The 227874-nt window shown below is 72.5% G+C and carries 202 protein-coding genes, 3 tRNA genes, 1 pseudogene and 1 riboswitch (1 of these 207 only partly in view); of the genes and pseudogenes, 98 read left to right on the forward strand and 108 right to left on the reverse strand.

Going from position 1 to position 227874, the window contains the following annotated elements:
- Nucleotides 1-5 precede the first annotated feature (5 nt).
- Nucleotides 6-77: transfer RNA gene (locus ACFE7W_RS11245), tRNA-Gly, on the reverse strand.
- Nucleotides 78-197: 120 nt separating this feature from the next.
- Between ACFE7W_RS11245 and ACFE7W_RS11250 the strand changes: the two genes are divergently transcribed.
- From ACFE7W_RS11250 to ACFE7W_RS11265, 4 genes are all read left to right on the forward strand, one after another.
- On the forward strand, nt 198-1058 hold the full coding sequence (locus ACFE7W_RS11250) for an aminotransferase class IV (RefSeq protein WP_375424879.1): 861 nt from the start codon (nt 198-200) through the stop codon (nt 1056-1058).
- Between the two features lie 77 nt (nt 1059-1135).
- A tRNA-Val gene (locus ACFE7W_RS11255) sits at nt 1136-1207 on the forward strand.
- Between the two features lie 108 nt (nt 1208-1315).
- On the forward strand, nt 1316-3136 hold the full coding sequence (locus tag ACFE7W_RS11260; RefSeq protein WP_375424880.1) for a PQQ-binding-like beta-propeller repeat protein: 1821 nt from the start codon (nt 1316-1318) through the stop codon (nt 3134-3136).
- Nucleotides 3133-4908 (forward strand): hypothetical protein, encoded by a 1776-nt coding sequence (locus ACFE7W_RS11265; RefSeq protein ID WP_375424881.1) that lies wholly within the window; start codon nt 3133-3135, stop codon nt 4906-4908. The genes ACFE7W_RS11260 and ACFE7W_RS11265 overlap by 4 nt, the downstream gene beginning before the upstream one ends.
- 23 nt (nt 4909-4931) lie before the next feature.
- Here ACFE7W_RS11265 and ACFE7W_RS11270 read toward each other — a convergent pair whose 3' ends face one another.
- The 3 genes from ACFE7W_RS11270 to ACFE7W_RS11280 all read right to left on the reverse strand — a co-directional run bounded on the left by ACFE7W_RS11270 (nt 4932) and on the right by ACFE7W_RS11280 (nt 7375).
- Nucleotides 4932-5360, reverse strand: a complete 429-nt coding sequence (locus ACFE7W_RS11270) for a BLUF domain-containing protein (RefSeq protein WP_375424882.1) — start codon at nt 5358-5360, stop codon at nt 4932-4934.
- Nucleotides 5361-5571: 211 nt separating this feature from the next.
- A complete protein-coding gene (locus tag ACFE7W_RS11275) occupies nt 5572-6411 on the reverse strand; it encodes a sugar phosphate isomerase/epimerase family protein (protein ID WP_375424883.1) in 840 nt (279 codons plus the stop codon).
- 118 nt (nt 6412-6529) lie between these two features.
- Nucleotides 6530-7375 carry a sugar phosphate isomerase/epimerase family protein gene (locus ACFE7W_RS11280; protein WP_375424884.1) on the reverse strand — a complete coding sequence of 282 codons (846 nt, stop codon included), beginning with the start codon at nt 7373-7375 and terminating at the stop codon, nt 6530-6532.
- A gap of 103 nt (nt 7376-7478) precedes the next feature.
- On the opposite strand from ACFE7W_RS11280, the gene thrS reads away from it, so the two are divergent.
- The 17 genes from thrS to ACFE7W_RS11365 all read left to right on the forward strand — a co-directional run bounded on the left by thrS (nt 7479) and on the right by ACFE7W_RS11365 (nt 24482).
- A complete protein-coding gene (thrS, locus tag ACFE7W_RS11285; protein ID WP_375424885.1) occupies nt 7479-9485 on the forward strand; it encodes a threonine--tRNA ligase in 2007 nt (668 codons plus the stop codon).
- A 5-nt stretch (nt 9486-9490) separates the two neighbouring features.
- Nucleotides 9491-10096, forward strand: a complete 606-nt coding sequence (locus ACFE7W_RS11290; RefSeq protein WP_375424886.1) for an HIT domain-containing protein — start codon at nt 9491-9493, stop codon at nt 10094-10096.
- Nucleotides 10096-10713, forward strand: a complete 618-nt coding sequence (pgsA, locus tag ACFE7W_RS11295) for a phosphatidylinositol phosphate synthase (RefSeq protein WP_375424887.1) — start codon at nt 10096-10098, stop codon at nt 10711-10713. The genes ACFE7W_RS11290 and pgsA overlap by 1 nt, the downstream gene beginning before the upstream one ends.
- Nucleotides 10697-11614: a phosphatidylinositol mannoside acyltransferase gene (locus tag ACFE7W_RS11300; RefSeq protein ID WP_375424888.1), complete on the forward strand. Its 918-nt coding sequence runs from the start codon at nt 10697-10699 to the stop codon at nt 11612-11614. The genes pgsA and ACFE7W_RS11300 overlap by 17 nt, the downstream gene beginning before the upstream one ends.
- Complete coding sequence (locus ACFE7W_RS11305; protein WP_375424889.1) at nt 11611-12786, forward strand: glycosyltransferase family 4 protein; 1176 nt, start codon at nt 11611-11613, stop codon at nt 12784-12786. Before ACFE7W_RS11300 ends, ACFE7W_RS11305 begins: the two co-directional genes overlap by 4 nt.
- An 81-nt stretch (nt 12787-12867) precedes the next feature.
- Nucleotides 12868-13479, forward strand: a complete 612-nt coding sequence (locus ACFE7W_RS11310; protein ID WP_375425246.1) for a CDP-alcohol phosphatidyltransferase family protein — start codon at nt 12868-12870, stop codon at nt 13477-13479.
- Between the two features lie 10 nt (nt 13480-13489).
- Nucleotides 13490-14323: a DUF881 domain-containing protein gene (locus tag ACFE7W_RS11315; RefSeq protein WP_375424890.1), complete on the forward strand. Its 834-nt coding sequence runs from the start codon at nt 13490-13492 to the stop codon at nt 14321-14323.
- The gene (locus ACFE7W_RS11320; protein WP_375424891.1) at nt 14320-14652 is read left to right on the forward strand and encodes a small basic family protein; all 333 of its coding nucleotides are present in this window, start codon (nt 14320-14322) and stop codon (nt 14650-14652) included. Before ACFE7W_RS11315 ends, ACFE7W_RS11320 begins: the two co-directional genes overlap by 4 nt.
- Nucleotides 14645-15556 carry a DUF881 domain-containing protein gene (locus ACFE7W_RS11325; protein WP_375424892.1) on the forward strand — a complete coding sequence of 304 codons (912 nt, stop codon included), beginning with the start codon at nt 14645-14647 and terminating at the stop codon, nt 15554-15556. The genes ACFE7W_RS11320 and ACFE7W_RS11325 overlap by 8 nt, the downstream gene beginning before the upstream one ends.
- Nucleotides 15557-15629: 73 nt before the next feature.
- Nucleotides 15630-16016 carry a glycine cleavage system protein GcvH gene (gcvH, locus tag ACFE7W_RS11330; protein WP_375424893.1) on the forward strand — a complete coding sequence of 129 codons (387 nt, stop codon included), beginning with the start codon at nt 15630-15632 and terminating at the stop codon, nt 16014-16016.
- Nucleotides 16017-16120: 104 nt separating this feature from the next.
- A complete protein-coding gene (locus ACFE7W_RS11335) occupies nt 16121-16705 on the forward strand; it encodes an FHA domain-containing protein (RefSeq protein ID WP_375424894.1) in 585 nt (194 codons plus the stop codon).
- Nucleotides 16706-16717: 12 nt separating this feature from the next.
- Nucleotides 16718-17461: a MerR family transcriptional regulator gene (locus ACFE7W_RS11340; RefSeq protein ID WP_375424895.1), complete on the forward strand. Its 744-nt coding sequence runs from the start codon at nt 16718-16720 to the stop codon at nt 17459-17461.
- Between the two features lie 210 nt (nt 17462-17671).
- Nucleotides 17672-18151 (forward strand): bifunctional nuclease family protein, encoded by a 480-nt coding sequence (locus tag ACFE7W_RS11345; RefSeq protein WP_375424896.1) that lies wholly within the window; start codon nt 17672-17674, stop codon nt 18149-18151.
- Nucleotides 18152-18382: 231 nt separating this feature from the next.
- The gene (locus ACFE7W_RS11350) at nt 18383-18964 is read left to right on the forward strand and encodes a MerR family transcriptional regulator (protein WP_375424897.1); all 582 of its coding nucleotides are present in this window, start codon (nt 18383-18385) and stop codon (nt 18962-18964) included.
- A gap of 171 nt (nt 18965-19135) precedes the next feature.
- Nucleotides 19136-19235, forward strand: a riboswitch (glycine riboswitch).
- 99 nt (nt 19236-19334) lie between these two features.
- Nucleotides 19335-22214, forward strand: coding sequence for an aminomethyl-transferring glycine dehydrogenase (gcvP, locus tag ACFE7W_RS11355; protein ID WP_375424898.1), 2880 nt, complete (start codon nt 19335-19337; stop codon nt 22212-22214).
- Between the two features lie 26 nt (nt 22215-22240).
- A complete protein-coding gene (locus tag ACFE7W_RS11360) occupies nt 22241-23323 on the forward strand; it encodes an SLC13 family permease (protein ID WP_375424899.1) in 1083 nt (360 codons plus the stop codon).
- Between the two features lie 73 nt (nt 23324-23396).
- Nucleotides 23397-24482 (forward strand): YhjD/YihY/BrkB family envelope integrity protein, encoded by a 1086-nt coding sequence (locus ACFE7W_RS11365; protein WP_375424900.1) that lies wholly within the window; start codon nt 23397-23399, stop codon nt 24480-24482.
- 42 nt (nt 24483-24524) lie between these two features.
- Here the strand turns inward: ACFE7W_RS11365 and ACFE7W_RS11370 are convergent, their stop codons facing one another.
- The gene (locus ACFE7W_RS11370; protein WP_375424901.1) at nt 24525-25745 is read right to left on the reverse strand and encodes a pyrophosphate--fructose-6-phosphate 1-phosphotransferase; all 1221 of its coding nucleotides are present in this window, start codon (nt 25743-25745) and stop codon (nt 24525-24527) included.
- Nucleotides 25746-25785: 40 nt separating this feature from the next.
- Here ACFE7W_RS11370 and ACFE7W_RS11375 point away from each other — a divergent pair, with 40 nt between their 5' ends.
- Both ACFE7W_RS11375 and ACFE7W_RS11380 read left to right on the forward strand, forming a co-directional pair.
- Entirely contained in the window at nt 25786-26418 is a 633-nt protein-coding gene (locus ACFE7W_RS11375) for an L-threonylcarbamoyladenylate synthase (RefSeq protein WP_375424902.1), read from the forward strand.
- Between the two features lie 65 nt (nt 26419-26483).
- Entirely contained in the window at nt 26484-27782 is a 1299-nt protein-coding gene (locus tag ACFE7W_RS11380) for an ankyrin repeat domain-containing protein (protein WP_375424903.1), read from the forward strand.
- A gap of 67 nt (nt 27783-27849) precedes the next feature.
- Here ACFE7W_RS11380 and ACFE7W_RS11385 read toward each other — a convergent pair whose 3' ends face one another.
- From ACFE7W_RS11385 to ACFE7W_RS11405, 5 genes are all read right to left on the reverse strand, one after another.
- A complete protein-coding gene (locus ACFE7W_RS11385) occupies nt 27850-28053 on the reverse strand; it encodes a DUF2945 domain-containing protein (protein ID WP_375424904.1) in 204 nt (67 codons plus the stop codon).
- 31 nt (nt 28054-28084) lie between these two features.
- Nucleotides 28085-28333 (reverse strand): DUF2630 family protein, encoded by a 249-nt coding sequence (locus ACFE7W_RS11390; RefSeq protein ID WP_375424905.1) that lies wholly within the window; start codon nt 28331-28333, stop codon nt 28085-28087.
- A gap of 64 nt (nt 28334-28397) precedes the next feature.
- Nucleotides 28398-29486, reverse strand: coding sequence for a CDP-glycerol glycerophosphotransferase family protein (locus ACFE7W_RS11395; protein WP_375424906.1), 1089 nt, complete (start codon nt 29484-29486; stop codon nt 28398-28400).
- Between the two features lie 33 nt (nt 29487-29519).
- Nucleotides 29520-30272 (reverse strand): HAD family hydrolase, encoded by a 753-nt coding sequence (locus ACFE7W_RS11400; RefSeq protein WP_375424907.1) that lies wholly within the window; start codon nt 30270-30272, stop codon nt 29520-29522.
- Nucleotides 30273-30426: 154 nt separating this feature from the next.
- On the reverse strand, nt 30427-31845 hold the full coding sequence (locus ACFE7W_RS11405; protein ID WP_375424908.1) for a deoxyribodipyrimidine photo-lyase: 1419 nt from the start codon (nt 31843-31845) through the stop codon (nt 30427-30429).
- Nucleotides 31846-32030: 185 nt separating this feature from the next.
- Between ACFE7W_RS11405 and ACFE7W_RS11410 the strand changes: the two genes are divergently transcribed.
- Together ACFE7W_RS11410 and ACFE7W_RS11415 are read left to right on the forward strand one after the other, a co-directional pair.
- Nucleotides 32031-33962: a potassium transporter Kup gene (locus ACFE7W_RS11410; RefSeq protein ID WP_375424909.1), complete on the forward strand. Its 1932-nt coding sequence runs from the start codon at nt 32031-32033 to the stop codon at nt 33960-33962.
- A gap of 93 nt (nt 33963-34055) precedes the next feature.
- Nucleotides 34056-36314: a glycoside hydrolase family 3 N-terminal domain-containing protein gene (locus ACFE7W_RS11415; protein WP_375424910.1), complete on the forward strand. Its 2259-nt coding sequence runs from the start codon at nt 34056-34058 to the stop codon at nt 36312-36314.
- Between the two features lie 67 nt (nt 36315-36381).
- Here the strand turns inward: ACFE7W_RS11415 and ACFE7W_RS11420 are convergent, their stop codons facing one another.
- The 3 genes from ACFE7W_RS11420 to ACFE7W_RS11430 are packed head-to-tail and all read right to left on the reverse strand — an operon-like array spanning nt 36382 to nt 38811.
- Nucleotides 36382-36885, reverse strand: a complete 504-nt coding sequence (locus ACFE7W_RS11420; RefSeq protein ID WP_375424911.1) for an SRPBCC family protein — start codon at nt 36883-36885, stop codon at nt 36382-36384.
- 25 nt (nt 36886-36910) lie between these two features.
- Nucleotides 36911-37570, reverse strand: coding sequence for a response regulator (locus ACFE7W_RS11425; RefSeq protein ID WP_375424912.1), 660 nt, complete (start codon nt 37568-37570; stop codon nt 36911-36913).
- On the reverse strand, nt 37567-38811 hold the full coding sequence (locus ACFE7W_RS11430) for a sensor histidine kinase (RefSeq protein ID WP_375424913.1): 1245 nt from the start codon (nt 38809-38811) through the stop codon (nt 37567-37569). The genes ACFE7W_RS11425 and ACFE7W_RS11430 overlap by 4 nt, the downstream gene beginning before the upstream one ends.
- Before the next feature lie 219 nt (nt 38812-39030).
- On the opposite strand from ACFE7W_RS11430, the gene ACFE7W_RS11435 reads away from it, so the two are divergent.
- Nucleotides 39031-39489 carry an FMN-binding protein gene (locus ACFE7W_RS11435; RefSeq protein WP_375424914.1) on the forward strand — a complete coding sequence of 153 codons (459 nt, stop codon included), beginning with the start codon at nt 39031-39033 and terminating at the stop codon, nt 39487-39489.
- A 29-nt stretch (nt 39490-39518) separates the two neighbouring features.
- Here the strand turns inward: ACFE7W_RS11435 and ACFE7W_RS11440 are convergent, their stop codons facing one another.
- Nucleotides 39519-39992, reverse strand: coding sequence for a Fur family transcriptional regulator (locus ACFE7W_RS11440; RefSeq protein WP_375424915.1), 474 nt, complete (start codon nt 39990-39992; stop codon nt 39519-39521).
- Between the two features lie 112 nt (nt 39993-40104).
- Between ACFE7W_RS11440 and ACFE7W_RS11445 the strand changes: the two genes are divergently transcribed.
- From ACFE7W_RS11445 to ACFE7W_RS11475, 7 genes are all read left to right on the forward strand, one after another.
- Nucleotides 40105-41238, forward strand: coding sequence for a HoxN/HupN/NixA family nickel/cobalt transporter (locus tag ACFE7W_RS11445; RefSeq protein ID WP_375424916.1), 1134 nt, complete (start codon nt 40105-40107; stop codon nt 41236-41238).
- A gap of 56 nt (nt 41239-41294) precedes the next feature.
- Nucleotides 41295-41912, forward strand: coding sequence for a hypothetical protein (locus ACFE7W_RS11450; protein ID WP_375424917.1), 618 nt, complete (start codon nt 41295-41297; stop codon nt 41910-41912).
- Nucleotides 41913-41981: 69 nt separating this feature from the next.
- Nucleotides 41982-42386 (forward strand): molybdopterin-binding protein, encoded by a 405-nt coding sequence (locus ACFE7W_RS11455; protein WP_375424918.1) that lies wholly within the window; start codon nt 41982-41984, stop codon nt 42384-42386.
- A complete protein-coding gene (gene modA / locus ACFE7W_RS11460) occupies nt 42383-43159 on the forward strand; it encodes a molybdate ABC transporter substrate-binding protein (RefSeq protein WP_375424919.1) in 777 nt (258 codons plus the stop codon). Before ACFE7W_RS11455 ends, modA begins: the two co-directional genes overlap by 4 nt.
- An 11-nt stretch (nt 43160-43170) precedes the next feature.
- Nucleotides 43171-43977 carry an ABC transporter permease gene (locus ACFE7W_RS11465; RefSeq protein ID WP_375424920.1) on the forward strand — a complete coding sequence of 269 codons (807 nt, stop codon included), beginning with the start codon at nt 43171-43173 and terminating at the stop codon, nt 43975-43977.
- Nucleotides 43974-45053, forward strand: coding sequence for a sulfate/molybdate ABC transporter ATP-binding protein (locus ACFE7W_RS11470; protein WP_375424921.1), 1080 nt, complete (start codon nt 43974-43976; stop codon nt 45051-45053). Before ACFE7W_RS11465 ends, ACFE7W_RS11470 begins: the two co-directional genes overlap by 4 nt.
- A gap of 21 nt (nt 45054-45074) precedes the next feature.
- Nucleotides 45075-46001 carry a hypothetical protein gene (locus ACFE7W_RS11475; protein WP_375424922.1) on the forward strand — a complete coding sequence of 309 codons (927 nt, stop codon included), beginning with the start codon at nt 45075-45077 and terminating at the stop codon, nt 45999-46001.
- 37 nt (nt 46002-46038) lie between these two features.
- Here ACFE7W_RS11475 and ACFE7W_RS11480 read toward each other — a convergent pair whose 3' ends face one another.
- Nucleotides 46039-46785 (reverse strand): SDR family oxidoreductase, encoded by a 747-nt coding sequence (locus ACFE7W_RS11480; protein WP_375424923.1) that lies wholly within the window; start codon nt 46783-46785, stop codon nt 46039-46041.
- Nucleotides 46786-46901: 116 nt separating this feature from the next.
- Between ACFE7W_RS11480 and ACFE7W_RS11485 the strand changes: the two genes are divergently transcribed.
- The gene (locus tag ACFE7W_RS11485; RefSeq protein ID WP_375424924.1) at nt 46902-48149 is read left to right on the forward strand and encodes a cytochrome P450; all 1248 of its coding nucleotides are present in this window, start codon (nt 46902-46904) and stop codon (nt 48147-48149) included.
- Here ACFE7W_RS11485 and ACFE7W_RS11490 read toward each other — a convergent pair.
- The 6 genes from ACFE7W_RS11490 to ACFE7W_RS11515 form a co-directional block, all read right to left on the reverse strand.
- Entirely contained in the window at nt 48130-48660 is a 531-nt protein-coding gene (locus ACFE7W_RS11490; protein WP_375424925.1) for a hypothetical protein, read from the reverse strand. The two genes, ACFE7W_RS11485 and ACFE7W_RS11490, sit on opposite strands and share 20 nt — an antisense overlap.
- The gene (gene murQ / locus ACFE7W_RS11495) at nt 48657-49601 is read right to left on the reverse strand and encodes an N-acetylmuramic acid 6-phosphate etherase (RefSeq protein WP_375424926.1); all 945 of its coding nucleotides are present in this window, start codon (nt 49599-49601) and stop codon (nt 48657-48659) included. Before murQ ends, ACFE7W_RS11490 begins: the two co-directional genes overlap by 4 nt.
- Nucleotides 49598-50491 (reverse strand): MurR/RpiR family transcriptional regulator, encoded by an 894-nt coding sequence (locus ACFE7W_RS11500; protein ID WP_375424927.1) that lies wholly within the window; start codon nt 50489-50491, stop codon nt 49598-49600. Before ACFE7W_RS11500 ends, murQ begins: the two co-directional genes overlap by 4 nt.
- Nucleotides 50488-51711, reverse strand: a complete 1224-nt coding sequence (locus tag ACFE7W_RS11505; protein WP_375424928.1) for an anhydro-N-acetylmuramic acid kinase — start codon at nt 51709-51711, stop codon at nt 50488-50490. Before ACFE7W_RS11505 ends, ACFE7W_RS11500 begins: the two co-directional genes overlap by 4 nt.
- A 30-nt stretch (nt 51712-51741) precedes the next feature.
- Nucleotides 51742-53085 carry an MFS transporter gene (locus tag ACFE7W_RS11510; RefSeq protein ID WP_375424929.1) on the reverse strand — a complete coding sequence of 448 codons (1344 nt, stop codon included), beginning with the start codon at nt 53083-53085 and terminating at the stop codon, nt 51742-51744.
- Between the two features lie 90 nt (nt 53086-53175).
- Nucleotides 53176-54450, reverse strand: a complete 1275-nt coding sequence (locus tag ACFE7W_RS11515; RefSeq protein ID WP_375424930.1) for a hypothetical protein — start codon at nt 54448-54450, stop codon at nt 53176-53178.
- A gap of 244 nt (nt 54451-54694) precedes the next feature.
- On the opposite strand from ACFE7W_RS11515, the gene ACFE7W_RS11520 reads away from it, so the two are divergent.
- The 3 genes from ACFE7W_RS11520 to ACFE7W_RS11530 all read left to right on the forward strand — a co-directional run bounded on the left by ACFE7W_RS11520 (nt 54695) and on the right by ACFE7W_RS11530 (nt 59676).
- Nucleotides 54695-58378 carry an efflux RND transporter permease subunit gene (locus ACFE7W_RS11520; RefSeq protein WP_375424931.1) on the forward strand — a complete coding sequence of 1228 codons (3684 nt, stop codon included), beginning with the start codon at nt 54695-54697 and terminating at the stop codon, nt 58376-58378.
- 25 nt (nt 58379-58403) lie between these two features.
- The gene (locus ACFE7W_RS11525) at nt 58404-59249 is read left to right on the forward strand and encodes a DUF2306 domain-containing protein (RefSeq protein WP_375424932.1); all 846 of its coding nucleotides are present in this window, start codon (nt 58404-58406) and stop codon (nt 59247-59249) included.
- Nucleotides 59250-59325: 76 nt separating this feature from the next.
- Complete coding sequence (locus tag ACFE7W_RS11530; RefSeq protein WP_375424933.1) at nt 59326-59676, forward strand: hypothetical protein; 351 nt, start codon at nt 59326-59328, stop codon at nt 59674-59676.
- Between the two features lie 36 nt (nt 59677-59712).
- Here ACFE7W_RS11530 and ACFE7W_RS11535 read toward each other — a convergent pair whose 3' ends face one another.
- The 5 genes from ACFE7W_RS11535 to ACFE7W_RS11555 form a co-directional block, all read right to left on the reverse strand.
- On the reverse strand, nt 59713-60030 hold the full coding sequence (locus ACFE7W_RS11535) for a hypothetical protein (RefSeq protein ID WP_375424934.1): 318 nt from the start codon (nt 60028-60030) through the stop codon (nt 59713-59715).
- A gap of 123 nt (nt 60031-60153) precedes the next feature.
- On the reverse strand, nt 60154-62535 hold the full coding sequence (locus ACFE7W_RS11540; protein WP_375424935.1) for an ATP-binding cassette domain-containing protein: 2382 nt from the start codon (nt 62533-62535) through the stop codon (nt 60154-60156).
- Nucleotides 62532-63032 carry a pyridoxamine 5'-phosphate oxidase family protein gene (locus ACFE7W_RS11545; protein ID WP_375424936.1) on the reverse strand — a complete coding sequence of 167 codons (501 nt, stop codon included), beginning with the start codon at nt 63030-63032 and terminating at the stop codon, nt 62532-62534. The genes ACFE7W_RS11540 and ACFE7W_RS11545 overlap by 4 nt, the downstream gene beginning before the upstream one ends.
- A gap of 41 nt (nt 63033-63073) precedes the next feature.
- Nucleotides 63074-63550, reverse strand: coding sequence for a TspO/MBR family protein (locus ACFE7W_RS11550; protein ID WP_375424937.1), 477 nt, complete (start codon nt 63548-63550; stop codon nt 63074-63076).
- Nucleotides 63551-63641: 91 nt separating this feature from the next.
- Nucleotides 63642-63848, reverse strand: a complete 207-nt coding sequence (locus ACFE7W_RS11555; protein WP_375424938.1) for a hypothetical protein — start codon at nt 63846-63848, stop codon at nt 63642-63644.
- A gap of 188 nt (nt 63849-64036) precedes the next feature.
- On the opposite strand from ACFE7W_RS11555, the gene ACFE7W_RS11560 reads away from it, so the two are divergent.
- On the forward strand, nt 64037-65629 hold the full coding sequence (locus ACFE7W_RS11560) for a metallophosphoesterase (RefSeq protein WP_375424939.1): 1593 nt from the start codon (nt 64037-64039) through the stop codon (nt 65627-65629).
- A gap of 15 nt (nt 65630-65644) precedes the next feature.
- Here ACFE7W_RS11560 and ACFE7W_RS11565 read toward each other — a convergent pair whose 3' ends face one another.
- Complete coding sequence (locus ACFE7W_RS11565; RefSeq protein WP_375424940.1) at nt 65645-66487, reverse strand: NAD(P)H-binding protein; 843 nt, start codon at nt 66485-66487, stop codon at nt 65645-65647.
- A gap of 132 nt (nt 66488-66619) precedes the next feature.
- Here ACFE7W_RS11565 and ACFE7W_RS11570 point away from each other — a divergent pair, with 132 nt between their 5' ends.
- Nucleotides 66620-67384, forward strand: coding sequence for an SDR family oxidoreductase (locus ACFE7W_RS11570; RefSeq protein ID WP_375424941.1), 765 nt, complete (start codon nt 66620-66622; stop codon nt 67382-67384).
- A complete protein-coding gene (locus ACFE7W_RS11575) occupies nt 67384-68472 on the forward strand; it encodes an L-idonate 5-dehydrogenase (protein WP_375424942.1) in 1089 nt (362 codons plus the stop codon). The genes ACFE7W_RS11570 and ACFE7W_RS11575 overlap by 1 nt, the downstream gene beginning before the upstream one ends.
- 4 nt (nt 68473-68476) lie before the next feature.
- On the opposite strand, the gene ACFE7W_RS11580 is transcribed toward ACFE7W_RS11575, so the two are convergent.
- From ACFE7W_RS11580 to ACFE7W_RS11590, 3 genes are all read right to left on the reverse strand, one after another.
- On the reverse strand, nt 68477-68701 hold the full coding sequence (locus ACFE7W_RS11580; protein WP_375424943.1) for a hypothetical protein: 225 nt from the start codon (nt 68699-68701) through the stop codon (nt 68477-68479).
- Between the two features lie 111 nt (nt 68702-68812).
- Complete coding sequence (locus ACFE7W_RS11585; protein WP_375424944.1) at nt 68813-69598, reverse strand: SDR family oxidoreductase; 786 nt, start codon at nt 69596-69598, stop codon at nt 68813-68815.
- Between the two features lie 178 nt (nt 69599-69776).
- Nucleotides 69777-70364, reverse strand: coding sequence for a TetR/AcrR family transcriptional regulator (locus ACFE7W_RS11590; RefSeq protein ID WP_375424945.1), 588 nt, complete (start codon nt 70362-70364; stop codon nt 69777-69779).
- A 104-nt stretch (nt 70365-70468) separates the two neighbouring features.
- On the opposite strand from ACFE7W_RS11590, the gene ACFE7W_RS11595 reads away from it, so the two are divergent.
- Nucleotides 70469-71410: a ketopantoate reductase family protein gene (locus tag ACFE7W_RS11595; protein ID WP_375424946.1), complete on the forward strand. Its 942-nt coding sequence runs from the start codon at nt 70469-70471 to the stop codon at nt 71408-71410.
- Between the two features lie 464 nt (nt 71411-71874).
- Here ACFE7W_RS11595 and ACFE7W_RS11600 read toward each other — a convergent pair whose 3' ends face one another.
- Together ACFE7W_RS11600 and ACFE7W_RS11605 are read right to left on the reverse strand one after the other, a co-directional pair.
- Nucleotides 71875-72738 (reverse strand): YceI family protein, encoded by an 864-nt coding sequence (locus ACFE7W_RS11600; RefSeq protein ID WP_375424947.1) that lies wholly within the window; start codon nt 72736-72738, stop codon nt 71875-71877.
- Nucleotides 72735-75248, reverse strand: a complete 2514-nt coding sequence (locus ACFE7W_RS11605) for an MFS transporter (RefSeq protein WP_375424948.1) — start codon at nt 75246-75248, stop codon at nt 72735-72737. The genes ACFE7W_RS11600 and ACFE7W_RS11605 overlap by 4 nt, the downstream gene beginning before the upstream one ends.
- 213 nt (nt 75249-75461) lie before the next feature.
- Between ACFE7W_RS11605 and ACFE7W_RS11610 the strand changes: the two genes are divergently transcribed.
- A complete protein-coding gene (locus ACFE7W_RS11610; RefSeq protein WP_375424949.1) occupies nt 75462-76100 on the forward strand; it encodes a TetR/AcrR family transcriptional regulator in 639 nt (212 codons plus the stop codon).
- A 7-nt stretch (nt 76101-76107) separates the two neighbouring features.
- Here the strand turns inward: ACFE7W_RS11610 and ACFE7W_RS11615 are convergent, their stop codons facing one another.
- Genes ACFE7W_RS11615 through ACFE7W_RS11635 form a run of 5 tightly spaced genes read right to left on the reverse strand, consistent with a single transcriptional unit; the run spans nt 76108 to nt 81149 of the window.
- Nucleotides 76108-78312: a transglycosylase domain-containing protein gene (locus ACFE7W_RS11615; RefSeq protein ID WP_375424950.1), complete on the reverse strand. Its 2205-nt coding sequence runs from the start codon at nt 78310-78312 to the stop codon at nt 76108-76110.
- A 51-nt stretch (nt 78313-78363) separates the two neighbouring features.
- Nucleotides 78364-78957 carry a GNAT family N-acetyltransferase gene (locus ACFE7W_RS11620; RefSeq protein WP_375424951.1) on the reverse strand — a complete coding sequence of 198 codons (594 nt, stop codon included), beginning with the start codon at nt 78955-78957 and terminating at the stop codon, nt 78364-78366.
- Nucleotides 78954-79526 carry a DUF1990 family protein gene (locus ACFE7W_RS11625; protein ID WP_375424952.1) on the reverse strand — a complete coding sequence of 191 codons (573 nt, stop codon included), beginning with the start codon at nt 79524-79526 and terminating at the stop codon, nt 78954-78956. The genes ACFE7W_RS11620 and ACFE7W_RS11625 overlap by 4 nt, the downstream gene beginning before the upstream one ends.
- Nucleotides 79523-80125 carry an HhH-GPD-type base excision DNA repair protein gene (locus ACFE7W_RS11630; protein ID WP_375424953.1) on the reverse strand — a complete coding sequence of 201 codons (603 nt, stop codon included), beginning with the start codon at nt 80123-80125 and terminating at the stop codon, nt 79523-79525. Before ACFE7W_RS11630 ends, ACFE7W_RS11625 begins: the two co-directional genes overlap by 4 nt.
- Nucleotides 80126-80129: 4 nt before the next feature.
- A complete protein-coding gene (locus ACFE7W_RS11635) occupies nt 80130-81149 on the reverse strand; it encodes an LLM class flavin-dependent oxidoreductase (RefSeq protein ID WP_375424954.1) in 1020 nt (339 codons plus the stop codon).
- Between the two features lie 66 nt (nt 81150-81215).
- Between ACFE7W_RS11635 and ACFE7W_RS11640 the strand changes: the two genes are divergently transcribed.
- Nucleotides 81216-82223 (forward strand): LacI family DNA-binding transcriptional regulator, encoded by a 1008-nt coding sequence (locus ACFE7W_RS11640; protein WP_375424955.1) that lies wholly within the window; start codon nt 81216-81218, stop codon nt 82221-82223.
- A gap of 158 nt (nt 82224-82381) precedes the next feature.
- On the opposite strand, the gene lpdA is transcribed toward ACFE7W_RS11640, so the two are convergent.
- Complete coding sequence (gene lpdA, locus ACFE7W_RS11645; protein ID WP_375424956.1) at nt 82382-83779, reverse strand: dihydrolipoyl dehydrogenase; 1398 nt, start codon at nt 83777-83779, stop codon at nt 82382-82384.
- 139 nt (nt 83780-83918) lie between these two features.
- Between lpdA and ACFE7W_RS11650 the strand changes: the two genes are divergently transcribed.
- Nucleotides 83919-85445 carry a helix-turn-helix domain-containing protein gene (locus ACFE7W_RS11650; RefSeq protein ID WP_375424957.1) on the forward strand — a complete coding sequence of 509 codons (1527 nt, stop codon included), beginning with the start codon at nt 83919-83921 and terminating at the stop codon, nt 85443-85445.
- 68 nt (nt 85446-85513) lie between these two features.
- Here ACFE7W_RS11650 and pdxY read toward each other — a convergent pair whose 3' ends face one another.
- Nucleotides 85514-86368 (reverse strand): pyridoxal kinase PdxY, encoded by an 855-nt coding sequence (gene pdxY / locus ACFE7W_RS11655; RefSeq protein WP_375424958.1) that lies wholly within the window; start codon nt 86366-86368, stop codon nt 85514-85516.
- 179 nt (nt 86369-86547) lie between these two features.
- Between pdxY and ACFE7W_RS11660 the strand changes: the two genes are divergently transcribed.
- Together ACFE7W_RS11660 and ACFE7W_RS11665 are read left to right on the forward strand one after the other, a co-directional pair.
- Nucleotides 86548-86898, forward strand: coding sequence for a hypothetical protein (locus ACFE7W_RS11660; RefSeq protein ID WP_375424959.1), 351 nt, complete (start codon nt 86548-86550; stop codon nt 86896-86898).
- A gap of 2 nt (nt 86899-86900) precedes the next feature.
- Entirely contained in the window at nt 86901-87866 is a 966-nt protein-coding gene (locus ACFE7W_RS11665; protein WP_375424960.1) for a hypothetical protein, read from the forward strand.
- A 22-nt stretch (nt 87867-87888) separates the two neighbouring features.
- Here the strand turns inward: ACFE7W_RS11665 and ACFE7W_RS11670 are convergent, their stop codons facing one another.
- From ACFE7W_RS11670 to ACFE7W_RS11700, 7 genes are read right to left on the reverse strand one after another with little or no spacing between them, the layout of a single operon-like run.
- Nucleotides 87889-88707, reverse strand: a complete 819-nt coding sequence (locus ACFE7W_RS11670) for a hypothetical protein (RefSeq protein ID WP_375424961.1) — start codon at nt 88705-88707, stop codon at nt 87889-87891.
- The gene (locus ACFE7W_RS11675) at nt 88704-90782 is read right to left on the reverse strand and encodes an alpha-galactosidase (protein ID WP_375424962.1); all 2079 of its coding nucleotides are present in this window, start codon (nt 90780-90782) and stop codon (nt 88704-88706) included. The genes ACFE7W_RS11670 and ACFE7W_RS11675 overlap by 4 nt, the downstream gene beginning before the upstream one ends.
- Nucleotides 90779-91663 (reverse strand): carbohydrate ABC transporter permease, encoded by an 885-nt coding sequence (locus ACFE7W_RS11680; protein WP_375424963.1) that lies wholly within the window; start codon nt 91661-91663, stop codon nt 90779-90781. Before ACFE7W_RS11680 ends, ACFE7W_RS11675 begins: the two co-directional genes overlap by 4 nt.
- Nucleotides 91664-91666: 3 nt before the next feature.
- Entirely contained in the window at nt 91667-92623 is a 957-nt protein-coding gene (locus tag ACFE7W_RS11685; protein ID WP_375424964.1) for a carbohydrate ABC transporter permease, read from the reverse strand.
- 16 nt (nt 92624-92639) lie between these two features.
- Nucleotides 92640-93965 (reverse strand): ABC transporter substrate-binding protein, encoded by a 1326-nt coding sequence (locus tag ACFE7W_RS11690; RefSeq protein WP_375424965.1) that lies wholly within the window; start codon nt 93963-93965, stop codon nt 92640-92642.
- Between the two features lie 56 nt (nt 93966-94021).
- On the reverse strand, nt 94022-95326 hold the full coding sequence (locus tag ACFE7W_RS11695) for a cellulase-like family protein (protein WP_375424966.1): 1305 nt from the start codon (nt 95324-95326) through the stop codon (nt 94022-94024).
- Nucleotides 95323-98628, reverse strand: a complete 3306-nt coding sequence (locus ACFE7W_RS11700) for a DUF5107 domain-containing protein (protein ID WP_375424967.1) — start codon at nt 98626-98628, stop codon at nt 95323-95325. Before ACFE7W_RS11700 ends, ACFE7W_RS11695 begins: the two co-directional genes overlap by 4 nt.
- A 91-nt stretch (nt 98629-98719) precedes the next feature.
- Between ACFE7W_RS11700 and ACFE7W_RS11705 the strand changes: the two genes are divergently transcribed.
- The 7 genes from ACFE7W_RS11705 (at nt 98720) to ACFE7W_RS11735 (ending at nt 105078) form a co-directional block, all read left to right on the forward strand.
- Nucleotides 98720-99619, forward strand: a complete 900-nt coding sequence (locus tag ACFE7W_RS11705) for a helix-turn-helix domain-containing protein (RefSeq protein WP_375424968.1) — start codon at nt 98720-98722, stop codon at nt 99617-99619.
- 165 nt (nt 99620-99784) lie between these two features.
- Complete coding sequence (locus ACFE7W_RS11710) at nt 99785-100732, forward strand: phytanoyl-CoA dioxygenase family protein (protein WP_375424969.1); 948 nt, start codon at nt 99785-99787, stop codon at nt 100730-100732.
- Nucleotides 100733-100860: 128 nt separating this feature from the next.
- Entirely contained in the window at nt 100861-101628 is a 768-nt protein-coding gene (locus tag ACFE7W_RS11715) for a helix-turn-helix domain-containing protein (RefSeq protein ID WP_375424970.1), read from the forward strand.
- Nucleotides 101629-101698: 70 nt separating this feature from the next.
- The gene (locus tag ACFE7W_RS11720) at nt 101699-102199 is read left to right on the forward strand and encodes a PGPGW domain-containing protein (RefSeq protein WP_375424971.1); all 501 of its coding nucleotides are present in this window, start codon (nt 101699-101701) and stop codon (nt 102197-102199) included.
- 288 nt (nt 102200-102487) lie between these two features.
- Entirely contained in the window at nt 102488-103270 is a 783-nt protein-coding gene (locus ACFE7W_RS11725; RefSeq protein ID WP_375424972.1) for a glycerophosphodiester phosphodiesterase family protein, read from the forward strand.
- Complete coding sequence (locus ACFE7W_RS11730) at nt 103267-104622, forward strand: MFS transporter (protein ID WP_375424973.1); 1356 nt, start codon at nt 103267-103269, stop codon at nt 104620-104622. The genes ACFE7W_RS11725 and ACFE7W_RS11730 overlap by 4 nt, the downstream gene beginning before the upstream one ends.
- Before the next feature lie 75 nt (nt 104623-104697).
- Nucleotides 104698-105078 carry an RNA polymerase-binding protein RbpA gene (locus ACFE7W_RS11735; protein WP_375424974.1) on the forward strand — a complete coding sequence of 127 codons (381 nt, stop codon included), beginning with the start codon at nt 104698-104700 and terminating at the stop codon, nt 105076-105078.
- 55 nt (nt 105079-105133) lie between these two features.
- On the opposite strand, the gene ACFE7W_RS11740 is transcribed toward ACFE7W_RS11735, so the two are convergent.
- Nucleotides 105134-106084, reverse strand: a complete 951-nt coding sequence (locus tag ACFE7W_RS11740) for a LysR substrate-binding domain-containing protein (protein ID WP_375424975.1) — start codon at nt 106082-106084, stop codon at nt 105134-105136.
- Nucleotides 106085-106159: 75 nt separating this feature from the next.
- Between ACFE7W_RS11740 and ACFE7W_RS11745 the strand changes: the two genes are divergently transcribed.
- On the forward strand, nt 106160-107236 hold the full coding sequence (locus tag ACFE7W_RS11745; RefSeq protein ID WP_375424976.1) for a 1-aminocyclopropane-1-carboxylate deaminase/D-cysteine desulfhydrase: 1077 nt from the start codon (nt 106160-106162) through the stop codon (nt 107234-107236).
- A 16-nt stretch (nt 107237-107252) separates the two neighbouring features.
- On the opposite strand, the gene ACFE7W_RS11750 is transcribed toward ACFE7W_RS11745, so the two are convergent.
- Complete coding sequence (locus ACFE7W_RS11750) at nt 107253-107999, reverse strand: NUDIX domain-containing protein (protein ID WP_375424977.1); 747 nt, start codon at nt 107997-107999, stop codon at nt 107253-107255.
- A gap of 60 nt (nt 108000-108059) precedes the next feature.
- Here ACFE7W_RS11750 and nadA point away from each other — a divergent pair, with 60 nt between their 5' ends.
- The 3 genes from nadA to nadC are packed head-to-tail and all read left to right on the forward strand — an operon-like array spanning nt 108060 to nt 111561.
- Nucleotides 108060-109043 (forward strand): quinolinate synthase NadA, encoded by a 984-nt coding sequence (nadA, locus tag ACFE7W_RS11755; RefSeq protein ID WP_375424978.1) that lies wholly within the window; start codon nt 108060-108062, stop codon nt 109041-109043.
- Complete coding sequence (locus ACFE7W_RS11760) at nt 109040-110620, forward strand: L-aspartate oxidase (protein WP_375424979.1); 1581 nt, start codon at nt 109040-109042, stop codon at nt 110618-110620. The genes nadA and ACFE7W_RS11760 overlap by 4 nt, the downstream gene beginning before the upstream one ends.
- On the forward strand, nt 110617-111561 hold the full coding sequence (nadC, locus tag ACFE7W_RS11765) for a carboxylating nicotinate-nucleotide diphosphorylase (protein WP_375424980.1): 945 nt from the start codon (nt 110617-110619) through the stop codon (nt 111559-111561). Before ACFE7W_RS11760 ends, nadC begins: the two co-directional genes overlap by 4 nt.
- A gap of 4 nt (nt 111562-111565) precedes the next feature.
- Here the strand turns inward: nadC and ACFE7W_RS11770 are convergent, their stop codons facing one another.
- The 5 genes from ACFE7W_RS11770 to ACFE7W_RS11790 form a co-directional block, all read right to left on the reverse strand.
- Nucleotides 111566-112045, reverse strand: coding sequence for an FxsA family protein (locus ACFE7W_RS11770; RefSeq protein ID WP_375424981.1), 480 nt, complete (start codon nt 112043-112045; stop codon nt 111566-111568).
- The gene (locus ACFE7W_RS11775) at nt 112042-112848 is read right to left on the reverse strand and encodes a polyprenol monophosphomannose synthase (protein WP_375424982.1); all 807 of its coding nucleotides are present in this window, start codon (nt 112846-112848) and stop codon (nt 112042-112044) included. Before ACFE7W_RS11775 ends, ACFE7W_RS11770 begins: the two co-directional genes overlap by 4 nt.
- Complete coding sequence (lnt, locus tag ACFE7W_RS11780; protein ID WP_375424983.1) at nt 112845-114557, reverse strand: apolipoprotein N-acyltransferase; 1713 nt, start codon at nt 114555-114557, stop codon at nt 112845-112847. Before lnt ends, ACFE7W_RS11775 begins: the two co-directional genes overlap by 4 nt.
- On the reverse strand, nt 114539-116023 hold the full coding sequence (locus tag ACFE7W_RS11785; RefSeq protein WP_375424984.1) for an amidohydrolase: 1485 nt from the start codon (nt 116021-116023) through the stop codon (nt 114539-114541). The genes lnt and ACFE7W_RS11785 overlap by 19 nt, the downstream gene beginning before the upstream one ends.
- A 158-nt stretch (nt 116024-116181) precedes the next feature.
- Entirely contained in the window at nt 116182-116619 is a 438-nt protein-coding gene (locus ACFE7W_RS11790; RefSeq protein ID WP_375424985.1) for an Lrp/AsnC family transcriptional regulator, read from the reverse strand.
- A 26-nt stretch (nt 116620-116645) separates the two neighbouring features.
- Here ACFE7W_RS11790 and ACFE7W_RS11795 point away from each other — a divergent pair, with 26 nt between their 5' ends.
- Nucleotides 116646-117596 (forward strand): 5'-3' exonuclease H3TH domain-containing protein, encoded by a 951-nt coding sequence (locus ACFE7W_RS11795; protein ID WP_375424986.1) that lies wholly within the window; start codon nt 116646-116648, stop codon nt 117594-117596.
- 176 nt (nt 117597-117772) lie between these two features.
- The gene (gene aroQ, locus ACFE7W_RS11800) at nt 117773-118237 is read left to right on the forward strand and encodes a type II 3-dehydroquinate dehydratase (RefSeq protein ID WP_375424987.1); all 465 of its coding nucleotides are present in this window, start codon (nt 117773-117775) and stop codon (nt 118235-118237) included.
- 47 nt (nt 118238-118284) lie between these two features.
- Here aroQ and ACFE7W_RS11805 read toward each other — a convergent pair whose 3' ends face one another.
- From ACFE7W_RS11805 to ACFE7W_RS11815, 3 genes are all read right to left on the reverse strand, one after another.
- A complete protein-coding gene (locus tag ACFE7W_RS11805; protein ID WP_375424988.1) occupies nt 118285-121854 on the reverse strand; it encodes a CDP-glycerol glycerophosphotransferase family protein in 3570 nt (1189 codons plus the stop codon).
- Nucleotides 121855-122003: 149 nt separating this feature from the next.
- The gene (locus ACFE7W_RS11810; protein WP_375424989.1) at nt 122004-125504 is read right to left on the reverse strand and encodes a CDP-glycerol glycerophosphotransferase family protein; all 3501 of its coding nucleotides are present in this window, start codon (nt 125502-125504) and stop codon (nt 122004-122006) included.
- 97 nt (nt 125505-125601) lie between these two features.
- The gene (locus ACFE7W_RS11815; RefSeq protein WP_375424990.1) at nt 125602-126999 is read right to left on the reverse strand and encodes a polysaccharide pyruvyl transferase family protein; all 1398 of its coding nucleotides are present in this window, start codon (nt 126997-126999) and stop codon (nt 125602-125604) included.
- A gap of 97 nt (nt 127000-127096) precedes the next feature.
- Between ACFE7W_RS11815 and ACFE7W_RS11820 the strand changes: the two genes are divergently transcribed.
- On the forward strand, nt 127097-128833 hold the full coding sequence (locus ACFE7W_RS11820) for a DUF563 domain-containing protein (protein ID WP_375424991.1): 1737 nt from the start codon (nt 127097-127099) through the stop codon (nt 128831-128833).
- A 37-nt stretch (nt 128834-128870) separates the two neighbouring features.
- Here the strand turns inward: ACFE7W_RS11820 and ACFE7W_RS11825 are convergent, their stop codons facing one another.
- Both ACFE7W_RS11825 and ACFE7W_RS11830 read right to left on the reverse strand, forming a co-directional pair.
- Nucleotides 128871-132320 (reverse strand): CDP-glycerol glycerophosphotransferase family protein, encoded by a 3450-nt coding sequence (locus tag ACFE7W_RS11825; RefSeq protein WP_375424992.1) that lies wholly within the window; start codon nt 132318-132320, stop codon nt 128871-128873.
- 116 nt (nt 132321-132436) lie between these two features.
- Nucleotides 132437-133195: a class I SAM-dependent methyltransferase gene (locus ACFE7W_RS11830; RefSeq protein WP_375424993.1), complete on the reverse strand. Its 759-nt coding sequence runs from the start codon at nt 133193-133195 to the stop codon at nt 132437-132439.
- 134 nt (nt 133196-133329) lie between these two features.
- Here ACFE7W_RS11830 and ACFE7W_RS11835 point away from each other — a divergent pair, with 134 nt between their 5' ends.
- Both ACFE7W_RS11835 and ACFE7W_RS11840 read left to right on the forward strand, forming a co-directional pair.
- Nucleotides 133330-134883 carry a hypothetical protein gene (locus ACFE7W_RS11835; RefSeq protein WP_375424994.1) on the forward strand — a complete coding sequence of 518 codons (1554 nt, stop codon included), beginning with the start codon at nt 133330-133332 and terminating at the stop codon, nt 134881-134883.
- Nucleotides 134880-136289 (forward strand): SDR family NAD(P)-dependent oxidoreductase, encoded by a 1410-nt coding sequence (locus tag ACFE7W_RS11840; RefSeq protein ID WP_375424995.1) that lies wholly within the window; start codon nt 134880-134882, stop codon nt 136287-136289. Before ACFE7W_RS11835 ends, ACFE7W_RS11840 begins: the two co-directional genes overlap by 4 nt.
- A gap of 27 nt (nt 136290-136316) precedes the next feature.
- On the opposite strand, the gene ACFE7W_RS11845 is transcribed toward ACFE7W_RS11840, so the two are convergent.
- The 8 genes from ACFE7W_RS11845 to ACFE7W_RS11880 form a co-directional block, all read right to left on the reverse strand.
- Nucleotides 136317-137684, reverse strand: coding sequence for an endonuclease/exonuclease/phosphatase family protein (locus ACFE7W_RS11845; protein ID WP_375424996.1), 1368 nt, complete (start codon nt 137682-137684; stop codon nt 136317-136319).
- Between the two features lie 581 nt (nt 137685-138265).
- The gene (locus tag ACFE7W_RS11850) at nt 138266-138892 is read right to left on the reverse strand and encodes a UdgX family uracil-DNA binding protein (RefSeq protein ID WP_375424997.1); all 627 of its coding nucleotides are present in this window, start codon (nt 138890-138892) and stop codon (nt 138266-138268) included.
- Nucleotides 138893-138937: 45 nt separating this feature from the next.
- Nucleotides 138938-140881, reverse strand: a complete 1944-nt coding sequence (locus ACFE7W_RS11855) for a glycoside hydrolase family 15 protein (RefSeq protein WP_375424998.1) — start codon at nt 140879-140881, stop codon at nt 138938-138940.
- A gap of 145 nt (nt 140882-141026) precedes the next feature.
- A complete protein-coding gene (locus tag ACFE7W_RS11860; RefSeq protein WP_375424999.1) occupies nt 141027-142598 on the reverse strand; it encodes an ATP-binding cassette domain-containing protein in 1572 nt (523 codons plus the stop codon).
- Entirely contained in the window at nt 142595-143593 is a 999-nt protein-coding gene (locus ACFE7W_RS11865) for an ABC transporter permease (protein WP_375425000.1), read from the reverse strand. Before ACFE7W_RS11865 ends, ACFE7W_RS11860 begins: the two co-directional genes overlap by 4 nt.
- A gap of 133 nt (nt 143594-143726) precedes the next feature.
- Entirely contained in the window at nt 143727-144617 is an 891-nt protein-coding gene (locus ACFE7W_RS11870; protein WP_375425001.1) for an ABC transporter permease, read from the reverse strand.
- Between the two features lie 3 nt (nt 144618-144620).
- The gene (locus tag ACFE7W_RS11875; protein WP_375425002.1) at nt 144621-146228 is read right to left on the reverse strand and encodes an ABC transporter substrate-binding protein; all 1608 of its coding nucleotides are present in this window, start codon (nt 146226-146228) and stop codon (nt 144621-144623) included.
- A gap of 119 nt (nt 146229-146347) precedes the next feature.
- Complete coding sequence (locus tag ACFE7W_RS11880; protein ID WP_375425003.1) at nt 146348-146953, reverse strand: TetR/AcrR family transcriptional regulator; 606 nt, start codon at nt 146951-146953, stop codon at nt 146348-146350.
- A gap of 104 nt (nt 146954-147057) precedes the next feature.
- Here ACFE7W_RS11880 and ACFE7W_RS11885 point away from each other — a divergent pair, with 104 nt between their 5' ends.
- A complete protein-coding gene (locus tag ACFE7W_RS11885) occupies nt 147058-147852 on the forward strand; it encodes an SDR family NAD(P)-dependent oxidoreductase (RefSeq protein WP_375425004.1) in 795 nt (264 codons plus the stop codon).
- Between the two features lie 17 nt (nt 147853-147869).
- Here the strand turns inward: ACFE7W_RS11885 and ACFE7W_RS11890 are convergent, their stop codons facing one another.
- The 5 genes from ACFE7W_RS11890 to ACFE7W_RS11910 are packed head-to-tail and all read right to left on the reverse strand — an operon-like array spanning nt 147870 to nt 151946.
- Complete coding sequence (locus ACFE7W_RS11890) at nt 147870-148685, reverse strand: SDR family NAD(P)-dependent oxidoreductase (RefSeq protein WP_375425005.1); 816 nt, start codon at nt 148683-148685, stop codon at nt 147870-147872.
- Nucleotides 148682-149536 (reverse strand): N-acyl homoserine lactonase family protein, encoded by an 855-nt coding sequence (locus ACFE7W_RS11895; RefSeq protein WP_375425006.1) that lies wholly within the window; start codon nt 149534-149536, stop codon nt 148682-148684. Before ACFE7W_RS11895 ends, ACFE7W_RS11890 begins: the two co-directional genes overlap by 4 nt.
- A gap of 7 nt (nt 149537-149543) precedes the next feature.
- Nucleotides 149544-150725, reverse strand: coding sequence for a diaminopropionate ammonia-lyase (locus ACFE7W_RS11900; RefSeq protein ID WP_375425007.1), 1182 nt, complete (start codon nt 150723-150725; stop codon nt 149544-149546).
- Nucleotides 150722-151468 (reverse strand): SDR family NAD(P)-dependent oxidoreductase, encoded by a 747-nt coding sequence (locus ACFE7W_RS11905; RefSeq protein ID WP_375425008.1) that lies wholly within the window; start codon nt 151466-151468, stop codon nt 150722-150724. The genes ACFE7W_RS11900 and ACFE7W_RS11905 overlap by 4 nt, the downstream gene beginning before the upstream one ends.
- A 25-nt stretch (nt 151469-151493) precedes the next feature.
- On the reverse strand, nt 151494-151946 hold the full coding sequence (locus ACFE7W_RS11910) for a heme-binding protein (RefSeq protein WP_375425009.1): 453 nt from the start codon (nt 151944-151946) through the stop codon (nt 151494-151496).
- Between the two features lie 57 nt (nt 151947-152003).
- Here ACFE7W_RS11910 and ACFE7W_RS11915 point away from each other — a divergent pair, with 57 nt between their 5' ends.
- The 3 genes from ACFE7W_RS11915 to ACFE7W_RS11925 are packed head-to-tail and all read left to right on the forward strand — an operon-like array spanning nt 152004 to nt 155544.
- Entirely contained in the window at nt 152004-153518 is a 1515-nt protein-coding gene (locus ACFE7W_RS11915; protein ID WP_375425010.1) for a gamma-glutamyltransferase, read from the forward strand.
- A 30-nt stretch (nt 153519-153548) separates the two neighbouring features.
- A complete protein-coding gene (locus ACFE7W_RS11920; protein ID WP_375425011.1) occupies nt 153549-154793 on the forward strand; it encodes a M20 family metallopeptidase in 1245 nt (414 codons plus the stop codon).
- A 52-nt stretch (nt 154794-154845) separates the two neighbouring features.
- Entirely contained in the window at nt 154846-155544 is a 699-nt protein-coding gene (locus tag ACFE7W_RS11925; protein ID WP_375425012.1) for a GntR family transcriptional regulator, read from the forward strand.
- Nucleotides 155545-155615: 71 nt separating this feature from the next.
- Here the strand turns inward: ACFE7W_RS11925 and ACFE7W_RS11930 are convergent, their stop codons facing one another.
- Entirely contained in the window at nt 155616-156566 is a 951-nt protein-coding gene (locus tag ACFE7W_RS11930) for a hypothetical protein (RefSeq protein ID WP_375425013.1), read from the reverse strand.
- A 172-nt stretch (nt 156567-156738) separates the two neighbouring features.
- The gene (locus ACFE7W_RS11935) at nt 156739-158226 is read right to left on the reverse strand and encodes a flavin-containing monooxygenase (RefSeq protein WP_375425014.1); all 1488 of its coding nucleotides are present in this window, start codon (nt 158224-158226) and stop codon (nt 156739-156741) included.
- Nucleotides 158227-158356: 130 nt separating this feature from the next.
- Here ACFE7W_RS11935 and ACFE7W_RS11940 point away from each other — a divergent pair, with 130 nt between their 5' ends.
- The 5 genes from ACFE7W_RS11940 to ACFE7W_RS11960 all read left to right on the forward strand — a co-directional run bounded on the left by ACFE7W_RS11940 (nt 158357) and on the right by ACFE7W_RS11960 (nt 164019).
- Nucleotides 158357-160021 carry an ABC transporter substrate-binding protein gene (locus ACFE7W_RS11940; RefSeq protein ID WP_375425015.1) on the forward strand — a complete coding sequence of 555 codons (1665 nt, stop codon included), beginning with the start codon at nt 158357-158359 and terminating at the stop codon, nt 160019-160021.
- Entirely contained in the window at nt 160018-160929 is a 912-nt protein-coding gene (locus ACFE7W_RS11945; protein ID WP_375425016.1) for an ABC transporter permease, read from the forward strand. Before ACFE7W_RS11940 ends, ACFE7W_RS11945 begins: the two co-directional genes overlap by 4 nt.
- 10 nt (nt 160930-160939) lie before the next feature.
- Nucleotides 160940-161938 (forward strand): ABC transporter permease, encoded by a 999-nt coding sequence (locus ACFE7W_RS11950; protein WP_375425017.1) that lies wholly within the window; start codon nt 160940-160942, stop codon nt 161936-161938.
- On the forward strand, nt 161935-162966 hold the full coding sequence (locus ACFE7W_RS11955; protein WP_375425018.1) for an ABC transporter ATP-binding protein: 1032 nt from the start codon (nt 161935-161937) through the stop codon (nt 162964-162966). Before ACFE7W_RS11950 ends, ACFE7W_RS11955 begins: the two co-directional genes overlap by 4 nt.
- Nucleotides 162967-163050: 84 nt before the next feature.
- Nucleotides 163051-164019, forward strand: a complete 969-nt coding sequence (locus tag ACFE7W_RS11960) for an ABC transporter ATP-binding protein (protein ID WP_375425019.1) — start codon at nt 163051-163053, stop codon at nt 164017-164019.
- 42 nt (nt 164020-164061) lie between these two features.
- On the opposite strand, the gene ACFE7W_RS11965 is transcribed toward ACFE7W_RS11960, so the two are convergent.
- The gene (locus ACFE7W_RS11965) at nt 164062-164907 is read right to left on the reverse strand and encodes a helix-turn-helix domain-containing protein (RefSeq protein ID WP_375425020.1); all 846 of its coding nucleotides are present in this window, start codon (nt 164905-164907) and stop codon (nt 164062-164064) included.
- Between the two features lie 94 nt (nt 164908-165001).
- Between ACFE7W_RS11965 and ACFE7W_RS11970 the strand changes: the two genes are divergently transcribed.
- From ACFE7W_RS11970 to ACFE7W_RS11980, 3 genes are read left to right on the forward strand one after another with little or no spacing between them, the layout of a single operon-like run.
- A complete protein-coding gene (locus ACFE7W_RS11970; protein ID WP_375425021.1) occupies nt 165002-166348 on the forward strand; it encodes a cytochrome P450 in 1347 nt (448 codons plus the stop codon).
- Complete coding sequence (locus tag ACFE7W_RS11975) at nt 166345-166542, forward strand: ferredoxin (RefSeq protein ID WP_375425022.1); 198 nt, start codon at nt 166345-166347, stop codon at nt 166540-166542. Before ACFE7W_RS11970 ends, ACFE7W_RS11975 begins: the two co-directional genes overlap by 4 nt.
- Nucleotides 166539-167837 carry an NAD(P)/FAD-dependent oxidoreductase gene (locus ACFE7W_RS11980; protein ID WP_375425023.1) on the forward strand — a complete coding sequence of 433 codons (1299 nt, stop codon included), beginning with the start codon at nt 166539-166541 and terminating at the stop codon, nt 167835-167837. Before ACFE7W_RS11975 ends, ACFE7W_RS11980 begins: the two co-directional genes overlap by 4 nt.
- Here ACFE7W_RS11980 and ACFE7W_RS11985 read toward each other — a convergent pair.
- Nucleotides 167756-168646 (reverse strand): helix-turn-helix domain-containing protein, encoded by an 891-nt coding sequence (locus tag ACFE7W_RS11985; RefSeq protein ID WP_375425024.1) that lies wholly within the window; start codon nt 168644-168646, stop codon nt 167756-167758. The genes ACFE7W_RS11980 and ACFE7W_RS11985 overlap by 82 nt on opposite strands.
- A 120-nt stretch (nt 168647-168766) precedes the next feature.
- On the opposite strand from ACFE7W_RS11985, the gene ACFE7W_RS11990 reads away from it, so the two are divergent.
- Nucleotides 168767-169585, forward strand: a complete 819-nt coding sequence (locus ACFE7W_RS11990) for a phytanoyl-CoA dioxygenase family protein (protein ID WP_375425025.1) — start codon at nt 168767-168769, stop codon at nt 169583-169585.
- A gap of 84 nt (nt 169586-169669) precedes the next feature.
- On the opposite strand, the gene ACFE7W_RS11995 is transcribed toward ACFE7W_RS11990, so the two are convergent.
- Together ACFE7W_RS11995 and ACFE7W_RS12000 are read right to left on the reverse strand one after the other, a co-directional pair.
- Nucleotides 169670-170893, reverse strand: a complete 1224-nt coding sequence (locus ACFE7W_RS11995; protein ID WP_375425026.1) for an MFS transporter — start codon at nt 170891-170893, stop codon at nt 169670-169672.
- A gap of 9 nt (nt 170894-170902) precedes the next feature.
- Nucleotides 170903-171778, reverse strand: a complete 876-nt coding sequence (locus ACFE7W_RS12000; protein ID WP_375425027.1) for a helix-turn-helix domain-containing protein — start codon at nt 171776-171778, stop codon at nt 170903-170905.
- A gap of 100 nt (nt 171779-171878) precedes the next feature.
- Between ACFE7W_RS12000 and ACFE7W_RS12005 the strand changes: the two genes are divergently transcribed.
- Entirely contained in the window at nt 171879-172832 is a 954-nt protein-coding gene (locus ACFE7W_RS12005) for a phytanoyl-CoA dioxygenase family protein (RefSeq protein ID WP_375425028.1), read from the forward strand.
- Nucleotides 172833-172861: 29 nt separating this feature from the next.
- Here ACFE7W_RS12005 and ACFE7W_RS12010 read toward each other — a convergent pair whose 3' ends face one another.
- Entirely contained in the window at nt 172862-173710 is an 849-nt protein-coding gene (locus ACFE7W_RS12010; RefSeq protein WP_375425029.1) for a phytanoyl-CoA dioxygenase family protein, read from the reverse strand.
- A gap of 89 nt (nt 173711-173799) precedes the next feature.
- On the opposite strand from ACFE7W_RS12010, the gene ACFE7W_RS12015 reads away from it, so the two are divergent.
- Nucleotides 173800-174642: a helix-turn-helix domain-containing protein gene (locus ACFE7W_RS12015; RefSeq protein ID WP_375425030.1), complete on the forward strand. Its 843-nt coding sequence runs from the start codon at nt 173800-173802 to the stop codon at nt 174640-174642.
- 18 nt (nt 174643-174660) lie between these two features.
- Here the strand turns inward: ACFE7W_RS12015 and ACFE7W_RS12020 are convergent, their stop codons facing one another.
- Nucleotides 174661-175488, reverse strand: coding sequence for a phytanoyl-CoA dioxygenase family protein (locus ACFE7W_RS12020; protein WP_375425031.1), 828 nt, complete (start codon nt 175486-175488; stop codon nt 174661-174663).
- Between the two features lie 56 nt (nt 175489-175544).
- Between ACFE7W_RS12020 and ACFE7W_RS12025 the strand changes: the two genes are divergently transcribed.
- The gene (locus ACFE7W_RS12025) at nt 175545-176366 is read left to right on the forward strand and encodes a helix-turn-helix domain-containing protein (RefSeq protein WP_375425032.1); all 822 of its coding nucleotides are present in this window, start codon (nt 175545-175547) and stop codon (nt 176364-176366) included.
- A gap of 22 nt (nt 176367-176388) precedes the next feature.
- Here the strand turns inward: ACFE7W_RS12025 and ACFE7W_RS12030 are convergent, their stop codons facing one another.
- Complete coding sequence (locus tag ACFE7W_RS12030; protein ID WP_375425033.1) at nt 176389-177564, reverse strand: agmatinase family protein; 1176 nt, start codon at nt 177562-177564, stop codon at nt 176389-176391.
- Between the two features lie 337 nt (nt 177565-177901).
- Here ACFE7W_RS12030 and ACFE7W_RS12035 point away from each other — a divergent pair, with 337 nt between their 5' ends.
- Nucleotides 177902-179470 carry an amino acid permease gene (locus ACFE7W_RS12035; RefSeq protein WP_375425034.1) on the forward strand — a complete coding sequence of 523 codons (1569 nt, stop codon included), beginning with the start codon at nt 177902-177904 and terminating at the stop codon, nt 179468-179470.
- 45 nt (nt 179471-179515) lie between these two features.
- On the opposite strand, the gene ACFE7W_RS12040 is transcribed toward ACFE7W_RS12035, so the two are convergent.
- Together ACFE7W_RS12040 and ACFE7W_RS12045 are read right to left on the reverse strand one after the other, a co-directional pair.
- On the reverse strand, nt 179516-180160 hold the full coding sequence (locus tag ACFE7W_RS12040) for an alpha/beta hydrolase (protein WP_375425035.1): 645 nt from the start codon (nt 180158-180160) through the stop codon (nt 179516-179518).
- Entirely contained in the window at nt 180157-181119 is a 963-nt protein-coding gene (locus ACFE7W_RS12045) for a ring-cleaving dioxygenase (protein WP_375425036.1), read from the reverse strand. Before ACFE7W_RS12045 ends, ACFE7W_RS12040 begins: the two co-directional genes overlap by 4 nt.
- A gap of 101 nt (nt 181120-181220) precedes the next feature.
- Between ACFE7W_RS12045 and ACFE7W_RS12050 the strand changes: the two genes are divergently transcribed.
- From ACFE7W_RS12050 to ACFE7W_RS12060, 3 genes are all read left to right on the forward strand, one after another.
- On the forward strand, nt 181221-181664 hold the full coding sequence (locus ACFE7W_RS12050; protein ID WP_375425037.1) for a MarR family winged helix-turn-helix transcriptional regulator: 444 nt from the start codon (nt 181221-181223) through the stop codon (nt 181662-181664).
- Between the two features lie 107 nt (nt 181665-181771).
- The gene (locus ACFE7W_RS12055) at nt 181772-183220 is read left to right on the forward strand and encodes an MATE family efflux transporter (protein WP_375425038.1); all 1449 of its coding nucleotides are present in this window, start codon (nt 181772-181774) and stop codon (nt 183218-183220) included.
- A 70-nt stretch (nt 183221-183290) separates the two neighbouring features.
- A complete protein-coding gene (locus tag ACFE7W_RS12060; RefSeq protein WP_375425039.1) occupies nt 183291-183899 on the forward strand; it encodes a DJ-1/PfpI family protein in 609 nt (202 codons plus the stop codon).
- Here the strand turns inward: ACFE7W_RS12060 and ACFE7W_RS12065 are convergent.
- Nucleotides 183884-184315, reverse strand: a complete 432-nt coding sequence (locus ACFE7W_RS12065; RefSeq protein WP_375425040.1) for a cold-shock protein — start codon at nt 184313-184315, stop codon at nt 183884-183886. The two genes, ACFE7W_RS12060 and ACFE7W_RS12065, sit on opposite strands and share 16 nt — an antisense overlap.
- Here ACFE7W_RS12065 and ACFE7W_RS12070 point away from each other — a divergent pair.
- Entirely contained in the window at nt 184314-184973 is a 660-nt protein-coding gene (locus ACFE7W_RS12070; protein WP_375425041.1) for a maleylpyruvate isomerase N-terminal domain-containing protein, read from the forward strand. The two genes, ACFE7W_RS12065 and ACFE7W_RS12070, sit on opposite strands and share 2 nt — an antisense overlap.
- Here ACFE7W_RS12070 and ACFE7W_RS12075 read toward each other — a convergent pair.
- A complete protein-coding gene (locus ACFE7W_RS12075; RefSeq protein WP_375425042.1) occupies nt 184954-186579 on the reverse strand; it encodes a PucR family transcriptional regulator in 1626 nt (541 codons plus the stop codon). The genes ACFE7W_RS12070 and ACFE7W_RS12075 overlap by 20 nt on opposite strands.
- A gap of 141 nt (nt 186580-186720) precedes the next feature.
- On the opposite strand from ACFE7W_RS12075, the gene pruA reads away from it, so the two are divergent.
- Together pruA and ACFE7W_RS12085 are read left to right on the forward strand one after the other, a co-directional pair.
- Nucleotides 186721-188355, forward strand: a complete 1635-nt coding sequence (pruA, locus tag ACFE7W_RS12080) for an L-glutamate gamma-semialdehyde dehydrogenase (protein ID WP_375425043.1) — start codon at nt 186721-186723, stop codon at nt 188353-188355.
- 5 nt (nt 188356-188360) lie between these two features.
- Nucleotides 188361-189323 (forward strand): proline dehydrogenase family protein, encoded by a 963-nt coding sequence (locus ACFE7W_RS12085; protein ID WP_375425044.1) that lies wholly within the window; start codon nt 188361-188363, stop codon nt 189321-189323.
- On the opposite strand, the gene ACFE7W_RS12090 is transcribed toward ACFE7W_RS12085, so the two are convergent.
- Complete coding sequence (locus ACFE7W_RS12090) at nt 189303-190850, reverse strand: sensor histidine kinase (RefSeq protein ID WP_375425045.1); 1548 nt, start codon at nt 190848-190850, stop codon at nt 189303-189305. The two genes, ACFE7W_RS12085 and ACFE7W_RS12090, sit on opposite strands and share 21 nt — an antisense overlap.
- Nucleotides 190847-191569 carry a response regulator transcription factor gene (locus ACFE7W_RS12095; RefSeq protein ID WP_375425046.1) on the reverse strand — a complete coding sequence of 241 codons (723 nt, stop codon included), beginning with the start codon at nt 191567-191569 and terminating at the stop codon, nt 190847-190849. The genes ACFE7W_RS12090 and ACFE7W_RS12095 overlap by 4 nt, the downstream gene beginning before the upstream one ends.
- Before the next feature lie 150 nt (nt 191570-191719).
- Between ACFE7W_RS12095 and ACFE7W_RS12100 the strand changes: the two genes are divergently transcribed.
- From ACFE7W_RS12100 to ACFE7W_RS12115, 4 genes are read left to right on the forward strand one after another with little or no spacing between them, the layout of a single operon-like run.
- Complete coding sequence (locus tag ACFE7W_RS12100) at nt 191720-193351, forward strand: HlyD family efflux transporter periplasmic adaptor subunit (RefSeq protein WP_375425047.1); 1632 nt, start codon at nt 191720-191722, stop codon at nt 193349-193351.
- Nucleotides 193348-194097: an ABC transporter ATP-binding protein gene (locus tag ACFE7W_RS12105; protein WP_375425048.1), complete on the forward strand. Its 750-nt coding sequence runs from the start codon at nt 193348-193350 to the stop codon at nt 194095-194097. Before ACFE7W_RS12100 ends, ACFE7W_RS12105 begins: the two co-directional genes overlap by 4 nt.
- Nucleotides 194094-195371 (forward strand): ABC transporter permease, encoded by a 1278-nt coding sequence (locus ACFE7W_RS12110; RefSeq protein WP_375425049.1) that lies wholly within the window; start codon nt 194094-194096, stop codon nt 195369-195371. The genes ACFE7W_RS12105 and ACFE7W_RS12110 overlap by 4 nt, the downstream gene beginning before the upstream one ends.
- A gap of 32 nt (nt 195372-195403) precedes the next feature.
- Nucleotides 195404-195772: a hypothetical protein gene (locus ACFE7W_RS12115; RefSeq protein ID WP_375425050.1), complete on the forward strand. Its 369-nt coding sequence runs from the start codon at nt 195404-195406 to the stop codon at nt 195770-195772.
- On the opposite strand, the gene ACFE7W_RS12120 is transcribed toward ACFE7W_RS12115, so the two are convergent.
- On the reverse strand, nt 195706-196755 hold the full coding sequence (locus tag ACFE7W_RS12120) for a phosphotransferase (RefSeq protein WP_375425051.1): 1050 nt from the start codon (nt 196753-196755) through the stop codon (nt 195706-195708). The genes ACFE7W_RS12115 and ACFE7W_RS12120 overlap by 67 nt on opposite strands.
- Between ACFE7W_RS12120 and ACFE7W_RS12125 the strand changes: the two genes are divergently transcribed.
- Both ACFE7W_RS12125 and ACFE7W_RS12130 read left to right on the forward strand, forming a co-directional pair.
- The gene (locus tag ACFE7W_RS12125) at nt 196720-197016 is read left to right on the forward strand and encodes a Dabb family protein (RefSeq protein WP_375425052.1); all 297 of its coding nucleotides are present in this window, start codon (nt 196720-196722) and stop codon (nt 197014-197016) included. The two genes, ACFE7W_RS12120 and ACFE7W_RS12125, sit on opposite strands and share 36 nt — an antisense overlap.
- Nucleotides 197017-197059: 43 nt before the next feature.
- Nucleotides 197060-198388 carry an aspartate aminotransferase family protein gene (locus ACFE7W_RS12130; protein ID WP_375425053.1) on the forward strand — a complete coding sequence of 443 codons (1329 nt, stop codon included), beginning with the start codon at nt 197060-197062 and terminating at the stop codon, nt 198386-198388.
- Between the two features lie 14 nt (nt 198389-198402).
- On the opposite strand, the gene ACFE7W_RS12135 is transcribed toward ACFE7W_RS12130, so the two are convergent.
- A complete protein-coding gene (locus ACFE7W_RS12135; protein ID WP_375425054.1) occupies nt 198403-198690 on the reverse strand; it encodes a hypothetical protein in 288 nt (95 codons plus the stop codon).
- Between the two features lie 99 nt (nt 198691-198789).
- Between ACFE7W_RS12135 and ACFE7W_RS12140 the strand changes: the two genes are divergently transcribed.
- The gene (locus ACFE7W_RS12140) at nt 198790-199563 is read left to right on the forward strand and encodes a class I SAM-dependent methyltransferase (protein WP_375425055.1); all 774 of its coding nucleotides are present in this window, start codon (nt 198790-198792) and stop codon (nt 199561-199563) included.
- Nucleotides 199560-200081 (forward strand): putative immunity protein, encoded by a 522-nt coding sequence (locus ACFE7W_RS12145; protein WP_375425056.1) that lies wholly within the window; start codon nt 199560-199562, stop codon nt 200079-200081. Before ACFE7W_RS12140 ends, ACFE7W_RS12145 begins: the two co-directional genes overlap by 4 nt.
- 36 nt (nt 200082-200117) lie before the next feature.
- Here ACFE7W_RS12145 and ACFE7W_RS12150 read toward each other — a convergent pair whose 3' ends face one another.
- Complete coding sequence (locus ACFE7W_RS12150) at nt 200118-202475, reverse strand: heparinase II/III family protein (RefSeq protein ID WP_375425057.1); 2358 nt, start codon at nt 202473-202475, stop codon at nt 200118-200120.
- 192 nt (nt 202476-202667) lie between these two features.
- On the opposite strand from ACFE7W_RS12150, the gene ACFE7W_RS12155 reads away from it, so the two are divergent.
- A tRNA-Pro gene (locus tag ACFE7W_RS12155) sits at nt 202668-202741 on the forward strand.
- Between the two features lie 324 nt (nt 202742-203065).
- Here the strand turns inward: ACFE7W_RS12155 and ACFE7W_RS12160 are convergent.
- Nucleotides 203066-203917: a hypothetical protein gene (locus tag ACFE7W_RS12160; RefSeq protein WP_375425058.1), complete on the reverse strand. Its 852-nt coding sequence runs from the start codon at nt 203915-203917 to the stop codon at nt 203066-203068.
- A 91-nt stretch (nt 203918-204008) separates the two neighbouring features.
- Here ACFE7W_RS12160 and ACFE7W_RS12165 point away from each other — a divergent pair, with 91 nt between their 5' ends.
- Nucleotides 204009-205001 carry a GNAT family N-acetyltransferase gene (locus ACFE7W_RS12165; protein WP_375425059.1) on the forward strand — a complete coding sequence of 331 codons (993 nt, stop codon included), beginning with the start codon at nt 204009-204011 and terminating at the stop codon, nt 204999-205001.
- 98 nt (nt 205002-205099) lie between these two features.
- Here ACFE7W_RS12165 and ACFE7W_RS12170 read toward each other — a convergent pair whose 3' ends face one another.
- The 9 genes from ACFE7W_RS12170 to dop form a co-directional block, all read right to left on the reverse strand.
- Nucleotides 205100-205627: a hypothetical protein gene (locus ACFE7W_RS12170; RefSeq protein WP_375425060.1), complete on the reverse strand. Its 528-nt coding sequence runs from the start codon at nt 205625-205627 to the stop codon at nt 205100-205102.
- Nucleotides 205628-205672: 45 nt separating this feature from the next.
- Nucleotides 205673-207025 carry a ribosome biogenesis GTPase Der gene (gene der, locus ACFE7W_RS12175; RefSeq protein WP_375425061.1) on the reverse strand — a complete coding sequence of 451 codons (1353 nt, stop codon included), beginning with the start codon at nt 207023-207025 and terminating at the stop codon, nt 205673-205675.
- A 46-nt stretch (nt 207026-207071) separates the two neighbouring features.
- Nucleotides 207072-207779, reverse strand: coding sequence for a lysophospholipid acyltransferase family protein (locus ACFE7W_RS12180; protein ID WP_375425062.1), 708 nt, complete (start codon nt 207777-207779; stop codon nt 207072-207074).
- Between the two features lie 133 nt (nt 207780-207912).
- Nucleotides 207913-208656, reverse strand: coding sequence for a (d)CMP kinase (cmk, locus tag ACFE7W_RS12185; RefSeq protein ID WP_375425063.1), 744 nt, complete (start codon nt 208654-208656; stop codon nt 207913-207915).
- Between the two features lie 51 nt (nt 208657-208707).
- Entirely contained in the window at nt 208708-209814 is a 1107-nt protein-coding gene (locus ACFE7W_RS12190; RefSeq protein WP_375425064.1) for a prephenate dehydrogenase, read from the reverse strand.
- A complete protein-coding gene (gene prcA, locus ACFE7W_RS12195) occupies nt 209811-210566 on the reverse strand; it encodes a proteasome subunit alpha (RefSeq protein ID WP_375425065.1) in 756 nt (251 codons plus the stop codon). The genes ACFE7W_RS12190 and prcA overlap by 4 nt, the downstream gene beginning before the upstream one ends.
- 42 nt (nt 210567-210608) lie before the next feature.
- Entirely contained in the window at nt 210609-211448 is an 840-nt protein-coding gene (gene prcB, locus ACFE7W_RS12200) for a proteasome subunit beta (RefSeq protein ID WP_375425066.1), read from the reverse strand.
- The gene (locus tag ACFE7W_RS12205) at nt 211445-211642 is read right to left on the reverse strand and encodes a ubiquitin-like protein Pup (RefSeq protein ID WP_375425067.1); all 198 of its coding nucleotides are present in this window, start codon (nt 211640-211642) and stop codon (nt 211445-211447) included. Before ACFE7W_RS12205 ends, prcB begins: the two co-directional genes overlap by 4 nt.
- Before the next feature lie 91 nt (nt 211643-211733).
- On the reverse strand, nt 211734-213281 hold the full coding sequence (gene dop / locus ACFE7W_RS12210; protein ID WP_375425247.1) for a depupylase/deamidase Dop: 1548 nt from the start codon (nt 213279-213281) through the stop codon (nt 211734-211736).
- A 113-nt stretch (nt 213282-213394) separates the two neighbouring features.
- Here dop and ACFE7W_RS12215 point away from each other — a divergent pair, with 113 nt between their 5' ends.
- Complete coding sequence (locus tag ACFE7W_RS12215; RefSeq protein ID WP_375425068.1) at nt 213395-213766, forward strand: DUF3054 domain-containing protein; 372 nt, start codon at nt 213395-213397, stop codon at nt 213764-213766.
- A gap of 6 nt (nt 213767-213772) precedes the next feature.
- Here ACFE7W_RS12215 and ACFE7W_RS12220 read toward each other — a convergent pair whose 3' ends face one another.
- The 6 genes and pseudogenes from ACFE7W_RS12220 to metH form a co-directional block, all read right to left on the reverse strand.
- A complete protein-coding gene (locus ACFE7W_RS12220) occupies nt 213773-214219 on the reverse strand; it encodes a hypothetical protein (RefSeq protein ID WP_375425069.1) in 447 nt (148 codons plus the stop codon).
- Nucleotides 214220-215926: a proteasome ATPase gene (arc, locus tag ACFE7W_RS12225; protein ID WP_375425248.1), complete on the reverse strand. Its 1707-nt coding sequence runs from the start codon at nt 215924-215926 to the stop codon at nt 214220-214222.
- Nucleotides 215927-216028: 102 nt separating this feature from the next.
- Nucleotides 216029-216877, reverse strand: a pseudogene (locus ACFE7W_RS12230) (tRNA (adenine-N1)-methyltransferase); the annotation flags it as partial.
- A 49-nt stretch (nt 216878-216926) separates the two neighbouring features.
- Nucleotides 216927-218447 (reverse strand): ABC transporter substrate-binding protein, encoded by a 1521-nt coding sequence (locus ACFE7W_RS12235; RefSeq protein ID WP_375425070.1) that lies wholly within the window; start codon nt 218445-218447, stop codon nt 216927-216929.
- Nucleotides 218434-219120 (reverse strand): HAD family hydrolase, encoded by a 687-nt coding sequence (locus tag ACFE7W_RS12240; protein WP_375425071.1) that lies wholly within the window; start codon nt 219118-219120, stop codon nt 218434-218436. The genes ACFE7W_RS12235 and ACFE7W_RS12240 overlap by 14 nt, the downstream gene beginning before the upstream one ends.
- 120 nt (nt 219121-219240) lie before the next feature.
- The gene (metH, locus tag ACFE7W_RS12245) at nt 219241-222789 is read right to left on the reverse strand and encodes a methionine synthase (RefSeq protein WP_375425072.1); all 3549 of its coding nucleotides are present in this window, start codon (nt 222787-222789) and stop codon (nt 219241-219243) included.
- Nucleotides 222790-222882: 93 nt separating this feature from the next.
- Here metH and ACFE7W_RS12250 point away from each other — a divergent pair, with 93 nt between their 5' ends.
- Together ACFE7W_RS12250 and ACFE7W_RS12255 are read left to right on the forward strand one after the other, a co-directional pair.
- Nucleotides 222883-223731: a PAC2 family protein gene (locus ACFE7W_RS12250; RefSeq protein WP_375425073.1), complete on the forward strand. Its 849-nt coding sequence runs from the start codon at nt 222883-222885 to the stop codon at nt 223729-223731.
- Nucleotides 223732-223761: 30 nt separating this feature from the next.
- Complete coding sequence (locus ACFE7W_RS12255; RefSeq protein WP_375425074.1) at nt 223762-224973, forward strand: AI-2E family transporter; 1212 nt, start codon at nt 223762-223764, stop codon at nt 224971-224973.
- Here ACFE7W_RS12255 and rpe read toward each other — a convergent pair.
- The 3 genes in view from rpe to fmt are tightly spaced (at most 22 nt apart) and all read right to left on the reverse strand, a layout consistent with a single transcriptional unit that may run on beyond the window.
- Nucleotides 224956-225618: a ribulose-phosphate 3-epimerase gene (gene rpe, locus ACFE7W_RS12260; protein ID WP_375425075.1), complete on the reverse strand. Its 663-nt coding sequence runs from the start codon at nt 225616-225618 to the stop codon at nt 224956-224958. The genes ACFE7W_RS12255 and rpe overlap by 18 nt on opposite strands.
- 22 nt (nt 225619-225640) lie before the next feature.
- Nucleotides 225641-226990, reverse strand: a complete 1350-nt coding sequence (locus tag ACFE7W_RS12265) for an RsmB/NOP family class I SAM-dependent RNA methyltransferase (RefSeq protein ID WP_375425076.1) — start codon at nt 226988-226990, stop codon at nt 225641-225643.
- Nucleotides 226990-227874: the 3' portion of a methionyl-tRNA formyltransferase gene (fmt, locus tag ACFE7W_RS12270; protein WP_375425077.1), read on the reverse strand. 39 nt of this gene lie beyond the right edge of the window; only the last 885 of its 924 coding nucleotides appear in the window; the start codon falls outside the window, past its right edge; the stop codon is at nt 226990-226992. The genes ACFE7W_RS12265 and fmt overlap by 1 nt, the downstream gene beginning before the upstream one ends.

A 227874-nucleotide genomic window follows, 5' to 3' on the forward strand; every position in this document is an offset into this window, starting at 1 on the left:
CTCCGAGCGGACGACGGGATTCGAACCCGCGACCCTCACCTTGGCAAGGTGATGCGCTACCACTGCGCCACGTCCGCATGCCCCGGGCTTGAGAACCTCATCCCCCGGTGCGAGGAGAAACACTAGCCGAGGCCGTCGCGGGAGTCCAAACGGATCGGCTCCCGCGGGTCCCGGCTCGCGGACACTACCCTGGCCAGATGCCGCTTGCCACGTCTGACCGTCCGTCCCAGACCACGGGGCTGCGGGTCTGGGCCAACGGGCGGCTCTTCGCCGATCCGGAGGAGGCGCGGGTCGCGGTCACCGACCACGGCCTGGTCGTCGGGGACGGCGTCTTCGAGGCGCTCAAGGTCACTCCCGCCGGGGCGTTCGCCACCCGGCGACACCTGGCGCGGCTGGACCGGTCGTGCGCCGCGATGGGTCTCCCGGCAGCCGACCACCAGGTCATCCGGGCGGCGATCGACGAGCTGCTGGACGGCCGACGCGTCGAGCTCGGCAAGCTCCGGATCACCTACACCGCAGGTCGCGGGCCGCTAGGCTCCGGCGCCGCGTACGGGCCGCAGACCCTGGTGGTCGCGCTCGACCGCAGCCAGCCGGCGAACCCGAGGACCACCGTGGTCACCGCCCCGTGGACCCGCAACGAGCACGGCGCCCTCGCGGGAGTGAAGTCGACGTCCTACGCCGAGAACGTCCGGGTCCTCGCCGACGCCGTGGCCCGGGGCGGCAGCGAGGGGCTGCTGCTGAACACCGCCGGCCACGTCTGCGAGGGGACCGGCTCGAACCTGTTCGTCGTCCAGGGCGGCACGGTGGTCACCCCGCCGCTGAGCGCGGGCGCGCTGGCGGGGATCACGCGCGAGCTCCTGATGGAGTGGTGGCCCGTCGAGGAGCGCAACCTCACCCTGGCCGAGGCCCAGGCCGCGGACGAGGTCTTCCTGACCAGTTCGCTGCGCGACATCCAGGGGGTCATGGCCTGGGACGACGTGAGCTTCGGTGCCCACCCCGTGACCGACCAGGTCGCGGCCACCTTCGCCGAGCGCTCCGGAGCCGACCAGGACCCGTAGCGGCCGCCGGCCCGGATGAATTCGGCAGCACGGGACGCCGTGGGCTAAGGTTGTCGACGCCCCGCGAGGGGCCGCAGGGGCGATTGGCGCAGTGGTAGCGCGCTTCGTTCACACCGAAGAGGTCACTGGTTCGAACCCAGTATCGCCCACCCCTGACCCGTGTCCGACGCTCGACTTCCTCGCCGCAAACGAGCCGAAAGACCCGCCGCGAACCCCTGCTGCCGGTACCGTTTCGGCGAGCCGCGAGGAGGTCGGACGTGGTCAGCTCCGGCGCTGCCGTACCCCGCCGCACATCGTGGGTGGTGGCGTTCGTCGTGCCCGCGCTCCTGGTCTGGTTCGGCGCCGCGGTCCACCGTCCCCTGCAGGCCGCTGAGCCGGTGCGGTCGACGGCCGCCTCGTTCCTGCCGGCCGATGCCACTCGGCAGTCGGTCGAGGTGACCCAGCAGGGCCGGACGACTCCCGCGATGGAGGAGTCGGCGCGCTTCTCGGGCAGCGTCATCACCTCGGCCATGTCGCCGGCGGCCTTCACCTCCCTGGACCCGCCGGCCGAGGGCCTGGCGGCCGCGTCCTGGTGGCGTGAGGCGCTCGTCCCCGCGGGGGTCGACTCGCCGAGCCGGTACCGGATCCGCTCGGTCGGGACCGACGGCGTCTGGCTGAAGGTGCAGGACTGGGAGGACCTCGGCATCAGCTTCCAGCGCTTCCTCGAGCTGCCGGCGGACGTGGCGGTCGGCCGTACCTGGTCGAGCGCGGGCTCTGCGGTGGCCCGGCCGGTGACCCGGCAGCTGACCTACCGCAACACCTCGCGAGCCGTCGCCCCGAGCGACCCGGGCCGAGCCTCGCAGGGGTGCCTGCAGGTCGAGTCGACCACCTCGCTGACGGGTGGGAAGATGCCGGAGGCCTGGAACGAGACCAATCTGTGGTGCCCGGGACTCGGCGTGGTCGACAGCCGGGGCAGCTTCCGGGGCGAGGCCTACGTGGTGGCTCCGGCCGGCAGCAGCCCGGCCGTGACGGACCTGGACCTGCGGCAGCCGGCGCTCGACCTGAGCGGGCTGGACCGGTGGACGGTGCGTCCTGAGAAGCTCCTCGCCGGTGACGCCACCTTCGGCGGTGACACGGCCACCGTGTTCACCGGAACCCGGCCCGTGGTCGCCGCCAACGGGGAGATCAGCTACGCCCCGTACGGAGCCGGCGACCTGAGCGGTCTCACCCCGCTCGGTCCCGGAAACCTGTGGGCGCACTGGTGGGCGCGCCCGGGCGGGGCGGTGGTGGCCGTGACGAGCATCGGCTCGCTGGTACTGGTCACCACGACCGATCGCCGGCTGACGGCCTACGGGGCCGGGGGCAGCTTCCGGTGGAGCGTCGCTCTGGACGACGTGGCCGTCGTCGCCCCCGTCGTCGCCGGTCGGGACCGGGTCGCGGTCGGCACCGTGAGCGGCGAGGTGGCCGTGTTCGACCTGCGCAGCGGCGTCCGGCTGTGGCGTGACCAGCTGGCGCACGGCGTCCACCAGGCCCTGGCCGCCGACGGCTCGGTGCTGGTGGCGGTCGATGCTGGTCCCACCCTCACCGCCTGGGACCTCGGGACAGGCCGCCGGCGCTGGCAGTTCGACGCCCCGTCGGTCTACGTCACCGGGCTGGTCGTCGGGTCCGGCGCGGTCGTGCTGGGCACCAACGGCTCCCTGCTGGCCTACGACCCGGCGACCGGGCGCCGCCGCTGGGAGCGACCGGTCGGGTTCGGGCTGAGTGGGGTGGTCGCCGCGTCCGGTCAGGTGTGGGTCGAGGTCGGCGACGCCCTGCAGGCCAGATCGACCACCTCCGGGGACGTCCTCTGGAGTCTGCCGGGAACCAGCGCGGCGGCCACCGACTGCACCGCGGCCGGACCCGACTCGGCCACGGCGTTCGCCTTCAGCGGGACCGACCTGGTGGCGCTCGACGACGCCGGTACGGTCCGGGACCGATGGCCGCTGCGGGCTCCGGCCACTGACGTCCGCGTCGCCGGCTGCGGTCTGGGCCGGGTCTGGGTGACGTCCTACGCCGCGGACGACGCGACGTTGCAGGTCGAGTCGGTCGGTCCCTCGTGAGCACCTCGACGACCGACACCACCCCGGCGGTCAGCGCTGGCCTGCGCCGCCACCCCGTCCGACGGCTGGCGCCGCTCGTCCGGCTCGTCCGCTTCGTGCTGGTCAAGACCCTCGTCGACCCGGTCCGCACGGGTCGGTTGCGCAGCTCGGGCTGGCCGCCCGGGCTGCGGGTGGTCGCGACCGTCGTGGTCGTTCTGTACGTGCTGCTGATGCTCTCGGCCGTCTTCGCCGGGGCGTTCCGACGGTCTGACCGGCTGCTTTTCTCCCCGCCGGACGAGAGCTTGCCCAGCTGGGGGCTGCCCCTGCTGCTGTTGGGCACGATCCTGGCCCTCAGCTGCCTGTTCACCGCCGGCCTGCACCTGTGGGTGCCGGCGCGGATCGCCGTCACCGGGATCACGATGGCCGTCCTGCTCTACCCGGTGGAGTGGGACGACCTCGCCCCCGCCGACGCGGTGATCATCGGCCTGACCGCGGTGCTGCCGCTGCTGGTCGGGCTGCGCTGGCGCTCGCCGTTCCACTGGGGCGAGCTGGTGGTCAGCCTCGTCGTGATCGGGCACGCGCTGGTGGTGTTCCAGACCTGGGGACTGGCCTCCCTGCGAGCCGGCACGCCGGACATCCAGCTCAGCCAGCTCAGCCGCGTCACCGCACCGCTGTGGGCGCTGGCCGTCCCGGTCGCCGTGCTGGCCGGGGCCGCACTCATCGAGATCACCACAGCGGCCGCCACCTGGACCGCCACCGGGGTCTGGCAGCGGGTCGACCGGCACCGCACGCGCCGCACCGCCCGTTGGAGCGGGTCGGTGCTCGTCCTGCTCGCCCTCGCCCGGGTGGTCCAGGAGGGACGGCGGCTGCGCGACCCGGGTGACCCCGTCCAGGTCCGCGAGCTGCTCGTCGGCCTGGTCGTCGCCGTGCTGGTGCTGGGGGCCTGCGCCGGGGTGACCGCCATCGCTGACCGGGTGCCGCGGGGGGACGCGGCCCGCCGCCCGGATCCTGAGGAGCTGCTGGAGGTGTGGTCGCGCTACGGGTGGGTGCTGGCCCTGGTCGTCGGCCTGGGCATCAGCGGGCAGCTGCTGGCCTCGGTCGTGGTCCGCGCCTGCGGACAGGTCGCGCTGGCCCGACAGGTCCTCGACTTCGGCGGCACCTGGATCACCCTGGCGTCGGCCGTGCTGAGCAGCCTGCTCGCGCTGGTCGCCGCCCTGGTCCAGGCCGGCCGGGGCCGCCGCCTCGCGCCCGTCCTGCTGATCACGTTCGCCCTGTTCTTCGGCACGGCGTCGATGCTGGACTACCTCCACGTCGTCACCCGGACCGAGGACATCCTGACCGCGGTGACGGCGGCCACGGTGCTGCTGCTCGGCTGGCTGGCACTCCGTCGCCGGCTGACGCTGGAGGCCCAGGTGGCCCTGTCCGGGGTGCTGCTGGTGACCCTGGTCTACCCGTACCGGTCCTGGCTGACCGAGCCCGTGGTCGCGCTGGTGTCGCTGACCGGCGTCAGTGCGGCCCTGCTGGCGGGTCTGCTGTGGCGGCTGCTGACCGACCTGGGCTACGCCAGGGACGACTCGGCCGGCTTCCCGCAACCCAGCCGGGTGCTGCTGGGACTGGCCAGCAGCCTGGTCGGCGTGACCTCTGCGGCCCAGGTCGCCCTGCTGGGCGGACGCGCCGACCTCGACCTCGCCGTCGCCGAGCAGGTGGGGGACAGCTTCCTCGGCTTCCCGCTGGTGCTCGCGGTCTCGTTCACCGGTCTGGCCCTGGCCGCCCACGGACGCGACGTGCGCTGACCGGCGGGGCAGTTCTTCAGCCCTCAGCGCGACCGGTTGTCGAGAGTGCGCCGGAACGAGAGCAGGAGCCGACGGCCCACACCGGCGCCATCCGCGCCGTCGGAGTCCCCGTCCGCGTGGAGCAGGCGGGACTCCTCCGCCAGGGCGCTGAGACTGCCGCTCAGGTCGGAGTAGGCCATCGACCACTCGCCGAACTGCCGTTCGGCGGTGGTGCCCCGAACCAGGACGATGACCTGGCGATGCCGGGGGTCGATGGCGATGCGGTTGTAGAGGTCCTCGACCACGCTCTGCTCGCCCTCGAGGACCTGGATGAAGTTCCCGTCCTGGTAGAGCAGCGCGCCGGTCAACCCGCGCGCTTCGTTGTTGCGCCGGGACGTCACCAGGAGCTCCTCCAGCTGCTCGGTCGTGAGCAGCTGCGAGGCCGAGCTGACGTAGGCGACGAAATAGGGCACACGAACACGCTAGCGGCCCGGCATTAACACCTGGAAATCAACGCGCGCTTCGGGTCCTTCGGCCAACGGAAACGGTTCCTTCGCCCTTTCCCGACGGACCGGAATACCCGGTTTGTGTTGATCTTTCACGAGATACTCGACCGGGCGACCGGAGCGGCGCCGCGACCGGAGATGGAAGGTCCGGCCGTGGCGTCCGCGTCGGTCTGGCGGGTCAGCTCAAGCCGTGGGCGTTGAAGTACTGCACGCTCTCGGCGATGCCGTCGAAGATGTCGCCGCCGGCGTAGTGGTCGAACTCGATCACGCCGTACTCGGTCTCCGGGGCGGCGGCCAGATAGTCCAGCAGGGGCAGGTCGCCCTTGCCCGCCGGGCGCTGGTCCAGCGTCGAGGCATCCATCCGGGGCGCCCCCGGCCGGAAGGGGTTGTCACCGATGACGCCGTCCTTCAGGTGCAGCGCCTTGACCTTGTCGCCCACCCGGCCGAGCAGGGCCGTGATGTCCTGGCCGCCGGTGGCGGCCCAGTAGAGGTCGACTTCGAGCACCACGTCGTCGCGCAGCTTGGAGGCGAAGAACTCATAAGCCGAAACGCCACCGAAGCTGGCGTTGAACTCCTGCGCGTGGTTGTGGTAACCCACACGGAGACCGTGGTCGGCGGCTTTTTCGGCGGCGGCGTTGAGCCGCAGGGCGTTGTCGAGCACGGCCTCCTCGGTGAGCCAGCGCTCGGGTGCGACGAAGGGGTCGATGACGATCTCGAGCCCGAGGACCTTGGCTGCCTCGAAGACGGTGTCCTGGGTCGGGGGTGCCGGGGCCTTGCCGCTGGCGAAGGCCGGGTCGTCGAGCTCGAGCCCCTCCGACATCAGCGACGCGTGGCCGGTACGGGCGCGCAGGCCGTTCTGGGCGAAGGACTCGGCCAGCGCCGGCGCCTTGTCGATGAAGTCGAACGCCTCGACGTCGCGCAGGCCCATGGCGGCGAGCCGGGCGAGGGTGCCGTCGAGGTCGGTGCTGAGGCCGTCACGAACGGCGTAGAGCTGGACGGAGAGAACGGGGCTGGTCAACGGTGAGAGCCTTCCTCGGGTGGCGTCCCGGCCGTGGTGGCGGGCACGTCTGCCATGGTTTCACGCAGTTCGACGTCCTCGCCACGCCGCCCCCGAGGCGGGCGGCTGCCCGCTGCGGTCAGCCGAAGACCTCGGCGACGATGGCGGCCGCGTCCTCCAGCCGGTTCCACTCGTCCGGGTCGGCGCCGTCGTAGACCAGGGCCAGCGGACCGTCGTAGCCGGCGTCGCGGAGCACGCCCAGGCAGGCGCGGTAGTCCTCGGCGTCGACCTCGCCCGACGCGCTGGTGCGGACCTTGGCCTGGCAGGTCTCGGCGCGGGCGGCCACGGCGGCGAGCTCGGCGTACTTGCCGGGGCCCTTCCAGTTGCCGAGGTCGACGAGAAGGCCGACCTCGCCCGCGGTCCGGTCCAGCAGCTCGTTGACGCTGGCGGCGTCCGGTAACAGGGCGTGCCAGTTCTCGGTGACCACGCGGACCGCCGGGTGCCGCCGGGCCAGCTCGCGCAGCTGGTCGGCGCTGTGGGCCAGGGTCGTCGCGTCCGGTGCCTGCTTCCCGGCGACGACCCGGGCGCGCGCGGGCGCCAGCGTGGCCGCCACGTCCAGCCATCCGGAGACCCACTCCAGCTGGGCCGGGCCCTCGACCGGGTGGGTGAGGTCGCCGTCGTCGACCAGGAAGCACTCCAGCTCCACCCCGGCCTCGACGAACGCCGCCCGCAGCTCCTCCAGGTACCCGGTCTCGAGCGAGGGCAGGTAGAAGTGGCAGAGCTGGGTGCTGGTGTAGCCGTGCCGGGCCAGCTCGGCGGGCAGCTCGAGCAGCGGTAGCCCGCCCTCCTGCCGCTCCTCGATGGCCCCCGACGGCATCGAGCCGAGCGCGACGTAGCGACCCAGGGTGCGGAACAGCGACCAGGAGTGCACGGCCTTCGCCGTGGGCGTCGGACGGGTCGCTCGGGTCTGGTCGAGGGTGCTCACGGGCCTCACGGTACTCAGAACGACGTCGAGCGCGCGGGGCCCGGCGGTCTAGTCTTGACCTCTGTCCCCGCCCCTGCCGGAAGGTCCGCCGAACGTGCCGAGCATGTCGATCACCCTCGTCCGCTCCGACGTCTCCCAGACGCGGGTGGTCGAGACCGGCACCACTGCGCTGGACCTCTGGGGTGACGACAAGACCGTCGTCGCCACCCGGGTCGACGGCGAGCTGCGCGACCTGACCCGCGAGCTGTCCGACGGTGAGGTCGTCGAGGCGGTCCTGGTCGACTCCCCAGCCGGGCTGGACGTGCTGCGGCACTCCACCGCTCACGTCGCCGCCCAGGCGGTGCAGTCGCTGCACCCGGAGGCGAAGCTCGGCATCGGCCCGCCGATCGTCGACGGCTTCTACTACGACTTCGACGTGGCCGAGCCGTTCACCCCTGAGGACCTGCGGGAGCTGGAGAAGGTGATGAACCGCATCGTGAAGGAACGGCAGCGGTTCCGCCGGCGCGAGGTGAGCGACGACGAGGCGCGCGCCGAGATGGCCGGTGAGCCGTACAAGCTGGAGCTGATCGCCGACAAGGGGTCCGCCGGCCCGTCAACAGGTGCGGGGGACGAAGGCGTCGAGGTCGGCGCCGGCCAGCTGACCATCTATGACAACCTGCGTCGCGACGACTCCGCTGCCTGGAAGGACCTCTGCCGCGGCCCGCACGTGCCGCACACCGGCTACATCCCCGCCTTCGCCCTGACCCGCAACTCCGCCGCCTACTGGCGCGGCGACCAGGCGAACGCCCAGCTGCAGCGGCTCTACGGCACCGCCTGGCCGAGCCGCGACGCGCTCAAGGCCTACCAGACCCGGCTCGAGGAGGCTGCGCGACGCGACCACCGCACGCTGGGCCGTGAGCTGGACCTGTTCTCCTTCCCCGACGAGATCGGCTCGGGGCTGGCCCTCTTCCACCCCAAGGGCGGCATCCTGCGCAAGGTGATGGAGGACTACTCGCGGTCCCGGCACGTCGACGCGGGATATGAGTTCGTCAACACCCCGCACATCACCAAGGCGGAGCTGTTCGACATCTCCGGCCACCTCGGCTTCTACGCCGAGGGCATGTTCCCGCCGATGCACGTCGACGAGGAGCTGCACGCCGACGGCACCGTCAAGCGGCAGGGCCAGGACTACTACCTGAAGCCGATGAACTGCCCCATGCACTGCCTGATCTTCCGGGCCCGGGGCCGTTCCTACCGCGAGCTGCCGCTGCGGCTCTTCGAGTTCGGCAGCGTCTACCGCTACGAGATGTCCGGCGTGGTCCACGGACTGACGCGCGTCCGCGGCATGACCCAGGACGATGCGCACATCTACTGCACGCCGGACCAGCTGCAGGACGAGATCCTCAGCCTGCTGCAGTTCGTGCTCGACCTGCTGGCCGACTACGGCCTCAGCGACTTCTACCTCGAGCTGTCCACCCGTAACCCGGAGAAGTCGATCGGCAGCGACGAGGAGTGGGAGCGGGCAACCCAGGCGCTGCGCGACGCCGCCGAGAGCACCGGGCTGGACCTGGTCCTCGATCCCGGCGGGGCCGCCTTCTACGCGCCGAAGATCAGCGTCCAGGCCCGCGACGCGATCGGGCGCAGCTGGCAGCTCTCCACCATTCAGGTCGACCTGATGCTGCCCGAGCGGTTCGGCCTGGAGGTCACCGCCGCGGACGGCTCCCGGCAGCGGCCCGTGATGATCCACCGGGCCCTGTTCGGCTCGATCGAGCGCTTTCTCGGCGTGCTGGTCGAGCACTACGCCGGCGCGTTCCCGCCCTGGCTGGCTCCCGTCCAGGTCGTCGGGATCCCGGTGGCCGCGGAGTTCGAGGGCTACCTGGGCGACGTGGTCGCCCAGCTCGCGGCGACCGGCGTCCGGGCCGAGGTGGACACCTCCGACGACCGGATGCAGAAGAAGATCCGCAACGCCCAGAAGTCGAAGGTGCCCTACATGCTGATCGCGGGTGGTGAGGACGCGGCCGCCGGTGCCGTCTCCTTCCGCTACCGCGACGGCACCCAGAAGAACGGCGTCCCGGTGGCCGATGCGGTGGCGGAGATCACCGACGCCATCGCCCGACGCGTCCAGGTCTGAGGGCCGTGAGCGACAACACGACCGACCCGGTGGCCATCGACGCGGAGCAGACGCTGCCCGGTCAGCCGGACGGCTTCGAGCGGCTCTGGACCCCGCACCGGATGGTCTACATCGGCGGCCAGGACAAGCCGGCCACGGCGGACGCGGACGACTGCCCCTTCTGCACCATCCCGGCCCGCGACGACCGCGACGCGCTGATCGTGCACCGGGGCGAGCTCGCCTTCGCCGTGCTCAACCTCTACCCCTACTCCCCGGGCCACGTGCTGGTCTGCCCGTACCGGCACGTCGCCGACTACACCGATCTGACTCTCGAAGAGACCGCCGAGGTCGCGGCCATGACCCAGCAGGCCATGCGCGTCGTCCGGGCGGCCAGCGCGCCGCACGGGTTCAACCTCGGGCTCAACCAGGGGGCCGTCGCCGGCGCCGGCATCGCTGCCCACCTGCACCAGCACGTGGTACCGCGCTGGGCCGGCGACGCGAACTTCCTGCCCGTGGTCGGCCAGACCAAGGCGCTGCCGCAGCTGCTGGACGACACCTGGCAGGTCGTGCGCGCGGCCTGGGACCACCTCGAGCCCGCAGCTGGCCCGACGACCGGCTCAGGGCGCGGCTGATGCTGGAGCGGTTCCGCGGCATCTCCGCAGCGATCCTCGGACCGCTGGTCCGGCTGCTGCTCAGGCTCGGCGTCTCGCCGGACCTGGTGACGATCTCCGGCACCGTCGGCGTGGTGGCCGCGGCCCTGATCTGCTTCCCGCAGGGGTGGCTGTGGCAGGGCGCGCTCGTCGTGACCTTCTTTGTGCTCTCCGACATGCTCGACGGGCAGATGGCCAAGGTCAGCGGCCGGGCCAGCAACTGGGGGGCCTTCCTCGACTCGACGTCGGACCGGCTCGGCGACGCGGCCGTGTTCGGCGGCATCCTGCTCTTCTTCACCTACCAGCGGGACTCGACGCTCTGGGGGGCGGTCGCCCTGGCCGGGCTGGTCTTCGGGCAGTGGACGTCCTACGTCAAGGCGCGCGCCGAGAGCCTCGGTTTCACCTGTTCGGGTGGGCTGGCGGCCCGCGCGGACCGGCTGGTCATCATCCTGGTCGGCGCCCTGGTGGCGGGGTTCGGCGTCCCGTACGTGCTGGAGATCGCCGTGCTGGTGCTGGCGGTGACGAGCATGATCACCGTCCTGCAACGGATCGCCCAGGTCCGACGGCAGGCGGTCGCGCTCGATGCCCACGCCGCCTGACCGGGTGCTGGCTGACCGGGCGCTGGCGGACCGGGCCCGCGACGCGGCGCTGCGCGGGTTGTACCGGCTGGGTTGGCGCACCGCCGCCCGCGTCCCCGAGCCGCTGGTCCGGGTGCTGGTCGCGGCGGCCGGCCGGCTCGCGGTGGTGCGCCCGGGCGTCCACGTGCGCCGGCTGCGGGCCAACCTCGAGACAGCCACCGGCGGTCCGGTCACGGACAGGCTGCTGGCGAGGGCTGTCGCCTCCTACCTGCGGACCTTCTGGGAGGTGCTGGCCCTGCCCGGCTGGTCCGCGGCCGGGACGACGGGTCGGGTCGAGACCGTTGGCGAGCACGCGCTCCGAGATGCCTACGCCGGTCCCGGAGCCGTGGTCGCGCTGCCGCACAGCGGCAACTGGGACCTCGCCGGCGCCTGGGCCTGCCGCACCGGGATGCCCGTGACCACCGTCGCCGAGCGGCTGGGCGACACGGAGTACGCCGCCTTCGTCGCGTTCCGCGAGTCGCTGGGCATGGAGGTGCTCGCCCACGGCGACCCCGGCGTCATCTCCGGGCTGGCCGGGGCCCTCCGGCAGGGGCGGCTGGTCTGCCTGGTGGCCGACCGCGACCTGGACGGCACCGGGGTGCCGGTTTCGTGGGCCGGCAGTCCCGTGACCATGCCCGCCGGACCCGCGATGGTGGCCCGGCGAACCGGCGCGGTGCTGCTGCCCGCGGTCTGCCACTACGACGGGCCGCGGATGGTGATCCGCTTCGGGTCCCCCGTGCCGCACCGGCCCGGACGCGCCGGCCTGGTGACGATGACCCAGCAGGTCGCCGACTTCTTCGCGGCCCGGATCGCCGAGCGGCCCCAGGACTGGCACCTGATGCAGCCCTTTTTCGCCGCCGAGCCCTCCCGGCAGGCCGGGTGACCGGGCCGCTGCGCGTCGGCCTGGTCTGCCCGTACTCCTTCGAGCGGCCGGGCGGGGTGCAGAACCACGTCCTCGGGCTGGCGGCCTACCTGCGGGACGCGGGCCACGACCCGTACGTCCTGGGCTGCGGCGACCCCACCGGGCTGGCCGGCAACGACCTGGCCGACCCCGACCTGGTACGCCGGTTCACCTCGGTCGGGCCGGCCGTGCCGCTGCGCTACAACGGCTCGGTCGCCCGGGTGGCCTTCGGGCCGCGGAGCGCGGTCCGGGTCCGCCGCTGGCTGGCCGGGCACGACTTCGACCTGCTGCACGTGCACGAGCCGATGACCCCGAGCGTCTCCGTGCTCGCGCTCTGGGCGGCCGACCTGCCGGTGGTGGCCACCTTCCACACCGCCACCCCGCGCTCGCGCTCGATGCGGCTGGCCGGGGCCACGATGCGCGGCACCGTGGCCAGGATCGGGGCGGGGATCGCCGTCTCCGACCCCGCCCGCCGGGTGGTCCGCCAGTACCTGGACCGGGACGCCGCGCTGATCCCCAACGGCTTCCGGGTGCGCGACTTCTGCCCGTCCCGGACCGCGGCCGGACCGTGGCGTGGGGGAGCGGCGCCCCAGCTGGTGTTCCTCGGCCGGGTGGACGAGCCGCGCAAGGGACTGGACGTCCTGCTGGCCGCGCTGCCGGCGATCCGGGCCGCCGCGCCGGGCCTCGAGGTGGTGGTCGCCGGCCACGGGCACCGGGCGCTGCCGGCCGGGATCCGGCGCGAGGCCTCGGTCAGCGACCGCGACAAGGCCGCCCTGCTCGCCGGAGCGGACGTCTTCGTCGCCCCGCACACCGCCCGGGAGAGCTTCGGCATCGTGCTGCTGGAGGCGATGGCCAGCGGCGCACCGGTCGTGGCCAGCGACCTGCCGGCGTTCACCCAGCTGCTGCAGCACGACCCGCGCCGGCCCCGCGCCGGCCTCGGCGAGGTCTTCCCGAGCGGCGACCCGCGGGCGCTCACGGCTGCGGTGTTGTCGGTCCTGGACCGGCCCGACGAGCAACGGGTCCAGCGCGGGCTGCGGCACGCGCAGCGGTTCGACTGGTCGCAGGTGGGGCCCCGCGTGGCGGCGGTCTACGCCGATCTGCTCGACCTGGGACACGAGGCGGTGGCGTATGAGGAAGAGTCGCTGTCCAACTAACCTGTCCTGGTGATCGGCGACCAGCGGGAAGGCGCGGAGCCAGAGCGCGCCCAGCCCGCCACCGAGGCCGCGGCCGCCGTCCTGGATCCGGTGGCGCCCCCGCCCAGCTGGGACACCGACCGGGTGTGGACGGTGCCCAACGTCCTCAGCCTCGCCCGGCTCCTCGGCGTGCCGGTGATGGTCTGGCTGATCCTGGGTCCGCACGCGGACCTGCTGGCCGTGGTGGTGCTGGCCGCGGCCGGCTTCACCGACTGGCTGGACGGCTTCCTCGCCCGACGCTGGCACCAGACCTCGCGGGTGGGCCAGATGCTCGACCCGATCGCCGACCGGCTCTACATCATGGCCGTGGTCGTTTGCCTGGCCCTGCGGGCGGTGATCCCGTGGTGGCTCGTGGTGGTCCTGGTCGCTCGGGAGGTGCTGATCACCCTGCTGGTGCCGCTGCTGCGGACCCGTGGCTTCTCCTCCCTGCCCGTGCACTTCCTGGGCAAGGCGGCGACGTTCAACCTGCTGTACGCCTTCCCGCTGGTCCTGCTCGGCGCACCCGAGGGGATGGACTGGGCGCCGGCGCGGGTGCTCGGCTGGGCGTTCGCGCTATGGGGTACGGCCCTGTACTGGTGGGCGGGCGGCCTCTACCTTCTTCAGACGCTACGGCTGCTGCGCACCTTCCCTCCGACCCGCCGGCTCACCGGGTGAGACCCCGACCGTGACCGCACCTGCCCCCGCCGCCACTCCCGCCAAGCCGGCTCCCCGCCCGCCCGACGCCAGCATGGACCTGCTGCGGCAGATCGTCCGGCAGTCCGTCGACCCCGACTACGCCGTCGCCGCGGCCCGCGGTAGCCGGTCGTCGCGGCACCACTGGCTGCTCGGTGCCGTGGCCGTCCTGGTCGGGGTGCTCTTCGCCGTGGCGGCCCTGCAGACCACCCGGTCGGCGCCGGCCGTGCAGACCGAACGCTCCGAGCTCATCACGAGGGTGCAGGATGCCGAGACCGCGCAGGACCAGCTGCGCAGCCGGGCCACCACTCTCTCGGAGGACATCTCCACCCTCCGCGCGGCCGCGCTGGGTGACGACGCCGGATCCCAGGCCCTGCAGCGCCGGATCTCGCTGCTCGACCCGGTCGTCGGGCTCATCGCCGTGCACGGGCCGGGGGTCAGCGTCGTGGTGGACGACGCCCCGAGCGCGGACGACGAGCGCGACCGCGTGCTCGACCTCGACCTGCAGATCCTCGCCAACGGGCTGTGGCAGGCCGGCGCCGAGGCCATCGCGGTCAACGGTCACCGGCTGAGCGGTCTCACCGCGATCCGCAGCGCCGGCGACGCGATCACCGTGGACTACCGCTCGCTCACCCCGCCGTACCGGATCGAGGCCGTGGGGGACCCCCAGACGTTGCCGGCGGCCTTCGCCGAGACCGCCGCCGGGGCGTGGTGGCACGACCTGGCCCAGAACCGCGGGATGCGCTTCGACCTGACCACGACCGACGACCTCACCCTGCCCGCCGATCCCGGCCTGACCCTGCGCTACGCCAAGGAGCCGCGATGATCCCCCTGCTCGGGCTGCTCGCCGGAATCGTCGTCGGGCTGCTGCTGGAGCCCGGCATCCCGCTGGTGCTGCAGCCGTACCTGCCGATCGCCATCGTGGCCGCGATGGACGCCCTCTTCGGCGCCTTCCGTGCCTACCTCGAGGGCAGCTTCAGCGACCGGGTGTTCGTGGTGTCCTTCGTCTCCAACGTGCTGATCTCGGCCGCGATCGTCTACGTCGGGGACCAGATCGGGGTCGGCTCCCAGCTCTCCACCGGCGTCGTGGTGGTGCTGGCCATCCGCATCTTCACCAACGTCGCCGCCATCCGGCGGGTACTGTTCCGTGCCTGAGGCCTCCCGCCGCCGGCTGAGCGCGCTGCGGCGGAGCCAGCGCCGGGTGAGCGCGACCTCGACGAGGCCCTCGCGGCCCGAGCCTGCCGAAGGCCTCGGGGTCACGCGCCCTGAGCCTGTCGAAGGCCTCGCAGAGGTTGCGCCTCCTGCCGAGCAGACCACGCCCCGGACCGGGTGGCGCCGGGTCGTCGGCTCGGTCGTCCGTCCCGGTCGCGGCCAGGTCATCGCGGCGGTGATGCTCTTCGTGGTCGGGATGGGTGGGGTGATGCAGATCCGGGTGAACCGGGCCGACGACACCTACACCAACGCCCGCCGCGAGGACCTGATCCAGCTGCTGGACGGCCTCGGCTCGGAGTCGCGTCGGCTCGAGAGCGAGATCGCCGACCTGGAACGGACCCGCAGCGAGCTTCAGTCCGGCGCGGACACCCAGCGGGTCGCCCGGCAGGAGGCCGAGCAGCGCGCGACCGAGCTCGGCATCCTCGCCGGCACCGTCCCCGCCGAGGGTCCGGGGATCCGGATGCGGATCGCGGACCCGGCGGCCAAGGTCGACCCGAACGTGCTGCTGGACGCCGTCGAGGAGATGCGCGACGCGGGCGCGGAGGTGATCGAGGTCAACGACACCGTGAGGGTCGTGGGCAGCACCTGGTTCGGCGGGGACGCGAAGAACCTGCTGATCGACGGGCTGCCGGTGCGCCGACCGATCACGCTGGAGGTGATCGGGGACCCGCACAGCCTGGAGGAGGCCGCCCGCTTCCGGGGTGGCATCGTCAGCGAGATCACCGGGCCGACGATCGGCGGTCAGGTGCAGATCGACCAGGAGAGCAGGGTGGTGGTCGAGTCCTTGCACGTCGCGCGCGACAATCAGTACGCTCAGCCCTCATCCGTGCCGCCCACCCCCCGCTGAGCCCGTCCACACCGAGCCCGGGCCACCCCGCTCCGGAGCGGGCCGGACGGACACCCACCAGACCAGGAGAGACGTGTCGGACTACCCCGAGGACCTCAAGTACTCCAGCGAGCACGAGTGGGTGCGAGCCGGGAACACCGCCACGGTGCGCGTCGGCATCACCGAGTACGCCGCCGACCAGCTGGGCGACATCGTGTTCGTCTCCCTGCCGGCCGTCGGTGAGTCGGTCGCCGCCGGCGACGCCTGCGGTGAGCTCGAGTCGACGAAGAGCGTGTCGGACCTCTTCTCGCCGGTGCCGGGCACCGTCTCGGCGGTCAACCCGCTGCTCGAGGCCAGCCCCGAGACCATCAACAGCGACCCGTACGGCGACGGCTGGCTCTTCGAGCTCGAGCTGGACTCCGACGCCGACCTCGACGAGCTGATGGACGCCGACGCGTACGCCGAGGAAGCCGCCGGCTGATCTTCCGCGGTTAGGCTGACGGTCGGTACTCTCGACCTCCACCTCCGCTCGACCCCGGCCGCGGGCCGTCCGACGCTGCTAGTCCCGACCGAAAGCCGACGCTCATGCCGTTCTGCACCCAATGTGGCCACGACAACCCCGACGGGAGCAACTTCTGTGGCCAGTGCGGGTCCGCGCTGAACGTCCCGGTCGCGTCACCGGTCGCCCCGTCACCGGCCCCGCTGCCCTCGGCGGGCGCGGTCCCGTCCCCGTCGCCGGGCACCAGCCGGGTCGAACCGGACCGGGGCAGCAGCGGCGACACCACCAAGACGATGCCCGCCGTGGTCGAGGAGCGTGACTCCGACTCGCTGTCAGCGGACGAGGAAGCCGCGGTCGACGCGCTGCCGGCCGGCTCGGCCCTGCTCATCGTGCAGCGCGGCTCGAACGCGGGCAGCCGCTTCCTGCTCAACACCGACACCTCGACGGTGGGACGCCACCCCGACTCCGACATCTTCCTCGACGACATCTCGGTCTCCCGCCGGCACGCGACCTTCGAGCGCACCCCCCGAGGCACCGTCGTCCGCGACGCCGGCAGCCTGAACGGCACCTACGTCAACCGTGAGCTGGTGGACGAGTGCCTGCTGCAGGGTGGGGACGAGGTGCAGGTCGGGAAGTTCCGGCTGGTGTTCCACGGAAGCGCGCGGGCCTGAGGTAGCGAGCCCGTGTCGAACCCGTCATCGGACGCCTTGGCGTCCTCGGTCACCCGCAGCATCGGCCAGGTGCTGGCCTCGCTCAAGGGCGACTTCCCCGACATCTCCATCTCCAAGATCCGGTTCCTGGAGTCCGAGGGTCTGATCGCTCCCCAGCGCGCGCCGTCGGGGTACCGCCGCTACTCCGCGCACGACCTCGAACGGCTGCGCTACGTGCTCTCGGTGCAACGTGACCACTACCTGCCGCTCAAGGTCATCAAGGAGCAGCTCGCGGTGATCGACAGCGGTCAGCCCGCTCCGGCCGTGGCTTCGCTGCTCCGCGACGGCAGCCCCGGGGAGCAGGGCCAGACGGAGGCCCGAGCCACGCCGGCTCCGGCCCCGGCGCCCGCCCCCAGCACGCCGCGACCACCGGTCCGGATGACCCGCGCGGACCTGCTCGAGGCGAGCGGCCTCAGCGACGCGGCCCTGACCGAGCTCGAGCGCACCCAGATCGTCCAGCCGCGGCGTGGGACCGTCCACTACGGGCGGGACGCGCTCACGATCGCGATCGCCGCGCGACGGATGGCCGAGTACGGGATCGACGGCCGGCACCTCCGGGCGTTCAAGATGTCCGCGGACCGCGAGGTGGGCCTGGTGGAGCAGGCGATCGCCCCGCACGTGCGCCGAGCCGGCGGCAACCGCGACGTCCAGGGCGAGGTGACCCAGCTGGTGATCAGCTTCCACGCCGCCCTGGTCCGCACGGCGATGGAGCGGTGAGCCGTCATTTCTGCCCTCGCTCCGCTCGGGTGCGGATCGTGCTCTGGTCCTCCGTCGACGTCGTCGCCGGTGAACGAAGAGCGTGTTCACCGGCTCCTCCTTTCGACGGAGGCGCACGATCCGGGCTCTCCGCCGACTCCCGTTCCCTGAGCTTGTCGAAGGGCGCAGGCCGACCTCACGCGAGAGGCAGAGCGACGTAGGGTTGGGCGCATGCGTGAGCTCGATGTGGTGGGTGTCCGGGTCGAGATGCCGTCGAACACGCCGATGGTCCTGCTACGCGAGGTCGGCGGCAGCCGCTACCTGCCCATCTGGATCGGGGCCAGCGAGGCCTCGGCCATCGCGAACGCCCAGGAGGGCGTGGTCCCGCCGCGTCCGCTCACCCACGACCTGATGGTGGACACCCTGTCGACGCTGGGCCACCGGCTCACCGAGGTGCACATCACCGAGCTCGAGGGCGGCACGTTCTACGCGGTGCTGCTGGTCGACGGGATCGAGGTCAGCGCCCGGCCTTCGGACGCGATCGCGCTCGCCCTGCGCGTCGGGTCGGACATCTACTGCGCCGAAGACGTCCTCGACGAGGCCGGGATCGAGATCCCCGAGGCCGAGGAGGACGAGGTCGAGAAGTTCCGCGAGTTCCTCGATCAGGTGAACCCGGACGACTTCGTGACCGGCGAAGAACCCACCTCCTGAGAGTCTCCACCGGCCCTCGAGAGTCGGAGCGTCGAGACGACCGGCTCGTCACGACGGAAGTCTCAGGTCGTCGTCGAGAGTCGGGACCAAGGTCCCGAGAGTCGCGGCGTGTCGTTGACCGCCCCGAGCAGCGGGCCGTAGCGTTCGGCTGGTAATGCCGACCGTGGAATTACGTGTGGGGAACTCGGGTGAGGTCACCTCCCCGCAGTCGGAGCAGATCCGGAGGCTCGTGTGAGCAGCACCGAACGACCCGTCGAGCACGTCGAGCCGGTGGGCGACGCCCAGGGTCTCCTGTTCGAGGGCGACTACGCCGCCCTGCCCAGCGACCTCGGCTTCCGCGGTCCCATCGCGTGCAGTGCGGCCGGGATCACCTACCGCCAGCTCGACTACTGGGCCCGGACCGGGCTCGTCGTCCCCGAGGTGCGCGGGGCCACCGGCTCCGGTACCCAGCGCCTCTACAGCTTCCGCGACATCCTCATCCTCAAGGTGATCAAGCGGCTGATCGATGCCGGCATCTCGCTGCAGCAGATCCGCACCGCGATCGAGCACCTGCGGGCCCGCGGCGTCGAGGACATCACCGAGGTCACGCTGATGAGTGACGGCGTCTCGGTCTTCGAGTGCACGTCGGACGACGAGGTGATCGACCTGCTCCGGGGTGGCCAGGGCGTGTTCGGCATCGCCCTCGGTGGGGTCTGGCGCGACATCGAGGGCACCCTCGCCGCGCTCCCGGCCGAGCGGCTGGTCGCCGAGGAGCCCGAGCCGACGACCTCCGACGAGCTGTCCCAGCGCCGCCGGGCCCGCGCCGCCGGCTGATCTGGATGATCGGGTAGCGATGTGCCGCGTACTCGCGGCAGATCGCTACTCCTTCTCCTGCGGAATGGCCGCACACCGAAGGGGACCGGTCGGCGACCACGAGCGACCACCACGGAACCGCGCCGCGGCCATCGGCTGGAGTCTGACCGGGTAGGCTGCGTAGTGCCGCAGAACGACGACGCGGGAGAGTCCGCCGGCTCAGCGATGAACCGGCGGCGCCGAAGGGGCAACATCCCCGGAACCTCTCAGGCACCCAGACCGCGTACGCCTGGCAACTCTGGAGCCCACCGGGCGACAGAGGGGGAGTGCACCGAGCGTCTCGTCCGAGTCGCCGGCTGCACCTCCGGACGCTCGAAAGAGGCTCCTGCTGATGCCCGGTACCGCGCCCTCGCCCTCCAGCACGTCACCGTTCGTGAGCCGACACATCGGCCCGCAGCCCGACGAGCGCGACAAGATGCTGGCCGCCCTCGGCCTGGCCGACATGGACGACCTCGTCCAGCAGGCGATGCCCGACGCCATCCGGATGACGCGAGCGCTGGACCTGCCGCCGGCGCTGACCGAGGCCGAAGCCCTCGACGTGCTCCGCGGTCTGGCCGAGCAGAACCGCCCGCGCACCGCGATGATCGGGCTCGGGTACTCCGGCACGGTCACGCCGTCGGTGATCCGCCGCAACGTCCTCGAGGACCCGGCCTGGTACACCGCGTACACGCCCTACCAGCCCGAGATCAGCCAGGGCCGGCTCGAGGCGCTGCTCAACTTCCAGACCCTGGTCTCCGACCTCACCGCGCTGCCCACCGCGGGCGCGAGCCTGCTGGACGAGGCGACCGCGGTGGCCGAGGCCATGACGCTGGCCCGCCGCTCGGTCAAGGCGGGCACCGTGCTGCTGCTGGACGCCGACACCCTGCCCCAGACCGTCGCCGTGGTCACCACCAGGGCGACCGCGCTCGGCCTCGACGTCCGGGTGGCCGACGGGCCGCTGCTCGACGCCCTGACCGAGACCGACGCCTTCGCCGTCGTCGTCCAGACCCCCGGCGCCAGCGGTCGGCTCGCCAGCACCGACGAGCTGCGGGCCGTGGCCGACGCCGCCCACGGACGAGGCGCGCTGGTGATCGCGGCGTGCGACCTGCTGGCCCTGACCCTGACCACCCCGCCGGGGGAGTGGGGCGCCGACGTCGCCGTCGGTTCCAGCCAGCGCTTCGGCGTGCCGCTGTTCTACGGCGGCCCGCACGCCGGCTTCATGTCCGTGGGCAAGGGACTGGAGCGGACCCTGCCGGGTCGGCTCGTCGGGGTGTCGAAGGACGCCGACGGCACGTCCGCGTTCCGGCTGGCCCTGCAGACCCGCGAGCAGCACATCCGGCGCGAGAAGGCGACCTCCAACATCTGCACCGCTCAGGTGCTGCTGGCCGTCACCGCCAGCATGTACGCGGTCTACCACGGTCCGGACGGGCTGCGCGCGATCGCGGAGACCGTGCACGGGCGGGCGACCGCTCTCGCCGGTGACCTGGCCGAAGGTGGTCTCGAGGTCGTGCACCACGCGTTCTTCGACACCCTGCTGGTCGGGGTCCCCGGCCGGGCGGCCGAGGTGGTGGCCGCGGCGCGCGACGGCGGGGTCCACCTGCGGCTCGTGGACGCCGACCACGTCGGCGTGTCGGTCGGGGAGGACGTCGTCGAGGCCGACCTCGCCGCAGTCCGGACCGCGTTCGGGGTGGAAGGCCCCGGCGGGACGAGCGTCGGCGACCTCGCCGGCAGCGAGCGGACCTCGGCCTACCTGACGCACCCGGTCTTCAACACCCACCACAGCGAGACCGCGATGCTGCGCTACCTGACCGCGCTCGCGAACCGGGACTTCGCGCTCGACCGGGGGATGATCCCGCTCGGCTCGTGCACCATGAAGCTCAACGCCACCACCGAGATGGAGCCGATCTCCTACGACGGCTTCGCCAACCTGCACCCGTTCGCGCCGGTCGAGGACGCCCAGGGCTACGCCACCCTGATCAGCACCCTCGAGGACTGGCTGGCCGAGGTCACCGGGTACGCCAGGGTGTCGATCCAGCCGAACGCGGGCAGCCAGGGCGAGCTGGCCGGGCTGCTGGCGATCCGCGGCTACCACCTCTCCCGGGGGGACACCGACCGTCGGGTCTGCCTCATCCCGTCGTCGGCCCACGGCACCAACGCCGCGTCCGCGGTGATGGCCGGGATGAAGGTCGTGGTGGTGGCCGCGACCGAGGACGGCTCGGTCGACCTTGACGACCTCAGGTCCAAGATCGAGACCCACCGCAACGCCCTCGCCGCGATCATGGTCACCTACCCGTCCACCCACGGGGTGTTCGAGGAGGGCATCACCGAGCTGTGCGCGCTCGTGCACGAGGCCGGTGGCCAGGTCTACGTTGACGGGGCGAACCTCAACGCGCTGCTCGGGCTGGCCCAGCCCGGCCAGTTCGGCGCCGACGTCAGCCACCTCAACCTCCACAAGACGTTCTGCATCCCCCACGGTGGTGGCGGACCCGGCGTCGGACCCGTCGGGGTGGGCGAGCACCTGGTGCCGTTCCTGCCCGGTCACGGGTTCCTGGGCGGCCACGGGGAACGTGGGGAGGGCGCGGTCTCGGCCGCCCCGTACGGCTCGGCGGGCATCCTGCCGATCAGCTACGCCTACGTCGCCATGATGGGCGCCGACGGGCTGACCGCGGCCACCGAGCACGCGCTGCTCGCGGCCAACTACGTCGCCGAGCGGCTGGGCGGGCACTACCCGGTGCTCTACGCGGGCCGGAACGCCCGGGTCGCGCACGAGTGCATCCTCGACCTGCGGCCGATCACCAAGGCCAGCGGCGTGACGGTGGACGACGTGGCCAAGCGGCTCGTCGACTACGGCTTCCACGCCCCGACAATGAGTTTCCCGGTGCCCGGCACCTTGATGGTCGAGCCGACCGAGTCCGAGGACCTCGCCGAGCTCGACCGGTTCTGCGACGCGATGATCGCCATCCGGGCCGAGATCGAGCGGGTGCAGGCGGGGGAGTGGCCGGCGGAGGACAACCCCCTCGTCAACGCCCCGCACACCCAGGCCCGGGTCACCGCTGAGGAGTGGACCCACCCGTACAGCCGTCGGGTGGCCGCCTTCCCCGGCGGGTTGCACCTCGGCCCGCTCTACGCCGACGGGTACGACAAGTACTGGCCGCCGGTCGGCCGGATCGACGGCGGCTTCGGCGACCGCAACCTGGTCTGCACCTGCCCGCCGCCGGAGGCGTTCGAGTAGTCCCTCACGCGCTTAGGGTGGGCGGCGTGGACCTCGCGGCGCTCGTGGACCGCGTCGGTCCCATCCTCGGCTTCGTCGTCTGCGTCACCGTGGTCGCCGAGCTGTCCAGCGGGATCGGGGTCTTCACGACGCTGGCCCGGGGCGCGGCGCGGATGGCTCGGGGCTCCGTGCTCGGGCTGTGGCTGCTGGTGGTCCTGGTCGCCGTCGCCGCGACGACCGTGCTGTCGCTGGACACCACCGCGGTGCTGCTCACGCCGGTGGTGCTCGCGCTGGCCGCCCAGCTGGGGCTGGACCGTGCGGTGTTCGCCTACACCGCGGTCTGGCTGGCCAACACCGCCTCGCTGCTGCTGCCCGTCTCCAACCTGACCAACCTGCTGGCGGTCAGCCGGCTGCCCGGCTACGACGCCGTCGACTTCGCCGGCCTCACCTGGCCGGCCGCCCTGGTCGGGGTGGTCGTCCCGGTCGCCGTCCTGGCCGTGCTGTTCCGACGCTCGCTACGGGGTCGCTACGCGCTGCCGCCGGCCTCGCCGGTCGGCCACCGCGGGCTGCTGGTCCTGGCCACGGTGGTCTGCGTCCTGCTCGGTCCGGCGTTCCTGCTCGGGGTGCCGGTGTTCACCGCGTCCGCCGTCGCGGCCGCGATCCTCGTGGGGGCGTGCGCCGTCGTCCGCCGGGACCTCCTGCGCTGGCGGCTGCTGCCCTGGCCGCTGGTGGTCGGGGTCAGCGTGCTCTTCGTCGCGGTCCAGTACGCGCACGACCACGGGCTGGGCACGCTGCTCACCGCGGCCGCCGGTCAGGGCGAGGGCTGGCTGGCCCTGCTCCGGCTGACCGGGCTCGGCGCCCTGGGCGCGAACGTCATCGACAACCTGCCCAGCTACCTCGCCCTCGAGCCCACCGCCGGCTCGCCGGTACGGCTCGGAGCCCTGCTCGTCGGCGTGAACGCGGGCCCCCTGATCACCCCGTGGGCCAGCCTGGCCACCCTGCTGTGGGCGGCCCGTTGCCGTAGCGCCGGCGTCGACGTCGCCTGGGGCCGCTTCACCCTGCGCGGTCTGCTGCTGGTCCCCGTCCTGCTGGTCACGTGCGTCACCGCGCTCTGGCTGACGCACGGCTGAACTCATCGTTCCCTGAGCTCGTCCTGCGGCGGGTCTGGCGTCGCCGTCAGCAGGTGCTGGGTAGCGTCGACCCGTGGCCGAGCCGACCCAGGACGACCCGCCCGAGAAGCCAGAGCTCAAGCCGGGCTTCCCGCACCTGCTGCGGGCGGTCGAGCGCTACTTCGCCCGGCTCGGCACCGAGTTCGCGGCCGCGATCACCTACTTCTCGGTGCTTGCGGTGATCCCGATCCTGCTGTTCCTCTTCACCCTCGCCGGCCTGCTGCTGACGGTGCTCCGGCCCGAGCTGCTGCAGCCGGTGGCCAACGCGGCCGCCGACGCCATCGGCTCGGCCGACCCGGCCGTCCGCAAGGAGATCCTCGACAAGATCGGGGCGGCGCTCGGTAGCTGGCGGGCGACCAGCGTGGCCACGCTGCTGACCGCCCTCTACTCCGGCATCGGCTGGATGGGCAACCTCAAGAACGCCGTCCGGGCCCAGTGGCGGCCGCAGTTCGACCTGCAGGGACCCGGCGGCAACATCGTCGCGGCCACGCTGAAGCTGTACGCGGTCAACCTGCTCCAGCTCGCCCTGCTGGTGCTGGCCATGGTGGTCACGTTCGCGCTCGCGTCCTTCTCCACCACGCTGGCCGACGCCGTCCTGACCGCCCTGGGGCTGGGGCGGATCGGTCTGCTGCACGGCCTGCTCCGGGTGGTGCCGGTGTTGTTCTCGGTGGGCGCCGGCTACGTGCTGTTCCTCTACCTCTACACGGTGCTGCCCGAGACCAGGGCGCCCCGCCGGGCCGTCCACCGTGGTGCGCTGGTCGGGGCCATCGGCCTGGTGGTGCTGCAGTACCTGAGCACGTTCCTGATCGGGAAGTTCTCCTCCAACCCGGCGTTCGCGATCTTCGGCTCGGTGATCGCGTTGATGCTGTTCTTCAACCTGTTCGCCCGGCTGATCCTCTTCCTGGCGGCGTGGATCGCCACCGCCGAGCACCCGGCGGTCCCGGCGCCGCCGACGCCGGTGGTGGTCACCGAACTCGCGCCGCCGCCCGACGCCGAGCGTCAGGCCGAGCAGGTCGTGCGCTGGCGGACGCGGTTCGGGTTCGTCACCGGCGCCGCCATGGGGCTCGGGGTGGGGGCCACGCTGGTCTGGCGGTCCCTGGTCCGGAGGCGCGACCCTTAGCCCTCCGGCTGGCCCGGGCACCGGCGCTCAACGCAACGGTGCTCAGTGTGCGGCGGCTGCCTCAGCCGGCGGCTGGCCGATCCCGGCGAGCAGCTCGCCGTACCAGGGCTGAGTGATGTCGAAAGGCTTGCCGCCGAGGATCCGCTCGAACTCGACGGCCCGCAGCTCGTCGCCGCGCTCCTCGTCGTGGCCGATCACGCCTGACTCGCCGCGCAGGGCGCAGTCGACCGCGAGGTCGGTCATCGAGGCGATCAGCTCGAGGTCGGCGGGGTTGGCCGCCGCCGAGCGGGAGAAGTAGCCGGACTTCTGCACCAGGACCTTGGCCGCGCCGAGCCGCTCGGCGAACTTGCTGGCGAACCAGGCGCCCGGGTTGACCTTGTCGATCCGGACGTGGCCGAACGGGTCACGGTCGACCTCGGCACCGGAGCGCTCGAGCTCGGCGACGATGGTGTCCAGGCCGGCACCCTCGGAGACGAAGAGGTTCACGTTGCCGACGGTGTCCATCACCGTGCTGAGCCGCTCGGCCTCGGCGTCCAGGTCGAAGACGGCCTCCGGCACGTACACCCCGTGCACGTCCCAGGCCTCGCGGCTCAGCCCGATCTCCGGCAGCCACTCCTGGGTCTCGAGCCAGTTGCGGTAGGACTGGGCGGTGGCGGCGGTCAGCCAGCCGCAGTGCCGGCCCATGACCTCGTGCACGATCAGCATCCTCGAGCCGGAGTTGTGCTCGGCGAGGACGTTCTGGGCGAACCGGGCGCCCTGCTCGGCGGCGGTCCAGGCGCCCAGCGACTGGCGGATCGGGATCACGTCGTTGTCGATCGTCTTCGGCAGCCCGACGACGGTGAGGGCGTAGTCGTGGCGGGCCAGGAAGGCGGCCAGGTCGGCTGCGGTGGTGTTGGTGTCGTCGCCGCCGATGGTGTGCAGCGCGTCCACGCCGTCGGCGGTGAGCCGGTCGGCCGCGGCCTGCAACGGGTCCACCCCCTCGGCCACCAGACCCCTCTTCACCAGGTCGGCCGCGTTGGTCAGCTTGACCCGCGAGTTGCCGATGGGGGAGCCGCCGAACAGGTGCAGCAGGCCCGCCTTGGCCCGGATCTCGGGGGTGACCACGATCGAGTCGCCCTGCAGCAGCCCCTGGTAGCCGTGCCGGTAGGCGATGATCTCGACCTCCGGCGCGATGGCGGTGTACCGCTCGATCAGCCCGCCGAGGGCGGAGGAGAGGCAGGGGGCGAAACCGCCTGCGGTGAGCAGAGCAACCTTGGTGACCATGGCCGAAATCCTAGGGGAGGGGCACCACTAGGCTCGACGCGTGGCCCGCTACCTCGACGTGCATCCGGTCAACCCGCAGGCCCGGACGATGAGCCAGGTCGTCGAGCTGCTGCGGGGCGACGGGCTGATCGCCTACCCGACCGACTCGTGCTTCGCGCTGGGGTGCCAGCTGGGCAACCGGGAGGGTCTCGACCGGATCCGCACGATCCGTCAGCTCGACGGCTCGCACCACTTCACCCTCGTCTGCGCCGACTTCGCCCAGCTGGGCCAGTTCGTGCACCTGGACAACGCGGTCTTCCGGGCGGTCAAGGCCGCGACACCGGGCCAGTACACGTTCATCCTGCCCGCCACCCGCGAGGTCCCGCGCCGGATGCTGCACCCCAAGAAGCGGACGGTCGGAGTGCGCATCCCCGACCACGTCACCGCGCAGGCCATCGTCTGCACCCTCGGCGAGCCCCTGGTCTCGAGCACGCTGCTGCTGCCCGGGCAGGACGCGCCGATGACCCAGGGCTGGGAGATCAAGGACACCCTCGACCAGCTTCTCGACGCTGTCGTCGACTCCGGGGACTGCGGCGAGGTCCCCACCACGGTGGTCGACTTCTCCGACGGCACGGCCGTGATCACCCGGGTCGGCGCCGGCGACCCCGACCGCTTCGCCTCCCTCGCGGCCTGACGGGCCCCCGTCCCTGGAGCCGGAGCAGGTGGCGCTCGTCGGCCGGCGTCGGCCTACCGTAGGGCATGGCCAACGCTTCGAGGCGCGAGGTGGACCAGGCGCTGCTGGACCGGTACGCCCGCGACCCGCTCGCCGGTGGGGACGAGACCGCGCCCGACCTCGCCACCGACGTGCTGCGGCACGCCTGCCTGCTGGGGGAGCCACCCGACGGCCCCGAGCGCTGGGCCCGCGCCGGCCGGCTTCTGGCCGAGCACCCGGAGCTATCCCGCACCGACGTCCACGTCGCGGCCGCCGCGGGTGACCTCGACGCGCTGCGCCGGCACCTCGCCACCGATCCCGACGCCGCCCAGCGGGAGGGCGGCCCCCAGCGCTGGCCGCCACTGCTCCACCTGACGTACTCCCGGCTCGGTTCGGGCGACCCGGTCGGCTGCGCCGAGCTGCTGTTCGCGGCGGGTGCCGATCCCGACGCCGGCTTCCTCTGGCAGGGACTGCCGACCCCGTTCACGGCGCTGGCCGGGGTCTTCGGGAGCGCCGACGACGCTCGCCCCGCGCACCCGGACGCGGACCGGCTGGCTCGCGCGCTGCTGGCCGCGGGCGCCGACCCCAACGACGGCCAGGCGCTCTACAACCGGATGTTCGCCCCCGACGACAGCCACCTCACGCTGCTGCTGGACGCCGGCCTGGGCCGGGGCGACGGCGGTCCGTGGCACCGTCGGCTGCCGGAGCTGACCGACCCACCGACCGACCTGGTCCGCCAACAGCTCGGCTGGGCGGTGACGCACGGCCTGCTGGCGCGGGTCCGGCTGCTGGCCGAACACGGGGTGGACCTCGTCCAGCCCCTGAGCGGCACGTGGCTGCCGCAGGTCCTGTCCCTACCGCCGCTGGCGCTGGCCTGGCGGTCCGGTCGGCCTGAGGTCGCCACCCTGCTGGTCGAGCTGGGCGTCCCGGATCAGCTGGACACCGACAGCCGGGCGATCGGGCGACTGCTCACCGGCAGCGATCCCGGGCTCCGGGCCGACGAGCTCGACCGCCTGCGGCGGCAGTACCCGGCGCTGGTGCTGCGGGCGGCGGTCGCCAACCGCACGGACGGCGTCCGGCTGCTCGTCGGGCTCGGCTTCGACGTCAACGCCCTCGGCCGCCAGGACCTGCCGCTCGACCAGCCGTGGGAGACGGCCCTGCACCACGCCGCAGGGGAGGGCAGGCTCGCGCTCGCGGAGCTGTTGCTGTCGCTCGGGGCTGACGCGGAGATACGGGACCGTCGCTTCGGCGCCACCCCCCTCGGCTGGGCGCGGGAGTTCGGCCGTGCCGACCTGGTGGCCAGGCTGGAGACCCACCAGCCCGCGACGGACCCTGACGCCCGCTAGGAGCAGCACCACCATGCGCGGATCGGGTGCACCGCCTTCTGGCCGGTGGCACCCGACCTGCTGGTGGTCAGGCCTTCTTCAGGCTCGACTCCTTGTGGGCGGCCTTCGATCCGGACTTCTCCGACTCCACGACCCAGTACGGCTCGTCGTCGGAGGCCTTGAACTTCTGGCCGTCGAGGGTGAACTCCTTCGTCTTCTTCTCGACCGTCTTGCCGGTGGTCTGCCCCTGGGAGGTGTTCCAGTGGACGCTGTCGCCTTTGCTGAGTGCCATGGGCCGATCGTAGGTCGGGCCGGATCCAGGTCTAGCCGAGGTAGCCCTCGACCTGGCTCACCGGCCGGATCGACGTCGCCTCGTCGGGGTCCTCGCCGTATTCCACCCGGGCCCGGCGCTGCCGCAGCAGGTCCCAGCACTGGTCGAGCGCCTCCTCGATCCGGCGCAGCTCCACCTTCGCCGGCTCCCGGGCGTCGGAGCTGCCCTGGACCCGCTGGCGCAGCTCGTGCTCCGACTCGACCATGCCGGCGATGCGGGTGAGGATCTCGGTCTCTTCCATACCGTCGAGACTAGAGCGGCGCCGCCGCCCTGGACAGCCCCTCGACGGGGTCCGGGCGCGGCGGTCACGACATCTGCGGCTGCCGGCTCACCTTGTCGTACAACCACTGCAGGCGGTCCGCGGCATGACCGTCCTCGCGGTGGGTGAAGAGCCGGCGGAACTCCGCGTACGGGCCCTGGTAGCGGCGGCCGAGGCCGTCGAGGTCGCCGAGGGCGGCGACGACCTCGGGGCTGGTCCGCAGCACGGGGCCGGGGGCCAGCGGCTCGAGGTCGAAGTAGAAGCCGCGCAGGGAGTCCCGGTAGCTGTCCAGGTCGTAGGCGAAGAACAGCAGCGGCTTGCCCGTGATGGCGAAGTCGAACATCGTCGAGGAGTAGTCGGTGATCATCACGTCCGCGGCGAGGTAGAGCTCGTGCACGTCCGGGTAGCGCGACACGTCGACGACGCCGGCCCGGTTCATCGGCTCGGCCCGGTGCGTCACCTTGTAGTGCAGTCGCGGCAGCAGGGCGTAGCCCGGTCCCAGGGTGGCGAGGAAGTCGTCGACGTCGAGGGCCAGCTCGACGTTCGGGGTGCCGTCGGCGTAGAACTCGTCGTCGCGCCACGTCGGGGTGTAGAGCACCGCGGTGACGTCGTCGCTCAGGCCGAGCGAGGCGCGGACCCGGGCGCGGACGGCGTCGGCGTCGGGTGCCGACAGCACGTCGTTGCGCGGGTAGCCCACCTCGAGGATCTCACCGGTGAAGCCGAACGCGTCCCGTAGCCGGGGCGTGCTCTCGGCGTTGGGGGAGAGCAGGTAGTCCCAGCGGGCGACGTCGCGGTCGAGCTCGGCGAGCTTGCCCTCGGGCGCCCACAGCACGTCGTTGTGAATGCGCTTCAGGGGGGTGCCGTGCCAGGTCTGCAGGTAGACCGCCCCCGGCTTCTTCTCCCAGTCGAGCTCGAGGTGGGTGTTGGCCACGACGAGGTCGGCCGACTCCAGAGCGGCCCGGGTCTCGGGTCCGGTGACCGGGACCGTGGTGACGGCGGCGGGGAAGCTGCCGGCGTGGCGCGGGTCGCACCGCCAGATGTGCTCATCGCCCGGGGACGCGTGGGACCAGTGCTCGTAGAGGGCCCGGGCGTTGTCGCTGTAGCGGCCCTCGAACGAGTCGTAGACGATCCTCATGGTGCCCTCCTCAGGGTGTGGTGGTGAGTGTGGTCACGGGGTGGGGTCGAGCAGCTGTTCCAGCTCCGACCAGGAGTCGACCAGGGCACTGACGCCCGCCCGCTCCAGGTCGGCAGCCCTGGCGTCGCGTTCCTCCAGCGGCACGAAGCAGAGCACGCCCACGGTCACGAGGCCGGCGCGGACGGCCGACGTGGCCCCCGGTACCGCGTCCTCGAGGGCCAGGCCCCGATCGGGCTCGAGGCCGAGCCGGCTGAGGGCCAGCAGGTAGACGGCCGGGTCGGGCTTGCTGGTGGGGACCGGCAAGGAGTCCTGGGCGCTGAACCGCTCCGTGTCCGGGAAGTGCCCGGCCAGCCCGCTGCTGGTGAGGCTGGCGTCGATCCGGGTCAGCGCGCTGGAGGTGACGACCGCCAGACCGAAGCGCACCGCCAGCCGGCGCAGCGGCGACCGCACCGCGTCGTCCGGACGCAGGGCCTGCGCCAGGTGGCTGGTGACGGCCTCGTTCTCCTGCGCCACCCACCCGTCGGCCTCGGCCGCGAAGCCGGCGGACTCCACGTCGACGCCCCGGTCGCGGGCCAGCCCCGTGAGGGTGGCCCGGAAGCTGAGGCCGGTCGCCGTCCGGCGCAGCTCGTCGGCGGTATAGCGGTCAGGGGAGCCGAGACGCTCCAGGTAGCGGTTGGCCACCAGCACCGACGCGTCGAACGCCGGCCCCTCGGAGTCGAAGAGGGTGCCGTCGGCGTCGCACAGCAGCGTGGTGACCGACGTGAGGTCGAGCTCGGGCACACGCACGGTCCACCTCCGTCTGCGGGATTCGGGTCGTCCCGCCTCGGATCAGGCGGATGGCGAATGCTACGCCGCCCGGACGAAAGTCGCTCACACAGTCGACGCAGGTCTTGCTATACCCCGAAGGGTGGCTGTCGTACCCCAGCGCCTGAGGGACGAGTCAGGCGGAGGCCTGGCGGACTTCCTCGATCTCGCGCTCGACCTTGGCCACGTAGGCCTTCGGGTCGGTCTTGCGCTCGAGCCCACCCGCCGTCATCGACCGGGTCTTGCCGAAGACGGGACGCTCGGTCCAGCCCCGGTCGTGCTGGCCGTAGACCCAGGCGACGTTGGCGAAGGAGTTGGCGTCGCGGCCGTCCAGGAAGTAGGTGTTGTTCAGTCGCAGGGTGGTGGCGTAGGCCTCCTCCGGACTGGCGGACCACTCGAGGATCTTCTTGCCCCAGTACATCCGCATGTGGTTGTGCAGGTAGCCGAGGTGCTTCATCTCGTTCATCGCCGCGTTCCAGTACGGGTCCTCGGTGGCCGCGTCCTCCAGCTCACGGGCGGTGTAGCCCGGCTCGCGCCGGTCGCCGGCGTGCTCGGCCAGGGTGGTCCGGGCCCATTCGGGCAGGCACGAGTAGGAGTCGTAGTCCGGCTCGTAGAAGACGAAGTTCATCGGCAGCTCCCGCCGGACGATGAGCTCCTCCAGGTAGGTCTGGGTGTTCTCGTCGTCGCCCTGCTCGCGGATCGCCAGGGCGATCGCCACGGGCGAGATCTGGCCGAAGTGCAGGTACTTGCTCATGTGCGACACATGGTCGGTCTGCGGCTGGTTGCGGTTGTCGGCGTAGTCGGCGAACTGATCGCGCAGGAACGCCCGCAGCACCGTGGTCGCTGCGCTGGTGCCGCCGGTGAAGATCGGCACGGGTCGGACCGTCTCGTCGAGGTCGAGACTCCCCAGCAGGGCGTCGAGATCGCTCAGGTCCTCACCCTCGACCTCAGGTGGCGTGGTGTCCTTCAGCCGCGCCTTCGGCAGGTCGACCAGGAAGCGGTCGAGCTGCCGGGTGATCTTGGGCCGGAGGGTGCGGGCGGCGTACTCCTTGTGGTCACTGGCCAGCTCGACGGGGACGACGACGTCGCTCTCCACCTGGACCACCGCGCAGCCGGCCTCGGCGGCGACGTGCTCGCGCCACTGCCGCTGGGGGCGCAGGTAGCCGCGGTCGCAGACCACCAGGGCCGCGTCGGCGGCCAGCCGCAGAGCCACCTCGTCGGGGGCGCCGCGCTGCAGGACGAAGGTGACGTGCCGCTTGGCCAGCGCCTCGGCCACGTCGGCCAGCCCCTCGACCAGGAACCGGTAGTGCCGCAGGTTGGCCTCGGGGTAGCCGTCCATCAGTCCGAACGCCACCAGCAGCGGTAGCTCCAGCTCGTTCGCCCGGCGGATCGCGTACTCCAGCGCGTGGTTCAGCTCGGCCCGCTGGGACTGCTGCATCCAGTACAGGACGTAGCTCGCGTCCGCGCGGACGTCCGCCTCGTTGAGCGTCTGCACGCGTTCGCCCTGGATGCCGGGGAAGACGTCGGGGAGGCTCGTGGCCGCGGAGGTGGGCATCCTCGCAGCGTAGGGCGGGCCCGAAATGCACCCGTCGGTCACGTCGCCGAAGTCCGCGACGTCAAGATCGTGCGAAGAAGTGCCGCTCGACGTCGACCGGCTCGCCGTGGCGACACCGCAGGACCGAGGATGGGCCAGCGACGAGACGGTGCATCGGCACCGTCGCAGGTGGTGAGGAGGTGGCGGTGGCGACAGCGCTGCGGGTGCCGGTGACCCGAGGAGGGGCGCTCGGCGGGTCGGCCCTGACCGTCGGCGCCCTGGGGATCGTCTTCGGCGACATCGGCACCAGCCCGATCTACACGATCCAGACGGTCTTCAACCCGGACGACCCGCACCCGGTCGCGGTCTCCCAGGCCCACGTCTACGGGATCGTCTCGTTGATCTTCTGGGCGGTGATGATCATCGTGACGCTCAAGTACGTCCTGCTGGTGATGCGGGCCGACAACGACGGCGAGGGCGGCCTGCTCGCCTTGATCACCCTGATCCAGCGGCGGGTGGCGGGCGGGGGCCGGCGGACCAAGATGATCTTGGCTGGCCTGGGCATCTTCGGGGCCTCGCTGTTCTTCGGCGACAGCATGATCACCCCGGCGATCTCGGTGCTCTCGGCCGTGGAGGGGCTCAAGATCGTCGAGCCCTCGCTCGCTCCTGCGGTGGTGCCGCTGACGGCGGTGATCATCTTGGTGCTGTTCGCCTTCCAGCGGGCCGGGACCGCGAAGGTCGGCCGCCTGTTCGGTCCGGTGATGATCGCCTGGTTCGCCGCGATCGGGATCGCCGGTGCGGCCGGCGTGGTCAGCCACCCCGGCGTTCTCGCGGCCCTCTCCCCGACCTACGCTGTGGGCTTCCTGGTGCACGAGTTCGGCACGGCGTTCTTCTCCCTGGCGGCGGTGGTGCTGGCCGTGACCGGCGCCGAGGCCCTCTACGCCGACCTCGGCCACTTCGGGCGGGCGCCGATCACCCGCGCCTGGCTGGTACTGGTGTTCCCGGCCTGCGTCCTCAGCTACCTCGGCCAGGGGGCGCTGATCCTCGAGCAGGGCGCCGCGGCGACCGCCAGTCCGTTCTTCCTCCTCGTACCCGACTGGGCCCGGCTGCCGATGGTGCTGCTCGCGACCGCCGCCACGGTCATCGCCTCCCAGGCGGTGATCACCGGCGCGTTCTCCGTCGCCTACCAGGCGATCCAGCTCGGCTACCTGCCCCGGCTCCGCGCCGTGCACACCTCGGAGGAGACCTTCGGCCAGATCTACCTGCCGTGGGTCAACTGGGTGCTGATGGTCGCCGTGCTGACCCTGGTCTTCGCGTTCGAGAGCTCTGCCGCCCTGGCCTACGCCTTCGGTATGGCGGTCACCGGCACCATCGCGATCACCACCATCCTCTTCTTCTACGTCGTGCGCCGGCACTGGCACCGCAGCCTGGGGCTGGTCGTCCCGGGCCTCACGCTCTTCCTCGGGGTCGAGCTGCTGTTCTTCGCGGCGAACCTGACCAAGCTGGCCTCCGGGGCCTGGCTGCCGCTGCTGATCGCCGTCACGATCTTCGCGGTGATGACCACCTGGCAGCGCGGCCGGTCCCTGGTGACGCAGCAGCGCGAGAGAGAGGAGGGCTCGCTGCCGCAGTTCGTCGACGAGCTGCACGACCGTCGCCCTGCCCTGCTCCGGGTCCCGGGGACGGCGGTGTTCCTCAACCGCGGCAAGCAGACCACCCCGCTGGCCATGCGGGCCAACGTCGACCACAACCACGTGCTGCACGAGCACGTGGTGATCCTGTCGGTGGAGACCCGGCCCGTCCCTTATGTCGCGCCGGCCGAGCAGGTGGTGGTGGACGACCTCGGCTACGACGACGACGGGATCACCCACGTCCAGGCGTCGGTCGGCTACCTCGACCAGCCGCACGTGCCCCGGCTGCTGGAGCTGGCCGTCGAGGCCGGGCTGGAGTGCCCGCTGGAGGTGACCGAGGCGACCTACTACCTCTCGACGATCGAGCTGACCGTGGGGGAGGCCCGGGGCCTGGCGCGGTGGCGCAAGAAGCTCTTCGTCGCCACCTCCCTCATCTCCGCCGACGCCGCCGAGTACTTCGCACTGCCTCGCGACCGGACCATCGTGATGGGGTCGCGGATCAGCGTCTGAGCGGGAGGGTCCGACATCCCGGCTGCGGTGCCGAGGAGGCGGTCCGCCAGACTGTGCCCACGCGAGCGGCAGGGTTGCCGGAGGAGGGTGTTCATGGCTGACCAGCAGGGGACGAGCGGAGCACCGGTCGACGAGAAGACCGTGCGCGAGCGGGTCGAGGAGCTGCTCGCCCAGCTGACCCCGGCGGAGAAGGCCGGCCAGCTCACCCAGTACTTCTACTTCGGGGCGCTCGGGGTGGAGATGGCCGACGGCACCCCCTCCCAGGCCGGTCTGGTGGAGGCGGCACTCAGCCGGGGCGAGGCGGGCTCGCTGCTCTTCGTCACCGACCCGGCCGAGATCAACCGGCTGCAGCGGCTGACCGTCGAGGGCCACCGCTTCGGCATCCCCGCCCTCTTCGGCTTCGACGTGATCCACGGCCTGCGGACGATCCTGCCGGTACCGATCGCGCTGGCCGCCTCCTGGGACCCGGCGACCATCGAGGCCGGGCAGGCGGTCGCCGCCCGCGAGGCCCGTGCGGTCGGCCTGCACTGGGCGTTCGCGCCGATGGTCGACATCGCCCGCGACCCGCGCTGGGGCCGGATCATCGAGGGCGCCGGCGAGGACCCGTTCCTCGGGGCCGCCGTCGCCGCCGCCCAGGTGCGCGGCTTCCAGGGACCGGAGCTCGGCACGCCCGAGCGGGTGATCGCCGGACCCAAGCACTTCGCCGGCTACGGCTATGCGCTCGGTGGCCGCGACTACGACGAGTCGAACATCTCCGACGCCGACCTGTGGAACGTCGTCTTCCCCCCGTTCCGTGCCGCCCTGGAGGCCGGGGCGGGCAACGTGATGACGGCCTACATGGACCTGAACGGGGTGCCCGCCGCCGGCAACCACTGGCTGTTCACCGAGATCCTGCGCGAGACGTTCGGGTTCACGGGATTCGTGGTCAGCGACGCCAACGCGGTCAAGGACCTGCTTACCCACGGCTTCGCCCGCGACCTCACCGACGCCGGCGCGCGCGCCCTGAGCGTCGGGGTGGACATGGAGATGGCCATCGCTGACCCCGCGTACGGGCACCTGACCGAGGCGCTCGAGACAGGAGAGGTCTCGACCGAGTCACTGGACGCCAGCGTCCGCCGCGTGCTGGAGGCCAAGGTGCGGCTGGGCCTGCTGGACGACCCGTACATCGACGAGGAACGGGCTGCCGTCGTGCTGGCCGACCCGGCGCACCGCGAGGTGGCGCGGACCGCGGCCGAACGGGCGGCGGTGCTGCTGCGGAACGAGGGAGGGCTGCTGCCGCTCGACGCTGACCGTCTCGGCTCGGTCGCAGTGGTCGGGCCGTTGGCCGACTCGCCCCGCGACACCCTGGGCCCGTGGGTCTTCGACTACGACCTGGATGAGACGGTGACCGTGCTGGCCGGGCTGCGCGCGAGGCTGGGAGAGGGCGTCGACGTCGGCTTCGCGCCCGGCGTCCGGCCCGGCCAGCGGCTGTTCCCCTCGCTGTTCGACCAGTTCCCGGGCAACACGCCGGTGGACCCGGAGGGCTTCGACGACGCGGTCCAGCTCCAGCGGGCCGTCGACCTGGCCGCGGGCAGCGACCTGGCCGTGGTGGTGGTCGGGGAGTGGCAGCACATGATCGGGGAGAACGCGTCCCGCTCGTCGCTGGACCTGCCCGCCGGCCAGCTCGAGCTGCTGCAGGCCGTCGTCGCGACCGGGACACCGGTGGTGCTGGTGCTGCTGAACGGCCGCCCGCTCGACCTGCGCTGGGCGGTCGAGCACGTGCCGGCGATCCTCGACGTCTGGTACCCCGGCAGCCAGGGCGGCACGGCGGTGTCCAACCTGCTTCTCGGGGACGTCTCGCCCGGCGGCAAGCTGCCCTTCACGTGGCCGCGGACGGTTGGGCAGGTACCGATGATCTACGGCCACACCGCCTCCCACGACCCGCACAAGCAGGCCCAGCGGTACTGGGACGAGGAGAGCACGCCGCTGTTCCCGTTCGGCCACGGGCTCTCCTACGCGAGCTTCGCGTACGCCGACCTCCGCCTGGACCAGGACGTGGTCGAGCCCGAGGAGACGCTGACGGCCTCGGTCCGGGTCACCAACACCGGCGACCGCGAGGCCGACGAGGTGGTTCAGCTCTACCTGCACCAGCGCTACGGCACCGCCTCGCGGCCGGTGCGGGAGCTCAAGGGCTTCCGCCGGGTCATGCTGGCGGCGGGGGAGTCGCAGACGATGGAGTTCTCCGTCGGACCCGAGCACCGTCGCTACTGGAACGCCGCCGCCCGCGACTTCGTGCTGGACGCCTCGACGTTCGACGTCTGGGTGGGCGGGGACTGCACCGCCTCCCTCGGAACCACCTTCGAGGTGCGGTAGACCGGTCCTCCGAGCACCCTGTGTACCGACGTCGTGTAGACCTACGTCCTGAGTACAGGACCTAGGTCTACACCTTGTCGGCGGGAGGTCCGCTGGCGCCGACCTCCTGGGCCAGCTGAGCCAGGACCCCGCCGGCGTAGCCGAGCCACAACCGGCCGACCACCGCCGCCAGCGGCCGGGCGACGGCGGAGCGTGCGAAGAGGTTCCACTCCCAGGTGGCCTCGGTGCCCTCGGCCACCGGGCGGAAGCTCCAGGACTCCTCGATGATGGTCACCACGGGCTTGAACGGCCCCGAGAGCACCGTCAGCCGGTTGGCGAAGCCGTGGGGTCGGTCGATCGAGAGCATCTCCTCGCGCATCGTGCCGCCGTCCCCGGTGACGAAGACGCGGCTCTGGCCGGGTGACTCCCAGAGGCCCTGCTGCTCGCGCACGTCGACGATGGGCGGGATCGGCCCGTAGCGGCGGGAGTAGAGCTGGGGAAGGGGCAGCGAGAGAGCCGCCTCGAACACCACCTCGACCGGTGCGGCGACGGTTCCCGAGCGGTGGACGGTGGTGGGTCTGGAGGTGGCCATCTGGCGATCGTAGGGGCCTGCGGCCTCAGCCCACCAGGCCTGACTGGTAGGCCACGACCACCAGCTGAGCGCGGTCGCGGGCACCGAGCTTCGTCATGGCCCGGCTGACGTGGGTCCGGGCGGTGGCCGGGCTGACGTAGAGGCGCCGTCCGATCTCCTCGTTGTTCAGGCCCTCGCCGATCAGGGCCAGCACCTCGCGCTCGCGGTCGGTGAGCTCGGCGAACCCGGGATTCCTGCGGACCGCGGGGGCGCCGGGACGCTCCCGCAGGCTGTCGATGACCCGGCGGGTGACCGAGGGGGAGAGCAGTGACTCCCCGGCTGCGGCCAGTCGGACGGCACGCAGCAGGTCGGCCGGCTCGGCGTCCTTGACCAGGAAGCCGGCGGCTCCCGCACGCAGGGCGGCGAAGACGTGCTCGTCGGACTCGAACGTGGTCAGCACGACGACGCGGACGCCGGCCAGCCCGGGCTCGGCGGCCAGCTGACCCAGGGCGGCCAACCCGTCCAGCACGGGCATCCGGATGTCCATCAGGATGACGTCGGGGGGTGACCGGCGGGTGAGCTCGAGGGCCTGGCGGCCGTTCTCGGCCTCCCACAGCAGCTCCAGGTCGTCCTCGGACTCGATCAGCACCCGCAGCCCGAGCCGGATCAGCTGCTGGTCGTCCGCGACCCCCACGGTGACGGTCATGCCGACCGCCCGGCGGCGTCCAGCGGCGTGCCGCCCGGAAGGTCGCCCACGGGCAGCTCCGCCCGGACCCGGAAGCCGGAATCCGGCAGCGGACCCACGACCACGAGGCCGCCGACGACCCCGGCGCGGCTGCGGATGCCGGCGATGCCGCTGCCCTCGGCGTAGCCACCGCGGCCCCGACGCCCGTCGTCGAGCACCTCGACCACCAGCAGGGGACCCTCGCGCGTGAGGGTCACGGTGATCGATGCGTCGGCGGTGGCGTGGCGCACGACGTTGGTCAGCCCCTCCTGGGCGATGCGCAGGGCTGCGTGCTGAACGGCGACGGGCAGCTGCAGCCGGTCCGCGGGGGGCCGGGTGTAGCGGACCTCGCGCCCGGCCGCCTGCAGGGCCGAGACCAGGTTGTCCAGGCCCGCGAGTCCCGTCGGCGGCTCGACGACGACGGCCTCGGCACCCTCGGGGGGGTCGCCACGCAGGGTCGCGAGCGTGCTGCCCAGCTCCGCCAGCGCGGTCTTGCTGGTGCTGCGGATGGCCTCCAGCGAGGGTCCGAGCTGGTCGGGCCGGCGTTCCAACAGGTGCAGCGCCACGCCGGCCTGCATGTTGATCACGGCGAGGGAGTGGCCGACGACGTCGTGCACCTCACGGGCGATCTGCAGCCGCTCCTCGTCGGCGTACCGGCGGCGCTCGGCCAGTCGGTCGTGGCGCTCGGCGTCGCGGCGGGTGGCCAGCACCAGCGCGAGCAGGCCCGGCAGCAGGATGCCCGCGGTCCCCAGCACGACGGCCAGGTAGAGGCCGGGGTCGTTCAGGCCGCCGTAGGGGTGGCCCCAGAAACCGGCCGACATGGCGGCCGGTACCCCCAGCAGCATCAATCCGAGCTGGCGCGGTGGGAAACGGGTCATCAGGGTGTGAACGGCCAGCACCGGTCCCAGCAGCACGAGCCCGTACGACCCGCCGGCCCAGAGGAAGGCGGCCACGGCCACCAGCACGCCGGCGTATGCGACCCTCGGGAAGGTCCGGCGCAGTGCCAGCGCCGCCACGAGTGCGACGACGGCCGCGAGCTGCGAGGCGTCGAAGGCCGGCCCCGCGTGCTCGGTCCGCCTCGGCCCTAAGGGCGGTCCGCGGTGTCCGCCCCGGTCCTGACGGGCGTCGAAGTCGTTCAGCTGGGCCGTGGAGAGAGCCAGCACCGCGACGCCGACGCCGAGAGCCGCGTCCTGGGCGGCGCGGGGCAGCTGCGGGGTGCGCATCGGTCGACTTCCTGCGTGCGGAGATGGGCGCGCGGCGCGCGTCCCCCTCAGGCTAGGCGGCCGGAGCCCGCGGTGCGTACGTCCACCGGCGTAGGGGCGCTACGTCGGGCGGCGCAGCTCGGGGTCAGCACCAGGGCCGATGCGGCGGTGGCGGTAGGCCCGCCAGGATGACTCCGTGAACCAGACGTCCGTGCCCCGGCCGCCCCAGCGGGGGCACCGGTGAGAAGGATCGCCCTCTGGCTGGCCTCCACGGTCACCGTCGTCGTGCTGCTGCTCGGCTACCACACTTCGACCGACAAGACGTCCGCCCCGACACCGGCCGTCGGTGCCAGCCCGCCGGCGACGGAGGCGCCGTCGGCCAGCCCGACGCCCTCGAGCAGCCCCAGCCCCAAGATCAGCAAGGCGAAGACCTACACCGGGTCGGTCGCCCAGACCCGCTGGGGCCCTGTGCAGCTGGAGATCACCGTCACGGACGGCAAGATCAACAAGGTCACCGTCCTGCAGCAGCCGAACGGTAACCCGCGGGACACCGAGATCAACGAGCAGGCGCTGCCCATCTTGATCAAGGACACGATCAGTGCCCAGAGTGCCGACATCGACATGGTGAGCGGGGCGACCGTCACCAGCGAGGGCTACCTCCAGTCCCTGCAGGCCGCCCTCGACGAAGCCGGAATCTGAGCGAGGCTGACGCCGCCGCGGCGCCGACGTCAGCCGTCGGCGGACCGGCAGGCCCGACAGGTGCCCAGCAACGCGGTGTGTCCGGGGTCCAACCGGAAGCCCTGGTCCTGCTCGAGCCGGGACTGCAGCGCGGTCATGACCTCCGCGGGGGCATCGAGCACGGTGCCGCACCGGGTGCACTGCAGGTGCACGTGGTGGTCGGCGGCCGCCGGTAGTCCCGGCACGGTCAGGTGGTAGACGGTGCTGCTGCCTCCGAGGTGGATGTGGGCCACCAGGCCCAGCTCGCCGAGCGTTGCGAGCGCCCGGTAGACGGTGGCGCGGTGCACCGTGGGCACGCGTCCGGCGGCCAGGCCGACGACCTCCTCGGCACTCAGGTGCTCCCGGGTCTCGTCGAGGACACCGAGCACGGCGAGCCGGGCCGGCGTCACCCGCTCCTGTCGGCTCCGCAGCAGCTGGACCGCCAGCTCGAGCCGGGTGGCCTCCTCGGTCGGGCTCTGGGACATGTGCTCAGTCTGCCGCGTGCCGCCCGGACGGGCGACCCGTCGCTGTCGGATCAGATGCGATACGGTCGCATCTGAGACGTCCGGGACCGGACGACGAGCCGAGCGGAGGCCGATGTCTGGACGAGTGCGCGACGCGACGCCGTCGGCGTCCCGGATGAGCCGGGTCCGGCGCTCCCTCTCCCCCGGGGAGTGGCGGGCCGTGGCCGGGATGGCCGGCTTCGTGCTCCTCCTGCACGTCGCGGGCTGGGGCGTCCTGGTCGGACTGGTCTCACCGCAGCACTACCAGGTCAGCTCCAGCCAGGTCTTCGGCATCGGGCTCGGTCTCACCGCGTACACCCTCGGGATGCGGCACGCCTTCGACGCCGACCACATCGCGGCGATCGACAACACCACCCGCAAGCTGATGGCCGAGGGCAAGCGACCGGTCTCGGTGGGCTTCTGGTTCTCCCTCGGCCACTCGACGATCGTCTTCGTCCTGGTCGCGCTGCTCGCGCTCGGTGTACGCGCCCTGGCGGGGCAGGTCGAGAACGACTCCTCGGTGCTGCAGCGGGTCACGGGCGTGGTCGGGACGGCCGTGTCCGGGACGTTCCTGTACCTGATCGGCATCCTCAACCTGGTCATCCTGGTCGGCATCCTCAAGGTCTTCCGGCAGATGCGCCGCGGCGAGCTCGACGAGGCCGCGCTGGAGACCCAGCTGGCCAACCGCGGCCTGATGAACCGGTTCCTCTCGGGCGCGACCCGGGCCGTCCGCCGGCCGTGGCACATGTACCCGGTCGGCGTCCTCTTCGGGTTGGGTTTCGACACCGCGACCGAGGTCGGGCTGCTGGTGCTGGCGGGTGGCGCGGCGGCCTTCAGCCTGCCCTGGTACGCGGTCCTGACGCTGCCGATACTGTTCGCCGCCGGCATGAGCCTGCTCGACACCATCGACGGCTGCTTCATGAACTTCGCCTACGGCTGGGCCTTCTCCCGGCCGGTGCGGAAGGTCTACTACAACATCACCGTCACCGGCCTGTCCGTCGCGGTCGCGCTGGTCATCGGCACCATCGAGCTGGTCTCGATCCTGACCGACAAGATCGGCATCACCACGGGCCCGCTCGCCGCCGTGGCCGGCCTCGACCTCAACTCCGTCGGTTTCGTCATCGTGGGCCTCTTCGTGCTGACCTGGCTGGTCGCCCTGGCGGTGTGGCGCTTCGGCCGGATCGAGGAGCGCTGGGAGCAGGGCCTCGCCCGACCGCTCGCCGACTGACGGGGGGTCCGGGAAGTTACGGTGGGGAGCCAACGGACAGCGTACGAAGGATGACCATGAGCCACCCCTATCCGACCCCCGGGTCCGGTGAGGACCGACCGCCGCTGCTCGGTTCGGCCCCGACCCGGCGGACCTCCCGCGTGACGGGCTTCAGCTTCACCCGGTCCCGCATCGTCCCGGTGGTCGGCCTCCTGGCCCTGATCGTGCTCGGCAGCCTGTTGCCCTACCTGGCCATGCCCTACATCAACTACGCGGCCGAGCTGGCCCAGGAGAACGCGAGCCTGTTCCCCGCGGCGACCTTCATCCGGGGCGTCGACCCGCTGTGGCTGCCCGGCTACCAGCCCGGCCCGGCGACCGCGACGATCCAGCTGGCGCTGACCATGTTCAACCTCGGTCCCAGCTTCCAGCAGATCGGGGTGGTCGTCGCCGTCCTCTTCTGCTGGGCCCTGTTCCAGGACGAGATCAACAAGTTCTTCTGGTGGCCGCTGCACCTCAGTGGATGGCTGCTGGCGCTGGCTCCGGTGCCCCTGTTCGTCGGGCTGCACCAGCTGCACTCCGCCGACGTCGACATCACGGTCCGGATCGGCTGGCTGCCGGTCGCGCTCGCCGGGGTCCTCATCCTGGTCGCCACCTTCCGCGCCCGCAGCCGGATCGACACCTACGCGAGTATCTGAAGCCGCGGAACCTCAGGAGCGGAGTGGCACTGGTCTGGGATCCGCTGATCCGGAGCTAGAGTGCTCCTCGTGCCGAAGATACGGATCCGTGACGCCGCCGCGTACCTGGGCGTCAGCGACGACACCGTCCGTCGCTGGATCGACACCGGGACGCTGGCGGCGGAGACCGACGAGCACCGCCGCAAGGTGATCGACGGCTACGTCCTGGCCCGGTTCGCCCGTGAGCAGGCCACACCGATGCCCGACTGGTCGACCGGTGAGAGCTCGGCCCGCAACCGCTTCGTCGGCCTGGTCACCAACGTCGTCGTGGACAAGGTGATGGCCCAGGTCGAGCTGCAGTGCGGACCCTTCCGCGTGGTCTCGCTGATGTCGAGCGAGGCGGTGGCCGACCTCGGCCTCGAGCCGGGCTCGGTCGCCGTGGCCGTGATCAAGTCCACCAATGTGATCGTCGAGACCCCCAAGGAACATCCGTGAACCGTCCCCTCGCCGCCCTCGCGACCACCGCACTGGTCGCCGCGCTCGCCGGCTGCGGCTCGGACGCCACCCCGGCCGCCGGCAGCAGCGGATCCGCCGCGTCCTCGACCACCCTGACCGTCTATGCCGCCGCCTCGCTGAAGAGCACCTTCACCACCCTCGGCGGCCAGTTCGAGACCGCGCACCCGGGCACCACGGTGACGTTCAACTTCGCTGGCTCGGCCGACCTGGTCACCCAGCTGCAGCAGGGTGCGCCCGCCGACGTGTTCGCCTCGGCCGACACCAACAACATGACCAAGGCCGCGGACCTGGTGACCGGGAGTCCGGTGAACTTCGCCACCAACACGCTGGAGATCGCGGTGCCGCCGGACAACCCGGCCCACATCACCTCCTTCTCCGACCTGACCAAGTCGGGGGTCAAGCTCGTGGTCTGCGCCCCGGCCGTGCCGTGCGGGGCTGCCGCGCAGAAGATCGAGACGGCGACCAAGGTCACGCTGAAGCCCGTCAGTGAGGAGAACGCCGTCACCGACGTGCTCACCAAGGTGGAGACGGGCGAGGCCGACGCCGGCCTGGTCTACGTGACCGACGTCAAGGGCGCCGGTGGCAAGGTCCTCGGCGTGACCTTCCCGGAGTCCCAGCAGGCGGTGAACACCTACCCGATCGCCGCCCTGAAGGCCAGCAAGAACGCCGACCTCGCGAAGGAGTTCACCGAGCTCGTCACCGGAGCCGCCGGCCAGAAGGTGCTCGCCGACGCCGGCTTCGCCAAGCCCTGACGCTGCACACGGTGCCCAGCCGTGGCCGCACCGGCGTCTACTCGGGGCTGCCCCGCTGGGTCTTCGTGCCCGCCGCGCTGGGGGTGGTGTTCGTGCTGCTGCCGCTGGTCGCGCTGGCGTCCCGGGTGCCGTGGACGCACTTCCTCACCCTGGTCATCTCCGAGTCCTCGCGCGCCGCGCTGGCGCTCAGCCTGCGGACCTCGACCGCGTCCACGGCGCTCTGCCTCGTGCTCGGCGTGCCGATGGCCCTGGTCCTGGCCCGGACGTCGTTCCCGGGCCAGCGGCTCGTCCGCTCGCTGATGCTGCTGCCGCTGGTGCTCCCGCCGGTGGTCGGCGGGATCGCGCTGCTCTACACGTTCGGTCGTCGCGGGCTGCTCGGCCACACCCTCGACGTGCTGGGGATCCAGGTCGCCTTCTCGACCACGGCGGTGGTGCTCGCGCAGGCCTTCGTCGCCCTGCCGTTCCTGGTGGTCAGCCTCGAGGGCACGCTGCGGGCGGTCGGCAGCCGTTACGAGAGGGCTGCGGCGACCCTCGGCGCGCGGCCGACGACGGTGCTGGTCCGGGTGAGCCTGCCGCTGGTGCTGCCCGGTCTGGCGTCAGGAGCGGTCCTCTCCTTCGCCCGGTCGCTGGGGGAGTTCGGCGCGACGCTGACCTTCGCCGGCAGCCTCCAGGGCGTCACCCGGACGCTGCCGCTGGAGATCTACCTCCAGCGCGAGACCGACGCCGACGCGGCGGTCGCGCTGTCGATGGTCCTCGTGGTGATCGCCGTCCTGGTCGTCGGCCTGGCGTCGACGCCCCGGGTGGGGCGCCGGACGTGACCCTCGACCTGACGGCGAGAGTCGCCGCGCGCGACCTCGACCTCCAGCTGCAGCTGGGCACCGGTGAACGGGTCGCCGTCCTCGGCCCCAACGGCGCGGGCAAGTCCAGTCTGCTGGCCCTGCTGGCCGGAGTGCTGCGGGCCGACTCCGGCCGCGCTGAGCTGGACGGGCAGGTCCTCTTCGACCAGGGTCCCCGTCAGAGCGGCGGGCCGCGGCCGCGCTGGCTGCCCCCGCACGCCCGGGGGATCGCCCTGCTCGCCCAGGAGCCGCTGCTCTTCCCGCACCTGAGTGTGCTGGGCAACGTGGCGTTCGGACCGCGGGCGGCCGGGCAGTCGCGGCGTCAGGCCGGCGAGACCGCGAGGCGCTGGCTGGCCGAGGTCGAGGCGACCGAGCTCGCCGACCGTCGTCCCGCCCAGCTGTCGGGCGGGCAGGCCCAGCGCGTCGCCGTCGCCCGGGCGCTGGCCGCCGAGCCGCGCCTCCTGCTGCTCGACGAGCCGATGGCCGCCCTCGACGTCGGGGCGGCCCCGGTGCTACGCCGGACGCTGCGCCGGGTGCTCGCCGGCCGAGCCGCCGTGCTGGTCACCCACGACCTGCTCGACGCGGTGCTGCTGGCCGACCGGGTGGTGGTGCTCGACGCGGGCCGGGTCGTCGAGGCCGGGCCCACCGCTGACGTCATCCGGCACCCGCGGACCCCGTTCACGGCGCGGATCGCCGGCTTGAACCTGGTCACGGGGACGGCCGAGGGGCAGGGCGTCCGAAGCGGCGGCGGGGTGCTGGTGGAGGGTCGGGCCCGGACCGACCTCGGGCCCGGCGGGGCCGCCATCGCCGTCTTCCCGCCCAGTGCGGTCGCCGTCTTCCCCGAGCTGCCGCACGGCAGCCCCCGCAACTCCTTCGCCGTCACCGTCGCCGAGCTGGAGCCCCGCGACGAGCAGGTCCGGGTCCGGGCGCGCACCGCCACCGGGCAGGTGCTGTTGGCCGACGTGACCGCTCCGGTGGTCGGCGAGCTGGATCTGTACCCGGGCGGCACCGCGTACTTCTTGGTCAAAGCCACCGCCGTCACCCTCTATCCCGCCTGATCCCCACCCACCAGGAGACACATGCCCGTTCGGATCCTCGCCCTCACCGCCACGGCCGGACTGCTGCTCGCCGGCGCTGTCGGGGCGCCGGTCGCGTCCGCCCACGACCGCCCCGGGCGCGCCCCCGACGCCGTCGTCGTGAAGGGGGCCGTCGCCGTCCCGGCGAGCTACTCGGTGAGGGACCTCGCCGCCCTCCCCCAGACGGGGCTGCCCGACCTCCGCGGCCCGCGACACCGCGGGCACACGGTCACCGGAACCTTGCTCGAACCGCTGGTCACCGCGGCCGCGCCCGTCCTGCCGGCCGTCAAGAACGCCCAGCTGCGGGTGACCATCACCGTCTCGGGCCGCGACCACCGGTCTGTAGCGGTCGCCCTCGGTGAGCTCGCCTCGGCCAACGGAAACCATCCGGCCCTGCTCGTGCCCGCCTCGGGCAGGCGCCACGACGGAGTCGACCTGGTCTTCCCCGGCGACCGGGGTCGCTCCCGCACGGTCCGCGAGGTGTCCACGATCGCCGTCGCCGTCGCCGCACCGGAGGTCCCCACCGCTGTCCCCGCGGGCCTGCGGCTGGTGGCCGGCGCCAGGGTGCTCACCCTCAGTGCGACCGACCTGGGGCGGCTGCCGGTGACCACGCGCCAGGTCGCCTTCCAGTCCGGCCAGGGCCCGCAGCAGCACACCGAGACCGGGCCGACCCTGGCCGCGGTGCTGCGCGCGGCCCACCTGCGCGCCGACCCGTCCACGACGGTCGCGGCCGTCGCCGGCGACGGCTACGTCGCCACGGTCAGCCCGGCGGAGGCCACGGCAGGGCGGCGGACGCTGCTGCTGGCGACCGTCGAGGACGGCGTGCCGCTCGACCAGCCGCGGCTGGTCACCGACGGCGACGTCTCCGGCGGCCGCTACGTCAGCGACGTCCTCGCCCTCCAGGTCAGCGCAGCAGGGCGTTGCGGCTGAGCGCAATCGTCGGCCCGCCCGCCATCAGGGCGAGGGCTCAGGCCTGCTTCTTGGTCGGGGTCACGACCAGCTCGTTCACGGTCACGTGCGGCGGGCAGTCGAGCGCGAACTGGACCGTCCGGGCCACGTCGGCCGCGCTCAGCATCTGCTCGCGGTCACCGGTACCGGGCACCACCGGCCGCAGGCTCAGGAAGTCGCTGTCGATGTCGCCGGGGCAGATCGCGCAGGCCCGGACGCCGTTCCGGTTCTCCTGGGCGTTCAGGTGGGCGCTGAGCGAGCCGACGGCGGTCTTGCTCGCGCTGTAGGCCACGCCGGCGTCGGGGGAGAACTGCCAGCCCGAGACCGAGGACACGAAGACCACCACTCCGCCGCCGCCCGCCCGCAGGTCGGGCAGCACCAGGTCGACGACGGCCGCGGCGGCGGTGAGGTTGGTGTCGACGATGGCCCGGAACTCAGTCATCGTCTGGTCGCGCCAGTAGCGGCGGGGAGCGTTCAGCCCGGCGCTGAGAACGACGTCGGTCGGCGGTCCCCACTGCCGCCGCAGGGTGGAGTACGCCGCGGCGAGCTCTTCGGGCCGGGTGGTGTCGCAGACCAGCTCGAGCGCGTCGCCGCCGGCCCGGCGGAGGAGGCCGGCCGTCTCGGCCAACGCGGCGGCCCGTCGTCCGCTCAGCACCACCCGGGCGCCGGCCGCGGCCGCTGACTCGGCCACCGCCCGTCCCACCCCGCTGCCCGCGCCGGTGACCCAGATCGTCCGCCGGGTCGGCTCCGCCTCGTTCGCTGTCACGTCCACGTCCTCTCGCTGGGGGACCAGTGTGCCCACGGCTCCCCGCCGGCTCCGCGGGGGGAGGCACACTGGGTCCGGAGGCGTGGGCCACTCGGCGGCGCCGGACGGGAAACCTGATGAACCCGGTGGTGACGCTGGCGCGGGAGCTCGTGGTGGGGCGGTCGGTGACGGCCTGGCACGGTTACGTGAGCCGGGACCCGTTCGCCCGGCTGCAGCTGGCCGAGGGTCGGCGGGACCCGTACGCGATCTACACCGAGGTCCGCCGGCGGGGTGAGCTGGTGCCCAGCCCGCGCACGGGCTTCCAGACCGCGAGCCACCGGGTCTGCCGCGAGGTGCTGCGCGACCGGCGCTTCAGCGTGAACGCCGACGGGGCCATCAACCGCGGCGACGGGCAGATGTCGCTGCTGGAGCTGGACCCGCCCGACCACACCCGCATCCGCCGGCTCGCGGCGCCCGCGTTCACCCCCCGGGCCCTGGCCGGCTCGCGGGCCCGGATGGAGGCCGTCGTCGACGGGCTGCTGGACCCGCTGCCGCGGGAGGGGTCCTTCGACCTGGTGTCCGGGCTGGCCTCACCGCTGCCGATCGCGGTGATCACCGACCTGCTGGGGGTGCCCGCGGCCAACAGCGAGGCCTTCGCCCGGTACGGCGCCACCATCGGCAGCGCGCTGGCCGGGCCGCAGTCCGTGGCCCACGTGGTACGGCTGATCGAGGCCGACCGGCAGCTGCGGCGCGTGCTCAGCGAGGTGTTCGAGCACCGCCGGCGCGAGCCCGGCGACGACCTGGTGAGCCGGCTGCTGGCCAGCGAGGGCGACCAGCTGGAGCCGGCCGAGCTGGCCCCGCTGTGCATGCTGTTGCTGCTCGCCGGCTTCGAGACCACGGTCAACCTGATCGGCAACACCGTGCTGGCCCTGCTCGAGCGGCCCGACCAGTGGCAGGCGGTGGTCGCCGATCCCTCGGTGGCCGCGGCGGCGGTCGAGGAGACGCTGCGTTGGGACGCGCCGGTGCAGCGCACCTTCCGGGCGCCGACGGTCGACCTGGAGCTGGCCGGGGTCGAGGTGCCCCGCGGCTCGATGGTGATGCTGTTCCTCGCCGGCGCCAACCGCGATCCGGCGGCCTTTCCCGATCCCGACCGCTTCGACCTGACCCGCACCGGCGGGGCCGAGCACCTCGGCTTCTCCGCGGGCATCCACTACTGCCTCGGCGCGCCGCTGGCCCGGCTGGAGGCGACGGTGGCGGTCGAACGCCTGGTCCAGCGCTTCCCCCTGCTGCAGCGGACGGGTCGGCTGCGGCGCCGCAGCGGCACCGTCATCCGGGGTCCGCAAGAGCTGGTGGTGGGCCAGCCCATCAGGGCGCTGGCCGCCTGAGCCGCCGGCTCCACCACCACGCCAGGGCACCAGCCCCGAGCACCAGGCCGACCAGGACCACACTGGCCCCGACCACCTGGGCGGGCGCCCAGAACCACGTGGGCCGCAGATTCTCGACGTCGAACGGTGCCCGGCTGATGATCACCGTCGTCGGGCCCGGGTCGCGCGGCCCGACGGCGGAGACCACCAGGCCCAGGACCACCAGCGCGACGGCGATCCAGAGCGCCACCCGCGGCCGCGGCCCTCGAGGTCCAGCAGCCGGACGGCGGCCGAGCAGCCAGCCCGTCGTGGTCGCGCCGGTGAGCAGGCCGGCGACGACAAGGAGCACGGCTCCGATCCAGCGGTAGGTCCACGCCGTCAGGGAGGAGAGGTCGGCCGGCGGCAGGGGCGGGCTGTAGGCGAACCAACCGGATCGGTCGGAGCGGCCGGCGATCGCACCGACCAGGGCCCCGACCAGCACCAGCGCCACGGCGACGCCGTAGCCCGCGACGGCTCGCGCCCTCGGGCTCACCCGGGTTCGTCCGTCGTCGAGGGATCCGTCACGGCGGGCCTGACCCGGCCCCCGTGGCGGGCGAGCCGACCGCGCGCCTCGACGGCGTCGCAGTGCGCGAGCAGCATCACGATGGCGGTCTTGGCCTGGCCGCCCGCGGCGCGGACCGCCTGCTGCGCGGTCGCCACGTCCACCCGGCTGGCGGCGGCGACGATCCGGTTCGCCCGGTCGACCAGCTTCCGGTTCGTCGGCAGCACATCCACCATCAGGTTCTCGTAGACCTTGCCGGTCTGCACCATGCTCGCCGTGGACAGCATGTTGCAGACGAGCTTCTGCGCCGTACCGGCCTTGAGCCGGGTGGAGCCGGTGAGGATCTCGGGGCCGGTGAGGACCTCGATGGCCACGTCGGCGTCCCGGCTGAGGGGGGCGTCGGCGTTGCCGGCGAGGGCGACGGTGGCGGCGCCCACCCGGCGCGCGTGCACCAGGCCGCCGAGGACGTACGGTGTCCGTCCGCTGGCCGCGATACCCACCACCACGTCCCGCGCCCGCAGCCCGATCGCGTCCAGGTCGACGGCCGCCTGGTCGGGATCGTCCTCGGCTCCTTCGACCGCCTGCATGAAGGCGCCCGGACCGCCGGCGATCAGGCCCACCACCTCCTCCGGACCGGTGCCGAAGGTGGGCGGGCACTCCACCGCGTCCAGCAGTCCGAGCCGTCCGCTCGTCCCGGCGCCCAGGTAGATAAGTCGGCCGCCGCGACGACGGGAGGCGACCACCAGGTCGACGGCCCGGACGATGTCGGGCAGCACCCGCTCGACGGCCCGCGGGACGTCCTGGTCCTCGCTGTTCATCACGGTCAGCAGCTCGAGGGTCGACATGGTGTCCAGTGAGGCGGTCCGGGGGTTGGCCGTCTCGGTGCCCAGCCGGCCGAGCTCGGTCCCGGGACCGCCGTCGGGTGCGCTCACCGGCCTCGGCTCCGGCTGTCGGCGACGGCGTCGTGGGTCTGCTGCAGCGCGGTGGCGGTGCCGGGCGCCAGCGAGGCCACCCGGGCGAACAGGGTGTCGACGACGAGCAGCTGGCCGGTCCGGCTGCCGACCGCGGCCGAACGGCGACCGAGCTCGGCGTTCGCGGTCGTCAGCACCCGGTCGGCGAACCCGGCCAGGCTCGACCAGGGGTTGCTCGTGATCGCGGCGGTGAAGGCTCCGGCGTGACGGGCCCGGCGCAGCGGCTCGACCGCGCCCGGCGTCTCGCCGGCGTGGGACACCGCGAGGGCGACGTCGCCCGGTCCCAGCAGGCTGGCCGCGACCACGGCCGCCTCCTGCTCCGTGTGCACGAAGGCGGCGAGGCCGATGCGGGTGACCTTCTGCGCCAGGTCCTGCGCGACGAGCCCGGAGGCGCCGAGCCCGAAGACACAGCAGCGCCCGGCCCCGGCCAGCCGGCCGGCCGTCTCCTCGACCGCGGCGGCGGAGAGCACCCGCGCGGTGCTCACGAGCTGGGCGTGCTCGAAGGCCACCAGCTTGGCCAGGATGGTGGGGACCTCGTCGCCGGGCTCGATGTCGGCGACCTGGGGCACCTCGTCCCGCTCCGCGGACGCACCGGACCCGTCGGCGCGTCCGGCCTGCGTGGCCAGGGCCACCCGGAGTTGTGGGTAGCCCTCGAAGCCGAGCCTCTTGGCCGTCCGCACCACGGTGGCGGCGCTGGTGGCGGCCTCGCCCGCCAGCGCGGACGCCGTCAGCTGGGCGACCCGACCCGGATCCTCCTCCATCAGCCGGGCGACCCGACGCTCGGCGGGGGAGAGGTGGGTGGCGATCGCGCGGATCCGCGCCCCCGGGTCGGTAGGGGTACCCGCCGTCACCGGTGGGCCTTCCTCGTGGGAGCAGCGCTCGGAGCGGCGCCGTGGACGACCAGCGTGGCTGGCGGCTGGGCGGGTCGCGGGCTGACCGGGAAGCCGTCCCGGCCCGGGGTCAGCGAGCCGAGGATGCTGGCGTGCCGCGCCCCGGTGCAGCCGGGCACGGTGGCCGGCAGCCCCCGTACGGTGCAGAAGCCGAGGAACGCGAACGCGTACGCCTCCTTGGCCGCGGTCGGCAGGCCGAGCTCGTCGGCCGTCCGCAGGGCGACGCCCGGCAGCCGGTCCCGCAACGCCGCCATCAGCACCGGGTTCTGGGTGCCACCGCCGGCGGCGACGACCTCGACGGCGCCGGCGGCCCGGACGGCGTCGGCGACGGTCCGGGCGGTGAGCGCGGTCAGGGTGGCGACCAGGTCGGCGGGGCCCAGGTCGGCCGTGCCCGGGTGGGAACGCGCGGCGGTGGCCGCCTGCAGGTAGGCGAGGTTGAACAGCTCCTTGCCGGTGCTCTTGGGTGCCGGCCGCCGGTAGTACGGCTCGGCCAGCAGCGCCTCGAGTAGCGCCTCGTCGACCGTCCCCGCGGCGGCCAGCCGGCCCTCGGCGTCGTAGCCCGAGCGTCCCGACGTCGCGTGCTGGACGGCCGCGTCGATGAGGGCGTTGGCGGGACCGGTGTCGAACGCGACCGGCGGCCGGCCGGGGCCGACGACGGTGACGTTGGCGATACCGCCGAGGTTCAGGGCGGCGCACACGTGGTCGCGTCCGCCCAGCCAGAGCACGTCGAGGGCGCTGACCAGGGGGGCTCCCTGGCCGCCGGCGGCGACGTCGCGGCTGCGCAGGTCCGAGACCACGGGTAGGCCGGTCGCCTCGGCGACCCACGCCGGCTGGCCGAGCTGGAGCGTGCCGCGGACGGCGTCCCCGTCGGTCCAGTGGTAGACGGTCTGGCCGTGTGAGACGACCAGCGCCGCACGACCGTCGCACAGCTCCTCGTTCGCCCGTACGGCCAGGGCGGCGAAGGCCTGGCCGACGCCCGTGTCGAGGCGGCAGACCTGTTCCAGGGTGGTCGGGGCCGGCGGCAGGGCGGCGGCCAGCGACTGGCGCAGCTCGACAGGGTAGGCCTCGCTGACCACGCCCAACGGGCGGAGGTGGAGCGTGTCCCCGTCGAGCTCCAGGTCGGCCGCCGCCGCGTCGATCGCGTCGAAGGAGGTGCCCGACATCATCCCGATCACCCGCATCAGGTCCTCCCACCGCCGCCGGGCGGCTGCTCAGTCACGGAGGGCCCGTTCGTGGGCCCGGCCGCGCAGGGTGGCCAGCGCGACGGCACTGACCGCGCAGACCGCCATCACGTAGTAGGCCGGGATGTCGATGTTCGCGGTGGCGGCGATCAGCGACGTGATGATCAGGCCGGCCGAGCCCGAGAAGACGGCGTTGGAGAGGGAGTAGGCCAGCCCGAGGCCGGTGTAGCGGACGGTGGTCGGGAACATCTCCGACAGCATGGCCGGCCCGGGCCCGGCGATGAGGCCGACGACGGCGCCCGCGACGAGGACGGCGGCGCCCTTGAGCACCAGGTCGGCGGCGGGGTCCTGCAGGACGTTCAACAGCGGCAGGGCGAGGACCAGGATCAGCACGGTGCCGGTCAGCATCACCGGTCGGCGGCCCAGCCGGTCGCTCAGGGCACCCGCCGGCAGGATCGTGGCCGCGAAGCCCGCATTGGCCAGCACGGTGGCGGTCAGGGCCTGCAGGAAGGTCGCGTTCAGCGAGGTCTGCAGGTAGGCCGGTATGACGACGAGGAAGGTGTAGCCGGCCGCCGACCAGCCCATCAGCCGGCCGATGCCGAGGGCGATGGCCTTGGCCACCTCGCCGGCGCCGGGGGAGCCGGTGAGCGGGGCCGCGAGCTGCGCCGTCGGCCCGGTGGAGCGGTCCGGGCTGCGCTCGAGCCGCCGGAAGGAGGGCGTCTCCTCCAGCCTCAGCCGCAGCCACAGCGCCACGAGGCCCAGCGGCAGGGCCAGCAGGAACGGCAGCCGCCAGCCCCAGCCGGTGAGCTGGGCGGTGCTCAGGCTGAGGGCGAGCACCGCGGAGACCGCCGCTCCGAAGAGCAGGCCGGCCGCGACCGTGAAGGACTGCCAGGCGCCGAAGAGGCCCCGTCGACCAGCCGGGGCGAACTCCGTCATCACCGACACCGCGCCACCGAACTCGCCGCCGGCGGACAGCCCCTGGACCACCCGGACCAGGGTGAGCAGGAGCGGCGCGCCGATGCCGATGCTGGCGTAGGTGGGCAGCAGGCCGATGACGGTGGTGGCGCCGGACATCACCAGCAGGACCAGGACCAGCGTGGGCCGTCGGCCGATCCGGTCGCCGATCCGCCCGAAGAGTGCGGCGCCGACAGGCCGGAAGAAGAAGGCCAGGGCGAACGAGGCGTAGGTCTTGATCAGCGCCTCGAGGTCGCTGCCCCCGGCGGTGGCGAAGAAGTTGGTCGCGATGATCGTGGCGAGAAAGCCGTAGACGCCGAACTCGTACCACTCGATGAAGTTGCCCACCGACCCGGCGACCAGGGCGCGGCGGTACTGGGTCGGCCGGACCTCGTGGTCGGGTCTGTCCGTGATGGTCATCGCGAGGCTCCTGCCCGAGTGCTTCGGAACAATCTTTCACAGCCCGCAGCAAACGGTCAAGAAATTACAAGACGGAGTGGGCGGCCCTTCTCATCGGCGGGCGGCTCTGATGACGTCGCGCAGAGGCATGGTGAAGAGGAACCGGGAGCCGGCCTCGGTGAGGCTCAGGTAGCTCTTGCGCCGTCGGTCGAGGTAGATCGACTCGACGTTGCCGCGGGGGAGTCGGAACTGCTTGCGGATCCGGCCGCTGCCCAGGACGACCAGGGCGTTGCTCCGATGGCCGCCGGTGGTGACCCGGGCCGAGGAGGAGTTCGCCAAGGTCAGGCGGCCCCAGCGGGCGACGCCCTGGTAGTGCGTCCCCGGCACCGCCGTCGACGCCAGGCTGCCGACCACCCGGTGCTTCTCCCCGAAGCCGGTGGTGAGCTGCAGGGACGGACCGGCCGCCCGGGCGTGGCCGACGAGCAGGCCGCGGTGGCCGAGGTCGAAGGTGTGGACGTACGCCGGGGCGGTCTTGCTGTAGTTGACGCCGACGAGCTGGTCGCGCCCGGTCGAGCGGTCGACGGAGATGCTCGAGAGACCACCGCTACCCGAGACCGACCAGCGGGCCACCGCCGGCAGCACGAAGTGGCCGTTGATCCGCAGCAGGTCGTCGGCGTTGTAGCGCCAGAGCCAGGAGCGGCTGGAGGAGTACAGGTACTGACCGGCCCAGGCGAGGCCGCTGCCGTGGGAGTTGAGGTTGCGCAGCCGGTCGGCGCCCTGGGGCCGGACCAGCTCGACACTGGCGTAGCGCTTGCGGTTCAGGTCCACCACCATCAGGCGGGTGACGCTCTGGCCGGCGCGGTTGGGCGCGAACAGGCCCTTCTCGGCCGCCCGGGAGTACCAGCTGATCAGCACCAGGTTCCGGCTGCTGGCGGCGTGGCCGCGGATGCGGTAGCCCCCGGTGCTGCCGGAGCCGGTGATGCCCTGGGGCTTCCAGTGACCACCGGCCAGGTCGGCGAGGCACCAGAAGTGCCCGTGCTTCCAGGCGAGCCGCGTGTCCTTGCCCGACTTCTTCCAGCTGGCCTTGCAGGCGGCGTCGGGACGCGGCAGCCGCCGCCCGGAGGCGAGGACGTCGTCCCAGTCGACCCGCCGCGCCCGGTACTGGCTGAGGTAGGCCTGGTCGACGCCGAAGGTCCCCTTCGGTGGTCCCGCTGCCGGGGTGCGGCTCGGGGCTCGGGCCGGGGTCGCCGTCGGCGACGGGGAGGAGGGTACGGGGGTCGGTTCGGCCACCGTGGCCGTGGGGGCGGGCGCAGCCGTGGGCGCAGCGGGCCGTCCGCCCAGCAGCCAGGCGCCGCTGACGACGGCGACGGTCAGTGCGGCGGCCACACAGGCTTGGAACCGGTTCACATGCGCCTCGGGGGGTGAGTGTCGACGGGACTCGAACGATACGCAGGCCCGCGTCGCCCCGCTGGTCCCGGCGCCGACCTGGGTGCCTGAGCGCCTCCACGGCACAAGCAAGCGGCCCGAGACCTCAGGTCGAGGTCGAGGGTGAGGCGGCCTTCAGGCTCCAGGGACGGTCCAGGGTCGTCGCAGGTCGCTGTGCGGGGGCTGTGTCCGGCATCCTGTACCGGTGACATCGCTGACCAGACTCAGCCTGGCCAACCGGCTGATCGTCGGGCTCGTGGCTCTGGCCATCCTGGTCTTCGGCGTGCTCTCCACGACCTCGCTGCGCCAGGAGCTGCTGCCCTCCACCCAGGTACCCAGTGCCACGGTGACCGCGGTCTACCCCGGTACGGCTCCCGAGCTGGTGGCTGAGGAGGTGGCCAAACCGCTGGGCCAGGCGCTGGACGGCGTCTCCGGGGTGACGAAGGTCAGCTCGCTCTCGACCAACGGCGTCGCCAACCTGACCGTCGAGTGGACGTACGGACTCGACAGCGACCAGGTCGTCGACGACCTGCGCAGCGCCGCCGACGGCCTGGCCGGTGAGCTTCCCGACGACGTCGACGTCACCGTGACGGCGGGCAGCACCGACGACATCCCCGTGCTCGTGCTCGCCGTCGCCTCCGACGACCCGCTGGCCGGCCTCGCGCGCAAGGTCAACGACATCGCCGTCCCGCAGCTGTCCGGGGTGGAGGGCGTCCGCAGTGTCCAGGTGGCCGGGCAGGACGTGGCCCAGCTGGTCGTCACCCTGAAGCCGGAGCAGCTGCGCACCTACGATCTCAGCGCGGCTGCCGTCACCCAGGCGGTCCAGGCCCAGGCCCTGGTCGTCCCGGCCGGCAACAGCTACCGCGGCGACAACGAGCTGGCCATCCAGGTGGGGCAGACGCCGACCGCGGCCAAGCAGGTCGCCGCCTGGCCGATCCCGGCCCCCGACGGCGCGGTCGAGCTGGGCAGGCTGGCTACCGTCGCCGTCGAGTCCGTCGAAGCGACCAGCCTGGCCCGCTCGGACGGGCGTCCGGCCCTGAGCATCAACGTGCTCAAGGAGAGCGACGCCGACGCCGTCGACGTCTCGCACACCATCCGCGACCTGCTTCCCGGCCTGACGCCCACCCTGGGCACCGCGGCGACGGCGAGCGTCGTCTTCGACCAGGCGCCGTCGATCGAGCAGTCGATCCACGACCTGGCCATCGAGGGTGGCCTCGGCCTCGCCTTCGCGGTGCTGATCATCCTGGTCTTCCTGCTTTCGCTGCGGTCGACGCTGATCACCGCCCTGTCCATCCCGCTGTCGCTGCTGGTCGCGCTGACCGGCCTGAAGCTCGGCGACTACTCGCTCAACATCTTCACCCTGGCCGCGCTGACGGTGGCCGTCGGCCGGGTCGTCGACGACTCGATCGTGGTGATCGAGAACATCAAGCGGCGGGCGCTGTCCGTCGCCGTCCTCACCCCGGCCGACATCGTGGCCTCGGTCCGTGAGGTCGCCGGCGCGGTGACCGCGTCGACGCTGACCACCGTGGCCGTCTTCCTGCCGGTCGCCCTGGTCTCGGGGATCACGGGCGAGCTCTTCAAGCCGTTCTCGATCACCGTGGCCATCGCGCTCGTGGCATCGCTACTGGTCTCGATGACGATCGTCCCGGTGCTCGCCTACTGGCTGATGCGCGGCGGCCGTCGGGGCGCGGTGGCCGGCCGGGCCGCGGACGAGGAGGACCGGATCACCCGGTTGCAGCGGGGCTACCTGCCGCTGCTGCGGGGGGCGCTGCGCCGCCCGCTGCTCACGGTGCTGGCGGCGGTACTGGTCTTTGCGGGCACGATGGCCTCGGCCACCCTGCTCAAGACCGACTTCCTGGCCTCCTTCGCGGACAAGACGACGCTGCAGGTCGACCAGGAGCTCCCGGTCGGGACCCGCCTCAGCACGACCAGCGCCGCCGCGAAGAAGGTCGAGCGGGTGCTCTCGGCCAGCCCCGGCGTCAAGGAGTACCTGACGACGGTCGGCCAGGGCGGGACGAACCGGGCGTCGATGTTCGTCAGCCTGACCGGGGAGGACGCCTACGCGGCCACCAAGGCCGAGCTGGAGTCCGGCTTCGCCGAGCTGTCGGACGCGGGCACGGTGAAGCTCGGCTCGATCAACACCGGCACGAACAACGACCTCAGCTTCGTCGTCACCGGCGACGACGCCGGCGACCTGCGCACTACCGCCACCCGGGTCGAGGACCTGCTGACCGCCACCCCCGGCCTGACCGACGTCAGCAGCGACCTCACGGCCCAGCGACCGCTGCTGCGGGTGCAGGTGAACCGCACCAAGGCGGCCGACCTGGGCTTCACGTCCTCCGAGGTCGGGCAGCTGATCGCCGGCGACCTGACCGGGACCAAGGTCGGGTCGGTGGTGCTGCAGGGGGAGACGCGCGACATCGTCGTCCGGCCGCAGGACGCGCAGCAGGCCAGCCCGAAACAGATCGCCCGGCTCGAGCTCCCGGTCAGCCAGCTGCAGCAGCAGCAGGCCACGGACAGGGCCACCGACCGGCTGAAGAAGAAGCAGGACCGCCTGAAGGCCGAGGGCGAGGACCTGAAGGACGCCAGCGACGAGCTCAGCGACCGGCAGGAGGCCCTCGCCGCCGACCAGAAGGCCGCCGGCGAGGTCCAGCAGGACGAGGCGAACCAGGCCGCCGCCGACCAGCGGGCCGACCTGCGGAAGTCCCGCGCCAGGGCCCAGAAGGCCCTGGCCGCCAGCCGGAAACAGTTGCGGACGCTGCGTCGGAACGCCCCGCCCGCCCCTGCTCAGTCGGCCCCTGCTCCGCCCGCCCCGGGCCAGCCGGCCGACCCCGGCCAGGTCCCGGTCACCCAGGCCCAGCAGCGCTACCTGCAGTACCAGCAGCGGGTGGCCCAGCTCGCCGCCGGCGTGGCCCAGGCCGAGGCCTCGGTCAAGCAGCTGGACGCGCAGGTGGACGCGGGGAACGACCAGGCGACGAAGTCCGCCGACCAGCAGGCGCAGTCGGAGGAGTTCAGCCGGCGGCAGGACGAGCTGACCGCCGAGCAGAAGAAGCTCGGGAAGCAGCAGACCGACCTGACCGACCGGCAGTCCGACCTGGCCGATGACCAGGCCGACATCGCCGACGTCCGGGCTCGGGCGATCCGTGTCTCCGACATCGCCACGGTCAAGGAGACCCTGGCTCCCAGCACGGTCACCGAGATCGACGGCACCCGGGCGGTGACCCTCACCGCCACCCCGCAGACCGACGACCTGGGTGCCCTGACCACGCAGGTGCAGCAGCGGATCGACGCGCTGACCGACGTGCCGCCGGGGGTGAGCATCACGGTGGGCGGGGCGAGCGACGACCAGGCCGAGGCTTTCCGCCAGCTCGGGTTGGCGATGCTGGCGGCGATCGCGATCGTCTTCCTGATCATGGTCGCCACCTTCCGCAGCCTGGTGCAGCCCCTGGTGCTGTTGACCTCGATCCCGTTCGCGGCCACCGGTGCGGTGCTCGGCCTGCTGGTCACCGACACCGCGCTCGGCGTCCCGGCCATGGTCGGCCTGTTGATGCTGATCGGCATCGTGGTCACCAACGCGATCGTGCTGATCGACCTGATCAACCAGCGGCGGGCTCAGGGGGAGGACCTGCAGGCGGCCATCGTGCACGGCGCCCGGCTGCGGCTCAGGCCGATCATCATGACCGCCACGGCGACGATCTGCGCCCTGATCCCGATGGGCCTCGGGCTGACGGGCGGCGGCGCGTTCATCGGCCAGCCGCTCGCGGTGGTGGTGATCGGCGGCCTGGTCACCTCCACCGTCTTGACCCTGCTCCTGGTTCCGGTGCTCTACTCCCTGGTCGAGCGGCGCAGCGAGCGGCGGCGGCTGCGCGCAGCCGAGCAGGCCCACTAGCCTGACGCTGGACAGGAGGGGTGCGGTGACGACGTCGGAACGGCTCTCGTCGGAGACCGTCGCGCCGCGGCCATCGGGTGCCGTGGCCCTGCGCCGGGCGTCGGCGGCGCTGGTCCTCACCGTCTGGGTGAGCCTCACCCTCTTCGGCATCTACATCCTGGCCTACTACGCAGGTGCGATCGGGCGGGCGGACCTGCCTGCCTGGAACGCGGTGCTGCCGCGCCTCTACGAGCACGCGACGCCCGCGGCGACGCTGGCGATCGGGCTGCACTTCTTCGCGGGCGGGGTCATCCTGGTCCTCGGCTGCGTCCAGCTGATCACGCCCCTCCGCGAGCGACACCCGGCCGTCCATCGCGCGTTCGGCCGGGTCTACGTAGTCGCGTCCGGGCTGGCCGGGATCGGCGGACTGGGCTTCATCCTCGTCAAGGGGACCGTCGGCGGGACGGTGATGAGCGTCGGCTTCGGGCTGTACGGGGTGCTGGTGATCCTCTGCGCCGTCCAGGCCTACCGGCACGCGCGGGCGCGACGGATCGACCGGCACCGCGCGTGGGCGCTGCGGCTGTTCGCCCTGGCGCTGGGTTCGTGGCTGTACCGGATGGACTACGGCTTCTGGCTGCTGCTCGTCGGACCGCTCGGCCACACCGAGGACTTCCACGGCCGCTTCGACCAGGTGATGGCGTTCTTCTTCTACCTGCCCAACCTGCTCGTCGTCGAGGCGTTCCTACGGGGTCGGCTGGCAGCGGCGTCGGTAGCCGCCCGACGGCTGGCCACCGGGGTCGTGCTCGGGGCCACCGGCTTCCTGCTGCTCGGTACCTACTTCTTCACCGTCGAGCTGTGGGGGCCGGCGATCCTGTCCAGCCTGACCGGTTGACCTGCCGTCGCGGGCAGCCCGACCCGGGGGCTGGCCGGCCCTTCCGCGAACGGTCCGACGGGAGCATGATCGGCCCATGATCCCGCGCGTCCTGGCTACGGCCGCTGCCCTCTGGGGTGTCGGCTTCCTGCTGGTCTACGTCGCGGTGGTCCGCGGCCAGGGCAGCCAGCCGGCGCAGTGGTTCCTCGCGCTGACCGTCCTCGCCGTCCTCGCGTGGGCCGTTGCCGCCGTCCGGCAGGCGCCGCGCGTCTGGCTGCTCCTCGGGCTGGTCCTCGGGGCCTGCTGCACGCTGGCCGGACTGCTCAGCATCGGTCTGCTGCTGGTGCCGGCCCTCGCCGCCGCCGCTCTGGCCCTCGCTCTGGGGCGCCGGCCGAGCGCCGAGCCCGGCCCTCCACTGCGCGCGGCAGCAGGTTCCGGGCGTCGTTGAGGCTGCTGACGCGCGCGGTTGGTGCGCGGGCCAGGCTCAGGTGGGCCGGATCTGCCCCTCGATGATGCTGGTGGCGCCGGCGGCACGCAGCGAGACGTCCTGCATCCGCTCACCCAGACCCCGGACGAGCTCGGCGTCACCTAGCGGGACGCTCGCGGTGAGGTGCCGGCCGTCGTCCTCGGAGACGGCATCGTGCACCGCGTCAGCCATCTTCTGCCGGGTGCCGGCCGGAAGGTGACCCGGTGCCACGTGGACCTGCGCCCGGGCGTCGTGGGTCTCTTCCGACACCGAGACGGAGGCTCGAGCCAGCACCTCGCCGTTCTCCTCGACCGTGATCTGCTTCTCGTCTGCCATCGGGTGCTCCCTCGGTGCTGGCTGGCGACCGCGGCGCGCCCGTCAGGACCAGCCTGACACCCTGGTGCGGGGTCTGGCTACACCCGCAGGGCGGTGGTCTCGGCGGCCAGGGGCAGCCGACCCTCAGCCGCCGACGTAGTCCGCCAGGTGCTCCCCGGTCAGCGTCGAGCGGGCGGCCACCAGCGAGGCCGGCGTCCCCTCGAAGACGATCCGGCCGCCGTCGTGGCCGGCACCGGGCCCGAGGTCGATGATCCAGTCGGCGTGCGCCATGACGGCCTGGTGGTGCTCGACCACGACCACCGAGAGGCCCGTGTCGACGAGTGAGTCGAGCAGGCTCAGCAGCTGCTCCACGTCGGCGAGGTGCAGGCCGGCGGTCGGCTCGTCGAGGACGAGGACCACGCCCCTCTCCCCGAGATGGGTGGCCAGCTTGAGCCGCTGCCGCTCGCCGCCGGAGAGCGTCGTGAGGGGCTGGCCCAGGCTGAGGTAGCCGAGCCCGACGTCGGCGAGCCGCTCCAGGACCGCCGAGGCGGCCGGCAGCTTCGCCTCACCGGAGCCGAACAGCTCGGCGGCCTGGTCGACCGACATCGCCAGCACCTCGGCGATGTTGCGGCCACCGAAGGTGTGGTCGAGGACCTCGGCCTGGAACCGGAGGCCCTCGCACACCTCGCAGGTGACGGCGACCCCTGCCATCATGCCCAGGTCGGTGTAGATCACCCCGGCTCCGTGGCAGTGGGGGCAGGCGCCTTCGGAGTTGGCGCTGAACAGCGCCGGCTTGACCCCGTTGGCCTTGGCGAACGCCTTGCGGATCGGCTCCAGCAGGCCGGTGTAGGTGGCCGGGTTGCTGCGCCGCGAGCCCTTGATCGGCGCCTGGTCGACCGAGACGACCCCGTCGCGGCCGGCGACGGACCCGCTGACCAGCGAGCTCTTGCCCGAGCCGGCGACGCCGGTGAGCACCACCAGGACGCCGAGCGGGATGTCGACGTCGACGTCGACGAGGTTGTGGGTGCTCGCGCCCCGGACCTCCAGTACCGCCTTCGGCGTCCGGACGGCCGGCTTCAGCGACGCCCGGTCGCCCAGGTGCCGGCCGGTCACCGTGCCACTGCGGCGGAGCCCGCCAACGGTGCCCTCGAAGCAGACGGTGCCGCCGCCCGCACCCGCTCCGGGGCCCAGGTCGACGACGTGGTCGGCGATCTCGATCGTCTCGGGCTTGTGCTCGACGACCAGCACGGTGTTGCCCTTGTCGCGGAGCCGCAGCAGCAGCGCGTTCATCCGCTGGATGTCGTGGGGGTGCAGCCCGACCGTCGGCTCATCGAAGACGTAGGTGACGTCGGTCAGCGACGAGCCCAGCTGGCGGATCATCTTGGTGCGCTGGGCCTCGCCGCCCGACAGCGTGCCGGAGGGCCGCTCCAGCGACAGGTAGCCCAGCCCGATCTCCACGAACGAGTCGAGGGTCGCGGCCAGCGCGGTCAGCAGGGGAGCGACCGACGGCTCGGCCAGTCCACGGACCCAGCCGGCGAGGTCGCTGATCTGCATCGCGGAGGCCTCGGCGATGTTGAGGCCGTCGATCCGGGAGGAGCGCGCGCCCTCGTTCAGCCGCGTGCCGCCGCAGTCGGGGCAGACGGTGAACGTCACCGCCCGTTCGACGAAGGCCCGGATGTGCGGCTGCAGCGCGTCTACGTCCTTGCTGAGCATCGACGCGTTGAGCTTGGGGACCAGGCCCTCGTACGTCAGGTTGATGCCCTCGACCTTGATCTTGGTCGGCTCCCGGTACAGCAGGTCGTCCAGCTGCCGCTTGCTGTACTTCCCGATCGGCAGGTCCGGGTCGAAGAAGCCGGAGCCGCGGTAGATCCGGCCGTACCAGCCCTCCATGCTGTAGCCGGGGATGGTCAGCGCGCCTTCGTTCAGGGACAGGCTCTCGTCGTACAGGGCGGTCAGGTCGATGTCGCTGACCGAGCCCCGCCCCTCGCACCGCGGGCACATGCCGCCGATGACCTGGAAGCTGCGCCGCTCCTTGACGGTCCGGCCGGCCCGCTGCATCCGGACCGCGCCGGCGCCGCTGACCGAGGCCACGTTGAACGAGAACGCCTGCGGTGAGCCGAGGTGTGGCTGGCCGAGCCGACTGAACAGGATCCGGAGCATCGCCCCGGTGTCGGTGGCGGTGCCCACGGTCGAGCGCGGGTCGGAGCCCATCCGCTGCTGGTCCACGATGATGGCCGTCGTCAGGCCTTCCAGCACGTCGACCTCGGGCCGGGCCTGGGTGGGCATGAAGCCCTGGACGAAGGCGCTGTAGGTCTCGTTGATCAGGCGCTGCGACTCCGCCGCGATGGTGCCGAAGACCAGCGAGCTCTTGCCCGAACCGGAGACGCCAGTGAACGCGGTCAGCCGGCGTTTGGGGATCTCGAGGCTGACGTCCTTCAGGTTGTTCACCCGGGCACCCAGCACCCGGATCAGGTCGTGGTGGTCAGCGTGGGAGCCGCCGACGGTCTCGGGCTCAGCGGTCGTCATCGGGTCTCCTTCTCGTCCAGCCAGCGGCCGTCGCGCATCAGCGTCCGGCCCGTGATCTCGTTCGCCTCGCGCCAGGCCTGGACGCGGACGGGACGCAGCACCAGGAAGAGGTGGCCGGGGCTCGAGCGCGGGTCCCAGTCGGCCTGCTGCGCGTAGGCCTCGCCCAGCGCGACGTCGTCGGCGACCGGCACCGTCCGGTCCAGGTGAGCGTCGAGCAGCACCACGTCGCGGGTCGGGCCGACGCCCAGGCGGGCGCGGCCCGTGGTGATGAGGTTGCGGGCGGTCAGTGAGGTGCGCTCGACCGCCACGACCGCTCGACCGTCCACCCAGGCCAGCGACAGCGGGACCAGGTGCGGCGCCCCGGTCGCCGAGGCGGTGGCCACCCAGACGTCGACGGCCGGGGTGGCCAGCATCGCCCTGGTGTCCGCCAGCCGGGCGCTCGCGTCCCGCGGCGCAGGAGCCTGCACGGGGGCGGACACGGCGTCGGGGCTGCTCACCCCCTCGATGCTGCCATGAGCCGCGGACACTCGGACGGGGGTCAGCGGTTGCGGCGCCAGATCGCGGCGCTGAGGACGGTGGCGAAACTGCACCAGGCGGCGTAGACCGACAGCGAGCCGGCGGCGGCAGGGGTCGCGGCCGAGGCCCGGCGGGCCAGGTCGACGCTGCTGGCCGCCAGCACCCCGGCCACCGCCACGGCCGGCACCAGCTGGTGGCCCTTGAAGAACACCCAGCTCCACGAGGCGTTGAGGACCAGGTTCACCGCGAGAGCCCGGCGGTAGGCGTCCGCGGCGGCCGGGTCGGTGCGCCCCAGCCGGTCCAGGACCACGGCGGACGTGGCCGCGATGTCGGTGTACAGGACCGACCAGACGATCCCGAAGACCGGTCCGGGCGGCTGGATCGCCGGTCTGCGCAGGGCGAGGTACCACGGGCTGCGGACGTCGCGGCTCGCCACCGAGCCGACGACGGCGGTGCCGAGAACGCCGGCGACGCTGCCCAGGGTGTCCTTCGTGGTCATTGACGGTCCTCTCGCGGGTCTTTGGGTTGACGTGAGCCGCGACTACCCGGTCCACGTCTACCCGATCCTCCCGCGACGGCCCGGAGACAGCTCAGAAGCCGCTGCCGGCGTAGTCCTCGCCGGCCGGTTCGTCACGGTGCGCACCGTCGGGATCGTTCGTGGTGCCCTCGGCGTACTCGTCCTCGGCGACGGCCTCCGAACCCAGCGACGGGTCGGCCGGGGGCGGTGGTACGGGCACCTCGGCCAGCTCGTCGTCATCCATCGCCCGCGGGTCGCGGGGCGTCTCTGCGTCGGTCATCGGAACCTCCTCGTGCTCATCGACTGCGGCCACCCGTTCGGCGGCGACCACACCTCACGCTCTCAGGCTCGCGACGAGGACGCCCGGCAGGGTCGGAGAGAACCACCAGGCTCGCGTCGGGAGGCATTCACCAGCTGTTCACGGCCAGGCGGTGTCGGGCCGCCCGGCCGGGTGGTCGAGTGGGCCGCATGAGCGAAAGCGACACCACCCTTTTCGAGTCCCACCTCAGGCGGCGGACGCTGCTGGCCTCCGGCGCCGCCGGCGTCGCTGCCGTCACCGTCGGCGCCCATCCGGCACAGGCGGAGGTCCGGACCAGGCCCCACCCGGGCCACGCGGCCGCGGCCGCGCCGCCCGTGGACGGCCTGCACCTGCAGTTCGGCGCCGACGCCTCCGCCGAGGCCGTGGTCTCCTGGCACACGCTGCAGCCGGTGACCCGCGCCCGGGTGCTGCTGGGGACCGAGCGCGGCTACCGGCGCAGCGTGGCGGCGGTGACCCGCACCTACACCGACGCCAAGTCAGGGCAGCAGGTCCATGCCCACCACGCCCGGCTGCGGGGCCTGTCCGAGGCCTCGGACTACCTCTTCCTCGCCGTGCACGACGGCGCCCAGGCGGAGGCGGGGTCCCTGCGGACGGCACCGCGCGGCCGCACGGCCGGGTTCACCTTCACCAGCTTCGGCGACCAGGGCACTCCGACTGTCGGGAAGAAGTACGTGCCGCCGGCCGGCGTCGAGCTGGCCAGCCCGCCCTGGGTGAACGACAACCTCGGGTCGCCGGCCGCGGGGGACACCACCGCCGGGGTCGAGCGGGTGCAGCCGCTGTTCCACCTCTTCAACGGTGACCTCTGCTACGCCAACCTGGCCGAGGACCGGGTGCGGACCTGGTGGGACTTCTGGACCAACAACAGCCGCAGCGCCCGGCACCGGCCCTGGATGCCGTCCGCCGGCAACCACGAGAACGAGCTGGGCAACGGGCCGATCGGCTACGCCGCCTACCAGACCTACTTCGAGGTGCCGCCGGCTCCGGGCCAGACCGAGACCACGGCCGGGCTCTGGTACTCCTTCACCGTCGGCGCCGTCCGCGTCATCTCGCTGGCCAACGACGACGTCACCTACCAGGACGGCGGGAACTCCTACGTCCGCGGCTACTCCGGCGGCGCGCAGCGTGCCTGGCTGGAGAATGAGCTGCGGACGGCCCGCGAGGACCGGCGGATCGACTGGGTGGTGGTCTGCATGCACCAGGTCGCCATCAGCACCGCCGACAAGTTCAACGGCGCCGACCTCGGCATCCGGCAGGAGTGGCTGCCGCTGTTCGACCGCTACGGCGTCGACCTGGTGGTGTGCGGCCACGAGCACCACTACGAGCGCTCGCACCCGCTCCGCGGCCACGAGGACAACCCGACGCTGACCCCGCGGCCGGCCGCGACCGGCACCGAGGTGATCGACACCACACGCGGGACCGTGCACATGATCATCGGCGGGGGCGGGACGTCGGCCCCCTCCAACCAGCTCTTCTTCACCCCACCGGCCTGCCGCGTGATCACCGCCGTGGGCCCGCCCGACCCGACCACGGGCAAGCGGCCCCCGGTCTACGTCCAGGAACCAGCCCCCTGGTCGGCGGTCCGCAACGCCGCCAACGCCTACGGCTTTGCGGCCTTCACGGTCGACCCCGGCCACCGCGGCGGCCACACCACGATGACGGTCACCTACTACGACGTCACCGGCCTGGGCGGCGCGCTGTCGGCCTTCGAGTCCTTCGAGCTGCGCCGGCCGCGCCGGGACTGATCTGGACCCGACGTCTCAGGCGCCGACGAACTCCTGGCGGTGCTGCTCGACCCAGCTCGCGAAGGTACGGGGGGAGCGGCCGGTCACGTCCTCGACCGCGGGCAGCACTAGGCCGTCGCGGGCCCCGACCGTCGCGGCCATCAGGCTCAGCAGCGCGTCAGCCAGGCCTTCGCTCATCCAGGGACTGCGCAGCAGGTCGGTCCGGGCCTGCTCGCGGGTCAGCTCGTCGAACCTCAGCTCGCGGCCGATGGCGCGGGAGATGACGGCCATCCGGTCGACCTGGCTGAGCGGGTCCGGCCCGGACAGCTCGTAGGCACGGCCGGCGTGCCGCCCGGGGTCGAGCAGGGCGGCGACCGTCACGGCGGCGATGTCGTCCTCGTGGATCGGCGCCGTCACCGAGTCCGGGTAGGGCTGCCGGACCACGCCCTCGGCCCGGATCAGGGGTGCCCACTGCCGGGTGTTGGTCATGAACATGCCGGGCCGCACGAAGGTCCAGGTCATCGTGGACGCCGCCACGGCCTGCTCGACGTCGAGGTGGCGCCGGCTCAACGGCCCGTGCTCGTCGCTGTCCGCCGCCAGCGAGGACAGCACCGTGACGTGCCGTACGCCCGCCGCCTCGGCGCCCGCGACGACGCCGGCCACCCGGTCGGGCACGGGGAAGAGGTGCATGGCGGTGACGTCGCGGAACACCTCCGCCGACAGACCAGCCGTCAGGTCCCCGGCGACGGCCTCGACCCCGTCTGGCCAGGCCGTCTGCTCCGGGCGGCGGCTGACGGCCCGGACGGGCGCGCCCGCGGAGACCAGCTGCTCGACGATCTGCCGGCCCACGTTCCCCGTGGCTCCCGTGACCAGGATCATCTGCGGCCCCTTCTCGATGGCTGGCGGCACCTGGGCACCGCCGTCGGTGCTGTCTCACGGTAGCCCTCCTGACCCGCACCGGCCCAGGCGTGCGGCGGAGGACCGGCCGGCGTGGGCCGATACCGTGCGCTGGTGAACCTCTTCGACCTGACCGGACGGACCGCCCTGGTCACCGGCTCCAGCCGCGGCATCGGGTACGCCCTGGCCCAGGGGCTGCTCGAGGCCGGTGCCCGCGTCGTCGTCCACGGTCGCGACGCTGCCGCAGCCGAGGTGGCGGCGGCCGGGCTGCGCGAGCGGACCGGCGGTGAGGTGCTGGTCGAGACCTTCGACGTGACCGACCCGACCGCCGTGGACGCCGGGGTGGGCCGGGTGGAGGAGGCGTGGGGCCCGCCCGACATCGCCGTCAACAACGCCGGCATCCAGCGGCGGGCGGCGTTCCTGGACTTTCCCGTCGAGCACTGGCACGACCTGGTGGCGACCAACCTGACGAGTGCGTTCCTGGTCGGCCAGCGCGTGGCCCGCGGGATGGTTGGGCGGGGGAGCGGCAAGATCATCAACGTCGGATCGGTGCAGAGCCGGCTGGCCCGGCCCGGCATCACGCCCTACAGCGCGACCAAGGGCGGCATCGTGATGCTCACCCAGGGCATGTGCGCCGACCTCGGGCCCCACGGGATCCAGGCCAACGCCCTGGCGCCCGGCTACTTCGCCACCGAGCTCACCGCAGCCCTGGTCGAGGACGAGACCTTCAGCGCCTGGGTCGCCCAGCGGACGCCCGCCGGTCGCTGGGGCCGGGTGGAGGAGCTGGTGGGCGCCCTGGTGTTCCTGGCCTCCTCGGCGTCGGACTACGTCAACGGTCAGGTCGTCTACGTCGACGGCGGCATGACGGCGGTGGTCTGATGAGCGCCCCGCCCCCCACCACGCTGCCCGCCACCACCCTGCCGAGCAGCTCGCCCGCCGTGGTGGTGCACGCGCGCGGCGACCTGAGGATCGACGACCGACCGCTGGTCCCGCCGGGACCGCAGGATGCGGTGGTCGAGGTCGCGTACGGCGGCATCTGCGGCTCCGACCTGCACTACTGGACCCACGGCGCGGCGGGGGAGTCGATCCTGCGGGCACCGATGGTGCTGGGGCATGAGGTCGTCGGAACGGTGGCCCAAGCCGCCGCCGACGGCTCCGGCCCGACGGTCGGCACTCCGGTGGCGGTGCATCCGGCGTCCCCGGCCGCGGACGGGGTCACCCGCTACCCGCCGGACCGCCCCAACCTGTCGCCGGGCTGCACCTACCTGGGCAGCGCCGCCCGCTACCCCCACACCAACGGCGCCTTCGCCCGCTACTCGACCCTGCCCAGCCGGATGCTGCGACCGCTGCCGGCCGGGCTCGACCTGCGGACCGCCGCCGTTGTCGAGCCCGCCTCGGTGGCCTGGCACGCAGTCTCGCGGGCGGGGGAGGTGGCCGGCCGGACGGCTCTGGTGGTCGGTGCCGGACCCATCGGCGCCCTGGCCGTCGCCGTGCTCAAGCGGGCTGGGGCCGCGGAGATCGTGGCCGTCGACCTGCACGACCACGCGCTGCGGGTGGCCGCGGAGCTGGGCGCGACCCGAACGCTGAACGCTCGCGAGGCCGATGCCGTCGCCGCGGTGCAGGCGGACGTGGTGATCGAGTCCAGCGGCAGCCACCAGGGTCTGGGCAGCGCGATCCGCGGGGCCGTCCGGGGCGGCCGACTGGTGATGGTCGGGCTGCTGCCCACTGGTGACCAGCCCGTGCCGATGTCACTGGCCATCACGCGGGAGCTCGAGCTGGTCGGCGCCTTCCGCTTCAACGACGAGATCGACGAGGTCATCGCCGCGCTGGCCGACGGCAGCCTGGCCGTCGGTCCGGTGGTGACCCACGAGTACGGCCTGGACGACGCCCTCGACGCGTTCGCGACGGCCAGGGACGCGTCCTGCTCGTCGAAGGTGCTGTTGCGGTTCGGACCCGGACCCCGCTGAGGGCTCAGCCGCGCAGCAGCTGCTCGTACCTGCGGTCCAGGTCGGCGCTCTCCCGTCGGGCGGTGCGGGCGATCGAGCCGCGACGGAGCAGGGCGTAGCCGGGCCCCTCGGCGGAGGTGAAGGCCCAGATGGTGCCGGCCGCAGCCAGCAGCAGGCCGATGACGAGGACGAGGCCGAGCAGGAAGTCGAGCACGGGGATCTCCAACGCAGACGAGGGTCGGGCGGGCATCATCGCCTCGTGGGGTGTTCGGAGGCCTCGCTCCGGAGGCTCGCCCGACCAGGATGACAGGTCGAGATGACGCCAGGATGACGGTTTCCGGACGAGATCCAGGTGGCCCGGTCAGGCGCCGAGGGTGGACCAGCCGCCGTCGGAGGCGATGACCTGACCGGTGACCCACTCGGCCTCGTCGCTGACCAGCCAGCCGACGAGGCGGGCGGTGTCCTGCGGGGTGCTCGCCCGTCCGCCCGGGTTCCGGCCGGCCACCTGCGCCCAGGCGGCGGCGTCGGCGTAGCCCGTGTCGTTGGGTCCGGGGTTGACGCAGTTGACCGTGATGCCGCGACCGATGAGGTGCGCGGCGAGCGTGGGCGTCAGCTCGCGGAGGGCAGCCTTGGAGGCGATGTAGGGCAGCTCGGCGGGCATCACGCCGTGGTACTGGCCGGAGGTGAAGACGATGACCCGGCCGCCGCGACCCGCCTCGAACTGGGCGGCGTGCTCCTGCACCAGCAGCAGCGTGGCCCGGGTGTTGACGGCGTAGGTGAGGTCGACCTCCGCGGCCGTCAGCTCCTCGAGCGACTGCCGGATGCTGCGGGCGTGGTTGGCGATCACGATGTCCAGCCGGCCGAAAGCATCGCGGGCCGCGGCCACGAGCCGCGCCGGCGTGTCGGGGTGGGCCAGGTCCTCGCTGACGTGGACGAGGCGGCCGCCGGCGGCGCGCAGCTCCTCCACCAGCTGGTCGGTGCCGCCGGGGTCGGACCGGTCGCCGTCAGCCGGCGCCCAGGAGTGCACCAGGACCGCGGCGCCGTCCGCGGCGAGGCGGCGGACGATCGCCGCCCCGATGGCGGATCGGCGGCTGGCGCCCGTCACCAGCGCGACCCGACCAGCCAGCGGTGCGTCGTGGAGCGTCACCGCTGAAACCTAGCTGGGCCGCCCGCCGGTCATGCTGTGGCTCTGCGGGCGCAGCCTCGACGACGTCGGCGGCGCACCCCGGCTCCTGACACCGTCGGCACTCGAGCGGTTCACGAGCAGCCTGTCGACCGGAGCTGATCGCGCTCACTCGCCTCCACACGACACCGCCAGCCGACCGTCATGCGGTACCACGTGGGCCGACCGCCTCTCGGCGTAGGCCGTCGAGCACGAGGGTGATGGCGTTGTCGGCGTCGCCTTGGGAGCCCGGGTCACCGCAGGCCGTGCAGATGCCCTGCAGGAGCATCAGGACGGCGCCGGCGCTGGCGTCGTCGCGGAAGGTGCCTTCCTCGACACCGGCGGCCAGCAGGTCGGCGATCACCTGGTCCAGGTCCCGGCCGCCCTCGGCACGGGTGTCCGGACGTGCGCTCATCAGGGCCCCGAGCGTCCTGGCGAGACCGTGATGGCTATGCAGGTGGCTGACGAAGCCCTGGAGGAAGGCCGTCAGCGCCTCTGCCGCGGGAAGGGTGGCCAGCAGGACGCGGCCACGGCTGCACAGGGCGGTGACTTCTTCGCGGTAGACCGCCTCGGCCAGTGCCGCACGGGTGGGGAAGTGGCGGTAGAGCGTGCCTGTGCCCACACCGGCCAGCCGGGCGAAGTCGTCGAACCGCAGGTCGAAGCAGCCATCGGCGAACAGCTCGCGAGCCTTCGCGAGCAGAGCGTCACGGTTGCGCTGAGCGTCCGCGCGCAGCGGCTTCCGGGTGGTCAACCAACACCATCCTTTGACAAGTGGAGGTTGTCTCCATATCTTGGAACTGGAGGTCGTCTCCGATTCTAGACGACCCGGGTTGTCGGGCCGGAAGGTGTGGGGACGTGAAGATCCTGATGTTCGGCAGAGGCGTGATCGCCGTGACGTACGGATGGGCGCTGGAGAAGGCCGGGCACGAGGTCGAGTTCTACGTCCGTCCAGGTCGAGCGGCGGAGTACGGAACGGCGATCGACCTCGAGCTGCTCGACGCGCGGCGCCGGCTGCGAGGGCGACGCGTCAGCGAGAAGTGGCCGGTGAGCTACCGCGAGTCGCTGGAGCCGGACCACGACTTCGACCTGGTCATCGTGAGCGTTCAGCACTACAGCTTCGCCGAGGCCGCGTCCTTCCTGGCGCCGCGTGTCGGTCGCGCCACCGTGCTCGTGTTCAACAACCTCCTGGTCGAGCCAGCAGTCGCGGTCGAGGCCCTGCCTGCCGGCCAGGTGGCCTGGGGCTTCCCCGGCGCCGGTGGCGGGTTCGCCGACGACGGAGTGCTGCGAGCCGCCCTGCTCCCGGTCGTCTTCTTCGGCACCCTCGGTGCAGCACCGACGGACCGCGCGCACGCGGTGCGGACCGTGTTCCGCGAGGCCGGGTTCAGGATCCGGGAGACCACTGACTTCCGTGGCTGGCTGATGATCCACTTCGTGGGCAACGCAGGCTTGCACACGCAGAGCCTGCGGCTGGGCTCGCTCGCCGGGCTGACGGGCAGACCGCACGACGTGCGCGAAGCGATCCTCGCCACCCGCGAGCTGCTGCACCTCGTCGAGGCACGAGGAGTCGACCTGCGGCGACATCGCAGCGACGTGCTGCCGTTCACGGCGCCGGCCTGGCTGACCGCACCGGCGCTGGCCTGGTTGTTCGGTCACTTTCCGCCGATGCGCGTCGTGATGCAGTCGCACGCCAACCCCGAGGAGCTGCGCGCAGTCTGCCGCGACACGCTGGCCGACGCGCGCCGCCTGGACGTGTCGGTGCCGCGTCTGGAGGCGGCCGAGCCCTACTTCACGGCCTAGAGGGGGGCGGCGTCTCCGGCCCTCGCCGGCGATCCAATTGTCATAATGTCGCTTATCGGACAACGGCTGAGACCTGGCCCAGGTGGGGGCAAGGCCCGCTAGGCGGGCTGACCGACGTCGTGGGTTCCGTCGGCACAGAGGTCGGCCGGGCCGTCTCGGCCCAGGACACCGCCGCGGGTCAGCTCCGCGCCTACATCGAAGGCGTTGTGGCCCTCATCGCCAGCCACCGCAGCGCCATGCGGGCGCCGCTCCAGATCGTGCTGGCCGGTCTCGTCGTCTCCACGGTGGTGTCGGCGCTTCGCTCGTCGTCGGCGCTGCTGCACCGTCGACGGGTCAGCGCCTCCTCCCTCGACGTCACGGTGATGCTGCTCTGCCGGGTGCACGACCCGCGCTCCCCGCTGCGTCGCGCCCGCCGCGGCGGCCGAGGCCTGCTGAGGTCAGCCCAGCCCGGCGTTCGCCGGCGCTCAGCTCTGCAGGACAGCCTCGAGGTCGATGGTCACCCGGAGCGTGGTGCCGAAGACGGCGATCCCCGCGCCGACGGCCTGGTTCCAGTTCAGGTGGAAGTCCTGACGGCGGAGCTCGGTGGTGGCGGAGAACGCCGCGCGGCTCCCGCCCCACGGGTCGGGGCCGCTGCCGAGGTAGCTCAGCTGCAGCTCCACCGGCCGGGTCGTGCCCACCAGGGTGAGCCGCCCGGGCAGCAGCCAGCCGCCGGCGCCGCGCTCGACCCGGTCGGACTCGAACCGCAGCGTCGGGTGCCGTTCGATGTCCAGGAAGTCCGGCGAGCGCAGGTGCGCATCCCGCTGGGCGTTGCCGGTCTCGATCGAAGACGCCACGATGTCCACCGACACCGAGGACCGGGTCACGTCGGCGTCCACGGCGATCGCGCCGACGAACTCGGTGAACCGGCCGGTCACCGTGGCCAGGCCGAGGTGGTGGGCCCGGGCGCTGATGGTCGAGTGGGCGGTGTCGAGCACGTACGTCCCGGGAGCGGGCACCGCGGTGCCACCGGTACGGGTCAACCGGAGGTCGCCGGCCGACCAGGACGATGCGGCGGGCACCACGACGCTGAGGGCCTTCGGGTCGTGCGCGGCCGCGGCGACGAGCAGGGTGCCGGGGCCGGCGCCCAGACCTTCCAGGATGAAGCGGCCGTCGTCCCCGGCCACCGCCCGGGCCCGCTGGCGGCCCTCGCCGTCCAGCACGGTCAGGGTCGCGCCGGCCACCGGCCAGCCCTCCGGGGTCAGCACCCGGCCGTGGGCGGTCGTGCTGACGGGTGCTCCCCCGTCCGCCCCGGTCACGACGTGCGTCCCGGTCTGCCGCTGCCCGCTCACCGCTGATCCGCGAGCACGGCCGCGGGCGCCTCGGGCATGGTCATCGGAAGGCCGAGCTCGACCTGCAGAGCCGAGACGGCGTCCTCCTCCACCATGACCTCCACCGCGGTCGGCGCGTAGCCGGCAGCGATCAGGGTGTAGCGGCCGGCGCCGAGGTCGTCGAAGAGGTAGTCGCCCTCCTCGCCGGTGCTGGTGGCGGCGACCACCTGACCCTCGCTGTCGATCAGGGTGACCGTGGCCTCCCGGACGGCGCGGGAGTCGCTGGCCGCGACGACCGTACCGGTGAGCCGGCCGCCGCCCGTGAGGGCCAGGTCGAAGGCGACGGCCCCCGACTCGGTGACGTCGACACTGCGGGCGAGCGGGCGGTGGTCGCTGCTCTGGGCCGTCAGCACGTAGCTGCCGGCGGTGAGCCGCTCGAAGCTGTAGCCGCCGTCGGTCCCGCTGCGGCTGGATCCGACGACCTCACCGGTCACGTCGGTCAGGGTGACGAGGGCGTCCGGCACGCCGACCGTCCCGTCGGTGTACGGGTCGTGACGCAGCACCCGGCCGGTGATGGCCGAGCGGCCGACCAGGGTGACGTCGCGGTTCACGGGCTGGTCACCCACCGCGACCAGGCTGGCCGTCGGGGCGACGTGCGCGGCGGCGACGATGAGCAGGAAGGTGCCACCGTGGGTCAGCGGCAGCCGGTAGCGGCCGTCGTCGTCGCTGACCGTACGGCCGACCTGCTGGCCGGACTGGTCGGCCAGGGTGACCTGCGCGCCGGGCAGCGGACGGGTCGCGCTCTGCCGCACGACGCCGGTGACGGCGAGAGCGACTGGGGTGGGCGTCGCCGCCAGCTCCGGCTCGCTCGTCGGCTCGAGGTCCTGCGGCTGGCTCGCCGCGTCCTCCAGCACCGCGTGCCGCGGCGTGGGCTGGGCGCGACGGCCCGCGTGCTCGGTCGGCTGGCGGTCGGTCTGCTGCTCGACGGCGACGGCCTGGTCGCGGCCCCGCAGCCGGGTCTCCTTGAGGAACAGGGTGATCACGAACGCGATCAGCGCGAACGGCGCTGACACCAGGAAGACGTCGGCGATCGAGGAGCCGTAGGCGGCCTGGACGATGCCACGGACGGGCTCGGGGATGGTCGAGAGGTTGGGCACGCTGCCGCCGCTCAGGGCGCCGCCGGCGGACGTGATCCCGGCTGCGGCCAGGCCGTCGGCCAGGTGGGTGACGAGGCGGTGGGAGAGCAGGGCGCCGAGGGCAGACACACCGATCGCCCCACCGAGGGAGCGGGCGAAGGCGACGAACGAGCTGGCTGCACCCAGGTCCTGCGGCGCGACGATGTTCTGCACGGCGAGCACCAGGTTCTGCAGCAGCATGCCCACACCGGCTCCGACGAGGAACATGTAGGGCGCGACGACCCAGTAGTTGGTGTCGAAGGCGATGGTGGCCAGCAAGCCCAGACCGGCCGTCATGATCAGGCTGCCGATCAGTACCCAGACCTTCCACCGGCCGGTGCGGCTGATGATCTGGCCGGAGACGGTGGTGGCGATGAACAGGCCGGCGATCAGCGGGATGGTCTTGACCCCGCTCATGGTCGGGGTCTCGCCGCGGGCCAGCTGGAAGTACTGGCTGAGGAAGACGGTGGAGCCGAAGAGGGCCACACCGACGAAGAGAGCGGCCAGCGCGGAGAGCAGGATCGTGCGGTTGCGGAAGAAGCGCGGCGGGATGATGGGCTCGGGGGCGATCTGCTCGGCCAGGGCGGTGAGCGCCAGCAGCGCGATGCCGCCGCCGACCAGCAGCCAGGTCTGCCAGGACCACCAGTCGAACCGCTGGCCGGCGAGGGAGACCCAGATGAGCAGCGAGGAGACGCCAGCGGCGAGCAGAATCGAGCCGAGGTAGTCGATGTGCACCTTGCGCTTGACCACCGGCAGCTTCAGCTTCCACTGCAGCATGATGAAGGCCAGGACGGCGAACGGGACGCCGACGTAGAAGCACCAGTGCCAGGACAGGTGCTCGGTCAGGGCGCCGCCGATCAGCGGGCCGCCCACCGTGGCCAGGGCGAACGTCGCGCCGAGGTAGCCGGAGTACTTCCCCCGCTCGCGCGGGGCGATCATCGTCGCCATGATCACCTGGGCGAGGGCGGTCAGCCCGCCACCGCCGATGCCCTGGACGACGCGCATCGAGATCAGCATGGTCATGTTCTGCGAGAGCCCGGCCACCGCCGAGGCCACCACGAAGAGCACCAGGGCGATCTGGACCAGCAGCTTCTTGGAGAACAGGTCGGCGAGCTTGCCCCAGATGGGGGTCGAGACGGTCGTGGCCAGCAGTGCCGCGACGACGACCCAGGTGTAGCCCGACTCGCTGCCACCGAGGTCCGGCACGATGATCGGCAGGGCGTTCGAGACGACCGTCGAGGACAGGATGGCCACGAACATGCCCAGCAGCAGGCCGTAGAGGGCCTCCATGATCTGCCGGTGGCTCATGGCCGGGTGCTGGTCCACGTCCGGTGGTACGAGGGTGGCGGTGCTCATCGGTTCCTTCGGGGTCGGGCGAACGAGTCGTCCAGCAGGCGGCGAGAAGTCACCACATGCGACGTCCGCACCGGTTCCCGACAATGGGAAGCGAAGCGGACGATTGGACTCCGGTTACACTAGCATAGTTACGCTATCAACCATCGATGGTGGGTCGCCGACCCCGCGGGAGCGTGCGGTGGCGAGGCCGCCGCGGAAGGAGAGGCTGGAGCGGTGCCACCACCGACGACGGACTGCCTCCGGGCCGACGCTCGCCGCAACCGTGACCAGATCATGGACGCGGCAGCCCGGGCCTTCGCCGACGTGGGGTCGGACGTGCCCATGGACGAAATCGCCCGACGCGCCGGCGTGGGGGTCGGGACGCTCTACCGCCGCTTCGCCGACCGGGAGTCGCTCGTGGTGGCGGTGGTGCGGAGCAGTCTCGACGCCCTGCTGCAGAAGATCCGGGCCGCCGCCGAGGACGAGCCGCGGGCCTGGGGTGCGCTGGTCCAGAGCATGAGCTTCTCCCACGAGTTGCGGCTGACCCTCCCCCGGACGGCGGACCTGCCCCCGGCACTCGCCGCGGCCGTGCGGGCCGACGCCGGCACGGCCCGGCTGCGCGCCGAGCTGACCGAGCTGGTCGAACGCCTGGTCGCCGCGGCCCAGCAGGAGGGCAGCCTGCGCGCCGACGTCGGGCCGGGGGACGTCACCCACCTGTTCGCGCTGGTCTACCGGTCGGCCCCGACGAGGGCGGAGGACCCGGACGACATCGTCACCAGCCGCGCGCTCGCCGTCATCCTCGACGGCCTGACCACCGGCGGAAACACCGACCTACCCGGACGGCCCCTCGAGACCGGTGACCTGCGGGGCTGACCTGCCGTCAGCGCCGGCCGAAGCCGTTGTCGGGGCCGGCGTCGCGCCCGAAGCCCTCGCGGGAGCGGGGATCCTGCGCTTCGGCTCCCCGCACCAGGGCGGCCGACGGTGGGCCGAACGCCGTCGCCGGCTGGCCGGCGAGGTAGGACTCCATCGCCGGCTTCCAGATCTCCTGGCCCGAGTCGCCACTGCCCGAGCCCTCGAGGGTCAGCCCGGTCGAGGGCACGGTGTAGCCCTTGACCCCGGTCGGACGGTAGCCGGCCTTGTCCTTCACGAACGGCTGCTGCTCGTTGTCCACCGAGATCATCGCTGCGCCCGAGGCCTCGGGGGTGTAGCCGACGAACCAGACCGCCGCGTTGCTGTCGATGGTCCCGGTCTTGCCCGCCTGGGGCCGGCCGTCGGCGGTGGCGGCCCGGGCGCCCGTGCCGTCGGTCATCACGCTGGAGAGCAGCGAGTTCATGGTGTTCGCGACCTCGGTGCTGAGCACCCGGGTGCAGCCGGCGTCGGGGACGGCGAGGCTCTCGCCGCTGCTGGTCGTCACCTTGTCGAGGATGACCGGCGAGCAGTGCATGCCGCCGGAGGCGAAGGTCGCGTACGCGGTGGCCATGGACAGCGGGCTGACCTCGGCGGTCCCGAGGGTGAAGGACGGCTTGTCGTCGTAGCTGCTGATCGGCGCGTCCGGCGTGCTGCTGACGACGCCGACCTTCTCGGCCATCTGGGTGACGTCGCACATGCCGACCTCCAACGCGAGCTGGACGAAGTAGGTGTTGACCGAGTGCTCGGCGGCGGTCGTCATGTCCATCACGCCGTTGGTGCCGGTGGAGTTGCTGACGGTGAAGTCCCCGCCCACCTGGGTGGTCCCGCTGCAACTCTCGAAGGAGGCGCCCGAGAAGTCCATCGTCTCCTTGGCGTCGTAGCGCTGGGACAACGGGAGGCCCTGCTCGAGGGCGGCCGCCGCCGTGAACGCCTTGAACGTCGAGCCGGCCTGGAAGCCCTGGTTGCCGCCCATGTCGGGTGCGACCGAGTAGTTCCAGTAGGTCTCCCCCGCCTTGGTGTTCGAGCCCATCTCGGGCCGGCTCTGCGCCATGGCGAGGATCCGGCCGGTGCCCGGCTCGACCATGTCCATCGCCGAGATCAGCGGGTCCGTCGGCCCGACCACCCGGCTGACGGCCTGCTGCGTGGCGTCCTGGGTCTTCGGGTCGATGGCCGTGTCGATCGTCAGGCCGCCCTGCTCCAGGGCCGCCTTGCGCGCCTTCGCCGAGGCGCCGAGGCTCGGGGTCGCCAGGAGGGTCTTCTGCACGTAGTCGCACAGGAACGGGTAGTCACTCGGCTGGCAGCCGTTGGGGACGCCCGTCACGTCGGCCTTGTCGAAGCCGGTCTTCTTCGCCTTCGTCACGTTCGCGGCCGAGGCGGTCTTCAGCTCGGCCATCCGCGCCAGCACCACGTCGCGGCGCTGCAGCGCGCCGCTCGGGTTGGTGACCGGGTCCAGGCCGCCCGGGTTCTGGACCAGGCCGGCCAGCATGGCCGCCTGGGGCAGGGTGAGCTTGGCGGCCGTCGTGTCGAAGTAGTGCTCCGCGGCCGCCTCGACGCCGTACGCGCCGTCGCCGTAGTAGGCGATGTTGAGGTAGCGCTCGAGGATCTGGTCCTTGCTCAGCGACTTCTCCACCGAGATGGCGTACCGGAGCTCCCGGATCTTGCGGGTGTAGGTGCTCGCCTGCGCGTCCTGGACCGCCTGGGCGTTCCCGGTCCGCTTGGCCGCCTCGACCTGGACCATCTTCACGTACTGCTGGGTGATGCTGGAGCCGCCCTGGGTGGCGCCGTCGGACGCCGAGTTGCGCAGGAACGCCCGCAGGGTGCCGATCAGGTCGATCGGCCCGTGCTCGTAGAAGCGGTGGTCCTCGATCGAGACGATGGCCTGCTGCATGACCGGGGCGATCTTGTCCAGGCTCACGTAGACCCGGTTCTCGGTGTAGAAGTAGGCCAGCACGTCCCCGTTGGCGTCCAGCACCTGCGACCGCTGGGACTGGCTCTGGGCGCCGAGGTCGAGCGGCAGGCTGCTGAGGTTGTCGGCCGCCCGCCGCGAGGCCCAGGCGGCCGCCCCGAGTCCCGGTAGGGTCAGCCCGACGACCAGCAGGCCGGCCAGCACGCTCACCAGGGTGAAGGTGACAGCGGAGGCCCGACGGCCGAGCGGGGGTCGAGACGACGAGGGCATCGATCCAGGGTAGAAGTCCCAACCGGCGGAACCAACGTGAGAAAGACCTGGTCAGGAAGCGGAACCGTCGACCCGAGTCAGCCGTTGTCGGGGGTGCTGGGCGCCCACCTCGAAGATGATCTCCAGGCCGTCCTCCTCGTCGTCCTGCTCGCCGACGGCGACGAAGCCGTAGGCCCCGATCAGGGCGAGCGAGGCCAGGTTGTCGGGCCGCACACTGGCCCGGACGACCCGCACCGCCGGCTCCGCGGCCGCCCGTCGCAGCAGCAGCTCCAGCGCCGCTCGGGCGTAGCCGCGCCGGCGCAGCTCCGGGACCACCGCGTAGCCGACCTCGACCATCCCGGCCTCGTCCGGAGGCCCGTGGTAGCCGGCCTTGCCCACCACCTGGGCCGTCGCCGGATCCCAGACCGCCCCGGTGATCCAGGCGGCGGTGGCCGGGTCGTCGCGCACCTGGGCGCTCCGGTAGCGCCAGGTGCCGATCCAGCCCTCGGCCACGAAGACCTCGGGCAGCGCGAGCCCGGAGGTCCTCTCGGCCCCGGTCAGGTCGCCGGCCGCCAGGGCGTGCAGGGTCGGCGGGCTGAGGGTGAGGACCTCGATGGTCGGTGCGCCCGTCGACAGTCTCAGGGAGCGGGGTCTTGCGTTGCTCACGGGGCGGGGGTCGGGTCGGTGGCCGTCTGCGCGGCGGTGTGCAGCGCGGCGACGTAGCGCTCGGTGACCAGCAGCTGGCCGGCCCGGGCGACCGGTCCGCCCAGCCGGGTGAACCACCGACCGGCCCGGGAGAAGGCGCGGACGTGGAACATGACCGTGCCGTCGGGCTCGAGCTCCAGCACGAACGACTCCTCCCCGCGCTCGGGGTGGCCCGGCAGGGTGCCGTAGACGAAGCCCTGGCGGGTGGGCTCGTCGACAACGGCGACGACCCGGACGGGCACCCGCAGTCGGACCGGACCGACACGGAGCTGCAACGCCGCCACCGAGCCGAGCCGCACCCGCAGGTCGGAGACCCGCGGCTCGAGGCCGGAGCGGCGGTGCATGTCCCAGCCCAGCAGGGCGTCCGCGGCCGCCTCGAACTGGCCGCGGCCGTAGCCGACCGGGGTGGTGACCTCGAGGTGGTGGTACCCGCGGGGCAGCTGGCGCGCGGAGGTCGCGCCCACCTCCGGGTAGGTCAGCGGCTGCCCGGCCAGCTCACGGACGGACGCGTCGGGCAGCAGCGCGGTCACGCCTTCCTGCCGGGCTCGTCGGCCGCGACCCCGGCCTTCGCCTCGGCCTTGGCCGCTCGCTTGGTGGCCCGCACCTTGGCCAGGGACTCGGCGTCGACGACGTCGGCCACGGAACGGAAGCAGCCCGGCTCGCCGTAGGGGCCGGCGGCCTCGGCCCAGCCGGGCGGCCGGACGCCGCGGCGCTTGGCCAGGACGGCGGTGAAGATGGCGGCCTTCTGCTGGCCGAAGCCGGGCAGCGCAGCGATCGCGCGTTTCACCTCGGCCCCCGTGGTGGCGTCCCGCCAGACAAGGCCGGCCTGCCCGTCGAAGTCCTCGACGAGCACCCGGCAGACCTGATGCACCCGGAGACCCATCGAGCCCGGGAACCGGTGGATCGCCGGGCGCTCGGCGCACAGGGCGACGAACTCCTCCTCGGGCGTCGCCGCGATCGCGGCCACGTCCAGCCGACCGCCCATCCGCTCCGCGATCACCGCCGGGCCGGCGAAGGCCTTCTCCATCGGGACCTGCTGGTCGAGGACCATCCCCAGCAGCAACGCGTTGTCGTCATCGGCGAGCAGCGCATCAGCCGCTGGGTCGCCGGTGAGCCAGAACGAGGTCATGTGGTCATCCTGGCGGACTCCAGCCCAGCAGCGGCCCCAGGCTGGTGGCGATGTCGTGGAGGATCTGCAGGTAGTCCTCGTGCTCGAAGGTGAACGGCAGGGCGAACGCGACCTCGTCCACCTCGCGGAACCCGGCGTGGGCGTGCAGCTGCTCGGCGATCTGCTCCGAGGTGCCCACCAGGTCGGGCGCGAACAGCATCCGCTGCGGGCCCAACGGCTGCCGGGTCCGCGGCAGCCGGGCCTCGGCGTACTCGCGGTAGCGACGGGCCTGGTCGGGCGACGCGGAGTCGGTCGGGATGACCACCAGTCCCTGGGAGACGCGAGCCTGGTCGCCGAGGGGGTGCCGGGAGCGGAAGAGCCGGATGTGGGCGGCCTGGATCCTGGCGAAGTCGTCATCCTCCTCCGCTCGGATCACGCTGCTGGTCAGCAGGTTGAGCCCGTGGTCACCGGCCCAGGCCACCGAGCTGAGGCCGGCGCCGCCGTACCAGACGCGGTCGGCCAGGCCCGCGGCGTGGGGCTGGACATGGTCGGAGAACGTCTCGAAGCCCTCGGGCGCGGTCGTCGCGCTGACCGGCTCGCCGCGCAGATGGGCGAGCAGCCGGACGAGCCGGTTCGCGCTGTAGTCCTCCGCGTCGGCGGTGTCGGGGTAGAGGGCCTCGCGGTAGCGGTCGAACCCCATCGGGGTGCCGACGCTGAAGCCGGGGTTGAGCCGGCCGCCGGACAGGACGTCCACCGTGGACAGGTCCTCGGCGAGCCGGAACGGGTTCTCCGCGCCCAGCGGCGTGACGGCCGTACCGAAGGCGATCCGGTGGGTCCGCTGGCTGGCGGCGGCCAGCACCGCGACCGGGGAGGAGATGCCGAACTGGAGGTGGCGGTGCCGTAGCCACGCGCTGTCGAAGCCGAGCCGCTCGCCGAGCTCGATCACCTGCAGCGTGCTCTCGTGGCCGGCCGCGGGGTCCTGCTCGTCGAACACCCCGATGGTCAGGAAGCCCAGCTTGCGCAGCGGACGATCCGGCGTACCCATCTCGTTCTCCCGTTCCCGAGTCGAGACTCTCGAGCCTAGTGGTCAGCACGCGATAGCGTGACCGCCATGCCGCCGAGCCAGCCGACCCTGGAGATGGTCGCGGCAGCGGCGGGCGTCAGCCGGTCGACGGTGTCCCGGGTGGTCAACCACTCCCCCAGCGTCAGCCCGGGCGTCGCCGCCGCGGTGGCGGCGGCCATCGAACAGCTGAGCTACGTCCCCAACCGGGCGGCGCGTTCGCTCGCCGGCAGCCACACGTACGCGATCGCCCTGCTGGTCCCTGAGTCGGCGCACTACTTCTTCGGCGACCCGTACCTGGCCTCGGTCGTGCAGGGGATCTCCGGAGCGCTGGAGAACAGCGAGTACATCCTCAACCTGCTCGTGGCCGGCGGGGGCAGGACGGGCAAGACCCAGCGCTACCTGCGCAGCGGCAACGTCGACGGGGCGCTGGTGGTCTCCCACCACGCCGACGACACCCACCTGCGGGAGCTCAACGACGCGTTGCCCGTGGTGTTCGGCGGGCGGCCCTCGGTGCCCGGGCTCGACCGCTACTACTGCATCGACGTGGACAACGTGGCCGGAGCGGCCCGGGCCACCGGTCACCTGGTCGCCTCGGGGCGGCAGCGGATCGCCACCATCACCGGCCCGCTGGACATGATGGCGGCCGTCGACCGGCTGACGGGGTGGCGTTCGACGCTCGAAGGGGCCGGTCTGCCCGTCGACGCCGTGGTCAGCGCCGACTACACCGCCGCCGGGGGTGCGGCGGCCATGCGGAACCTGCTCGTCCGCCATCCCGACCTGGACGCGGTCTTCGTGGCCAGCGACCTGATGGCTCGTGGCGCCCTCTCGACCATCACCGAACGAGGCCTACGGGTACCCCAGGATGTCGCCGTGGTCGGCTACGACGACAGCGCCGCCGCGACCTCGGGTGAGCTGCAGCTCAGCACCGTCCGCCAGCCCGCCGCGGCGATGGGGTCCGCCATGGCGGAGCTGCTCCTCGGCCTGCTGGCCGGCCGCGAGCCCGAGACCCCCGTCCGCTTGATGGACACCCGGCTGGTCCTCCGCGACACCGCCTGAGCCCGGTCCTCGCGACTGCGGCCCGCTCAAGGGTCGTGTCCCCCACTTCACAGCCGTACGGGCCGCATCACACCCGCTTGGGTGGGCGCATCGAGACTCGTAGGGGTGTGGAGTGACCGGCCCACCTCGGCGTACGGGCCGCAGCGCCGCGGCGGCGGTCAGAAGTTGATCATGTGGCCCGAGATGCCGTGGGACACCTCGAGCAGGGCCTCGGACAGCGTGGGGTGGGCGTGGATGTTGCGGGCCACCTCGTCGGCGGTCAGGTCCCACTGCTGGGCCAGGGTCAGCTCGGGCAGCAGTTCGGTGACGTCCGGGCCGATCATGTGCACGCCGAGGATCTCGTTGTACTTGGCGTCAGCGACCATCTTCACGAAGCCGACGGCCTCGCCGAGGCCGTGCGCCTTGCCGTTGGCGGTGAAGGGGAACTTGGCCACCTTGACGTCGTAGCCCTTGTCCTTCGCCTGGGCCTCGGTGTAGCCGAACGAGGCCACCTGGGGCTGGCAGTACGTGGCGCGCGGGATCATGTCGTAGTTGATCGGCATGGTCTCGACGCCGGCGATGGTCTCGGCCGCGACGATCCCCTGCGCCTCGGCGGTGTGGGCCAGCAGCAGCTTGGCCGTCACGTCACCGATCGCGTAGATGTGCGGCACGTTGGTGCGCATCTGGTCGTCGATGACGATGGCGCCACGCTCGCTCACCTCGACGCCGCTGTTCTCGAGCCCGTAGCCCTGGGTGCGCGGCGCGAACCCGATCGCCTGCATCACCTTGTCGGCCTCGAGGACTTTGGCCTCGCCGCCCTTGGCCGGGGAGACCGTCACCTTGACCTTGTCGCCGGAGTCGTCGATCTGCTCGACCTTGGTGCTGGTCATCAGCTTCACGCCGAGCTTCTTGTACTGCTTCGCCAGCTCGGCGGAGATCTCCGGGTCCTCCAGCGGCAGCATCCGGTCGAGGAACTCCACGATCGTCACGTCGACGCCGTAGTTGGCCAGCACGTACGCGAACTCGGTGCCGATCGCGCCGGAGCCGGCGATGATGATCGACCCCGGCAGCTCCTCGGTAAGGATCTGCTCCTCATAGGTCACCACCCGGTCGGTCACCTCGGTGCCGGGCAGCAGCCGGGTGGTCGCCCCGGCCGCGATGATCAGGTTGTCGAAGCCGACCGACGTGGTGCCCTTCGGGCCCTCGACGCTGAACGTGTGCTCGTCGGTGAAGGTGGCCCAGCCGTCGATCTCGGTGATCTTGTTCTTCTTCATCAGGAAGTGGACGCCCTTGGCCATCCGGTCCGCCACGTTGCGGCTGCGGCTGAACGCGGCGCCGAAGTCGAAGCTGACGTCGCCACTGATGCCGAACGTCTTGGCCTCGTGGTGGAAGATGTGGGCGATCTCAGCGTTGCGCAGCAGGGACTTGGTGGGGATGCAACCCACGTTGTTGCAGACGCCACCCCAGTACTTGAGCTCGATGATGGCGGTCCTCAGGCCCAGCTGGGCGGCGCGGACGGCAGCGACGTAGCCACCCGGACCCGCACCGAGGACGACGACGTCATAGTGATCGGTCATGCCCCAACTGTAGGGGCGACGCTCCGGCCGCGACCACTCGGCCGAGCCGCCTGGGCTCCGCACGGGACGCGCCCGTCCTCCCGTTACCGACACGCCGCCGGTTCGAGGAAAATCTCACATGTGAGTTATCGTCGACGCCGTGACCGAGACCTACGCCGACCGCATCGGCGGGCTGATCCGTGACGCCCGCAAGCACCGGGGGCTGACCCAGACCCAGCTCGCCGACGTCCTGGGGACCAGCCAGAGTGCCGTGCACCGGATCGAGGCCGGCAACCAGAACCTCAGCCTGGACATGGTCAACCGGATCGCCGCCGCGCTGGACTCACCGCTCATCTCGGTCGGCTCCAACGGCCCGCTGCACCTGCGGGTGCAGGGCGGCGCCAAGCTGAACGGCGTCATCGAGGTCCGCTCGTCCAAGAACGCGGCGGTCGCGCTGCTCTGCGCCAGCCTGCTCAACCGGGGCCGCACCGTCATCCGCGGCATCGCGCGGATCGAGGAGGTCAACCGGATCCTCGAGGTGCTGACCAGCATCGGCGTCCGTGCCACCTGGCTGAACGGCGGCAGCGACCTCGAGCTGGTCCGTCCCGACGACCTCGACCTGGACGCCATGGACGTCGAGGCCGCCCGCCGCACCCGCAGCGTGATCATGTTCCTCGGGCCATTGCTGCACTCCTACCCCAGCTTCAACCTGCCCTACGCCGGTGGCTGCGACCTCGGCGCCCGCACGATCGAGCCGCACCTGCAGGTGCTGCGCCGCTTCGGCCTGGACGTCGTCCCGACCGACGGCTTCTACCACTGCTCGGTCGATGAGTCGGTGGAGCCGCTGCGGCCCGTCATCCTGACCGAGCGCGGTGACACCGTGACCGAGAACGCGCTGTTCGCCGCCGCGCTGTCGCCCGGGGTCACCGTGCTGCGGAACGCCAGCTCGAACTACATGGTCCAGGACCTCTGCGTCTTCCTCACCCACCTCGGGGTGGAGATCGACGGCATCGGCACCACGACCCTACGGGTGCACGGGGTGGAGAGCATCAACACCGACGTCGAGTTCGCGCCGTCGGAGGACCCGATCGAGGCGATGAGCCTGCTGACCGCGGCCATCGTCACCCAGTCGGAGATGACCATCCGGCGGGCGCCGATCGAGTTCCTCGAGATCGAGCTGGCCATCCTGGAGGAGATGGGTCTGGACTTCACCCTGAGCGATGAGTACGTCGCCGCGAACGGGCACACCCGGCTGGTCGACCTCACCGTCCGCCCGTCGGTGCTGAAGTCGCCCATCGACAAGATCCACCCGATGCCCTTCCCCGGTCTGAACATCGACAACCTGCCCTTCTTCGCGGTCATCGCCGCCACCGCCGAGGGCAAGACCGTCATCCACGACTGGGTGTACGAGAACCGGGCCATCTACCTGACCGAGCTGAACCGGCTGGGTGCGCGCGTCCAGCTGCTCGACCCGCACCGGGTCATCGTCGAGGGCCCCACCCGCTGGCGTGGCACCCAGGTGGTCTGCCCGCCCGCCCTGCGGCCCGCCGTCTGCATCCTGCTGGGCATGCTCGCCGCCCGCGGCGAGTCGGTGCTCCGCGACGTCTACGTGATCAACCGCGGCTACGAGGACCTCGCCAACCGGCTCAACGCCCTCGGCGCGAACATCGAGGTCTTTCGGGATTGAGAGCTCCCCAAACCCGAGTTGTCAGGAGCCAGTTGTCCCATGGGGCAACTGGCTTCTGACAACTCGGCTCACCGGAGCCGGACCGGCTCGAACGTCTGGCTCGGGTGGGCGATCTCGTCCTGGGCGGCGACGAGCTGCAGCTCGGACTCGCCGGAGGCGACGGTGACGGAGAGGACGCCGTAGACCACGGCGGCGGTCCGCGCGACGGCGTCGGCGACGTCGCCAGAACGCAGGTAGCAGGCGAGGAAGGTCGCGGCGGTCATGTCGCCGGCGCCGGTGAAGGTCTGCGGCAGCAGCGGTGTCCGGACGTACCAGGCGCCGGTGCCGGAGACGGCCACCATGTCGATGGTGCCCGGGTCGGCGTCCTCGTGCACCACGCTGGTGACCACGACGATCTCCGGTCCGAGGGCCCGGGCGGCGTCGGCGGCGGCCAGGACCTCCGGCATCGTCGAGGCGCCCAGTCCGGTCAACAGCTGCAGCTCGAACTGGTTCGGGGTGATGATCTGCGCCGCTGGCACCACCCGGTCGCGCATCAGCTCCGGGATGCCGTCCCGGACGTAGACGCCGCGGTCGACGTCGCCGAGCACCGGGTCGCAGCAGTAGATCGCCGCCGGGTTGCGCGAGCGGACCAGGTCGACCGCCTCGAGGATCACCGCACCGACGTCGCTGCCGCCCTGGTAACCGGACAGGACCGCGTCGCAGCGGCCGAGCACCCCGCGCTCGTCGATGCCGCGGATGACCTCGGCCACGTCCTCGGCGCTCAGCAGCGGTCCGCGCCAGTGTGGGTAGCCGGTGTGGTTGGAGAAGTGCACCGTGATGACCGGCCACACCTCGACGCCCAGCCGCATCAGCGGGAACGTCGCGGCGCTGTTGCCGACGTGCCCGTACGCGACCGAGGACTGGATGGAGAGGATGGTCGTCACCGGCCCATCCTCCCAGCCGCGCGAGGTGCGCGAACGGGCAGGCCGAGTCGCCCTGATGGGTGCGTGGCGACTGCTGCCCCGGTCGGCGGCCGGCTGCGATACTCCGAGCTGGGGTGTGAATCCTGACCCGGTCCGGACGTCGACAGCCCGGTCCTCAGCAGTCGGCGGAAGGGGCGCTCATGCGATTGGAGATCACCGCGATCTCGACCAGCGCGGGTCCGGAGTTCGTCGTGCGGGCGGCGATCGTCAACGACTCCTTCAGCCCCGTACCGCTGTCCCGGAATGCGTTCACCGGCCCGACGCCGGTCCAGGTCGGGCCGGGTTCGCCGCCCGCGGAGTCCGTCGAGGCCACCCGTGACCAGCCCGACGAGCCGATGACCCTGCAGCCGTTCACGCTCTACGGCCGGGACCGCACCTTCTCACTCCCCGTCGGCAGGCACCGGTTCCGGGCCGCGTACGAGCCGGCCGGTACGGTCCCGCCGCTGCGGCTGGAGGCGACGATCGACGTCACGGGTCCCGAGGCGGACTGAGCATGGCCGAGCGAGCGCTCGCCCCCACCGACGTCGAGGCGGCCCTCGAGCAGCGCGCCACCGGTCACCACCCGGAGGCGGACGCCCGGTCGCTCATTGCCGGGCAGAGCTGGGCGGCGGTCCCGGCGAACGTCCTCGCCCTCCAGCGGACGGCCGGCAACCGGGCCACGCTGACCGTGCTTCGGGAGGAGATGCCGCCGGCCGACGGCGGCGCTCCGCTGGTCGTCTCGGAGGTTCTCGTGCCCAACCCGGACGGTGCGGCCCCCGACACCGCACCCGGCGGGCGCGGGGGCTTCGTCGACGGGGGCAGGGTCGAGACCGCCAGCGTCGGGGAGGCCGAGGATCCGCGCCACGACCACCACCCGCACGCCTTCGTCAAGGGCGGCCGCACGGGCACGGTGGCCTGGGCGGGCGGCGGCGGGGCAGGCGCCCGCGGGAACCAGAACACCGGCAGCATCCAGATCCAGGTGGCGCCGGTCTTCACGGCCACGCCCGGGCCGGGAGCCGGGCAGTTCAGCAGCGCGATCACCGCCGGCACCGGCCTGCTGGGGGTCACGAGGTCCTGGGTGGGCGTGAACAGCGGCGACCAGGGCAACGGCTTCTGGGTGAGCCCTGCGGCGGCCGCCCTGATCAACGCCCACGAGATGCGCCACGTGGCGAGCACCGCCGGGATCTACGCGGCGAACCTGGCTCCCATCGAGACCCGGATCGCCAACGCCGCCCTGGGTCAGAACGCCGGCGCGACGGCGGCGAGCGCCATCGCGGCCCACAAGGCGGCGATCGGGTGGGAGCCGGGCATCCTCGCGTTCCAGGCCGCGGACACCGCGGCGAACGCCGCGCCCGGTGGCACGATCGACACCTCCGAGATCGCGGCCGGCTGGATCAACAACAAGGGCCCCGGCACCGTGGGCGGGGTCGCCTTCACCCAACGCGTGGTGAAGGCCGGCGAGGCCGCGCCCGCGCCGTAGGGACCGCGCCCGCGCCGTAGGGTCAGGCGTCCCGGCGCAGAGCGGCGACCCGCAGTCGCCAGCGGAAGGCCCCGGACGCGTCGAGCGTGGCGCACTCCCCCGGCGCGGCCGTCGAGAAGTCGGCGGCCCGGCCGACCAGGGGCTCCACCCCGACCGAGCGGTACGGCCCGTCCGCGGGCCAGCCGCCGAGGTTGCGCCACAGCAGCAGCGAGCAGAGCTCGGGACGGTCGGACCACCACTCCAGGCCCAAGGCGTCGTCGCCGTCGACCACGGTGGCGCTCGAGCACCGGGGCACCAGCGCACACACCGCCGTCCCGTCGTCGGGACCGAACCGGTCCAGCCCGGACGGCCAGGGCCGCTCTCCGGGGTCGGGGTCGGAGTCGTCGCCGTCGAGGAGGGTGAGGGTCCGCGCCTGCGGCAGCTCGATCCAGGCGTGGGGGCTGAGGTCCAGCAGGGCATGCACCGCGTGCAGGAACGGGGTCCCGGGCGCGCCGGTGACCTCGTAGCCGACGTCCACGGCCGCGCCGCCGGTCACCCGTCGGCGCAGCCGGCCGACGCCTGGCACCACCACCGACGCGTCCTCGGCCGCGCCCGACCAGGTCCGCGCCCAGGCGTCGCCGTGGTCCGGCCGGCCCCGGACGGTCGGCCAGCACTCCTCCACGCCACCGGCGTCCACGAACGCGTCTTCCAGGCTCACGCGGAGGCGTGCGTCCGCCACGTCCGGACGCGGGTTCACCCAGCACCACTCGCGGGTCGCCGTCCGCAGGGAGGCCCACCGGCCGCCGTGCTCGAGGTCGGTGGTGAGCTCGAGCGGGACCCGCCGCCACGGGCTGGGGCTCAAGCCACCACCTCGAGCACCAGCACCTCCGCGTCACCGCCCAGGCCGAACGGCACGACCAGACCGGACCGACGTTCCTCGGCGGTGAGCGGCAGCTCCCGACCGCGCAGCCGGTAGGTCAGCCCGGGCCGCAACGTCCTCGCCGTGACCCGGACCTCCGCCGGTCGCGACGCGCGGCCGTAGACGAGCACCACGGTCTGCTCCGGCCCGCCGTACTCGACGGCGTAGACCGGGTCGCGCGGGTCGCCGTGCCGCTCGACCCGGCCGGTGTGCACCGTGTGCCGGACGTCCAGGTAGAGGGCGACGAGCTGCCGCGCCCGGTCCCGGTCGTCCTCGCCCCACGCCAGCAGGTCGGCGCCGATCCCGAGCACGCCGGCCATGGCGACGACGAACCGGAACTCGAGGCTGACCGGCTCCAGGTCGCGCCGGCTGGGCAGGTCGGTCACCCACGAGCTCATCACGTGCGGACCGTACGCGCTGAGGAAGCCGTGCTGGATCGCCAGCCGGTCGCGCGGGCCGGTCTCGTCGCTGGTCCAGACCACGTCGGTCCGGGCCAGCACGGCGGCATCGATGCGGCCGCCGCCGCCCGAGCACGCCTCCACCGTCACCTGGGGGAACTCGTCCCGGAGCATCCGCAGCACCTCGTAGTAGCCCTCGGCGTGCTGCACGCTCCACTGTCGCCCGTGCGGGTCCCCGGGCCGGCCGCCGTCGCTGACCGGCCGGTTCATGTCCCACTTGAGGTAGCTGACCCGGCCGTCGCCCAGCAGCTCGCGCAGCCAGCCCTGGATCCAGGCCACGACCTCCGGGCGCCCCAGGTCGAGGACGTACTGGTGCCGGTGCTCGACCAGCGGTCGCCGGCCCGCGCGGTAGACCCAGTCGGGATGGGCCCGGTAGAGGTCGCTGTCGGGGTTGACGGCCTCGGGCTCCACCCAGATCCCGAAGCGCATCCCCAGCGCCTGCACCGCGTCCGCCAGCGGGACCAGGCCGTCGGGAAACGTCGCCGGGTCCGGGGACCAGTCCCCCAGTCCTGCCCGGTCGCTGGTCCGGCCGCGGAACCAGCCGTCGTCGACCACGAACGCCTCGACGCCGAGACCCGCGGCCACCTCGGCCAGGGCCAGCTGGTGCTCCAGCCGGACGTCGAACTCTGTGGCGTACCAGGAGTTGTAGAGGACGGGCCGCGTCGCCGGCGAGAGGTCACGCGCGAGCCAGCCGCGCTGGTGGTCGTGCCAGCGGCGCTGCACCCCGAGGGGCCCGTCCGGGGCGAACACGCCCAGCGTGGCCGGGGTACGGAAGAACTCACCGGGCAGCAGCGTCACCACGCCGGACTCGTCGTCGACCCCGCCGGCCACCCGGACGCGCGGGGAGAAGGGGGCTGAGTCGACGAGCAGTCGCCACGAGCCGCTCCAGGCCAGCGCCACGCCGTAGGCGGGCCCGTCGGGGTCGGCGGCGGCGCTGACCACGACCGTCGGCGAGTGGTGGTGGGACGTGATGCCCGAGCGGCTGCCGATGCTCAGCTCGGCGGCTTCCACCACGGTGCGGTACGGGGTGAACTCCCGGCCCCACTCCCCCGCCAGGTGCGAGACGACGGCGGCGGGCCCGACCGGCAGCTCCCAGGACGGCCCGAACGCGCGCGGCAGGGTCAGCGGTACCGAGCCCGAGTTGCGGTAGGTCGCCTGCTTGGTGACCAGGTCGTGCCGGGTGTCGGTCTCGATGGTCAGCACGACCTCGAGATCACCCGTGGAGTCCAGCGCCCGGGCGGTGAGCCGGCTGCCGGCACCCTCGCCGCCGACCTCGCTCGTGAGCTCGACGTCCTCCAGCGCCCAGACCAGCCGGGCGCCTACCAGGCCGTCGCCGTGGTCGACCACCAGGTCGGAGCCCCGGACCTGGCGGGTGCCGAGGGCCGCCAGCTCCAGCGGCAGCCGGTCGGCCGGAGTGAGGAAGCCGTGCTGGTCGTCGGTCTTGGGACCGGCCGGCTCGCCGTCGGTCCAGTCCTGCAGCAGCGGACCGAGCCCGTCCGGGGCGAAACCGACCACGTAACGGCTGGTCGCGGTCGGCAGCACCCAGGGCGGGCCGCTCACTTGGTGGCGCCGACCAGCAGTCCGCCGACGAACTGCTTCTGGAAGGCGAAGAAGACGATGGTCGTCGGCACCGCGGCGATCAGCGAACCGGCCGCGATCACGTTCCAGGACGAGGAGTAGCCGCCCTGGAGGTTGAGCAGCGCGGCGGTGATGGGGAACTTGGTGTCGGTCCGCAGCACGGTGAGCGCCCACAGCAGGTCGTTGAAGACCCAGGTGCTCTCCAGGGCCCCGAGCGCGGCCAGCGCCGGCCGGCACAGCGGCAGGACGATCGTCGCGTAGGTCCGCAGGTCACCGGCTCCGTCGATCCTGGCCGCCTCGAAGACCTCGTTCGGCAGCGAGCGCATGAACCCGTAGAGGACGAAGGTGAAGAACCCCATCCCGAAGCCCACCTGCACCACGATCAGGGCGAACAGCGTGTCGTAGATGCCCAGCGCCTCGCAGATCTTCGACACCGGGATCAGCAGGATCTGCGGCGGCAGCAGGTTGCCCGCCAGCATCAGCAGCAGGATCCCCCGCCCGAACGGGATCCGGTAGCGACTGAGCGCGAACGCCGACAGCGAGGCCAGGAAGAGCACCGCGACGACGGTGCAGACGGTCACCAGGATGCTGTTCAGCAGCGCGCGGCCGATGCTGCCGTCGACCCAGGCGGTCCGGAAGGCGCCGAAGGTGAGCTCGCGGGGCCACGAGCCCAGGCCGTTGGACGCGATGTCGTCGAAGCTGCGGATCGAGACCAGGACCACGAAGACCAGGGGCAGCAGCCAGAGCAGGGCCACCGGACCCATCACGGCGTGGAAGACCCACGCGTGGCGGTCGCGCCGGCGGCGGACCGGAGCGGCGGGTTCGGCCGTGGGCGTGGTCGGCAGAGCCGGGGCGAGGGTCACAGGTCAGTCCTCCCGGGTGGCGCGGACGAGGTAGGTGATGATGAACGCGATGGCCAGGACGAAGATCACGACCGCGATCGCAGAGCCGTAGCCGAGGTTCACCACGGTGAACCCCACCTGGTACATGTAGGTGCTGAGCAGCTGGGTCGAGTTGTACGGCCCGCCTCGGGTCATCGCCCAGACGATGTCGAAGGTGCGCAGGGAGTCGATCACCGTGACGGCGAAGACGACCGTGTTCACGTTGTGCAGCTGCGGCATCACGATGTGGCGGAACCGCTGCCACCAGCTGGCCCCGTCCACCGCGGCCGCCTCCTCCAGACTCGGGTCGCACCCCTTCAGCCCGGCGAGGTAGAGAACCATGATGTAGCCCCCCTGGCGCCAGATGGCGGCGATCAGGATCGCCCCCAGCGCGGTCCGCGGGTCGGCCAGCCACTGGTGCTCACCGGTGTTGATGCCGATCGCGCCGAGCACCGTGTTGATGGGGCCGTCCGGTTGGTAGAGCACCCGCCAGAACAGCCCGGTCACGGCCAGCGAGAACACCATCGGCAGGTAGATGGCGCTGCGGTAGACCGCCACCCCGCGCCTCGGCCGGTTGAGCGCCAGGGCGAGGGCCAGGCCGGTGACCACTGAGAACCCGCCGAAGCCGATCACCCAGAGCACGTTGTTCTTGATGGCGGTGTGGAAGATCGGGTCCGCCAGCAGCGTCCGGTAGTTCTTCAGCCCCACCGGGACGGCCGCGCCGACCCCGCTCCACTTGGTGAACGACAGCTGGAAGCTGTTGAGCGCCGGCCAGAACACCCAGAACATCTCCACCGCCAGCGGCACCAGCAGCAGCAGCCAGACCACCGGCGGGACGCGGCTGGTGACCGGACGGCGCCGGCGCCCCGCAGGCAGGGGGCGCGGGGGGTCGCCGGGGGCCACGGCCAGCCCGGACCCCGACCGGGGGACCACCGCGCTCATCGGCTGGTCGCCCGCGTCACGAGCCCCACACCTGCTGGGCCGCCTTCTGCCAGCTGGTGAGGATGCTGGCGACCTCGTCGGGGTGGTCGATGAACTTGGTCAGGGCCGCGTCGGCGGTGGTCTGCAGCTCGTCGCTGGAGTCACGGTTGAAGAACTGCGTGATCTCCTTGGTGTCGGTCAGCAGCTTGATGCCCTTCTGCACCAGGGGCGTGAACGTCGAGGTGTCCACCTCCGGTGAGGTCGGCAGGTTGGAGGAGCCGGAGCCCTGGATGTAGGTCTGCTGCTGCGCCGGCGCGGCGAGGTAGCTCAGCAGGTCCAGCGTCGCAGCCGGGTTCTTGGTCTTCGCGCTGGCGAAGTAGCCGTCGGTCGGCGCCTCCTCGGCCGAGGGGATCGACTCATCGATGGTCGGGACGGAGAAGAAGTCGATGTCGTCGACCGCGTCGGCCGGGAAGTAGGTGGTGACGAAGGCGCCGATCAGGTACATCCCGGCCTTCTTGTTGATCAACGGGGTGGCGGCCTCCTGGACGCTGTAGGAGCGGCCCTTCGGGTCGAAGTAGGGCAGCAGCGTCGCGTAGGTGTCCATCACCTTGCGCACCTCCGCGCTGTCGAAGGAGTGCTTGCCGGCCAGCAGGTCGCGGTGGAACGGCGCGCCGTTGATCCGCAGGTCGAGGTAGTCGAACCAGCCCGAGGCCATCCACGGGGTGGAGCCGGTGCCGCAGGTGAGCGGGTCGACGCCCTTGCCCTTCAGGGTGTCCAACAGGGTCATGAACTCGTCCCACGTCGTGGGGATCTTGACGCCCCACTCGGCGAAGGCCGACTTCCGGTAGAAGATGCTCCACCAGTAGTAGTTGCTGGGGATGAAGATCTGCTTGCCGTCGGCGTCGCTGGACAGGCTCTTCAGCGCGGGAGAGAACTTCGCACACGCGCCGTCGCCGGTCCACATGCTCGACAGGTCGAGCAGCAGGCCCTTGCTGGCGTAGTCCCGGGCCACGGAACCGGCCAGCCAGGTGATGACGTCCGGCGGCGTCGCGGAGGTCAGGTAGGTCGAGAGCTGCGCCCGGAACTGCTCGGTCGCCACGGTGTTCAGCGTGACGTTGTTGGTGGTGTAGGCCTTGACGATCTTTTCGAAGACAGCCTTCGGCTTGGGGTCGGAGAGGTCGGACTGGAGGGTGAGCGCGACCCCGCTGGCCGGGCCAGCAGGAGCCCCGGTGGCACTACCCGTGCTCGACGGCGAGCCGCCGCCGATGCAACCGCTCAGCAGCGCCGAGCCGCCGAGGGCCAGGCCGCCGGCGAGCAGGCCGCGCCGGGTGAAGGGGGTGGCTCCGGGTCGGAGTGGGTTCATGGTCGTGTTCTCCTTCGAATCACGTGCGGGAGGTGCTGCGGGTGGGGTGTGAGCGGTCAGCTGGGAGCCGGGACGGGCGGGTGGTCGTGGGAGAGGAAGGCGGCGTTGCCCTGCTGCTGCAGCGCCACGTCGGCCCACATGGCGTGCTGAGGGGCGGCGTTGGAGCAGACCACCGTCCCCCACGCGTCGACCCGGACGGACTCGCGGACGGCCAGCCGGCAGAGCTCCGCGCCCACCGGTCCCTCCTCGAAGCGGCTGTCCCTGGGGGTGTATCCAACCCATCCCTCGCCGAAGACGAGGGGCACGCCGTGCGCCAGGGCCCAGTCGCGGGCGACGTCCAGCCAGATCCGCAGCGTCGTCGCCATCTGCTGCTCCCACGCGCCGTAGTGGCGGTACAGCCAGCGGTCGATGGCCTCGGCGTCGCCCCAGTCGTGGACGTAGATCTCCGGTCGGGAGACGATCGTCGCGCTCAGCCGCCACTCGCTCGCCGGGACCCACTCCGCCAGTCGCGGCGCGCCGGGCAGCAGGATCTCGGCGTCGGCCCGGGCCTGGTCGAAGTCGGCCACCGGTGACCGCAGGCCGAACTCGGCGATGAACGCGCCGAGCACGCCGTAGACGTAGGGGTGGGTGACGAGGACGTCGACGTTGTCCGGGATGCCGCGCATGCCGCCGGCCGGGACCTGGGCGTAGTTGACGGTGACCGGCCGGTCGGGATGGCGGGCGTGGAAGACGTCCAGGGCCCGGGTCAGCCGGGGGCGCAGCGCCACCACCCGCTCGTCCAGGTCGGCGCCCGGTAGCCCGTCGGCCAGGTGGCCGACCTGGACCTCGTTGTGGATCTCGGTGAAGGCGATCCGGTCGTCCAGCCCGTACCCGGCGAGGAAGTCGACGAGGTCCGCGAGCGCGTCGGCCTGGCGCTCGGCGCGCTGCTCGGGGTCGACCGCCATCAGGGCGTCGCACCAGCTGGGTTCGGTCGCGAACGCGGAGCTCTGCTGGTACTCCCAGCTGGAGAGGATCACGAAGCAGTCGTGTCGACGGGCCGCCTCGAACAGGCTCCTCAGGTGGGCGCGGCCGTCCACGACCGTCGGCTGCTCCACGTCGTACCAGCGCACCCGCCGGCCGTAGCCGCCGCCGAGAGGACCCAGGCGGATCGCCGTGGTGTCCAGCCCGCTGCCGAAGAGCAGGTACGGCATCGCGCAGACCCGGACGGTGTTGTAGCCGCGCTCGACGGCCTCGGCGAAGGCGCGGTCGAGGTCCTCGAAGGGCTCCCCCGGGCCGGTCCGGACGTACCAGGAGAAGTCCCAGAGAGTGATGGTCAGCCGCTCGGGCAGGTGGGCCGGGACCGGGACGGGGGTGTACGTCATGGCTGGACCGCGGTCGGTTGGAGGGGGATCGACTGGGCCAGGTCGGCCAGCTGGGCCCGGAGCCGATCGACGGCCAGGTCCGCCGGGCGTTGCGGGTCCTCCTCGAAGAGCAGCACGGTCGGCAGCGAGGTCGCGAAGTAGTCCGTCTCGGCGGGGGTGGCGGCCAGCTGCCGGACGTGCTCGGCCAGCCCCTCGGTGAGTGAGCGGGCGAGGGCGTCGTCACCGAGGGCACGAGCTGCCAGCACCGAGGCGTAGGTGTTCTCGGAGTACGCGCGGGGGGCCATCGCGGTGAAGTCGCCGACCGCGTCCGCGGCCTCGCGCCAGCAGCGCCGGGCGTACGCCTCGTCGCCGCACGCCTGCGCGGCGTTGCCGAGGGCGAGCAGCAGCGGCGCCGGGTTGGCCAGCGGGTGCCGGTCCTCCCCGAGGTGCTCCGGGACGTCCAGCGCCGCCCGGGCGTGGGCCAGCGCGGCTTGGGGATCCTGGTCCAGCTCACGCTCGGACAGCGCCAGCTGGGTCCGCTCCCACGCCCGCAGCACCTGGCCCTCGCCGCCCTCCCAGGGCTGGAAGCGCCGCGAACGGAGCAGCGACAGCGCGTCGTCGGGCCGGCCGGCGGTGACCAGCAGGTGGGCGTGCTCGACGGTGAGGTCGTCGCGGTCCCGGGCCGCGGCCGAGGCGCGCTCGAGCCGCTGCAGCCGCAGGGCCGCACCGCCGCCGACGCGTTCGAGCAGCTGATCGCTCTCGTACCAGAGCTGGGCGTCGTCCGGAGCCAGCGCGAGGGCCCGGTCGTACGCCGCCGTCGCGGCCTCGGCGTCGCCGCCGGAGTTGTAGCCGGCGACGGCGAGGTTCCGCCAGACGACCGGGTCGCGGGGGTCGGCGGCCGCGGCACCACGCCAGGCCGCGATCGCATCGTCGGTCCGGTCGGCGGCGTGCAGCCAGTGGCCCAGCAGCGCGGCGGCCGTCGCGTCCTCCGGGTCGGCGGCCAGCGCCGCCTCGAGCGCGGCCACGTCGTCGAGCCGTCCCGGGAAGCTCCAGCTGCGGTCGCCGGCCCGCGCCCGCTGACGGGCGGAGGCCGCCGCCTCGGGCTGGCCGAGCCGGTCCCAGACGAGGGCGGCGTGGTAGTCGGCCAGCAGTCCGCAGGCCGGCTGTCCCAGCGGGCGGTCGGCGTCGCGGACCCGCGCCTGCTCGAAGAGCTCGGTCGCGGCGACGTCCTCGCCGATCCGTGACTGCTCCAGGGCGACGTCGAGCAGGGTCTGGGCCTCCAGCAGGCCGCGGTGGCCGTCCAGCCGGTGGGCCAGCTGCAGGGCCCAGACGTCGAGCGGGTCCCTCGTCAGGGTGGCCGCCAGGAACGCGTCGGCCTCGGTGGTGCGGCCCAGCCGGCGGAGCAGCACGACACGCAGGTCGCGTGCCCCCAGGTGCTCCGGGTCGGCCTGCAGCGCCACGTCGAGCCGGTTCAGCGCCCCCTCGTCGCGGCGGGCCCGGGCGTCGAGCACGGCCAGCTGGAAGCCGGCCGGGGCCGCCCACGCGCGCAGCCAGGTGGCGCGGGCGAACAGCCCGTACGCCTCGTCGTCGCGGCCGAGCCGGGTGAGGGTCAGCCCGAGGAGGTAGCCGGCCTGGCCGTCCGCGGGGTTGGCGTTCAGCCGGGTCAGCCGCCCCAGCGCCGCGCGGAGGTGCCGCTCGGCGTCGGCGTAACGGGCCTGGCCGTAGCGGCGGAGGCCGAGGGCGGTGTGGCTGGGCGCGTGGCCGGGGTCCCGACGCAGCGCCTCGACCCAGTACGGCTCCGGCGACCGGCTGGCGTGGCGGTACTGCAGCAGGTGTTGTCCGATCAGGAACAGCTCCTCGACGGTGGCGACCTGAGCGGGCGAGGGCGGTGCGGTGGCCGGCTCGGCGGCGCTGGGCGTCTTCGCGGTGCGGTCCGGGGTCGACCAGCTCAGCAATGTCCGGCCCCGGTGGCTCAGCTCGACCTGGACGGGTTGGGTGGTCGGAGCCCGGAGCTCGCCCGGGGTGGCCGGGTCGAGGTCCTGGCGCAGCTGGTGGACGGGCCGGCCGGAGGCGTCCCGGACGGTGACCTCGGCCCCGGCCAGCGGCCGCGTCACATCCCAGCGCAGCACGGTCTCACCGTCCTCGACGGCAACGCCGAGCGCGCCCTCCCGGCCGGCGGCAACCGCCGGGCCGGTGCCGGCGACCGGGAACCAGAACTGGGAGAAGCTCTTGGTCTCCCCCGGCGCGAGGTGGGAGAAGTCGGGCTGGTTGTCGGTGTAGACCCCCGCCATCAGCTCGATGTAGGCCGAGCCGTCGTCGGCGAGGTTGCGGTTCCAGGCGTGACCGAACGGGGCGTCGCCCCAGCTCCACTGCTTCTTGCCCACGGCGACGTATTGGTCGGCCCAGTGCACGAAGCCGGCGCCGGCGCGATGGTCGTAGCCGCCGAAGAAGTCGCCCTCGGAGTCGACGCACATGTACGAGGTCGGCACCGGGATGTTCCGGTACCAGTCGAGGCGGTCGCCGGGGACGCGGCGGTCGCTGTCGGGACGGGTGTCGAGGGGCCGGCGGGACGGGTAGTCCACCCCGTAGTAGCGGCCAGCGGCCGCCGGGAAGGTGGAGACCGCCCGCTTCGCGTGGTCAGCGACGACCTCGACGTCCGGCGGGAAGAACGACTGGTAGTCCGCGTGCACCTCCGCGGCCACGTTCGCCCACCAGAGGAACGTCTGCGGCAGGTCGCTGCGGTTGAACAGCCGGACCCGCAGCTCCAACAGCGTCGACGCCGCCCGCAGCCGAACGCCGTGCATCCCCTTCATCCGGGCGAACGGGTCGTGGTCGGAGCACCAGGCGGTGGCCTCGTCGTCGGCCTCTTCCAGAGCCCAGGCCGTGGGCAGGAACGTCGCCGGACGGTGGTGCTGCGGCCAGTTGAACTCCACCCCGCCGGCGAGCCAGGGCCCGGTCAGGCCCACCAGCGCCGGCTTCACGACGGGGTTCGCGTAGAACATCGAGTAGCCGGTCCGCTTGTCGAGCGCCAGCTGGATCCGACCGCCCAGCTCGGGCAGCACGAGCACCCGCAGGTACTCGTTCTCCAGGTGCAGCCCCTGCCAGGCGTGGGGCGTCACGACGTCGGAGATCCGGTCGTGGAAGGGCAGCGGGTAGACCCGACCCGAGGAGCCCTGGTACACGCGCCGGTCCAGGTACGCGGGGTAGCGGCTGGGCGCGGTGGGCAGGTAGGTGGGCAGCACCACCGGCGCCTCCCACGCCGCCACGGACGCGCCACTCAGCCGCTCCGGGCGAGCCGGGAGGTCGAGCGCGTCGTCGGGCACGCCGTCACGCTAGGACCCGCGGCGACCCGACCGGAATGCACATTTCGACGATTTACCTGGACGATCCTCTGATGGGCGTACGCTCGCCAGCGTGTACCTGCGCGACGGCTTCCCGGGCCAGCGGTTGCATGTCCTGCCGCAACCGCTGGTCGACCAGGCGTCACGGCGAGCGCCCACCTCACGCCTGCTGGTCACCGACGCTGGATATTTCCCTCATGCGGCTATGCACGGCCGGGTACGCCGGGCGGGGGCGGCGCAGGCCATCGTGATCCTCTGCGCCGACGGCGCGGGCTGGTGCGACCTGGACGGCGCCCGGCACGAGGTCGGTCCGCGGACAGTCCTGGTGATCCCGCCCGGACGACCCCACCGCTACTTCGCCGACGCCTCCCGCCCCTGGTCGATCTGGTGGCTGCACGTGGCGGGCGCGGACGTGCCGGACCTGCTGAGCGCGATCGGCCTGACCGCCGAGGAGCCCACCGGCCCACTCGTCGAGCCGTACCCCGCGTTCGCGCTGGTGGAGAGCATCTGCGACTGGCTGGCCCGCGACGAGACCTCGGCCAGCCTGACCGCCGCCGCCGGGGCGGCCTGGAACCTGCTGGCCCTGCTGGCCGCCGAGCGGGAACGGCGCAGCGTGGGCGACCACGAGCCGTTGCGCCGGATCCAGGCCCTGCTGCGCGAGCAGCTGCACGCGCCCGTCAGCGTCCCCGCCCTGGCCGAGCTCGCCGGTTTCAGCACGTCGCACTTCTCGGCCCGCTTCAAGGCGGTGACCGGCTTCTCCGTCGTCGAGTACGTCAAGCGGCTGCGGATGGCCCGCGCCCGCCAGCTGCTGATCACCAGCGACCACACGGTGGCCGAGATCGCCGCCGCCGTCGGTTACCCCGACCCGTTCTACTTCTCCCGCCAATTCACCGCCGTCAACGGCGTCAACCCCCGCACCTTCCGGGCGCAGTCCCACGAGGAGTCGGCCCGCGTCCCGCTGGACGCGCCCTGAGCCTGTCGAGGGCCCCGAAGGGTTGCGCCGTCAGTCCGAGCCACGCGTGGCGAGCGTCATGTGCGAGATGAGCAGATCGTCCAGGTAGTGGCGTCCTGCTGCATGGATTACCCGGGGCCGGACGAGCAGAGTGAGAGGCGTCAGCCCGCCCCGAAGGAGACCCGGATGACCGTGCTCGCCCCGACGTCCGACGCCGCCACCGTCGAGCTGGTCGACTCCAGCCCGCTGCTGGGCGACCCGCAGGCCCTGCTCGAGCGCGCGGCGACGGATGGCTACCTCTACTTCCGCGGCCTGCTCGCCCGGGACAAGGTCCTGGACGTCCGTCGCCAGATCATGCAGGTCGTGGCCGACCACGGCTGGTTGGCGCCCGGCACCGACCCGATGGACGGTGTCGCCGACGTCGGAGCGTTCGACCAGGTCGACCCGGTCGCGGCGGCCTTCTGCGGTACGGGGGTCCCGCTGGAGGCCTACCAGCAGATCTACCGGTTGCAGGACTTCCACGCCCTCGGCCACGACCAGGCCCTGCTCCGCCTCTACGACGGCCTGCTCGGCGGCAACGTCGTCCGCCAGCCCCTCTCCATCGCCCGGGTGATGGTGCCGGGCACCAAGGCGGCGCCGACCCCGGCCCACCAGGACTTCATCCACATCCAGGGCACCAAGAACGTCTGGACGGCGTGGTTCCCCCTCGGCGACTGCCCGGTCGAGCTGGGCGGGCTCAGCGTGCTGGTGGGCTCGCACGCCGACGGCCTGCTCACCTATCACGCCGCGCGCGGAGCCGGCGAGCTCGAGGCGTACATCTGTTCGTCCGGCCACCGCTGGGGGGTGGCCGACTTCGCCGCCGGCGACGTGCTCACCTTCAACAGCCTGACGGTGCACCGCGGCACGCCGAACCAGCGCGGCGAGCAGGTGCGGCTGTCGGTGGACATGCGCTTCCAGCGTGCGGACGAGCCGATCGTCGCCTCCTCGACCGTCCCGCACTGCGACATCCTGAGCTGGGACGAGGTCTATGAGGGGTGGACCGATGAGAGCCTGCAGTACTACTGGGTCGACCGTGGTCTGCCGGTCGTCGGCTACAACGAGGAGCTCCGCTGGCAGAAGAACAAGATCTGCTGAGGTCGGAGGTCCCCAAGCCGGTCTCGCGGCCCACGCCGGAGCCTGACGGGTTCCCGCTCGTCGCCTTCGCCTCCACCGTCCAGTTCGCCCCGGGCGACCAGCCCGCCTACCCGCACGTCGGGTCGAGGATGTTGCTGGCCGGTGAGGCCGGGACCGGCGTGGTCGAGGTCGACGGCCAGCGGCTGCGGGTCAAGCCCGGCACCATCGTGGTGATGCCGTGGGGACACGCTGTCCGCTACGAGGCCGACGTCCGGGAGCCCTACCTGGTCTACGGCGCGCACCTGATCCCCTGGCACGCCGCCGACGAGCCGGTCGACCTCGCGGTCCCCCACCACCGCAGCCACCCCCTCACCGGCGTGCCGAGCCGGGCCGACCGGCCGCTCGCGATCGGCTCGGGGCTGTGGGTGGGCGACGCCCGGACCCGGCCGGCCCTGAAGAGCCTGGTCCGGCTGGCCGCGGAGGTCTGGGACCGCGGTACCCCCACCCTGGCGGCCGCGCAGGCCCTGGGCGCGCTGCTGCTGGACGACCTCGACCACGTCCCGGCCGTGCCGGCGCACGACGACCGCCGGCTGCCCACCCGGCTCCGACGCACGCTGGCCTGGATCCACGCCGAGCCCGGCCGGCCGATCACGCTGGACCAGCTGGCCACCGTCGCGGGGGCCAGCCGGGCGACGGTCAACCGTCTGTTCCGCACCCACCTGAACGCCTCACCGCTGGAGTGGGTGCTGCAGACGAGGGTCGAGGCGGCCAAGGTGCTGCTGACCACCACCAGCCTGTCGGTCGCCGAGGTCGCCGGGCGCTGCGGCTTCGCCGACGCCTACTACTTCTCCCGCCAGTTCCACGCCCGGACGGGTTCGAGCCCGTCGGCCTGGCGTCGTCAGTGGTCGGCGCCCTGACCCCGCCCCCCGGCCACCGACGCCCTGAGTGCTCAGGTTCCTCTTGGCCGGCCGCCTTACAGTTGTCCCCATGTCGCCCGAGGCCGAGCACCGCCGGCCGGGGCAGCTGGCCGAGGCGGGGCCGCCGGAGCCGCAGCCCGCCTCGGTCCCGCACCACGAGCACCACGTGCTGCGCGAGCCAGGGCACGACCGGTGGACGTGGCGGGCGCGGATCCGGCAGAACCCCCACCAGCTGCGGGTGTACCGGGTGGTCGTGGCCGTCCTCGGCGGCCTGCTGATCGGCCTCGGCCTGGCCACCGGCTGGCTCCCCGGGCCCGGCGGCATCCCGCTGGTGCTGGCCGGTCTCGCCGTCTGGGCCAGCGAGTTCGTGTGGGCCGAGCGGCTGATGGCGGTCTTCAAGCGCCAGCTGGCCCGGTTCCGGTCCTGGTCGCGTCGCCAGCAGACCCTCGCCTGGGTCGTCTTCTTCGCCTGCTGCGGTCTGGTCGGCTACGGCTACCTGCTCCTCCTCGGCGCCCCGAGCTGGGTCCCGGCCGACGCCGACGCCGTGCTGGCCCGGCTGCCCGGCCTCTGAGCCGCGGCCGCGTCCAGAAGCGCAGCACCGTCCAGCCGTCACCTCCGGGTCGTTTTGCGGCGCCTCCATCGACCTCGACAACTCCCCGTTCACACCGCCCCGACAGACAAGTCGGGCGAGCAGTCCCCTGAAAAACTCACTCCAGTTGGCGCCTGACCTCTGCCTCGAGCGTGGGGCCGGTTCGAGGACCGCAACTGGAGTTGATTTTTCAGGGGAACTCGTCAGGCACCGAGCCGCCCCCGGCCCCGGCCTCCCGCATCCGCGGGTCAGGACGAGCATGATGAGCCCATGCGGGCCGCCGACTACGACTACTTCGGGTCGGGCTTCCTCGCCTTCGCCCATCGCGGCGGCGCCCTCTACCCACCGAACCTGCACCGGGAGAACAGCCGGCACGCCTTCGAGCAGGCCGCGGCGCTGGGCTACCGCTACTTCGAGACCGACGTGCACGCCACCGCGGACGGGGTGCTGCTGGCCTTCCACGACGACCGGCTGGACCGGGTGACCGACGCGCACGGGATGATCCGGGAGTTGCCCGCGGCCGAGGTCGCGCGGGCCCGGATCCACGGCATCGACCCGATCCCCCGGCTCGCCGAGCTGCTGGAGGCCTTCCCGGTGGCCCGGTTCAACATCGACGCCAAGTCCCCAGCCGCTGTCGCGCTGCTCGCCGACACCATCGCCGAGCACGAGGCCTGGGACCGGGTCTGCGTCAGCTCGTTCGGTGTCCGGCGGCTGCACGAGCTGCGTCGGCGGGTGGGCGGTCGGGTCGCCTCCTGCGCGTCCGCGGCGGGGGTGGCGGCGAGCCGGTTCGCGCCCTGGTTGACCCGGGTGCTGCAGAGTCCCGCGCCCGCGCTGCAGATCCCCGTCCGGCACCGGTTCCGGGGCCGGACCGTCACCCTGGTCACCCCCCGGCTGATCGCCGACGTCCACCGGGCGGGTAAGCAGGTGCACGTGTGGACCGTCGACGACCGGGCCGAGATCGAACGACTGCTGGACCTGGGGGTGGACGGGATCTTCGCCGACCGCATCGACACCCTGAAGGACGTGCTGGTCGAGCGGGGGCGGTGGACATGAGTGACGTCGACGCGGCCGCACCGGCCGTCCGCCCGCCGGGCCTGGTCAAGCGCCGGGTCGTGCTGGCCTGGGGGCTGTGGGACTGGGGCTCCTCGGCCTTCAACGCGGTCATCACCTCGTTCGTCTTCGGACCCTACGTGGTTCGCGGCGTCGTGGGCGACGCGCGACCGGGCGGCCTGACCGCGAACACGTGGCTGGGCATCTCCGGCTTCGTCGCCGGCCTGCTGGTGGCGCTGATCGCCCCGATCACCGGCCAGCGCTCCGACGCCTCGGGCCACCGCCGACGCAACCTGGCCATCTGGACCGCCTTCGTGGTGGCGACCATGCTCGGCCTGTTCAGCGTCCGCAACGAACCGTCCTACCTGTGGATCGCCCTGGTCCTGCTGGCCGCCGGTACGGTCTTCCAGGAGTTCGCCGGCGTCTCCTACAACGCCATGCTGCCGCAGATCTCCACGAAGGAGACGCTCGGCCGGGTCTCGGGCTTCGGCTGGTCGATGGGCTACTTCGGCGGGATCTTCCTGCTGCTCATCTGCTACGTCGGCTTCATCGCCCCCGACGTGGGCTGGTTCGGCGTCACCTCCGCCGGGGGTCTGAACATCCGGACGGTGGCGGTCTTCTCGGCCGCCTGGTTCGCCGTCTTCGCGCTGCCCGTGCTCTTCGCGGTCCCCGAGCTCCCCGCCGGGCCACGCTCGCGCCGCGTCTCGATCCCGGCGTCCTACCGGCTGCTGGTCTCCGACGTCCGCCGGCTCTACGCCACCGACCGCAACGCCGTCTTCTTCCTGGTCGCCTCCGCGCTGTACCGCGACGGGCTGGCCGCGGTCTTCACGTTCGGCGCGATCCTGGCCGTCAGCGTCTACGGGATGGCGCAGTCCACCGTGCTGATCTTCGGCGTCGTGGCCAACGTGGTCGCGGCCCTCGGGGCGCTGACCATGGGGGCGGTCGAGGACCGCATCGGGCCCAAGCGGGTGATCCTGATCTCACTGGTGGGACTGCTGTTCAGCTGCACGGTGCTGCTCTTCGCCTCGGGCACGACCATGTTCTGGGTGTTCGGTCTCCTGCTCTGCCTGTGGGTGGGACCGGCCCAGGCGAGCTCGCGCTCGTTCCTGGCGAGGGTCGCACCCCCCGGCCGGGAGGGCGAGATGTTCGGCCTCTACGCCACCACCGGACGCGCGGCGTCGTTCCTGGCCCCCGGACTGTTCGCCCTGTTCTCTGGCCTGTTCTCCGACCGGATCGGTATCGTGGGGATCGCACTGGTGCTCCTGGCGGGCGCCCTGGCCCTGTCGAGGGTGGTGCCGCCGGCCTCTTCGCGAGGTCTGAGGGACGGGCCGCGTGAGCCGCCGACGATCGGGTAACGACGGAACATAACGCTCCACCGGGGAGTTGACCGCTTGGGGACAAACGTCAGACGTCTAGACGGAGGTTGAGTCATGGCTGATCGTTCACTGAGAGGCACCGGACTGGGAGCCAAGAGCTTCGAGGACGAGGCAGGCGTCGAGTTCGCCGCACGGCAGGAGGTCGGATACGACTGCTCGCGGCAGCACCACTTCACGTTGGTGTTCTCGGCCGAGGCCGATATCCCGGCGCTGTGGGAGTGCCCGCGGTGCGGGGCGGAGTCTCTGCGGTCCGACGGCGAGCGGCCCGTGCTGAAGGAGGAGAAGCCGGTCCGGACGCACTGGGACATGCTGCGCGAGCGGCGTTCCATCGCCGAGCTGGAGGATCTGCTGGCCGAGCGCCTGGACCTGCTGCGCTCCGGCGAGCTGGGGTCGACGGCGTTCTCGCGCACCGCGCCGAGCAAGCGCACCGCCTGACCGGTACCGCACCTAGGCAACCGTGGTCGTCTCGGCGGCCACGGTTGTCGTCGTTCTACGGGACCCCGGGCGTGGTGCGGGACTGAGTGCCGGTCGCCCAGTCTGCGACGACCGCCCAGTCTGCGACGACGTCGTGCAGGCAGGCCTCCAGCAGGTCGACCGGCGTCGGCGCGCGCGCGGTGTCGAGCCTGGCCGTGTGGAGCCGCCTCACCAGAGGGGCGCCGGCCATCGGTCGTGAGACCGCCCCGTGGGGTGGGTCCCGCAGCGCCAGGCTGGGGAGCAGGGCGACGCCGAGGCCGGCGGCCACCAGGTTGAGCGCGGTCCGGAAGTCCTGGCCCTCGAAATCCAGCGCCGGGGACGGGTTGCCAGCACTCTGGACGCTGAGGCCTGCGACGTCGACGTTGGTGTTGACCCACTCGGCGGAGCCGATGTCGGTCGGGCTGACCGAGGCAGACCCCGCCAAGGGATGGCTCCGCGGCAGCACCACCATGATGGCGTCGTCCAGCAGGTGGGTCTGGCGGATGCCGGGAGGTGCGACGAGCGGGGCGTGGGCGTAGTCGAAGGTGATCGCGAGGTCGAGATCGCCACGGAGCACGGCCGGATGGAGATCGGTCTGTTCCAGCTCCCGCAGGACGAGGTGCAGCGCCGGATGGGTTGCTCGTAGCCGGGCCAGAGCGGGCGGGGCGATGGTGGCCCCGGCGGAGATGAAGGCCCCGAGGCGCACCACTCCGGTGGTTCCCCCGGCCAGGGAGGCCAGCTCGGTGGCGGCTGCGCTCATGGCCGTGCTGACTGCGGCTTCGGCGTCGAGCAGGATGCGACCGGCTTGGGTCAGGCGGACCGGCCGGCGCACGACGACCCGTCCGCCGACCCGGCGTTCCAGCTCGGCTACCTGCTGCGACACCGCCGACTGCGTGTAGCCCAGCTCGTCGGCGGCCGCGGCGAACGACCCGAGCCGGGTGATGGCCTCCAACGTACGCAGGTGCCGAGGGTCGAACTGCCAGCGCATGAACATCAGGTTATCTGATCTATCCTGCAGAAAGCATCGTTTGATCTGATCGCCAGAGGCGCGAATGCTTCTGGCATGGACCCCGCCAGCCTCGACACCGCCATCGCCCAGCTCCCACGCCACCGGGTTGGCTTCTACCCGACACCGTTCCACGCGCTGCCCAACCTTTCGCACACCCTCGGGGTGAACCTCTACCTCAAGCGAGAGGACCTGGCGGGTCCCAGCGCCATCAGCGGCAGCAAGACCCGGCTGGCCGAGTTCATCCTGGGCCGGGCCCTCGAGGAGGGCGTCACGCACCTGATCACCCAAGGCGCCTACCTGACGAACTTCGGCCTGCAGTTGGCCGCGGCCTGCATCAGTGCCCGGATCACGCCGATCCTGGTGCTGACCCGGAACGTACCGCAGCACGGACATCTCGGCGAGGCACGCGGCAACTACCTGCTCAACCAGACGATGGGCGTCGAGACCCACGTCATCGACGTCGACGGGGACATCTGGACCGATCTCGCCGCCGGAGCGCGGGTGGCGGACACGATCGCGCGCAGGCAGTCAGAGCTGGAGGCGCAGGGCCGCACCGTCACGGTGGTGGGGGCGGGCGGAGCACATCCGGACGGCTTCGTCGCGCACGCCCAGACGTTCCGGGAGATGCTGCTGCAGTCCTCGGACCTGGGGGTGGAGCTGGACTTCGTCTACCACACCATCGGTACGGGGACCGCCCTGCCCGGCATGCTGGCGGCCAAGCTCAGCCTGGGCCACCCGGTGAGGATCCGGTCCATCTCCATCAACAGCTACGACGAGGACAGCTGGGTCAACCCGGGCACCCTGGTCGACCGAACCAGAGCCGTCCTGGAGACCTTGGGCGGACCCGTCCCCGACGACGCCGTCATCCGCGCCGAGCTGGACATCGACCAGCGCTTCATCGGGGAGTCCTACGCGGTCGCCTCGGCCGCAAGCACCGCCGCCATCCGCGAGCTCGCCCGCAGCGAGGGCATCTTCGTCGGACCGGTCTACACCGGGAAGGGCCTCGCCGGCCTGCTCGACCACGCCCGGAGCGGCCGGCTGCCCGCGGGCAGCAACGTCGCCTTCCTGCACACCGGCGACACGGGCAACCTGTTCGAGATCCCGGAGGTCGTCGGAGCCATCGGGGCCTGATCCCGCCTTCGAACGCTCACCTGATGGTGGTCCCCTTTCGCCCGGCTCCCTCGCGCGGAGGGCGGAGGACGGCAAGCGGGTCGGTCACGGTCAGCGTCTGGGCGGTGAAGCGGAACAGGGCGGCCGGGCGGCCGCCGCGACGGCTCGAAGCGGTCGCCGCGCCCGTGGGCTCGAGGATGCGGCGTCGCATCATCACCCGGTTGAGGTTGGTCGCGGAGACCTGGTACCCGAGCGCGGCGCTGACGATGGAGCGCAGGGTGTCCACGGTGAACTCACGCGGTGCCAGACCGAAGCCGATGTTGGTGTAGCCCAGCTTGGCCCGCAGCCGCTCCACCGCGACCTCGATGAAGAAGTGGTGGTCGAACGCGGTGGCCGGGACGTCGTCGACGGCGAACCACCTCGTGTCGGCCGGGAGCACCGGGGTGACGTCCACGGGGACGAGGGCGAGATAGCCGGTCGCGAGCACCCGCGCCCGCGGGTCGCGGTCGATCCGGCTGTGGGTGGCCACCTGCTCCAGCCACGCGATGCTCGGCACGTCCACCTTCGCCGCCAGATGGCTGGTGATGGCGTCGCGGAGGCGCTCGGTCGCGCGCACCCCTCCCCCGGGCAGCGCCCACCGGTCCTCCTCAGGAGGCTGGGTGCGCTGCCAGAGCAGCACCGACAGCTGCTCGGCCCGGACCGACAGCACCACGGCGAGCACCTCGTGCGGGTAGGCCGGGAACGGGACGGCGGTCGGGGCTACCGGGTCATCGTGTTCGCCCACGTCGTGATGCTATCGTGGAACCGAGGTTTTCGACTAACAGGCGAAAACTGGTGTCGATCGATGAGGAGTACCGACGTGACCGCTCTACTGACCTGGCAGGCAGAAGTCCGGCAGCTGGCCGCCGAGCGGGACGCGGTGGTGCTGGCGCACAACTACATGAGCCCGGAGATCCAGGACGTCGCCCACCACGTCGGGGACTCGCTCGCGCTGAGCCGTATCGCCGCCCAGACCGGGGCCTCGACGATCGTGTTCTGCGGGGTCCACTTCATGGCCGAGACCGCGAAGATCCTGAGCCCGGACAAGACGGTGCTGGTGCCGACCGCGCAGGCCGGCTGTTCCCTGGCCGACACCATCGACGCCGCCCAGCTGCGGGCCTGGAAAGCAGAGCACCCGGGGTCGGTGGTCGTCGCCTACGTCAACACCTCGGCCGCCGTGAAGGCGGAGTCCGACATCTGCTGCACCTCGGCCAACGCCGTCCAGGTCGTCGAGTCCGTTCCGGCGGACACGCCCGTCCTGTTCCTGCCCGACCAGTTCCTCGGCGCCCACGTCCGGCGCCGTACCGGCCGGACCAACCTGCACGTCTGGTTCGGCGAGTGTCACGTCCACGCCGGGATCAGCCCCGCCGACGTCCGAGCGCAGGTCGGACGGCATCCGGACGCCGAGCTGCTGGTCCACCCCGAGTGTGGCTGCGCCACCTCGGTCCTCTGGCTCGCCGGCGAAGGCGATCTGCCGGTCGGTCGTACCCGGATCCTGTCCACGGGCGGGATGGTCGCGGCGGCCACGACGATGACGGCGAAGACGGCACTGGTCGCCACGGAGATCGGGATGCTGCACCAGCTCCGCAAGGTCAACCAGTCCACCGAGTTCCTGCCGATGAACCCTCAGGCCTCGTGCCGCTACATGAAGATGACCACCCCGGAGCTCCTGCTGCGGGCGCTGCGCGAAGGGCGGGACGAGATCACCGTCGACGCGGATGTCGCGGCCCGGGCCCGACGCGCGGTGGAACGCATGATCAGCATCGGCAACCCCGGCGGTGGCGAATGAGCACCGCCGGCGGTAGCGGCGGAGAGACCGAGCGCGAGGTCGACGTGCTGGTCATCGGGGGCGGGATCGCCGGGCTGAGCACCGCCCTGGGTCTGGCCGGCACCCGGCGGGTCCTCCTGGTCGACGCGGCTGACGACGGTGCCGGTGGCAGCACCCGGTGGGCCCAGGGCGGTATCGCGGTCGCCGTCGAGGAGGACGACGACCCGTCGGCCCACGGCGCCGACACCGCGTCGGCCGGTGCGGGTCTCTGCGACCAGTCCGCGGTCGAGGTGCTCGTGCAGGAGGCCCCTCAGCGCGTCGCCGACCTGCTGGCCGTGGGAGCGAGGCTGGACCGCGCCACCGACGGGCGGCTCGCGACGAGCCTCGAGGGCGGCCACCACCGGCGCAGGGTCGTCCATGCCGGGGGCGACGCCACCGGCGCCGAGGTCGCGCGCGCCCTCGCCCTGGCCGTCGGGAGCGCCCGCATCGAGCGGTGGCATGGCTGCCGCGCCACTGCCCTGCTGGTCACCTCGTCCCCACAGGACCGTCAGGTCACCGGAGCAGTCCTCCAGACCCCAGGCGGCACCGTCCGCGTCCGAGCCCGGGCCGTGGTCCTGGCCACCGGGGGGATCGGGCACGCCTACGAGGTCAGCACCAACCCGGTCGGCGTCAGCGGTGAGGGACTGGCGTTGGCGCTGCGGGTCGGTGCCTCCCTGACCGACGTCGAGTTCGTCCAGTTCCACCCCACCGCCCTGGTGACGGGGTCCCGGAGCGGTCAGCTGCCGTTGGTGTCGGAGGCGCTCCGCGGGGAGGGCGCCGTGCTGCGGGACCACCAGGGTCGCCCCTTCATGATCGGCCGACACCCCCTTGCCGACCTCGCCCCCCGTGATGTCGTCGCCCGCGAGATCACCGCCGTGATGGCGGCCGGCGGTCAGCAGCACGTCTGGCTGGACGCGACCGCCCTGGGTACGGCCCTGCACGAGAGGTTCCCGACGATCGCCGCGCTCTGTCGCGCCGTCGGCGTCGATCCCGCCGTCGACCTCATTCCCGTGGCCCCGGCCGAGCACTTCCTGTGCGGTGGCGTCGCCACCGACCACGATGGCGCCACCGACGTACCGGGACTGTTCGCGGTCGGTGAGGTGGCGTCGACCGGAGTCCACGGGGCCAACCGGCTCGCGTCCAACAGCCTGCTCGAAGGGCTGGTGTTCGGTCGCCGGGTCGCGGCCAGGCTGACTCTCCGGCTGCCCGACCTCCGCCGGGGCGACGACGAGCTGGCCCTGGATCCCGATCCCGAGGCCGCGGAGCTCGCGCGGACCCTGCTCACCGCCCACGCAGGTATCGTCCGCGACGGCTCGGGACTTGCCGCCGCACGGAGGGTCCTCGCCTCGCGCGCCAGTCAAGACCCGACCTGGCTCGTCGCCGCCTCGGTGGTGGCGGCCGCCGACCTCCGCCAGGAGAGCCGAGGCACGCACTTCCGCACCGACTTCCCCGAGCGCAGCCCGTGGTGGCGTCGGCGCGTCGCCGTCCGTCTCGATGAGTACGGCGTCCCTCGGGCCGACGTGACCGCCCGGCTCGCCCAGACCCGGAGGGCCGCATGAGCGGGACCGGCGAGCTGAGTGGGCCGACGATCGCGGCTCTGCGGGCCGCGGCCCTGGACCTCCGCGAGGTCGCCGACCTCCTGTTCGCGACCCTGGCCGAGGATCTCGGTGGCACCGGCGATCTGACCTCGATGGCCACGGTGCCCGCCGGGGCGATGCTCGACGTCGCCTGGGTCACCCGAGAAGCCGGTACGGTCGCCGGGCTGCCGGTGCTCAGCGCCCTGGTCGACCTCGCCGTCGGCAGGGACCGCGGCCTTCGGCTGCGGGTCGGCGACGGCGACCGGGTGCCAGCCGGCACCACGCTGGCCACCCTGCGGGCCCCGGCCCGGTCGGTACTGGCGCTGGAACGGACGTCGCTCAACCTGCTCGGTCATCTCTGCGGGGTGGCCACCGCCACCCGGTCCTGGGTCGACGCGGTCGCCGGCACCGGCGTCGGGATCCGGGACACCCGCAAGACCATGCCGTTGCTCCGGGCCCTGCAGAAGTATGCCGTCCGCTGCGGCGGGGGCCTCAACCACCGAGCCGGGCTGTACGACGCCGTGCTGATCAAGGACAACCACGTCGCCGCGGCGGGCGGCGTCGGCGCCGCGCTCGACGCCGTGCACGCCAGCCTCCACGGCTCGGCCACCACGATCGTGCAGGTGGAGGTCGACGACCTCGAGCAGCTCGATGAAGCCCTCGCTCACGGAGCCGAGCAGATCCTGCTGGACAACTTCGGCCTCCCGGACCTGCGAGCGGCGGTGCGTCGCGTCCGCCGTGACCACCCAGCCGTCACCCTCGAGGCGAGCGGCGGCCTCACCCTCGACCTCGCGGCCGCCGTGGCCGCGACCGGCGTCGACCTGCTGGCCGTCGGCGCCCTCACCCACTCGGTGCGAAATCTCGACGTCGGCCTCGACGTCGTCCCGCGCTTCGCCGCTCGATCCACGGTTGACCGGGGCTGACCCGTCAGCGGTCGAGGACCTCACCGGAGATGACCGTCGGGTGGGGGTTGTCCACCGTCTCGCCCTCGATGATGTCGCCGCGGCGGGGCAGCGGCCCGGCGCCGAGCCGGCGGGCCAGGACAGCGGCCAGCAGCCTCCGGGCCAACGGCCGGGTGAACGGCAGCAGGAAGAGCAGGCCGACCACGTCGGTGGCGAAGCCCGGCAGCATCAGCAGCAGCCCACCGCAGAGGACCAGGGCGGCGTCGGCGAGCTGACCGGACGGAGCCACGCCGCGGGCGAGCGAGTCGGTCAGCGACCGCCAGGTGCGACGCCCCTGGTGCCGCAGCAACGCCGCCCCGAGTAGCGCCTCGAGCACCAGGACGGCCACCGTCGGCCAGGCCCCGATCGCGTGGCCGACCTGGATCAGCAGCCAGACCTCGAGGATCGGGACGGCGACCAGCAGCAGCAACGTCACCGCGAACGGCCAGCCGCGCCGCGGTCTCATCGGGTGACCGCGGGTTCACGCCGGCGGCCGGTGAGCCCCCGGAGCTGCGAGGCGCGGTGCCGGACCCCCCACAGGGTCGTGAGCAGCAGCGCCTCGACCACGATCCGCTGGCTCATCTTGGACACCCCGTACTCGCGCTCGACGAAGGTGATCGGCACCTCGACGACGCGGAAGCCCGCCTTCAGTGCCCGCCAGGCCAGGTCCACCTGGAAGCAGTAGCCGGCCGAGGCGACGTCGTCGAGCCCGAGTCCGAGCAACGTCTCGCGGCGGAAGGCGCGGTAGCCGCCGGTGGCGTCGTGCAACGGGATGCCGAGCGCCATCCGCGTCCAGAGGTTGCCGCCGCGGCTGAGGATCTTGCGCGAGGTCGGCCAGTTGACCACCGAGCCGCCGGCCACCCAGCGCGAGCCGAGCACGAGGTCGGCGTCGGCCAGCCCGGCGAGCAGCCGGGGCAGCTGCTCGGGTGAGTGGGAGCCGTCGGCGTCCATCTCGACCAGGACGTCGTAGCCGCGCTCGAGGCCCCAGGCGAAGCCGGCCAGGTAGGCCGCGCCCAGCCCCTCCTTGCCCTGGCGGTGCAGCACGTGCAGCTGGGGGTCGGCCGCCGCCAGCCGGTCGGCCAGGTCACCGGTGCCGTCCGGGGAGTTGTCGTCGGCCACCAGGATGTCGACCTGCGGCACGGCGGCCCGGACCCGGCCGGCGATGAGGGGCAGGTTCTCCAGCTCGTTGTAGGTCGGGATGATGACCAGGACCCGCTCGTGGTCCGCCGCGTCGGGGACCGTCTCGGGCTGGGTCGTCGGCTCGCTCAACGCTTGGCCTCTTCTCTGTCTCGTGGCTCGGGGACCGTCGCGGGGACGGCGGGGGTCGGGGTGCCGCCGGCCCCGCGGCGGGAGCGTCGGCGTTGCACCGCGGCGGCGCAGCAGAGCAGGGCCAGCAGCGACAGCGCCCGGTCCAGCCAGGACGCGAGCCGGACGGCGGGCGTCAGCGAGGTGCGCAGCGGCATCGTCACCACCCGGTCGTCGGCGGTGAACTGGCTGGTGCGGGTGACCACGTGGCCGTCCCGGTCGATGAATCCGGACACGCTGTTCGTGGTGGCGACGGCGATCTCACGACGCGACTCCATGGCGCGGGCCCGGGTGATGGCGAACTGCTGCTCGATCTGTCCGGTGCCGCCGTAGGTGGCGTTGTTGCTCTGCACCATCGAGACCTGCGCGCCCGAGGTGTAGGTCTGGTAGACGGTCTTGTCGTAGGCCAGCTCGAAGCAGATGACGTCGCCGACCTTCACCTGGCGGCCGGCGACGGGCACGTCCAGGACACCCGGCCTCGTGCCCGGGACCGACTGTGCACCGACTTCGGCGAGGATCGGCACGACCGGCAGCAACTGCTGGCGGAAGGGGATCCACTCCCCGAACGGCACCAGGTTGCGCTTGTCGTAGCGGGCCAGGATACCGGCGCGAGGGTCCCACCACAGGGCCGAGGTCTGCCGCTCGTCGACGCCCGGGCCCTCCATCACCGCCCCGACCAGGATCGGCACGCCGGCCACCTCGGCAGCGGCCTGGACCGTGGCCCGCGTGAGCTGGTCGAGCGTCGGGTCGATGTCGGTGGAGTTCTCCGGCCAGAGGATGAAGTCGGGTCGGGGTACCTGCCCCAGCCGGGCCCTGGTGGCCAGGTCGATCGTCTCGGCGAGGTGGTTGTTGGTCACCGAGCGGGCCCGGCCCATCGCCTCGATGCCGCGACCGGGCACGTTGCCCTGCACGATGCCGACGGTGACGCTGCCCTCGCGGCCGGCCAGCGGCTCCACCTGGAAGCTGCGCAGCGCCGTCCCGGCCAGGCCCAGCGCGACCAGTCCGGCCACGGCCGCGACCAGGGGTCGTCGGGGGCGCCTCGGGCCGGACGCGGCGAGGCGGGCCCGCGGCAGCAGGGCCAGCACGGCGACCGCGACCAGCTGCCCGGCCAGCGCCACGAGGAACGAGACCCCCGCCACCCCCACGATCGGGAAGAAGCCGGCGAGCGGGGTGTCCACGGCCGCGTACGCGATCCGGGTCCAGCCGAAGCCGCCGAACGGGACCCGGGAGTAGGTGAACTCGACGCCCACCCAGCAGCAGGCGGCGGCCAGCGGCCAGATCCGCAGCCGGCTGACCAGGCTCAACGCCAGTCCCAGGACGCTGAAGAAGAGGGCCTCGAACAGGATCAGCAGCGCGGCCACCCAGAGGCCGAGCACGTGCACCCAGTTGATGCTGACGGTGAGCAGCGCCAGCCCGAAGAGGTAGCCGAGGCCGAGGGAGAGGCGGGGCCGGACGTGGCGGGTCAGCAGGGTCAGGGCCGGGATGCCCACCAGCAGCAGCGGCCACCAGCCGTACGGCTGCCAGCTGAGGCCGGTGGCGGCTCCGGCGGCGACCGCACCGAGGCCGCGTCTCACGCGCGGTGACGCCAGCCCGGACCACACGCCGCGGCGGGAGGGCAGCAGGGCCGGCCCGGTGCTCCCCGGAGCCGGCTCCGTCATCGGACCGTGCGACACGCGTCGAGACTACCGAGTAGCTCCGTGTCGGCCCACAGGACGCGGCCGGAGCCGAGGGTGGCGGCGCAGTCGGGCAGCGGGTCGCCCGCCTCGAGCCGAGGCAGCCCGGAGGCCGCGTCGACCAGCTCGCCGTCGACGTCCCAGACGGCCAGGTCGGCCCGGGCTCCCACCTCCAGCCGGCCGGATGCGTCGTCGCGGGCGGCCCGGTGGGCGCCGCGGGTGGCGGCGTCGAACGCCGTCGGCACGTCCAGCCGCTGGTCGGGCCGCCAGTGCTGGACGGCGGCCCGTACCGTCGCCCAGCCGGCGAGCGGGGTGACCGGTGCGTCGGTCCCCAGAGCCAGCGCCACGCCCGCCCGGTGCAGGTCCCCGAACGGGTTCATCCCGACCGCCCGCTCCCCCAGCCGTTGCTCGTACAGCTCGCCCGGACCACCCCAGGACGCGTCGAACGCCGGCTGCACGCTGGCCACCACGCCGAGGTCGGCCAGCGTCGCGAGGTCGGCCGGGTCCACCATCTCCAGGTGCTCCAGCCGGTGCCGGGCCGCCCGGACCGCGTCCGCGCCGAGCAGGTCCGCGGTCCGCCGCAGTCCCGTGACCGCAGCCGCCACCGCGTCGTCGCCGATGCAGTGGAAGCCGCCCTGGACGCCGGCGCGGGTGCAGGCGACCAGGTGCGCGGTGATCTGGTCGTCGTCGAGGTAGCGGATCCCGCGGTGCCCTGCGTCGGTGTAGGGCGCGTCGGTGTAGGGCGCGTCGGTGTAGGGCTCCCGCAGCGCGGCGGTGTGGGAGCCGATGGCGCCGTCGACGCAGAGGTCGCCGGCCAGGCCGACCGCACCGGCGGCGCGGGCGCGTTCGAGCACCTCGCCGCCGGCGTCGGCCAGCTCGCCCCAGTAGGCCACCACCCGGACGCCCAGCTCGGCGCCGACCTCCCGGACCCGGGCGAGGTCGGCCAGTGGCCCCAGGTGGGGTCCCCCCAGCTCGTGCACGGCTCCCACCCCGCAGCGGGTCGCCGTCGCGAGCGCGGTCCGGGCGGCGGCGCGCCGTTCGGTGTCGGTGAACAGGCTGTCCATCTGGCCGCGGCAGCGGTGGTGGGCGTCCCGGGTCAGCCAGCCGTCGGGTGAGAACCCCGCCAGGCCACTCACGTCGGGCAGCCGGTCGAGCAGGGCGGTCGAGACCAGGGCCGAGTGCACGTCGACCCGGGCCAGGTAGACCGCGGTGCCCGGCGCCGCCCGGTCCAGCTCGGCCCGGGTGGGCGGCACCGGGTCGGGCCAGCCGCGCTCGTCCCAGCCCTGGCCCACCACGATCCGGGCCTCCGGCCGGGCCCGGACGTAGCCGGCGACCGCGTCGAGCACGGCCGCGCGGCTGCCGACGCCGTGCAGGTCGAGGCCGTCGGCGACCTGGCCCACCTGGATGGTGTGCAGGTGGGCGTCCACGAACGTCGGCGTGACGAGCCGGCCCCTGAGGTCGACCACCGCTGCGTCGTCGGGGGCCAGCGCACGGGCGTGGGCGTCGTCCCCGAGGTAGCCGATCCGGCCCTCGCGCAGGACCAGCGCGGTGGCGGCGGCCCCCTCGGGTGACCGGACGCGACCGCCGAGCAGGACGAGCGGTACGACCGGCGGTGCGTGCGTGGTCAGATCTCCGGACGGTCCTCGTACGGCACCGAGAGGACGGTGGTGGTGTGGGTGGAGACCTTGCCGGCGGCCCGGATGCGGGCGAGCAGTGACTCCAGCTGGGTCATGCTCGGGACCTGCACCTTGAGCAGGTAGCTCGGCTCGCCGGCGACGGAGTAGCAGGAGATGATCTCGGGGATGTGCTTGAGCCGCTCGGGCGCGTCGTCGGGCTGGCCGGGGTCGAACGGCTTGATGGCCACGAAGGCGGTGACGAGCAGGCCGAGCTCAGAGGCGTCGAGGACGGCCCGGTAGCCGAGGATCACGCCGCGCTGCTCGAGGCGACGAACCCGCTGCTGGGCGGCGGAGGTGGACAGGCCCGTCTCCTTGCCGATGTCGGTGTAGGACATCCGCCCGTCGTGCGCCAGGAGGGCGAGGATGCGTCGGTCGAGGTCCTCCATGGCCGTATCGTGCCAGGATTGCCCCCGTGGGCTCACGGCGACTGCTGCTTTTGGACACGGCCTCCTTGTACTTCCGCGCCTTCTACGGCGTCCCGGACTCGCTGCGCGCGCCGGACGGCCGGCCGGTCAACGCCGTCCGGGGACTGCTGGACTTCATCACCTACCTGGTGCAGACCTACGACCCCAGCCACCTCGTCTGCTGCTGGGACAACGACTGGCGGCCGGCCTGGCGGGTGGAGCTGATCCCGTCCTACAAGGCGCACCGGGTGGCCGCCGGCGGCGACACCGTGGTGACGGAGATGGCGGCGTCCGGCGGCGGGGAGACCGCGCCGGACGGGCTGGCCGTCCAGGTCCCGATGATCGTCGAGGTGCTCGCCGCCCTCGGGATCACCGTCGTCGGCCAGGACCACTACGAGGCCGACGACGTGATCGGCACCCTGGCCACCACCGCCACGATGCCCACCGACGTCGTCACCGGCGACCGCGACCTGTTCCAGCTGGTCGACGACGCTCGCGAGGTCCGTGTCCTCTACATCGCCCGCGGCGTGGGCAAGCACGAGGTCGTCGACGACGCGTGGCTGCGGGGCAGGTACGGCATCCCCGCCTCGGCCTACGTCGACTACGCGACCCTGCGCGGCGACGCGTCCGACGGCCTGCCGGGGGTGTCGGGCATCGGTGAGAAGACCGCCGCCTCGCTGCTCACCTCCTACGGCGACCTGGGCGGCATCCTGACCGCCGCCAGCCGCCCCGCCAGCCCGATCGCGCCGGGCGTCCGGGCCAAGCTGGGAGCGGCCATCGACTACCTCGCCGTCGCGCCCGAGGTCGTCGCGGTGGCCCGTGACCTGCCGCTGGGCGTCAGCGAGGACGACCTGCTGCTCCCGACCGCACCGGCCGATCCCGACCGCTTCGCCGCGTTGACCGAGGAGCTCGGCCTCAGCAGCAGCGCCTCCCGCGTCCTCGCCGCCCTCGCCCGCTGAGCCCCGGCTCCCGTTCCCTGAGCCCGCCCCGACGTGCTGCATCCCCAAAGTGACGTTGCCCCCGCTCGAGAGGATGCAACGTCACTTTCAGGAGGCAAGAGCGACCGACTCGGTTCTGCGCTGCCCTCAGCGAGCGGGACAGGCTCGGGAAACGCAGGCGTGGGACGATGCTGCCCATGACGGCGGCGCTGGTCCTGAACGGACCCAACCTCAACCTGCTCGGCCGCCGGGAACCCGGCGTCTACGGGCTGATGACCCTCGCCGACGTCGAACAACTGTGCGCCGACACCGGCGCCGAGCTGGGCCTCGAGGTGGAGTGCCGGCAGTCCAACTTCGAGGGTGAGCTGGTCGAGTGGCTGCACGAGGCCGGTGAGCGGCAGGCGGCGGGCGAGCTGGTGGGCGTGGTGCTGAACGCGGGTGCCTACACCCACACCTCGATCGCCCTCCGGGACGCCGTCTCCGGGGCCGACGTCCGGGTGGTCGAGGTGCACATCTCCAACGTGCACGCCCGGGAGGAGTTCCGGCAGCACTCCCACCTCTCCCCGGTCGCCGCGGGCGTCATCGTCGGGCTGGGGGTCTCGGTCTACCCGTTGGCGCTCCGCGCCCTCACTCTCCTGGGCCCACCGACCGTCTTGCGCTAGACGGCACCAGCAGCGATCCGCGCCCGAGCGGAGCGAGGGCAGACAGTTCAGTCGATCACGCGGCGGGCCTCGTCGAGGAAGCCCTGCGCATAGTGCTCGGAGTCGAAGTCGCCCAGGTAGTAGACGCGGGTGGACTCCCGGGCGGCGGCCAGCGGGTCGGCGCCGAGCAGGTCGGCGAGGACCTCGTCGAGATTGGACAGGTCCTCGCGCAGCACGTACGCGGCCCGTGCGGCCGGCGCGTCCACCGCCAGCTGCTCGGGCGTGCGTCCCACGGCGACGATCGCGAAGGGCTTGCCCGAGCGGAGGTAGTCCGACACCACCGCGGAGACGTCGGTGATCAGCGCGTCGGAGGCGTTGAAGCAGTCCTCGATCGTCATCGCCTTCTCCGCCGCCACGCCGAACAGGTGTGGGGTGCCGGTCTCCCGCCGGTCCCGGGAGAGCCGCTGGTTCACCCGCTTGACCATCGCGGCACAGTCGGGGAAGCGGTAGTTGAGCGGGTGGACGCGGAAGATCACCCGGACCCCGCTCTCCAGCAGCCGTTCCACGATCCCCAGCGCCACCGGCAGCGAGAAGAGACGCGTGTTGGCGTACGGACCCTGCCACGTCGGGGCGTAGAGGACCGTCGGACGAGGGTCCGCGGGCTGGTCGAGCTCGTGGGTGAACGCCCGGCTGGGCTCCCCGAGCGGCTCGATGTCCTCGACCTGCGGGCGTCCCACGACCCGGAACTTCTCGGCCGGGATCTCCACGTGGTGGCGGGCGTACCGGTCCACCCCGGCCCGCCCGGCGACGAAGATCAGGTCGTAGATGGCGTGCACCGGGTTGTAGCAGGCCGGCTTCTCCGAGTCGCCGTGGTTGAGCCAGACGTGGGTCAGCTCGCGCCGCTCGACGAAGTGGGTGTTGCGGGCCGCGTTGTTGACGTAGAAGACGGTGCTGAGCGAGGGCACCACCACTTCCTCGAGCCCGCGCAGCGTCGGCCGGAGGATCACCGGAACCCTCACCCCCTCGGCGCTCAGGACCTGCGTCAGCTCGTCGAGGGTCTCGTGGGCGCGGGTGACCACGATCCAGGGCCGGCCGATCCGGGCGAAGTAGCGCGCCCACATCCCCACCTGGTAGCTCACCCCCATCGTGCTGGCGAAGTAGACGGCGAACCTCGGAGCGAGCTGGGTCAGCGCCTCCTTGAGCTCGAGCTCGGAGTCCACCGACCGGGTCGCCCGGGCCAGCGCGCGTTGCAGCAGCACGCCGAGGAGACCGGCGACGGCGACGGCGGCTCCGACCAGCACCCAGACCGGGACCGGCAGCACGGCCGGCACGAGGGCCAGCAGGACGACCACCGTGCTCAGGATCGGCAGCAGCCCGCGTGGGACCGGTTCGGTCAGCGTGGTCTGGATGGCCGGGAAGTTCCGGACCTCGAGCCCGAGCCGGCCCCAGGCCCGGTTCAGGTGCAGCTCGGCGACGATGGCGGCCGTGAGCAGGACCAGCACGACCGCCAGCGCCGCCGTCGAGGTCCCCGGTGGCATGGCGACGACGGCGACGGCCAGCAGCACGACCCGGGTCGCCCGGGAGGCGCCCATCAGGCGCGACCACCGCGCGCGTCGGCGGACCGAGGGCCGTACGGACCAGGAGATCGCGGTGAGCGAGGCCAGCCCGAGCAGCGCGGTGACCAGACCGGGCTCGCCGAGCAGCGCCGAGGCCAGGCTGAGCAGCGACGCCGCGGCTCCCAGCTGGCTGTAGCGGCGGGGCCGGACCAGCCGTCGACGGAACTTCTTCAGCCTGTTCCGCGACGACTTCCGGGGCCGCGGCACGGGCAGCCGGTCCGGACCCTCGTACGGCTCGTCGGAGCCGCCCTCGCCCGACTGCTGGCCAGGCTGCTGTCCTGGCCCCCAGACGTCGGCGTCCACGGTGTCGTCGCTGTCGGAGCGGAGCCGGGCTCCCTCCACCACGGTCGACACCGCGTCGACGAAGGCCGAGGCGTAGCCCTGGTCCGGGAAGGGCCCGAGGTAGTCGACGCGCTGCTGCCACCGCGTCCCCGCCAGCGGGTCCTCGTGCAGCAGAGCCTTGACCGTGGGCGCCAGGTCCTCGAGGTCGGCGTGCACGACGTAGGCGGCCCGGGCCACGGGGTAGGTCGCGCGGAAGGCCTCGGGCTCGGCGTTGACGGCCACCATGGCGTAGGGCTTGCCGGAGAAGAGGTAGTCCGAGGCCACCCCGGAGACGTCGGCGACGAGCGCGTCGGAGGCGTTGAAGCAGTCGACGAGCCCGAGTGTCGCCTCGACCTCCTCACCCCACCGGTGCGGCCGGCCGGTCCGGGTGCGGTCGGTGGCCAGCAGCCGCTGGATCCGGCCGATCAGCTCCACGTCCTCGGGGTACCGCCGGCTGAAGGGGTGCGGGCGGAACAGCACGGTGGCGCCCGCCTCGACCAGCTCGGCGACGATCCGCTCCCCCATCGGCAGCGACGAGAGCGAGGTCTCCTGCACATGCCCCCGCCAGGTCGGGGCGTAGAGCACGACCGGCTCCGCCACCTGGGCCACGGGCTCGGTGGCGGGGACGATGGACTCGACCTGCGGACGGCCGACGACCACGAACTTGTCCGGCGCGATGGCCAGGCCGTGCTCGCCGTAGCGGCGCACGGCCGCGGGCCCGGCGCAGAAGATCCGGTCGTACATGGCGTGGGTCGGGTTGAACGAGGTCGGCTTGTCGGAGTCGCCGTGGCCCAGGAAGACGTGGGTCAGCTGCTGATAGCGGATCAGCAGGCTGTTGCCGGAGGACGCGTTCGGGTAGAACGCCGCCCGCAGCGACGGCGGGGTGAGGAGGTCGAGGTCGGCGGGGCCCCGGGCCTCGACCACCGGGACGTCCACCAGGTCGGCGAGAGCGTTCGCGGTGACGCTGTTCCGGGTGATGACCAGGCAGCGGTGGCCGGAACGCTGCAGGTAGGGCAGCCACATGGTCACCTGGTGCGACCCGTCGGGCGTGGGCCAGGAGGTGTAGAGGACCACCTCGGGCCGGTAGGCGGCGACGGCGCCGGCGAGGCCCTGCTCGACCTGCCGCAACACCGCCGCCCGGCGGCGGCTGTCCCGCGCGATCCGCACCCGGGTGACCAGGGCGCACGCGGCGGCGAGCGCCCACCACCAGGCCGACGCACCGACCGCGCCGACGAGCAGCCCGAGCACCAGGGCCACCAGGTCGCCGACCAGCAGCTGCCGGCTCAGGTCCTGGGTGGAGCGGTAACGGGGCACGCCCGGCAGGTGGGCCACCACGGGCACCGCGATCGCGAACCCCTGACGCAGGTAGGGCTCATACATCGTGGCGCCGATCAGCAGCACCGCACCGAGGGCGGCCGGCAGCGGTCCCGCGGTGCGGGCCAGCGCTGTCGCCACGCCCGCGCCGAGCAGGGCCCGCTGGGCGAGCTGGGTCGTGAGCAGGCTGAGCCGGGGGGCCTCCCGCCGCATCGACACGGCACGGGCGAGCGCCACGAGCACGCCCAGCGCCAGCACGGCCAGGGCCCAGCGGCTGCCCACGGCCGCGAGCACCACCCCGGCCGAGGCGAAGGCCGTGGAGGCCAGGTCGACGCCCAGCCGGCGAAGCCGGTCCAGCGCGGCGGCGGCGCCAGGCCCACCGCTCACCCTCGTCTCCCCTCGATCAACGCCGACGGCACGGGAGCGCTCACGGGGTGTGGTCGGTCCGCCCTGGACCTGACCCGCCGGAATTATGCCAGCCCGTCACGCGGCCGACGTGCCGACACGGCGGAATCGTGCGCGGTCGGTGCCGGGCCCTACTCGTGGGTGGAGACGTCGGCGGCGCTCGGCAGCGCGGCCGCCTGCGCGATCACCTCCCGGGCCGCACCCAGGAAGGTCTCGGCGTAGTCGCCGGTCGAGGCGTCGCCGAGATAGTAGCGACGTGTGTCGGCGCGCTGTCTGGCCAACGGGTCTGCCCCGAGCAGGTCCTCGATCACCTGGTCGAGGTTGCTGCCGTCCTCGCGCAGCACGTAGGCCGCCCGGGCGGCGGGGGCCTCCCGCAGCAGCTGTTCGGGGCTGCGGCCCACGGACACGATGGCGAACGGCTTGCCCGAGCGCAGGTAGTCCGAGACGACGGCGGAGACGTCGGCGATCATGGCGTCCGAGGCGTTGAAGCAGTCCTCGACGCTCATCGCGTTCTCGGCGGCCCGGCCCCAGAGGTGCCGGCGTCCGCTGGCCGCGCGGTCGGCGGCCAGCAGCTTGCCGATCGCCGCGATCGCGGCTTGCCCCTCGGGGTAGCGGTAGTTGAACGGGTGCGCGCGGAAGACCACCCGGACGCCGCGGTCCAGCAGCGCCCGGACGATCGTCGCACCCACGGGCAGGGAGTAGACGTGGCTGTCGGCGTAGGGTCCCTTCCACGTCGGCGCGTAGAGCACGGTCGGGCCGCTCACCTGCGCCACCGGCCGGTCCGCCGCCACGATGCGTTCGACCTGGGGCCGGCCGACGATCCGGAACTTGCTGCGCGGGATGGCCACGCCGTGCCGTGCGTACCGGTCGATGCCGGCCTCCCCGGCCACGAAGAGCAGGTCGTAGATGGCGTGCACCGGGTTGTAGCAGGCGGGCTTCTCCGAGTCGCCGTGGTTGAGCCAGACGTGGGTGAGGCTCCGCCGCTCGATCAGGTGGGTGTTGCGGACGGCGTTGTTGACGTAGAAGGCCGCCCGTAGCGACGGCACCACGATGTCGTCCAGACTGCGCAGAGTCGGCCGGTAGACGATCGGCACCTCCAGTCCGAGCTCGCGGGTGGCGCGGGCGATCTCCTCCAGCATGGGGATGCTGCGGGTGATGATGACGAACGGCGAGCCGATGCGCGCGAAGTAGGGCAGCCACATGCCCAGCTGGTAGGCGGCCCCGATCGGCGAGGCGAAGTAGGCGGTGAACTCCGGCCGCAGCTCCAGCAGGGCGTTCTGCAGCCGCTGCTCATCATCGAGGGTGCGCAGCTGGTACCGGTGCCGCAGCGCGGTGCCGGCCAGCAGCAACGGGGGTAGCAGGGCGAGGGCGGTCGGCACCCAGACCGACCGCAGCAGCACCGCGGACAGCAGCCCCAGCGCGGTCGAGGCGAGGAACGCCGACGGGACCGACGCCACCGAGAGCAACGGCGGGGGTGGCGCGATGGCCGCGGGGAAGTCCGCCACCACGACCGGCGGCGGCGTCCGGTCGGCCAGCGCACGCTCGCCGAGCAGGGTGAGGAGCAGGCCGGCGCCGGCCACCGCAGCCGCCCAGCCCGCCGCGTCGGGGTCGGCGTCCGCACCGGCCCGCCAGATCAGGACCACCAGGGTCGTCACCACGACCGCCCGGGTGAGGGCACCGGCGCTGAGGGTCCGGATCCGACGCGTGCGGTCGCGGAAGTTGCGCTGCACCACCCAGAAGACCGCCGCCAACGCCGCGAGGCCGGCGAGCGCGGCCGCGAGGCCCAGCGCCACCGGCCCGTCGGGTCGCGGCAGCACCGCGAGCAGGAACGAGACCAGGGCCAGCGACGCCGGGACGATGTCGCGTCGCACGATCCGCCACAGCGCCCGCCACGACCCCTGGCCGGTGCTCGTCTCGCCCTCCTGACGGTCGACCTCGGCCGCGTCGGCCGCGACCGAGGGGGCCAGGGCGTGCTCGCGGACCGCGTCGACGAAGACCGAGGCGTACCCCTCCGGGGCGAAGTCGCCGAGGTAGTCCGCCCGGACCTGCTGCCGGGCCGGCGCCAGCGGGTCGCTACCGAGCATCACGGCGAGGGCGGCGTCGAGGTCGGCCAGGTCGCCCCGCACGACGTAGGAGGCCCGGGCCACCGGGTAGGCCTCGACGAAGGCCGCCGGCTCGGCGGGGACGGCGACCAGGACGAACGGCTTGCCCGAGAACAGGTAGTCCGACACGACGCTCGAGACGTCCCCGACCATCGCGTCGGAGAGGTTGATGCAGTCGGCGACGCTGCGCTCGGTCTCCGCCGGCGGCCCGAACAGGTGTGGCCGGCCCGAGCGTCGGGCGTCGTCGCCGAGCAGCGCGTGGATCCGGGCGATCACTGCCTGCTCGTCGGGGAAGTCGTGGCTGAACGGGTGCGGGCGGAAGATCACCCGGCTGCCGAGGCCCACCAGGGCGGCGACGATCTGCTCGCCCTGCAGCAGCGAGGACAGCCGGGTCTCCTCGACGTGGCCGCGCCAGGTGGGGGCGTAGAAGACGGTCCGCGCCGTACCGGCCGGGCGGTCCGTGACGGGCTGGACCGCCTCGACCTGGGGCCTCCCCACGATCTGGAAGTGGTCGGCGGAGATGGCCACGCCGTGGTCGGCGTAGCGGCGGATGGCCGCCGGCCCGGCCACGAAGATCCTGTCGTACATGGCGTGGGTCGGGTTGTAGGACGGCGGCTTGTCGGAGTCGCCGTGGCCCAGGTAGATGTGGGTCAGGTGCTGGTAGCGGACCAGCGCGCCGTTGCCGGACGAGGCGTTCACGTAGAACGCCGCCCGCAGCGAGGGGCACAGCAGCTCCTCGAGGTCGGCGAGCCCGCGCGCCTCGACCACCGGCGCGTCGGTCAGCCCGGCCAGGACCGTGGCGGGCACGCCGTTGCGGGTCACGACCAGGTACGGCACGCCGGCCCGGTCGAGGTAGGGCAGCCACATGGCGATCTGGTACGACGCGTCGTCCGGACGCGAGCTGTAGACCACGAACCGGGGGGCGTACGCCGCGACCGCCGCCGGCAGCAGCAGCCGTCGGCGGCGGGCGGCGACCACCCGGAGCCGGGCCGCGGCCACCTGGACCGCCGCCGGCACCACGGCCAGGGCGGCGCTGGCGAGGAACCACCAGCCCGACCAGCCGAACGAGGCTCCCGCGACCCCGACGGCGGCACACGCCAGCGCGCCGAGGACGACGGCGTAGTCGAGCTCGGCCTCGGCCGGGAGGTCCGGCAGCCCCGGCAGGTGCTCGACCACGGGCGCCCGGACCCGGCCCACCCGGTTGAGCAGCCGCTCACCGGCGAGCAGGCCGACCAGGACGCAGCCGGTCAGCCCGGCGACCGGCCACAGCGGCCGTGCTGCGAGTGGGCTGAGCTGCGCGAGTGGGCTGAGCTGCGCGAGGACGGCGCCGGTGAGCACCACCGCCCGGCCCACGGGCACCCGCCCCAGCGGCGGCTCCGGCTCGACCAGGACGACCACGACCGTCGCGGCGATGGCCAGTGCCAGTGCCTTGAGGCCCGCCGACGAGCCGGCGAGGACCAGGCCCGTGCCGAGCGAGCCGAGCAGGACGCCGACGACCTCGAACGCCCGGGCGATCAGCCGACGCCGCATCAGCGGGGACCTGGCAGTCGCATCGGTTCGGCGTCCTTCGTTCGGGGGGCGGAGCTGACCGTGGGTGCCGCCGGCGCAGCCTCGCGCGGGCGGTGCGTCACGAAGACGCGGGGGCCGAACCGACCGACTCGTCCTCGAGGGTGAACCGGTCCGGCGCGGCGACCCCGTCGGCCCCGGCGGACTCGGCCAGCAGGGCTTCCAGCCGGGCGATCCGGGTGCGGGCGCTCTTCAGCTCCACCGCGGACCGACGCCGCGCCTCGACGTCCTCCAGCTGTCGCTGGCGCAGGTAGCGCAGCCGGCCCCGCTCGACGCCGGACAGGGTGCGCCAGGTGGTGCCGACGAACCCGTCGTTCGGCCAGGCCGCGACCCGCTGCTCATAAGCCGCGCGGGCCGCGGTCTGGTCGGGGTCGTAGATGGTCGCGAAGCCGTTCTCCCGCAGGAACCCGACGAGCCGGTCGAAGCGCTCCCCGTGGCCGCGGTTGAACTCGGTGAAGTCCAGCCGCGGGTAGAGGTCCTCGAGGCTGCGCAGGCCGTCGAGCTCGGCCGGGGCCACGTGCGGGATGCCGTGGTAGCGGGCCAGCTCCAGGGTGCGGGAGTCGTGGGCCAGCACCAGGCCCGGCGTGCCGGCCAGGATCGCCACGATGTTGCCGTGGATCCGCGGCCCGACGGCGAGGTCGAACGACCTCATCCGGTGCATCCAGCTGAAGGCGTCGAGGGCGTACTCGGCGCGGCCGCGGGTGAACTGGCGGTGCTCGCTGCGCAGCGGGAGCTGGGGGTCTCGGTCCTCGTCGTAGCGGTCCAGCCCCCACAGCATCATGTCGAGGGTCTCGATGTCCTGCGGGAAGTAGGACGCGGTGGCCGACTTCTCGATGTCGGCCACCAGAGCCCCGAGCATGTCCTTGCTCGACTGGATGTTGTAGGCGACCCGGGGTCGCCGCAGCCGGGACGGCGGCTTCACCTCGACCCGGTGGCCACGTCCGTTCATGGTCATCGAGGGGCAGCCGATGACCAGCACGTCGCGGAAGCCCAGGCTGCGGATGTAGTCCGCGGTCACCTCGCCGCGCACCGTGATCGCGCTCGACTTCTCCAGCACCGCCGAGCAGAAGGCCTTGGCCGCCTTCTCGATCTTCTTCAGCCGCTCGAAGCCACCCTCGGCCGGCAGCTGGGCCCCGCAGCTGAGCAGCGCGAACGGGATCTTCAGCTTGCGGATGAACGCGGCGTGGTTGACCAGCGTCCGCTCGAAGGAGGGCCGGAACGCGTTGGCGAACGGCAGCACGAACGCGTCGCAGGTGTCGTTGACCTCGTCGGCGAACTCGGCGTTGGCGGCGTAGCGGTTGGGCACCACCTCGGTGCCGGCCGTGGACAGCAGCTTGTGGGTCGCCGTGGAGAACACCAGGTTGCCGTTGTTGTTGCCGATGACGTTGCGGCTCCACGTCTCGACCGCATCCAGACGGTCGAACGGGCTGCGTCCGGCACGGATCATGATGCGTTGCACGGCGGTCAGCATAGCCATCCGGGACGGTCCGGCCGCCCGCCCACGCCGGGGCGGGCGGCTGCACGGGGACGCCGGCGCGAAACCGTATGCTGGCGCGATGCCTGAGGTGGGACCCGCTCGCCCTGCTCGCCCCACGACCGGCTTCGAGCTCGGGATCGCCGAGCTCCTGGCCCGGCGGCAGGTCGCGGTGAGCTGCGTGGTGCTGGTCCAGCGGCACCGCGGCACCGACCGTGCGCAGCAGCTGGCCGCGGACTTTCCCGCCGCGCGTGTCCACGTGCTGGTGCACGGTAACGCGGCCAAGCTCCCCCTCGCTGAGGACGACGACCGGGTCAGCTACCGGGCGATCACCTCCAACGCGGAGCGGCTCACCTACCTGAGCGGCTTCGAGCCACCCCAGCTGGTGGTCGACGCCAGCCGGTCCCGGCCGGAGCAGTCCCTGCACGTGCTGCGCCACCTGTACTTCCGGCTGGCGCCGGGCGGGCTCTTCGTCCTCGAGGGTGCCGCGCCCGCCCCGGAGGAGGAGGGCCTGTCCTCGTTCGGTCTGCTGGCCGCCGCGGCCGCCCTGCCGGAGGCCGAGCTGGACCTCGCCGCCCGGGCGCCGGTCGAGCTCCGCGACGAGGTCCGGGCCACGAGCACCGAGCTGGTCTTCCGCGGCGACCAGGCGATGGTGACCAAGTCGACCCGGCCCGAGGGGTACCACCTCCTCAAGCTGCGGGACTGGGAGTCCGACGAGACGCTGACCCGACGCTTCGGGACCGGCTGGGGCCGCACCCTGCTGACCCGGCCCGCCAGGACCTTCGCCGCTCGCGGTGAGGTGACCAGCCACGGCGACGGTCCGCTTCCGAGCGGGACGCGCACCTACGAGGTGCCCGAGCTGCACCTGCGCGCCTACTCCGAGGTCGTGTGCTCGGCCCGACAGGTGGTCCGACTGCAGGACTACCTGCTGCCCGACACCTGGCGGCACCCGCACCAGGGGGTGCTCAACAACATCGCCCTGGTCACCAGCACCCGGCACTTCGCGCGGTTCCGGCCGGCCGTCGTGCCCAGCCCACCGCGCCGGCTGCGCGGAAGCTACTACTACCTGGACACGATGTTTCCGGGCCACTTCGGGCACGTGACCACCGAGGTGCTCGGCCGGGTCTGGGGCTGGGCGCACGCCGTGGCGGCCGACCCCGAGGTGCGGCCACTGATCAGCGAGCGGGAGCGGGGCGACTTCTACCCCTTCCAGCGGCAGATCTTCGACGCCCTCGGCATCCCCGCCGACCGCACGGTCGTGATCCCGCCCGAGGAGTCGGTGCAGGTGGAACGGCTCTACGCCGCCTCGCCCGAGCTCGAGAACCCGCACTACGTGGCGCCCGAGCTGGAGCAGGTCTTCCGCCGGCTCGCCGAGGAGCTGCCCCCCGCGACGTCGCCGGTCGGGGAGAAGCTCTTCGTCTCCCGCCGGACCGGGGACAAGCGGCACTGCACCAACTCCCGCGAGGTGGAGGAGTTCTTCCGCGAGGAGGGATTCGCCGTCGTCTACCCCGAGGACCACGCCTACCCGGAGCAGCGGGCGATGTTCGCGGCCGCGCGGGTGATCGCGGGCTTCGGCGGCAGCGCCATGTTCAACATGATGTTCGCCCCCGGCGCCCGGGTGCTGGTGATCTCCAGCCGCAACTACAACGCCCAGAACGAACGGCTGCTGGCCGCGGTCAACGGCATCGACCTGCACTACCTGTGGGGCGACCCCGAGATCGAGGCCCCGCTCAACCGGTACCGGCGCGACGCCTTCCGCTCCCACTACCACCTCGACCTGACGAGGTACCGGCAGACGCTCCAGCTGCTCGTCCGCTGACGTCTCGACAGAGGCCGCGCGAGCTCGGTGCCGACCTTCAGGCCGAGGTGGTCGAGTCCTCGACCTGCCGGACGACGTGGCGGGGCTCGGTCGGCACCATGTTGGCCCTTCCGGCCCGACGGCCGTCGGGCTCGCCGAAGAACGCGTCGAGGACGCGGTCGCTGGCGCCCCCGTCGTCCCGCGGGGCGTAGGTCGCGGCGAACTCGGCCAGCCGGGGGGCGTAGGCGCGGCGGACCTGCTCGAGGTCCTGGAGAGCCGCGATCAGCGACGCGTTGTCGCGCAGCAACGGACCCGGCGCGGAGGTCTCGAAGTCCAGGTAGAAGCCGCGGAGCACGTCGCGGTAGTTCTCCAGGTCGTAGGTGAAGAAGAGGACGGGCCGTTGCAGCGCCGCGTAGTCGAAGAACACCGAGGAGTAGTCGGTGACCAGGACGTCGGCGACCAGCAGCAGCTCCTGGATGTCGGGGTAGGTCGCGCCGTCGACCACGAAGGACCCGACCTCGGGCGGCAGCGAGCCCAGCGACTGCCGGACCAGCTGGTGGAAGCGCACGACCAGCACGAACTCCTCCCCCAGCTCGGCCGCCAGCCGGGCGATGTCGAGCTGCAGGTCGTGCTTCCAGCTCACGCCGGGACGGTTGTCGTCGCGGAAGGTCGGTGCGTACAGGATGATCCGCCGCGGGTCGTCGGCCAGCCCGAGCCGTTCGCGGGTGGCGTGGGCCCGCTCGTCGGCGTCGGGCCAGGAGAACAGGTCGTTCCTGGGGTAGCCGGCCTCGAGGATCGTCCCGTCGAAGCGGAACGCGCTGCGGAAGCACGCGGTCGCGTAGCTGCTGGCGGAGAGCAGCACGTCCCAGAAGCTGGTCAGCCGGGCGGCGCGGACCTGGTAGTCGGCGTCCCGGCTCGCCATGTTGTCGACGTCGTGCTGCATCCGTTTGAGCGGGGTCCCGTGCCAGGTCTGCAGGAAGCGGGTGCCCTCGGGCTTGTCGAGCTCGGCGGGGAAGTTCTGGTTGTTGACCCAGTAGCGCGCCCGGGAGAGCTCCCAGTAGTAGCGCGGGGAGTGTCGGGCGATCTTGCGGGTGTGCGGGTCGGTCAGCCGCAGGGTGGTGTTGTTGGCCCAGACCAGCCGCAGCCCGTGCGCGCGCTGGGTGAGCCGCTCGTACAGGTAACGGGGACTGTCGCCGAAGTGGGCGCCGCGGTCGCACTCGAAGAACACGGTCGGCGTCCGGGGCAGCCGCGCGCCGACCGCGTACAGCCGGCCCATCCAGGTGAAGTAGCGCTCACCGGTGCGGAACCGCCACCACGCCCGCTGGACCGAGCGGGCGTTGCGCACCCGGTCGAGGACGGTGCCCAGGTCCCAGGCCTGCTGCACCGCTCCGTAGATCCGCTCGCAGCTGCGACGGTCCCGGAAGTCCACGAACGCCCGGGCGCGCTCCCAGTGCTCCTCGGTCATCCGGCAGTCGGCCTCGACGGTGTCGGCCAGGTCGGCCAGCAGCCGGTCGGGGGTGGTCGCGAGCGGCCCGGGCAGCTGGGTGGCGAAGTCGATGTGCGGCGCACGGGTCCCCACCAGCCGGCGGTGGTCGAACTGGAAGTAGTGGACCGGTCGCTGCAGGAAGCTGAAGTCCCAGGCCACGCTCGAAAAGTCGGTCACCAGCACCGCGCTGCTCATCAGCAGCCCCTGGATGTCGGCCTCCTCCTGCCGCACCAGCTGCACGTTCGCGATGGTGAAGAAGTCGGCGAAGATCCTCATGTTCGGGTGCAGCACCAGCTTGACCTGCAGGTCGTGCGCCGCGAGCAGGGACTGCAGCCGTGGGCTGGCCAGGAAGCCGTGCCAGTTCTGGAAGTAGTCGCTCTCCAGGAAGGTGTCCGGCCGCAGCGACTCCCGCCACGTCGGCATCACCAAGATGGTGCGCTCCGGCGGCTCCTCGGCGCCCTCGAAGAGCCGGTCGAAGCGGGCGAAGCCGGTGATCGGCACCTGCCGGGTCCGGTAGCCGTAGTCCTCGACCACGATCCGCTGCTCGAGCTCGGAGCAGACCAGGAAGCGTTCCGCCGGCAGCTCGTAGGTCCGCTGGCGGGCGTAGATCGGGGTCACGTTCTTGGTGGCCGTGACGCCGTGCTGCAGGAAGATGCGCACCCCACGGGTGGCGCGGGAGACCACCCGGTCGCGGGAGGCGAAGAGGTACTCGGCGTGGTGGGAGCAGACCAACCGGGAGGCGAGCAGGCTGTAGCGGATGTGCTCGCGGGAGAACCGGTCGACGACGTTGCCGAGCGGCAGCAGCTTCTCCCGGTCCGGCGAGGTCGGGTCGATCACGTAGTAGGCCCGCTTGCGCGGGTGCTCGGTGCGCAGGTAGCGGAAGAAGTGCATCCCGTTGTCCTGGGCCTTGTAGGGCACCTCGCCCACCAGCCAGATCCGGGTGAAGGGCTTGACCAGCGGGAAGAGCCAGGCGACCCGGAGCAGCCGGCGGAGGTAGGCGTAGTGGGCGGAGTCCAGCCGCTCGATCCGGAACGCGAGCTTGTGGGCCCGGTAGGTCAGGTACGGGATGAACAGGTGCGAGAGGCCCTGCTGGTCGACGGCGGTGGAGCGTAGCTGGTGCTCCCCGAGGTCGGTCGGCAGCCGCAGGCCGACCCGGGCGGGCAGCTCGGCCCCTTCCAGCAACACCTCGAGGTTGAGGTCGACGATGTCGTCCACCTCCGGCAGGGCTGCCGCCAGTGCCGCGAAGTCGAGGTGGGCCACGACCCGCCAGCGCAGCAGGCCCCAGCCCTGTCGGATCGCCTCGGGCATCAGGGACACCGTGGCCGGCAGCTCGATCCGCTCCTGCGACACGCGCCCGCGGACGACCACCGCCGCCTGCAGCACCGCAGCGTTCACCGTGTTGAGCTCCAGCGTGACGGCCGTGGCCGCCGGCCCCTGCTGGTAGTCCAGTGGCACGGCGCTGATCCGGGTCCGGGGGTCGTGGTCGAAGCGCAGCGACAGGTTGCCCTTGTCGGTCACGTCGAGCTGCACCTGCACCCCGTCGACCTCGCAGTGCTGCGCGGTGGGCGGCCGCTCGGTCTCATCCAGGCGACCCAGCCGGGACCGTCGCCGGTCCATCCGGGGCTGCTCGGGCCGCGGTTGCTCAGGAGCCCGCTGGTCCTGCGGCTCGGTGGCCGTCCGGTCCGAGGGCGTCGGGCGGCACCACTGCAGGTAGAAGTCGCCGGTGTCCCCCCGGAGGTCGTGGCGGCGCTGCAGCTCGGCCACGTCGAAGCTCGCGGCGAACCAGCCGTCCTCGTCGCTCTCGGGAGTGGGCAGGAAGACCGAGAACGCGTCCTGCCGGCTCTCCAGCACCAGACCCTCGAGCCGCCAGCCACGCCGCCGGACCTGCACCCGGACGGTGGCGCGGAACCCGTCGAGTGAGAACGCGAGGCGGCTGGGGGTGGGGGTCGTCGGCCGCCGACGTCGCACCAGCCGTCTCACCCGTCGGGCTAGTCGGGTCGACACCTTGTTCTTGACCGCCACGCTGGCGGACCTCCTCTCCCGGGCGGCCCGCGGGGCCGCGTCATCGGTGCGGTGAGCCTAGTGCTCCCCGCAATGAGTTCCGCGGAGGCGGCGGCCCGTCCCCCTCCGGGCTGCGCTCAGACGGGCATACCCACGAACGCCGCGCCCAGTCGCTCGGCGACCAGCTCGCGCAGCGGTCCGCGGAGGTCCGCGGCCGTGACGTCCCCCGCCCGGGAGGCCAGCAGCTCGAGCACCTCCGCCTCGAGGAAGCGCCCCGGGCTGACCACGCTCGAGCGGTCCAGCACCTCGGCCGGGACGGGCTGGGGGTCGGGGTGCCGGAACTCGGCCAGGATCTCGGTGAAGTTGTCGTCGATCACCGTGTTGTCCGGATCCAGCCCGACCACGGCGAGCAGGCCCGTCGGGACGGTGTCCAGCGGGACGACCACCAGGTCGGGCCGGTAGCGCTCCAGGACCTGGAGCACCCCGAAGACGTCGCCCGTCCACGCCTGGGTGTGCCGCTCCCGGGCGGCCTCGTCGACGGTGCGTGGCAGCATGTCGTCGAAGAACACCATCCCCCGGGCCGAGGAGTGCCGCTCGGCGAAGACGAAGTCACGGAGCGCGAACTCGAAGAGGTGCAGGCCGTCGATGAAGGCGAGCTCGAACGGCACCCCGCCGGTCGCCGCCAGCGGCTCGGGCCGAGCGAAGTACTCGTCGCTGGTGGTTCGGAACAGGGCGAAGTCGCCGTCCAGCTCCGCCCGGATCGAGTAGGCGGGGTCGATGCCGACCGCGCGGCAGCGGGCGAGGGCGAGGCTGCGGCCGTTACGCACCCCGATCTCCAGGTAGGTCGTCGGCGCCAGCCGGGTGTGCACCCGGGTCAGGAAGTCGAGGTAGTGCATCCCCGGACCCTAACCTGACCCACGGCCGACACGCCGGACTCCTCTGGTCCGCGGTCGTGCCGCGGACGGCGACCCGTATTCTGCCGGGATGCTCCGGGAAGCTCCCGACGGCTGTGCTGACCGAGGAGAACCGGATGACCGTCGAGCTCACCGTCGTGGTCGAGGCGAGCGGGCAGCAGTCGATCAGCGGCGTCGTCCGCTCGCTGGACGAGTCGACCCTCGAGCTCGGTCGGTTCGAGCTGGTCCTGGTCGACGGGGGCGGGGACGCCGACCGTCGGGCCTCGTGGGACCGGCTGGCCGCCCGCCGGCCCAACGTGCGGATCGCGGAGTCCTCGACCCCCCGGCACGACCTGTACACCGGCGAGTACGTCCTGCCGCTGGGCGCCGACCAGCGGCTCTTCCCCGACGCGCTCGTCCGGATGCTCGACCTGGCGCAGGCGCACCGCCTCGACGCCGTCGCCGGTCGTCAGGTGAGCCCCGGAGCGCCGCTCGACCCGTCGTTGCTGCAGGAGGACGGCGAGGTGGTCGGCGACCCGGGGCGGGTCCTCGACGGGCCGGTGGTCCTGCGGCGCAGCAGCCGGCTGGAGCCTGGAGGACAGGACACCGGGGACCTGCGGGCCGGGGTCCTGAGCAGCTACCCGGCGACCTGTGTCGAGCCGCCGGCCCAGGTGCCCGCCACATCGGCTCCGGTCGCCCGCCGTCCCCGGCTGAGCTGGGACGGCCCGGTGCTGGACATCGCCGTCGACGTGACGCTGGACGACCCGGACCTGGGGGCCCTGCGTCCCGTGCTGCTGCTGCGGCAGCTGGGCAGCGCGGTCACCTTCCTGCTTCCCACCACCGGCGAGCTCGCGACCGCGCTGGGGCTGACGACCTGGCAGACCGCCGGCCGGCTCGACGTCCGGACCGCCGCGGCCGGCTCGCCGCTGCCCGTAGCGGAGTACCAGGTGGACGTGGTGCTGGTCGGCGACGCCACCTCGACGGCCGCGGCGGCCCTGCCGCAGAGCGATGCGGAGCCGGCCCTCGTCGGGAACGTGGTGGTGGTGACGGCGGCCGTCGACGGTCGGCTGCAGCTCGACGTCGGACCGGGCCGCCACCTCCCAGAGGCCCCGGTCCCGCCCACCGCGACCACCATCGAGGAGTCCGGGTCGGGCTGCCTGCTCGAGGTGGCGCTGCCGGGCTGGCACGTCGTCGAGGGCCAGCCGCTCCCCGCCCGACTGGCTCTCGACCGCCGTCAGACGCCGGCGAAGCTCGTCCCCCGCGACGGGGGTGTGGTCCTGCAGGGCTGGGTCAGCGGGCTCGCCGGCGCCTACGACCTGTCCTGGCGGCTCGGGTCGATGCCGCTCCAGCCCCTGGGGCTGAGCCTCCGACTGGCCGGTGACGGGACTCCGAGCGTCGTCCGTCAGAAGCCGGTGGAGGCCACTCCCCCGCCCGCGCCCAAGCCGGCCCCGAAGAAGGCGGGCCCGAAGGTGGCCCCGAAGAAGGCAGGTCCGAAGGCGGCCGGCTCGAAGGCGGACAGACCCGCTGGTCCGCCGGCCGGGAAGACCCCCCGGCCCACCGGCCCCGTTGCCCGGCTGCGTCGCGCCGTGCCGAGCTCCTGGGAGCCGCGCGTCCGCCGGCTGGGTCGCAACCCCGCCCTCGGCGCGGCGTACCGCCGGCTGACCGGGCTGGCCCGGGGGCGGCGGGGGTGACCCGGCTGCGCAACGTCGCCGTGGTGCTGGCGGGGGGCACGGGCACCCGCGTCGGGCTGAGCATCCCCAAGCAGCTGATCAAGATCGCCGGCAAGCCGATCATCGAGCACACCATCGCGGCCATGCAGGCCTCACCGCTGGTCGACGAGATCCTGGTCCTGATGACCCCCGGCTACCTGGACGAGGTCCGCGCCATCGTCCGCGGCGGCGGCTACGACAAGGTCAGCCAGATCCTCGAGGGCGCCGGCACCCGCAACGACACCACGGCGACCGCGCTGGCCGCCCTCGGCGAGGCCGAGTGCAACGTGCTGCTGCACGACGCCGTCCGGCCGCTGGTGTCGCAGACGATCATCGCGGCCAACGTGGCCGCGCTGGAGACCCACCTGGCCGTCGACACGGCCATTCCGTCCGCGGACACGGTGATCAAGGTCGGGACGGACTCCGAGACCATCGCCGACGTGCTGCCCCGGCACCTGCTGCGACGGGGGCAGACGCCGCAGTCCTTCCGCCTCTCGACCATCCGCGAGGCCTACGCCAACGCCGCCCAGGACCCGAACTTCACCGCGACCGACGACTGCACGGTGGTGCTGCGCTACCTGCCGGGGGTCGACATCGCCGTCGTGCCCGGCCACGAGCGCAACATGAAGGTAACCGAGCCGATCGATGTCTACATCGCCGACAAGCTCTTCCAGCTGACGTCCGCCGACACCCCCGCGGCACTGTCGGAGGACGAGTACCGCGCCCGGCTGGCCGGCCGGACCGTGGTCGTCTTCGGCGGGTCGTACGGGATCGGCAGCGACATCGCCGGCCTGGCGCGCCGCTACGGCGCCGACGTCCGTACCTTCTCCCGCTCGGGCAGCGGCACCCACGTGGAGAACCGGGCCGAGATCGCCGGCGTGGCCGCGGCCGTCCTGGCCGAGACCGGGCAGATCGACTACGTGGTCAACACCGCCGGGGTGCTGCCCCGTGGCGAGCTGGCGGCGACGAGTGAGGAGACCGTCTACTCCTCCACCGACATCAACTACCTCGCCCCGATCTTCATCGCCCAGGAGTTCTACGCGGGCCTGGCCCAGGCCCGCGGCTCGCTGCTGCTGTTCACGTCCTCCTCCTACACCCGGGGCCGGTCGGGCTACTCCCTCTACTCCTCCGCCAAGGCCGCGGTGGTGAACCTCACCCAGGCCCTGGCTGATGAGTGGGCCGCCAGCGGGGTGCGCGTCAACTGCGTCAACCCCGAACGGACCGGGACGCCGATGCGCACCAAGGCCTTCGGCGAGGAGCCGGCCGGCACCCTGCTCAGCTCCGAGGAGGTCGCCCGCCAGTCCCTGGACGTGCTGCTCTCGGGCCAGACCGGCCACGTGATCGACATCCGCCGCGAGGACGGCCCCGCCGCCCTGGCCAACGGCTGACCGCTCCCGTTCTGCGCGGCGGTCGGGCTACAGGACCAGATCGCTGGTGATCATGTTGTGGTCGGAGGGCCGGGAGGAGTCGACGACCTTCATCACGTTCTCGAAGCGCTTGACGCCCTTGCCGCCGCGCACCATGATCACGTCGATCCGCACGCCGTAGCCCTGGTGGGCGGGGTGCAGGACCCGGTCGAAGTGGTTGATGGTGGCGTACTGGGTCTTGATCCGGACCTTGGCCGCAGCGGTGTCGGAGAAGCCCTGGGAGACGAGGTAGTCGTGCGGGGCGTTCCCGGCCTTGTTGTTCTGCCAGGAGTTGATGTCACCGGCGATGATGACCTGGCGGTGCTTGGTGTTGACCGAGGCGATGCGGGCGTAGACCGCCTTCATCTGGCGGCCGCGGAGGGCGTTGTAGGACTTCTCCTTGGTGAGGTTCTTGCTGTGCCGGTCGTCCAGGTGGACCGAGGCGAACCAGAACCGCTTCCCCGTCCGCTTGTTCTCCAGCAGCGCGTAGGCGGCGCTGCGGCGGTTGTGCTGGCTGTCGTGGACCAGCAGGGGCAGCTCGAGGCTGCAGCTGCTGCTGTAGCTCTTCTTGCCGGTCTTCTCCGGGCAGGCCCACGCGAGCTCGTAGCGGCTGCTGTCGTAGAGGATGCGGGCGCCCTGGGTGTTGTGGGTCGTACCCGGCTTCACGTACGGGGTGGTGCGCACCAGGCGGTACTTGCCGGCGCCGACCTTCTTGAGGTTGTCGAGCAGGCTCACCGTCTGCCGGGTGTGACCCTTGGTCTTGCCCTTCTTGCCGTCGGCGCGGCCGGGCCCGAGCTCCTGGATGGCCACCACCCCGGGGTTCTCCTTGCGGATCTGACGGGCCACGTCGGGCGCCCGGCGAAGCCAGCTGCGCTTGTCCGAGGTGGCGCGGGCGGTGCGGACGTTGAAGCTGCCGATGCGTACCGCGGTCCCGCTGGACGTCGCGGCCGCCGGCTTGGGCATCACGGCCTGCAGCTTGGGGTAGGCCCGGGCGGTGCCGCCGTTGACGGCGGAGATGCGGAAGTAGAGGTGGTTGCCGGTGCCGACCCCGGCGCCGGCCGAGGCGACCTGCGCCGCGGAGAGCGTGACCGAGCGCCTGGTCCTGGCCACCGTGAAGGTCTTGGAGTCCCGGCCCGTCCTCGGCATGCTCTTGCTGGTCTTGCTGAACGTCGTCAGGCCGGTCTCGATCTTGAATGCCGAGGTGTGGTTCCCGTCCTGCTTCCAGGAAATCGTCACCTGCCCGGCGCGAGGTCCTGCGACGGCCTTCACCTTGGTGATCCGCGACGGTGTGGCGGCCGCGTCGGCGGGCGCGGCGGTGGCCGTGAGGCCGGCGACGAGGGCGAGGGAGCAGACGGCGACGGTGAGCTTTCCGAACACGGGGATCTCCTCGAAGATGCATGAAATCGAGCACAAACACTGACCGCAGCAATACGGTTGCCGACCGCCCTCGCCGGCCCCATTCGGGGCGGGTTGAGGTGAACACTAGAGAGCACGGTGGTTGCGTACAAATGTCCTTCGGGCCGACCGGACGGGACCTGGGTCCGTCCGAGGAGGGACCAAAGACCCGATTCAGGCGTGACAGACGTGATCACACCGTTATCGGAGTGAGGGTTTTTGTGATGCAAGTCACAGGGCCAGACGCCCCTGGCGGGCACCGATCGAGATCGAGACCGTTACGACGGCGTGTCGTGACCCAGCCGTGACCCAGGGCGGAGACGGCGCCGACAGGCGCCGCTGCGGCTTTTCGAGCTCCGACCGGCGAATTTTCGGCGGGGCTGTTGACATCTGGCGGGTACGGCCGGCGCCGTCAGTCGAATTGGTTCCGAATTCCCCTCATCGCGATTCTTCGCGTAGGCAGAAACAAGAGAAAGGGCCGACTCCGCGCTGCTCGGGGTCGCACATGGGTGTTTCACCATCGAATGACTGGTCGCCTTCTGACCGCAGGTGACCAGCCGGGCTCAGCCCGCGACGGCCCGGGCGGCGGTGCGTAGGTCGGCGACCAGGCCGCCGAACGCCTCGTCGTGCTCCGGTCCGGCCGGGGTCCGGAGCACCGCGGAGGGGTGCAGGGTGGCCAGCAGGCGAAGGGGCCCGACCGGCGTCTCGCGCTCCATCACCTGACCGCGCTCAGCGGTGAGGCGAAAGCTCGACCCCAGCAGCGACTTGGCCGCCGAGGCGCCGAGGCAGACGACCAGCCGGGGCCGGACGGTCTGCAGCTCGGCCTCCAGCCACGGTCGGCAGGCCTTGAGGTGGTTGATCTGAGGCGTGGCGTGGATGCGGCGCGAGCCGCGCTCGGTGAAGCGGAAGTGCTTGACGGCGTTGGTGACGTAGACGTCCGCCACCCCCACCCCCGCCTCGGCCAGCGCCCGCTGCAGCAGCTGTCCGGCGGGTCCGACGAACGGGATCCCGCGGCGGTCCTCGGAGTCCCCCGGCTGCTCGCCGACGAGCATCAGGGGCGCCGCCGGGTTGCCCGCCGAGAACACCACCTGGGTTGCGGGCTCCCACAGCTCGCAGCCGCGACAGTCCGTCGCGGCCCGCCGCAGCGTGTCGACGTCGCCGCCCTCGGGCACCCACTCAGCAGCGCTCATGGCGCCACCGTAGTCGGGGGACCGACACCCGCGTCGCCGGGCGGGTCAGGCCTCCTCGTTGCCGGACGAGCCGGCCCAGCTGCTGGACTGCGGACCGTGCTGGGCGTCCTCCAGCCGGATCACGTGCATCACGGCGTTGATCAGGGCCAGGTGGGTGAACGCCTGCGGGAAGTTGCCCAGGTGCTGGCCGGTGTGCGGGTCGATCTCCTCGCCGTAGAGCTCGAGCGGGCCGGCGAAGGACAGCAGCTTGGCGCACAGCTTCCGGGCCTTCTGGTACTCCCCGATCTCGCACAGCGCCGAGACCAGCCAGAAGGAGCAGATGGTGAAGCTGCCCTCCTCGCCGGTGAAGCCGTCGTCGGTCTCCTCGACCTTGTAGCGCAGCACGAGGCCGTGGACGGTCAGCTCGTTGGCGATTGCCAGCACCGTGGCCCGGATACGCGGGTCGTCCGGGGGTAGGAAACGCAGCAGCGGCGCGAGCAGCAGCGAGGCGTCCAGTGCCTTCGTGCCGTAGTGCTGGGTGAGGACACCCCGCTCGTCGACGCCGTTGGCGAGGATGTCGTCCTTGATCTCCTGCGCGGCGAGCTCCCACTCGGCCGCCTTGCCGGTCTCGCCGGCGGCCAGCGCCAGCTTGGCCCCGCGGTCGACCGCGACCCAGCACATGATCTTGGAGGACGTGAAGTGCTGCAGCTCGCCCCGGACCTCCCAGATCCCGGCGTCCGGCTCGCGCCAGTGCTTGAGCGCCTGGGTGACCTGCTTGTCCAGGATCGGCCAGATCCGGCCGTCCAGGTGGTCCGCGGCCTTGGCGTGCAGGTAGACCGAGTCCAGCAGGGCGCCCCAGACGTCGTGCTGCTGCTGGGCGTAGGCGGCGTTGCCGATCCGGACCGGACGCGATCCGGCGTACCCGGGCAGGTGGTCGAGCTCGTATTCGGTGAGGTCCTTCTCACCGCCGATCCCGTACATGATCTGGATCTCGTCGTCGCGGCTGGCGATGTCGGCGATGAAGGAGAAGAAGTCGACGGCCTCCCAGTCATACCCCAGGGAGTACATGCCCCAGAGCGCGAAGGTGGCGTCGCGGATCCAGGTGTAGCGGTAGTCGTAGTTGCGGTTGCCGCCCGGGGTCTCGGGCAGCGACGTGGTGCCGGCGGCGGCGATCGCGCCCGTCGGGGCGTAGGTGAGCCCCTTCAGGGTGAGCGCGCTGCGCTGCAGGTAGCTGCGCCAGGGGTGGTCGGGGAACTGCCCGCGGGCGAGCCAGTGCTGCCAGTGGTGCGCCGTCCAGACCTGACGCTGGTACGCCTCGGCGTAGGTCATCGGCGGCGGCTTGTGGCCCCAGCTGAGCGCGATGTAGCGGGTGTCGCCCTCCTTGAGCAGGGTGCGGGCCGTGGCGCGGCCGCCCTCGAAGCCGAGGCGGAAGTCGGAGGTGAGGGTGAGCTGCAGCTCCGAGCCGTCCGCCGTGCCGACGCCCTGGTGGTAGCCGTGCTCGGTGTACTTCCAGCTGACGTGGGCCTGCCCGTAGTCCAGCACCGGCTCGCAGTCGACCACCGTCTGCACCTCACCGGAGACGCAGCGGATCGTCCGCAGCAGGGTGTGCTCGGCCTCGTAGTCGTTCGGCGTGCGCTCGTGGGTGTGCGAGCGGGTGTCCTCGTGTCGCCACGGGCCGATCAGCAGGGCGTCCCGGACGATGATCCAGCCGGTCGGGGTGCCCCAGCTGGTCTCGAGGATCATCGTGCCGGGCAGGTAGCGCCGGTCCCCCGGCACCGTCACGTCGTCCGGCGCCACCCGGAACGAACCGGCCAGCTTGCCGAGCATGCTGCCGAACGCGCTGGGTGAGTCGAAGCGGGGCAGGCACATCCACTCGACCGAGCCGCTGGGCCCGACCAGCGCCGACACCTCGCCGTCGCTGAGGAAGCCGTAGTCCCCGATCGGGGTGTCGCGGCTCCGCGTCCCGGGAGCCCCGAGCTTGACCTTGTCCTTCGTCCGCTTCTTCGCCATGGGAGGAGCATGGCTGGCCCGCTGCGGACTGGCAAGCACTGTCGGCCCGCAGGCAGCGTTGCGCCGTCTTCCTCGCGTTGCGCCGTGTACACCGGGCGCAACGGTGGCCAGACGGCGCAACGACGGGCGGGAGCGCGCCGGCGGGCTACGCGGCGGGGTAGATGGTCGGCGAGGCCGCCAGCAGCGCCCTCGTGTACGGGTGCTGGGGGTCGGCGAAGACCTGGTCGAGAGGCCCGCGCTCGACGATCGCGCCCTGGTTCATCACCGCGAGGTCGTCGGCGATCCGGCGCGCGACCGCGAGGTCGTGGGTCACCATCAAGATGGCGACGCCGAGGGAGAAGCGCAGGTCCTCCAGCAGGTCGAGCACGCGGGCGGCCAGCGAGGCGTCCAGGGCGCTCACCGGCTCGTCGCAGACCAGGATCTCCGGCGAGGACGCCAGGGCCCGGGCGATCGCCGCCCGCTGGCGCTGGCCCCCCGACAGCTCCCGGGGACGCGCCCGACCCATCCGGGCGTCCAGGCCGACCCGTTCCAACAGCTCGGCCGCCGCGTCCGCGCTGGCCCGTCGCGACAGCCCCCGCCCCCGCAGCCGCTCGACGAGCTGCGCGGAGACGGTCAGCCACGGGGTCAGCGAGGATCCGGCGTCCTGGAAGACCAGCTGCGGTCGGGCCGCGCCGCTCACCTCGATGGTCCCGGCGTCCGGCCTGGTCAGCCCGGTGGCCATCCGCAGCACCGTCGACTTGCCGCAGCCGCTCTCCCCCACCAGCGCGAGCGACCCGCCCGGAGCGACGGCCAGCGAGACGTGGTCGACGGCGGTGAACCGGCCACCCTGACGGCGGAAGGTCTTCACGACGTCGTCCACGGCCAGCACCGGCGCCCGCTCGGCCGTCGGCTCGGGCACCGCCGCGGCCGGACGGTCCCGGACCACCACCTTGTTGACGTCGAGCCGGGCCTCGAGCAGCCTCGACGTGTACGCGTGCTGCGGGTTCGAGAGCACCTCCGCCGTCGGCCCGAGCTCGCAGATCTCGCCCGCGTACATGACGGCGATCCGGTCGGCGACCTGGGCGGCCACGCCGAGGTCGTGGGTGACGAGCACGATCGAGCAGCCGTGCTCGTCCCGCAGCCGCGCGAACAGGGCGATGATCTGCGCCTGCACCTGGACGTCGAGCGCCGTGGTCGGCTCGTCGGCCACCAGCAGGACGGGCGCGCCGCCGCTGCCGGCGGTGATGGCGCCGGCGATGCTGGTCCGCTGGCGCAGCCCACCAGAGAGGACGTGCGGCCACTGCTTCATCCGCGTCGCGGGCTCAGGGATGCCGCAGTCGGTCAGAGCCGCGACGCCGCGGGCCTCGTCGGCGCCGCGCTCGCAGACCTGGTTGCCGATGGTCATCATCGGGTCCAGCGAGGTGAGCGGGTCCTGGAACACCATCCCCAGCAGGTCGCGTCGCACCTGCCGTCGCTGTCGGTCCTCCCCGCCCAGCATGTCGACGCCGGCCACCTGCACCGAACCGGTCACGGTCGTCCGGCGGCTGACCAGCGGCAGCCCGACGAGGCAGCTGCTGAACACGCTCTTGCCCGACCCCGACTCCCCCACCAGGGCCACGATCTCCCCCGGTGCGATGTCCAGGCTCACGCCCTTCAGCGCGGCCAGCGTGCCGTCGTCGGTCTCGAAGGTGACTGCGAGGTCGCGGACCGACACGACCGGCGTGGCGGGGACGTTCATCGGGCACTCCTGAGGCGGGGGTCGACGGCCAGCTGCAGCAGGTCGACGACGAAGTTGACGGCCACGTACGCGGCGCCCAGGACGAGCACGACGCCCGTGATCGCCGGGAAGTCCGAGCTGCCGATCGACTTGGCCAGGTAGCCGCCGACGCCGGGCCAGGAGAAGACGAGCTCCACCACGATCGAGCCCGAGAACAGCATCCCCACCTGCAGGCCGGCCATCGACAGCGCCGGGTTGGTGGAGTTGCGCAGCGCGTGCCGGCGGCTGACCTGCCACCAGGTGAAGCCCTTGGCCTGGGCTGAGCGGACGAACTCGGTCTGGGCCGTCCGGCGCAGCGACCCGCGCAGCGTCCGGCCGATAGCCACGGTCGAGCCCACGGCGAGCACCGCCGCCGGCAGCAGGACGTGGTGCACGGCGTCGAGGAAGCCGCCGAGGTCCCCGCCCAGCAGGGTGTCGACCAGCAGCAGGCCGGTGGGCCGCGAGCTGGAGTACTCGCTGCTGCGGCCGCCCGCCGGGAACCAGCCGAGGTTGCGGTACAGCACCAGGATGGCCACGATCGCCACCAGGAAGGTCGCCGAGGACGAGCCGGCGACGGTGACCAGGCGGACCAGCCCGGACCAGATGCCGCCACGGGAGCTCAGCAGGCCGAGCAGCAGCCCGCCGAGCACCGCCATCACCGCGGCCACCAGGACCAGCTCCACCGTGGCGGGCAGGTACTGCAGCACGTCGGCGGCGACCGGGTTGCGGGTGCGTAGCGAGGTGCCGGCGTCGCCGTGCAGCAGCCGGTCGAGGAAGTGGACGTACTGGACGGGGAAGGGCTCGTCGAGGCCCAGCCGGGCGCGCGTGGCCGCGACCACCTCGGGGGTGGCGTTGCGACCGACCAGCAGCCGGACGGGGTCGGCCGGCAGCCGGCTCTGGATGAAGAACACGGCGAGCGTCAGCACGAGCAGCACCCCGACCAGCGAGGCGACCCGGCTGAGCACGAACCGGGTCATCAGCGGAGCCTCTCGGAAGTGAGGAGTGATCCCGGGCGACACGCTTTTCGTCGTCCGGAATCGGGACGAACGAGTGAGATCGGGCGAAGCTCAGGACCCGGGAGCGCGGAGCGCGACCATCCAACGCGGGCCATCAGCCCTCCACCAGGTCCTGGAGCCCGTCGCCGGCGTAGTTCGCGAGCACGGCGACCGCGAACAGGGCGACCGCAGGAGCCAGCGCGATCCACGGCGCGTTGAAGAGGTACGTCAGGCCGCCGGCGGACATGCTGCCGATCTCCGCGGCCGGGGGCGGCGACCCGAGCCCGATGAACGACAGCCCGGCCAGCACCAGCAGCACCGAGCCCACGTCCATCGACGCGGCCACGAGCACCGGGCCGAGGCTGCCGGGCAGCACGTGCACCAGCGCGCGCCGGACCGGGGAGAAGCCGCCGAGCCGGGCCGCGTCGACGTGCGGCAGCTGCATCACCGTCCGGGTCTGGCCGCGGACGATCCGGGCGTACCAGGGCCACCAGGTGACGGCGACCGCCAGCAGGGTGTTGCGCAGGCTGGGCCCGAGCGCCGCCACCACCATCAGCGCCACCAGCGTCCCGGGCAGGGCCAGGGCGGCGTCGGTGAGCCGCATCAGCACCGCGTCGACCACACCGCCGGACATCCCGGCGACCAGGCCGATGACGCTGCCGACCGCTGCGCCGATCGCGATCACCGCCAGGGCCCCGAACCAGCTCACCCGCAGGCCCACGAGCACCCGGGACCAGACGTCGCGGCCCTGGCTGTCGGTGCCCAGCCAGAAGCGGCCGCCCGGGGCGACGAACGGGTCCCCGACGATCGCCTTGGCCGTGTGCGGGGCGAGCAGCGGCGCGAGGAGAAGCAGCACGGTGAGCAGCAGCACCAGGGTCAGGGCGATGCGCTCGGGCAACCCCGTGCGGGAGCGTCGCAGCGCGCCGAGGGCGTTCCAGCGGCGGGGCGCAGGTCCCGGACCGGGTCCGCCCGGGGTGGTGGCCAGGGAGGGCGAGAGTGCGGCCACGGGTCACGGGGTCCCGGTGAGGGACTTCAGCGCCAGGGTCCGCGGGGTCGGCAGCCAGTGGGCGAAGCCGGAGATCGAGGCGCGGGTGATGAAGACGTCCTGCAGGTCGGCCAGGCTGATGTAGCCGACCTGGTCGTGCACCAGGTCGCCCGCCTTGCCGTAGTCCGCGGCCGCCGCATCGGCGTCGAGCGAGGCGAGCCCGCGGTCCATCAGCGCGTCGCCCTCCTGGGAGCCGGCGAGGAGGTAGTTGAGGCCGCCACTGCCCGTGGACTGGTCGGAGTAGAAGAACAGCCGGGCCCAGGCGTCGGGGTGTGCGGAGTCGGGGTAGGAGGCCTCGTAGAGCAGGTCGGGCGCCTTGCTCGGGTCCTTGCTGAAGCCGTAGTAGTCCGACCCCTGGGTGGGCACGAGCTTCACGTCGACGCCCGCCTGCTGCCACTGGGCCTGCAGGGCCTGGGCCACCTGCTCGTCCTGGGTCAGGCCCGCGATGTAGCCCAGCGTCAGCGTCTTGCCGCCGAGTGCGCCCTTCAGGGCCGAGGTGTCGGTGGTCCAGTCGTCGGCGGCCAGGCCGGCCGGCAGGTTGGCCACCGGGTACATCTGGGTGGACGGTGTCGCGTAGCTGCCCCAGATCTGCTTGACCAGCGCGTTCCGGTCGAGAGAGGCCCGCACGGCCTCGCGGGTCTTCTGGTCGGCGAGGACTCCGGTGCGGTTCACGTGCAGCCACGCCTTCTGCAGCAGCGGCTGGGCCTCGACATGGAAGTCGGCGTTGCCGGCGAAGCTCTGCACCGTGGCGACGGGCTGGCCGGAGATCACGTCCAGATCGCCGCCTTGGAGCTGCAGCACCTGGTTGGCCGCGTCCGGGATGATCTTGAACGTCACGGCCGCGAAGTGCGGAGACGCGCCCCAGTAGTGGTCGTTGCGGGTGAGCGTGTACTGGCTTCCGGTGTCGAACTGGGTGACCGCGTACGGGCCGGTGCCGGCCGTGTGGGTCTTGAGGTAGGCGAGGGCGTCGTCGCTCTTGTGCTCGTCGAGCACCTTGGGGTCGATGATCTTGGGACCGAACGGGCTGGCCAGCAGGGACAGGAATGAGGCAACCGGGGTCTTGAGGTGGATGACGAACGTGGCGTCGTCGGGGGTCTCGTAGCTCTTCACGCCCGCGACCATGTAGCCCATCTGGGAGGCGACCTTCTTGTCGCCCATCCGCTCGAAGCTCTGCTTGACCGCGGCAGAGGTCATCGTGGTGCCGTCGGCGAACGTGACGTCGGTTCGCAGCTTGAAGGTGTAGGTCAGACCGTCGGTCGAGACGTCGAAGCTGGCCGCGAGCAGCGGCACGATCGTGTTGCTGGAGTCGGTCGCGTAGTCGAGCAGACCCTCATAGACCGAGGTCAGGACCTGGCTGCCCTCGAACTGGTACTCCGTCGTGGGGTCCAGCGTGGTCATGTCGCCGGAGAGGGCCATCCGCAACGTGGCCGACCCCGGTGAGGACGAGCCGCCGCCCTCGCTCACGCCGCCGGCGCTGCTGCAGCCGGCGGCGGCGACCAGGAGAGTCGTCGCCGTGGCGGCGACAAGCCAGCTGCGGGTACGCCGGCGCGTGCTCCTGAGGCGCCTACTCATGCGTGGTGGTCTGCTCATGGGTGGTCCCCTGGTCCTCGGACGGCCCCGGTCCCGTCGACCCGGCACTTCGTCTAATTTATAAAACATCATAGATGTGTCGACGGGGTAACGCCTAGGGGTCAGTCGGTGTTGATTCCGCGCAGCAGGTCGTCCACGGTGCCGTGGGCGTCGGCGACCGGCTGCGTCGGCCAGTCGACGTCCGCCTTGTGCAGCCGCAGCGAGACCAGGCCATGCAGCAGGGCCCACAGCCGGAAGGCCAGGGCCGGATCGGTCGGTCCGCCGAGCACGTCACCGAGCAGCCTGGAGGTCTCGTGCAGCAGGTCCCAGCGTTCGTGGGCCACCGCGCGCGATCCGCCGGCCCAGCGGTCGGCGGTCTCGAAGAGCAGCTGGTAGGCCCCGGGATGCTCCAGGCCCCAGCCGACGTAGGCCGCGGCGAAAGCCCGGAGCCGGTCGATCGGTGCCGGCGCGTCGACCAGGGCCGCCCGCATCGTCGCGGACAGGGCGTCGAGCTGGTCGTCCAGGACGGCTTCGATCAGCGCCGCTGAGGAGTCGAAGTGCAGGTAGACCGCGGCCGGTGAGACCGAGCACGCCCGCGCCACCGCCCGCAACGACGGGAGAGCCACCTCCTGGGGGTGCAGCAGTAGCTCCCCCGCCGCGTCGACGAGCTGGTGACGGAGCTGGTCGCCCGCCCCTCGGGGATTGGGCTCGCGGGCGGTTCCGGGCACCAGTCCTCCTTCCGGTCGACGGCCAGACAGTTCCTGGACAGATCGCTGAACATCTGTCAACCTAACTCATGAACACCCGTTCACCCACCTTGAGAGGACGACCCGTGCCCATCGACCACACCTCGACCACCGCCCTCGTCACCGGGGCCAGCTCGGGGCTCGGCGCCGAGTTCGCCCGTCAGCTGGCCGCCCGAGGCGCCGACCTCGTCCTCGTCGCCCGGCGCGCCGACCGGCTGGAGGCCCTCGCCGCCGAGCTGCGGGACCGCCATCGGTGCACGGTCACGGTGATGGCCCGCGACCTCGCCCAGTCCGACGCCGGACCTGCCCTCGCCGCCGACCTCGGGGCCCGGGGCATCGCGGTCCAGACCCTGGTGAACAACGCCGGCTTCGCCACCCGCAACCGCTTCGAGCGCGAGGACGGTGGCCGTATCAGCGCCGAGGTGGCGTTGAACGTGAGCGCCCTGGTGGGGATCACCCATGCCTTCTACCCGCAGCTGCTGGCGGCCGGACGGGGTGCGCTGGTCAACGTGGCCAGCACGGGCGCCTACCAGCCCGTCCCGCTGATGGCCGTCTACGGCGCGACCAAGGCCTTCGTCCTCAGCTTCACCGAGGCGCTCTGGTACGAGGCGGCCGGTACCGGCCTGCGGGTGCTGGCCCTGTCCCCGGGCGCGACGGCCACCGAGTTCTTCGACGTCGCCGGCGAGGGGTCCCGGGTGGGCAGCGTGCAGACACCGGCCCAGGTCGTGAGCCTGGCCCTGGCGACCCTGGACCGGCGCAACCCCCCGCCGAGCGTGGTGTCGGGCGGCGCGAACCACCTCACCACGGTCGGCACCCGGCTGCTGAGTCGTCGCGCGGTGGTCCGGGTGGTCGGCCGGCTGACCGAGCGCCAGCCCGTCTGACCGGGTCCGGTCAGACGTCAGCCGACGCTCCAGCCGCCGTCGACGACGAGCTTCTGGCCGGTGACGTAGCGGCTGAGGTCGGAGGCGAGGTAGACGAACGCGTCGGCCACGTCGGCGCCGGTGCCCAGCCGGCCCCACGGGATGCGCTGCTCGAACCGGGCCTGCTCCTCGGTCGGCTCGGTACCGTCCTGCTCGGCCCGGTCCCGGAAGAGCTGTTGCAGCATCTCGGAGTCGATCTGGCCCGGGCACACCGCATTGACCCGGATGCCGGCGGGCGCCAGGTCGGCGGCCATCGACTCAGCCAGCCCCACCATCCCGAACTTGGACGCGGCGTAGGCCGCGTTGCCGGCCCCGCCGCGGACCCCGAACAGCGAGGACGTGAGCACTACCGAGCCCGGACGCCCGGCCGCCACCAGCCGGCCGGCGAACTCCCGCACGGTGGTGAAGGCGCCGGTCAGGTTGACCTCGAGGCAGCGGGCGAACTCGGCCGGGGTGATCTCCAGCGCCGGCTTGAAGACGAGGATGCCGGCGTTGGCGACGACGACGTCAGCCACCCCGAACGTGGACTCCACCAGGTCGGCGCCCGCGCGGACGCTGTCGGGCCTCGTGACGTCCAGCTCCAGGGCGAGCGCGGCGGTGCCCGTCGTCTCGCCGATGTCCTCGGCCGCCGCCGAGACGCCGACCAGGTCGACGTCGGCCAGCGCGACCTGCGCACCGTGCGCGGCGAGGGCGGCGGCGATGGCCCGTCCGATGCCGCGTCCCGCGCCGGTGACCACCGCCACCCGGCCCTCGAGCAGGCGAGGGGGCGGGCCGGGGGCCGCGGGTGGGTTCATCGGTGACCTCCGGGTGGGTGACGGACGGCGCTGACGGCGACCTGGTCGTGTCCGGGGACCAGGCGCGCGCCGGTCTCGCGGGTCCGGGCGAGCAGCAGGGCCAGGGACTCGCGGGCCTGCTGCTCGTCGTCCTCGGTGCCGCCGGCGCAGGAGCCGCAGGGCACGTCGTCGAGCAGGTTCTGAGCCAGGTCGGTGGCGTCGGCGGGGAAGATCCAGGTGCCGGTACCGGACAGCTCCACCTGGAGCGAGAGGTGGCCCGGCGTGTGGCCGGGCGTGGGCAGCACGACGACCCCCGGAGCCACCTCGGTCTCGGCGTCGACGGTCTGCCACCGCGTCCCCGGAGCCGTCCAGTCGGCGGCGTCGAAGCCGGCGCCGAACTCGGCCCGGCCGCCGCGCGCCCACTCCAGCTCGTCGGCGTGCACCAGGACGGGGACGCCGGCCTCGGCCAGGGTCGCGATGCCTCCCGAGTGGTCCCAGTGGAAGTGGCTGACCACGGCGAGCGCCAGATCGGCCGGGCGCAGGCCGACCCCGGCCAGCGCCCCGACCAGCGGGTCGCCCGGTAGGCCCCAGGTGCAGCGGTCGGCCGGCGGTGCGGGCGGCAGGTGCCACGGCGGTCCGGGCAGCGGACCGGGCGGGAGGTTGCCGCGGTAGACCTGCTCGACTGCGGCGGCGTCGTGGTTGTGGCGGCTCATCCCGGTGTCGAAGAGCACCCAGCCCTCGCTGGTCTGCACGACAGCCCCCGAGAGCGGCTCCCAGTAGTGGTGGTCGGGATCTCCACCGACCAGCGACAGGGCCTTGCTGACACGTTCGGCACCGAACTGCAGCACGAACAGGCGTTCGGCCAGGGCCATGACGGCCTCAGCCCCGGGCCAGGACGGCGGCGTAGTTCTCGGGGTCGGTGGCGCCCTCGGTGTTCACCACGAGCACCGAGGCGTTCGCGTCCAGCCCGACGGCAGCGGCCAGGGCGGGCTGGTCGGCGGCGGCGAGCAGCGCACCGAGACCGGCCGCGCCCGACTCCCCCGCCACCACGCCGACCGCGGCCAGCGCGCGCATCGCCGTGTCCGTCCAGGCGTCGTCGATGGCCACGAAGACGTCGGTCCCGGCGCGCACCAGCGGCCAGACCAGCTCCGAGGGCAGGCCGCAGTTGAGTCCCGCCATGGTGGAGCGGTGCGGCCCGGGCACCTCGGTGAGCCGGCCGGCCCGGGCCGAGGCCATCAGGCAGCCGGCCGAGGTCGGCTCGACCACGGCCGTGCGGATCTCTGCCGCCCGGACGGTGACCGCCGATCCGCGGTAGTGGCGCAGTCCTGCGGCCGCGAAAGCTCCGACGCCGGCCTGCAGCACGACCAGGGAGGGCGGCCGATAGCCGTGGGCGGTGACCGCGTCGTCGATCTCGTGGAACATCGTCGAGTAGCCCTCCACCACCGCCCGCGGCACGGAGGCGTAGCCGGGCCAGGAGGTGTCGGAGACGACCAGGGACGCCTGCCCGGCCAGGGCGGCGGAGGCCGCGATGGCGTCGTCGTAGGTGCCCTCGACCACCTCGACCCGGGCGCCCTCGCTCGCGATCGCCTCGATCCGGGCCGTGGCGGTGCCCTCAGGCACCAGGATGGTGGCGGACGCGCCGAGCAGCCGCGCCATCCGGGCCACGCCGCGACCGTGGTTGCCGTCCGTGGCGGCCACGAGGGCGACGCCCCGGCCGGCCAGCGCGGTCCGGGCCGTGGGTAGGTCGAGGGTGGCCGGGTCGACCCCCAGCCAACCGGCCACCGCGTGCATCGAGGCCCAGGAAGCGCCCAGGATCTTGAACGAGGGCAGGTCCATCCGGACCGACTCGTCCTTGACCAGCAGCTGCGCTACGCCCAGCCGGGCCGCGAGCTCGGGCAGGTCGTGCAGCTCGGTCGGCCGGTAGCCGGGCAGGGTGGCGTGCCGGCGCATCGGGGCGCGGTCGAGCGGGGCGAAGTCCCCGTCCGGCAGCGGCCCGACGGCGTCGTTGACGTACCAGCTGACGCCGGTGTCCGTGGTGGTGGCCGCGGTGGTGGTGGTCATACCGCCGTGTACCCCCCGTCGACGACCAGCGCCTGGCCGGTGATGTACCCCGAGGCCGGCGACATCAGGAACAGCAGGACCCCGGCGAGGTCCTCGCTGACGGCCTGGCGGCGCAGCGGGATCGAGTTCGTGAGCGCGGTGACGGCCGCCGCCGGGTCGGTCTGATGCGACCAGTAGGCGTCGTTGAACGGGGTGTCCACCCAGCCCGGGCAGACGGCGTTGACCGTCACCCCCGACGGACCCAGCTCGTCGGCCAGCGAGCGGACCAGCCCCAGCAGGCCCGCCTTGGTGGCGTGGTAGGCCGGCATCCCGGCGTGACCGCGGAGGGCTCCGGTCGAGGAGGTCAGCACGATCCGGCCCTGCGGCGCGCGCTGCAGGTAGGGCGCGGCGGCCTGGCAGGCCAGGAACGGTGCGCGCAGGTTCACCGCACTGCTGTGGTCCCACTCGGCCACCGTCCAGTCCGCCAGCGGTCGTGCCTGCAGCACGGCGGCGTTGTAGAACATGGCGTCCAATGTGCCCCCTCCGAGCTCGACCGCCGCGGCGACCGCCTGCTCGGCCGCCTCGGCCGCGCTGAAGTCACAGGCGAGGAAGCGCAGCGCACCGGGCATCGGCTCCGCCGCCAGCCGCCGCCCAGCCTCGGCGTTCCGGTCGGCCAGCAGCACGTCGTCGCCCCGCTGCCGCAGCGCCCGCACGGCGGCCGCCCCGATCCCGGACGCCCCGCCGGCCACCAGGACGGTGCTCATCGGGCTGTCCTCTCTGCCGTGGGGCTCATCGGGCTGTGCTCGTCGACGCCGTGCTGAGGCCTGCGCCGACGACGGCCTTCTCCGCGCAAGCCTCGTCGACGACCGACTTGGCGCCGCTGACGCCCACGCCCCCGATCAGCTCTCCCTCGAGGTAGACCGGGACGCCGCCGGGGAAGACGACCGCCCGGCCCCCGAGCGTGCTCGACAGGCCCCAGTCCCCCGCCCCGGGGATGGACGTCTGGGCCCAGGCCCCGGTGGGCAGGCCGAAGGCGACGGCGGTGTAGGCCTTGTCCGAGGCCAGGGAGTGGGCGCCGAGCTGGGCGCCGTCCATCCGCAGGGCGGCGACGGGGTTGCCGCCGCGGTCGACCACGACCACCGCGAGCCGTTCGCCGACGGCCGCCGCCTCGGACTTCAGGCCACTCAGGATCTGCTCGGCCAGTTCGAGGTTCATGTCGGGCGTCGCAGATCGTCGTTTCATGTATGCTTTATAATTCATACCGAAGCGAGAATGCAACCGACACCTCCGGAGACCGAGATGCCGCTGACCCCGCCGGCTCCTGTGCCTGCGGCCCCTCCCCCGCTCCGGGGCACCCGCGGCGCGGTCGCGGCGGCGCACCCCGACGCCGCCGCGGCCGCCTCAGCCGTGCTGCGACGAGGGGGCAACGCGGTCGACGCGGCCATCGCCGCCTCGGCCGTCATCTGCCTGGTGATGCCGCAGGCCGCGTCCCTCGGCGGTGACCTGCTGGCTCTGGTGCGGCGTCCCGACGCGACGACCGTCGCGGTGAACGGGACCGGGACCAGCGCGTCCTCGGCCCCGGCCGACTCGTGGCCCTCGGACCGGTGGTCGACCGGGGGCGGCGCGGTCACCGTCCCCGGTCTCGTCGCGGCCTGGGCTGAGCTGCACGACCGGTTCGGGTCCCTGCCGCTCGCCCGGGCCCTGGCGCCGGCGGTGAGCCTGGCGCGGGAGGGCGTGGCGGTCGACGGTGACCTGGCGGCGGCGGTCGGCGCCCAACGGGACCGGTTGCTCGCCGGCGGTGCGGCCGACTGGGCGCTGCTCGACCGCCGCCCCGGCCAGAACTGGCGACAACCCGCCCTCGCACGGCTGCTGGAGAGCGTCGGTCGGGAGGGACCGAACGCCTTCTACACCGGCCCAGCGGCGGCGGCGGTGGCCGAGGCGGTCCGGCGGAGCGGCGGCTGGCTGGACGAGGACGACCTCGGCCGGCACACGAGCGTCGTCGGGGAGCCGGTCACCGTCCCCTGGGCCGGCGCGCAGGTCCACGTCCAGCCCCCGTCCTCGCAGGGGGTCCTGCTCGCGATGGCCCTGCACCACCTGGAGCGGTGCGGCCCGGCCGCGTACGGGCTCGATCCGCGGGAGGGTCCCGGCCTGGCCCACCTGCTGGTCGAGCTCACCGAGGCGGCCTTCGGCTCCCGGGCCGACTGCGCGGCCGGGGAGGTGCTGCTCGACCGGACGCTGGAGGTCGACCCCCAACGGGCGGCGGGTCGCGGCGGCCCGCGCGCGTACCTGCACACGGCGGGCGTGGCCGTCGCGGACGCCGACGGCTGGGTCGTGTCGTCCCTGGTCAGCGTGTTCGACGACTTCGGCTCGGGCGTGCACGTGCCCGAGCTGGGCCTCACCCTGAACAACCGAGCGGCCGGCTTCACCGACGGCGCGAACGCTCCCGGGCCGGGACGGCGTCCCGTCCACACGCTCGCTCCGGCGCTGGTCGAGGGCGACCCGGTCCTCGCGCTGGCCACGCCGGGAGCCGACGGTCAGGTGCAGACCCTGCTGCAGCTGCTGGCCGCGGTGCGCTACCGGGGGCTGTCGCTGGCCGAGGCCGTCGCGGCGCTGCGCTGGCGGACCGAGGACGGGTCCCTGCTGGTCGAGGCCGGCCACCCCGACCATGACGGGCTGGTGGCCCGCGGCCACCGCGTGGTCGACCGTCCGGCCGGGGACCCGGTCTTCGGGGGCGTCGTCGCCGCCGGGGTCGACGTGGACGGCCCGTTCTGCGTCGCCGACTGGCGCCGCCAGGTCGCCGCCGCGACCGTCTGACCCCGCCCACTCCCTACCGTCAGGACCCCCGTGAACCCGACCCTCACCCGTAGCGCCGAGCTTGTCCGCGCCTTCTCCGCCGAGGTGGCCGACCAGGTGGTGGGACGCTGCGCTGCCCTGGTCGCCGCCCCGAGCGTCAACCCGCCGGGCGACACCCGCGAGATGGCCGACCTCGTCCAGGCCGCGCTCCGGACGGCGGGGCTGGACGCCCGGCAGGAGTCGGCCGTGCCGTCGATGCCGTCGGTCATCAGCGAGCTCGACTCCGGACGGCCTGGCCCGCACCTGGTGCTGAACGTGCACCTGGACACGATGCCGCCCGGGGACGAGAGCCGCTGGACGGTGCCGGTCTGGGAGCTGAGCCGCGTGGACGGGCGGCTGCACGGGCTGGGGATGGGGAACATGAAGGGTGCCGTAGCCGCCATGCTGAGCACCGTCGAGCTGCTGCACCGGGCCCGCGAGCAGTGGTGCGGTCGGATCACCTTTCTCGCCGTCAGCGACGAGGTGGTGTTCGGCGAGAACGGCTCCGCGCACCTGCTGCGGCAGCACCCCGACTACGCCGGCGACGCGCTGATCTGCGGTGAGGGCCCAGGCTTCCGCCGCCTCGCCGTCGCCGAGAAGGGCGTGCTGTGGCTACGGCTGAGCGCGCACGCGGACGGCGGCCACTCCTCCGCGGTGACCCGGGACGCCTCGGCGGTCAGCCGGCTCAGCCGGGCCCTGGTGGCCGTCGACGACCTGAACGGACGCGAGGTCGCGCTGCCTCCGGAGCTCGCCGCGCACTGGTCCGGCGCCGTCGCCCGCGAGCTGACGCTGAGCGTGAACGCCGGAACGGTCGCCGGCGGCACCTTCGTGGGCCAGATCGCCACCGAGGCGGCCGCGGAGCTGGACCTGCGCCTGCCGCCGGGTCTGTCGGCCGACTCGGCCGAGCAGCTCGTACGCGAGGCGGTCGCCGGCGTCGCGGGCACGGAGGGCCAGCCCGTCGAGGTGAGCCGGATCAAGGGCTGGGACGCGAACTGGACCGACCCGACCTCGACCGTCGCGCGGGCCTGGGGTCTGGCCACGGCGGAGCTGCGGGGGGTCGGGCCGACGCTGGCGGTCCGGCTGCCGGCGAGCGACGCCAGCCGGTGGCGCCAACGCGGCGTGCCGGCGCTCTGCTATGGCCCGCAGCCCTCCTGGTCGGCGGGGGTGGACGACTACGCCGAGGAGTCCGAGGTGCTCGGCTGCGTCGGCCTCTACACCCTGACGGCCCTGACGTTCCTGCAGCGGTCCCCCGCCTAGCCCCACTCGTGTCCATATAGTGCTCGTATCCACCGAAGAAGCCGGAGCTCCCGTGACCACCGAAGGTTCCCTCGCCAGCGGCCGTAGCGACCTGTCGCTGGCCCTGCCGCTGCTGTCGGGGGCCAGCACGCTGCCGTCCATGCTCTTCGACAACCTCGAGGAGGCGATCATCACCGGGGTGCTCGAGCCCGGTGGCCGCATCCACGCCGACGACCTCGCCGCCCACTACGGGGTGAGCCGGATCCCCGTCCGGGAGGCGCTCCGGTCGCTGCACGAGGCCGGCTGGGTGGACATCAAACCGCGCTACGGCGTGCGCGTCCGCGAGCGCACCGAGACCGAGCTGACCGAGCTGTTCGAGTTCCGCGCGCTGGTGGAGGCCCGGGTGGCCCGCTGGGCCGCGGAGCGCCGCACCCCCACCGACCTCGCCGCGTTGGAGCGCTCCGTGCAGGCCGGACGCCGGGCCGCCGGCGATCACATCGCGCTCAGCCGTTCCAACACCGACTTCTACGACGCCCTGAGCGCCGCCGCCCACAACTCGGTGCTGGGCACGACGGCCGTCGGCCTGCGCAAGCGCGCCCGCTTCTACTTCTCCACCGTCGAGGACCAGCTGGGCAGCGACTGGATCGAGGTGCACCGCAGCCTCTATGAGGCCGTCGCCGCGGCCGAGCCGGACGAGGCCAGCCGTCTCGCCGAAGCCCACATCGTCGAGACCGGCGCCGCCGTCCGCGGCCTGCTGTTCCCCCACCCCTGACCCGACCGGGCCGTAGCAGGTTCTTCCGACCACCGCAGGGGCGCACGAGGGCTCAAGCGGCCGTTCGGCCCTCATGCGCCCGGCCGGCGGGGCGTCCCAGGGCCGACGGGGCGCAGGAGGGTGCGGGCTGCGCCCCGCCGCAGCGCACGACGCATCCGCGCCGCGAACAGCGTCTCCTGCAGGAGGTCGGTCGAACCCCAGCGCACGAGCTCCCAATCCTGGTCCCGCAGTGCGTCCTCCCGGCGTTTCTCGAAGTGCACCGCGTCCGCTGATGTCGTACCGGGGCTGAGCAGCCGGTCGTACTTGCCGCGGCCGTCGAACTCACCAAGGGTCCGCTGGCCTTCCCAGACGAAGTCCACGCGTCCGACGAACTCGCCATGGTCGTCGACGACCTCGAACTGCAGGTCGGAGGGATCAAGGCCCAGCCGGTGCAGGACCACCCGGCTGGCCGACTCGCCGGCGCTCTCGCTCCGCCCGTCCAAGAGGTCGGCGGCACGCTGAGCGGCCGGTAGCCCGCGCCAGCCTCGAGCAGCGACGAGGGCCGCATCGAGCTCGGATTGCCCCAGCCCGCTCCTCAACGCCGCGTCGCCGGCGGCGACAGAGTGGGTCAGCGGGAGGGTCCGGCCAAGATCGACCACGGTGCGGGCGAGTGAGGTGACGGGCATCTCGTCGACCAGAACCACGTCTTCGGCGGTCATCGGTGCGACGCGTACGTGGACGCCGCCGCGACGCTTGCCGCTCCCCGGCGGCCGCCTGGTCACCTGCACCTGCCGCAGGTGCTCCTCCCAGACGGGCAGGCCGTGCAGCACCGCCGCCGACACATGGCTGACGACCGAACCGTCGGCCAGCAGGGGCATCGTCACCTTCACGAGTCGGCGGTGTCGGGCGGCCGGGTCGGCGGGCTGGTCGTCGGCCAGGGCGTAGGTGCCCCGGCGTAGCCGCACCACCTCACCCAGCCGCTCGAGCCTGGCCAGCTCGTGGGACGTGAACCCGGCGAAGCGGGCGTCAGGAAGAACGATCACGGAGTTAGCCGACCACGCCCGGGCCGCCTGCGCGAGACCCGCCAGCGGGGCTGTGGACGCCGCGGCAGCACGGAAATCCTGTGGACAGTGGCTCATGCGGCCCGCCGGCCTCCGTGCGCCCCGCCGACGGGGCGTCTCACGGCCGCCGGGGCGCATGAGCCCACAGCCGGGGTCAGGTGGGAGAGCGCCGGGTGCGGCGGCCGAGGGTGCTGACCCGGCGCAGGACCAGGGTGAGCAGGGCGTAGAGGGTCTCGCAGTCGGGCCACTGGGTGACCACGCGGCCGGTGGCGGAGGTGAAGTAGTTGTCGGTGGAGGTGAAGGCGGTGCGGGCGATGAGGCGCTGCAGCCAGCGGTTGTAGAGCCGGGTGAGGTCGGCCCGCACCTCGACGGCCGTCACCCCGGTCCGGCCGAGGCGGGCGATCTCCTTGGCCGCGTACTCGGCCTGCCGTTCGAGGTTGAACATGATCAGGCCGCCGTTGGTGTTCGGCCCGTAGAGCATGAAGAAGTTCGGGAAGCCGGGCACGGTCAACCCCAGGAAGGCCTGCGGCTCGTCCCCCCAGACCTCGTGCAGCGAGAGGCCGTCGCGGCCGACCACCTCCAGGGTGCGCAGGTACGCCGCCGCGTGGAAGCCCGTCGCCAGCACCAGCGCGTCCACCTCACGTTCGGTCCCGGTGGTGTCGACCACCCCGGTCGCCGTGCAGGCGGCGACGGCGTGCGGCACCAGCTCGACGTCGTCGCGGACCAGGGACTCATAGAACTGGCTGCTGAGGACGGCCCGCTTCCCCCCGAAGGGGTAGCGCGGGGTCACGGCCTCGGCCAGGTCGGGCCGGTCGGCGAAGACGTCGGCGATGTTGGCCAGCGCCGTCTCCCGGGCGCGGGTGTTGCTGCGCGTCCCGGGCCGGAAGAACGCTCCGGCCACCTCCCGGCGCTCCTGGCGCAGGTAGAGCCGCAGCCGGTTGGCCCGCCAGACCCCCGGCAGCCGGAACAACCGGCGCTCGAGCGGGGTGAGGTCACGGTCGTTCTTGGGCAGCAGCCAGCCGGGCTGGCGCTGGAAGACGTGGATCTGACGGGCCTGCCCCGCCAGGGTCGGCACCACCTGAGCCGCGCTCGAACCGGTGCCCATCACCGCCACCCGGAGCCCGGTGAGGTCGACCGACTCGTCCCAGTACGCCGTGTGCAGCGTCCGGCCGCCGAACTCGTCCAGCCCGGGCACGTGCGGGGTGTGCGGCGCGCTGAACATCCCGACGGCGCTGACCACGGCGTCGAAGCGGTGCTCCTCCCCCTCGGCCGTGACCAGCACGTACCCCTGGGCCGCCTCGTCCCAGCTCACGCGGGTGATCGTGGTCGAGAGCCGGAACAGCGGCTCCAGGTCGAGGGCGGACACCAGGTGATCCACGTACGCCTGCAGCTCCGGCCGACGGACGTGGGTCCGGCTCCAGTCGTAGGGAGCGAAGGAGAAGCAGTAGAGATGCGCGGGAGCGTCGGTCTCCGCGCCGGGGTAGCGGTTGTCGAACCACGTCCCGCCCGGCCCTGCAGACCGCTCGAAGATCGTGATGTCCGCGATCCCCTGCCGACGCAGGTTGACCGCCGCCGCGATGCCGCCGAAGCCGCCGCCGATGACCGCGACGGAGGGCCTGCGACGCTCCGAGCTCCCTGCCACTCCGCCTCCTGCCGCTGTGTTCTGGAGCAACGTGACTGTTACGTCCCCGTCCGCCCGCCCTCTCGACAAGCGCTGCTCATACTTTATACATTATCGAGCACAAACCGCCGACCGTCCCGAGAGGACCACCGTGACCGAGCAGACCGTACGCCTCGACGCCGCCGGGCTCGACCGTCGCACCTTCCTCCGCTCCGCGCTGCTGGGCGGCAGCCTGCTGGTGGTCCCCGGCGGGCTGGCCGCCTGCTCCCGCCCCAACAGCTCGGCCGACGCCGGCTCCGCCGCCTCCACCCCCACCGGGCCGGCCAGCACCGACGGCGAGCTCGTCTTCGCGGTCGACCAGCTCACCGGCTCCAGCGACCCCGGCGCCTTCGCCAGCTTCGGGAACTGGATGGTCATCGACTGCGTCGCCCGGGGGCTCACCCACGTCGACTACGAGACCAGCGACGTGAAGCCCGCGCTCGCCGAGAGCTGGACCGTTTCGGACGACCAGCGCACCTACACCTTCACGATCCGCTCCGGGGTGACCTTCCACGACGGCAACCCGGTCACCGCCCAGGACTTCCAGCGCTCCTGGCGGCGGCTCTTCGACGACAAGGACCCGACCCGCGACCCCACGACCTACGCCTCCGTCGAGCTGGGCGGCGCCAACGTGAAGTCGTTCAAGGCGACCGACGACAGCACCTTCGTGGTGCAGCTGGTCGACGCGGACGTGGCCTTCCTCGCCCGCTGCTCCAACCCGAACTCCGTCGCGCTGTCCTCCGCCGCGATCGAGAAGGCGGGCAGCAAGATCGGCCAGCACCTGGTCGGCTCCGGCCCGTACAAGTTCGTCAGCTTCACCGAGGGCCAGTCGGTGATCCTCGAGCGGAACGACGACTACTGGGAGGGCAAGCCGACGCTGGCCAAGGTGGTCTTCCAGATCCTGCCCGACCCGTCGTCCCTGGTCAGCGCGCTGAGCAGCGACGCCGTCAACGCGACCTGCTTCGCCCCCGTCTCGAACGTCCCCCGGCTGAAGAACAGCGGCCTGGTGGTCGCCGACGCCAAGCCCTACATCGACATCTACCTCGGGATGAACCTCAGCAAGCCGACCCTGGCCGACCTCAAGGTCCGGCAGGCGATCAACCTGGCGATCGACCGGCAGGCGGTGGTCTCGTCGGTGTTCGCCGGCGCGGGCGCGGTCCCGGGCGGCATGGTGAGCCCGGCCGAGCTCGGCTACGACGACAGCCTGAAGTCGCTGTCCACCCTGGACGTGGAGAAGGCGAAGTCGCTGCTCACCGAGGCCGGTGCGGTGGGCAAGGAGATCAGCGTCATCGCGGTCAACATCTTGTTCTGGCCCGCCCTCGGCCAGGTGATCGAGGCCAACCTCACCGCGATCGGGCTGAAGCCCAAGGTCGAGTACCTCGACGGTGCCAGCTACGGCGACCGGGCGACCAAGAACCAGCACGAGCTCTTCATCGAGCAGCGCTCGGCCTTCGTCGCCGACCCCGACAACAAGCTGACCCCGCTGATCGCCGGCGACTCCGGCTACAACAAGGCCTGGCTGCACGTCGACAGCGTCCTGCCGACGGAGCAGAAGAAGCTGGACGGCCTGCTCACCGCGGCCCGGGGCGAACCCGACCGGGACAAGCGCAAAGCGCTCTACGTCGAGATCCAGACCTACTGGACCCAGAGCATCCTGGCCACGGCGATGGTGGCCTACCGCTACCTGCCCACCGTCCAGTCGGCCAAGGTGCAGGGGCTCAACCCGGATGCGCTCGGCACCTACCGCACCTTCTTCGAGAAGGCGACCGTCGGATGACGGCCCTGCCGGCGGGCGTGGGGGCGCTCCCGCCGGTGGTCGCTCGCGTCCGGGGTGGGGAGGCGCTGCGGCTGCTGCTGCGGCGGCCCTCCTCGGTCGTCTCCTGGACCTTTCTCGTGCTGCTCGTGCTGATCACGGTCGCGGCGCCGCTGCTGGCGCCGGCCGACCCGGTCGCCCAGAACTTCAACACGACGCTGCTCGCGCCCGGCGCGCCCGGCCACCTGGCCGGCACCGACAACCTCGGTCGCGACCAGCTCTCCCGGCTGCTCTACGGCGGCCGCCCGATCCTGCTGACCGCGGTCTGCTCGGTGGTCGTCTCGACCGTGGTCGGCACCCTGTTGGGCATGTGGGCGGGCTTCCGGCGCGGCTGGCTGGACACCGTGGTGGCCCGCAGCATGGACATCCTGCTGTCGTTCCCGCTGATCCTGCTGGCGATCATGATCGTGGCCGCGCTCGGATCCGGCGTCCAGAACGTCATCCTGGCCATCGCCATCTCGCAGCTGCCGGTCTTCGCGCGGCTGGCCCGGGCGCTGACGATGCGCGAGGCCGACCGTGAGTACGTCCTCGCCGTCCGGGCGGCGGGCTTCGGACCGGCCCGCATCCTGTTCCGCGAGATCCTGCCCAACCTCGTGGGCCCGGTGATCGTCCAGGCCACCTCGACCGTCGCCGTGGCCACGGGGCTGACCGCGGCCCTGTCCTACCTGGGCCTGGGCGTCCAGCCGCCGACGCCGGACTGGGGGCTGATGGTCAAGGAGGCGCAGGAGTTCCTGTTCGACGCCCCCGACCTGGCCGTCGTGCCGGGCGCGCTGATCACCCTGTTCGTGCTGGCTTGCAACTTCGCGGGCGACGACCTGCGCGACGTGCTGGACCCGGGCAACTCGATGACCGGCAAGGCGGCACGCGCATGAGGGGGCTCTTGTGAGATCACTCGGCCGGCGGCTGCTCGGGGTGCCCCTGGTGGTCTGGGGGGCGGCGACGCTGGTCTTCGTCGTGCTGCGGATCGTGCCGGGCGACGCCGTGGCGAACTCGCTACCGCCCACGGCGACCCTGGAGCAGAAGGCCGAGATCCGCCGCAACCTCGGCCTCGACCAGTCGCTACTGACCCAGTACGGCCTCTACCTCAAGGGCCTGGTCCGCGGCGACCTCGGCAGCTCGTTCAGCGGCGGCCAGTCGGTGACCAGCCTGCTGGGTGCGGCACTGCCGGTGACCATCGAGCTGGCCCTCGCCTCGGGGCTGGTGCTGGTGGTGGTCGGCCTGGCGACGGGCATGCTGGCCGCGGCCCGTTCGGGCACCTGGATGGACACCGCGACCCGGACGGTGGCCACAGTGCTGTTCTCGATGCCCTGGTTCTTCCTCGGCGTCAGCCTGATCGTGGTCTTCAGCGTGTACCTCGGATGGCTGCCCAGCTTCGGCCGCTTCCCGCCGGGCACCGACTACACCTCGACCACCGGCTTCGTGCCGGTCGACGTCGTGCTGCAGGACCGCTACGACCTGCTGGCCCCCTGGGCCGAGCACCTGCTGCTGCCGGCGGTCACCGTCGGGCTGACCACCGCGGGCTTCCTCACCCGGATCACCCGGGCCAGCTTCGTGGAGACGATGAGCGAGGACTTCGTCCGCACGGCCCGCGCCAAGGGCATGGGTCGGGCGGCGATCTTCTGGCGCGAGATCTTCCGCAACGCCTCGCTGCCGATCGTGACCATCCTCGGCCTGCAGGTCGGCGCCCTGCTCGGTGGTGCCGTGGTCACCGAGGCGGTCTTCTCCTACCCCGGTATCGGCCGGTTGATGGTCTCCACCATCGCCTCGCGCGACTACCCCGTCGTCCAGGGCGCGGCCCTGGTGATCGCCCTCGCGTACGTGGTGATCAACGTCCTCACCGACGCCTCGTACGCCTTGCTGGACCCGAGGTTGCGGCGGTGAGCGCCGAGCCGGTGGTGCCGCCGGTGCTGAGCGTGCGGGACCTGCGCGTCACGTTCGACGGCCCGCGCGGCCCCGTCCGCGCCGTGGACGGCGTCACCTTCGACCTGCGGCCGGCCGAGGTGCTGGCCGTGGTCGGGGAGTCCGGCTCGGGCAAGAGCGTCACGGCGATGACCCTGCTGGGCCTCACCCGTGGCCAGGCGCGCTCGGTCACCGGCGAGGTCTGGTACGGCGGCCGCGACCTGGTCACCCTGCCCGACCGTGAGCTGCGGCCGCTGCGGGGGCGGCGGATCGCGATGATCTTCCAGGACCCGATGACCTCGTTGAACCCGACCAAGACCGTCGGCCGGCAGATCGTCGACGTGCTCCGGCTGCACCTGGGGATGAAGGCGAGGCCGGCGCTGGCCCGGGCCGTCGAGCTGCTCGCGGAAGTGGGCATCTCCCAGCCCGAGAGCCGCATCGACAACTACCCGCACCAGTTCTCCGGCGGGATGCGGCAGCGGGTGATGATCGCGATGGCTCTGGCGTGCGAGCCCGAGGTGCTGATCGCCGACGAGCCCACGACCGCGCTGGACGTGACGATCCAGGCGCAGGTGCTGGCCCTGCTCCGCCAGCTGCGCGAGACCCGGGGCACCGCCATCGTGCTCATCACCCACGACCTCGGCATCGTCGCCGACATCGCCGACCGCGTCGCGGTCATGTACGCCGGACGGGTCGTCGAGCAGGCCGACCGCGACCGCGTCTTCTACGACCCGCAGCACCCCTACACCTGGGGCATCCTCGCCTCGGTGCCGCGCATCGACCTGGACCGGGTGGACCGGTTGGTGGCCATCCCGGGCGCGCCGCCGCAGCTGGACGACCTGCCGCCGGGCTGCGCCTTCGCCCCCCGCTGCCCGGTCACGACCGATCGCTGCTCGGAGCAGCCCCCACTGCTCCCGCGCAGCGCTCCTGACCACCTCGACGCCTGCTGGCGGGAGCCGGCCACCCGCCCGCCGCTGCGGTTGGCTGCGCTCGGGAGGGAGACCGGATGACCGCCCGGCGACCGACGAGCAACCCCATGACCGCCCAGCGACGGAGGAGCACCCCATGACTGCCCGGCGACCGAGGAGCACCCCATGACTGGTCTGCTCGAGGTCGACGACCTGGTCCAGCACTTCGCGGTCCCGGGCCGGCGGGGCGCCGTGGTGCACGCCGTCGACGGGGTCACCTTCACGGTGGCCGAGGGCGAGACGCTGGGCCTGGTCGGGGAGTCCGGCTGCGGCAAGTCGACGCTGGGCCGCAGCCTGCTGCGCCTGCACGCGCCGACCGCGGGACGCATCCGCTTCGCGGGGACCGACATCACGTCGCTGTCGGAGCGCCGGCTGCGGCCGTTCCGGCGGGACCTGCAGATGGTCTTCCAGGACCCGTTCGCCTCGCTCAACCCGCGGCGGCGGATCGAGGACATCGTCGGCGACCCGCTGCTGGTCCACGGCGAGCGGGACGTGACGGTACGGCGACGGGCCGTGGCCGCGATGCTGGAACGCGTCGGCCTGCCGGCCAGCCTCGCCCGGCGGTACCCCCGCGGCCTCTCCGGTGGGCAGCGGCAGCGGGTGGGGATCGCGCGGGCACTGGTGGTGCAGCCGCAGTTGGTGGTCGCCGACGAGCCGGTGTCGGGACTCGACGTGTCGGTCCAGGCCCAGGTGGTGAACCTGCTCGAGGACCTCCAGACCGAGCTGGGGCTGACCTACGTGCTGATCAGCCACGACCTGGCCGTGGTCCGCCACGTCGCCGACCGGATCGGGGTGATGTACCTCGGCCGGCTGGTCGAGCTCGCCGCCGCCGACGCCCTCCACGCCGCCCCGCGGCACCCCTACACCGAGGCCCTGCTGTCGGCGGTCCCCATCCCCGACCCCCGGCGCAGCGCCGCCCGGGAGCAGATCGTGCTGCATGGGGACGTGCCCAGCCCGATCGACCCGCCGTCGGGCTGCCGGTTCCGCACCCGGTGCGGGTACGCGACCGACGTCTGCGCCGAGGTCGAACCACCGCTGGTCGAGGCGGCGCCGGGCCGGCTCGTGGCCTGTCACCACCCGCGCCCCGCGCCCTGATGGTGCCCGCCGTGCCCCTCGGGCCCGGGCGGCAGCGCGGGGTCAGGGCAGCCGCTGCCGGAACTCGCGCGGGCTGAGGCCGGCCGCGGCGGAGAAGCGGCGCGACAGGTGGTGCTCGTCGGCGAAGCCGACCGTCTCGGCGACCTGGCGCAGCGGCAGCGTGGAGTAGCGCAGCAGGTCCCGGGTCGCCGCGATCCGGTGCTGGGTGCGGTAGGCGGCCGGCGTCGTGCCCAGGGCCCGGCGGAACGCCTTGCGCCACGTCTCGTAGGCCATCCCGACCTCGGCGGCCACCTCGGCCAGATCCAGCCGCTCGGCCAGGTCGGCCTCCAGCCGCGCCCGGCTGGCCTGCAGCCAGCCCTCGGCGACCGTCCGGCCCTCACCCCCGGCCGGACGGGTGGCCCCGTCGACCTCGATCAGCAGCTGCAGCACCCGGCACGCCTCGTCCTGCAGGCCGGCGACCGTCCTCGGTGTCCGGGCCAGGCGGAAGGCGTCGAACCGGCCGGCCCAGTACGGTAGGGGCTCGAGCACCCGGACGGGACGCTCGGCGTCGATCAGGCCGGTCGTCCTGGCCAGCTCGAACAGGGGCCCCTCGACGACCAGGAACACCACGTCCCAGCGCTGTCCGGCCCACGGCCCGTACCAGTGCGGCACCCCGGCGCCGACCGTGACCAGGGAGCCCGGAGTGACGCGCTGCCGGTGCGCGGTGCGGCCGTCCAGGTAGCTGCCCTCCCCCCCCGTGACGTACACCAGGGAGTGCTCGGGCAGCGCTCGGAGCGTCCGGGTGCCGAGCCCTCGACCGTGTCGGACCCGACCGGTCAGCCGCACCCGGCCCAGGCCAGCGCCGAGGTCCGGGCGGCCCGCCAGCTGGACGTCCTCGGGTGGTTCCACCAGTCCCCTCCTGCGTTGAGGTGATCGACCATAACGTGCACGTCCGCCCACCAGGGCTACGACGGGGCCAGCCGGCGACCCCTAGCGTCGGGCCATGCTGTCCGCACCTCCTCGACTGAGCCCCGACCTCGTCGCGACCCTGCCCCCGTACGCCAGCGACCCGACCCGCTTTCTCAGCCTGGTCGCGGGACAGGGCGATGTCGTCAGCTACCGCTTCGGGCAGGAGGAGCGGGTGCTGGTCAGCGACCCGGCGGTCGTGCACGAGGTGCTGACCGCGTGGCCCGAGGAGAGCCGCTGGACCCCGATCACCCGGGCCGCGGCCCCGATGCTGGGCGACGGGCTCATCCTGGCCGGCGCCCCGAGCTGGCGGCCCCGGCGCCTCGTCGTCCAGCGGGAGCTCACCTACCGCTCGGTCCGCCGCTTCGCGGAGGCCATCGTGGCCAACACCGAGCGGGCGTTGGGGACCTGGCTCCGGGGCGACGGTGACCTCGACCTGCAGGCGGAGATCGGCCGGCTCACCCTGCTCAACCTCGGGGACACCGTGTTCGGGGCCGACTTCGGCGCGTTCGCCGACGTCCTGCTGAGCACCCTGCGCGCCTCCCAGGTGGCGATCGACGCGGCGATGGCCGGTCGCTTCGACGAGACGGAGCGGCAGGCCCTCGACGAGGCGACGGCCCGGCTGGACGCCGTCGTGCAGCGCCTCGTGGACGACCGGACGGTCGAGCCGACGACGGCCGCGGACCTGCTGTCGGTCCTGCTCGAGGCGAGGGAGAGCGGCGACCCCGTCTTCGCCGGCAGCTGGCTGCGCGACGAGGCCGTGATGCTGATCACCGCCGGGCACGAGACCACGGCGTTCACGACCACGATGGCGCTGCGCACCCTGGCCGGTGAGCCGGAGACGGCCCAACGACTGCGCTCCGAGCTCGCCGCCGCCGTGGCGCGGGGGGTGGCGCCCGCGCAGCTCGCCGACGAGGTCCCGCTCACGCGGCAGGTGGTGCAGGAGCCGTTGCGGCTCTACCCGCCGCTGCCCGCGCTGCACCGGACGGCCGTCGCCGACACCGAGCTCGGCGGCCACGCGATCGCGGCCGGCACGCTGGTGGTGGTCAGCCCGCACGTACTGCAGCGGGACCCGCGGTCCTGGCCGGAGCCGGAGCGCTTCGACCCCGACCGGTTCGCTACGGAGCGGCGACGCGAGCTGCCCCGGCACGCCTACCTGCCCTTCGGTGCCGGGGCCAGGATCTGCGCGGGCAACCACTTCGCGCTGCTGGAGTCGGCGCTGATCGTGGCGCTGGCGACGCTCCGGCTGGATCTGGATGCCCGCGACGGTCCCCCCCGGCTGGTCGACAGCGGAACGGCCCTGCGCTGCGCCGGCACGGTGCCGGTGGCCCTGAGGCCGGCCCCGGCCGGGGCCGCGCCGGCCGGAACGGGGGCGGCGGCATGACGTTCCACGTGCTGATCGACTGGGACGTCTGCCAGGACCACGGCCAGTGCGTCTTCTCGGCGCCGGAGGTCTTCCGGCTCGACCCGGACGGGCGGCTGGAGCTCCTGGCCGAGGAGCCTGACGAAGCGCTGCGCGGGCGCTGCGAGGAGGCCGCCGACGTCTGCCCGGTGCAGGCGATCCGGGTCGAGGGGTGACCCCGGCCTCCCAGCGGGTGCTGGTGGTCGGCGCCGGGATGGCCGGCCTGCGTACCGCCGAGACCCTGCGCGGCGCCGGTTTCGCCGGCGAGGTCCTCGTGGTCGGGGAGGAGCCGTGGGCGCCGTACAACCGCCCGCCGCTGAGCAAGCAGGTGCTGCGGGACGGCAGCGGCCACCCGGCGCTGGCCTTTCGACCCCGGGCCGGAGCCGCCGACGTCGTGTGGCGGCTGGGAACCCGGGTGCGGCACGCCGACCTGGCGGCCCGGGTTGCCACCCTGGCCGACGGCCGCACGCTCGGCTTCGACGCCCTCGTGGCCGCCAGCGGGGTGCGTGCCCGGCGGCTGGATGTGCCGGGCCCGGGGGTGGGCGTGCGCGGCCGCCACGTGGTGCGGACGCTCGAGGATGCCGTGGCCCTGCGGGAGGAGCTGCGACCCGGAGCGCGGGTCGTGGTCATCGGGGCGGGCTTCGTCGGCTGCGAGGTGGCCGTCGCGGCCCGCCACCTGGGGTGCACGGTGGCCTGTGTGGCCCTCGACCCACTCCCGATGCTGCGCCCGCTCGGCGCGGTGCTGGCCGCTGAGCTCCGTCGCCGGCACGAGCGGATCGGCATCACCTTCCACCTCGGGGCCACCGTGGCGGCCCTGACCGGGGACCACCGCGTCGACGGCGTCGCGCTGGGCGACGGCACGGTGCTGGCGGCGGACGTGGTGGTGGAGGCGGTCGGCTCGCAACCCACCACGGACTGGCTGGGCGGGCAGGGCCTGGACCTCGGCGACGGCGTGCTCACCGACGCCGGCCTGCACCCTGTGACCGCCGGCGGTCGCGGCCTGGCGCAGCCCCTGCGGCACGTCGTGGCCGCCGGCGACCTGGCGCGCTTCCCGAACCCCCGGTTCTCCGCCGGCGCGCACCGGGTCGAGCACTGGAGCGCGGCCGCGGACACCGCCCGCCGCGCGGGGACCGTGTTGGCTGCCGGGTTGGCGTCCGGCTTCGTACCCGGCCCGGTCGAGGAGGTGACCTGGGAGGCGCTCCCGTCCTTCTGGAGCGACCAGGGCGACCTGCGGCTGCAGTCCTACGGGATGCCGGGGCTCGCCGACCCGGGCCAGACCCGGCTGTTGCACGGCTCGCTGGACACCGAGTGCGTGCTGGGCTACTTCGACCAGGGCGAGCTGCTGGGCGTCGTGGGGCTCGGCCGGGGTACGGCTGCGGTGCTGGCGGGCTACCGGGCCCAGGTCGGCCGCGGTCTTGTGGGGGGCTCACTCTCGACCGGCTCCAGCTCACCCGGGGGCACCTGGGCGTGACGGTGCTGGCCCGGAGTCAGTCCGGTCACCGCACGCACGTGGCGCCGGAGGTGGTGTTCGTCGCTGAACCCCACGGCCGCGGCGACCTCGCGGACCGGGGCCGTGGTGTGGGCCAGCAATCCGACCGCCGCGTCCACCCGCCGTAGCAGCCGGTAACGGGCCGGCGGCACGCCCGCCCGGTCGCGGAAGTGCCGGCGCCAGGTCTCGTACGGCATCCCCACCTCCTGCGCGAGCCCGGCCAGGTCCACCGACTCGCCGAGGTCGGACTCGAGGCCCTGCTGGGAGCGGAGGAACCAGTCCTCCCCCCCGGCCGACGCCGGCTGGGGCTCGGTGGCCACCTGGACGTCCACCAGCAGCCGGAGCACCTCGCAGGCCTCGGCGTCGCGCTCGGCCGGGGTGCGCGGGGGCCGCCGGGTGCGAAACCGTTCCAACCGGTGCTGCCAGTACGGCACCGGCAGCATCCGACGCAGCGGTCGGCTGCGGTCGAGGACGCCCCGGGCCTCGGCGAGGACGAACATCGGCCCACCGAAGACCAGGTAGACCTCGTCCCAGGTGGCGGGGCCGATCACGCCGTACCAGTGCGGCTCGTCGGGGCTGACCGTGATCAGGGTGCCGGGGCCGATGGGCACGTCGTGCCGGCGGTCCCGGTAACGCCCCGTGCCCGCCGTGACCAGGACCAGCGCGTACCCCGGGTAACGCCGAGACGGTCCGCGGGGAATACCCCGGCCGCCGTCGATCCGGCCCGCCAGCACGACCCCGCCAAGGGCGCCGGACGCACCCCGCCGGACCTCCGCCACCAGCTTGGCCACCCGAGGAACTTACCAGGACGTACCCCTGGAGTCAGGTCCTTCCCTACCTCGCTCTGGTCGCGGTCGTTGGCTGGTCCCGACGGCCGCACCCGGCGGCCGGGCACCGAGGAGGACCAGCCCATGAGCGTCACCACCCTGCCCCCGCTCACCGACCACCAGGCGGTGGCCGCGGCCGACGTGGCGGCCTACCAGCGCGACGGCCACGTGCTGCTGCGCGGGGTCGCCACGCACGAGGAGGCCACGGCGTACCGGCAGGTGATCCGCGAGACGACGATGGCCCGCAGCACCGAGTCCCGCCCGCTGGAGGAGCGCGACACCTACGGCAAGGCCTTTCTGCAGGTCTGGAACCTGTGGCTGCACAGCCCGGAGGTCGCCCGCTTCGTGCTGGCCGACCGCTACGCCCGGATCGCCGCCCAGCTGCTGGGTGTCGACCACGTCCGGCTCTACCACGACCAGGCCCTGTTCAAGGAGCCCGGCGGCGGCTACACGCCCTGGCACCAGGACGCGATGTACTGGCCCCTCGACGGCCGGCGGTGCCTCACCATGTGGATGCCGCTGGTCGACATCACCCCCGACATGGGCGGCCTGTGCTTCGCCAGCGGGACCAACGACGAGGGTCCGATGAGCGACGTCACGATCTCCGACGCGTCGGAGGAGCACTTCGACCGCCTGCTCTCCGACGGCCGCTTCCCGCTGCGCCAGCCCGTGGCCATGCGGGCCGGCGACGCCACCTTCCACGGCGGCTGGACCGCCCACAAGGCGCTGCCGAACGACTCGGCCACCGTCCGCGAGGTGATGACGGTGATCTGGTTCGCCGACGGCCTCGACGTGCAGGAGCCCACCAACCCGGCTCAGGTGTCCGACCTGGGCAGCTGGCTGCCGGGTCTGGCCCCGGGTGAGCGTGCCGCCTCGCACCTCAACCCGCGACTGCCGGCCTGACCGGGCGGTCCTGGCTCCGCGGGCAGGGCCCTCCGGTCGACCCCCCACACCAAGCCTCCGGGCCGCGTGCGCGGAACCGTCTCCTCAGATCTCGGCGTGCCGGTCCGTCCGCAGTGCGCGGGCGGCGACGAAGCCGACCACGAGGAGGGCGACCACCAGCCACAGAGCGTCGAGCAGGCGGGTGGAACGGGACAGGAAGCCGATGGCGGGTGGCCCGCCCAGGTTCGCGAGGTAACCGATGGAAGCGACGACGCTGACCCGGGCGGCCGGGTTGGGCCCGCTGTCGGCGGCGGCGGACATGCCCAGCGGGAAGCCCATGGAGACGCCGACGGCCCACAGCACGGTGCCCAGCAGGATCAGCCAGAACGGGCCGGTGAGGATGAAGAGCAGCAGTCCGGTCACCCCGAGCGCGGCTGTGACCTGGACCGCCCGGACCCGGCCGACGCGGTCCACCAGGGGGCCGCCGGCGACCCGGGCGATCGTCTCGCTGGCTGCGAACACCACCAGGAACCCGGCCGCCACGGCGTCGGTCCGGTGGTGGCCGTCCCGGACCGCCAGCGACAGCCAGCTGTTGGCCGTCCCCTCCCCCAGCTCAACCCCGAGCATGACGAGGCCGATCAGCAGCAGCCGAGCGTCGGTCCAGCCACGCAGCCAGCCGCTGATCCGCCCCCGGATCGGCGGCCGCTCGGCGACGGCGTCAGCGTCGGGCAGCCCGACCGGCAGGAACCGGACGGCAACCGTCCCGGCGGCCGCGACCAGGACCGTCTCGCCGAGGAACTGCCACTCCAGGGCGATCCCGAGCGCGGCGCAGCAGGCCCCGATGCCGGCGCCGGCGACCGCACCGGCCGACCAGGCGGCGTGCATCAAGGGCATCCAGGTCTTCTCCGCCGCACGCTCCACCGCAGCACCCTCGACGTTGATCATCACGTCGACCGCCCCGATCCCGAAGCCCACCACGATGAACCCGGCCGTGGTCAGCGCCACCGAGTGGGCGAGGCCGGCGCCGGACCCGATGACCCCGATGCCGACGGCGACCAGCCAGAGCATGGCGCCGATGCCGCGCCGGGGACCCAGCCAGGACAGCAGGGCCGAGGCCAGCCCGAGACCGCTGACCGAACCGACCGTCACCCCGGCCAGCACCAGCCCGATCGCCGCGTTGTCGACGCCGAGGTCAGCGCGCAGCTGCGGCAGCCGCGGTCCCCAGGTCGACACCGCCACGCCACCCAGGGCGAAGGCGGCCATCACGGCGTTCCGCCACGGACCGACCGCAGGGGTCCCGACGACCGTTGGCGGTTCACCACCACTCACGCAGGCAGCCTAGGGACCGGGTGCCGCAGGACTGCCGCCGGCGGCCTGGCGCTGCTGCCGGCGGTAGCGGGCGGGGGGCGGCAGGCCGAGGTCGGCGCACGCGGCGTAGAGCCGGCTGGACGAGCCGAAGCCGGCGGCGTGCGCGATCGCCTCGACGGTCAGCGCGGTGGTGATCAGCAGCCGCTGCGCCTCGGCCAGCCGGCACTGGGTGAGGTAGGCCCCGATCGTGGTCCCGACCGCTCCGCGGAAGACCTGCATGGCGTGGTGCGGGGTGACGTGGACGCTCGCCGCGACCTCGTCCACGGTCAGGGGTTCGCGGAAGTGGGCCGCGACGTAGGTCGCCATCGCGGTCGCGTGGCCGACCGAGGTCGCCGGGCCGCTGGTGCTCGCCCGCTGCGCTTTCCGCAGCACCCGGCGCAGGTAGGCCTCCATCTCGAGCAGGGCGATCCCGGCCAGCGCCGGGTCGGGGTCAGCAAGGTCCAGCGCCCAGCCCTCGAAGCGCCGCCCGGGGTCGGTCCCGCCCACCTCGGGCGCACCCCTCCCGCCCGGGGTCGTGGTGACCAGTGGCGTCCCGCCCAGCAGCTCCGCCACCGCGGGCCCGGGCAGCTGCCAGCGCAGCACGACGTCGAGCGGCACGGTGAGCCAGCAGGCGCTCGAGCCGGCCGCCGTCGCCAGCAGCTGGTGCGGCAGCGCGGCCCAGAAGACGCTCGTGGCCCCGGCCGGGATGCTCACCCGCTGCGCGCCGAAGAGGTAGTCCAGCCTTCCCGACACCACGACGTTGAGCTCGACGTCGTCGTGTCGGTGGGCCCGCACCATGGGGTGGGCCCGACCGCTCCAGCACGCGAGTCCGAAGGTCTCCGCGTCCAGGCCCAGCGGGTCAGGCACCGGAGGATCCGGGAGGTTCGGGGGAGTTCACGAGAGGCGTCGACCGGGTCCCGCCGCCTAGCGTGGGCAGGGTCCGCACCCCATCCCGGAGGAACCGCGCATGTCCCTCGCCCCGGCGCCCAGCCCCGCCCACCTGACCACCCACCACCTGACCCCCGACCAGGTGGAGTTCTTCGACGCCCACGGCTACCTGGTGCTGCCCGGCCGGGTGCCGGCGGACCTGCTCGCCGACCTCCAGGAGGCCGCGTCGGCGTGGATCGCCGGCGGCCTCGCCCTGCCTGAGGGTGACCCGACCCTGGAGGACTACAAGTTCGCCTCCCGCCCGAGCGGGCAGGTCATGTTCCGCGTCGACTACCTGCACAACAAGGGCGAGGCGGCCTCGCTCGCGCTGCTCGGGGCTCCGGAGGTCCTCGGCATCGCCGAGTCGCTGTGCGGGCCCGACTTCGTCCCGACGTATGAGTCGCTGGTGTTCAAGAACGAGGGCGACGGCGCGCCGATCCCCTGGCACCAGGACGCCGTCCACCCCCGCCGGCACCGGATCATCAACATCGACGTCTACCTGGACTCCTCGCGAGCGGGTGAGGGGGCCCTGCGCGTCGTGCCGGGGTCCCAGACCACCCGCAACGACGTCTGCCTCGTCCGCGACGAGTACGGCTGGAGCCCGCCGGGCGCGGTCCAGGTCGAGCTCGAGCCGGGAGACGTGCTGGTCCACGACGTGATGGTGGTCCACGGCTCCGAGCCCGTCCAGGACAACCCGCTGCGTCGCACCATCTACTACGAGTTCCGCCCGGCCGAGCAGATCCTGACCGAGGGCCCGTGGGACCGCCCCTGGGTCGACGCCCGGATGCGGCTGATGCCGGTCGCCCTGCGCGAGCACGCGGCGCGGCGACCCCGGCACGACCAGTTCGACTGGCAGCCCTCGGCGGACCTGCGACCGAGTGCGGTCGAGGACACCGCGGTCGAGCTGCGGCTGGCCCACGTCGTGCACAGCCCGACGTCGCACTGCAGTGCCGGCGACGTCCCGCTGGACCAGCCGTTGCGTCCTCGCGGCTGAGGCCTGCACCGGTCGGCCGGACGGGAGGGTCACAGTCCGTCGTCCGGCCGCCAGTGGTCCTGCCAGCGCCAGTCGATCGGGTCGCTCGCCCGCTGGTAGCGGATGTCGGTGGAGAGCCGCATCGCGCCGTCGGTCGACGCGTTGTCCGTCGCGGCGTGGATGAGGTGGGCGGAGTGCACCACGACGTCCCCGGCGGCGTAGTCGGCCAGCAGCCACCGGGACCGGTGCGCCGCCGCCAGGGCCGGCAGGTCGGCGGTGATCCAGGCTGCGCGGTGGTGGACGCCGGCCGCCTCCTCGGCCATCACCCGGGTGTGGCTGCCCTCGAGGTAGGTCAGACCGCCGAGCTCGACCGGGCAGTCGCCCAGCGGAATCCACGCCGAGAGCAGCCGGTCGGTCCCCTCCCGCAGGTAGACGAGGTCGTAGTGGGCCTGTGTCGCCGTGCCGACGCCCTGCTCGCCGGGTCGGGTGTGGCGCAGGATCTTCCGTCGGTGCAGGTGGACGTCGTCGTCGAGGAACCACCGGAACCAGCCCTGGAGGGCGGGCTGGCGGCAGAAGCCCTCGTACTCGGCCGAGGGGATCACCGTCCGGAACAGCTGGTGCCGCAGCAACGCCTGGTCCGCCGGGCCGCCGCTGTCACGGGCCGCCGACGCCGGGACCCGCTCGTCCCACAGGCCGCTGCCGCGCAGCGCCTCGAAGTAGTAGGTGCGGAAGTCCCGGCTGGTCGCGGCGTCCAGCAGGCCGGGCAGGTAGAGGTAGCCCTGCTGCTGCAGGCGCCGCCACAGCGCCGCGTGGTCCCGCCGCTCGACGTCGGGGGTCGCGACCAGCTCTCCGAGACGCTGTGGACTTTCCTCGAGGACGTAGCCGTTGGACGTGATCATGGAACACCATGCTGTGCTTGGTGGTGCAGCCGCGGAAGGGAGGATCATCTTCTGCGGCCAGGACTTTCCGAGCCGAAGGAGGACGCCAGGTGGACGCACGGGGCGACGGGTCGGCGTGGTCGCGCTACCTGCCGCGCACGCCGGTCCTCGCCGAGAGCGGCCTGTGCTGCCGAGGCGCTGGCGTCCAGGGCAGCCGGCCGGCGATGGTCCCGCGCCGGCTGTCGACGCATGCGCTGGTCTTCCTCAGCAGCGGGCGCGGCCGGTACGTCGGCGCCCCGTACGCCGGCGCCGTGGAGGTGGTGGCCCCGGCCGTGATCTGGCTCTTCCCCGGGGTCGAGCACGCCTACGACCCGTCGCCGGCGGGCTGGGTCGAGCAGTGGGTGCTGTTCGAGGGCACGGCGGTGCGCGGTTACGAGTCGGCGGGGGCCTGGCGGCGCGACCAGCCGGTCCGCCCGGCGGGTCCGCAGCTGGCGGGTGACGTCGCCCCCGTCTTTGCCACCCTGCGGGACTGCACCCGGTTCCCGGGACGCCGTGCGGAGCTGCTCGCGGCCACGCTGATCCACACGCTGGTGGGGCTCGCCGCCGCGAGCACCCCACCGTCCGGCTCCGACGTCAGCGTGAGGGAGTCGGTGGCGGAGGCGGTGGTGGCCACCGCCTGTGCCCCGGCTTCGGTGGCCGAGCGGGCCCGGGCCCTCGGGCTGACGGCCGAGCAGCTCCGGGCCGAGGTGTCGGCGGCGACCTCGCTGTCCGTGCACGAGCTGGTGCTGCGGACCCGGGTCGCCCGGGCCTGCGACCTGCTGGCGGCCACGGACCTGTCGGTGGCGGCCGTCAGCCACCAGGTCGGCTACGACGACCCGGCGTACTTCTCGCGTCTCTTCCGGGAACGGGTCGGCTCGAGTCCCACTACCTTCCGGTCGCAGGCGGTCGGCTGAGCCAGGCGTCCGGCTTCCCTACGGGCCCTCGGACGTCCAGGACGAGCCGCAGGGACCGCCCTCGGGGGACTCGTCGATCCAGACCTCCCGGCCATCCGGGGCCACCAGCGGCTGGTAGAAGCGGGACACCTCGACGCTGTTCTGCGGCACGTAGTGGAAGATCAGTGACCGCCGGAAGCGGTGGGCGCTGCTGTTGGGCAGCGAGCCGTGCACCAGGCTGCCGTGGAAGAACAGGACGTCGCCGGACCGCATCTCGGTCTGGACACGACCGGCGTCCTCGGGGACGCCGATGGTCTTGTCGGTGAAGGACTCGTCCGGGTCGGCCTCCACCTCGGCACAGAGGATCGGCACCCGGTGAGAGCCCGGGATCACCATCAGGCCGCCGTTCTCGGCGTCACAGTCGTCGATCGCGATCCAGGCCGCGAGGCAGGTCTCGGGGTGGGACTGCAGGAACAGGTTGTCCTGGTGCAGCGCCTGGCCGCGGGCGGTCGGAGGCTTGAAGTAGAACATCGACTGGGCCGCGTACGCGGGGCCGATCAGGGACTCCACCACGCCGATGATGCGCGGGTCGGTCATCAGCCGGCGGGCGATCCGGCCGTCCTCCCGCTCGGGGTGGCGGTGCGGGTGCACCGAACGCGGGTACCGGCGCAGGACGTCGTCCTCGGGCAGGACGTCGACGCTCTCCGGGTCGGGGTCGCCCTCCACCCGCCGCAGGAACTCCGCCCCGATGGCGGCCGCCTCGGCCGGGCTGATCACTTGGCGCAGCAGCACGACCCCGTCGGCCTCGTAGCGGTCCGTGCCGTCGGCGCCAGGGGTGAGCGTGGACTCGGTGAGGATCGTCGTCATGACTCTAAGTCTGCCCACGATTCGCCTGCCCCACCATCGTCTTCACGCTCGTGCGCATGGGATTATCAGCTGTGCGCCCCAGCGAGTCCTTCGTTCCTCTGGTGTCGCTGCTGCAGGCCGGGACCTTCACCGAAGGTCCTGACTACACGACGTGGCGCAGCCGCGGCACCACCGACTGGCTGCTCGTGCACACCGTCGACGGCCAGGGCCGCTTCGGCTCCCCCGGTGCACCCGACCTGGTGGCCCAGCCGGGCGACCTCGTCCTGGTCCGGCCGGGGGTCCTGCACGATTACGGCACCGAACGGGGACGCGGGCTCTGGCAGCTGCAGTTCGTCCACTTCCACCCGCGGACGGACTGGCTGCCGCTGCTGGACTGGCCCGAGGTCCGGCCCGGGGTCCGCCGGCTGCGGCCGCACGGTGAGGTGCGGCGCCGGATCGAGGAGGCCCTGACCCGGACCGTTGCGGTGAGCCGCAGCGGGCTGACGCACGCGGAGCTGTTCGGTGTCAACGCCCTCGAGACCGCCCTGCTCTGGGCGGCCACCCAGCGTCCCGACCACTCCGAGCTCGACGAGCGGGTGCTGAGGGTGGTCGAGCAGGTGGTCGCCCGGCTGGCCGAACCCTGGGACGTCACTGCGCTGGCCCGCCTCGGCGGCGTCTCGTCCTCGCGCCTGACGCACCTGTTCCGGACGCAGCTGGGCGTCGCCCCGATGCACTTCGTCGAGCAGCAGCGGATGGCCGCGGCCCGCCAGCTGCTCGAGCTCTCGGCCCAGCCCGTCGCCGCGGTGGCGCGTGCCGTCGGCTACCCCGACCCGCTGTACTTCTCCACCCGCTTCGCCCGCGCCACCGGCTGTTCCCCCACCGCCTACCGCCGCCGCTGAGCGCCGGGCTCGGGCTTCAGCCTCAGCCAGCGGACTCCGGGCGGGGACCCCAGGCGTGGCGGTCGCGGACGGCGGCCTTCGTGCCGAGGTGGCCGGCGCGGACCAGGGAGCCGAGGGTGTCGAGCACGATCCGGGAGCTCAGCAGCGCGGTCTGCTCCGCCCAGTCGTACGGCGGGGAGCACTCGACGATCTCCAGTCCGCTGATGCCCTCGTTGGCGATCATCCGCACCATGTTCAGCGCCTCCCGCGGCAGCAGGCCGCCCGGCTCCGGCCAGCCGGTCCCGGGGACGAAGCCGGCGTCGATCACGTCGATGTCGAAGGACATGTAGACCGCCTTCGCGTCCTTCCAGGCCACCTCGAGCGCGGTCTCGACGACCTTCTCGATCCCGACCCGCTCGACGTCGCCGACGGTGATCACGGTGGTGCCGCGCTCCCGGCCGACCTTGACCCCGGCGCGCGGGCTCTGCCAGCCCCCGATCCCGACCTGGACGAGGTTGGTGGCCGGGGCGTTCTTCAGGTTGGTCGCGTGGAACCAGGGTGTGGTGTGCATCCGCTCGTCGAGGTCGGTCTCGGAGGTGTCGACGTGACGGTCGAAGTGGATGATCCCGATGTTGCCGTCCACGTGCGGGGAGAGGCCGCGGATGGTCGGGTAGCCGATGGAGTGGTCGCCGCCGAGGATGACGGGGAAGACACCCTTGCCGGCCACGTGCGACATCGCCTGGCTGATCTGGTCGAAGGACTTCTCGAGGTTGCCAGGAATGGTGAAGATGTCGCCGATGTCGACCATGTTCAGCTGCTCGCGCAGGTCGACGCCGAGCTCGTAGCAGTAGGTGCCGAAGAGCCCCGTCGAGCGCCGGATCCCCTGCGGTCCGAAGCGCGTCCCCGGCCGGTAGGTCGTCCCGGCGTCCAGGGGCGCGCCGAAGATGGCGACCTCGGCGTCCTCGACCTGGTTGACGTCCTCGAGGTACGGGGCGTTGAGGAAGGTGCCCCGCTCACCCGCGAAGTGCGGCAGCTCGCCCCGGGAGAAGGTCGGGATGGTCTTGTCCACCAGGGTCGGCGACCCCTGCAGCCCGAAGGCCAGGCCGCGCTCGATCTCCTCGTCGTGGCGGAAGAGCGAGATCCGTTCCTCCGCCTCCTGCGCCCACCTGCCCTCGCGGGAGGCGAAGGCGTCACTGTGGGAGTGGGGCTCGTGAGTCATGGCGAACCTTCCGAGGCCGTCTTGTCCTGGACCGGTACGGCCACCCTCGTCGGTCGTGCCCTCGTGGCGATTACGAGGATAGGCAGCACCCGGACCAGTGGCCATACGTGGGGCGGCCCCTCACGCGAGAGCCTCCGCGAGGCTGCTGCGCTGAGAGGTCTCGGTCACCCGGGCGTAACCGAGAGGGCAGTTCCTGACGTCCGACGTAACACGGCTCAGCCGGCGTCGTAACCCTCCGCTGCTGGACTGGTACCGGTCTGCGAGCGCAGGCCTGCCCGGAGCTCCGACGGCGCGCAGAGCCGGCCCGCTCCGGGGCGTCGAGAGCAGGGAGACCGCGATGGCTGTTGCCGAAGGAACCGCACCCCCGGTCGACGGCGGGCCATCGCTCGCCTCAGAGCTCAGCGAGTTCGGCTACCCGCAGGAGCTGCACCGCTCGATCGGCAGCTACGCCTCGTTCGCGGCCGGGTTCTCGTTCGTCTCGATCCTGACGACCGTCTTCCAGCTCTTCGGCTTCGGCTTCAGCTTCGCCGGTCCGTTCATGTTCTGGACCTGGCCGGCCGTGTTCGTCGGTCAGCTGATGGTGGCGCTGTGCTTCGCCGAGCTGGCCGCCCGCTACCCGCTGTCCGGCGCGATCTACCAGTGGGCCCGTCGGCTGGGCGGCCACATCGTGGGCTGGTTCGCCGGCTGGACCATGATCATCGCCCAGATCGTCACGGTGGCCGCCGCCGCGATCGCCATGCAGGCGGTGCTTCCGGCGATCTGGAGCGGCTTCCAGGTGGTCGGGGGCGACCCGTCGATCGCCACCCTCACCGGAGCCACGAACGCCATCCTGCTCGGACTCGTGGTCCTGATCATCACGACCTTGATCAACTCCGTGGCGGTCCGGGTGATGGCGGTCGTGAACGCTGTCGGGGTGACCGCCGAGCTGATCGGGGTCGCGTTGCTGATCGTCGCCTTTTTCTCCACCTCGGTCCGCGGGCCCGGCATCGTGCTCGACACCAGCGGCGTCACCAGCTTCGGCTCGCTGCTCGCCGCCGGCCTGATGGCCGGGTACGTCCTCGTCGGCTTCGACTCCGCCGGCGAGCTGGCCGAGGAGACGCACAACCCGCGGCGCACCACGCGCCGGACGATTCTCCGGGCGCTCGTCTTCTCCGGGATCGGCGGCGGCCTGATCCTGATCAGCGCGCTGATGGCCAGCCCCTCGCTCGGCGACGACCTCTCCAGTGGCGGCTTGGCGTACGTGGTGACCAGCCGGCTCGGTGACGTGTGGGGCCGGGTCTTCCTCGTCGACGTGGTCCTGGCCGCCTCCGTGTGCACCCTCGCCATCCAGACCGCGACCACGCGGATGATCTACTCGATGTCCCGTGACGAGGTGCTGCCCTTCTCGCGGCACCTGCGCACGGTCTCCAGGCGGGGCGCCACGGTGAACGCCGCGGTCCTGGTCGGCGTCGGGGCCGCAGCCCTGCTGCTGATCAACCTCGGTCACGCCGGTGTCTTCACGGCCCTGACCAGCACCTGCATCGTGCTGCTCTACCTGGCCTACCTCTGTGTCACCGGCCCGATGCTCTACCGCCGGATCAAGGGCTGGCCCGCCGAGCTCGGCCCCCAGGACGACGAGACGGGAAGGCCGGTCTTCAGCCTGGGGCGCTGGGGGCTGCTGGTGAACGGCCTCGCCGTGGTCTGGGGCGTGGCGATGGCCGTCAACCTCGCCTGGCCCCGCCAGGAGGTCTTCGACCCCGAGGGCACCAGCCCCCTGCTGCAGTACTTCGCGATCATCATCCTGGCCCTGACGGTGGTGGGCGGGATCGTCGCCTTCACCTTCAAGAAGCGCGCCTACCGGGCCGCGATCGGCTACGAGGGCGCTCCGGCCCGGTCCGCCGAGGCCGGGCTGTCCCCCACCGCCTGAGCCCTTGACGGTGGGCGAGCGCGATCCCCCAGGGCGGACCAGGATCTAGGGCCTGGCCAGGGAGCCCAGCAGCTTCGCCGCGCGCCGCAGGGACCCCGGGTCCAGCTGGTGTCCGCCGCCGTGGGGCAGATCGGTGACGTGAGCGCCCCGCTCGCGCAGCTGGCGCCCCAGCTCGGCGGTCATCGACGCCGGGATCATCGGGTCGCGCTCGCCGTTGGACACCAGCACGTCGACCCCGGACAGGTCGACGGTCGGGGGCGAGGCGTAGGGCACCATGGCCGCGACCAGCAGCGCGCCCCGTAGCAGCCGGGGGTGGCCCAGCAGCATCGCCGACGCGATGTTCGACCCGTTCGAGAAGCCGACGGCGACCAGGGTGCCCGTCGCGATGCTGTAGGCCGAGGAGGCGGCCGTCACGAAGTCCGCCAGCTCGTCGGCCCGCCGGCTCAGGTCGTCCTCGTCGAAGACGCCCTCGGCGAGGCGCCGGAAGAACCGGGACATCCCGCCCTCGAGGACCATGCCGCGCGGGGACAGCACCGCCGCCCCCGGTGAGAGTAGGTTCCGCAGGGGCACGAGGTCGTGCTCGCTGCCGCCCGTGCCGTGCAGCAGCAGCAGGGGCGGCCCGGCCGCGCCCGGTTCGGCCGGGACGAAGACGTGCGGCCGCTCGAGCGTCGCTGGGAGGTCGCCGCTCATGCGGGCTCGGCCGGCTGCGGCGGCAGGTGCAGAGCCGGCAGGCTCGCCTGGATCTGGGCCCGGTTCGGCTCGAGCCACGGCGGCAGCTTGAGGTGGCGTCCCAGCTCGAGCAACGGCTCGTCGGTGGCGAATCCGGGCTGGTCGGTCGCGATCTCGAACAAGACGCCGCCGGGCTCGCGGAAGTAGATGGACTTGAAGTACTGACGGTCCAGGATCTCGGTGACCCGGACGCCCCGCTCGAGCAGCTCGGACTGCCAGCGGGTCATCGTGTCCAGGTCGGGGGCGCGGAACGCCACGTGGTGCACGGTGCCGGCGGACTGCCGACCCCGCTCCTTCACCCCGGCCTGCACGTCGACGAGGCTGCCGGGCGCCCCGGCCTCCATCGCGAAGCGGGTCCGGCCGCCCTCGTCGGTCTGCACGGTCATCCCCAGCAGGTCCACGAGCATGGCGGCGGAGGGGTCGAGCTGCTGCTCCGAGAGGGTCGCGGCGTACAGGCCGCGCACCGCGTGCTCGGACGGGATGTCGGCCACACCGTCCCAGCCGGAACGGGTGTCCCCCTCGCTGGCGACCAGGTCGATGACCATCCCGTTGGGGTCGCGGAAGGTCAGCACGTCCTCCGCGCCACGTTCCTGCGGCTCGTCGACGTCGACACCCGCGGTCTGCAGGCGTTCGTGCCACCACCCGAGCGAGCCCGGCGGGATGCTGAAGGCGGTCGAGGTCATCATCCCGGCGCCGTGGCGCCCGCGCGGCGCGCCCGGCCAGGCGAAGAACGTGATCAGGCTCGAGGGCGTCCCGGCGGTGTCCCCGTAGTACAGGTGGTACGCGTCGGGGGCGTCGAAGTTCACTGTCTGCTTCACCAGCCGCAGGCCGAGCCGGCCGGTGTAGAAGTCGACGTTGGCCTGGGGATCGGTGGTGATGGCGGTGACGTGGTGGAGCCCGCTGGGCTGGATGTCGCTCACGGCCTAGCCTAGCGCGGTATAGTTGAGCGTTCAACTGAATCTCAGACTTCCATTTACTTCGAAGGTTGACTGTTAGGTCTCTAACTGTTAGATTGCTGATCGTGGCCGAGTCGGAGATCCCCTGGAGCAGCAGCCTCGACCTGGTGCGTTGGATCGGCTGGGCACAGCGCAAGGCCGGAGAGGACTGGATCCGGGAGCGCGAGCTCAGCCACGAGCAGGCTTTCGTGCTGGGCTACCTGGCACAGAACCCCGGCTCGATCCAGCGGGACATCGCTGCGCTGACCCGGACCAGCGCGGCGAGCGTCTCGAGCCTCGTGCAGGGGCTCGAACGTCGCGGCCTGGTCGAGCGCCGGACCGAGAACGGTGACGAGCGCCGCAAGCGCGTCTATGCCACCTCGGTGGGCGCCGAGCTCATCGCCGGTTTCGACACGGCGATGGCCGCGGTCAACGAGACGATCCTCGCCCCGTTGGACCAGGCCGAGCGGGACTCCCTCCAGGCCCTGCTCTCCAAGATCACCGCCGTGCTGCCCCAGCCGACCCGGTAGGGATCACCCGCGGCCCACGGCCGCCTGCCCCAGCTCCACCGCCCACACCACCCACGCCGCACCGGCGACCGCCCGTGCGCGCCCAGACCTGCCCCAGGAAGGACGCCATGTCCACCACGACCACCTCCGGATCCGCCGCGGGGGCCGACGCCGTCGGCAGCAACCGCTGGTACCTCTCGTCCGCGCCGATCGTCCGCGCCCTCGTGCACCTGTGCGTGCCGATGGCCGCGGCCATGATCGTCAGTGCGGTCTACAACGTCATCAACGCCGGCTTCATCGGCTCGCTCCACGACACCGCCCTGCTGGCCGCCGTCACCCTCGGCTCCCCGCTGCTCGGTCTGGTGATGGCGGTCGGCGACGTGTTCGGCACCGGCGGTGGGGCGCTGATCGCGCGTCTCTTCGGCGCTGCGGAGCGCGAGCCCGCTCAGGCTGCGGAGATCAGGGGTGTCTCGTCCTTCGCCTTCTGGGGCTCGATCATCGTCGGAGCCGTGCTCGGCGGTGCGGGGCTGCTGCTGCTGCACCCACTCGTGCGGCTGCTCGGCGCGGACGCCAGGTCCTTCCACGCCACGACGTCCTTCGTCGCCGTCACCCTCGCCTTCGTCCCGGTGCTGGCCGCGGCCTTCTGCCTCGAGCAGCTGGTCCGGGCCGAGGGCGCCGCCCGTCAGGTCATGGTCGGGCTGATCGCTTCCACGGTCGCGAACCTGGTGTTCGACGTCGTGTTCATCCTCGTGCTGGGCTGGGGCGTCGCTGGCGCGGCGCTCGCGGTGGGCCTGGCCAACCTCGTGGTGATCGCCTACTTCGCCATCTGGCTGGCGCGGCACAGCGAGCACCTCAGCCTGGCGCCGCGATGGTTCACGCTCTCGCCCACCGTGGTCAAGCCCGTCCTCGCCGTCGGCGTCAGCACGCTGCTGCAGTCGGCGTTCCTGATCGTCACCTCGCTGGTGCTCAACAACCTCGCCGGGGCCTACGGCGACGGCCCGCTCGCGGCCATGGGCGTCGCGGTCCGCATCGCCCAGGTGCCCGAGTTCCTGGTCATGGGCGTCACGCTCGGCGTCCTCCCCCTGCTCGCCTACTCCTACGGCAAGGGCGACCGGAAACGCCTGGGCTCGACCCTGCGCACCTCCGCACTCACGGTCGGCGGCATCTCGCTGCTCTTCGCGGTGACGGCGTTCCTGTTCCGCGAGCAGCTGTTCACCGCGTTCGTGGCGGACCGATCCGTCCTCGGCCTCGGCGTCACCATCATCACCGCCCAGCTGGTGGCGATGGTCGCGAACGGCTTCACCGGCCTGCTGACCTCGCTGTTCCAGGCGACCGGACGGGCGCTGGCCGCGACCGTGATGTCGGTGACCCAGGGCGTGCTGTTCATCCCGATCGTGCTGCTCGGGAACCTCCTGTTCGGCCTCCCCGGCATCATCTGGGCGCTGACCGTCACCGAAGGCGCCGTGCTCGTCGCGGGCCTGGTGATGTGGCTGGTGTCCCGCGGGGCGATCGACCGCGGCCTGGCCGAGGGCAGCCCCGAGCGTGCGGCCGAGGTGCTCGAGCAGGTCGAGGGCTGAGCGTCGGAAGATGTTCCCGCAGGAACGTTATTCCAGGCGCGCGGCCGCCCGGGCTGGTTGGCTGTCGGGGGTGACCAGCACCATCGCCATCATCGTGTTCGACGGTTTCGACGAGATCGACGTGTTCGGGCCGTTCGAGATCTTGTCCAGCGCCGGCTTCGACGTCCACCTGGCCGCGCTGTCCCCGGGCCGGGTCACGTCGATGCGGGGGGTGGAGCTGAGCGTCCCGCGGCCGCTCGAGGGTGGAGACGGCCTGGTGGTGCCCGGCGGGGGCTGGCTCAACCGCGCGCCGGCCGGGGCCTGGGGGGAGGCGCAGCGGGGCGAGCTCCCGCACCGGCTCGTGGAGCTGGCTCCCTCGGTCCGCTGGCTCGCCTCGGTCTGCAGCGGCGGGATGCTGCTGGCCACCGCCGGTCTGCTGCAGGGGCGACCTGCGACCACCAACCGGGCCTGCTTCGAGGAGTTCCGCCCGCTCGTCGGCGAGGTCATCGACGAGCGGGTCGTCGACGACGGCGACCGGATCACCGCCGGGGCGCTGTTCTCCGGGGTCGATCTCGGCCTGTGGATCACCAAGCGAGAGCTGGGCACGGAGGCCGCCGACCGCGTCAGCGCCGGCACCGAGTACGCCCGCCAGGGGCGCGTCTGGCAAGCGACGAACGGCGTTCGTCAGGCGTCGTCCTGAGGCCGGTGAGACCCGAGAGGCCTGGTCAGCGGGGTGTCCGGCGTGCCGTCGGGCTCGATCCGTACCTCCGACCCCCGGCGCCGCAACGTCGGCGCCGGTCCGGGACCGAGCCGCCACACCCGGGTGGCCCGGAAGCGGAAGCTGTCCTGCCGGGCGGTCTCGAACTCGAGCTCCACCACGTCTCCCGCCGCCAGCTGGCGATAGCCGTCACCCTCGATGGCGGAGAAGTGCACCCACACGTCACCCGGGCCGGGCAGCCCGTCGACGGCGATCGCTCCCCAGCCTTGCTCAGCCCGATAGAACTTCACGATCCCGGTGACCACGCCCGACTTCACCACACTGACGTCACCGAAGGCCACCCACCCGGTCGCCGATCCCGGATTTCTGTCAGTGGCGTTGCCTAGGGTCGGTGGCATGTCGCTGACCTTCGCCGGAACCCTCGACCGCAGCTCGCTCGTCCGAGCCGCCGACCGTCTTGCGCCGCTCGTCACCTCTGCCGAGGTCGCGCAGGCGTGGCAGCACGAGTCGGTGCTGCCGGGCATGACCGTCGGCGGACTCACCCGGCACCTGGTGAGCCAGCCCGAGTGTGCGCTCGAGTTCCTCGGCATCCCCGCACCGCCGGCGGAGGCGGCCGTCGTCTCGCTGGCCGAGCTCTACCAGCGGACCGACTGGTTCCCCGCAGCCGTCGACGCCGCGGAGAACACCTCTATCCGCGACGACTTCAACGCCATGGCGGCCGGCGGACCCGCCCACTCCGCCGCCCTCCTGGCCGCCGCTCTCGCCGGGCTGCCGACGGCGCTCGAGTCGGCCGGCCCGCTCACCTACGTCCCCTGGCAGGACTGCTGGGTGGCCACCGACGACTTCCTCGTCGTGCGGCTGATGGAGGTCGTCGTGCACGCCGACGACCTCGCGGCCAGTGTGGATCGGCCCACACCCGCTTTCGACGACGACGTCGTCCAGCCCGCGCTGGCGCTGCTCGCCCTGTTGGCCGCGCAGCGCCACGGACCGGTCGCCGCCGTCCGGGCGCTGTCCCGCGCGGAGCGGACGCCGGCGGTCATCGGGGCGTTCTCGTGACGCCGCGGGAGAGCAGTTGGATCTGCAGCAGCAGCCGGGCGTCGGAGTCGTCCAGGCTCATGCCGAGGATCTCCTCGGCGCGCCGGACGCGGTAGCGGAGCGTGTTGGGGTGCACGTGCAGATCGCCGGCCGCCGCGCGGACGTCGCCGAAGCGGCGCAGGTACTGCTCCAGGGTGTCGACCATCGACGCGGCGTGCTCGTCGTCGTAGTCGACCAGCTGCTGCAGTCGGGGGTCGCTGAGCTCGGCGTGCGCGCAGACCAGGTCGGCGATCTCCCCCAGCAGCACCGGCGTCCGCGAGCGCGTCAACGAGGTCACCCGCTCGGCGCCCGCGGGTCGGTCCAGCACCCGGTCGACCTCGCTGCGGGCGGCCGCCACCTCGTCGAGGCTGGGTACCGGTGCGGCGACGGCGGCCCGCAGCTCCAGTCCGAAGCGGCCACCCAGCCGGTCCAGCATGCCCCCGACCCAGGTGGACAGACCGGTCGGGCGGGCCCGGGGGACCAGCACGTACAGCCGGTCGTCGGTCGCGGTCACCAGCGACTCCCGGACGTACGCGCCGGCCAGCAGCCGCAGCGCGGCCGCGACCTCGGTGGTCTGCGGCACCATCCGGCTCGCTTCCAGCGCGGCGATCCCGACCACGGCGGAGGCGCCCGTGGCGGGCAGCGCGAGAGCCGACACCAGGGAAGGGATGTCGACGCCGCCGCCGCGGATACCGAGCAGCCGCTGGATCTGCAACGCCTCGTGGCTGGGTGCGCTGCGGGCCCGGAAGATCATCCGCGCCGCGATGGCCGCCGCGCCGCGCAGGACCGACTCGCTGTCGGGGTCCAGGAGCCGGCGGCCCTCCTGGACCCATACCGTGCCCAACGAGGCGTCGGGCCGGGCGCGACCCTCACCGAGCGGCTGGATGCCCACCACCAGCCGGCGGCGCCAGCCCTGCGCCTCGTCGGCCGGCACCTCGACCACGGCCGAGCCCCGCCGGACCCGCTCGTAGACGCCGAGCGCGCGCAGCCGGCGCAGGTGCTCCGCCGGCCCTTCGCGGCCGAGGATGGAAAGCATTCGGAGCTCGTCGGCCGAGCCGTCGGTGGCCGAGTACGCGAGCAGCCGAGCCTGGTCGTCCTCGATGCTCACCAGTCCCCCGGTCAGCATGGCCACGCGGGACGCGAGCCCGTACAGGTCTGACTCCTCGACGAACGCCTCACCCGGCGCCGCCTCGTTCGGCGGGCGGGCGGCTGCGCCCGCGACCAGGTTGCGGACCGTCGACAGCACCGTCTCGGCCCGCGCCCGGGGGTGCAGCGCCACGACTGCGATACCGGCGCTCGCTGCCGTCGAGCAGAGCTCAGGGGTGACGTCCTTGCTGAGCAGGGCCACGGGCCGTACGGCCGCATCACGCCCCGCCAGCTGATGAACCCACGAGCGCGCTGCGTCAGCAGGGACGCCGGCCAGCACGCTCACGTCGGCCCCGGACTCCGCCGCAGCCAGGTCCTCGGCGTCGTACAGCATGACCGACCGAATCGACCGCGGCGTGCCGTCCGGCGCGACCTCTAACGACACCACGGCCGACCCGAGCGAGACCAGCACCTGGTCCAGGGACAACGTCGGAGCCGACACGATCGAACCCCAGCCTTTCCGTTTGTCCAGCACCACAACGAACGACGGTTCAGTTCGTCCGCCTCGCCGAGGACAACCTAGCCCGTCAGGCGATGTACTCAGGAGTATCACCTGGTCGGAACCGCCCCTGAAGGATCAGCCTTGGACGCCATCACCCTCGTACCCCAGCCGGTCAACGAGCCCGTGCACACCTATGCTCCCGGAACGCCTGAGCGCGAGCGGCTGATCGTCGAGCTCGACCGCCTGGCGAACCACCCGCTGGACATCCGGCAGGTCATCGGCGGGGAGCACCGCACCGCCGCCGGTCCGATGTACGAGGTGGTGCAGCCGCACGCACACGCCAGGGTGATCGGGAGCTACCGCGAGGCGACAGCCGCCGACGTCGCCGACGCGATCGAGGCCTCCCAGGCCGCGGCACCGGCCTGGCGGGAGCTGCCCTACGAGCAGCGCGCCAGCGTCTTCCTGCGGGCTGCGGACCTGCTGTCCGGACCGTGGCGCGAGCGGCTCGCCGCGGCCACCATGCTCGGCCAGTCCAAGACCGCGTACCAGGCCGAGATCGACACCCCGTGCGAGCTGGTCGACTTCTGGCGCTTCAACGTCGCCTTCGGCCGGCAGATCCTCGCCGACCAGCCGATCTCCTCCCCCGGCGTCTGGAACCGGGTGGAGTACCGCCCGCTCGAGGGCTTCGTCTACGCGATCACCCCCTTCAACTTCACCGCCATCGCCGGCAACCTGCCCGCCGCGCCCGCGCTGATGGGCAACACGGTGATCTGGAAGGCCTCCCCGACCCAGGCCGCAGCCGCGTACCTGACGATGCAGCTGCTCGAGGCCGCCGGGCTGCCGGCCGGCGTGATCAACCTGGTCCTGGGCGACGGCCCGCTCGTCTCCGACGTCGCGCTGCACGACCCGCGGCTGGCCGGCATCCACTTCACCGGCTCGACCGCGACCTTCCAGACCCTGTGGAAGCAGGTCGGCGACAACCTGTCGACCTACCACACCTACCCGCGGCTGGTCGGTGAGACCGGCGGCAAGGACTTCGTCGTCGCGCACTCCTCCGCCGACCCCGAGGTGCTCACCACCGCGATGATCAGGGGTGCCTTCGACTACCAGGGCCAGAAGTGCTCGGCCGCGTCCCGGGCCTTCGTGCCGGCCTCGGTCTGGGCACAGATGGGCGAGGACTTCCTGGCGAAGGTGTCCGAGCTCAGCTACGGCGACGTGAGCGACCTGTCGCACTTCGGCGGGGCGGTCATCGACCAGCGGGCCTTTGACCGCCTGGTCGCGGCCGTCGAACGCGCCAAGGCGACCCCGAGCCTGACCGTCGCCGCGGGCGGCACCTACGACGACAGCGTCGGCTTCTTCGTCGCGCCAACGGTGCTGCTCGGCGACGACCCGGCCGACGAGGCGTTCCGGACCGAGTACTTCGGGCCGATCCTGTCGGTGCACGTCTACGACGACACGCAGCCCGAGGCGTGGGCCGACATCCTGACCCTGGTCGACCAGGGCTCGCCCTACGGCCTGACCGGTGCGGTCATCGCCGACGACCGGCACGCCATCGCCCAGGCGGACACCGCCCTGCGCTTCGCCGCGGGCAACTTCTACGTCAACGACAAGCCGACCGGTGCCGTCGTCGGACAGCAGCCGTTCGGCGGGGCCCGGGCCTCCGGCACCAACGACAAGGCCGGCTCGGCGCAGAACCTGCTCCGCTGGACGTCCACCCGGACGATCAAGGAGACCTTCGTCCCGGCCCGCGACCACCGCTACCCCCACCAGGGCTGAGCGACATGAGCCTCACCCTCACCAATCCGCTGCGGCCCGCCCTGCTGGCCGCGGCCCGCTCGCACCGGATGGAGCGGATCGTCAGCGGCTCGACGCTGACCCGCACGCTGGTCGCCCGCTTCGTGCCGGGGGCCGCAGAGACGGCCGCCGTCGAGGCGGTCACCCGGCTGGTCCAGGCCGGACGCTTCGTCTCCGTCGACTACCTCGGCGAGGACATCAGCCACCCCGACGAGGCCGAGCAGACGGTCCAGGCCTACCTGTCGCTGCTGCGGGCGTACGGGAAGCTCGACGTGAGGGCCGACGACGGAGTGCGGCCGCTCGAGGTGTCGATCAAGCTGTCCGCCCTCGGGCAGTCCCTGCCGGGCGGTGAGGAGCTGGCCCTCACCAACGCGCGGCTCGTCTGCGCCGCGGCGGAGGAGGTCGGGGCCTGGGTCAACGTCGACGCCGAGGACCACACGACCACCGACTCGACGCTGGCCATCGTCCGCGAGCTGCGTCGGGAGTTCCCGAGCCTGGCCACGGTGCTGCAGGCCTACCTGCACCGCACCGAGGCCGACTGCCGCGAGCTCTCGGGCCCGGGTTCGCGGATCCGGCTCTGCAAGGGCGCCTACCAGGAGCCGTCCGAGGTCGCGTTCCAGGGTCGTGACGCCGTCGACGCGTCCTACCAGCGCTGCCTGAAGGTGCTGATGGACGGGGCCGGCTACCCGATGGTCGCCTCGCACGACCCCCGGATGGTCGAGGCCGCCCAGGCCTACGCCACCGAGGCCGGCCGCGGCCACGCCGAGTTCGAGATCCAGATGCTGTACGGCATCCGGGACGCGGAGCAGACCCGGCTGGTCGCCGACGGTGTCCACGTCCGGACGTACGTGCCCTTCGGCGACGACTGGTACGGCTACTTCATGCGCCGCCTGGCTGAGCGGCCCGCCAACCTGCTGTTCTTCCTGCGCTCACTGCTCACCAGGAGCTGAGCCGGCCGAGCCCACCGCCCCCGGAGCCTCTCCGGGTGCGACCGGTGGGACCGGTGCGACCGGCTCCACCGGCTCGACCGGGAACGCGAGGATGAAGGTGCTGCCGCCCCCCGGCGTCGCGGCGTGGATGAGGGTGCCGCCGTGGGCGGCCATCAAACCCGCCGCGATCGACAGGCCCAGGCCGGCGCCGCCCTGGTGGCGGGAACGGCCGTAGTCGAGGCGGTAGAAGCGTTCGAAGACCTTGGCCGCGGCGTCGGGCGACAGCCCCGGCCCGTGGTCGACCACCCGGGCCTGGACGCCGTCCTCGCCTACCCCGACAGCGATCTCGTACGGCGTCCCGTCCGGGGTGTGCCGGAGCACGTTGGCCACGACGTTGCCGAGCACCTGCCGGAGGCCGCCCTCGTCCCCGACCACCACCGGCGGTGCGTCGACCCACCCCGGCCCCTCCAGCTGGGTCAGCCGGACGGCCCTGCCGGGGTCCCGGGCCCGCGCGTCCGCGACGGTGTCGGCGGCGACGGCCAGCAGGTCGACGGGCCGCCGGTCCAGCTGGGGTGCGTCGTCCAGCTGAGCCAGCTGCAGCAGGTCGTTGACCAGGTCCCCCATCCGGATCGACTCCGACTCGACCCGGCTCATGATCACGGTGACGTCCTGCGGTGTGGCCGCGACCCCCTGCCGGTACATCTCGGCGTGGCCGCGGATGCTGGCCAGCGGGGTACGCAGCTCGTGGCTCGCGTCGGCGATGAACCGCCGCAGCCGCTCCTCGGTGGCGATCCGGTCGTCGAAGCCCTGCTCGATCTGGCTGAGCATGACGTTGAGGGACCGCGTGAGCCGACCGATCTCGGTGTTGGCCGGCGGGGTCTCGAGGCGCTGGGACAGGTCACCGTCGGCGATGGCCCGGGCCGTGTGCTCGATGGTGGTCAGCGGTCGCAGCGCGAAGCGGACCACGTACCAGCTGCCGAGTCCGGCCAGCAGCAGGATGACCAGCGAGACCAGCAGGGTGATCAGTTGCAGGCGGCGGAGCGTGTCGACGGAGTCGGCCAGCGAGATGCCCAGCACGAGGTAGCCGCCGGAGGTGGCGGTGACCCGGACCCGCCAGGGTGCGTGCTGGTCGACGCCAGCCACGGTCAGCGGTTCCTGGCTCGCGACGGCCGTACCGAGCCGCCCGGCCAGGGCGGACACGTCAGGCCGGTCGAGGGCCTGCGGGGCGTGAGGCACCTGGCACAGGATCGTGCCGTCGAGGTCGGTCACGACGAGCGCGTAGGAGGTCGGGAGCTGCTGGGTCCCGAAGTCACCCTGGCCGAGAAGGCCGCACAACTGTGCCGTCGTGCCCGCCGCACCGAAGGGTGCCGCGCTCCCTCGCTGAGGAATGTTGAGCTGCTGGTCGATCCGCTGGTTCAGGTAGGTGCCGATCAGCCGCACAGCCGCCACGTTGGCCAGGGTCAGGCCCACCGCCAGCAGACCGACGACGCCGATCACCAGCCGGGCCCGCAGGGACAGGTTCCGCGACGCATGGGACCACCGGCTCATCGATGTTCCCGCGGCAGCCGCAGCGTGTAGCCGATGCCCCGGACGGTCTCGATCAACGGCGGGTCGTGGATGTCGATCTTGCGGCGGAGGTAGCGGATGTAGGAGTCGACGACGCTGGAGTCCCCGTTGAAGTCGTAGTGCCACACGTGCTCGATGATCTGGGCCCGGGACAGCACGCGTCCCGCGTTGCGCAGCAGGAAGCTGAGCAGGGCGAACTCCGTCGGCGAGAGGTGCAACCTGGTCGAACCCCGCCACACCTCGTGGCCGTCCTCGTCGAGCACCAGGTCGGCGTACCGCAGCGAGCCGTCGCCCACGGCCGCGGGCTCGCGCGCGGGCCGCAGCCGGCGCAGCACGACGCCGACCCGGGTGATGACCTCCTCCAGGCTGAACGGCTTCGTGACGTAGTCGTCCCCGCCGAGGGTGAGCCCGCGGAGCTTGTCTTCGAGGGTGCCGCGCGCGGTGAGGAAGAGCACGCCGACGTCCCCGCCGGCCCGGAGCTGCGGCAGCAGCTCGAAGCCGTCCGCATCGGGCAGCATCACGTCGAGGATCACCAGGTCCGGGCCGAACTCCGCGGCCACGCCGAGGGCCTGGCTGCCGGTCGTCGCCGAGGCCACCTCGAAGCCGACGTACCGTAGGCTCAGCGTGAGCATCTCCACCAGGTGTGCCTCGTCGTCGACGACGAGGATCCGGGAGCCCCTCAGCTCGGGCGCGATCTGCATGGGCCTCACAGTGGGCGATTCCGATGAGAGTTTCATGACAACACCTCCGCTATCACCGAACTCTCACCATCCTCACCCCGTTCTGGCAACTCGGGGGGCCATGCTCGGAGCCATGGTGAGTATGTGCTGCGTCGGTTTCCGGCGGCTGCGATGAAACGGCGGACCGTCATCATCAACTCGGTGCTCGGCGTGGCCCTCCTCGGCGTCGGAGTGACGACCGCGGTGGCGGTGACCGGTGGTCGCCCTCAACAGGCGGCGACCGGCACGACGGTCGCGGTGCAGCGTGGGACGGTGACCGCGACGGTGACCGCCACGGGCAACGTCGAGGCCGGGTCGACCGTGGCGGTGGACTCCTCCGCGTCGGGCAAGGTGACCAGGATCTATGTGAAGAAGGGCCAGCAGGTCGCCAAGGGCGACAAGCTGCTGAAGATCAGCGACACCTCCGCGCGCCAGGACCTCGAGACCGCGGAGGCGACCCTCGACTCGGCCAAGGCGAGCCTGGCCACCACCGTCCAGGGCCGCTCCGCCGCAGACCAGGCGGTCGACAGCGCCGGGATCCGCAGCGCGCAGACCTCGCTGGACAACGCGCGCACCTCACTGCGCCAGGCCAGGTCCAGCCGCAAGCTGGACAAGAAGCAGCAGGACCAGCTGGTCGCCAAGGCCGACGACGCGGTCGATGAGGCCAAGAGCCAGAAGTCCGACGACGAGGACTCCTTGGCCGCGGCGAAGAAAGCGCTCGCCACCGCCCAGCAGGCTGGCGACTCGGCCGCGGTCACCAAGCAGCAGAACCTCATCACCCAGCTCCAGACGGCGCTCAGCACCGACGCATCCACGGTGACCAGTGCGGAGAGCTCGCTCACGGCCAGCAAGCAGACGCGGGACAAGACGCTGCTGGCCGACCGCCAGGCCATCGAGACCTCCGAAGGTCAGGTCACCGCCGCCTCGGACAGCCTGAGCTCGCAGCGGGCGCAGGCGGCCTCGAACCAGCAGCCGGCCCGCCAGGGCGCCATCGACTCGGCCCAGGCCCAGGTCGACAGTGCCGGGGTGGGTGTCGAGCAGGCGAGGGACGCGCTGAAGGACACCACCGTCCGGGCGCCCGTCGACGGCACGGTCGCCGATCTCACCGCGGTCGTCGGCCAGTCCTCCTCGAGCGCGGGCGGCGGCTCCGCCACCGGTGCCTCGGGAGGCAGCACCGCCGCCGCGACGACCTCCTCGACGAGTGGCAGCTCGACCTCCACCGGACTGGTGACCCTGGTCGACAACCGGGCCAGGCAGGTGACCGCGGCCGTCGCCGAGGCGGACATCGTGAAGGTGAAGAGCGGCCAGTCGGTCTCGGCGTCCTTTCCCGCCTCCGGCAAGACGCTGAAGGGCAGGGTGACTCTGGTCGCGACCGAGAGTACCGTCTCCAACAACGTCGTGCAGTATGACGTCGCGGTCTCGCTGCCCACCGCCGACTCCTCGATCCGCCTCGGCCAGACCGCCGACGTCACCATCACCACGGCCAGCCACGCCCGCGTCCTGTACGTCCCGACCAGCGCCATCACCACCAGCGGCTCCGCCACCAGCGTGACCCGGCGGGCGAACGGCAGCGACTCGCTCGTGCAGGTCCAGACCGGCCTGGTCGGCAGCAGCGGTACCGAGATCGTCCGCGGCCTGGCCGAGGGGGACCAGCTGGTCCTGCCCACCGCCAACACCGAAGGCTTCACCTTCCCCGGCTCCGGTTCCGGCTCGGGCTCCGGCTCGGCGACCCCGAGTGCCAGCAGCTCGGCGAGCCGGAGATGAGCGGGCGGGTGCGCGACGCCCCGGTCATCGACCTCCGCAACATCACCAAGACCTACGGCGAGGGCGAGACCGTGGTCCACGCCGTCGCCGGGGTCAACCTGAGCGTCGAACGCGGCGACTACGTGGCCATCATGGGCGCCTCCGGCTCGGGCAAGTCCACCCTGATGAACATCATCGGCTGCCTCGACGTCCCTACGACCGGGGTCTACCGCCTCGACGGCATCGACGTCCGGCGGCTCAGCGACCGTCAGCAGTCCAGGATCAGGAACCGCAAGATCGGATTCATCTTCCAGAGCTTCAACCTGATCGCCCGCACCAGCGCACTGCGTAACGTCGAGCTGCCGTTGGCCTACGGCGGCGTCAGCACCCGCGACCGCAAGGCCCGCGCCCAGGCGGCCCTGGCGTTGGTCGGCCTGGCCGAGCGGCTCGACCACACGCCCGCCCAGCTGTCCGGCGGGCAGCAGCAGCGCGTGGCCGTGGCCCGGGCCATCGCCACGGAGCCGGTGCTGCTGCTGGCCGACGAGCCCACCGGAGCCCTCGACAGCCGCAGCACCGAGGACGTGCTGCGCCTGTTCGACTCGCTGTCCGCGGCGGGTCGCACCATCGTGGTGATCACCCACGAGGACGAGGTCGCCAGCCACGCCAAGCGCGTGCTGCGGATGCGGGACGGCCTGGTCGAGTCCGACGAACGGCTGGCCGACGTGCACGCCGAGCCTCCGCGCTACCACGCCGAGCCGGCGGCATGAACCTCTTCGAGAGCTTCCGGTTCGCCTGGCGGGGCGTCACCGCCAACAAGGGCCGGTCCGCACTGACCATGCTCGGCGTGCTGATCGGCGTCGCCTCCGTGATCGCTCTGGTCGCCGTGGGCAACGGCGCCAGCGCCACGGTGACGAGCAGCCTCAACAGCCTCGGCTCCAACACCTTGACCGTGACCCCCGGCGCCTCGTCGGGAAGCAACCTCGGTACGCCCTTCGGCTCCGGCGGGGACGCCTCCGACACGTCCGGCACCACCAACTCGGGCACCGACATCCGGGCCGTCGAGCTCGACCTGGACGACGCTCGCGCCCTGGCGGACAAGTCGCAGGCCCCGGACGTCCTGGGCGTGGCTCCGGTGGTCAGCGCGACGTCGGTGACCGCGACCTACCGCGGGGCGTCCCACGCCGTCGGCACCATGACCGGCAGCACCGCGGCCTACCTGCTGATCAACAACGACACCGCCGCGGTCGGCCGCACGTTCACCGACTCGGACTACCTCGCCCACTCGCGGGTGGCCCTGGTCGGCCCGACCGTGGCCAAGGACCTCGTCGGCGGCGACGGCAACGCCGTCCTCGGCAGGACGATCAACCTGAACGGCAACGGCTTCACCGTGATCGGGATCCTGACCGCCAAGGGCAGCACCGGCCCCCAGGACCAGGACGACCGGATCACCGCCCCCGCCACCGCGGTCCAGGACACCCTGGCCGGCTACCAGAACCTGAGCTCCATCTCGGTCAAGGCGACCTCCGCCGAGACCACCGACGCCGCCCAGGCGGAGGTCGAGCGGATCCTCCAGGCCCGGCACGGCACCACGGAGGACGATCCGGGCTTCACGGTCTCGAACTCGGCGTCGATCCTCAGCGCGGTGAGCACCATCACGTCGACGTTCACGGTGCTGCTCGGCGCGATCGCTGGCATCTCCCTGCTGGTCGGCGGGATCGGGGTCATGAACATCATGCTGGTCACGGTCACCGAGCGCACCCGGGAGATCGGTATCCGCAAGGCGATCGGGGCCGGCCGCGGCGACATCATCACGCAGTTCCTGGTCGAGGCCGTGATGTTGTCGATGCTCGGCGGCGTGCTCGGGATCCTGCTCGGCTCGCTGGTCGGCCTGATCAAGGTGGGCACCTACCAGCCGGTGGTGTCGACGGGGTCGATCGTGCTCGCCTTCTCGTTCTCCGTCGCGATCGGCCTCATCTTCGGGCTCTACCCGGCGAACCGGGCCGCCTCGCTCAAACCCATCGACGCGCTCCGCTACGAATGAGCGCCCGCCCCGACCCGAGGATGTCGACCACGATGCCTGACTCCGGCGCCCGACCCGACGACCGACCCGAGGACCGACCCGATGACACCGTCGAGATCGGGCCCGTACCCAGCCGCGCGCGGACCGCCGACGACCCGTCCGACCCCGCTGCGGCCCCCCGGGACTCCCCCGCGACCGTGGACTTCACTGATGATGACGATGAGTTCCAGCCCGAGGCCCGGCACCGGAGCCGGGTCACGACCGGTCTGCTCGTCGCGCTGATCTTCATGGTGGGGATCCTCGTCGGCGTGCTGCTGGGCCGGGTGCTCAGCCCGGCCCCCGCCGCTCAGACCGTCTACGTCCTCGAGGACCCGGGCACGGCCTCGGCCTCGGCCGCGGCCTCACCGTCCGGGGCGCGCTGACCGCGTACCTCCCGCCCGCCCCGGCGAACGGCCGGCTGCTGATCTCGGCGAGGGGCTGTCGCCCGTTCTCCCCTCACGTTCCCTGAGCCGGCAGCCTCAGCTGAGGCTGTGCCGGTCAGGATCGTGTAGCGATGTGCCGCGAGTATGCGGCAGATCGCTACACGATCTTCGCGGAGCCGTCGAGGAGCTGGGTCATCAGCCCGCCGTGGCGACCAGGCGGCGCAGCAAAGCCGCGGCAGGCGGGCCCCAGCTGGCCTTGCCGCCCGGACGGCCGTGCACACCCGCGTCTCCGATGAGCAGGCAGGCGAGGGCTCGCAGCACCGCCCAGCCGCGGGACCTGCCCAGTCGGGTGCGGCGCCCGCATCCTTCCAGACCGCGCGGGCGCCGTCGGGGTCCGGGACCAGGCCCAGCTCGCTCGCCATCTCAAGCTGATACGGAAAGCCGTCGGCCTGCCCGGCCAACGGACCACCTCGGCTGCGACCGCTCGGCGCGCCGGCGGAAGCCGGGCGGTGCAGGGCGGTCAGGAACGCGGCCAGGCTGTCGGCCGCCTCCGTTCCGCGGGTCGCGGGCGCCCGGTCCCCGGGCTCGCCGGGCACCCAGGTGGTGACGAGCCAGGGTCTCGGGAAGCGCCAGGTCGGCTCCCCCAGCCGCTGCGGCACCGGGACGGGCAGCGGGAGGAGCGGCGCCAGGGCGGGCAGCCAGGCGAACTCCTTGCGGAGCAGATCGTCCGCCGACGCGGTCGCCCAGGGCAGCCGGACGGCCAGGTCGTCGCCCAACCGCCACAGCTGGTTGTCCCAGCCGCGTGCGCCGAGCCTGATGGTCTGCTCGGCGAGGTCCGGGTGCTGGTCCCGCAGCAGGTCGCGGACCAGCTCCGCGGTCACCTCGGGTCCGGCGCGGCTCACGGGCAGCAACGGTAGCGGCCGTTCAGGGATCGATACCCTGGCCCGATGATCCGGCACACCGTCGCCTTCACCCTCGTGCATGCCCACGGCTCCGCAGAGGAGCAGGACTTCCTGACCGCCGGACCCCAGCTCCTTCGGGCGATCCCGGGCGTGGTCGACTTCACGGTCTCGCGACAGGTCAGCCCGAAGAGCAGCTACCGGTTCCAGTTCGCCATGACCTTCGCCGACCCCGACGGCTACGCCGCCTACAACGACCACCCCGACCACCGGCGTTTCGTCGGCACCCGCTGGGCGGAGGAGGTCAGCGCGTTCGAGGAGCTGGACTTCACGAGCTACCCCTGAGATCTCCTGGGTCGCCGCCGCCCGGACTCAGTAGCGTGGCGCCATGACGGTTGACCCCACGACCAGCTTCTGGGCCGACGCCGAACGGCATCTGGTGCGCTACGGCGGCTCGTTCACCCCCGAGATCATCGACCACGCGCTGGGCAGCTACGTCTTCACCGAGTCCGGACGCAAGATCCTGGACTTCACGTCCGGGCAGATGAGCGCGATCCTCGGTCACTCCCACCCCGACATCGTCGAGACGGTCCAGCGCGAGGTCGGCCGCCTCGACCACCTCTTCAGCGGGATGCTGTCCCGGCCGGTCGTCGACCTCGCCCGCCGGCTGGCCGGCTCGCTGCCCGAGCCGCTCGAGAAGGCGCTGCTGCTGACCACCGGGGCCGAGTCGAACGAGGCGGCCCTCCGGCTGGCCAAGCTCGTCACCGGACGGCACGAGATCGTCTCCTTCGCCCACTCCTGGCACGGGATGACCCAGGGCGCCGCGTCCGCGACCTACAGCGCCGGCCGGAAGGGCTACGGCCCGGCGGTGGTCGGCAGCCTGGCGATCCCCACCCCGAACGCCTACCGGCCCGACTTCCTCACCTCTGAGGGTCAGCACGACTGGCGCAGGCAGCTGGACGTCGCCTTCGACCTCGTCGACGCCCAGTCGGTCGGGAGCCTCGCGGCCTGCCTGGTGGAGCCGATCCTCAGCTCCGGCGGGGTCGTGGAACTGCCCCTCGGCTACCTCGCCGCACTCAAGGTGAAGTGCGAGGAGCGCGGCATGCTGCTCATCCTCGACGAGGCGCAGACCGGGCTGTGCCGGACAGGTACCTGGTACGCGTTCGAGCGCGACGGCGTCGTCCCCGACATCATCACGCTCTCGAAAACTCTCGGGGCGGGGCTGCCGCTGGCCGCCGTCGTGACCAGCGCCGAGATCGAGGAGGAGGCGCACGCCCGCGGCTTCCTCTTCTTCACCACCCACGTCTCCGACCCGCTCGTCGCCGCCGTGGGGAACACCGTCCTCGACGTCCTCGAGCGCGACCACCTCGACCAGCGGGCCGAGAAGCTCGGTCTCGTCCTGCAGCAGGGACTGCTCGCGATCCAGAGCCGGCACAACGTCGTCGGCGACGTCCGGGGACGCGGGCTGCTGCAGGGGCTGGAGCTGGTGGTCGACCGGGCGACCCCGCAGGGCTCGGACCGGCTCGGAGCGCTGGTGACCAGCCGCTGCCTCGAGCTGGGCCTGCACATGAACGTCGTCCAGCTCCCCGGTATGGGCGGCATCTTCCGGATCGCTCCCCCGCTGACCGCCACCGAGTCCGAGCTCGGAGAGGGCCTGGACATCCTCGACCAGGCCATCGGCGACTGCGCCGATCGGTCCTCGGCCGTAGAAGGCTGAGGCCGAGCCAGTGGTCACCGCCAGCTGCTGAGCGTCCGACCGTCGAAGCTTCGGCACCGGTACGTCGGGTCCTTTGACTCCGTCACCAGCGGGTTGGGCTCGTGGGGCGCTGCCGTCTGCACCGATCCGGCCCGGGCCCGGCAGGCCGCCTGCCAGTCCGCGAGCCGTTGCGCCGACGTGAGCCGCAGGCCGACGAGAGTGGCGGCGACCATGACGACGACGACGAGTCCGGCGACCACGGCGGTCTTGTGCGCCCTGGTCCAACCCCGTCCCGCGGCCCGGGTCGGTGCCGAAACACGCATGAGCCCTCCCGGTCGACGCTTCGGGCAGCGTACCTCCGGCCAGCACTGGGCCACCGCCCCACGAGCGGGCAGCTCCTGGAGGGCTGCGACAGTGGGAGCGTGTCCGACAGCACGGTCCAGGCGAATCGCGCGGTGTGGGAGCTGGCGTCGGCGAAGCACGTCCGCGAGTACGACGACCTGCTGGCGCAGGCCCGCTCGGGTCCGGCGCTGACCGCGGTCGAGCTAGAGCTGCTCGGTCCCCTCCTGCGGCAGCGGCCGGCGGTGGTGCATCTGCAGAGCGGTCAGGGCCTGGACGACATCGCCCTCACCCACGCCGGCGCGAGCGGAGTCATCGGCGTCGACTACAGCGTCGTGGCGGCCACGTCAGCCGCCCGTCGAGCCAGCGAGCTCGGACTGCCGTGCGCGTACGTGGTGGCTCAGCTGCCGCCGGCGCCGCTCCGTGACGGCTGCGCCGACCTCGTCTACACCGGCAAGGGCGCCCTGATCTGGATCCCGGACCTCCAGTCGTGGGCCGACGACGTGTTCCGGCTGCTGGAGCCCGGTGGTCGCCTGTTCGTGCACGAGGCGCATCCGATGGTGCCGCTGTACCGCTGGGACGCCGACGCCGCCAGGCTCCGACCCGACCGCAGCTACTTCGACCGGCAGCACGTCAACGACACCTTCCCCGCTCGCGGTGCCGTCGAGTGGCAGTGGACGCTCGGAGACCTGGTCACCGCGGTCGTCCGCGCGGGGCTCCGGATCGAGGAGCTGCGGGAGCACCCCGAGCCGTTCTGGCGCCCGGGCGACGTCGAGGCGGCGGTTTGGGACGGCCGGCTCCCCAACACGTTCAGCCTGCTCGCCAGACGACCACTAGCCCTGGCCGATCAGCCATGATCCTGCCCGAGGTCCGCGACCCCCGCCTGGTCACCGTCAGACGCGGCGGCAGCCTCACCGACGCCGACCACCGGCTGCTCGCGCTCTGGGCCGCCGCGTGCGCCGAGCACGTCCTGCCCCTCGTCGAGGCTGCGCTCGCGGCCGACCCGCGGCCCCGGCTGGCGATCGAGGCGACCCGAGCCTGGGTCCGCGGCGAGCTACCGATGATGACCGTCCGCTCTCTCGGCGGGCACGCCATGGGTGCCGCCCGGCCGTTGCGCGGCGCAGCCCGTTTCGCCGCCTACGCCGCCGGCCAGGCTGCGTGCGTCGCCCACGTCCCCGAGCACGACCTGGGAGCGGCCGCCTACGCCGTCAAGGCCGTCCAGTCCGCTGCGCCGGCTGCCGGGTCCGAGCAGGCCCGCCGGGCCGAGTGCGCCTGGCAACGAGCTCAGCTGCCCGCCCAGGTGCGCGACCTCGTCCTCGAGGACCAGCACCGCCGCAACGCTCTCTGCTGGTCGGTCTTCGACGACGTCTGCTGACCGTCCCTCGGCTCGGGACGCTCAGCTGAGGACGCCTCAGCTCAAGACAATGGTGTGCTGGCCGTTGGGAATGGTCACCGTGAGGCCGCCGGCGACCGCCGTGGCGGGGACCCTGGTGCCGTCCACGGTGACCCTGCTGACGCCGGGGCGGCGAAAGGTCACGACGCTGGGGACCCGAGCCGCCACACTGCCGGACTTGCCGCGCATGTGGACCGACACCGCGTGGTCGGCGATGACGCCCTGTCCGTCTCCACCGTCGAAGGCCCGTCCCCGGCGGATGAAGTAGAAGCTCGTCTTGCCGCTGTGCCGACGGAAGACGGCAGCATCGGCGGTGAGCGTGGCGCCACCGACGGAGACCGTCCGGCCGCCGGCGGCGACCGCGTAGTCCCGGTACGCGCCCTGGGTGACCCGGGCGCCGCTGTAGCCCGATCCGGAGAGCCGCGCGAGGGCGGGTTTGGCGTGCTTCGCGTCGTGCGGGACCAGCACCGTGACCACCTGCCGACGTCCGGCCGAGTTGGTGGTGAAGCGGGCGTCGAGCGAGCGGGCGACGATGCTCTGGTCCCAGCCCGCGATCACGGCCTTCGACACCGTGGTCCGGTCGGGCTTCGTGCCGAGGAAGATCGACAGGTAGGTGGGGGTGGACTTCCGGCGCTCGACGGACCACCGGTACTCCCGACCCGGGGCGACGGTGGTCACGGCGGCCGACGCCGGGTGGAGGTAGACGTCGACCGACCGGTCCGCCGGTGCGCCGCGCACGTCGTCGAGGGAGAGGAAGTAGCCGTTCTTCTTGTCCTGGGGCTGAACCATCAAGAAGCTGCGGACGTGGACGGCCTTCCCCCGGTAGATCCTGTCCCCGACGCCGCTGGCGTAGTCGAGTCCGTTGCCGGTCAGGTAGTCGGTCACCCCGTCGCCGGCGGCGGTGAGGTGGTTCGCGCCGCCGAGGACGACGGTGTTGCTGGAGCTCGCCGTGCTGTGGATCTTGCTCCACGACGCACCCAGCGCCCCCTTGCCGTAGCCGTTGTACCCGGAGTTGAGCAGCAGCGCTTCGCCGTAGCCGGCGAGGTAGAGGGCGTTGACCTCACGGTGCATGTGGGCCGTCACCTGCGCCGAGGTGATCCGCGGGTTCCACATCGCCCCCATCAACGCATCGCTGGACACGCTCTGCTGCTGCCAGAACGCCGCCCCGCTCGCCGGCCAGGCGCGACTCAGCGGACCACTCGGTGTGACAGGCGCCGCCTTGGTCACGCTGTAGCTGAGCAGGTCGTCCGGCATCGTGTCGATGCCGGCCGTGATGTGCCGAGCGGCGCTGGCCGCTGCCCGGGGTGAGAACCGGCCGGCCGCGAAGACCGCCGTCTCGGGCTTGAAGGTGTTCAGGTCCCGACCCAGCACGCCGGAGTCGCCGAACCCGACCATGCCGTTGAACGGTCCGTACGCGAACCCCATCAGCCATTCCATGAAGCTCTGGATGGTCGGGTCGGCGTAGTACGTCGGGTCGACCTTGGTGTGTTCGGCGACGTAGAGGTAGCCCTGCTTGGCGGTGCGCTCCCCGCCGTTGCGGGCCAGCGCGTACTCGGTACCGTCCTTGAAGGCGCCGTCGGGAGTGAGCCAGTCGAGGTACTGCTGGTGGTACTGCTGGGCCGCCAGGGTGCGGCGCCGGACGTCGCCCTGGTAGGTCGCCCAGATCGCCCGGGCTCCGTACGTCGCCGTCCCCCAGCCGCGGTTGGCAGCCCAGTACCACTCCGCCACGCTGTCCAGCGTCGACTCATAACGGGCGAGCGTGGACGTCGAGAGGTCGTCGTGCATGACGTCGAGGGCGAGCACCGAGTTGAAGTAGCCGCTCGAGGGCGGCACCACCTGGCTCCACCGGTTCTTGCTCTTCGGATACTCCCGCTTCATCTGCTTCAACACGGCCGGCCAGGCGTCGAGCACCACCGCCATCCGGCGGCGGTAGGTGGGCCGCTCCTTCGCGTCGAGCACGTACATCAGCGAGCAGGCGCCCATGATGTCGCGGATCCGGATGCCCTTGGCCGTGATGGTGGCCCGTGAGGAGTAGGAGAGCCCGGCGCAGTCGTGCGCCGCCTGGGTCTTCATGCCCAGCCACGGGTACCGCTTGGCCCGCGCCCGCAGGCCCGCGTACTCGCTCTTCTTGACGATGAGGAAGGGGTGACTGGTCACCGCGAGCGCGTCGGCGGCGAGGGGGTCCGTCGGCGCGGCCGGGACCGTTGAGTCCGACGGCACCGTCGGGTCGTCGGCCCACGCGACGACGGGTCCTCGGGCGGCGAGCATCGACGACAGCAGGGTGACCGTGAGCAGGACGGCCAGCCACCGGCGAACGCGCGGCCGGGACGACCCGTACCTGGTCGGGGCGTCCGGCGTCCGCCACGGTTCACGCATCCGAAGCTCCGTTTCTCAGATCCCGAGTCGAGTCGCTGCTGGAACAGTCTCGGTGAGGATTCGGAGTCGCGCTGCCACCGGGAAAAACCTGCCCTGACGGTCGTCTCGACCGGCCGTGCCGATTCCGGTCCGGAGCGTGTCGTGCAGTAGAGTCAGTCCTCGTGGTCGCGCCGCTCCGGTGGCCGACCTGAGCGGGCTGTGGCGCAGCTTGGTAGCGCACCTGACTGGGGGTCAGGGGGTCGCAGGTTCAAATCCTGTCAGCCCGACCGGCATCGTGCCTGGTCAGAGAATGATGACGAGGACGCGGACGTGGGCCCGGTTCTCGTCTCCGACTGAGCTGCCGCGCTGAGGCCGCCGATCACCGGTGGGTGCTTCCGGCGCGGTCGTGAACCCTCGAGAGCAGCATGTCTGTTCAGGCTGTGGCGTGGCGTTGCGGCTCGTCGTGCGGATGGCCGTCGCCTCGAGCCGAGCTGGATCGGGGTCGGCGGGCTCGTCGACGACAGGACTGCGAAAGCGGTCAGGTTGGGCTCGATCAGTCTGGGAACCGGGCACGGCAGGTGCGAGGACCTGCCGCCGGCCGAGCGCGGCGCTCAGACTGGGGAACCTCCAGGGAGCCACTCGAGCAGCTCGAAGGCTTCGCCCGTGGTGGGGAGCTCGCCCAGCAGGGGCCGGAAGTGGGGGTCGGTGTCGTGACCGTCGAACGTGGCGGCCTGCACGCCGGCTGCGGCGAGGGACAGCAGACTGGCCCGCACGCAGGCCCGGAGAAGATCGAGTCCGAGCGGTTCGACCGGGCTACGGCACTCGGCCACGATGACGGCGTCGCCCTCGTCGAGGAACACGTACGAGCCGGCGAGCACCGTAGAGGTGGCGACCAGCCGGGTGTGATCGAGGCTGATGTCGGTCCTGAACCCAGCCAGCAGCGGTTCCTCGAACCCTGCGGCGACCGGCGACCAGCTGGCGTGGACCCAGGCGTACGTGTCGACCCAGGCGCGCTCCAGCTCGTGCCTCGGGACCTCTGCGCCAGGCACCACGAGCACCTCACCGGTACGCAGCCCGAGGGCGTCGGAAGTGGCCACCGTCTCGGGCGGGCAGGTCTGGTAGGGACGAGCGCCCAGATGCCGGGCGAACGAGACCGCCTCGGCCGAGACGTACCCGCGGGTGCACAACGGCTTGTCCTCGGCCCGCAGCTCGACGAGGTGACCGAGCATCTGCCGGCCGTACCCCCGGTGCCGTGAGCCGGGCGCGACGATGACCTCCGTCCAGTACCGGCTCGCGTGCACCCGGCTGGTGAAGATGCGCCCGACCACGACCAGCTCGTCCCCGGCCCAGCCGCCGGCCGCACGGGTCGACTCGTCACGCCAGCGGTCCGGCCGGAGATCTTCCTGCTGCAACCAGACGGGCGCCGCCTCGACGACCGGGCGAGTCAGCGGTCGGCACTGCACAGGGCCAGCATGACAGCCCGCAGCCGGCTGGACAGCCGGCGGGGCCGTTACTGAGGCGACAGCTGCGTCGCGGTCATGCTTGGCTGGGCCGATGTTGCGGATCGCGCCGGTGGACGCCGACGATGACGGCCAGTTCGCCGCCTGGTACTCGGCGTTGCGCACCGGCGCAGCCGCGGGGCGGCACGCGCCGGTCGTCGTGTCGGCCACCGCCCTGCGTTCCCAGCTGCTCCACCAGACCCGCGCTGTCCGCTACGCCTTCGGCGCCTTCGACGAGGACCGGTGCCTGGGCACAGCCCTCCTGGAACGAGACACCGAGCACAACAGCCACCTGGGCGAAGTCGACGTCAACGTGCCGCCCGAGCACCGTCGGCAAGGCATCGGCACCCTGCTGCTCCACGAGCTGTCCGAGATCGCAGCCGAGATGGGACTGACGACCCTGCTCGGTGAGACCGCAGCCGTGGGCGAGACCTCACCCGGTCTCACCTTCGCCCGCGGCCATGGATTCCACAGCGTCCACACCGAAGACCGGCACGTCCTGAACCTCCCGCTGCCCCCGAGCCGACTGGCCGAGCTCGCCCGGACCGGCGACGCGGCTGAGCACGGCTACTCCGTCTCCTCCTGGTCCGGCCCGACCCCTGCCGACCAGCTGACGGCGCTGGAGACCCGCATGAACGCGGAGGTACCCACCGGTAACGTCGACTCCGACCCGGAGGAGGTCACGCCGAACGTCCTGCTGGCCCGCGACCACCGCCTCCGGGAGCGCGGATACCTGTCGCTGGTCGCTCTCGTCACCACCGCCGGCGGGAACCCGGCTGGATACACCCAGCTCCTGGTCCACGGCGACGACCCCACCAACGCCGTCCAGGACGACACGTACGTGCTCACCCGCCACCGGGGACACCGCATCAGCGCCTGGCTCAAGTCCGTCAACCTAGCCGCCCTGCAGGCGAGCAGTCCCGCCGTCCGTTACGTCCACAGCTGGACCGACGGAACCAACAACGCCATGCAGACCATCAACGCTCAGTTCGGGTTTCGGGCCGTCGACGTCATGCACGAGGTGCAGCGGGGCGGGCGCCAGAGCTGACCACTCCGCTGTCAGTTCGACGAAGGAGGTTCGATCAGGCCGACTACTCAACGTGGGGCGGCCATCCCTCCCGTCATCGCCCCGCTCGAGAGACCGGTTCAGGTGCTCTGGGGGCGTGAGCCGCGGCACTCGAAGCTGGCTGAGCGGGTGGTCTCGAGCACGGCCCGACGCGTGAGCGGCAGGGCGGCGGCCGGCGACGTGAGCTCGGTCCACGTTCGCTCGTACGGAGGGCTGACGGTCCGGACCTCGCGCCACGGCCGCCCTCGCCAGGTGTAGATCTTGATCGTGAAGATGGACTGTAGGAGATCGGCGAGGATGTCGATCGTCTCCGCTTCCCAGCCGTCGGGCCGCCCGGGCCGGGTGGAGTACGCCTCGTCGTGGCCCATCACGCCGTAGAAGTTGACCCAGCCGTCGCTCAGGACGAACTGGATCTCCATCCACGGCTCGGTGTCGTGCCGGAGCTTCACCCAGGTCTCACCGCCCTCGCGTTCGACGACCTGGTCGGCCGGGTCGAGTCGACGTGGCGACAGCTTGTCCAGGAGGTCGCTGACACCGAGGACGACCCGCCGTTGGGCTTCGGAGGCACCGCTGAGGTCATAGCGGCCGAACCACGCAGTCACAGCCACCGTCGCGGAGCAGGACCGTTGGGTCCTCGGTGAGACCTCACCGGTTCAGGACCGGTCGCGGCGCTTCTCCCGGGCCCGGACCTCGACGTGGACGGGGGTGCCGACGAAACCGAACTCCTCGCGCAGCCGCCGCTCGACGAAGCGGACGTAGGGGGCGTCGATCTGGCCGGAGGTGAACAGCACGAACGTGGGCGGCCCGGCCTGGGCCTGGGTGCCGAAGAGGATCCGGGGCTGCTTGCCGCCGCGGACCGGGTGCGGGTGCGCGGCCACGATCCGGCCGAGGAAAGCGTTCAGCTTGCCGGTGGAGACGCGCGTCTCCCAGCCGTTGATGGCCTCCTCGATGGCCGGGCCGAGGCGGTCGACGTGCCGGCCGGAGAGGGCCGAGATGTTGATGTGGCTGGCCCAGCCGAACTGGACGAGGTCGCGCTCGATCTCGCGGTCGAGGTAGCGGCGCCGCTCCTCATCGGTCAGGTCCCACTTGTTGAAGGCGATGACCAGGGCGCGGCCGGCCTCCTCGACGGAGGTGAGGATGCGCAGGTCCTGCTCGGTCACCGGCTCGCTCGCGTCCACCACCACCACGCAGACCTCGGCCCGTTCGATAGCGCCGTGGGTACGCAGCGAGGCGTAGTACTCGTGCCCGGACGCCTCCTTGACCCGTCGCCGGATGCCGGCCGTGTCGATGAAGCGGTAGATGGTGCCGTCGACCTCGACGAGCTCGTCGACCGGGTCCACGGTGGTGCCGGCGACGTTGTCGACGACGACGCGCTGCTGCCGGGCCACCTTGTTCAGCAGGCTGGACTTGCCGACGTTCGGCTTGCCCACGATCGCGACCCGGCGCGGACCGCGCTCCACCTCGGGGGTCTCGCGCGGCGCGTCGGGGATGGCGCCGAGGATGGCGTCCAGCAGGTCACCGCTCCCCCGGCCGTGCAGGGCCGAGACCGGGAACGGCTCCCCCAGCCCGAGGTTCCACATGCCGGCCGCCTCGGCCTCGCTGCGCTGGTCGTCGACCTTGTTGGCTGCCAGCACCACCGGCTTGCCGCTGCGGCGCAGGATCTGGACCACGGCCTCGTCGACGTCCTGGGTGCCGACGGTCGCGTCGACCACGAAGAGCACCGCGTCGGCGGAGGCGATGGCCAGCTCGGCCTGCTCGGCGATCTGCGCGGCCATGCCCTTGGCGTCGGGCGCCCAGCCGCCGGTGTCGACCAGCACGAAGGACTTGCCGTTCCACTCCGCGTCGTAGGAGACGCGGTCGCGGGTCACGCCGGGCACGTCCTGGACGACGGCTTCGCGGCGTCCGATGATCCGGTTGACCAGGGTCGACTTGCCGACGTTCGGGCGGCCGACGACGGCCACCACGGGCAGGATCGGCGCCGCCTCGACGGCCACGGTGTCACTCATGTTCTCTACAGTTCTGTTGTCGTCCGGGACGCCGGCGGGAGCTCCCTCAAGGTTTCGGCGGCCCGGGCAAGGGTAGCCCGGTCAGCCCCTGGGCAGCGACCACGTGCTCGGCCAGCCGGCGGCGGAGCTCCTCGGTGGCATCGGCCACGGCCGCCCGGGTCCGCGGCCAGGGCGTCAGCGGCAGGGTGAACGGCTCCCCGTAGACGACGTGCACCGGGGAGCGTCGGTGCGGGAGCGCGTTACGGCCCTGGCCGGGCTCGCGGGTGCCGAGAAGGGCGACCGGGACGACCGACGCCCCCGTCACCATGGCGAGGTAGGCGGCGCCGCCGCGGGCGTACGCGACCTCGCCGCCGGTCCGGCGGCCCTCGGGGAAGACGGCCAGCACCTTGCCGGCCCGTAGCACCTGCACCGCCCGACCGATGGCGCGGCCGTCAGGGACCCGGCGGTTCACCGGGAGCTGACCGACGTAGGTGAGGAGCCGTCCGCCGAGGCCGGAGAAGAGCTCGACCTTGGCGATGGTGAAGGTCCTCCGCCGGGTCACCGCGACCAGCGCAGGTCCGTCGAGCACGCCGAGGTGGTTCGCGGCCAGGATGACGGGTCCGCGGTCCGGGACGTGCTCCCGGCCGTGCACCCGCACCCGCCACCAGCTGTGCAGCAACAACCTGACCGGTACCCGGAAGAGCCGCAACCCCCACTCCTTGGCCGGCGGCAGGTCCGCGGTGTGCGGGAGATCCGGGCTCACCCCGTTGATCATGCGCAGGAGTCGATCATGCGCGAGAATCGATCATGATCGAGAGTTGATCATGCCCGAGAGCTGATCATGCTCGAGAGTTGATCATTCACGGAAGGTGATCATGCCGCAGGAGGTGATCACGGACGGGCGAGGGTCACGGGGCCGTGGTGCCTGGCCGCAGCGCGGAGGTCGCCGTGACGGGAACGAGGTCGCAGATCGCGTCGATCACCTGCTCGAGGTCGAGGTGGGTGGAGTCGACGACCACCACCCCGGGAGCGGCGGAGTGGAACTCGGCGACGTTCGAGTCGTCGCGGTCGCGGCGGATCACCTGGTCGTGGACGTCGGCCTGGTCGACCTCCTCGCCCAGCTCGGCGTGCCGTCGGGCGATCCGGGCGGCCGGGTCGGCCACGAGCAGCACCCGGACGTCGGCGTCGGGGGCGACCACGGTGGTGATGTCGCGGCCCTCGGCGACCACGCCGCCGGTGGCGTCGGCGATCACCTGCTGCTGGCGTGCGACCAGGTTCGCGCGGACGCCCAGGTTCGTGGCCACGGCGCTCACCGCAGCCGACACCTCGGGCAGCCGGATCGCGTCGGTCACGTCGTGGCCCTCGATCGAGACGGTCGGCACCTCGGGGTCGAGGCTCAGGTCGAAATCGGCCCCGCTGACCAGCCGCGCCACGGCGTCGACGTCGGCGAGGTCGACGCCCTCGTGCACCGCCAGCCAGGTGGCCGCGCGGTACATGGCGCCGGTATCGAGGTAGGACAGGCCCAGCCGCGCCGCAACCCCCCGGGCGGTGCTCGACTTTCCTGAGCCGCTCGGACCGTCGATCGCGACCACCAGCGGGCCGGGGCCGCGGTCCGCGCCGGTCGGGCGGGGGACCCTCGTTACCTCAGACATCGGGACAGCGTACCGGGAGCCCGGCGCCGGACCGGGGCCCCCGACGCCGGCTCAGCCCGCGACGGACCAGCCGCCGGCCAGCATCGCGGCCCGCAGCTCCGGAGCGAGCGGCGGGGACACCGACAGCGCGAGGTAGCCGATCTGGCGGGCCTGGTCGTGCTCGATCGCGATGTCCTCCACGTTGACCCCGCACTCCCCGACGTGGGCGAACAGCCGGCCCAGCGCACCCGGGGTGTCCGGGATCTCGACCACCACCTGCGCGTAGCTGACCGGTGCGGCCCCGTGCTTGCCGGGGATCCGGCGTGTCCCCTCGACGCCGCGGGCGAGGTGGCTGCGCAGCTCGTCGGTCTCGGCGCCCGCCTCGACCGCCTTGATCAGCGTGCTCAGCTCGTCGGAGACGGTCCGCAGCTCGGCAAGCACCGCCGTCGAGTTGGCGCTGAGGATCTGTTCCCACAGGCCCGGGTCGCTGCCCGCGACGCGGGTGACGTCACGCAGGCCCTGGCCGGCCAGCAGCAGGTCCTCCGTGCCGACGGAGGTGAGGTGCCCGGCCATCAGCACCGACATCAGGTGAGGCAGGTGAGACACCCGCGCGACGGCGGCGTCGTGGTCGTCGACGTCCATCAGCACCAGATGCGCCTGGCACGCCTCGACGAGCCCGACCACGCGCTGCACCGACGCCGGCTCCGACCGTCGGTGGGGCGCGACCACCCAGGTCCGGCCGTCGAAGAGGTCGGCCCGGGCGGTCACGGGACCGGAGTGCTGGGAGCCGGCCATCGGGTGCGAGCCCACGTAACGGCCCAGGTCGTCCCCGTAGCGCCAGACCGTGTCCAGCACGCCGGCCTTGACCGAGCCGACGTCGGTGACCGTCGCGCGCGGGTACTGGGCCAGGCTGGCGACCACCACGCCGGCGATCGCTGCGGGCGGCACGGCCACCACGACCAGCGAGACGTCGTCGGCAGCCGGCTCCGCCAGGGTCCCGGCGCCCAGTCCGGCCGCCACCCGCGCGTGGCTGATCGTCTGGTCCCGCAGGTGGACGTCACGCCCGGACGCGGTCAACGCCATCCCGATCGACGCCCCGACCAGGCCGGTTCCGACGACGACGACCCACCCGGTTCCGGCGGCGGGCGTGGCCGCGGGGGTGGTGACGGAGCTGGTCACGGAGCGGGAGCCGGCGGCGCCTCGGAGCCCTCCCCGGCGGCTGGCCCCCCGTCACCCAGCAACTCGGTCAGCCGGTCGGGCCGCAGCCGGCGGAACTTGCGGGGCATCGCCCGGCCCCGGTCCAGGACGGCGACCTCGAGCGCCTCGACCCCCAGCTCACGCGGAGTGGCCGTCGGACCACCGTCGGAGGCCAGCGCCCGTACCGCCAGCTGGACCGCCTCCGCGAGCCCGAGCTCGGCAGAGAAGCCACGACGGACGGACTGGGCGATCACCTCGGCCGAGCCGCCCATCACGGCGAAGTCGTTCTCGTCGGTGACCGAGCCGTCGTAGGTCAGCCGGTAGATCTGGTCCGCGGACTCCGTCAGCCCCAGCTCGGCGACGATGATCTCCACCTCGTAGGGCTTCTCCCCGCCGGAGGAGAAGATGGTGCCGAGCAGCTGGGCGTACGCGTTGGCCAGCCCACGCCCGGTCACGTCGGTGCGGTCGTAGCTGTAGCCGCGCAGGTCGGCGTAGCGGATGCCGGCGGTACGCAGGTTCTCGAACTCGTTGTAGCGCCCCACGGCAGCGAAGCCGAGCCGGTCGTAGATCTCGCTCACCTTGTGCAGGGCCTGGGACCGGTTCTCGGCCACGAACAGGATGCCGTCGGCGTAGTGCATCACCACCACCGAGCGGCCGCGGCCGATCCCCTTGCGGGCGAAGTCGGCGCGGTCCTTCATCTGCTGCTCGGGAGCGACGTAGAACGGCGTGCTCATGTCTGCGTTCTCCTCGGGTCGTCGTGGCTCATGTCAGGCGGTTCACGTGAGGGGGGCGGCCGGTCCGTCGGGCCGCTGCCGCCGGCTGGCCACCACCGCCTCGATCATCGTCTCGATCTCTGAGTCCGGCACGCGCTGGACGCCGTCGGCGCTGGCGACCAGCACCACGGGGAAGATCCGCCGGGCCAGGTCGGGCCCGCCGGTGGCTGAGTCGTCGTCGGCGGCGTCGTAGAGGGCCTGCAGCACGGCCAGGGTGGCCGAAGGAGCGTCGAAGTCCGGGCGGTAGAGCTTCTTCAAGGCCCCCCGCGCGAACACCGAGCCCGAGCCGACGGAGAAGAAGGCGTGCTCCTCGTAACGGCCACCGGTCGCGTCGTAGGAGAAGATCCGGCCCTCTTCGGTGGCGACGTCCCAGCCTGCGAACAGCGGCACCACGACCAGGCCCTGCATGGCCAGGCCGAGGTTCTGTCGGATCATCGTGGCCAGCCGGTTGGCCTTGCCCACCAGCGACAGCGGGGCGCCCTCGATCTTCTCGTAGTGCTCCAGCTCGACCTGGAAGAGCCCGACCAGCTCGACCGCGATGCCGGCCGCGCCGGCGATGCCGACCACGGAGAACTCGTCGGCGGGAAACACCTTCTGGATGTCGCGCTGGGCGATGACGTTGCCCATCGTGGCCCGCCGGTCCCCGGCCACCACGACGCCGCCCGGGTAGGTCGCGGCCACGATGGTGGTGCCGTGCGGCGCCAGCTCAGCGACGCCCGCACTCAGCGTGCGAGCCCCGGGCAGCACGTTCGGCGCCACCTCGGCCGCGAAGTCGGTGAACGAGGACGTACCGGCCCGCAGGTACTCCGCCGGCAGACCGGGCAGCCGGGCGGTCGGGCTCACTGGCCACCCTTCTGCACGAACGAACGCACGAACTCCTCGGCGTTCACCTCGAGCACGTCGTCGATGGCGTCCAGCAGGGAGTCCACCTCGGAGTCCAGCTCGGCCTTGTGCGCGGTGTCGGCGGGCGCGAGCTCCTCGGGCTCGGTCTCCTCCGTGCGCCGCGACTTGCGCTGGCTCTGCTCTGACTCCGCCATGGGTTGCTCCTCTACCTCGCTGCTCGGACCGCCAGGATCCTGAGTGGTTCCACCCTAACCACCAGCGGTGACAAAACCGTGCGAGCGCCGGCTACCGGCCGAGGGCGGCGAACAGCTCCGTCACGTCGGAGCAGCCGTCGATCATCGCCCCCACCTGCTGACGGGTACCGCGCAGCGGGTCGAGCAGCGGCACCCGCTGGAGGGCGGCACGGCCCGGCACGTCGAAGATCACCGAGTCCCACGAGGCCGCCACGACGGCGGAACCGAACTTGTCCATCATCCGGCCGCGGAAGTAGGCGCGGGTGTCCTCCGGCGGTGAGGTCCGGGCCCGCTCGATCTCCGCAGGCCCGACCAGCCGCCGCAGCAGTCCCTTGGCCACCAGCGCGGCGTACAGGCTGCGGCGAGGGTCGACGTCGGCGTACTGCAGGTCGATGAGGGCGAGCTTCGGCGCGTCCCAGCCAAGCCCGTCGCGGGACCGGTAGGACTCCATCAGCTTGAGCTTCGCGACCCAGTCGAGCTGGTCGGCCAGGCTGAACGGGTCCGTGCGCAGCGTGTCCAGGCAGTCCTGCCAGCGCCCGAGCACGTCCTTGGCTTCGGCCGCCGCCGGCTCGTCCAGCTCACCGCCCACCCGGTCCAGGTGCGCCAGACAGGCCCCGAGGTAGGCCTCCTGCAGGTCGACCGCCGACATCCGGCGACCGTCGGCCAGCGTCAGCAGCGCCCGGCAGCCGAGGTCGTGGCTGACCGCCCGCATCGCCGCTACCGGCGTGTCCAGCCGGAGGTCGAGGCCGAGCTCCCCGGCCTCGATCACCCGCAGCACCCAGGAGGCGGTGCCGACCTTGAGGTACGTCGAGGTCTCGGCCAGGTTGGCGTCGCCGGTGATGACGTGCAGCCGCCGGTGCCGGCTGGCGTCGGCGTGCGGCTCGTCGCGGGTGTTGATGATCGGCCGGTTGAGCGTGGTCTCCAGCCCCACCTCGGCTTCGAAGAAGTCGGCCCGCTGGCTGATCTGGAAGCCGGCCTGCTGACTGGCCTGGCCGATGCCGACCCGGCCGGCGCCGGTCACGACCTGGCGGGAGACCAGGAACGCCGTGAACTGGGTGACGACCCGGTCGAACGGGGTGGCGCGGGCCAGCAGGTAGTTCTCGTGGGTGCCGTAGGAGGCGCCCTTCCCGTCGGTGTTGTTCTTGTACAGCCGCACCGAACGGCCCAGCGACTCACTCGCCCGGCGAGCAGCGATCGCCATCACCTCGTCGCCCGCCTTGTCGAAGCGCACCACGTCCAGCGCGCTGGTGACCTCGGGGCCGGAGTACTCGGGGTGCGCGTGGTCGACGTAGAGGCGGGCCCCGTTGGTCAGGATCAGGTTGGCCATGCCGAGGTCGGAGTCGGTGAGCTGGTCGGGGTGAGCGTTGCCCCGGGCGACCTCGTAGCCACGGATGTCGCGCAGCGGCGTCTCGGTCTCGTAGTCCCAGCCGGCGGACGGCGCGCCCGCGGTCTGACCTCCCGCGCCGCTGCCCTGGCCGTGGCTGCCGTAGGCCTTGACCACGTGGTTGGACAGCTGCATCGGGTGCAGGTCCTCCTCGACGGCGGTCATCGCGGCCCGTGGCGGCAGGGCGCTGATGCCGTACTCGGTCTCGACACCCATCACCCGGACGTGCCGCTGCTGACGGGCCTCAGCGTCCTCGGTGGCCGATCCCCCGCCGGAGGAGCCTGCACGACGAACCCGCTCAGCCATGCGCCCAGCGTAGTGTTGCCGGCGTGAGAACCGGGCGGGCGCTGGCCGCCGACGTCATCTGCCTCCTCGTCTTCGCGATCGTGGGCCGGTCGAGCCACGGCGAGACCACCGGTCTGACCGGCGTGCTGCACACCGCCTGGCCCTTCCTGGTCGGCGGCCTGGTCGGAACGGTCGTCGGCCGGCTGGTCAACGACCCGTTCACCCTGCGGGCCGGGGCCTGCACGTGGCTGGGGGCGCTGGTGCTGGGAATGGCCCTCCGCGCCGCCACCGGAGCCGGGGTCGCGATCTCGTTCGTCGTCGTGACCGCCGTCGTCCTGGCCGTCCTGCTGCTGGGCTGGCGCGGCATCGTCGCCCTGGTGAGCCGCTTCCGGCTCCGCCGGGCCCGGACGGTCTGAGCCCGGTCAGCTCCGGTCGGTCGGCCCGTACCCCTGCGGTGCCTGCGGGTACGGGCTCTGGGGCTGCTGAGCCTGCGGGTACTGGGCCTGCGGGTACTGGGCCTGCGGGTACTGGCTCTGCACCGGGTACGGGGGGTAGGTCGTCGCGGCCGGCGAGGCGAGCAGCAGAGCGCGGACCAGCAGTCCGATGCCGGCGGCGGCAGGCAGCCCGTAGCCGAGGCTGACCAGGATCGACAGCAGCGGGTAGTCGAGTCCGGCCTGGACGAGCGCCGGCAGCGCCAGCCGCGACGTGGCCGCCACCAGGGCGGAGGCCGCCAGCAGCAGGCAGCCCGTCACCGCAGTGGAGCGGGCCGGTGGCCGCACCCTGGTGCCCACCAGGACCGCTCCGACGACCCCGGCGGCGATCTGCAGCAGATCGATCAGGAAGCCGACCGCGGTGCTGAAGGCATCCACCTACAGGTACTGCCCGGTGTTGGTGACGGTGTCGATGGAGCGTCCGGGCTGGGTGCCCTTGTTGGAGGAGATGAGCGTCCGGATGAAGACGATCCGCTCGCCCTTCTTGCCCGAGATCTTCGCCCAGTCGTCGGGGTTGGTGGTGTTGGGCAGGTCCTCGTTCTCGGCGAACTCGTCCAGGCAGGCCTGCAGCAGGTGACCGATCCGCAGCCCCTTCACGCCGGCGTCCAGCAGGTCCTTGATCGCCATCTTCTTCGCCCGGTCCACGATGTTCTGGATCATGGCGCCGGAGTTGAAGTCCTTGAAGTACAGGACCTCCTTGTCCCCACCGGCGTAAGTGACCTCGAGGAACTGGTTCTCCTCCGACTCCTCATACATCCGCTCCACCGTGCGGTCGATCATCCCGGCGACGCAGGCCGCACGGTCGCCGCCGAACTCGGCCAGGTCCTCGGCGTGCAACGGCAGCGTCGCGGTCAGGTACTTGCTGAAGATCTCCCGCGCCGCCTCGACGTCGGGCCGCTCGATCTTGATCTTGACGTCCAGCCGGCCCGGCCGCAGGATCGCCGGGTCGATCATGTCCTCCCGGTTGGACGCGCCGATGATGATCACGTTATCCAGGCCTTCGACGCCGTCGATCTCGCTGAGCAGCTGGGGCACGATCGTGTTCTCCACGTCGGAGGAGACCCCCGTGCCCCGGGTGCGGAACAGGGAGTCCATCTCGTCGAAGAAGACGATCACCGGCATGCCGTCGGACGCCTTGTCCCGCGCCCGCTGGAAGACCAGCCGGATGTGCCGCTCGGTCTCGCCGACGTACTTGTTGAGCAGCTCCGGGCCCTTGATGTTGAGGAAGAAGCTGCGCCCCTCCTGGCCCGTCCGCTCGGTCACCTTCTTGGCCAGCGAGTTCGCGACCGCCTTCGCGATCAGCGTCTTGCCGCAGCCGGGCGGGCCGTACAGCAGGATGCCCTTCGGAGCCTTGAGCTCGTGCTCGGCGAACAGGTCCTTGTGCAGGTACGGCAGCTCGACCGCGTCCCGGATCGCCTCGATCTGGGAGCCCAGGCCGCCGATCACCGAGTAGTCGATGTCGGGCACCTCCTCGAGCACCAGCTCCTCGACGTCCAGCTTCGGCACCCGCTCGTAGGCGAAGTGCACCCGCCGGTCGATGAGGAGCGAGTCGCCGGAGCGAAGCTTCTCCTCCCCCGTCGTCAGCCGAGACGCCAGCCGGACGACGCTCTCCTCCTCGCCGTGGCCGATGACCAGGGCACGGAGGCCGTCGTCGAGGACCTCCTTGAGCAGCACGACCTCGCCGACCTCGTCGAACTCCAGCGCGGCGACCACGTTCATCGCCTCGTTGATCATCACCTCTCGGCCGGGCTGGACGGTGTCCAGGTCGACCTCGGGGCTGACGCTGACCCGCATCTTGCGGCCCGAGGTGTAGATGTCGGCGGTGTGCTCGCCGGTGTCGGCCAGGAAGACCCCGAAGCTGGCCGGTGGCTGCGCCAACCGGTCCACCTCGGTCTTCAGCGAGACGATCTGGTCCCGGGCCTCGCGCAGCGTGCTGGCGAGCCGCTCGTTGTTGGCGGCGGTGGTGCGGGCGTCGGACCGGGCGTCGGCGAGGCGGCGCTCCAGCACGGCGATGTCGTGCGGGTGCGACGACACGCGGTCCCGCAAGCGGTCGAGCTCGTCACTGAGCGCGTTGACCTGGGCCATCAGTGCGCCCCGCTCGTCGGAACCTGCGCGGTCGTGAGCTGGGCGGTCGTGGGTGGGTCCGGGCATGTCGCACCTCCTGTGGTCACGACCATAACCCGCGGTTCAACGCGGCCCGGTGTAATCCTCGCCATACGCGCCGGGAGCGGGACGGCGCTTGCGCGGTGGAGCCGTCACGCCGGGGGCCAGCCGGCGGGCGGTGACCAGGAAACCGGTGTGGCCGACCATGTCGTGCCGAGGCCGGACGGCCAGTCCCTCGGCGTGCCAGGCCCGGATCAGGGTCTCCCCCGCCTCCGGCTCGGTGAACCCGCCCTGCACCCGCAGCGTCTCGACCGTCCGGGCCAGCTGGGTGGTGGTGGCCACGTAGCAGCAGATCACCCCACCCGGCACCAGGACGGCCGCCAGGGCCTCAATGCACTCCCAGGGCGCCAGCATGTCCAGCAGCACCCGGTCGATGGGCTCCTCGGAGAGGTTCTCGACCAGGTCGCCCACCCGGAGTTCCCAGGCGGGATGCGGCGAGCCGAAGAAGTTCTCCACGTTGGCCCGGGCCTGCTGGGCGAAGTCCTCGCGCCGCTCGTAGGAGGTCAGCCGTCCCGTCGGGCCGATGGCGCGCAGCAGGGTGCAGGTCAACGCGCCCGAGCCCGCGCCGGCCTCCACCACCCGGGCACCGGGGAAGATGTCGGCCGTCATCGCGATCTGGGCCGCGTCCTTGGGGTAGATCACCTGCGCGCCGCGGGGCATGGTGACGGTGAACTCGTTGAGCAGCGGCCGCAGCGCCAGGTACGCGGTGCCCCCGACCGAGGTGACCACGACGCCCTCGGGCCCGCCGATCAGCTCGTCGTGGTCGACCGCGCCCTTCGTGGTGTGGAAGCGGCCCCCGACGGCCAGCAGGACCGAGTGCCGCCGGTTCTTCGCGTCGGTGAGGGTGATCCGCTCCCCCGCCGCCAACGGCCCCAGCCGGACCCCGGAGGGCACGTCGGGCATCTCGGTCCCGGCCGTCACCTCAGCCACGGCTGATCCCGAACAGGCCGAGCTGCCAGCCCGGCCCGAAGGAGCTGGCCGACAGCCGGACGCCGGCTCGCGCGTAGACGTACTCATCGGACTGGGTGACCGGCAGCACCACCAGGTCGGTGGCGGCCTGCTTCTGCAGCGTCGCCAGCAGCCGGTCGGCCGTGGCGTCGTCGGCGGCGCTGCGCAGCGGCAGCGACGTGAAGGCGTTCTCGGTCGCGGCCACCGAGGCGGCGGTCGCCGGCAGCGGCGCCTCCAGGTAGGGCTGCAGCCAGGCCAGCGCCGTCGCCGTCCAGGCCTTGCGGTCCACCAGCGTCAAGTCCCCGGTCTCGTCGGGTCGCAGCTGCACGCTCAGCCCGCCGGTGTCCTCCAGCCGGGTCCGGATCTGGGTGGCGGTGTCGAGGCCGTTCGGTTCGGTGGAGTCGTAGCCGAGGGTCAGGGTGATCCGCTTCGTCCAGGTCACCCTGGGGTGGGTCTTGCCACCCAGCGGGAAGATGGCGATGTGGCCGGGCACGCCGCCCGGCACCACCGAGTCGGAGGTCCGGTCGCCCTGCAACGACAGCGCGATCGCTTGTCGCAGGCCCTTGTTGGCCCGGCTGCGGGAGGACCGCGACCACTCCAGCTGGAGCACGCGGACGCCGGTGAGGACCGACTGGTGGAACCCGTTGGCGGTGTCGGCGTCGCCGTCGGCGGCCGCCTGGCTGCTGAGCCGGGTGACCGCGGCGTCGTCCAGGCCACGCCAGACCACGTCGGTCAGGCCCTTGTTCATCGCGTCCTCGATGGAGGCGGAGTCGGGCTCGCTGCGGTAGACGAGGCTGTCCAGGCTCGGCCGGCTGCGGCCGACGTAGTCCTCGTAGCGCTGCAGGCCGATGGCGTTCTTCTCAAAGCTCGTCACCCGGAAGGGACCGGAGCCGACGATCGGCTCGTCCGGCGCCTGGACGCGGTCGGCGTCGTAGACCTCCTCGTCGACGATCGAGGCCGCCGGCGAGGCGAGCGCCCAGCCGAACTGGGTGTCGACCCGGCTCAGCACGAAGCGGACGGTGACCGGGTCCGGGGTCTCGATCTTGCGCAGCGAGGACAGCAGCCCGGCCGAGGAGCCGCGCACGTCCAGCCGGGCGGCCCGTTCGATGCTGAACTTGACGTCACTGGAGGTCAGCGGGTGCCCGTTGTGGAAGAACTCGTCCTCGTTCAGCGTGCAGGTGTAGATCGTCGCGGAGGTGATGAAGCCGCAGTCCCGCGCCGCGTCGGGCTTCAGCGCCGACTGCCCGGGGTCGGCGGTCATCAGCCGCTGGAACACGTTGGTGGTCAGCATGGCCGAGGCGGAGTCGGTGACGGCGGCCGGATCGGTGACCCGCACCTGGTCGGTGCTCATGACGGTGAACGGGCGGGGCGTGGCCGTGCCGGACGGTGTGGGCGTGGGAGAGCCGCCGAGGCTGCAGCCCGTCAGCAGCAGGGCACCGACAAGGGCGGCGGGGAGGACGCGGGTCCGCCGCCGGCCCCGGTCAGCCGCGGACACGGGCGTCCTCGAGCAGGCACGCCACGCCCGCGGCGTCCAGCTCGGCCAGCGAGGCCACCTGGAGCCGGCGCGGGGCCGCGGGGACGTCGACGTGGTTGGGTACGGCGATGACGAGGGCGCCGGCGGCGTTGCCCGACGTCGCGCCGGTCCCCGAGTCCTCGAAGACGACGCAGTCCCGCGCGTCGACGCCGAGCAGGGCACACGCCTTCTCGTACGGCTCGGGGTGCGGCTTGCCCTGGCTGACCTCGTCGCCGGCCACGGTGACGGTGAACGTACCGGCGGGCAGCTGGGAAAGGGCGGCGTCGAGCAGCACGCGGTAGGACGCCGAGACCAGGGCGCAGGGCACGTTGGCGTCGGCGAACGAGGTCAGCAGTTCACGGGCTCCCGGCCGCCACGGCATCGGCCGCTCGGCCAGGAAGGTCGCCACCCGTGCGACCAGCTTGTCGACCACCCACGCCGGGTCCAGGTCACGACGGCCGATGGCGTTCAGGATGTAGGCCCCGGAGTCCAGGAGCGAGTTGCCGACGAGCTGCTTGGCCTGCTCCTCGGTCCAGGTACCGCCGAGACCGCCGATCAGCTCGTACTCGGCCTCGATCCACAGCGGTTCGGTGTCGGCCAAGGTGCCGTCGAAGTCCCAGAGGGCGGCGGCCAGGGTCGGGGTCGGGGTGCTCATTGCCCGGACATCCTCCCAGCCGGGTGCGGAAAGCCACGAATCTGGCCCCGGACCGGATCCTGGGCTGAGAAGTCGTGCGACTACCCACGACTTCTCAGCACAGGTCGACGCCCGGACAGGTCAGCGGGCGTTGAAGTACTTCGCTTCGGGGTGGTGCACGATCAGCGCGTCGGTGGACTGCTCGGGGTGCAGCTGCAGCTCCTCGCTGAGCTCGACCCCGATCCGCTCCGGGCGCAGCAGGTCGACCAGCTTGACCCGGTCCTCCAGGTCCGGGCAGGCCGGGTAGCCGAAGGAGTAGCGCGAGCCGCGGTAGGCCTGGTCGCGGATCATCTCCTCGACGTCGCCGTCCTCGCGGGCGAAGCCGAGGTCGTTGCGGACCCGGGCGTGCCACATCTCGGCCAGGCCCTCGGTCAGCTGGACGCTCAGCCCGTGCAGCTCCAGGTAGTCGCGGTAGGCGTTCCGCTCGAACAGCTCGGCGGTCGCCCGGGCCACCGCCGCACCCATCGTGACCAGGTGGAACGCGATGACGTCTGGGCCCTTCTCCTGCGCCAGGGCCCGGTCGCGGAAGAAGTCGGCCAGGCAGAGGTGGCGGCCGCGGGTCTGCCTCGGGAACGTGATCCGGTGCAGGACGGCCGCCTCGTCGTCGACACCGGCACCCGGCCGCAGCACGACGAGGTCGTCGCCCTCGCTGAAGCAGGGCCAGTAGCCGTAGACCACCGCGAACTCCGCGATCCCGTCGGTCTGGATCCGGTCCAGCCAGGAGCGCAGCCGAGGTCGGCCCTCGGCCTCCACCAGCTCGTCGTAGGACGGTCCACCCTTCGCCGCCTTCAGGCCCCACTGGCCCATGAACGTGGCCCGCTCGTCGAGGTAGGACGCGACCTGGGCCAGCTTGATGCCCTTGACGATCCGCGACCCCCAGAACGGCGGCGTGGGCACGTCGACGTCGCGGGCCACGTCCGAGCGCGGCAGGGTGGCCAGACCCGTCCCTGCGACAGGGCTGCCGAGCTCAGGCAGCGGACTGCCAGGGGCCGGGGCCGGGGCGAGACGCTTGACCCGACGTTCGCGGGGGGCGGGCAGGGCGGCGCCCTCCTCGCCCCGCTTGACCGCCATCAGGGCGTCCATCAGCCGCAGGCCCTCGAAGGCGTCCCGGGCGTAGCGGACCTCGCCGGCGTAGACCTCGCGCAGGTCCTGCTCGACGTAGGCGCGGGTGAGCGCAGCGCCGCCGAGGAAGACCGGGTAGCTCGCGGCGACCCCACGCGCATTCAGCTCCTCGAGGTTCTCCTTCATCACCACCGTGGACTTCACCAGCAGCCCCGACATGCCGATCGCGTCGGCCTCGTGGCGCTCGGCCGCCTCGATGATGGTGTTGACCGGTTGCTTGATGCCCAGGTTGACCACGGTGTAGCCGTTGTTGGTCAAGATGATGTCGACCAGGTTCTTGCCGATGTCGTGCACGTCGCCCTTGACCGTGGCCAGCACGATCGTGCCCTTGCCGCGGCTGTCGGCCTTCTCCATGTGCGGCTCGAGGTAGGCCACCGCCGTCTTCATCACCTCGGCCGACTGCAGCACGAACGGCAGCTGCATCTGGCCGGAGCCGAACAGCTCGCCGACCACCTTCATGCCCTGCAGCAGGTCGGTGTTGATGATCTCCAGCGCCGGTTTGCCGTCGGCCATGGCCAGGTCGAGGTCCTCGGCCAGGCCCTTGCCCTCACCGTCGACGATGCGCCGCTGCAGCCGTTCCGACACCGGCAGCCGGAGCAGCTCGGCTGCCCGCTCGGCCTTCGTGTCGGCCGTGGTGACGCCGTCGAAGAGCTCGAGGAAGCGTTGCAGCGGGTCGTACCCCGGCTCGGTGTCGGTGGCGGCCCGGCGCCGGTCGTAGACCATGTCCAGCGCGACCTGCCGCTGTTCGGGGTCGATCCGGGCCATCGGCATGATCTTCGCCGCGTGCACGATGGCGGAGTCGAGCCCGGCTTCGACGCACTCGTGCAGGAACACCGAGTTCAGCACCACCCGTGCGGCCGGGTTCAGACCGAAGGAGATGTTGGACAGGCCGAGGGTGGTCTGGACGTCGGGGTAGAGCCGCTTCACCTCGCGGATGGCCTCGATCGTCTCGATGCCGTCTCGGCGCGTCTCCTCCTGGCCGGTCGCGATAGGAAAGGTCAGGCAGTCGAGGATGATGTCGCTGCGCCGGATCCCCCAGTTCTCCGTCAGGTCGGTGACGATCCGGCTGGCGACCGCCACCTTCCACTCCCGCGTCCGGGCCTGTCCCTGCTCGTCGATGGTCAGCGCGATCACCGCAGCCCCGTGCTCGGCCACCAGCCGGGTGATCCGGGCGAACCGGGAGTCCGGAGCGTCCCCGTCCTCGTAGTTGACCGAGTTGACCACCGCGCGGCCGCCGAGACGTTCCAGCCCGGCCTGCAGCACGGCCGGCTCGGTCGAGTCGAGCACCACCGGCAGGGTGGACGCGGTCGCGAGCCGGAAGGCCAGCTCGGACATGTCCGCGGCCCCGTCGCGACCCACGTAGTCGACGTTCAGGTCCAGCAGGTGCGCCCCGTCGCGGATCTGCGCGCGCGCGATGTCCACGCAGTCGTCCCAGTTCTCCGCCAGCAGCGCCTCGCGGAACGCCTTGGAGCCGTTGGCGTTGGTCCGCTCGCCGATCGAGAGGTAGCTGGTGTCCTGCCGGAACGGCACCTCGGCGTACAGCGAGGCCGCAGCGGCGACGTGCACCGGACGCCGCTCGACCACGGGGTGCTCCGCCAGCCGGTCGACCACCTGGCGCAGGTGCTCCGGCGTCGTCCCGCAGCAGCCACCGACCAGGCCGAGGCCGAACTCACCCACGAACTGCTCCAGGGCATCGGCCAGCTCGACCGGACCCAGCGGGTAGTGGGCGCCGTGCGCGGTCAGCACCGGCAGCCCGGCGTTGGGCATGCAGCCCAGGCCGACGGAGGCGTACCGGGCGAGGTGGCGCAGGTGCTCGCTCATCTCGGCCGGGCCCGTGCTGCAGTTCAGCCCGATGACGTCCACGCCCAGCGGCTCCAGCGCGGTCAGGGCGGCACCGATCTCGGTGCCCAGCAGCATGGTGCCGGTGGTCTCGACGGCGACGTGGACGATGACCGGCAGATCGCGTCCGGCGTGGGCCAGCGCGCGGCGGGCGCCCAGCGCGGCGGCCTTGGTCTGCAGCAGGTCCTGGGAGGTCTCGATCAGCACGGCGTCGATGCCGCCGGCGAGCATCCCCTCGACCTGCTGCTGGTAGGCCTCACGCAGGGCTGAGTACGCGACGTGGCCCAGGGTGGGCAGCTTCGTGCCGGGTCCGACGCTGCCCAGCACCCAACGCGGCCGCTCCGGGGTGCTGTGGGCGTCCGCGGACTCCCGCGCGATCCGGGCCGCCGACTCCGCCAACGGCACGATCTGGTCGGCGATGCCGTACTCGCCCAGTGCGGACAGGTTGGTGCCGAAGGTGTTGGTCTCCACGGCGTCGACGCCGACGTCGAAGTAGGCGTCGTGGATGGCCCGGACCACGTCCGGCCGGGTGCGGTTCAGCACCTCGTTGCAGCCCTCGAGCTCGTCGAAGTCGGCCAGCGTCAGGTCGTAGCCCTGCAGCATGGTGCCCATCGCTCCGTCGGCGATCACCACACGGGAGGCCAGGGCAGAACGCAGGTCGACGGGCATCTGCAAAGGATAGGCGGGCGGGCCGTCCGCAGCGGCCCGTGGCCAGCATGCGGCGTCAGAGGTCCCCGGGGTCCGGCGACTACAGTGGCCGTCATGTCTGACGCTCCTCCCCGTGACCTCCGCGACCTGACCGACCCGGTCGTGGTCGTCGCGTTCGGTGGCTGGAACGACGCCGGCAGCGCCGCGACCGGAGCCGTGGAGCACCTTGCCGAGGCCTACGAGGCCGAGTCCGTCTTCTCGATCGACCCCGACGACTTCTACGACTTCCAGGTCAACCGGCCCGTCGTCGAGCTGGACGAGGACGACGACCGCGAGCTCTCCTGGCCCACCACCGAGCTGAAGGTCGCCCAGCTGGCCGACGGCCGGTCGCTGGTGCTGGTGCAGGGCCTGGAGCCGAACCTGCGCTGGCGCCAGTTCTGCGCGCTCATCACCTCCGCGCTGCGCTCGGCCGACGTCCAGCGGGTGCACCTGCTCGGGGCGCTGCTGGCCGACACGCCGCACACCCGGCCGATCCCGGTGTCGACCTCGACCGGCGACCGCGAGCTGATGACCTCGATGGGCCTGGCCCCGTCGGGCTACGAGGGGCCGACCGGCATCCTCGGCGTCCTGGGCGACGCGCTCGAGCGGACCGGCGTTCAGGTGCTGTCGCTGTGGGCCGCGATCCCGCACTACGTCTCCCACCCGCCCTGCCCGAAGGCGACGCTGGCCCTGCTTTCCTCACTCGAGCAGCTGCTGGACACCTCGCTCGAGCTGGGCGAGCTGCCCGAGCTGGCCCGAGCCTGGGAGCGTGGGGTCGACGAGCTGGCCGCCGAGGACGCCGAGGTGGCCGAGTACGTGACCTCGCTGGAGCAGCAGCAAGACGCCACCGACCTGCCCGAGGCGAGCGGTGAGGTCATCGCGGCCGAGTTCGAGCGCTACCTCCGCCGGCGGCAGGGAAACTAGTCGCGCAGGAGGACCCTCTAAGGTTCTCCTGTGCCGAAGTCCCCTGCCCCCGCGCCGACCACCCCGCCCGCGCCCGATCCCCAGCCGGGCCCCGGTCTGGCCGGCAGCCCGCCGTACTTCGCGATCCTGATCCTGGCGGGGCTGATCATCATCGGCGCCGGCCTCAAGGAGACGGCCAGCCTGATCACCCCGATCTTCCTGGTGATCACGCTGGTGATCACGGTCTCGCCGCTGCGGTCGTTCCTGGTCAAGCGCCGCTGGCCGTCGTGGCTGGCCAGCACGGTCACGCTGCTGGCGATCTACGCGCTGCTGGCGGTGATCCTGGGGTCGGTCGTCTTCGCGATCTACCGGCTGGTCGCCACCCTGCCGCAGTACCAGTCCGCGTTCACCAAGATCTTCGACTCCCTGCTCGCGCTCTCCACCAAGCTGGGCTACGGCCAGGAGCAGATCAGCAAGCTCGCCTCGTCCTTCTCCCTCAGTAGCCTGTCCGCCCCGGCCCAGAGCCTGCTCAGCGGGATCAGCGGCGGCGCCTCGCTGCTGCTGCTGATCGTGACCGTGGTGATCTTCCTGGCCTTCGACGCGGCCAGCATGGGCGAGCGGCTGTCGGTGATCCGTGAGACCCGGCCGCGGATCGCCGACGGCCTGCAGAACTTCGCCAACCGGGTGCGCAGCTACTGGATCGTGACGACGGTCTTCGGGTTCGCCGTGGCCGTGCTGGACACGATCGCCCTGGTGATCATCGGCGTCCCGCTCTACATCACCTGGGGTGTGCTGGCCTTCGTCACCAACTACATCCCCAACGTGGGCTTCATCATCGGGGTGATCCCGCCGGCCCTGATCGCCCTGCTGGACGGCGGCGTGACCAGCATGATCGTGGTGATCGTCGTCTTCACCGTGATCAACGTCGTCGTGCAGACGATCATCCAGCCCCGCTTCACCGGTGACGCCGTGGGCATCAGCAGCACGGTCGCCTTCGTCTCCCTGGTCTTCTGGGCCTCGCTGCTGGGCGCCCTGGGCGCGCTGCTGGCCATCCCGGCCACGCTGTTCCTGAAGTCGGTGCTGGTGGACAACTCCGTGCCGGCGAACTGGGTGAACGCCCTGATCAGCTCCGATCCCGGCAAGGAGACGCCGCAGCGGCAACGGAAGCGGAGGGCGACAGAGGTGCCGCAGCCCCAGCAGGCGTCCGAGAACAGCGAGCGGGGGGCCTCGCGGGCCTCGAAGGCCTCAGCTCGCCGCCGCTGAGGCCAGCCGGCGCAGCTCGGTGACCATCGCGTCCGGGTCCTCGGCCCCGAACACCGACGAGCCCGCGACGAAGGAGTCGACCCCGGCCGCCGCGCAACGCTCGATCGTCTCCACCGAGACACCGCCGTCGACCTGCAGCCAGACGTCGCCGCCCAGCCGGTCCAGCAGGGCCCGGGTGCGCTCGATCTTGGGGAGGCAGAGGTCGAGGAACCTCTGGCCGCCGAAGCCCGGCTCGACCGTCATGATCAACACCATGTCGAGCTCGGGCAGCAGGTCGGCGTAGGGCTCGATCGGCGTGGCCGGCTTGAGAGCCATCGCGGCCCGGGCTCCCTGGTGGCGCAGCTCGCGGGCCAGCCGGACCGGCGCCGCCGCCGCCTCGACGTGGAAGGTGACCGACTCCGCCCCCGCCTCGGCGTAGGCCGGGGCCCAGCGGTCCGGGTCGGAGATCATCAGGTGCACGTCCAGCATCGCCGGCGTGACCGCGCGGATCGCCTCGACCACGGGCAGACCCAGCGTCAGGTTGGGGACGAAGTGGTAGTCCATCACGTCCACGTGCAGCGCGTCCGCGCCCGGGATGGTCTCGATGGCCGCCTGCAGGTTGGCGAAGTCGGCGGACAGCAGGCTGGGCATGATTCTGGCGGTCACGAGCGAAACCTATCCAGCAACCTCAGGTCCGGCGCAGGTAGGCCGCGAACATCGCGTCGGTGCCGTGCCGGTGCGGCCACAGCTGCAGGTAGTCCCCAGAGGCTGCCCCGGCCAGCTCCGGCAGCACCTCGGCGGCCGGGACGACGACGACGCCGTCCCGACCGGCCAGCACCTCCTCGACCACGTCGACGGTCTCCCGTCGGTGCGGCGAGCAGGTGACGTAGCCGACCAGGCCGCCCGGTGCCGCCGCGTCGAGGGCGCTGCCGAGCAGGGCGGTCTGCAGCGGGTGCAGCTGCTCGACGTCGGCGGCGGTACGTCGCCATCGCGACTCCGGCCGGCGCCGCAGCGCCCCCAGACCGGTGCAGGGCACATCGGCCAGCACGCGGGCGAAGGACCCGGGACGCCAGGACGGCCGGGTGCCGTCGGCCTGCAGCACGGAGGGTCGCTGGTCGGCCGGGTACGCCCGGACTCCGGCGGCCACCAGTTCGGCCCGGTGGGCCGACGGTTCGACCGCCACCAGCGGCTCCCCCACGAGGGCCGCGAGCCCGGCCAGCAGGGCCGTCTTGCCGCCCGGTCCGGCGCAGAGGTCGAGCCACGGTCCGGCGGGCGCGTCGGCGCGCGTCAGGCCCCAGGCCACCAGCTGGGAGCCCTCGTCCTGCACGCCGACGCGTCCCTCGCGTACCGCGGGCAGCCCGGCCGGCGGGCCCGACCAGCGCGCGGCATACGGGGAGAGGAAGCCCGCGTGCGCCCCGGCGTCGACCAGCTCGGCCACCTCGGCCAGCCCGGGCCGGACGACCAACGTCACCTCGGGGCTGTCGTTGTCCGCCTCGAGGGCGTTCGGCAGCTCTGCGGCGGGCAGCGCGTCGGCGAAGGCGTCCACCACCCAGCGGGGGTGGGAGGTCTGGAGGGCGAGGACGTCCAGCGGCTCCCGGCCGGCGCCGAGCTGCTCGAGCCACGCGTCGAGGTCGTGGGCCGCCACCCGGCGCAGCACGGCGTTGGTCACCCCCGTGACCCGCTCCCCCACCGTTGCGGCCGCGAGGTCGACCATGGCCGCGACGGCGGCCGGCACCGGCACCCGCATCGACAGCACCTGGTGCGCACCCAGCCGCAACAGGTCCAGCACGGCCGGCTGGAACGAGCTGAGCGGTCGGCCCGCTGCGGCGGCGATCACCTCGTCGTAGGTGCCCTGTCGGCGGCAGGTGCCAGCCACCAGCTCGGTGGCGAAGGCGGCATCGCGACCGGTGAGCCCGCGCGAGGTGAGGAGGGACGCCAGCGCCAGGTTCGCGTAGGCGCCGTCCGCGTTCACGGCTCGCAGCACGTCGAACGCGAGCCGCCGGGCTCGGTCGGGCTTGCGGCGCTTCGGGGGCGCCATCAGGTGCCGAGCACGTCGGCGGACCCTGGTGCAGTCCCCCGCGCCCAGTCCGCGGCCGGCATCTCGCGGGCGCCGGCAGGCTGGACCGTGCCCAGCAGGACCGCGCCCGTACCGGTCCCGACCTGAACGGCCCTCCTGGTCACGGCCATCGCGCCGGCGGCGAGAGTGGTGTCGCCAGCACGGACGGGCCCCAGCTTGAGTCGCTCGCCGCGGAACGTCGTCCAGGCCCCGGGCGCGGGCGTGCAGCCCCGGATCAGCCGGTCGACCACCTCCGCCGGTGCGGTCCAGTCGACCCGTGCGTCCTCGACCTCCAGCTTGGGGGCGATGGTCACCCCCGCTGCCGGCTGCGGCGTCGCCTCGAGGGTGCCGTCCTCGAGGCCGTCGAGGGTCCGCACCAACAGGTCGGCGCCCGAGACCGACAGCCGCTGCAGCAGGTCACCGGAGGTGTCGGTGGGCCGGATCGTCTCGGCCGTGCGCAGATAGGTCGGCCCGGCGTCCAGCTCGAGCACGATCTGGAAGGTGGTCGCCCCGGTCTCGGCGTCGCCGGCGATCACCGCGTGCTGCACGGGCGCGGCGCCGCGCCACGCCGGGAGCAGCGAGAAGTGCAGGTTGACGAAGCCGCGGGCCGGGATGTCCAGCACCCGTTGGGGCAGCAGGGCCCCGTACGCGACCACCGGGCAGCAGTCGGGACCGATCTCGCTCAGCCGGAAGAGGAAGTCCTCGTCCCGTGGCCGACGCGGGGTCAGGACCTCGAGGCCGAGCTCGGCGGCCCGGGCGGCGACGGGGCTGGGGTGCAGCTTCTTGCCCCGGCCCGCCGGCGCGTCCGGCCGGGTGAGGACGGCCACGACGTCGTGCCGTGAGGCCAACAGCGCCTCCAGCGGAGC

The organism is uncultured Friedmanniella sp. (genome assembly GCF_964244285.1).
In the GTDB taxonomy this organism is placed as follows: Bacteria; Actinomycetota; Actinomycetes; order Propionibacteriales; family Propionibacteriaceae; genus Microlunatus.

Bases quoted from the DNA above. Each gene is read 5' to 3' on its own strand.
- ACFE7W_RS11250 (WP_375424879.1), top strand. From the start codon at position 198: ATGCCGCTTGCCACGTCTGACCGTCCGTCCCAGACCACGGGGCTGCGG.
- thrS (WP_375424885.1), top strand. From the start codon at position 7,479: ATGTCGATCACCCTCGTCCGCTCCGACGTCTCCCAGACGCGGGTGGTC.
- pgsA (WP_375424887.1), top strand. From the start codon at position 10,096: ATGCTGGAGCGGTTCCGCGGCATCTCCGCAGCGATCCTCGGACCGCTG.
- ACFE7W_RS11300 (WP_375424888.1), top strand. From the start codon at position 10,697: ATGCCCACGCCGCCTGACCGGGTGCTGGCTGACCGGGCGCTGGCGGAC.
- ACFE7W_RS11320 (WP_375424891.1), top strand. From the start codon at position 14,320: ATGATCCCCCTGCTCGGGCTGCTCGCCGGAATCGTCGTCGGGCTGCTG.
- ACFE7W_RS11335 (WP_375424894.1), top strand. From the start codon at position 16,121: ATGCCGTTCTGCACCCAATGTGGCCACGACAACCCCGACGGGAGCAAC.
- ACFE7W_RS11345 (WP_375424896.1), top strand. From the start codon at position 17,672: ATGCGTGAGCTCGATGTGGTGGGTGTCCGGGTCGAGATGCCGTCGAAC.
- gcvP (WP_375424898.1), top strand. From the start codon at position 19,335: ATGCCCGGTACCGCGCCCTCGCCCTCCAGCACGTCACCGTTCGTGAGC.
- ACFE7W_RS11370 (WP_375424901.1), bottom strand. From the start codon at position 25,745: ATGGTCACCAAGGTTGCTCTGCTCACCGCAGGCGGTTTCGCCCCCTGC.
- ACFE7W_RS11380 (WP_375424903.1), top strand. From the start codon at position 26,484: ATGGCCAACGCTTCGAGGCGCGAGGTGGACCAGGCGCTGCTGGACCGG.
- ACFE7W_RS11385 (WP_375424904.1), bottom strand. From the start codon at position 28,053: ATGGCACTCAGCAAAGGCGACAGCGTCCACTGGAACACCTCCCAGGGG.
- ACFE7W_RS11390 (WP_375424905.1), bottom strand. From the start codon at position 28,333: ATGGAAGAGACCGAGATCCTCACCCGCATCGCCGGCATGGTCGAGTCG.
- ACFE7W_RS11395 (WP_375424906.1), bottom strand. From the start codon at position 29,486: ATGAGGATCGTCTACGACTCGTTCGAGGGCCGCTACAGCGACAACGCC.
- ACFE7W_RS11405 (WP_375424908.1), bottom strand. From the start codon at position 31,845: ATGCCCACCTCCGCGGCCACGAGCCTCCCCGACGTCTTCCCCGGCATC.
- ACFE7W_RS11415 (WP_375424910.1), top strand. From the start codon at position 34,056: ATGGCTGACCAGCAGGGGACGAGCGGAGCACCGGTCGACGAGAAGACC.
- ACFE7W_RS11420 (WP_375424911.1), bottom strand. From the start codon at position 36,885: ATGGCCACCTCCAGACCCACCACCGTCCACCGCTCGGGAACCGTCGCC.
- ACFE7W_RS11425 (WP_375424912.1), bottom strand. From the start codon at position 37,570: ATGACCGTCACCGTGGGGGTCGCGGACGACCAGCAGCTGATCCGGCTC.
- ACFE7W_RS11430 (WP_375424913.1), bottom strand. From the start codon at position 38,811: ATGCGCACCCCGCAGCTGCCCCGCGCCGCCCAGGACGCGGCTCTCGGC.
- ACFE7W_RS11440 (WP_375424915.1), bottom strand. From the start codon at position 39,992: ATGTCCCAGAGCCCGACCGAGGAGGCCACCCGGCTCGAGCTGGCGGTC.
- ACFE7W_RS11445 (WP_375424916.1), top strand. From the start codon at position 40,105: ATGTCTGGACGAGTGCGCGACGCGACGCCGTCGGCGTCCCGGATGAGC.
- ACFE7W_RS11450 (WP_375424917.1), top strand. From the start codon at position 41,295: ATGAGCCACCCCTATCCGACCCCCGGGTCCGGTGAGGACCGACCGCCG.
- ACFE7W_RS11475 (WP_375424922.1), top strand. From the start codon at position 45,075: ATGCCCGTTCGGATCCTCGCCCTCACCGCCACGGCCGGACTGCTGCTC.
- ACFE7W_RS11485 (WP_375424924.1), top strand. From the start codon at position 46,902: ATGAACCCGGTGGTGACGCTGGCGCGGGAGCTCGTGGTGGGGCGGTCG.
- ACFE7W_RS11505 (WP_375424928.1), bottom strand. From the start codon at position 51,711: ATGCGGGTGATCGGGATGATGTCGGGCACCTCCTTCGACGCGATCGAC.
- ACFE7W_RS11510 (WP_375424929.1), bottom strand. From the start codon at position 53,085: ATGACCATCACGGACAGACCCGACCACGAGGTCCGGCCGACCCAGTAC.
- ACFE7W_RS11530 (WP_375424933.1), top strand. From the start codon at position 59,326: ATGATCCCGCGCGTCCTGGCTACGGCCGCTGCCCTCTGGGGTGTCGGC.
- ACFE7W_RS11535 (WP_375424934.1), bottom strand. From the start codon at position 60,030: ATGGCAGACGAGAAGCAGATCACGGTCGAGGAGAACGGCGAGGTGCTG.
- ACFE7W_RS11540 (WP_375424935.1), bottom strand. From the start codon at position 62,535: ATGACGACCGCTGAGCCCGAGACCGTCGGCGGCTCCCACGCTGACCAC.
- ACFE7W_RS11550 (WP_375424937.1), bottom strand. From the start codon at position 63,550: ATGACCACGAAGGACACCCTGGGCAGCGTCGCCGGCGTTCTCGGCACC.
- ACFE7W_RS11555 (WP_375424938.1), bottom strand. From the start codon at position 63,848: ATGACCGACGCAGAGACGCCCCGCGACCCGCGGGCGATGGATGACGAC.
- ACFE7W_RS11560 (WP_375424939.1), top strand. From the start codon at position 64,037: ATGAGCGAAAGCGACACCACCCTTTTCGAGTCCCACCTCAGGCGGCGG.
- ACFE7W_RS11565 (WP_375424940.1), bottom strand. From the start codon at position 66,487: ATGATCCTGGTCACGGGAGCCACGGGGAACGTGGGCCGGCAGATCGTC.
- ACFE7W_RS11575 (WP_375424942.1), top strand. From the start codon at position 67,384: ATGAGCGCCCCGCCCCCCACCACGCTGCCCGCCACCACCCTGCCGAGC.
- ACFE7W_RS11580 (WP_375424943.1), bottom strand. From the start codon at position 68,701: ATGCCCGCCCGACCCTCGTCTGCGTTGGAGATCCCCGTGCTCGACTTC.
- ACFE7W_RS11605 (WP_375424948.1), bottom strand. From the start codon at position 75,248: ATGAGCACCGCCACCCTCGTACCACCGGACGTGGACCAGCACCCGGCC.
- ACFE7W_RS11615 (WP_375424950.1), bottom strand. From the start codon at position 78,312: ATGCCCTCGTCGTCTCGACCCCCGCTCGGCCGTCGGGCCTCCGCTGTC.
- ACFE7W_RS11630 (WP_375424953.1), bottom strand. From the start codon at position 80,125: ATGACCTCGTTCTGGCTCACCGGCGACCCAGCGGCTGATGCGCTGCTC.
- ACFE7W_RS11635 (WP_375424954.1), bottom strand. From the start codon at position 81,149: ATGGGTACGCCGGATCGTCCGCTGCGCAAGCTGGGCTTCCTGACCATC.
- ACFE7W_RS11640 (WP_375424955.1), top strand. From the start codon at position 81,216: ATGCCGCCGAGCCAGCCGACCCTGGAGATGGTCGCGGCAGCGGCGGGC.
- lpdA (WP_375424956.1), bottom strand. From the start codon at position 83,779: ATGACCGATCACTATGACGTCGTCGTCCTCGGTGCGGGTCCGGGTGGC.
- ACFE7W_RS11660 (WP_375424959.1), top strand. From the start codon at position 86,548: ATGCGATTGGAGATCACCGCGATCTCGACCAGCGCGGGTCCGGAGTTC.
- ACFE7W_RS11665 (WP_375424960.1), top strand. From the start codon at position 86,901: ATGGCCGAGCGAGCGCTCGCCCCCACCGACGTCGAGGCGGCCCTCGAG.
- ACFE7W_RS11685 (WP_375424964.1), bottom strand. From the start codon at position 92,623: ATGAGCGCGGTGGTCCCCCGGTCGGGGTCCGGGCTGGCCGTGGCCCCC.
- ACFE7W_RS11690 (WP_375424965.1), bottom strand. From the start codon at position 93,965: ATGAACCCACTCCGACCCGGAGCCACCCCCTTCACCCGGCGCGGCCTG.
- ACFE7W_RS11695 (WP_375424966.1), bottom strand. From the start codon at position 95,326: ATGACGTACACCCCCGTCCCGGTCCCGGCCCACCTGCCCGAGCGGCTG.
- ACFE7W_RS11710 (WP_375424969.1), top strand. From the start codon at position 99,785: ATGACCGTGCTCGCCCCGACGTCCGACGCCGCCACCGTCGAGCTGGTC.
- ACFE7W_RS11715 (WP_375424970.1), top strand. From the start codon at position 100,861: ATGTTGCTGGCCGGTGAGGCCGGGACCGGCGTGGTCGAGGTCGACGGC.
- ACFE7W_RS11720 (WP_375424971.1), top strand. From the start codon at position 101,699: ATGTCGCCCGAGGCCGAGCACCGCCGGCCGGGGCAGCTGGCCGAGGCG.
- ACFE7W_RS11725 (WP_375424972.1), top strand. From the start codon at position 102,488: ATGCGGGCCGCCGACTACGACTACTTCGGGTCGGGCTTCCTCGCCTTC.
- ACFE7W_RS11730 (WP_375424973.1), top strand. From the start codon at position 103,267: ATGAGTGACGTCGACGCGGCCGCACCGGCCGTCCGCCCGCCGGGCCTG.
- ACFE7W_RS11735 (WP_375424974.1), top strand. From the start codon at position 104,698: ATGGCTGATCGTTCACTGAGAGGCACCGGACTGGGAGCCAAGAGCTTC.
- ACFE7W_RS11740 (WP_375424975.1), bottom strand. From the start codon at position 106,084: ATGCGCTGGCAGTTCGACCCTCGGCACCTGCGTACGTTGGAGGCCATC.
- ACFE7W_RS11745 (WP_375424976.1), top strand. From the start codon at position 106,160: ATGGACCCCGCCAGCCTCGACACCGCCATCGCCCAGCTCCCACGCCAC.
- nadA (WP_375424978.1), top strand. From the start codon at position 108,060: ATGAGGAGTACCGACGTGACCGCTCTACTGACCTGGCAGGCAGAAGTC.
- ACFE7W_RS11760 (WP_375424979.1), top strand. From the start codon at position 109,040: ATGAGCACCGCCGGCGGTAGCGGCGGAGAGACCGAGCGCGAGGTCGAC.
- nadC (WP_375424980.1), top strand. From the start codon at position 110,617: ATGAGCGGGACCGGCGAGCTGAGTGGGCCGACGATCGCGGCTCTGCGG.
- ACFE7W_RS11770 (WP_375424981.1), bottom strand. From the start codon at position 112,045: ATGAGACCGCGGCGCGGCTGGCCGTTCGCGGTGACGTTGCTGCTGCTG.
- ACFE7W_RS11790 (WP_375424985.1), bottom strand. From the start codon at position 116,619: ATGGAGGACCTCGACCGACGCATCCTCGCCCTCCTGGCGCACGACGGG.
- aroQ (WP_375424987.1), top strand. From the start codon at position 117,773: ATGACGGCGGCGCTGGTCCTGAACGGACCCAACCTCAACCTGCTCGGC.
- ACFE7W_RS11810 (WP_375424989.1), bottom strand. From the start codon at position 125,504: ATGCGGCGTCGGCTGATCGCCCGGGCGTTCGAGGTCGTCGGCGTCCTG.
- ACFE7W_RS11820 (WP_375424991.1), top strand. From the start codon at position 127,097: ATGCCTGAGGTGGGACCCGCTCGCCCTGCTCGCCCCACGACCGGCTTC.
- ACFE7W_RS11830 (WP_375424993.1), bottom strand. From the start codon at position 133,195: ATGCACTACCTCGACTTCCTGACCCGGGTGCACACCCGGCTGGCGCCG.
- ACFE7W_RS11835 (WP_375424994.1), top strand. From the start codon at position 133,330: ATGACCGTCGAGCTCACCGTCGTGGTCGAGGCGAGCGGGCAGCAGTCG.
- ACFE7W_RS11850 (WP_375424997.1), bottom strand. From the start codon at position 138,892: ATGAGCGCTGCTGAGTGGGTGCCCGAGGGCGGCGACGTCGACACGCTG.
- ACFE7W_RS11855 (WP_375424998.1), bottom strand. From the start codon at position 140,881: ATGGCGAAGAAGCGGACGAAGGACAAGGTCAAGCTCGGGGCTCCCGGG.
- ACFE7W_RS11860 (WP_375424999.1), bottom strand. From the start codon at position 142,598: ATGAACGTCCCCGCCACGCCGGTCGTGTCGGTCCGCGACCTCGCAGTC.
- ACFE7W_RS11865 (WP_375425000.1), bottom strand. From the start codon at position 143,593: ATGACCCGGTTCGTGCTCAGCCGGGTCGCCTCGCTGGTCGGGGTGCTG.
- ACFE7W_RS11875 (WP_375425002.1), bottom strand. From the start codon at position 146,228: ATGAGTAGGCGCCTCAGGAGCACGCGCCGGCGTACCCGCAGCTGGCTT.
- ACFE7W_RS11890 (WP_375425005.1), bottom strand. From the start codon at position 148,685: ATGAACCCACCCGCGGCCCCCGGCCCGCCCCCTCGCCTGCTCGAGGGC.
- ACFE7W_RS11895 (WP_375425006.1), bottom strand. From the start codon at position 149,536: ATGGCCCTGGCCGAACGCCTGTTCGTGCTGCAGTTCGGTGCCGAACGT.
- ACFE7W_RS11900 (WP_375425007.1), bottom strand. From the start codon at position 150,725: ATGACCACCACCACCGCGGCCACCACCACGGACACCGGCGTCAGCTGG.
- ACFE7W_RS11905 (WP_375425008.1), bottom strand. From the start codon at position 151,468: ATGAGCACCGTCCTGGTGGCCGGCGGGGCGTCCGGGATCGGGGCGGCC.
- ACFE7W_RS11910 (WP_375425009.1), bottom strand. From the start codon at position 151,946: ATGAAACGACGATCTGCGACGCCCGACATGAACCTCGAACTGGCCGAG.
- ACFE7W_RS11915 (WP_375425010.1), top strand. From the start codon at position 152,004: ATGCCGCTGACCCCGCCGGCTCCTGTGCCTGCGGCCCCTCCCCCGCTC.
- ACFE7W_RS11945 (WP_375425016.1), top strand. From the start codon at position 160,018: ATGACGGCCCTGCCGGCGGGCGTGGGGGCGCTCCCGCCGGTGGTCGCT.
- ACFE7W_RS11960 (WP_375425019.1), top strand. From the start codon at position 163,051: ATGACTGGTCTGCTCGAGGTCGACGACCTGGTCCAGCACTTCGCGGTC.
- ACFE7W_RS11970 (WP_375425021.1), top strand. From the start codon at position 165,002: ATGCTGTCCGCACCTCCTCGACTGAGCCCCGACCTCGTCGCGACCCTG.
- ACFE7W_RS11975 (WP_375425022.1), top strand. From the start codon at position 166,345: ATGACGTTCCACGTGCTGATCGACTGGGACGTCTGCCAGGACCACGGC.
- ACFE7W_RS11990 (WP_375425025.1), top strand. From the start codon at position 168,767: ATGAGCGTCACCACCCTGCCCCCGCTCACCGACCACCAGGCGGTGGCC.
- ACFE7W_RS12005 (WP_375425028.1), top strand. From the start codon at position 171,879: ATGTCCCTCGCCCCGGCGCCCAGCCCCGCCCACCTGACCACCCACCAC.
- ACFE7W_RS12010 (WP_375425029.1), bottom strand. From the start codon at position 173,710: ATGATCACGTCCAACGGCTACGTCCTCGAGGAAAGTCCACAGCGTCTC.
- ACFE7W_RS12020 (WP_375425031.1), bottom strand. From the start codon at position 175,488: ATGACGACGATCCTCACCGAGTCCACGCTCACCCCTGGCGCCGACGGC.
- ACFE7W_RS12025 (WP_375425032.1), top strand. From the start codon at position 175,545: ATGGGATTATCAGCTGTGCGCCCCAGCGAGTCCTTCGTTCCTCTGGTG.
- ACFE7W_RS12030 (WP_375425033.1), bottom strand. From the start codon at position 177,564: ATGACTCACGAGCCCCACTCCCACAGTGACGCCTTCGCCTCCCGCGAG.
- ACFE7W_RS12035 (WP_375425034.1), top strand. From the start codon at position 177,902: ATGGCTGTTGCCGAAGGAACCGCACCCCCGGTCGACGGCGGGCCATCG.
- ACFE7W_RS12040 (WP_375425035.1), bottom strand. From the start codon at position 180,160: ATGAGCGGCGACCTCCCAGCGACGCTCGAGCGGCCGCACGTCTTCGTC.
- ACFE7W_RS12055 (WP_375425038.1), top strand. From the start codon at position 181,772: ATGTCCACCACGACCACCTCCGGATCCGCCGCGGGGGCCGACGCCGTC.
- ACFE7W_RS12070 (WP_375425041.1), top strand. From the start codon at position 184,314: ATGTCGCTGACCTTCGCCGGAACCCTCGACCGCAGCTCGCTCGTCCGA.
- ACFE7W_RS12065 (WP_375425040.1), bottom strand. From the start codon at position 184,315: ATGCCACCGACCCTAGGCAACGCCACTGACAGAAATCCGGGATCGGCG.
- ACFE7W_RS12085 (WP_375425044.1), top strand. From the start codon at position 188,361: ATGAGCCTCACCCTCACCAATCCGCTGCGGCCCGCCCTGCTGGCCGCG.
- ACFE7W_RS12090 (WP_375425045.1), bottom strand. From the start codon at position 190,850: ATGAGCCGGTGGTCCCATGCGTCGCGGAACCTGTCCCTGCGGGCCCGG.
- ACFE7W_RS12095 (WP_375425046.1), bottom strand. From the start codon at position 191,569: ATGCAGATCGCGCCCGAGCTGAGGGGCTCCCGGATCCTCGTCGTCGAC.
- ACFE7W_RS12100 (WP_375425047.1), top strand. From the start codon at position 191,720: ATGAAACGGCGGACCGTCATCATCAACTCGGTGCTCGGCGTGGCCCTC.
- ACFE7W_RS12105 (WP_375425048.1), top strand. From the start codon at position 193,348: ATGAGCGGGCGGGTGCGCGACGCCCCGGTCATCGACCTCCGCAACATC.
- ACFE7W_RS12110 (WP_375425049.1), top strand. From the start codon at position 194,094: ATGAACCTCTTCGAGAGCTTCCGGTTCGCCTGGCGGGGCGTCACCGCC.
- ACFE7W_RS12115 (WP_375425050.1), top strand. From the start codon at position 195,404: ATGCCTGACTCCGGCGCCCGACCCGACGACCGACCCGAGGACCGACCC.
- ACFE7W_RS12125 (WP_375425052.1), top strand. From the start codon at position 196,720: ATGATCCGGCACACCGTCGCCTTCACCCTCGTGCATGCCCACGGCTCC.
- ACFE7W_RS12120 (WP_375425051.1), bottom strand. From the start codon at position 196,755: ATGCACGAGGGTGAAGGCGACGGTGTGCCGGATCATCGGGCCAGGGTA.
- ACFE7W_RS12130 (WP_375425053.1), top strand. From the start codon at position 197,060: ATGACGGTTGACCCCACGACCAGCTTCTGGGCCGACGCCGAACGGCAT.
- ACFE7W_RS12135 (WP_375425054.1), bottom strand. From the start codon at position 198,690: ATGCGTGTTTCGGCACCGACCCGGGCCGCGGGACGGGGTTGGACCAGG.
- ACFE7W_RS12145 (WP_375425056.1), top strand. From the start codon at position 199,560: ATGATCCTGCCCGAGGTCCGCGACCCCCGCCTGGTCACCGTCAGACGC.
- ACFE7W_RS12150 (WP_375425057.1), bottom strand. From the start codon at position 202,475: ATGCGTGAACCGTGGCGGACGCCGGACGCCCCGACCAGGTACGGGTCG.
- ACFE7W_RS12165 (WP_375425059.1), top strand. From the start codon at position 204,009: ATGTTGCGGATCGCGCCGGTGGACGCCGACGATGACGGCCAGTTCGCC.
- der (WP_375425061.1), bottom strand. From the start codon at position 207,025: ATGAGTGACACCGTGGCCGTCGAGGCGGCGCCGATCCTGCCCGTGGTG.
- ACFE7W_RS12180 (WP_375425062.1), bottom strand. From the start codon at position 207,779: ATGATCAACGGGGTGAGCCCGGATCTCCCGCACACCGCGGACCTGCCG.
- cmk (WP_375425063.1), bottom strand. From the start codon at position 208,656: ATGTCTGAGGTAACGAGGGTCCCCCGCCCGACCGGCGCGGACCGCGGC.
- prcA (WP_375425065.1), bottom strand. From the start codon at position 210,566: ATGAGCACGCCGTTCTACGTCGCTCCCGAGCAGCAGATGAAGGACCGC.
- ACFE7W_RS12205 (WP_375425067.1), bottom strand. From the start codon at position 211,642: ATGGCGGAGTCAGAGCAGAGCCAGCGCAAGTCGCGGCGCACGGAGGAG.
- dop (WP_375425247.1), bottom strand. From the start codon at position 213,281: ATGGGTGTCGAGACCGAGTACGGCATCAGCGCCCTGCCGCCACGGGCC.
- arc (WP_375425248.1), bottom strand. From the start codon at position 215,926: ATGGCCCAGGTCAACGCGCTCAGTGACGAGCTCGACCGCTTGCGGGAC.
- ACFE7W_RS12240 (WP_375425071.1), bottom strand. From the start codon at position 219,120: ATGAGCACCCCGACCCCGACCCTGGCCGCCGCCCTCTGGGACTTCGAC.
- metH (WP_375425072.1), bottom strand. From the start codon at position 222,789: ATGCCCGTCGACCTGCGTTCTGCCCTGGCCTCCCGTGTGGTGATCGCC.
- ACFE7W_RS12250 (WP_375425073.1), top strand. From the start codon at position 222,883: ATGTCTGACGCTCCTCCCCGTGACCTCCGCGACCTGACCGACCCGGTC.
- ACFE7W_RS12265 (WP_375425076.1), bottom strand. From the start codon at position 226,990: ATGGCGCCCCCGAAGCGCCGCAAGCCCGACCGAGCCCGGCGGCTCGCG.